Source organism: Bradyrhizobium sp. BEA-2-5, from assembly GCF_032918025.1.
GTDB classification, from domain to species: Bacteria; Pseudomonadota; Alphaproteobacteria; order Rhizobiales; family Xanthobacteraceae; genus Bradyrhizobium; species Bradyrhizobium pachyrhizi.
In genome coordinates this window covers 632684-863369 of the sequence record NZ_CP136629.1, presented here as the reverse complement: position 1 = coordinate 863369, position 230686 = coordinate 632684, and the positions used below count along the sequence as shown (strand labels likewise).

At 64.5% G+C, this 230686-nt stretch carries 199 protein-coding genes, 1 tRNA gene, 1 other RNA gene, 10 pseudogenes and 1 riboswitch (2 of these 212 cut by a window edge); of the genes and pseudogenes, 131 read left to right on the top strand and 80 right to left on the bottom strand.

Translation table 11 applies throughout. From position 1 onward, the window contains the following. Positions 1-1510 carry the 3' portion of a hypothetical protein gene (locus RX327_RS03950; protein ID WP_050384654.1) on the top strand. It extends 74 nt beyond the left edge of the window, so 1510 of the gene's 1584 nt are visible here — the last part of the coding sequence; the start codon falls outside the window, past its left edge; its stop codon occupies positions 1508-1510. Next, the gene (locus tag RX327_RS03945) at positions 1510-1914 is read left to right on the top strand and encodes a hypothetical protein (RefSeq protein WP_050384653.1); all 405 of its coding nucleotides are present in this window, start codon (positions 1510-1512) and stop codon (positions 1912-1914) included. Before RX327_RS03950 ends, RX327_RS03945 begins: the two co-directional genes overlap by 1 nt. A gap of 9 nt (positions 1915-1923) precedes the next feature. On the opposite strand, the gene RX327_RS03940 is transcribed toward RX327_RS03945, so the two are convergent. Beyond that, positions 1924-2679 carry an SDR family oxidoreductase gene (locus RX327_RS03940; protein WP_050384652.1) on the bottom strand — a complete coding sequence of 252 codons (756 nt, stop codon included), beginning with the start codon at positions 2677-2679 and terminating at the stop codon, positions 1924-1926. 442 nt (positions 2680-3121) lie between these two features. Between RX327_RS03940 and RX327_RS03935 the strand changes: the two genes are divergently transcribed. Next, positions 3122-3598 carry a hypothetical protein gene (locus RX327_RS03935; RefSeq protein WP_028335900.1) on the top strand — a complete coding sequence of 159 codons (477 nt, stop codon included), beginning with the start codon at positions 3122-3124 and terminating at the stop codon, positions 3596-3598. A gap of 207 nt (positions 3599-3805) precedes the next feature. Here the strand turns inward: RX327_RS03935 and RX327_RS03930 are convergent, their stop codons facing one another. The 3 genes from RX327_RS03930 to RX327_RS03920 all read right to left on the bottom strand — a co-directional run bounded on the left by RX327_RS03930 (position 3806) and on the right by RX327_RS03920 (position 8310). Continuing rightward, entirely contained in the window at positions 3806-4360 is a 555-nt protein-coding gene (locus tag RX327_RS03930) for a flavin reductase family protein (RefSeq protein ID WP_317249522.1), read from the bottom strand. Positions 4361-4516: 156 nt separating this feature from the next. After that, positions 4517-5617 carry an LLM class flavin-dependent oxidoreductase gene (locus RX327_RS03925; RefSeq protein ID WP_317249521.1) on the bottom strand — a complete coding sequence of 367 codons (1101 nt, stop codon included), beginning with the start codon at positions 5615-5617 and terminating at the stop codon, positions 4517-4519. Positions 5618-5964: 347 nt separating this feature from the next. After that, positions 5965-8310, bottom strand: coding sequence for a mechanosensitive ion channel domain-containing protein (locus RX327_RS03920; protein ID WP_317249520.1), 2346 nt, complete (start codon positions 8308-8310; stop codon positions 5965-5967). Positions 8311-8625: 315 nt separating this feature from the next. Here RX327_RS03920 and RX327_RS03915 point away from each other — a divergent pair, with 315 nt between their 5' ends. Next, complete coding sequence (locus RX327_RS03915) at positions 8626-10356, top strand: ATP-dependent Clp protease adaptor ClpS (RefSeq protein ID WP_050384650.1); 1731 nt, start codon at positions 8626-8628, stop codon at positions 10354-10356. Between the two features lie 7 nt (positions 10357-10363). On the opposite strand, the gene RX327_RS03910 is transcribed toward RX327_RS03915, so the two are convergent. Next, entirely contained in the window at positions 10364-12454 is a 2091-nt protein-coding gene (locus RX327_RS03910) for a tetratricopeptide repeat protein (RefSeq protein WP_050384649.1), read from the bottom strand. Between the two features lie 336 nt (positions 12455-12790). Here RX327_RS03910 and RX327_RS03905 point away from each other — a divergent pair, with 336 nt between their 5' ends. Further along, positions 12791-13255 carry an Rrf2 family transcriptional regulator gene (locus RX327_RS03905; protein WP_028335903.1) on the top strand — a complete coding sequence of 155 codons (465 nt, stop codon included), beginning with the start codon at positions 12791-12793 and terminating at the stop codon, positions 13253-13255. Then, positions 13242-14060 (top strand): class I SAM-dependent methyltransferase, encoded by an 819-nt coding sequence (locus tag RX327_RS03900; RefSeq protein ID WP_038377722.1) that lies wholly within the window; start codon positions 13242-13244, stop codon positions 14058-14060. Before RX327_RS03905 ends, RX327_RS03900 begins: the two co-directional genes overlap by 14 nt. Before the next feature lie 40 nt (positions 14061-14100). Here the strand turns inward: RX327_RS03900 and RX327_RS03895 are convergent, their stop codons facing one another. The 9 genes from RX327_RS03895 to RX327_RS03855 form a co-directional block, all read right to left on the bottom strand. Beyond that, positions 14101-14271, bottom strand: a complete 171-nt coding sequence (locus RX327_RS03895) for a hypothetical protein (RefSeq protein WP_167350395.1) — start codon at positions 14269-14271, stop codon at positions 14101-14103. A gap of 50 nt (positions 14272-14321) precedes the next feature. Then, on the bottom strand, positions 14322-14741 hold the full coding sequence (gene mscL / locus RX327_RS03890) for a large conductance mechanosensitive channel protein MscL (protein ID WP_028335905.1): 420 nt from the start codon (positions 14739-14741) through the stop codon (positions 14322-14324). 78 nt (positions 14742-14819) lie between these two features. After that, on the bottom strand, positions 14820-15104 hold the full coding sequence (locus tag RX327_RS03885) for a hypothetical protein (RefSeq protein ID WP_050384648.1): 285 nt from the start codon (positions 15102-15104) through the stop codon (positions 14820-14822). A 75-nt stretch (positions 15105-15179) separates the two neighbouring features. Beyond that, entirely contained in the window at positions 15180-15584 is a 405-nt protein-coding gene (locus RX327_RS03880) for a DUF3597 domain-containing protein (RefSeq protein ID WP_050384647.1), read from the bottom strand. Between the two features lie 471 nt (positions 15585-16055). Further along, on the bottom strand, positions 16056-16556 hold the full coding sequence (locus RX327_RS03875; RefSeq protein ID WP_050384646.1) for a Rab family GTPase: 501 nt from the start codon (positions 16554-16556) through the stop codon (positions 16056-16058). Beyond that, positions 16556-18307, bottom strand: coding sequence for an OmpA family protein (locus RX327_RS03870; RefSeq protein ID WP_050384645.1), 1752 nt, complete (start codon positions 18305-18307; stop codon positions 16556-16558). The genes RX327_RS03875 and RX327_RS03870 overlap by 1 nt, the downstream gene beginning before the upstream one ends. Before the next feature lies 1 nt (position 18308). After that, complete coding sequence (locus tag RX327_RS03865; protein ID WP_244482029.1) at positions 18309-18662, bottom strand: hypothetical protein; 354 nt, start codon at positions 18660-18662, stop codon at positions 18309-18311. A gap of 160 nt (positions 18663-18822) precedes the next feature. Then, a complete protein-coding gene (locus RX327_RS03860) occupies positions 18823-19479 on the bottom strand; it encodes a response regulator transcription factor (RefSeq protein ID WP_028335911.1) in 657 nt (218 codons plus the stop codon). Positions 19480-19528: 49 nt separating this feature from the next. After that, positions 19529-20599: a sensor histidine kinase gene (locus tag RX327_RS03855; RefSeq protein WP_050384643.1), complete on the bottom strand. Its 1071-nt coding sequence runs from the start codon at positions 20597-20599 to the stop codon at positions 19529-19531. 137 nt (positions 20600-20736) lie between these two features. Here RX327_RS03855 and RX327_RS03850 point away from each other — a divergent pair, with 137 nt between their 5' ends. From RX327_RS03850 to RX327_RS03815, 7 genes and pseudogenes are all read left to right on the top strand, one after another. Then, positions 20737-21162 carry a hypothetical protein gene (locus RX327_RS03850; RefSeq protein WP_028335913.1) on the top strand — a complete coding sequence of 142 codons (426 nt, stop codon included), beginning with the start codon at positions 20737-20739 and terminating at the stop codon, positions 21160-21162. 219 nt (positions 21163-21381) lie between these two features. Further along, a complete protein-coding gene (locus tag RX327_RS03845) occupies positions 21382-21834 on the top strand; it encodes a MarR family winged helix-turn-helix transcriptional regulator (protein ID WP_028335914.1) in 453 nt (150 codons plus the stop codon). A 41-nt stretch (positions 21835-21875) separates the two neighbouring features. Next, positions 21876-22466 carry an isochorismatase family protein gene (locus tag RX327_RS03840; RefSeq protein ID WP_028335915.1) on the top strand — a complete coding sequence of 197 codons (591 nt, stop codon included), beginning with the start codon at positions 21876-21878 and terminating at the stop codon, positions 22464-22466. After that, positions 22453-22782: a hypothetical protein gene (locus tag RX327_RS03835; protein WP_016848133.1), complete on the top strand. Its 330-nt coding sequence runs from the start codon at positions 22453-22455 to the stop codon at positions 22780-22782. The genes RX327_RS03840 and RX327_RS03835 overlap by 14 nt, the downstream gene beginning before the upstream one ends. Then, on the top strand, positions 22779-24041 hold the full coding sequence (locus tag RX327_RS03830) for an MFS transporter (RefSeq protein ID WP_028335916.1): 1263 nt from the start codon (positions 22779-22781) through the stop codon (positions 24039-24041). The genes RX327_RS03835 and RX327_RS03830 overlap by 4 nt, the downstream gene beginning before the upstream one ends. A 221-nt stretch (positions 24042-24262) precedes the next feature. Beyond that, positions 24263-25026, top strand: a pseudogene (locus RX327_RS39200) (IS5 family transposase). Positions 25027-25100: 74 nt separating this feature from the next. Beyond that, positions 25101-26066: pseudogene (locus tag RX327_RS03815) on the top strand (IS481 family transposase). Here RX327_RS03815 and RX327_RS03810 read toward each other — a convergent pair. Then, positions 26063-26239, bottom strand: coding sequence for a hypothetical protein (locus tag RX327_RS03810; protein ID WP_311538750.1), 177 nt, complete (start codon positions 26237-26239; stop codon positions 26063-26065). The pseudogene RX327_RS03815 and the gene RX327_RS03810 overlap by 4 nt on opposite strands. A gap of 393 nt (positions 26240-26632) precedes the next feature. Here RX327_RS03810 and RX327_RS03805 point away from each other — a divergent pair, with 393 nt between their 5' ends. The 6 genes from RX327_RS03805 to RX327_RS03780 all read left to right on the top strand — a co-directional run bounded on the left by RX327_RS03805 (position 26633) and on the right by RX327_RS03780 (position 34179). Further along, positions 26633-27340 (top strand): TetR/AcrR family transcriptional regulator, encoded by a 708-nt coding sequence (locus tag RX327_RS03805; protein WP_028335917.1) that lies wholly within the window; start codon positions 26633-26635, stop codon positions 27338-27340. Positions 27341-27360: 20 nt separating this feature from the next. Then, entirely contained in the window at positions 27361-28332 is a 972-nt protein-coding gene (locus RX327_RS03800; RefSeq protein ID WP_050385026.1) for an ABC transporter permease, read from the top strand. A 43-nt stretch (positions 28333-28375) separates the two neighbouring features. Further along, a complete protein-coding gene (locus RX327_RS03795) occupies positions 28376-29392 on the top strand; it encodes a sugar ABC transporter substrate-binding protein (RefSeq protein ID WP_050385027.1) in 1017 nt (338 codons plus the stop codon). Positions 29393-29468: 76 nt separating this feature from the next. Beyond that, positions 29469-31592: an ABC transporter permease gene (locus tag RX327_RS03790; RefSeq protein ID WP_050385028.1), complete on the top strand. Its 2124-nt coding sequence runs from the start codon at positions 29469-29471 to the stop codon at positions 31590-31592. Beyond that, positions 31589-32686 carry an SMP-30/gluconolactonase/LRE family protein gene (locus RX327_RS03785; protein ID WP_050385029.1) on the top strand — a complete coding sequence of 366 codons (1098 nt, stop codon included), beginning with the start codon at positions 31589-31591 and terminating at the stop codon, positions 32684-32686. The genes RX327_RS03790 and RX327_RS03785 overlap by 4 nt, the downstream gene beginning before the upstream one ends. Further along, positions 32683-34179, top strand: coding sequence for a sugar ABC transporter ATP-binding protein (locus RX327_RS03780; RefSeq protein ID WP_317249519.1), 1497 nt, complete (start codon positions 32683-32685; stop codon positions 34177-34179). The genes RX327_RS03785 and RX327_RS03780 overlap by 4 nt, the downstream gene beginning before the upstream one ends. Before the next feature lie 126 nt (positions 34180-34305). On the opposite strand, the gene RX327_RS03775 is transcribed toward RX327_RS03780, so the two are convergent. The 3 genes from RX327_RS03775 to RX327_RS03765 form a co-directional block, all read right to left on the bottom strand. Continuing rightward, positions 34306-34680: a hypothetical protein gene (locus RX327_RS03775; RefSeq protein ID WP_317249518.1), complete on the bottom strand. Its 375-nt coding sequence runs from the start codon at positions 34678-34680 to the stop codon at positions 34306-34308. Between the two features lie 226 nt (positions 34681-34906). Continuing rightward, complete coding sequence (locus tag RX327_RS03770; protein WP_244482125.1) at positions 34907-35194, bottom strand: DUF5658 family protein; 288 nt, start codon at positions 35192-35194, stop codon at positions 34907-34909. Continuing rightward, positions 35181-35990: a sterol desaturase family protein gene (locus RX327_RS03765; RefSeq protein WP_028335924.1), complete on the bottom strand. Its 810-nt coding sequence runs from the start codon at positions 35988-35990 to the stop codon at positions 35181-35183. Before RX327_RS03765 ends, RX327_RS03770 begins: the two co-directional genes overlap by 14 nt. Before the next feature lie 238 nt (positions 35991-36228). Between RX327_RS03765 and RX327_RS03760 the strand changes: the two genes are divergently transcribed. Continuing rightward, entirely contained in the window at positions 36229-36531 is a 303-nt protein-coding gene (locus tag RX327_RS03760) for a recombinase family protein (RefSeq protein ID WP_410712136.1), read from the top strand. Between the two features lie 154 nt (positions 36532-36685). Here RX327_RS03760 and RX327_RS03755 read toward each other — a convergent pair. Both RX327_RS03755 and RX327_RS03750 read right to left on the bottom strand, forming a co-directional pair. Next, a tRNA-Arg gene (locus RX327_RS03755) sits at positions 36686-36762 on the bottom strand. A 152-nt stretch (positions 36763-36914) separates the two neighbouring features. Beyond that, the gene (locus RX327_RS03750; protein WP_317249517.1) at positions 36915-38393 is read right to left on the bottom strand and encodes a HAMP domain-containing sensor histidine kinase; all 1479 of its coding nucleotides are present in this window, start codon (positions 38391-38393) and stop codon (positions 36915-36917) included. A gap of 365 nt (positions 38394-38758) precedes the next feature. Between RX327_RS03750 and rpmH the strand changes: the two genes are divergently transcribed. From rpmH to dapE, 11 genes are all read left to right on the top strand, one after another. Further along, complete coding sequence (rpmH, locus tag RX327_RS03745; RefSeq protein ID WP_008542748.1) at positions 38759-38893, top strand: 50S ribosomal protein L34; 135 nt, start codon at positions 38759-38761, stop codon at positions 38891-38893. 26 nt (positions 38894-38919) lie between these two features. Then, on the top strand, positions 38920-39330 hold the full coding sequence (rnpA, locus tag RX327_RS03740; protein WP_317249516.1) for a ribonuclease P protein component: 411 nt from the start codon (positions 38920-38922) through the stop codon (positions 39328-39330). A 3-nt stretch (positions 39331-39333) separates the two neighbouring features. Next, positions 39334-41229 (top strand): membrane protein insertase YidC, encoded by a 1896-nt coding sequence (gene yidC, locus RX327_RS03735; RefSeq protein WP_317249515.1) that lies wholly within the window; start codon positions 39334-39336, stop codon positions 41227-41229. Between the two features lie 174 nt (positions 41230-41403). After that, on the top strand, positions 41404-42057 hold the full coding sequence (yihA, locus tag RX327_RS03730) for a ribosome biogenesis GTP-binding protein YihA/YsxC (protein ID WP_317249514.1): 654 nt from the start codon (positions 41404-41406) through the stop codon (positions 42055-42057). Further along, on the top strand, positions 42054-42422 hold the full coding sequence (locus RX327_RS03725; RefSeq protein ID WP_050385034.1) for a DUF423 domain-containing protein: 369 nt from the start codon (positions 42054-42056) through the stop codon (positions 42420-42422). Before yihA ends, RX327_RS03725 begins: the two co-directional genes overlap by 4 nt. A 211-nt stretch (positions 42423-42633) precedes the next feature. Beyond that, entirely contained in the window at positions 42634-43527 is an 894-nt protein-coding gene (gene argB / locus RX327_RS03720) for an acetylglutamate kinase (protein ID WP_317249513.1), read from the top strand. 150 nt (positions 43528-43677) lie between these two features. Continuing rightward, a complete protein-coding gene (locus tag RX327_RS03715; protein WP_317251197.1) occupies positions 43678-44664 on the top strand; it encodes a DUF1036 domain-containing protein in 987 nt (328 codons plus the stop codon). Positions 44665-44854: 190 nt separating this feature from the next. Further along, entirely contained in the window at positions 44855-45544 is a 690-nt protein-coding gene (locus RX327_RS03710; protein ID WP_317249512.1) for a pyrimidine 5'-nucleotidase, read from the top strand. Positions 45545-45673: 129 nt separating this feature from the next. Continuing rightward, complete coding sequence (gene dapD, locus RX327_RS03705) at positions 45674-46519, top strand: 2,3,4,5-tetrahydropyridine-2,6-dicarboxylate N-succinyltransferase (RefSeq protein ID WP_317249511.1); 846 nt, start codon at positions 45674-45676, stop codon at positions 46517-46519. A gap of 73 nt (positions 46520-46592) precedes the next feature. Next, on the top strand, positions 46593-47204 hold the full coding sequence (locus tag RX327_RS03700; RefSeq protein WP_050385038.1) for a DUF805 domain-containing protein: 612 nt from the start codon (positions 46593-46595) through the stop codon (positions 47202-47204). A 17-nt stretch (positions 47205-47221) separates the two neighbouring features. After that, positions 47222-48388: a succinyl-diaminopimelate desuccinylase gene (gene dapE / locus RX327_RS03695; RefSeq protein ID WP_317249510.1), complete on the top strand. Its 1167-nt coding sequence runs from the start codon at positions 47222-47224 to the stop codon at positions 48386-48388. Positions 48389-48523: 135 nt separating this feature from the next. On the opposite strand, the gene truA is transcribed toward dapE, so the two are convergent. The 3 genes from truA to def form a co-directional block, all read right to left on the bottom strand. Next, on the bottom strand, positions 48524-49261 hold the full coding sequence (gene truA, locus RX327_RS03690; RefSeq protein WP_317249509.1) for a tRNA pseudouridine(38-40) synthase TruA: 738 nt from the start codon (positions 49259-49261) through the stop codon (positions 48524-48526). Continuing rightward, positions 49261-50196, bottom strand: coding sequence for a methionyl-tRNA formyltransferase (gene fmt, locus RX327_RS03685; protein WP_317249508.1), 936 nt, complete (start codon positions 50194-50196; stop codon positions 49261-49263). The genes truA and fmt overlap by 1 nt, the downstream gene beginning before the upstream one ends. A 168-nt stretch (positions 50197-50364) precedes the next feature. Then, entirely contained in the window at positions 50365-50892 is a 528-nt protein-coding gene (gene def, locus RX327_RS03680; protein WP_317249507.1) for a peptide deformylase, read from the bottom strand. A 170-nt stretch (positions 50893-51062) separates the two neighbouring features. Between def and RX327_RS03675 the strand changes: the two genes are divergently transcribed. From RX327_RS03675 to RX327_RS03665, 3 genes are all read left to right on the top strand, one after another. Beyond that, a complete protein-coding gene (locus RX327_RS03675) occupies positions 51063-52268 on the top strand; it encodes a DNA recombination protein RmuC (protein ID WP_317249506.1) in 1206 nt (401 codons plus the stop codon). A 265-nt stretch (positions 52269-52533) separates the two neighbouring features. Further along, positions 52534-52839, top strand: coding sequence for a GIY-YIG nuclease family protein (locus RX327_RS03670; protein ID WP_317249505.1), 306 nt, complete (start codon positions 52534-52536; stop codon positions 52837-52839). Positions 52840-52917: 78 nt separating this feature from the next. After that, positions 52918-54294 carry an AmpG family muropeptide MFS transporter gene (locus RX327_RS03665; protein WP_317249504.1) on the top strand — a complete coding sequence of 459 codons (1377 nt, stop codon included), beginning with the start codon at positions 52918-52920 and terminating at the stop codon, positions 54292-54294. Positions 54295-54585: 291 nt separating this feature from the next. Here the strand turns inward: RX327_RS03665 and RX327_RS03660 are convergent, their stop codons facing one another. The 5 genes from RX327_RS03660 to ffs form a co-directional block, all read right to left on the bottom strand. Continuing rightward, positions 54586-55011 carry a hypothetical protein gene (locus RX327_RS03660; protein WP_317249503.1) on the bottom strand — a complete coding sequence of 142 codons (426 nt, stop codon included), beginning with the start codon at positions 55009-55011 and terminating at the stop codon, positions 54586-54588. 148 nt (positions 55012-55159) lie between these two features. After that, positions 55160-55762, bottom strand: a complete 603-nt coding sequence (recR, locus tag RX327_RS03655; protein WP_317249502.1) for a recombination mediator RecR — start codon at positions 55760-55762, stop codon at positions 55160-55162. A gap of 97 nt (positions 55763-55859) precedes the next feature. After that, positions 55860-56180, bottom strand: coding sequence for a YbaB/EbfC family nucleoid-associated protein (locus RX327_RS03650; protein WP_317249501.1), 321 nt, complete (start codon positions 56178-56180; stop codon positions 55860-55862). Between the two features lie 23 nt (positions 56181-56203). Further along, positions 56204-58057, bottom strand: coding sequence for a DNA polymerase III subunit gamma/tau (locus RX327_RS03645; protein WP_317249500.1), 1854 nt, complete (start codon positions 58055-58057; stop codon positions 56204-56206). Positions 58058-58166: 109 nt separating this feature from the next. Then, positions 58167-58263, bottom strand: an RNA gene (gene ffs / locus RX327_RS03640) — signal recognition particle sRNA small type. A gap of 111 nt (positions 58264-58374) precedes the next feature. Between ffs and RX327_RS03635 the strand changes: the two genes are divergently transcribed. From RX327_RS03635 to RX327_RS03610, 6 genes are all read left to right on the top strand, one after another. Beyond that, the gene (locus RX327_RS03635) at positions 58375-58794 is read left to right on the top strand and encodes an HIT family protein (RefSeq protein ID WP_317249499.1); all 420 of its coding nucleotides are present in this window, start codon (positions 58375-58377) and stop codon (positions 58792-58794) included. 11 nt (positions 58795-58805) lie between these two features. Further along, positions 58806-59756 carry an NAD(+) diphosphatase gene (gene nudC / locus RX327_RS03630; RefSeq protein ID WP_317249498.1) on the top strand — a complete coding sequence of 317 codons (951 nt, stop codon included), beginning with the start codon at positions 58806-58808 and terminating at the stop codon, positions 59754-59756. A gap of 77 nt (positions 59757-59833) precedes the next feature. Further along, a complete protein-coding gene (locus RX327_RS03625) occupies positions 59834-60781 on the top strand; it encodes a sugar kinase (protein ID WP_050385043.1) in 948 nt (315 codons plus the stop codon). A 76-nt stretch (positions 60782-60857) separates the two neighbouring features. After that, positions 60858-61358: an Lrp/AsnC family transcriptional regulator gene (locus RX327_RS03620; protein ID WP_317249497.1), complete on the top strand. Its 501-nt coding sequence runs from the start codon at positions 60858-60860 to the stop codon at positions 61356-61358. A 101-nt stretch (positions 61359-61459) separates the two neighbouring features. Continuing rightward, positions 61460-61831 (top strand): hypothetical protein, encoded by a 372-nt coding sequence (locus tag RX327_RS03615; protein ID WP_050385044.1) that lies wholly within the window; start codon positions 61460-61462, stop codon positions 61829-61831. After that, positions 61812-63278, top strand: a complete 1467-nt coding sequence (locus RX327_RS03610; RefSeq protein ID WP_317249496.1) for a methyl-accepting chemotaxis protein — start codon at positions 61812-61814, stop codon at positions 63276-63278. Before RX327_RS03615 ends, RX327_RS03610 begins: the two co-directional genes overlap by 20 nt. A 342-nt stretch (positions 63279-63620) precedes the next feature. Here RX327_RS03610 and RX327_RS03605 read toward each other — a convergent pair whose 3' ends face one another. Continuing rightward, positions 63621-65120, bottom strand: coding sequence for a phosphomannomutase/phosphoglucomutase (locus RX327_RS03605; protein WP_317249495.1), 1500 nt, complete (start codon positions 65118-65120; stop codon positions 63621-63623). Positions 65121-65795: 675 nt separating this feature from the next. Here RX327_RS03605 and RX327_RS03600 point away from each other — a divergent pair. Together RX327_RS03600 and RX327_RS03595 are read left to right on the top strand one after the other, a co-directional pair. Continuing rightward, entirely contained in the window at positions 65796-66521 is a 726-nt protein-coding gene (locus RX327_RS03600) for a hypothetical protein (RefSeq protein WP_152977642.1), read from the top strand. A 9-nt stretch (positions 66522-66530) separates the two neighbouring features. Continuing rightward, on the top strand, positions 66531-67016 hold the full coding sequence (locus RX327_RS03595) for a hypothetical protein (protein WP_152977643.1): 486 nt from the start codon (positions 66531-66533) through the stop codon (positions 67014-67016). Positions 67017-67211: 195 nt separating this feature from the next. Here RX327_RS03595 and RX327_RS03590 read toward each other — a convergent pair whose 3' ends face one another. The 3 genes from RX327_RS03590 to hrpB form a co-directional block, all read right to left on the bottom strand. Further along, entirely contained in the window at positions 67212-67724 is a 513-nt protein-coding gene (locus RX327_RS03590; RefSeq protein ID WP_317249494.1) for a TIGR02281 family clan AA aspartic protease, read from the bottom strand. Positions 67725-67936: 212 nt separating this feature from the next. Continuing rightward, the gene (locus RX327_RS03585) at positions 67937-69388 is read right to left on the bottom strand and encodes an NCS1 family nucleobase:cation symporter-1 (RefSeq protein ID WP_050385090.1); all 1452 of its coding nucleotides are present in this window, start codon (positions 69386-69388) and stop codon (positions 67937-67939) included. Between the two features lie 192 nt (positions 69389-69580). Continuing rightward, a complete protein-coding gene (gene hrpB, locus RX327_RS03580; protein WP_317249493.1) occupies positions 69581-72049 on the bottom strand; it encodes an ATP-dependent helicase HrpB in 2469 nt (822 codons plus the stop codon). Positions 72050-72262: 213 nt separating this feature from the next. Between hrpB and RX327_RS03575 the strand changes: the two genes are divergently transcribed. The 9 genes and pseudogenes from RX327_RS03575 (at position 72263) to RX327_RS03535 (ending at position 80729) form a co-directional block, all read left to right on the top strand. Beyond that, positions 72263-73330 (top strand): acyltransferase family protein, encoded by a 1068-nt coding sequence (locus RX327_RS03575; protein ID WP_317249492.1) that lies wholly within the window; start codon positions 72263-72265, stop codon positions 73328-73330. 246 nt (positions 73331-73576) lie between these two features. After that, positions 73577-74188: a sigma-70 family RNA polymerase sigma factor gene (locus tag RX327_RS03570; protein WP_317249491.1), complete on the top strand. Its 612-nt coding sequence runs from the start codon at positions 73577-73579 to the stop codon at positions 74186-74188. Between the two features lie 411 nt (positions 74189-74599). Continuing rightward, entirely contained in the window at positions 74600-75349 is a 750-nt protein-coding gene (locus RX327_RS03565; RefSeq protein ID WP_317251196.1) for a cytochrome c biogenesis CcdA family protein, read from the top strand. Between the two features lie 17 nt (positions 75350-75366). Continuing rightward, a complete protein-coding gene (locus RX327_RS03560; protein ID WP_317249490.1) occupies positions 75367-75945 on the top strand; it encodes a thioredoxin family protein in 579 nt (192 codons plus the stop codon). 186 nt (positions 75946-76131) lie between these two features. Beyond that, positions 76132-77539 (top strand): annotated as a pseudogene (locus RX327_RS03555) (cytochrome ubiquinol oxidase subunit I). Next, a complete protein-coding gene (cydB, locus tag RX327_RS03550) occupies positions 77536-78537 on the top strand; it encodes a cytochrome d ubiquinol oxidase subunit II (protein ID WP_028335960.1) in 1002 nt (333 codons plus the stop codon). Before RX327_RS03555 ends, cydB begins: the two are co-directional and overlap by 4 nt. A 100-nt stretch (positions 78538-78637) precedes the next feature. Beyond that, on the top strand, positions 78638-78766 hold the full coding sequence (locus RX327_RS03545) for a DUF2474 domain-containing protein (RefSeq protein ID WP_152977644.1): 129 nt from the start codon (positions 78638-78640) through the stop codon (positions 78764-78766). Positions 78767-79039: 273 nt separating this feature from the next. Further along, positions 79040-79633 carry a L,D-transpeptidase gene (locus tag RX327_RS03540; protein WP_317249489.1) on the top strand — a complete coding sequence of 198 codons (594 nt, stop codon included), beginning with the start codon at positions 79040-79042 and terminating at the stop codon, positions 79631-79633. A gap of 58 nt (positions 79634-79691) precedes the next feature. After that, on the top strand, positions 79692-80729 hold the full coding sequence (locus RX327_RS03535; protein WP_317249488.1) for an amino acid ABC transporter substrate-binding protein: 1038 nt from the start codon (positions 79692-79694) through the stop codon (positions 80727-80729). Between the two features lie 97 nt (positions 80730-80826). Here the strand turns inward: RX327_RS03535 and RX327_RS03530 are convergent, their stop codons facing one another. Both RX327_RS03530 and RX327_RS03525 read right to left on the bottom strand, forming a co-directional pair. Next, a complete protein-coding gene (locus RX327_RS03530) occupies positions 80827-81966 on the bottom strand; it encodes an acyl-CoA dehydrogenase family protein (protein WP_317249487.1) in 1140 nt (379 codons plus the stop codon). 150 nt (positions 81967-82116) lie between these two features. Then, positions 82117-83301: an acyl-CoA dehydrogenase family protein gene (locus RX327_RS03525; protein WP_317249486.1), complete on the bottom strand. Its 1185-nt coding sequence runs from the start codon at positions 83299-83301 to the stop codon at positions 82117-82119. A 170-nt stretch (positions 83302-83471) separates the two neighbouring features. Here RX327_RS03525 and RX327_RS03520 point away from each other — a divergent pair, with 170 nt between their 5' ends. Next, positions 83472-84017, top strand: a complete 546-nt coding sequence (locus tag RX327_RS03520; protein ID WP_317249485.1) for a carboxymuconolactone decarboxylase family protein — start codon at positions 83472-83474, stop codon at positions 84015-84017. Positions 84018-84153: 136 nt separating this feature from the next. Further along, positions 84154-84648 carry a VOC family protein gene (locus RX327_RS03515; protein WP_317249484.1) on the top strand — a complete coding sequence of 165 codons (495 nt, stop codon included), beginning with the start codon at positions 84154-84156 and terminating at the stop codon, positions 84646-84648. A gap of 351 nt (positions 84649-84999) precedes the next feature. Here the strand turns inward: RX327_RS03515 and RX327_RS03510 are convergent, their stop codons facing one another. Further along, positions 85000-85434 (bottom strand): DUF2938 domain-containing protein, encoded by a 435-nt coding sequence (locus RX327_RS03510; RefSeq protein ID WP_244482134.1) that lies wholly within the window; start codon positions 85432-85434, stop codon positions 85000-85002. Further along, positions 85427-86293: a class I SAM-dependent methyltransferase gene (locus tag RX327_RS03505; protein WP_317249483.1), complete on the bottom strand. Its 867-nt coding sequence runs from the start codon at positions 86291-86293 to the stop codon at positions 85427-85429. Before RX327_RS03505 ends, RX327_RS03510 begins: the two co-directional genes overlap by 8 nt. 82 nt (positions 86294-86375) lie before the next feature. On the opposite strand from RX327_RS03505, the gene RX327_RS03500 reads away from it, so the two are divergent. Beyond that, the gene (locus RX327_RS03500) at positions 86376-86816 is read left to right on the top strand and encodes a helix-turn-helix domain-containing protein (protein WP_050385055.1); all 441 of its coding nucleotides are present in this window, start codon (positions 86376-86378) and stop codon (positions 86814-86816) included. Positions 86817-87102: 286 nt separating this feature from the next. Here RX327_RS03500 and RX327_RS03495 read toward each other — a convergent pair whose 3' ends face one another. The 3 genes from RX327_RS03495 to RX327_RS03485 form a co-directional block, all read right to left on the bottom strand. Further along, the gene (locus tag RX327_RS03495) at positions 87103-88320 is read right to left on the bottom strand and encodes an MFS transporter (RefSeq protein WP_317249482.1); all 1218 of its coding nucleotides are present in this window, start codon (positions 88318-88320) and stop codon (positions 87103-87105) included. A 171-nt stretch (positions 88321-88491) separates the two neighbouring features. Further along, a complete protein-coding gene (locus RX327_RS03490) occupies positions 88492-89736 on the bottom strand; it encodes an MFS transporter (RefSeq protein ID WP_317249481.1) in 1245 nt (414 codons plus the stop codon). A gap of 357 nt (positions 89737-90093) precedes the next feature. Continuing rightward, the gene (locus RX327_RS03485; RefSeq protein ID WP_317249480.1) at positions 90094-90591 is read right to left on the bottom strand and encodes a type II toxin-antitoxin system HicB family antitoxin; all 498 of its coding nucleotides are present in this window, start codon (positions 90589-90591) and stop codon (positions 90094-90096) included. Between the two features lie 86 nt (positions 90592-90677). On the opposite strand from RX327_RS03485, the gene RX327_RS03480 reads away from it, so the two are divergent. Further along, a complete protein-coding gene (locus RX327_RS03480) occupies positions 90678-90926 on the top strand; it encodes a hypothetical protein (RefSeq protein WP_050385058.1) in 249 nt (82 codons plus the stop codon). Positions 90927-90966: 40 nt separating this feature from the next. Here RX327_RS03480 and RX327_RS03475 read toward each other — a convergent pair whose 3' ends face one another. After that, positions 90967-91422, bottom strand: a complete 456-nt coding sequence (locus RX327_RS03475) for a DUF4304 domain-containing protein (RefSeq protein WP_160321757.1) — start codon at positions 91420-91422, stop codon at positions 90967-90969. 69 nt (positions 91423-91491) lie between these two features. After that, complete coding sequence (locus RX327_RS03470; protein ID WP_317249479.1) at positions 91492-92175, bottom strand: DUF938 domain-containing protein; 684 nt, start codon at positions 92173-92175, stop codon at positions 91492-91494. 266 nt (positions 92176-92441) lie between these two features. Between RX327_RS03470 and soxX the strand changes: the two genes are divergently transcribed. The 8 genes from soxX (at position 92442) to RX327_RS03430 (ending at position 98373) form a co-directional block, all read left to right on the top strand. Continuing rightward, on the top strand, positions 92442-92732 hold the full coding sequence (soxX, locus tag RX327_RS03465) for a sulfur oxidation c-type cytochrome SoxX (RefSeq protein WP_317251195.1): 291 nt from the start codon (positions 92442-92444) through the stop codon (positions 92730-92732). A gap of 33 nt (positions 92733-92765) precedes the next feature. Continuing rightward, positions 92766-93260, top strand: coding sequence for a thiosulfate oxidation carrier protein SoxY (gene soxY, locus RX327_RS03460; RefSeq protein WP_317249478.1), 495 nt, complete (start codon positions 92766-92768; stop codon positions 93258-93260). A gap of 21 nt (positions 93261-93281) precedes the next feature. Next, entirely contained in the window at positions 93282-93593 is a 312-nt protein-coding gene (gene soxZ / locus RX327_RS03455) for a thiosulfate oxidation carrier complex protein SoxZ (RefSeq protein WP_028335327.1), read from the top strand. After that, entirely contained in the window at positions 93590-94447 is an 858-nt protein-coding gene (gene soxA, locus RX327_RS03450) for a sulfur oxidation c-type cytochrome SoxA (RefSeq protein WP_317249477.1), read from the top strand. The genes soxZ and soxA overlap by 4 nt, the downstream gene beginning before the upstream one ends. After that, positions 94444-94758 carry a hypothetical protein gene (locus tag RX327_RS03445; protein ID WP_152977645.1) on the top strand — a complete coding sequence of 105 codons (315 nt, stop codon included), beginning with the start codon at positions 94444-94446 and terminating at the stop codon, positions 94756-94758. Before soxA ends, RX327_RS03445 begins: the two co-directional genes overlap by 4 nt. A 34-nt stretch (positions 94759-94792) precedes the next feature. After that, a complete protein-coding gene (gene soxB, locus RX327_RS03440) occupies positions 94793-96541 on the top strand; it encodes a thiosulfohydrolase SoxB (RefSeq protein ID WP_317249476.1) in 1749 nt (582 codons plus the stop codon). Then, positions 96538-96993, top strand: coding sequence for a hypothetical protein (locus tag RX327_RS03435; protein WP_317249475.1), 456 nt, complete (start codon positions 96538-96540; stop codon positions 96991-96993). Before soxB ends, RX327_RS03435 begins: the two co-directional genes overlap by 4 nt. Before the next feature lie 339 nt (positions 96994-97332). Continuing rightward, on the top strand, positions 97333-98373 hold the full coding sequence (locus tag RX327_RS03430) for an MBL fold metallo-hydrolase (protein WP_317249474.1): 1041 nt from the start codon (positions 97333-97335) through the stop codon (positions 98371-98373). A 90-nt stretch (positions 98374-98463) separates the two neighbouring features. On the opposite strand, the gene RX327_RS03425 is transcribed toward RX327_RS03430, so the two are convergent. The 3 genes from RX327_RS03425 to RX327_RS03415 form a co-directional block, all read right to left on the bottom strand. Further along, the gene (locus tag RX327_RS03425) at positions 98464-99279 is read right to left on the bottom strand and encodes an ABC transporter substrate-binding protein (protein ID WP_050385065.1); all 816 of its coding nucleotides are present in this window, start codon (positions 99277-99279) and stop codon (positions 98464-98466) included. A 104-nt stretch (positions 99280-99383) separates the two neighbouring features. Continuing rightward, positions 99384-100157 (bottom strand): ABC transporter ATP-binding protein, encoded by a 774-nt coding sequence (locus RX327_RS03420; RefSeq protein ID WP_028335320.1) that lies wholly within the window; start codon positions 100155-100157, stop codon positions 99384-99386. Continuing rightward, the gene (locus tag RX327_RS03415) at positions 100154-101197 is read right to left on the bottom strand and encodes a FecCD family ABC transporter permease (RefSeq protein WP_028335319.1); all 1044 of its coding nucleotides are present in this window, start codon (positions 101195-101197) and stop codon (positions 100154-100156) included. Before RX327_RS03415 ends, RX327_RS03420 begins: the two co-directional genes overlap by 4 nt. Before the next feature lie 112 nt (positions 101198-101309). Beyond that, positions 101310-101511: riboswitch (cobalamin riboswitch) on the top strand. Between the two features lie 162 nt (positions 101512-101673). Here RX327_RS03415 and RX327_RS03410 point away from each other — a divergent pair. The 3 genes from RX327_RS03410 (at position 101674) to RX327_RS03400 (ending at position 105356) form a co-directional block, all read left to right on the top strand. Continuing rightward, complete coding sequence (locus RX327_RS03410) at positions 101674-103881, top strand: TonB-dependent receptor (RefSeq protein ID WP_317249473.1); 2208 nt, start codon at positions 101674-101676, stop codon at positions 103879-103881. A 113-nt stretch (positions 103882-103994) separates the two neighbouring features. Next, a complete protein-coding gene (locus RX327_RS03405; RefSeq protein WP_167350403.1) occupies positions 103995-104168 on the top strand; it encodes a hypothetical protein in 174 nt (57 codons plus the stop codon). 195 nt (positions 104169-104363) lie between these two features. Then, positions 104364-105356 (top strand): ABC transporter substrate-binding protein, encoded by a 993-nt coding sequence (locus RX327_RS03400; RefSeq protein WP_050385067.1) that lies wholly within the window; start codon positions 104364-104366, stop codon positions 105354-105356. A 17-nt stretch (positions 105357-105373) separates the two neighbouring features. Here the strand turns inward: RX327_RS03400 and RX327_RS03395 are convergent, their stop codons facing one another. Continuing rightward, on the bottom strand, positions 105374-106621 hold the full coding sequence (locus RX327_RS03395) for a hypothetical protein (RefSeq protein ID WP_050385068.1): 1248 nt from the start codon (positions 106619-106621) through the stop codon (positions 105374-105376). A gap of 162 nt (positions 106622-106783) precedes the next feature. Between RX327_RS03395 and RX327_RS03390 the strand changes: the two genes are divergently transcribed. Beyond that, positions 106784-108022, top strand: coding sequence for an MFS transporter (locus tag RX327_RS03390; protein WP_317249472.1), 1239 nt, complete (start codon positions 106784-106786; stop codon positions 108020-108022). A gap of 28 nt (positions 108023-108050) precedes the next feature. Here RX327_RS03390 and RX327_RS03385 read toward each other — a convergent pair whose 3' ends face one another. After that, complete coding sequence (locus RX327_RS03385) at positions 108051-108503, bottom strand: MarR family winged helix-turn-helix transcriptional regulator (RefSeq protein WP_050385070.1); 453 nt, start codon at positions 108501-108503, stop codon at positions 108051-108053. A 78-nt stretch (positions 108504-108581) separates the two neighbouring features. Here RX327_RS03385 and RX327_RS03380 point away from each other — a divergent pair, with 78 nt between their 5' ends. Further along, the gene (locus tag RX327_RS03380) at positions 108582-110402 is read left to right on the top strand and encodes a chloride channel protein (protein ID WP_244978511.1); all 1821 of its coding nucleotides are present in this window, start codon (positions 108582-108584) and stop codon (positions 110400-110402) included. A 167-nt stretch (positions 110403-110569) separates the two neighbouring features. Beyond that, positions 110570-112290: pseudogene (locus RX327_RS03375) on the top strand (N-acyl-D-amino-acid deacylase family protein). Positions 112291-112364: 74 nt separating this feature from the next. On the opposite strand, the gene RX327_RS03370 reads toward RX327_RS03375, so the two are convergent. After that, complete coding sequence (locus RX327_RS03370) at positions 112365-113705, bottom strand: MFS transporter (protein ID WP_317249471.1); 1341 nt, start codon at positions 113703-113705, stop codon at positions 112365-112367. Positions 113706-113928: 223 nt separating this feature from the next. Here RX327_RS03370 and RX327_RS03365 point away from each other — a divergent pair, with 223 nt between their 5' ends. The 5 genes and pseudogenes from RX327_RS03365 to RX327_RS03345 all read left to right on the top strand — a co-directional run bounded on the left by RX327_RS03365 (position 113929) and on the right by RX327_RS03345 (position 119567). Continuing rightward, on the top strand, positions 113929-114690 hold the full coding sequence (locus tag RX327_RS03365) for a class I SAM-dependent methyltransferase (RefSeq protein WP_050385073.1): 762 nt from the start codon (positions 113929-113931) through the stop codon (positions 114688-114690). Between the two features lie 36 nt (positions 114691-114726). After that, positions 114727-115377: an ABC transporter ATP-binding protein gene (locus RX327_RS03360; protein ID WP_317249470.1), complete on the top strand. Its 651-nt coding sequence runs from the start codon at positions 114727-114729 to the stop codon at positions 115375-115377. Next, positions 115374-117831, top strand: a pseudogene (locus tag RX327_RS03355) (FtsX-like permease family protein). Before RX327_RS03360 ends, RX327_RS03355 begins: the two are co-directional and overlap by 4 nt. Beyond that, entirely contained in the window at positions 117821-118906 is a 1086-nt protein-coding gene (locus tag RX327_RS03350) for a lipocalin-like domain-containing protein (RefSeq protein WP_050385075.1), read from the top strand. Before RX327_RS03355 ends, RX327_RS03350 begins: the two are co-directional and overlap by 11 nt. A gap of 268 nt (positions 118907-119174) precedes the next feature. Further along, entirely contained in the window at positions 119175-119567 is a 393-nt protein-coding gene (locus tag RX327_RS03345) for an MAPEG family protein (protein WP_317251447.1), read from the top strand. 170 nt (positions 119568-119737) lie between these two features. On the opposite strand, the gene RX327_RS03340 is transcribed toward RX327_RS03345, so the two are convergent. From RX327_RS03340 to RX327_RS03330, 3 genes and pseudogenes are all read right to left on the bottom strand, one after another. Further along, the gene (locus RX327_RS03340) at positions 119738-120931 is read right to left on the bottom strand and encodes an ABC transporter substrate-binding protein (protein WP_317249469.1); all 1194 of its coding nucleotides are present in this window, start codon (positions 120929-120931) and stop codon (positions 119738-119740) included. 267 nt (positions 120932-121198) lie between these two features. After that, complete coding sequence (locus tag RX327_RS03335; protein ID WP_317249468.1) at positions 121199-124372, bottom strand: multidrug efflux RND transporter permease subunit; 3174 nt, start codon at positions 124370-124372, stop codon at positions 121199-121201. Continuing rightward, a pseudogene (locus RX327_RS03330) lies at positions 124369-125588 on the bottom strand (efflux RND transporter periplasmic adaptor subunit). Before RX327_RS03330 ends, RX327_RS03335 begins: the two are co-directional and overlap by 4 nt. Positions 125589-126421: 833 nt before the next feature. Between RX327_RS03330 and RX327_RS03325 the strand changes: the two are divergent. From RX327_RS03325 to RX327_RS03305, 5 genes are all read left to right on the top strand, one after another. Further along, positions 126422-134416: a cadherin domain-containing protein gene (locus RX327_RS03325; RefSeq protein WP_317249467.1), complete on the top strand. Its 7995-nt coding sequence runs from the start codon at positions 126422-126424 to the stop codon at positions 134414-134416. 338 nt (positions 134417-134754) lie between these two features. Further along, positions 134755-135255 carry a phage tail protein gene (locus tag RX327_RS03320; RefSeq protein WP_050385077.1) on the top strand — a complete coding sequence of 167 codons (501 nt, stop codon included), beginning with the start codon at positions 134755-134757 and terminating at the stop codon, positions 135253-135255. A 42-nt stretch (positions 135256-135297) separates the two neighbouring features. Continuing rightward, positions 135298-135792: a phage tail protein gene (locus RX327_RS03315; RefSeq protein WP_244482145.1), complete on the top strand. Its 495-nt coding sequence runs from the start codon at positions 135298-135300 to the stop codon at positions 135790-135792. A gap of 12 nt (positions 135793-135804) precedes the next feature. Further along, complete coding sequence (locus tag RX327_RS03310; RefSeq protein ID WP_028335300.1) at positions 135805-136338, top strand: phage tail protein; 534 nt, start codon at positions 135805-135807, stop codon at positions 136336-136338. 7 nt (positions 136339-136345) lie between these two features. Further along, a complete protein-coding gene (locus RX327_RS03305; RefSeq protein WP_244482146.1) occupies positions 136346-136894 on the top strand; it encodes a GNAT family N-acetyltransferase in 549 nt (182 codons plus the stop codon). Here the strand turns inward: RX327_RS03305 and RX327_RS03300 are convergent. Continuing rightward, positions 136876-137181, bottom strand: coding sequence for a DUF6916 family protein (locus RX327_RS03300; RefSeq protein ID WP_050385079.1), 306 nt, complete (start codon positions 137179-137181; stop codon positions 136876-136878). The genes RX327_RS03305 and RX327_RS03300 overlap by 19 nt on opposite strands. Positions 137182-137637: 456 nt before the next feature. On the opposite strand from RX327_RS03300, the gene RX327_RS03295 reads away from it, so the two are divergent. From RX327_RS03295 to RX327_RS03255, 9 genes are all read left to right on the top strand, one after another. Beyond that, on the top strand, positions 137638-138792 hold the full coding sequence (locus RX327_RS03295; protein WP_317249466.1) for an iron-containing alcohol dehydrogenase: 1155 nt from the start codon (positions 137638-137640) through the stop codon (positions 138790-138792). Between the two features lie 86 nt (positions 138793-138878). Then, on the top strand, positions 138879-140429 hold the full coding sequence (locus RX327_RS03290) for an AMP-binding protein (protein ID WP_317249465.1): 1551 nt from the start codon (positions 138879-138881) through the stop codon (positions 140427-140429). Between the two features lie 95 nt (positions 140430-140524). Then, the gene (locus tag RX327_RS03285) at positions 140525-141412 is read left to right on the top strand and encodes a TauD/TfdA family dioxygenase (RefSeq protein WP_317249464.1); all 888 of its coding nucleotides are present in this window, start codon (positions 140525-140527) and stop codon (positions 141410-141412) included. 5 nt (positions 141413-141417) lie between these two features. Beyond that, positions 141418-141633 carry a hypothetical protein gene (locus RX327_RS03280; protein WP_152977646.1) on the top strand — a complete coding sequence of 72 codons (216 nt, stop codon included), beginning with the start codon at positions 141418-141420 and terminating at the stop codon, positions 141631-141633. Positions 141634-141750: 117 nt separating this feature from the next. Continuing rightward, positions 141751-143346 carry an ABC transporter substrate-binding protein gene (locus RX327_RS03275; RefSeq protein WP_317249463.1) on the top strand — a complete coding sequence of 532 codons (1596 nt, stop codon included), beginning with the start codon at positions 141751-141753 and terminating at the stop codon, positions 143344-143346. Between the two features lie 36 nt (positions 143347-143382). Further along, entirely contained in the window at positions 143383-144330 is a 948-nt protein-coding gene (locus RX327_RS03270; RefSeq protein WP_317249462.1) for an ABC transporter permease, read from the top strand. Between the two features lie 4 nt (positions 144331-144334). Continuing rightward, entirely contained in the window at positions 144335-145228 is an 894-nt protein-coding gene (locus tag RX327_RS03265; protein ID WP_317249461.1) for an ABC transporter permease, read from the top strand. Beyond that, positions 145228-146241, top strand: a complete 1014-nt coding sequence (locus tag RX327_RS03260; protein WP_317249460.1) for an ABC transporter ATP-binding protein — start codon at positions 145228-145230, stop codon at positions 146239-146241. Before RX327_RS03265 ends, RX327_RS03260 begins: the two co-directional genes overlap by 1 nt. Then, positions 146238-147230, top strand: coding sequence for a dipeptide ABC transporter ATP-binding protein (locus RX327_RS03255; protein WP_317249459.1), 993 nt, complete (start codon positions 146238-146240; stop codon positions 147228-147230). The genes RX327_RS03260 and RX327_RS03255 overlap by 4 nt, the downstream gene beginning before the upstream one ends. Before the next feature lie 136 nt (positions 147231-147366). On the opposite strand, the gene RX327_RS03250 is transcribed toward RX327_RS03255, so the two are convergent. The 4 genes from RX327_RS03250 to RX327_RS03235 all read right to left on the bottom strand — a co-directional run bounded on the left by RX327_RS03250 (position 147367) and on the right by RX327_RS03235 (position 153694). After that, complete coding sequence (locus RX327_RS03250; protein ID WP_317249458.1) at positions 147367-149346, bottom strand: acetyl-CoA carboxylase biotin carboxylase subunit; 1980 nt, start codon at positions 149344-149346, stop codon at positions 147367-147369. Further along, entirely contained in the window at positions 149343-150959 is a 1617-nt protein-coding gene (locus tag RX327_RS03245; RefSeq protein ID WP_317249457.1) for an acyl-CoA carboxylase subunit beta, read from the bottom strand. The genes RX327_RS03250 and RX327_RS03245 overlap by 4 nt, the downstream gene beginning before the upstream one ends. Positions 150960-151080: 121 nt before the next feature. Then, positions 151081-152682, bottom strand: coding sequence for an AMP-binding protein (locus RX327_RS03240; protein WP_050385086.1), 1602 nt, complete (start codon positions 152680-152682; stop codon positions 151081-151083). A gap of 145 nt (positions 152683-152827) precedes the next feature. After that, positions 152828-153694: a 3-keto-5-aminohexanoate cleavage protein gene (locus RX327_RS03235; RefSeq protein ID WP_317249456.1), complete on the bottom strand. Its 867-nt coding sequence runs from the start codon at positions 153692-153694 to the stop codon at positions 152828-152830. Positions 153695-153908: 214 nt separating this feature from the next. Between RX327_RS03235 and RX327_RS03230 the strand changes: the two genes are divergently transcribed. Next, positions 153909-155132: an ABC transporter substrate-binding protein gene (locus RX327_RS03230; protein WP_050385087.1), complete on the top strand. Its 1224-nt coding sequence runs from the start codon at positions 153909-153911 to the stop codon at positions 155130-155132. Between the two features lie 284 nt (positions 155133-155416). After that, a complete protein-coding gene (locus RX327_RS03225; RefSeq protein WP_317249455.1) occupies positions 155417-156358 on the top strand; it encodes an IS110 family transposase in 942 nt (313 codons plus the stop codon). Between the two features lie 53 nt (positions 156359-156411). On the opposite strand, the gene RX327_RS03220 is transcribed toward RX327_RS03225, so the two are convergent. The 4 genes from RX327_RS03220 to RX327_RS03205 form a co-directional block, all read right to left on the bottom strand. After that, complete coding sequence (locus RX327_RS03220) at positions 156412-157242, bottom strand: AraC family transcriptional regulator (protein ID WP_317249454.1); 831 nt, start codon at positions 157240-157242, stop codon at positions 156412-156414. Positions 157243-157417: 175 nt separating this feature from the next. After that, entirely contained in the window at positions 157418-158074 is a 657-nt protein-coding gene (locus RX327_RS03215) for a glutathione S-transferase family protein (protein WP_317249453.1), read from the bottom strand. Beyond that, positions 158074-159237: an acyl-CoA dehydrogenase family protein gene (locus tag RX327_RS03210; protein WP_317249452.1), complete on the bottom strand. Its 1164-nt coding sequence runs from the start codon at positions 159235-159237 to the stop codon at positions 158074-158076. Before RX327_RS03210 ends, RX327_RS03215 begins: the two co-directional genes overlap by 1 nt. A 190-nt stretch (positions 159238-159427) precedes the next feature. Continuing rightward, positions 159428-160564, bottom strand: coding sequence for an acyl-CoA dehydrogenase family protein (locus RX327_RS03205; protein WP_317249451.1), 1137 nt, complete (start codon positions 160562-160564; stop codon positions 159428-159430). Between the two features lie 215 nt (positions 160565-160779). On the opposite strand from RX327_RS03205, the gene RX327_RS03200 reads away from it, so the two are divergent. Continuing rightward, positions 160780-162321, top strand: coding sequence for a long-chain fatty acid--CoA ligase (locus RX327_RS03200; protein ID WP_317249450.1), 1542 nt, complete (start codon positions 160780-160782; stop codon positions 162319-162321). Positions 162322-162446: 125 nt separating this feature from the next. Further along, positions 162447-163670, top strand: a complete 1224-nt coding sequence (locus RX327_RS03195) for an ABC transporter substrate-binding protein (RefSeq protein WP_317249449.1) — start codon at positions 162447-162449, stop codon at positions 163668-163670. A 108-nt stretch (positions 163671-163778) separates the two neighbouring features. On the opposite strand, the pseudogene RX327_RS03190 reads toward RX327_RS03195, so the two are convergent. Continuing rightward, positions 163779-164542, bottom strand: a pseudogene (locus tag RX327_RS03190) (helix-turn-helix domain-containing protein). A gap of 199 nt (positions 164543-164741) precedes the next feature. Between RX327_RS03190 and RX327_RS03185 the strand changes: the two are divergent. The 3 genes and pseudogenes from RX327_RS03185 to RX327_RS03175 all read left to right on the top strand — a co-directional run bounded on the left by RX327_RS03185 (position 164742) and on the right by RX327_RS03175 (position 170202). Next, entirely contained in the window at positions 164742-167015 is a 2274-nt protein-coding gene (locus RX327_RS03185; protein ID WP_317249448.1) for a marine proteobacterial sortase target protein, read from the top strand. A gap of 205 nt (positions 167016-167220) precedes the next feature. After that, complete coding sequence (locus RX327_RS03180; protein WP_317249447.1) at positions 167221-167811, top strand: class GN sortase; 591 nt, start codon at positions 167221-167223, stop codon at positions 167809-167811. Between the two features lie 170 nt (positions 167812-167981). Next, positions 167982-170202, top strand: a pseudogene (locus RX327_RS03175) (acetate--CoA ligase family protein). Between the two features lie 98 nt (positions 170203-170300). Here the strand turns inward: RX327_RS03175 and RX327_RS03170 are convergent. Together RX327_RS03170 and RX327_RS03165 are read right to left on the bottom strand one after the other, a co-directional pair. Further along, a complete protein-coding gene (locus tag RX327_RS03170) occupies positions 170301-171062 on the bottom strand; it encodes a S1 family peptidase (RefSeq protein WP_317249446.1) in 762 nt (253 codons plus the stop codon). Between the two features lie 130 nt (positions 171063-171192). Next, the gene (locus RX327_RS03165; RefSeq protein WP_082190529.1) at positions 171193-171468 is read right to left on the bottom strand and encodes a hypothetical protein; all 276 of its coding nucleotides are present in this window, start codon (positions 171466-171468) and stop codon (positions 171193-171195) included. Between the two features lie 28 nt (positions 171469-171496). Here RX327_RS03165 and RX327_RS03160 point away from each other — a divergent pair, with 28 nt between their 5' ends. The 10 genes from RX327_RS03160 (at position 171497) to RX327_RS03115 (ending at position 180759) form a co-directional block, all read left to right on the top strand. After that, positions 171497-172171 (top strand): LuxR C-terminal-related transcriptional regulator, encoded by a 675-nt coding sequence (locus RX327_RS03160; RefSeq protein ID WP_050383981.1) that lies wholly within the window; start codon positions 171497-171499, stop codon positions 172169-172171. 354 nt (positions 172172-172525) lie between these two features. Continuing rightward, the gene (locus RX327_RS03155) at positions 172526-174973 is read left to right on the top strand and encodes a S8 family serine peptidase (protein ID WP_050383982.1); all 2448 of its coding nucleotides are present in this window, start codon (positions 172526-172528) and stop codon (positions 174971-174973) included. 172 nt (positions 174974-175145) lie between these two features. Further along, the gene (locus RX327_RS03150; protein WP_016842276.1) at positions 175146-175337 is read left to right on the top strand and encodes a hypothetical protein; all 192 of its coding nucleotides are present in this window, start codon (positions 175146-175148) and stop codon (positions 175335-175337) included. A 56-nt stretch (positions 175338-175393) separates the two neighbouring features. Beyond that, the gene (locus tag RX327_RS03145) at positions 175394-175573 is read left to right on the top strand and encodes a hypothetical protein (protein WP_016842277.1); all 180 of its coding nucleotides are present in this window, start codon (positions 175394-175396) and stop codon (positions 175571-175573) included. Positions 175574-175609: 36 nt separating this feature from the next. Beyond that, on the top strand, positions 175610-175951 hold the full coding sequence (locus RX327_RS03140; RefSeq protein ID WP_152977495.1) for a hypothetical protein: 342 nt from the start codon (positions 175610-175612) through the stop codon (positions 175949-175951). 97 nt (positions 175952-176048) lie between these two features. Further along, complete coding sequence (locus tag RX327_RS03135; protein WP_050383983.1) at positions 176049-176735, top strand: methyltransferase family protein; 687 nt, start codon at positions 176049-176051, stop codon at positions 176733-176735. A 166-nt stretch (positions 176736-176901) separates the two neighbouring features. Next, positions 176902-177537 carry an HAD-IA family hydrolase gene (locus RX327_RS03130; protein ID WP_317251446.1) on the top strand — a complete coding sequence of 212 codons (636 nt, stop codon included), beginning with the start codon at positions 176902-176904 and terminating at the stop codon, positions 177535-177537. A gap of 165 nt (positions 177538-177702) precedes the next feature. After that, complete coding sequence (locus tag RX327_RS03125) at positions 177703-178020, top strand: hypothetical protein (protein ID WP_028335270.1); 318 nt, start codon at positions 177703-177705, stop codon at positions 178018-178020. A 310-nt stretch (positions 178021-178330) separates the two neighbouring features. Next, complete coding sequence (locus RX327_RS03120) at positions 178331-179278, top strand: MoxR family ATPase (RefSeq protein ID WP_317249445.1); 948 nt, start codon at positions 178331-178333, stop codon at positions 179276-179278. A 104-nt stretch (positions 179279-179382) separates the two neighbouring features. Next, positions 179383-180759, top strand: coding sequence for a vWA domain-containing protein (locus RX327_RS03115; protein ID WP_317249444.1), 1377 nt, complete (start codon positions 179383-179385; stop codon positions 180757-180759). Positions 180760-180774: 15 nt separating this feature from the next. Here the strand turns inward: RX327_RS03115 and RX327_RS03110 are convergent, their stop codons facing one another. Continuing rightward, complete coding sequence (locus RX327_RS03110) at positions 180775-181302, bottom strand: hypothetical protein (RefSeq protein ID WP_317249443.1); 528 nt, start codon at positions 181300-181302, stop codon at positions 180775-180777. A gap of 88 nt (positions 181303-181390) precedes the next feature. Between RX327_RS03110 and RX327_RS03105 the strand changes: the two genes are divergently transcribed. Continuing rightward, entirely contained in the window at positions 181391-181768 is a 378-nt protein-coding gene (locus RX327_RS03105; RefSeq protein ID WP_160321726.1) for a hypothetical protein, read from the top strand. Beyond that, a complete protein-coding gene (locus tag RX327_RS03100; RefSeq protein WP_050383986.1) occupies positions 181750-182970 on the top strand; it encodes a DUF2235 domain-containing protein in 1221 nt (406 codons plus the stop codon). The genes RX327_RS03105 and RX327_RS03100 overlap by 19 nt, the downstream gene beginning before the upstream one ends. A 233-nt stretch (positions 182971-183203) precedes the next feature. On the opposite strand, the gene RX327_RS03095 is transcribed toward RX327_RS03100, so the two are convergent. The 3 genes from RX327_RS03095 to RX327_RS03085 are packed head-to-tail and all read right to left on the bottom strand — an operon-like array spanning position 183204 to position 187254. Continuing rightward, on the bottom strand, positions 183204-185426 hold the full coding sequence (locus RX327_RS03095) for a xanthine dehydrogenase family protein molybdopterin-binding subunit (protein ID WP_050383987.1): 2223 nt from the start codon (positions 185424-185426) through the stop codon (positions 183204-183206). Beyond that, on the bottom strand, positions 185423-185914 hold the full coding sequence (locus RX327_RS03090; protein WP_050383988.1) for a (2Fe-2S)-binding protein: 492 nt from the start codon (positions 185912-185914) through the stop codon (positions 185423-185425). Before RX327_RS03090 ends, RX327_RS03095 begins: the two co-directional genes overlap by 4 nt. Further along, positions 185911-187254, bottom strand: a complete 1344-nt coding sequence (locus tag RX327_RS03085) for a cytochrome c (RefSeq protein ID WP_050383989.1) — start codon at positions 187252-187254, stop codon at positions 185911-185913. The genes RX327_RS03090 and RX327_RS03085 overlap by 4 nt, the downstream gene beginning before the upstream one ends. Positions 187255-187385: 131 nt before the next feature. On the opposite strand from RX327_RS03085, the gene recQ reads away from it, so the two are divergent. The 5 genes and pseudogenes from recQ (at position 187386) to RX327_RS03060 (ending at position 193419) form a co-directional block, all read left to right on the top strand. Then, on the top strand, positions 187386-189254 hold the full coding sequence (gene recQ / locus RX327_RS03080; protein WP_317249442.1) for a DNA helicase RecQ: 1869 nt from the start codon (positions 187386-187388) through the stop codon (positions 189252-189254). A gap of 144 nt (positions 189255-189398) precedes the next feature. After that, entirely contained in the window at positions 189399-190097 is a 699-nt protein-coding gene (locus RX327_RS03075; RefSeq protein ID WP_028335262.1) for an alpha/beta hydrolase, read from the top strand. Positions 190098-190187: 90 nt separating this feature from the next. After that, a pseudogene (locus tag RX327_RS03070) lies at positions 190188-190482 on the top strand (MFS transporter); the annotation flags it as partial. 161 nt (positions 190483-190643) lie between these two features. Continuing rightward, on the top strand, positions 190644-192392 hold the full coding sequence (locus RX327_RS03065) for an NAD(P)/FAD-dependent oxidoreductase (protein ID WP_317249441.1): 1749 nt from the start codon (positions 190644-190646) through the stop codon (positions 192390-192392). 82 nt (positions 192393-192474) lie between these two features. After that, positions 192475-193419 (top strand): metallophosphoesterase, encoded by a 945-nt coding sequence (locus RX327_RS03060; protein WP_317249440.1) that lies wholly within the window; start codon positions 192475-192477, stop codon positions 193417-193419. Between the two features lie 308 nt (positions 193420-193727). Here RX327_RS03060 and RX327_RS03055 read toward each other — a convergent pair whose 3' ends face one another. Continuing rightward, positions 193728-194987 (bottom strand): S1C family serine protease, encoded by a 1260-nt coding sequence (locus RX327_RS03055; protein ID WP_028335258.1) that lies wholly within the window; start codon positions 194985-194987, stop codon positions 193728-193730. A 475-nt stretch (positions 194988-195462) separates the two neighbouring features. Between RX327_RS03055 and RX327_RS03050 the strand changes: the two genes are divergently transcribed. Beyond that, positions 195463-195774, top strand: coding sequence for a hypothetical protein (locus RX327_RS03050; RefSeq protein ID WP_244481874.1), 312 nt, complete (start codon positions 195463-195465; stop codon positions 195772-195774). Positions 195775-196989: 1215 nt separating this feature from the next. Here RX327_RS03050 and RX327_RS03045 read toward each other — a convergent pair. Both RX327_RS03045 and RX327_RS03040 read right to left on the bottom strand, forming a co-directional pair. Further along, a complete protein-coding gene (locus tag RX327_RS03045; RefSeq protein ID WP_317251445.1) occupies positions 196990-197232 on the bottom strand; it encodes a hypothetical protein in 243 nt (80 codons plus the stop codon). A gap of 405 nt (positions 197233-197637) precedes the next feature. Continuing rightward, a complete protein-coding gene (locus RX327_RS03040) occupies positions 197638-198651 on the bottom strand; it encodes a 1-aminocyclopropane-1-carboxylate deaminase (protein WP_317249439.1) in 1014 nt (337 codons plus the stop codon). 161 nt (positions 198652-198812) lie between these two features. Here RX327_RS03040 and RX327_RS03035 point away from each other — a divergent pair, with 161 nt between their 5' ends. Together RX327_RS03035 and RX327_RS03030 are read left to right on the top strand one after the other, a co-directional pair. Next, entirely contained in the window at positions 198813-199277 is a 465-nt protein-coding gene (locus RX327_RS03035; protein WP_317251444.1) for an Lrp/AsnC family transcriptional regulator, read from the top strand. A gap of 186 nt (positions 199278-199463) precedes the next feature. Continuing rightward, positions 199464-200621 (top strand): Ig-like domain-containing protein, encoded by a 1158-nt coding sequence (locus tag RX327_RS03030; RefSeq protein WP_317249438.1) that lies wholly within the window; start codon positions 199464-199466, stop codon positions 200619-200621. A 20-nt stretch (positions 200622-200641) separates the two neighbouring features. On the opposite strand, the gene RX327_RS03025 is transcribed toward RX327_RS03030, so the two are convergent. Beyond that, a complete protein-coding gene (locus tag RX327_RS03025) occupies positions 200642-201022 on the bottom strand; it encodes a c-type cytochrome (RefSeq protein WP_317249437.1) in 381 nt (126 codons plus the stop codon). A 153-nt stretch (positions 201023-201175) separates the two neighbouring features. Between RX327_RS03025 and RX327_RS03020 the strand changes: the two genes are divergently transcribed. Beyond that, positions 201176-201979: an NAD-dependent protein deacetylase gene (locus tag RX327_RS03020; RefSeq protein ID WP_317249436.1), complete on the top strand. Its 804-nt coding sequence runs from the start codon at positions 201176-201178 to the stop codon at positions 201977-201979. 156 nt (positions 201980-202135) lie between these two features. Here RX327_RS03020 and RX327_RS03015 read toward each other — a convergent pair whose 3' ends face one another. The 4 genes from RX327_RS03015 to minC are packed head-to-tail and all read right to left on the bottom strand — an operon-like array spanning position 202136 to position 204260. Then, positions 202136-202432, bottom strand: coding sequence for a hypothetical protein (locus RX327_RS03015; protein WP_016842303.1), 297 nt, complete (start codon positions 202430-202432; stop codon positions 202136-202138). Next, positions 202429-202707 (bottom strand): cell division topological specificity factor MinE, encoded by a 279-nt coding sequence (gene minE / locus RX327_RS03010; protein WP_026192121.1) that lies wholly within the window; start codon positions 202705-202707, stop codon positions 202429-202431. The genes RX327_RS03015 and minE overlap by 4 nt, the downstream gene beginning before the upstream one ends. Beyond that, positions 202707-203522, bottom strand: coding sequence for a septum site-determining protein MinD (minD, locus tag RX327_RS03005; protein WP_317249435.1), 816 nt, complete (start codon positions 203520-203522; stop codon positions 202707-202709). Before minD ends, minE begins: the two co-directional genes overlap by 1 nt. A gap of 21 nt (positions 203523-203543) precedes the next feature. Beyond that, positions 203544-204260: a septum site-determining protein MinC gene (gene minC / locus RX327_RS03000; protein ID WP_317249434.1), complete on the bottom strand. Its 717-nt coding sequence runs from the start codon at positions 204258-204260 to the stop codon at positions 203544-203546. A 236-nt stretch (positions 204261-204496) separates the two neighbouring features. Between minC and RX327_RS02995 the strand changes: the two genes are divergently transcribed. Beyond that, complete coding sequence (locus tag RX327_RS02995) at positions 204497-204685, top strand: hypothetical protein (RefSeq protein ID WP_157347893.1); 189 nt, start codon at positions 204497-204499, stop codon at positions 204683-204685. Between the two features lie 314 nt (positions 204686-204999). Here the strand turns inward: RX327_RS02995 and RX327_RS02990 are convergent, their stop codons facing one another. Continuing rightward, the gene (locus tag RX327_RS02990) at positions 205000-205260 is read right to left on the bottom strand and encodes a hypothetical protein (protein WP_028335247.1); all 261 of its coding nucleotides are present in this window, start codon (positions 205258-205260) and stop codon (positions 205000-205002) included. A gap of 499 nt (positions 205261-205759) precedes the next feature. Between RX327_RS02990 and RX327_RS02985 the strand changes: the two genes are divergently transcribed. Continuing rightward, positions 205760-205996, top strand: a complete 237-nt coding sequence (locus RX327_RS02985) for a DUF6894 family protein (protein WP_028335246.1) — start codon at positions 205760-205762, stop codon at positions 205994-205996. A 620-nt stretch (positions 205997-206616) separates the two neighbouring features. Next, positions 206617-207033 carry a VanZ family protein gene (locus RX327_RS02980; RefSeq protein ID WP_082190530.1) on the top strand — a complete coding sequence of 139 codons (417 nt, stop codon included), beginning with the start codon at positions 206617-206619 and terminating at the stop codon, positions 207031-207033. Between the two features lie 53 nt (positions 207034-207086). On the opposite strand, the gene RX327_RS02975 is transcribed toward RX327_RS02980, so the two are convergent. Further along, positions 207087-207743 (bottom strand): LuxR C-terminal-related transcriptional regulator, encoded by a 657-nt coding sequence (locus RX327_RS02975; RefSeq protein ID WP_225162391.1) that lies wholly within the window; start codon positions 207741-207743, stop codon positions 207087-207089. 460 nt (positions 207744-208203) lie between these two features. On the opposite strand from RX327_RS02975, the gene RX327_RS02970 reads away from it, so the two are divergent. From RX327_RS02970 to RX327_RS02935, 8 genes are all read left to right on the top strand, one after another. Further along, on the top strand, positions 208204-209121 hold the full coding sequence (locus RX327_RS02970; RefSeq protein WP_028335244.1) for a LuxR C-terminal-related transcriptional regulator: 918 nt from the start codon (positions 208204-208206) through the stop codon (positions 209119-209121). 97 nt (positions 209122-209218) lie between these two features. After that, the gene (galE, locus tag RX327_RS02965) at positions 209219-210229 is read left to right on the top strand and encodes a UDP-glucose 4-epimerase GalE (protein WP_028335243.1); all 1011 of its coding nucleotides are present in this window, start codon (positions 209219-209221) and stop codon (positions 210227-210229) included. A gap of 275 nt (positions 210230-210504) precedes the next feature. Further along, positions 210505-213120 (top strand): AMP-binding protein, encoded by a 2616-nt coding sequence (locus tag RX327_RS02960; RefSeq protein ID WP_317249433.1) that lies wholly within the window; start codon positions 210505-210507, stop codon positions 213118-213120. Positions 213121-213512: 392 nt separating this feature from the next. Next, complete coding sequence (locus tag RX327_RS02955; protein WP_050384001.1) at positions 213513-214676, top strand: GNAT family N-acetyltransferase; 1164 nt, start codon at positions 213513-213515, stop codon at positions 214674-214676. 382 nt (positions 214677-215058) lie between these two features. Further along, on the top strand, positions 215059-215829 hold the full coding sequence (locus RX327_RS02950) for a 4'-phosphopantetheinyl transferase family protein (protein WP_080667130.1): 771 nt from the start codon (positions 215059-215061) through the stop codon (positions 215827-215829). A 47-nt stretch (positions 215830-215876) separates the two neighbouring features. Beyond that, positions 215877-216917, top strand: coding sequence for a thioesterase domain-containing protein (locus RX327_RS02945; protein WP_244481876.1), 1041 nt, complete (start codon positions 215877-215879; stop codon positions 216915-216917). A 41-nt stretch (positions 216918-216958) separates the two neighbouring features. Further along, positions 216959-218971, top strand: a complete 2013-nt coding sequence (locus RX327_RS02940) for a non-ribosomal peptide synthetase (protein WP_317249432.1) — start codon at positions 216959-216961, stop codon at positions 218969-218971. Positions 218972-219033: 62 nt separating this feature from the next. Next, positions 219034-220212: an acyl-CoA dehydrogenase family protein gene (locus RX327_RS02935; protein ID WP_152977496.1), complete on the top strand. Its 1179-nt coding sequence runs from the start codon at positions 219034-219036 to the stop codon at positions 220210-220212. A 165-nt stretch (positions 220213-220377) separates the two neighbouring features. Here RX327_RS02935 and asnB (RX327_RS02930) read toward each other — a convergent pair whose 3' ends face one another. The 3 genes and pseudogenes from asnB (RX327_RS02930) to RX327_RS02920 all read right to left on the bottom strand — a co-directional run bounded on the left by asnB (RX327_RS02930) (position 220378) and on the right by RX327_RS02920 (position 223783). Next, positions 220378-221427, bottom strand: coding sequence for an asparagine synthase B (gene asnB / locus RX327_RS02930; protein WP_317249431.1), 1050 nt, complete (start codon positions 221425-221427; stop codon positions 220378-220380). Between the two features lie 16 nt (positions 221428-221443). Then, positions 221444-222031: pseudogene (gene asnB / locus RX327_RS02925) on the bottom strand (asparagine synthase B); the annotation flags it as partial. Between the two features lie 372 nt (positions 222032-222403). Continuing rightward, positions 222404-223783: a polysaccharide biosynthesis/export family protein gene (locus RX327_RS02920; RefSeq protein ID WP_038377630.1), complete on the bottom strand. Its 1380-nt coding sequence runs from the start codon at positions 223781-223783 to the stop codon at positions 222404-222406. A gap of 179 nt (positions 223784-223962) precedes the next feature. Between RX327_RS02920 and RX327_RS02915 the strand changes: the two genes are divergently transcribed. The 4 genes from RX327_RS02915 (at position 223963) to RX327_RS02900 (ending at position 229594) form a co-directional block, all read left to right on the top strand. Beyond that, positions 223963-225462, top strand: a complete 1500-nt coding sequence (locus RX327_RS02915; protein WP_050384005.1) for an undecaprenyl-phosphate glucose phosphotransferase — start codon at positions 223963-223965, stop codon at positions 225460-225462. Between the two features lie 167 nt (positions 225463-225629). Then, a complete protein-coding gene (locus RX327_RS02910) occupies positions 225630-226754 on the top strand; it encodes a Wzz/FepE/Etk N-terminal domain-containing protein (protein WP_050384062.1) in 1125 nt (374 codons plus the stop codon). Between the two features lie 390 nt (positions 226755-227144). Next, a complete protein-coding gene (locus RX327_RS02905) occupies positions 227145-228569 on the top strand; it encodes an oligosaccharide flippase family protein (protein WP_028335233.1) in 1425 nt (474 codons plus the stop codon). Between the two features lie 17 nt (positions 228570-228586). Continuing rightward, positions 228587-229594: an FkbM family methyltransferase gene (locus RX327_RS02900; protein WP_244481877.1), complete on the top strand. Its 1008-nt coding sequence runs from the start codon at positions 228587-228589 to the stop codon at positions 229592-229594. 124 nt (positions 229595-229718) lie between these two features. On the opposite strand, the gene RX327_RS02895 is transcribed toward RX327_RS02900, so the two are convergent. Then, positions 229719-230686, bottom strand: partial view of a polysaccharide deacetylase family protein gene (locus RX327_RS02895; RefSeq protein ID WP_244481878.1) — the 3' portion only. It continues 46 nt past the right edge of the window; 968 of the gene's 1014 nt are visible here — the last part of the coding sequence; its start codon lies beyond the right edge, outside the window — the gene reads right to left on this strand; its stop codon occupies positions 229719-229721.

Genomic DNA, 230686 nt, shown 5'->3' with positions numbered 1-230686 from the left:
CACTGAGCAACGATTGGGCAAAGTGCATTTTGTGACATCCTGCAAGCCTGAAGCGCAGGAGCTGTTTGATCGCGCCATGCTGTATCAGCATTCGTTCTGGTACAGCGCGTCGCGGCGCACCTTCGAGGAGGTGCTGGAGGCCGACCCGCAATGCGCCATCGCCTATTGGGGGATCGCGCTCAGCTATCTCTACAATCCGCACGCCCCGCCGCCGCCGGAAAACCTTCCGCTCGGCCTCGAGGCTGCGAAAAAAGGCCAGGCGCTGAATGCCGGCACCCCGCGCGAGCGCGAATACATCGATGCGATCGCGGCGATGTATGTCGACTACGACAAGGTCGATCACCGCACCCGCGTGCAGCGTTTCCTCGCGGCCGAAGAGCAGGTCGCGACGCACTATGCCGACGATGACGAGGCGCAGATCGCCTATGCGATCACGCTCAACGTCGCGGCATCCCCGGCCGACAAGACCTATGCCAACCAGCTGAAGGGCGCGGCGCTGCTCGAACCGATCTTCAAGCGCCAGCCCGAGCACCCCGGCATCGCCCACTATCTGATCCATCTCTACGACTACCCGGCGCTCGCGGAGAAGGGCCTCCCCGCGGCGATGCGCTATGCCAAGATCGCCGAACACGCGCCGCATGCCCAGCACATGCCGTCGCACATCTTCACGCGCGTCGGCTACTGGAAGGAGTCGATCGCCTCGAACAAGGAATCCGCGCGCATCGCCAGGGAAGACGGCGAACAGCAGGACCAGGCGCACGCGATGGACTATCTGGTCTATGCCTATCTCCAGCTCGGCCAGGACAAGGAGGCGCGTGCGGTGATCGACGAGCTCGGCAAGCTTCAGTTCAAGCTCGACCGGTTCGCAGGCCCCTTCGCGGTGGCGGCAAGCCAGGCCCGCTATGTCTTCGAACGCGGCGACTGGAAGGGAGCCGCCGCGCTTGAAGTGCATCCGACCAAATACGCCTATGCGGACGCCATCACCTATTTCGCCCGCGCGGTCGGCGCGGCGCGCTCCGGTGACCCCGCCGCCGCCAAGGCCGATGTCGCCAAGCTGGTCGAGCTGCGCGACAAGCTGAAGGACGCAAAGGACGCTTACTGGTCCAACATCGTCGACATCCAGCAGCAGATCGCCAGCGCCTGGGTGCTGTACGCGGAAGGCAAATACGACGAGGCGCTCGGCGCGATGAACGCCGCCGCGCAGGCGGAAGACAAGACCGAGAAGCATCCCGTCACGCCGGGACCGCTGGCGCCGGCGCGCGAGCTCTACGCGGCGATGCTGCTCGATCGCGGCATGGCCAGGGAGGCGCTCGCCGCCTACGAAGCCGTGCTCAAGAAGGAGCCCAACCGGCTGGCGACTTATCTCGGCATGATCAAGAGCGCCAAGGCAGCCGGCGATCAGGCCAAGATCCGGGAATGCGCTGATCAGATTGCCCGGCTTACCGCGGATGCCGACCTGTCGCGGCCGGAGCTGATCGAATTGCGCCAGACGACCGGAAGCAAGCTGTGATGCCACGGGCGACATGGCGCAACGGTGGAGCGGCGCTGCTCGGCGCCGTTGCGCTATCGCTTTGCTATACCCTGCCGCTTGGCGCGATGGAGATCCTCGGCCAGGCCGGCGTGCTCGGCGAATGGGAGCTGACCGGACATCTCACCGAAAGCGCGCCAGGCGCGCCGAGGCAGTTCTCCGGACCGCTCAAGATGAAGCATGTGGGCATCTGCACGCAGGACGGGCCGGACGAACGCGCCGGAGAAATCAGGCTGCAAATCACGGGCGCGGATTCGCAGGTCACGGCCGAGCTTGTGCTGGACGGCGCGCCCTGCACCTACAGCGCCCGCAAGACGCGCAATTACGAGGGCACGCTGTCCTGCGAAGGACGCGCGCCCGTTCCGCTACTGGTGTGGCTCAAATAGCTGATACCGTCAGGCGGCCGGCCGCGCGCGGCGCAACCATTCGTTCAGATCGATGCCGCCGAGGCGCGCCTCGCCGAGCGGCACCAGCGAGTGCTGCTCGACCCGGCCGCCCCAATAAAGCGCCTCAGGGTCTTTCACCACCTCGCGCGGGTCGCCTTTTGCCTTCAGGTAGCGCGCCACGATCTCGTTGAACGGCGCGCGGTCCGGACCTGCGATCTCGACGATGCCGTTGCGCGGCGGCTCGAGCGCGATATCGGCGACGAGCGCGGACACGTCCTCCGCCGCGATCGGCTGGAACAGGCCGGGCGAGAGCCTGATGGTGTTGCCAACCACGCCCGCATCGGCGATCGCGCCGACGAATTCCATGAACTGCGTCGCGCGGATGATGGTGTAGGCAATCCCGGACGCTTCGATCAGCTTCTCCTGTGCGACCTTGGCGCGGAAGTAGCCGTTCTCGGGCGTGCGGTCGGTGCCGACGATCGACAGCGCGACATGGTGCTTGACGCCGGCCGGCTTCTCCGCCGCCAGCAGGTTGCGGCCGGAGGTCTCGAAGAACTCCATCACCGCCTTGTTCTCGAACGACGGCGAATTGGCGAGGTCGATCACGACCGCCGCGCCGGCCAGCGCCTCTTTCAGCCCCTCGCCGGTGATCGCATTGATGCCGTTCTTCGGCGAGGCCGCGACGACGTCATGGCCGCGCTGGCGCAGGATGGCAACGGTCTTTGAGCCGATCAGTCCGGTACCGCCGATCACAACAATCTTCATGGTGAGACTCCTTGTCGGTGACGAGGTTTCTTGAGACGTGCTTGCCGGATTTTCCCGCAGCAATCGTCATGGGTACGTCGATCCGCAGTAACTTCGATGGTTGCCGCGCGCGCGGCCGACCACGGCAGCGAAGAGAAAGATTGGTGAGTGGCGCTACCTCCTCGGTCGATCGCTCGCACGCAACTACACTATAGCACGCCACGGCTTTTCTGATGTCGCGGAACCTGTCGTCTGATGCGCTGGCGGACTACGCTTGCTGAACCTTCTACCGTCGCGTAGACTAATGCGTGCGTTCCAGCCAGCGTGCTGGGGTACCGAAAGCTTCGGCCGCTGCCGGGATATCACCGCGGGCTCTCTTTCGTGCTGCAACGCAAATGCTGGGCATGACGTATAGCCCGCTGTGCACTCCTTGATTTGATTTCAGCAAACGCAGGAGGAGTCTATGCGGAATTTTATCACCTTTTTCGTTTCCAGCGTGGCAATCGTCGTTGCGGCGTCGACCGCCGTAGCGGGTGAGAAAGTGCTCGAGTTCAAGCTCGTCACCAAGCCTGTCGACGTCAAGGTCATCGAGGCAGCAAACGTCGAAGGGCAGACGGTCGTTTCCGGCAAGTTCTTTGGTGTCGCCGTCTTCAGTGATGGCCATATCGGGGTGAAGGAGTTCGTCCATTCAGGAGACATGCTGAAGGGCTCGGGCTCCTATTACGGTTACAGCACCTACACGTTCGAAGAAGGCGCGATCACGGCGCGCTACACCGGCGCGGTCAAAGACGGAAAGTCAAACGGCGAATATACGATCCTCTCGGGCACGGGCGCCTATGCGAATGCGACGGGCACAGGAACGATCGAAAGCGCGCCGAACCCGTTCAAGGGGGTCAATCTTCTGAACATCAAACTGGTCGTGAGAACGCCGGGGTCATAGCAGCGCAGCGTCCGCAGGATCACAGCAAGGACAGCTACGCCTCGCATGGCGTTGGCCCGGCCCGCATGGCCGGGCCAAAGCCATCAAGCGCGGCGCAAGACGGGTCGTCAGCATTGCGCCTCCAAGGCGACGCAGCCCGACAGCCCTCAAACGATCGAGAGAAGATCGGGCGCCTGGACCCGTTCGCCTTGCAGATGTCCGCACGCTTCAGGAAAATTCGTTCCAGCTGACGCGGCGCGCATCTAGGTCGCCGAGCTCGACCGGATCGTGGATGTTGCGCACGCTCTGGAAGCCAGAGCGCAGATAGATCAGCGGGTCGACCGTGGTCGCGGCGCGGACGTGCTGGACCTCGCCCACGAAGATCGAATGCGTCCTGGTCTCGAATTCCTGCGCCAGCACGCAGTCGAACGCGGCGACCGCGTCCATCAGCACCGGCGCGCCGGTGGCGCCGGTGGTCCAGCGTCCAAACGCAAAACGGTCGTCGCCGTTGACGCCCTTCTGTCCGGAGAAAGTCAGTGCCAGCAGCGCGTGGTCCTCGTTCAGGAAGTTGATGACGAAATGGCGCTCCTCGCGGATGCGCTGATGCGCGCTGGCGTTGCGGTTGACGCAGACGATCAGCGAGGGTGGCGTGTCCGATAGCGAGCAGGCCGAGGTCACCGTCAGGCCCGTGCGCTTGCCGTGCACGGCGCCCACCGTCACCAAAGCGACGGCACCGGCGCATTGGCGCATCGCCTGCTTGAAACTCTGTGCGTCGACCGTCATGCCGCAAACCCTGTTTGAGCATGATCCTGCTCGAAAAGCCGCTTCGCACTTTGCGCCAACGCGGCCCTCCGGGTCCGGATCATGCTTAGGTAAAAAACACTCCGTTCAAGATATGCGAGGCGGGGTGCGAGGCAAGCCCCGCACCCCGCGCAGCTGTCATGCAGCCTTCTCGAACTCGGCGCCGAGATGCTTGAGGCGCGGCATCACCTCGTTCTTGAGCAGCGAGAGCGAGTGGTGCCAGGCTTCCGGCTTGTGCTTGTAGTCGAAGCCGAACACGCAGAGCACGCCGAAGCCGCCGACCTCGTCGTAGATCTTCTCGATCTTCTCGGCGACCGTCGCGGGCGAGCCGACGATCCAGTTCCGCTTGGCGCAATACTCGACCGTGACGTCGCTGTCGGGCACGTCGGGCGCGTGCTTCAGATAGTCCTTGAAGCCGAAATGGCCGAGCAGCGGCAGGAAGTACTCACCCATCATCCGGCCCATCATGTCGCCGGTCGAGAGCTTCCATGCCTCTTCATCGGTGTCGGCAACGAACACCTCGCGCACCAGCCGCCAGTCCTGCCGGTTCGGCTTGCGCCCGGTCTTGGCGGCCCCGATCTCGACCGAGTCCCAGTGGCTGCCGACATAGGCCGGGTTGAGGTTGAGGCTCATCGGGATGAAGCCGCGCTCGCCCGCAAGCTTCAGCGTGTCCGAGTTCTTCGACAGGCCAGCGACGCCGATCGGCGGATGCGGCGCCTGCAGCGGCTTGATGTGCGGCTTGAGGAAATCGAACATCGTGTCCGGCTTGGAGACCGTCCAGAACTTGCCTTTGTAGGTCCAGGGCGCGGGATCGCTCCACATCTTCAGGATGATCTCCAGCGCCTCGCGGGTCATGTCGCGGTTCTGCCCGCTCATGCCGTCGACGTTGAACATCGCCCAGTCGCTCGGCAGGCCGGATGCGGCGACGCCGAAATTGAGCCGGCCCTCGGAGAGATGGTCGAGCATCGCAACGCGGTTCGCGAGCTCGGCGGGATGATGATAGGGCAGCAGGAAGCCGCCCGGTCCGATGCGAAGTTTTTTGGTCTGCATCAGCGCCTGCGCGATCAGCAGGTCCGGCGTGGGATTGGGTTCCCAGGGCGCGGTGTGATGCTCGCCGATCCAGGCTTCCTGATAGCCGAGCTCGTCGAGCCAGCGCAGCGTCTTCAGGTCCCAGTCGTGGCCCTCCTTCAATCCGCACTCCGGCGGGTGAGAGGGCATGGTGAAATAGCCAAGCTCCATGTGCGTTTCCTTCCTTCGCGTTGGGTTCGGTCATGCAATGCGTCTTGCCGCGCATTGCATGACGATCAGCAAGCGCTGTGCCAGCGGAGGAAGTCGCAGGGATGGGTGGGAACGGCCGAATTTCGGCCGGCTGCGGCCGATCGGCGGGTGCGAGAAGGCTGACGACGTCTCATCGTCGCGAGACGTGTCGCAACGGTGAGACGCGCCGGCAAGCATTCCCGCTGTTTACTCGGGCGGCCTCCGCACACACGGAAGCAGATACTCTCGCGGAGAATCCCCTCACCCGAACTCGAGCTTTGCTCGAATTCGACCTCTCCCCGCAAGCGGGGCGAGGTGAAGCGCACAGATTACCCCGCCGCGCGGCGCGGCTGGGCGTTGGTGTCGGGCTCGGAGGGTGGAGGAAGCTGCATCAGGATGGTCTGGCCCATCGAGGCGATCTCGATGCCCTCCTCCTGGAAGCGCAGCTTCATGCGCCGGTTGAATTCGCGCTGGACCGGCCAGCGCCCGGCCTCGGTGCAGCGGATCTGGCCGACGATCGACACCATCGCACCGTCGACCTTGTCGACGCCCCACAGTTCGAGGTCGCTGCGAATCAGTGCGCGATACGCCGTCTCCTGGCGCATCTCGTCGACGATGTCCTTGAGGATCTGGCCGGCACGGTCGGTGTCCTCCCTGTAGGCGATGTTGACGCTGACGGAGGCGTTGCCGGCGCCGCGGCTGGCATTGGTGATGGTCGTGACCGCGCTGAAGGGCACGATATGGACTGCGCCGTCGCCGGCGCGCAGGCGAATGGTGCGGATCGAGACGTTCTCGACCACGCCCGAGAGCCCGGAGACGCTGACATTGTCACCGACCTGGACCGTGTTTTCCAGCAGCAGGAACAGGCCGGTGATGAGATCCTGCACCAGCTTTTGCGAACCGAAGCCGATCGCGATGCCGACGATACCGGCACCCGCGAGCAGCGGCGCCACATTGACGCCGATCTCGCTGAGCGCCGTGAGGCCGACCACCGTGGCGATCAGGCAGAGCAGCGCCGTGCGCAGCATCGGCTGGAAGGTGCGCAAACGCGCGGCGCGGGCATAATGGCCCTCGCGCGACAGGGTGTCGATCTGCCGGTCCATCAGCGCATTGGCGACTTCCCAGATCACGGCCGCGGCCAGCACGGCAAGGCCGATCGTCACCACGGCGGAGATCAGCCTGCTGCCGATCTGGCCGCCATAGAACCAGACGATGGCGTCGACGCCCCAGACTTCGAGCACGGCGACGAAGCCGATGAAGGCGATCACGCCGGACACGATCCTGCGCAGCAGCGGCAGATAGCGGTTGGCACGGGTCTCGAGGCCCGGAAAGCGCTGGATCAGCTCCGGGCTGATGCGGAAGCCGCGATCGATCAGGCTCAGCACCACCATGGTGACGAGGCGGGTGACCAAGAGCACCGCGATGGTGCCGACGAAATATTGCAGCAGCAGCGAATAGCCGTTGCGGATGTTGAGCGCCCAAACCGCCCACAGCGCGAGATCGAGCGCGATGGCCAGCACATGCCAGAGCGCCGCGAGCCGGTTGCGCGCCCGCGCCGCAAACCCGATGCGATCGGCCGGGGCGCGGATGACGTCGGCGACCTGCCGGCGGCACTGCAGGATGATGACGACAACGAACAGATGCACGACCAGCATCACCATGCGCAGCAGCGCGGCGTAACCTGCGCGGTGCAGGCCGAGCAGCAGCGCCACATTGGCAAAGGCGATGCCGGAGACGCCGACGCCGACGATGCGGCGCGCCCAGATCTCGATATAGGCGGCCGTCTCGGCGCGCACCGGGAACAGGCCGAATGGCCCCGCCAGCGCGCGCACCGCGCAGATCAGGACGCGCGAGAACACATAGGCGTTGACGACGGCAAGGATCACGAGCCGCGTGGTCGACTGATCGCCGATCTCGGTGCCGAGCAGCGCGGTGGCGATGCCGCCGAACACGACAACCGGCAGCAATTCGAGCAGCAGGCGGCCGAGCACGAAGGGCAGCCGGACCAGCGACTGCCAGGCCCGCGCCAGGCTGAGCCGGCGCCGCTGCAACTCGGGCGCCGGCGTGACGTCGGCAACCGACGACGGCGGATCGACGCTGGCGAGCGTCTGCACCGGCACGCGCGCGGTCTGCGGCAGCCGCGCTTCCAGGAACGCGACCGGCCGCTTGATCAGGCGGAACACCACCCATTCGGCGGCGAGCGCGCAGCCGAACACCAGCGCCAGCTTCCAGGCGATCTCGATCAGGAGGTTGTAGGCCGCGGGATCGTTCGCGGTCCGCATGATCCAGTAATAGAACGCCGGGAAGTGCGTGAGCGTCCGCGCCACGTCGGTGACCTCGCGCGACATCTCGCCGACCTGTTCCGACACCATCAGCAACAGCTGTGCGCCGAGGCTGTCGGCGGTGAGCGGGATCGGCGAATGCTGCTCGGGCGCAGGCGCCGGCTGCGCCGCCGCCTGCGGCGAGGCATTGGCGATGGCGCGCAGGGTGTTGATGATCTCGCCGCGCTTCTTGTCGTCCTGCAGCGTGTCGAGCGCACGTTTCGCCTGCTCAGGCGTCAGCGCGTCGCCGGTAGCGGGTTGCGGCGGCGCCGGCTTGGCGGCCGGCTGCGCAAGCGCGGGAGAGACGAACAAAGTGAAGACGAGAAGCAGCGCAAGGCGAAGTTTGTGCGACACGAGGGCCTCATAAAATAACTGCGCGACCGCAAACCCTTGGGAGGAATCTGCTCTCGCGCTCGCGCCATGTCGGATACTCCTTTTCGCCCCGATGGTGTGTCGGAAGTTTGCCGCTGTGACGGCCATCTCTTGGCATTTGCCGCAACACAATCGTCACAGGCGTTGAGCCGCGTTTACACTTCCAGTGCGCGTTCCCGGCCGATCGGCCCGCTACACGTCAGGGATGAAGCGGCAGAATCTTTCGCTTGACGCGCGGGAGCCACCGTGATGTTCTTATTTTGTTCTTTTTGTTCCCAATTGCGTTTCGAGGGTTTCATGCACGACGTGTTTAGTGACGACGGTCCGGTGCGGCTCTTCATTCACGACGACGATGAGACCCCGCTGGAATTCGTGCAGAATTTGTTGTGTACGGTGTTCGGGAAATCCGAGCAGGAAGCCATCGCCTCCGCTGCCTTGATCGAGGCCAAGGGCGCCATTCCGTGCGGTCCCTATCCGGGACCGGTGGCACGGGCAATCTTCAACTCGGCGAAGTGGCTGATCCGCTCCAACGGCCAGCCGTTGATGATCACCACCGAGTCCGCCGACGCCAGCCGCCCGTGCGATCTCTGCGAAGCCCCGAGGGCCGTGATGGAGATTCTGATCTCCGGTACGACTGCGTCGCTGTGCAGCGACTGCCTGCTCGCTGCACGCCGCAGCTCGGAAGAATTGCCGGGCGAGACGTTTCGGTCCGCTTACGTTGCGCTCGACTGGCATTTCGCCGGCGTGCCACGCAACCTGATCGTGACACGGGCGCGACAGTTTCCGGGCCACATGCGCGCCGACGTTCAGGTCGCGATCGACAAGCTGTTCACCGATCCGATCCACTTCTTCGGCATCCATGAAGAATATCGCTACGAGACGCTGGACTTCGCGGCGCTGATGAAGGCTGGCCGGAATGCACCGGCGATCGCGCCGCCGCAATATCGCGACGTCGATATCGGCGAGGCCGAGCCGGTGAAATGCCTCGCCAATGGACTATGGCTGTGCCGAACCGGCGAACTGCGCTACGCCGTGCTGCTGACGTTCCATCGCGAATATAATCACGAGCCGTCGCTGCGAATCGAGCTTGCGTTGCCCGCCGGGGCGACCGGCAATGCTTTCGTGCAGCGCACTTTCGCCGAACTAGAAGCCGCCGTACATGCGGCGCGATCCTATCGCGGCAAGATCCTGTCACTGGAGGATGGCGCCAATTATCGCGGACGTTCGCGTGGCTTGACCGTGCATCGCCTGCCGACGGTCGCTCGCGATGACGTGATCCTGCCGGACCGGACGCTGCGGCTGCTCGATCGCAACGTGCTCGGCTTTGTCGAAAGCCGCGATCTGCTGCGCGAGCTCGGCCAGTCGACCCGCAAGGGCATCCTGCTCTACGGCCCGCCCGGCACCGGCAAGACCCACACCATTCGCTATCTCGCCACCAACCTGCCGGATCACACCACGCTGATCATCACCGCCGAGCAGGTCGGGCTGCTCGGCGCCTATATGAACCTCGCGCGGCTGCTGCAGCCCACCATGGTCGTGATCGAGGACGTCGATCTGATCGCACGCGACCGCGAGGACATGGGCGGACCGTGCGAGGAATCACTGCTCAACAAGCTGCTCAACGAGATGGACGGCCTGAAGGAGGATTGCGACATCCTGTTCGTGCTGACCTCCAACCGTCCCGAAGAGTTGGAGAGCGCGCTGGCCGGCCGGCCCGGCCGCATCGACCAGGCGATCGAGGTGCCGCTGCCCGACGAGACCGGGCGCGGCAAGCTGATCCGGCTCTACGGCAAGGGCCTGCCGCTGGAGCAGCCCGTCATCGACGACGCCGTGCGACGCACCGAAGGCGTCAGCGCAGCCTTCATCAAGGAGCTGATGCGCCGTCTCGCCCAGGCCAGCATCGTCAGGGACGGTGGCCGCGAGGTCACCTCCTCCGACGTCGACGGCGCGGTGAACGAAATGCTGTTCGACGGCGGCCGGCTCAACGCCAAGCTGCTCGGCGGCGCGCAGGGGATGAGTGCCGGGTGATCGCCGATCAACCCGCAAGAGCAGCCGGCAGCAGCAACTCCCGCTCGCCAGCAACAACGCGGGCAAGCTCTTCCGACACGCGCGCGAGCACGCGGTCCCAGGCCTGCGGCTTGTCCTGGCGGAACAGTCGCATGGTCGGATACCACGGCGTGTCGGAGCGGTCGCGCAGCCAGCGCCAGTCGAGCGCATAGGGACACAACATCCAGACCGGGCGGCCAAGCGCGCCGGCGAGATGCGCCACCGAGGTGTCGACGGCGATGACGAGATCGAGCGCGCAGCAGGCTGCCGCGGTGTCGGCGAAATCGCCGAGCGTCGGCGCGAGGTCGATGATACCTGCGCCGAGGCCCCGCAGCACCGGATCATCGTCCGGCCGCGGCTCCTTCTGCAGGCTGTAGATCTGCACGCCTGATGTGACCAGCCGCGGCAGCACGGCGTCCGCCGGCAGCGAGCGCTGGCGGTCGCCGTTGTGCCTGGGATTGCCGGCCCAGACCACGCCGACCTTCAGCGCGGTCACGCCGGCGAGCGCCTCGCGCCAGCGCGCGAGCTTGCCGGCATCTGCCCGCAGATAAGATGTCGCTGCGGGAATGGTCTCGACGGTGGTGCGGAAGATCCGCGGCAAGCTCAGCAGCGGCAGTTGCAGATCGAACGGCGGCAGCGGCTCGCCGCGCGCGAACACCGCGACATCGGGCAGCATCGGCCGCAGCAGCGCGACCAGCGCCGGCTGCACCTGCAGAATGATCCGGCCGCCTCTGCCCGCCAGCATCGGCACGTAGCGGACGAAATTGATGGCGTCGCCGAGTCCATATTCGGCAAACAGCAGCAGCGTGCGTCCGGCAAGCGGCTCGCCCTGCCATTCCGGCTCGTCGAACACGGGATCGCCGTCGCTGAGCATCTTGGTCTTGCGGCGCCACCGATACTCCTCAAAGCCCTCCTCGAACTCGCCGTTCATCAGCAGGAAATGCGCGTGATTGTAGTGCGCCAGCGGCTGCTCGGGATCGAGCGCAATCGCCCGGCGCGAGGCCACCAGCGCCGCATCGATCTCGCCGGCATTGCGCAGCGCGACCGCGAGGTTGGCGTGGCCCTTGGCATAGAGCGGCTCGAGCTCGATGGCGCGCCGATGCGCGGCGACCGCGGCCTCGACCAGGTTCTGCGCCTCGAAGATGATCCCGAGATTGGTGTGCGCGGCGGCGTAGTCCGGCTTCATCGCCAGCGCGAGCTCGGCGCAGGCGATGGCGTCGTCGACCTGTCCGAGCTCGAACAGGCAGGCGCCGAGATTGTTGAGGATGACGTGATCGGACGGGTCGCGCGCCGAGACCTGGCGATAGATGCGGACAGCCTCCTCGCGCTCGCCCGCCTCGTGCAGCACCATCGCCAGCAGGCGCTGCGGCGCGATGTTGCCGGGATCGAGCGCGATCGCGCGGCGGTAGTGCAGGATTGCGTCCTCCAGAAAGCCCTGGCGATAGAGCGCCGCGCCAAGGCCGCAATGCAGCCCGACATTGTCGGGATCCGCGGCAAGTCCGCGGCGATAGGCCGTGGCGGCCGCCTCGTGCCTCTTCTGATCGGTCAGCACATTGCCGAGGTTGAGCCAAACGCCGCGGTAGACCGGATCGCGCGCGATCACCTCGCGATAGGCCTGTTCCGCCTCGACCGGCCGCTGCTGCCCGGCCAGCGCGACGGCGAGGTTGAATCGCGCCCGCGTCAGGCCGCCATCGAGCGCGATCGCGCGGCGGAACGCGGCCTCGGCCTCGTCGAAACGCGACAGATCGCACAATGCGACGCCGAGCTTGATGCGCAGGCCGGCGTCCTGCGGCCGCAGCGTCGCGCCGCGCTCGAACGCCGCCGCCGCGCCTTCGTGCTCGCCCTTCACGGCGAGCGCATCGCCGAGCGTGGCGAAGGCCGGCGCATGATCCGGATCGAGATTGAACACCCGGTTGAGCAGCAGCGCGCCTTCCGCAGCACGATCGGTCACGAAGGCGATGACGGCGGACAGATGCAGCGTCGGAACATGGTCGGGATGGGCGGTGAGGATGTCGCCGCACAGCGTGCCGGCCTCCGCCGCGCGGCCCGCGCAGTAATGCGCCACCGCATCCCGCAACATCCGATCCACCGCCACGCTGCCCACGATACCGCCCCTGCCAAAGTCCCCGATGCGGATTAAACGGGCGGCGGCGAGAAATCCGGCACGCGAAGTTCCGATTGAACGATCATGATCCGGGTCCGCGCCCCGACCTCTTCTCCTTCCCCCTGAAAGGGGGAAGGTCGGGATAGGGGTCCGGCCACGTGCACCGGTGCCCGCCGATAGAGCTGATCCCCACCCGCTTTGCTCTGGCGAGCAAAGCGACCTCCCCTTTTCAAGGGGAGGCGACCACGAGCAATGATGCGCCCGCCATCGCCGCTCTTGACGTTTGCCGCATCATGTAACATATGCGGTTACATGATCCGCGATAGCCGCCTGTCCAGCGTCCTGCATGGCCTGCTCCACATGATCGGGGCCGGCGAGCCGGTGACGTCGGAGCAACTTGCACGGGCGATGGCCACCAACCCGGTGGTGGTGCGCCGTGTGATGGCGGGGCTGCGCGAGCAGGGTCTGGTGCATTCGGAGAAGGGCCATGGCGGCGGCTGGACCCTGGCGCGCGATCCCGCCGCCATCACGCTCGCGAACATCTACCGCGCGGTCGGCGCGCCGACGATCGTTGCGATGGGCCATCGCTCGGAAAATCCCGGCTGCCTGGTCGAACAGGCCGTCAACGACGCGCTCGGAGACACGTTTCGCGAGGTCGAGGCGCTGTTCCTGAAGCGGCTCGGCGCGGTGACGCTCGAAGCGCTCGCGAGGGATTTCAAGCGCCGGCTCGCCAAACACAAGCAAAGTCTCGAGGACCAGATTCATGCAGTCAAGTGAGCAGGCGAAACCTCTGCCGTACAACGATCCCGCGCATTGGGACAAAATGGTCGCCGCCTATGAGGCACAGTCGCAGCCGTTCACGACATTGTTCGCCGACGCTGCGGTCGCAACGCTTCCGATCGACCCGTCATCCAGGGTGATCGACGTCGCCACCGGCACGGGCGCCGCGGCGCTGGCCGCCGCCCGCACCGGAGCCGAGGTCACCGCGATCGATTTCTCCGCCGGCATGGTGGCGCGGGTCCGGGCGCATGGTGTGGCGAATATCGAGGCGCGACAGATGGACGGCCAGGCGCTCGATCTGCCGGATGCCGCGTTCGACGCGGCAGTGTCGGTGTTCGGCGTGATGCTGTTTCCGGACTGGCGCGCCGGCCTCTGCGAGATGGCGCGTGTGACGCGACCGGGCGGATCGGCGGCGATTGCGGTCTGGAAAAGCGCCGATGGCGCCGCCGTGCATCTCTTGCTCTCGCAGATCATCCGGCGGCTCTATCCCGACAAGGTCACGCCGATGCCGTGCACGGGCCTCGCCGAGCTCGCCGACCCCGGCCGCCTCGCCGCTGCGCTCATCGCCGCCGGCTTCTCCGATCCGGCGATTGCCGAGATCACCCACGACTTCAAACTCAATGTCGCCAATCCCGCCGACGTCGACAAATTGTTCGAGTTCATGCCGCATTGGAGCGGGCTCGATGCAGACCAGAGCGCCGCAGTCGCGCGCGCCTTCCGTGCCGAGATCGAGCGCAGGCGGGTCGGCGACAGCTTCGCGATTCCGTCGACCGCGCTGATCGCGACGGCCCGGCGGGCTTGACCGAAACAGCCGCGATCCGGCCATGCGAGGTCATGGCCGCCTAGCGCTTGTCGTCCTCCGGCTTTTCTTCATCATCGCTCGGCGGCTGCAGGCCGGGACTGTTGGCCCAGCGATCGAGCTCCTCGATGACCCGCCGGTGGCTCGGCCGTAGCGGCTCTACACCACCGGGCTCTTGTGACAATTTTCGGGGCAGCTTGACCTGATCTGGCATGGTGAGGCTCCAGAGCTGGGGGCTGTACGCAGTGGCATTCGCAGCGATTGCTACGCGCGCGACTTGAGGAGATCGCGGATCTCGGTGAGCAGCTCCTGATCCTTGGTCGGCTTCGGCGGCTCGGCCGGCGCCGCGGGCGCTTCGCGCTTGAGCTGGTTCATGAGGCGGACCACGATGAACAGCACGAAGGCGACGATCAGGAAGTTGAGCGTCAGGGTCAGGAAGTTGCCCCAGGCCAGCACCGCTCCCTGCTTCTTGGCATCGGCCAGGTTGGTCGCTGTCACCGACTTCGACAGCGCGGTGAAATAATTGGAGAAGTCGAGCCCGCCGCTGACCGCACCGATGATCGGCATGATGATATCGGCCACCATCGACGAGACGATGGCGCCGAACGCCGCGCCGATGATGACGCCGACCGCGAGATCGACGACGTTGCCCTTCATGGCGAATTCCCTGAATTCCTTCAGCATGTGATCTCCTGTTTTCCAAATCAATGCGGTGGCACGGCGCGGCGACTGGATCGCCGGCCGCTCCAAAGGGGCGAAGGATTATTTGCGATCGGCCGGCTTCGCGGGTGCCGCGACCGGCTGCGCAGGCGCGGCCTGCTGCCATGGCGCCGGCAGGATGACCCGGGCCGGCGGCGGGTTCTGCGCGGCGCGCTGCACATTCGCATTTTCCGGCCGCGGTTCGTCGCCGGAATTATCCGCGTGGGCGATGGCGACATGGATGCCGAGCGCCAGCGCGACGAATCCGAGTGCCGCGCCGACCAATGCGGCGGACCGCACCGCACCAGCGCGCGGCCTGTTCAGGATGGCAGGATGAGATGAGGTCATCGCAACTGCTCCTCACGCAATACACATCGTTCGGAGCCGCGCGGGCGCGAGCGCCGCGCGGCTCGAGGCGGCTCGTCAGGTCTTGATGTCGTCCGGCAGCTTGCCGCCATTGGCGGCGAGCTTGGCCATCACCTGCTGATGCAGCCAGACATTCATCGTGGCGGTGTTGCTGGTGTCGCCGGCGTAGTGCAGCTCCTTCGCGAGCTCCTTGCGCGCCGCAAGGCTGCTGTCGAGACCGAGCGCCTTCATCAGGTCGACGATCGAGCTGCGCCAGTCGAGCTTCTCGCCGGTCGCCGCAGCGGCCTTGTCGACGATCCCGGCGACGTCGACGGTTTGTGCCGCCGCCGTGCCGGGCGCGGCGGATGCAGAAGTCGACGCCGATGGCGCTGCGCCGGGCGCGGCCGTCGTCGTGCTCTCAGCGGTTTTGGCCTGGGCGCCGTGGCCGAAGATTGCACCCATGATGCTTCCAAAAATGCTCATGATCTCTCGCTCCGTGCGCCCGAGACACCGCTCGTCCCGTGGCTTTTTCCAGTGACGGGGCGGACGATAGGCAGGCCATTGGCCGAGCGGAAGATGACCATCGTCACTATCGGAGTGTGGGACGGCGTGGTGCTGTCGGCGAGGAAAGCGTGCGGCTTTCTGCGGCCGCGCGAGAGCCTTTCATCGTACGCCCCACGTGCGATGAAGTCAGCCGTCCCGGCCCGATTCGCCAGCCCCGAGAAGTCGGGACGGCTGACACAGACATGCGTTCGGTATCGCGGGCTAGCGCTCAGGATCACCTCGCCCCGCGTGCGGGGAGAGGTCGCAACGCATCGTTAGATGCGTTGCGGGTGAGGGGGAGTCTCCGCAAACGCCGCTATCACCGCATTTGTGGAGACGGCCCCTCACCCCAACCCTCTGCCCGTAAGAACGGGGAGAGGGGGTGCAGCGTCATCGCGATCGCTATTCGAGCTAGAGCTGGCGGCGGCGGATGGTCTGGGCGAGTTCGACAAAGCTCTCGGCAATGCCGACGCCGGTCTTGGCGCTGACCGACTTGACGCTCGACTTCGCAAGCCCGGCAATCGCGCCCGCGCTGCCCGCGGCTTCCGGCAGGTCGATCTTGTTCAGCAGCGCCCGGTAGGGCCGGCCGGGGAAGCGCTCCTCGAAGCCGCGCACCAATTCGACCATGCGGGTCACCGTCTGCGGCCGCGTGACATCGGACACGATGATGGCGGCGGATGCGCCGGTGACATAGACCGTGTCGAAGATCTGCGTGCCGAAATCGCCGTCGGTGTCCCACAGCACGAGGCGCATCGGATCGCCGCCATCCGCCGGCGCCACGTCGTGGCTCAGGATCTCGACGCCCAGCGTCGATTTGTACTGGCCCTCGAACCGGTTGTAGATCAGCCGATAGAGGATCGACGTCTTGCCGACCCCCATATCGCCGAGCAGCATGACTTTCGCGGTGAGCATCAGCGGGCCACTTCGCCTCGATAGACCGTCTCGAACGCCACGCGGCGGTTGCCCCCGACGGTGGCGTCGAGCCGGTCGGTGATCGGCATCGTCGCCGCGCGGGAAACCAAAATCAGCCGTGACGGATCGACCCCCAGCGCGGTCAGCCTGCGCTGGACCTGCTCGGCCCGCTTGCGCGCCAGCGTCCGGTTGGTGCCTTCCGTGCCGCTCTGATCGGCATAGCCGACGATGCGCAGCCTGAGATCGTTGTTCGCCATTAGTCCGGCGAGCTCGCGCAGCTGCTGCTCGGCCTGGTCATTGTCGAGGAACTCGTCGGCATTGTTGACGAAGAAGATCGCGGTCGTGGCGATGAAGCGGTCGAGCCGCGCCGCCGGGCCGTCGGCGACGGCTTGCAGCTTCGAATACTGCTCGCCCAATTTGGCGTACTGCTCGCCGAGCTTGTCATATTGCTCGCTCAGGGCGGCATATTTCTCCTCGCCCGACTTCGCCTGCGCACCGATCGCCTCGCGCATCTGGTCGAGGCTCGCCTGCAGGCGCGTCAGGCTCTGCTGCAGGCCCGCGATGCCGGCCTGCGATGCCGCCATTTGCTCCGGTGCGGACACCAGACCGATGTGGTTGACGATCTTGTACGGTGCCGCGGCCGCAGCGAGCGCATCGATCAAGGGCGCGGTCTCCAGCTGGCTCGGCTCGATGCCTGAAACGGCCACACTTCGGCTGCCGTGATCGAAGTCGAGCCGCAGCGGGAACGAGGCCAGCAACGGCTGCTTTGCGGCGAGCTGTACCAGCGCCGCTTGGGTCCGCCGCTCCAACAGGCCGCGCGTCGCCGATGTCGCGGCAAGCCAGAGCAACAGCGCGGCCATTGCCGCGAGCAAGGCGAACAGGATCACCTTGCCGCGCCGGCTCGCGATCCGCCGTGGCGTATCGTCGGTCTCGATCGCGGCCGCCAGCGACGCCAGCATCGGCCCGTCGCAATCCGCGCCGCGGTCGATGCGCTCGATCGCATCGAAGAACAGCGAGTTGATCCTGGCGTTGTCGGCGGGCCGCAGCGGTCCCAGGCACTCCGCCGCCAGGATGAAGCGGGGCGAGGCGCGCAGCGCGAGCTGCCGTCCGCCGAAATCGAGCGTCTGCAGATTGCCTTCGCCGGCGAGCGCCTGCACCGAGAATTCCAGGATCGCCGCGACCATCGCGCTGAGCAGGTCGGCGCGTTCGTCGGCGGTCGCAGCGCGCTTCCAGTCTGCGATCAGGCGGCCATTGCCGCGTTCGATGATCAGGAGCCGGTTGATCTGCGGCGGCTGATCGGCGAGCACGAATTCGCTGATCGGGCGTCCCGTCACCAGCGACTTGACGCGGCCGACCCACAATTGCGCGGAGGTCAATGCATTGATGCGCTGCTCGAGCGAGGCAACCAGCTCCCTGAACGAATTCGCCACCGCGGCGCTGACCAGCCGGCCGACGATCGGATAGAGCGCCTCGATCATCTGCTCGCGCGAGTTCTTGATCTCGCTGCGGATCGCCGAGACCACGACCGGCGCAATCGCGCTGGCGAGCTCGCGCGGCCGGTTGACCTCGGCGCGCTCCAGCGCCTCGACCAGGATGCCCGCGGTTGCCGTCTCCAGGCGGTCGGCGTTGCCGACGTAGCGCTGCAGCGAGTCGAGGTCGGCCTCCAGCGACGTCAGGCGCGTCGCCTCGGGCTGAAACAGCAATGTCTTGAGCTGCTCGATCTCGCGGTTCTGGCCGGCAGCAGCTGCCATGCTATTTGCCCGTGCGGCCGGATCCCAATCCGCTGATGACCGAGCCGAGCTGGGTGATCGCCGCGCCGACATCCTTCAGCGAGTCGAGCCGCTTCTGCTCGGTATCCCGCTCGAGGTCGGAGAGCCGCGCAGAAAGCGCGGTGAGTTCGTTGGTGAAGTCCGCCTGCATCTGCTTGAGCGATGCCTGCATCTCCTCGCGCAGACCCGAGAGGTTGGTCTCGAGCGAACGTTGCGCGCCGCCGAACAGCAGGTCGCGGACCTGATCGATCGCCGCCATGCCATGCGCCGCGGCGTCCGCGCCGTTGCCGGCTGCCGGAACATCCGTATCCTTGGTCTGGCGCTCGATACCCTTCATGGTCATTTCCCGCTTACTCATAGCTGCGCAATCCGGACCTGCCCTGTCAAAAAGCAAATCCGAAACAACCCTATAGCCAATTTTGCCGGCGCGGCCCAGAGAAAGGCGAGCAATCTCAGCCGGATCAACCGCTTGGTTGTGCGATCGCGGCCAATTATTTCTAGTAAGTTATTGCCTTTATTGCGAGTTCTGTACGGTTCTTGACCTGGCATTTCTCCAGAATCGTGCTGACATAGTTCTTCACGGTTCCTTCCGCCAAATGCAGCTGCTCGCCGATCTCGGTGTTGCTCTTGCCCTCGACGATCAGCGTAAGAATTTCATTCTCTCGCGCCGTCAGCCCGTCGCGAACCGGCAGCTTCGCCGAGACGCGCGGGCCGCGCAGCCGCTTGAACTCGTCGAGGATGCGCGCGGCGACGCCGGGCGAAAGCCCGGACTGGCCGTTGATGACCGCGCGGATCGTCGAGGCGATCTCCTCCATCCTGGCGTCCTTCAAGAGATACGCCTTGGCGCCTGCGCTCACCGCCTCGAAGATCAGGTCGTTGGTCTCGAACGTCGTCAGCACCACGATATGGGTCTGCGGCAATTCGCGGAGAATCCGCTGGGTCGCGGCGATGCCGTCGACCCGCGGCATCTGCAGATCCATCAAGATGACGTCCGGCCGATAGCGCCGCGCGAATTCGATGGCCTGCTCGCCATCGGCCGCGCCGGGAAGGATCTCGAAATCATCGTTCTGCTGGGCGAGCAGCGTCGCGATACCTTCCCTGATCAGCGTCTGATCCTCGGCGATCAGCACCCGTATCTTCTCAATTCTGCTCACGGGCTTTCCGTCATCCTCTCGAAAACGCGTTGCATGCGCGGCAACGAATTCAATCGGCCAGCACGCCGGCGGATACCGCCGGCGGCACCGCCACGGGGAGCGAGATCCGGACCAGCGTTCCCTGCCCGGGCGCGCTCTCCACCGCACAGCTGCCGCCGACAAGTTCAGCAAATTCGGCCATGCCAATCAATCCGAAATGTCCTGGCGTCGGGACCGCGGGATCGAAGCCGCGGCCGTCATCGCGGATCTCGACAATCAGCTTGCGGCCGACCGCGGCCGGTTCGTCGAAGGCGTGAAAGGAGACTCGGCGCGCCTGCGCGTGCGTCTGAACATTGCGCAGTGCCTCGCTGAGAATGCGCTGAACCGTCAAGCCGCAATCGCGCAGGCCGGGGCGCGCCGCTTCGTCGATCTGGATCGACACCCTGACGCCGCTGCGTGCGGCAAAGTCGCTCAGCAGCCCCTCGACATCGGGATCGAGCTTCAGGTCGTCGGGCGTGCGCAGGCGATCGATGGCTTCGCGGGCACGCGAAAGGCCGCTCGCGGCCGCATCTTCAGCTGTCGCAAGGCTGTCCGCCACACGAGCGGGATCGGCCGACAAATAATGCCGGATCAGCCGTATCTGGGTCAGCAGCGCCACGATCGAGTGCACCAGCGTATCGTGCAGATCGCGCGCCAGCCGCAGCCGCGTTCGCGCCAGCGAGGCAAAGCGCACCTCCGCGCTCGCCGCCTCGAGCTGCTGCTCCATCAGGCGCCGGGCGCGGCGCTCACTGCCGAGCAGCGTTTCGACCTGGCGGCCGGCAAAATCCGGCATGGCGATGACGAAGTAATGCGACCGCGCGCCGTTCCACAGCACGACCGCCGTCATCGGCTGCGTGATGTCAGGCGACGCGCCGCGCACACCGGCCAGCGCGATCATGTCCCGCTGGCCGCTGGCAAGCGCCGCCAACTCGGCTTCCATGCCGACCAGCAACACGCACTCGCAGCAGTCGACGCCGGTTGCGGGAAGCCACTCGACCAGCCGGCCGATCTTCCGCTGCATGCTTCGATCGGCGCCGATGACGGCGAGACCGATGACGTCGGCTTCTGCGGCCGCAAGCAAATCCGCGCTCAGATCGATCATGCGTTGCCCATCAGCTCAGCGAGCAGCCCACTCTGGCGTAAGCCGGCAGCGGTCGCAAACGAATATGACTTTCGTCACAACCGGTCCTGACCTTCGTCAGATGCCGCGGCTGCTCGAAATGCGGTTCTGTCTCAGGAATGAGCAACAGCGCAAGCCATGATGTGCCAAATGCCGGCGTCCATGGCGATGCCGGCCGGGCGCCGGGCCTCGCGGAAGGTCGCGCCAGTCGGCCGGAATGTGAGCTGACAATGAAGGGCGCACCACGCAAACCGTCGGGCATCGAGCTGCGCATGCTGGCGGAAGCAAACAAGCCTGCGCGGCGCCGGCGCCTGAGCGCAACCCAGAAGATGGCATTGCAGGAAGCGCTCGCCGGCCGCCTGCAGCTCTATCCGCGCGGATATGCCGCGAGCAAAACCGGACCGTTCCACTCCCGACGCGCCATTCTCGGACTGGTGCGCGCCGGCCTGATGAGCCTCAGCGCGACGGCGCGCTATGCGGCCGTGACCAGGCGCGCGCGCGAGATGTACGAGGCCGCGGCAAGCAGCGACGCTGCGCCCGAGTGAACGCGCCATTGCGCTGAGGCGCTCGAAGCCCTCACCATCCATTTCATTTCTCCGCCGAGGCTTGGCCGGAGTCACGCGCGCGCGGACGCTGTCACGGCCGCGCCGATTCCGGCTGCGAAGAGCGTCAGACCAGCCGGCTCGCTGCAGCGGGACACGTATGCAGATTAACTGCGAAGATAATCTTTACAGTTTACCTTCATATATGCTATCCGATCCGGCATGAGCAATGTACCGGTCCGCCCCGGCTCGGCGCGCACATCCGCGCTGGCCGAAGATCTTCGCCTGTTGATTGGAACGCTGAAGCGGCGGCTTCGCGAGCAGGGTCAGCGCGAGGACCTCCCGCCTTCCCAGGTCGCGGTGCTGCTTCGCCTCGAAAAGGACGGCCCCGCGACCGTGTCCAGCCTGGCGCGATCGGAGGGCATGCGTCCGCAGTCGATGAGCTCGGCGATTTCGGCGCTCGAGGCCGCGGGCCTGGTCCGCGGCGCGCCGGATCCGGACGACGGCCGGCAGACCATCATGTCGCTCACCGATAGCTGCCGCGAACGGCTGCGCACCGGCCGCGCCGCGCGGCAGGACTGGCTGTCGCGCACCATCGCCGCGCGGCTGTCGGCGCGGGAACAGGACGAACTCGCCGCCGCCGTCGGCTTGCTGAAGCGGCTGGTCGAGGATTGAGGCGGGCTGCGCCGCGACAGCTTGCGAGAAAGGTAACGACCATGGCCCTGACGACGCTCGATCCGATCACCGCATTGATCGTCATCGATCTACAAGGCGGCCTCATGAACTGGCCCTTCGCCCATCCGATCGGCGACATCGTGGCTCGCGCCACCGCGCTTGGCGCTGCGTTCCGACGGCGCGGTCTGCCGGTCGCGCTGGTCAATGTCGACGGCAGCTCGCCGGGACGAACCGAGCAGGCGCCGCGCCAAGGAAATCCATTCGGCGGCCCGCTTCCCGACGGATGGACCGATCTCATTCCGGAGCTCGACCGACAGCCCAGCGACATCGTCGTGACCAAGCGAACGCGAGGCGCATTTGCCAGCACCGACCTCGAAGGCCTGCTGAGAGCGCGCGGCGTCACGCAAGTCGTGATCGCCGGCGTCGCCACCGCCGGCGGCGTCGAATCGACGGCGAGACAGGCCTATGAAGCGGGCTTCAACGTCACGCTCGCGATCGACGCCATGACCGACGCGCGGCCGCACGCGCATGCCTACAGCATCGAACACGTGTTCCCGCGGCTCGGCGAGACCGGCTCGACGCAGGCGATCATCGATCTCGTTGAAAGGACCAACGCGCATGAACTGGCTTGACCTCGTCGCCTATTTCTTCGGCGGCGCCTTTCTCACCAATGCGATCCCCCACGTCGTCGCCGGCATGATGGGCGAAGCGTTCCAGAGCCCGTTCGCCAAGCCGCCCGGCGAAGGCCTGTCCTCGTCGACCGTCAACATCGTGTGGGGCTTCTTCAACCTCGCGGTTGGATATCTGCTGGTCTGCCGCGTCGGCGACTTCGGCTTGCGAACCACCAGCGACGTCGCAGCGCTCGGTCTCGGCGGTCTTCTGATCGGCCTGTTCCTGGCGCGGCGGTTCGGGCGGTTTCACGGCGGGAATGAACCTCAGAGAACATGAGACGCGTCTTTCGATCGCTTGCGAGCTTCAACTACCGGGTCTGGGCGGCCGGCGCGCTGGTGTCCAACATCGGCACCTGGATGCAGCGCGCGGCGCAGGACTGGCTGGTTCTCACCCAGCTGACAAATCACAGCGCGTCCGCCGTCGGCATCGTGATGGCGCTGCAATTCGGGCCACAACTATTGTTGATGCCGTGGACCGGCTTTGCCGCCGACCATTTCAACCAGCGCAAGCTGCTGATGGCGACCCAGGCGACGATGGGCGCGCTGGCACTCATCCTCGGCATTCTCACCGTCACCGGCCTGGTGCAGCTCTGGCACGTCTACACCTTCGCGTTCCTGTTCGGCTGCGCGGCGGCGCTCGATGCCCCGGTGCGGCAGACCTTCGTCGCCGAGCTGGTCAGCGATACCAATCTGTCGAATGCAATCGCGCTGAACTCGACCTCGTTCAACGCCGCGCGCATGATCGGCCCCGCCGTCGCCGGCCTCATTATCGCCTCCGTCGGTACCGGCTGGGCATTCCTGTTCAACGGCGCATCGTTCCTGGCGGTGCTGACCTCGCTGACCCTGCTGCGCACCTCCGAGCTGCGCCCGAACGCGCGCGCCCATCGCACCAAGGGTAGCGTAATGCAGGGCTTCCACTATGTCTGGTCCCGGCCCGATCTCAGGGCGACGCTGATCATGCTGTTCCTGATCGGGACCTTCGGACTGAACTTTCCGATCTTCATTTCCACCATGGCGGTTGGCGTGTTCCACACCGATGCGCGCGGCTTCGGCCTGCTGTCGTCGATGATGGCGCTCGGAACGATGTCGGGCGCGCTGCTGGCCGCGAGCCGCGAGGAGCCGCGCTTCGGCTCGCTGATGCTGGGCGCCGCGATCTTCGGGCTGGGCTGCACGCTCGCCGCGTTGGCGCCGAGCTATTGGCTGTTCGCCGCGGCGCTGGTCGTGATCGGCGTCGCCGCACTGACCGTCACCAACACCTCGAACGCGCTGATGCAGCTCTCGACCGAGCCCGCGATGCGCGGACGGGTGATGGCGCTGCGGCTCGGCGTTGCGCTCGGCGGCACGCCGATCGGCGCACCGATCGTCGGCTGGGTCGCCGATCACCTCGGCCCGCGCTGGGCACTCGGCGTCGGCGCCGCCGCCGGCTTTGCCGCGGCGATCGTCGCGATCGGCATGCTGTCCCGATCGGGCGGCGAAGCCGAGCGCCGCAGCCAGGAGGCGCGAAGGAGCGAGGTCAACCTGCCGCAGCAACGTTGATCATCGCTGACGCGAACCGTCTGATGTCGTCATTCCGGGGCGCGCAGCGAACCCGGAATCTCGAGATTCCGGGTTCGATGCTTCGCATCGCCCCGGAATGACGATACCGGACGAGCGCCTCCATGAGCCGGCTTTATGGAATCGCTGGTCTAGGCGGTGTGGACTCTAGGGATTCCCTTTTGAGGCCAAATCAGATTCAAGGCTTCTTTTGGGAGGCGGCCTTGGGTGTGATGGATCGTTTGGTGTTGAGCGACGCGGCTTGGGAGCGCATGGCGCCGCTCATCATTGGCCGGCCCGACCAGAAAGGTTCGACCGGACGCGACAACCGGATGTTCGTGGAAGGGGTGCTCTGGATCGTTCGCACGGGCTCTCCCTGGCGTGATCTTCCGGAGGCGTTTGGGGATTGGAACAGCGTGTTCCGGCGCTTCAGTCGATGGAGCACCAAGGGTGTCTGGTTGCGGATCTTCGAGGCGATGTCCGATGATCCGGACTTCGAATATTTGATCGTCGATTCCACCATCGTCCGGGCGCATCAGCACGCCGCCGGGGCAAAAAAAGGGGGTCTGAAGATCAAGCGATCGGGCGCTCGCGCGGCGGCTTGAGCACCAAGATACATATGGCCGTTCGAGGTTTGGGATGTCCCGTGCGGTTCACCCTCACCGCAGGCCAGAAGGGCGATGCCCCGCAAGCCGCCACGTTGATCGAGGGATTGCCCGCCGAGGTCGTCATGGCCGATGCAGCCTATGACGCCGATCATTTGCGCCAGGCCATCGCAGCCAAAGGCGCGATCGCCGTAATCCCCAACAACCCCTCGCGAGCCCTCAAACATCCGCTCGACAAGCATCTCTATGCCCAGCGCCACCTCGTGGAATGCTGCTTCAGCAAGCTCAAGCAGTTCCGTCGCGTCGCAACCCGCTTCGAAAAGACCGCCCGAAATTACCGAGCCATCGTCACGCTCGCTGCAATCGTCCTATGGATGCGATAAGTGTCAACACCACCTAGGTGTTTTGTCCCAAGCTTTGATGGTGCATCCTTATCGCACGATTCGAAGGATGCGCTATGGGACAAGTTTTACACGGCTGCGCCACCACGACGGAGGCGGTCCGTCGAGCAATACAAAATAGTCAAGAGAGCCTGAGAGCGCTCGCCAAGCGCTACGGGATCAACCAGAAGACTGTCGCGAAGTGGAAGCAGCGCGACACCGTCGCTGATCTTCCGACTGGCCCAAAGGAAGCCAAGTCGACTACCCTTTCCATCGAGGAGGAGGCGATCATCGTCGCTTTCCGGCGGCATACGCTACTGCCGCTTGACGATTGCCTCTATGCGCTCCAGCCGACCATCCCGCATCTGACGCGATCATCTCTGCATCGCTGCCTCCAGCGCCACGGCATCAGCCGATTGCCGGAGGTCGAAGGCAGCAAGCCTTCGAAGAAAAAGTTCAAGGCTTATCCGATCGGCTATTTCCACATCGACATCGCTGAGCTCCAGACCGCTGAAGGCAAGCTCTACCTCTACGTCGCGATCGATCGCACCAGTAAATTCGCCTTCGTGCAATTGGTCAGCAAGACGGGAAGGACCTCCGCCGCGGCCTTCCTCAAAGCTCTAATCGCGGCTGTCCCCTACAAGATCCACACGGTTCTCACCGACAATGGGATCCAGTTCACCTTCCCGCCGCGCTACGCAGACGGCCCGACGGCAAGATACGTGACGCATATGTTTGATATGCGCTGCCAAGAGAATGGCATCGAGCATCGGCTGACTAAGATCAAGCATCCCTGAACCAATGGCCAGGTCGAGCGCATGAACCGCACGATCAAGGAAGCGACCGTCCAACGCTGCCATTACGATCGACACGATCAGCTCGAAGCTCACCTTGCCGACTTCATCAACGCCTACAACTACGCTCGGCGGTTGAAGACCCTGAAGGGCCTCACACCTTACGAATACATCTGCAAATGCTGGACTTCCCAGCCAGAGCGATTCAAACTCAACCCGCTCCAGAAAATGCCGGGACTAAACACCTAGTAGGCGTAGGACGTCTTGCCCGGCTGCACGGTCAGCCGAAAGGCGACATCGGTCGAGCCGTCCATCAGCTCGATGATGTTGTCGCACACCAGGCATCGAAACTCACCCGCGACGCCACCCTTCGACGTCAATTCGATCCGGCGATAGCCGGCCTGGCAATGGGGGCACGTCACGTCGGACTTTCGCATCGAATCAGCAAACCGTTGCTCTCTCCGGTTTCCCACACGCCCGTGATCGGAAATGTGACGGCCGTCTAACCTGGCGTGCTGGTCGACCAGAGCACCGGGAATTTGTGCCGTGCTTTCAGCGCGAAAAGTTCCCGACGATGGCCGGAACGCCGCCGCGCCCAGGCTCGGCAACACGGCCACGGACCAAAAAACGAGCGAGCGCTCTCTCAGAAAATTTCATTATCCCCCTTTTCCGGGCGCCGTTTCGTGGGCTAGGAATTACGCAAGGGCGTAAAGCCCAGCCCGGACCAGCAACAAAATGAAATGGTCCGGGAGCATAGCCAGGGAGGCAACGTGGGTCTCGCGCGTCAGCGACCGGGGACGGCGAATGCGTTCGCGATGGACGTGCTTTGCGCACGCATCCTCGAACGTCATCGGGATTCCATCCGGGTCCAGAAAACCCATCTCGCCGTTCCGAATCTCACGCGCATCATCGGCGCCACGCTCACGCTTTCCAACAAGCACGGCTTTCACGCCACCACGCTGCGCCAGCTTGCGGAGGCCTCGGGCCTCAGCATGGGCGGCCTTTATACGTATTTCGATAGCAAGCCGACGCTGCTGTCGATGATCCTCGGCGAGGTCGCCGAGACGGTGGCGGAGGTCCTCAACTCGCCGCCCGCGGACGTGAAGCAGGATGCGCGCAAGCATCTGCACTGGATCATCGCGACCCATGTCCGGATGAGCGAGGCGATGCAGCCCTGGTTCGTGTTCTGCTTCATGGAAGCGAAGTCGTTTCCGCCGGCGGAGCGCCAGCGCGCCATCGAGATGGAGGTGATGACCGAGAAGATCATCGCCGGCGTCCTCAAGCAGGGCGTCGCCAGCGGCGTCTTCGCGATCGACCAGGTCACGCTGACGGCCTCGCTGATCAAGCCGCTGCTGCAGGACTGGTACGTCAAGCGATGGAAATACCGCAGACGCGGCACCTCGATCGAGACCTACATCAACGCCGTCAACACGTTTGCGGACGCCGCGGTCGCAGCCAGGACGCGGCCCGGCCGCGTCGCGACCGGCTCCCGCACGAGATCCCGGCAGACGGCGCACCTATAGACGCAAGGAAGGACGAGGCAATGAAGCGATTGCGGTTCAATCAACAGGAGATCGTCTTCGCCGTCTTTGCCGTGCTGTTCCTGGCGTTCTCGATTTTCCTGCGCGGCTTCCTGACGCCGGAGAACATGCTGACGCTGCTGCAGAACGTCGCGGTGCTCGGCATCCTCGGCCTTGCGATGGCGATCGTCGTGATCGGGCGCGGCATCGACATCTCGCTGATCGCAGCCCTCGCGGTGCCGCCGGGGCTCGTGCTGCAGATGGTGCAGAACGGCCACTCGCTGCCGGCCGCGCTGGTGACGGCGGTGCTGCTCACGATCGCGTTCGGCCTGGTCAATGGCTGGCTGATCGCCTACGCCGAGGTCCCTTCGCTGTTTGCGACGCTGGCGACCGGCCTGCTGCTCGCCGGCCTCGGGCAGGCCGCGCTGTTTCAGCTCGACGTCGTGCAGTGGAGCGACGGCATGAAGGGCTTCGAGCGGCTCGGACAAGGCACCATCCTCGGCATTCCGACCTCGATCGTGATGTTCGCGATCGCCTGCGTCGTGGTCGCGTTCCTGCTGCGCCAGACGCGCTGGGGCGCCTATATCTACGCGATCGGCGATAACCCCTACGCCGCCCGCGTCACCGGCATCCCCTCCCGCCCGATCATCGTGCTGCAATACGTCGTCGCGGCGCTGATCGGCTGCTTCGCGGGCCTGGTGATGGCGGCATCGGTCAACTCGATGCCGACCCGCATCTTCAATTCGACCCTGATCTACGACGTCATCCTCGTCGTCGTGCTCGGCGGCATCGGCCTGTCGGGCGGCCGCGGCGGCGTGCTCAACGTCATCATCGGCACGCTGCTGATCGGCACCATGCTGAACGGCATGACCATCATGGACATTTCCTACGCCGGACAGAATCTCGTCAAGGGTGTCGTCCTGCTTCTCGCCGTCATCACGGATTCATTCCTGAATCCGCGCAACGAAGAAACGGCACAGCAGGGCGACATCTGAACCAAGCCACAAGAACATTTCAATCACGACCAAGGAGGAAGCAATGAAATACGCTGTCAGGACTGCAAAGGTGATCGCCGCAGCGCTCGGGCTTGCAGCCGTCGCCGCCCCGGCTCTGGCCCAGCAGGGCCTGGACGAGCCGTTCCAGAAGCCGTTCAGGGAAGCTCTCGCCGGCAAGACGGTGGCCTACGTTCCGGTCGCTATGAATTTCGACCTCACCGAAGGCTGGTACGCCGGCATGAAGAAGGAGCTCGAGCCCTTCGGCGTGAAGTTCGAGATCCGCGACCCCAACTGGAACACCAATGCCGGCGCGCAGGCGGTGACCTCGCTGATCTCGGAGAAGCCGGCCGTGATGGTGATCCACAATCCGGACGTGCAGACCTACGCCAAGTTGCTGCAGCGCGCCGAGAACGAAGGCATCTACGTGATCCAGATCAACATGGGGTCGGCGTATCGCTCGTCGGCCTTTGTCGGCGCCAACTGGATTGAGATCGGCGAGCGGGATACCGAGGCGGTTGTGAAGGCCTGCCAGGGCAAGTCGAACAAGATCGCCATCGTGCAGGGCGCGCTCTCGGCGGCCGCCAGCGCCTACACGCTCAAGGGCGTCGAGAACGTGCTCGCCAAGCATCCGGAGATCAAGGTGGTCTCGAGCCAGGCGGCCGACTGGGATGCCGCGAAGGCCAAGGCGATCACCCAGACCGTGCTGAAGCAGAATCCTGATCTCTGCGGCATCGTCGGCTTCTGGGACGGCATGGACATCGGCACCGCCGCTGCGGTGAAGGAAGCCGGCCTGACCGGCAAGGTGTTCGTCGCGACCTCCGGCGGCGGCGAGCGCAAGGGCGCCTGCGAGCTGGTGAAGTCCGGCGCGTTCGATCTCAACATGAGCTACGACGTGCCGACCCAGGCCGCGCAGATGGCCGGCACGATCAAATGGCTGCTGTCGTCGGGCGCCAAGGCCGGCTCGGTCAAGGGTTCGGAATACACGACGCTGATTCCGATCACCAAGGAGAACGCGGACAGCCAGACCGCGTGCTGGAATCTGAGTGACCTGAAGAAATAGTCCGGCCATTCCCGCTCGACGTCCCGGGCGGCCTCGCCCGGGACGTCGATCTCCCCAAATCGAACGCCTTGCTGGAATGCCGATGCGCGACACCCTGACGAGCCTGCGTTACCGCTACTGGCCGGATCATCTCCTCGGCGAGATCCTGTCCAAGCGTTGGACCGAGACCGCAATACCGGTGATCCTGCTTTTGATCGTCGGCTTCGCGCTCAGCCGTTCCATCGATCACTTCCTGTCGCCGTCGAGCCTTGCCGACACCGCGCGGCAGGCCGGCGAGATCGGCTTCATCGGCCTCGGCATGGCGCTGGTCGTCATCGTCGGCGGCATCGATCTGTCGGTCGGCTCGATCTTCGCGCTGACGGATTTCTGCGCGCTCTATCTGCTCGACGTGCTGAACTGGCCGGTTCCCGCGGTGGTGGTCGCCACCCTCATCTGCGGCGCACTGCTCGGCGCCGTCAACGGCGTGCTGATCGGCTACTTAAGGCTGCGCGCCTTCATCACCACGCTGATCACCCTGATCATCTACCGCTCGGCGTTCGATCTGTTGATCCAGCGCTACTCCAATTCGATCGCCGCGGCCTTCCCCGACATCCCGTCCTGGAATTTCATCGGCGGCGGCGACGTGTTCGGCATTCCGAGCGTCGCAATCGTCTACATCGCGATCGCGATCTTCGGCCATATCTTCATGACGCGGCTGCGCCCGGGCTGGCACATCACCGCGATCGGCGGCTCGCGCCGTTCGGCCTACAATTCAGGCATTCCGGTCCGCCGCACCATCGCGCTCTGCTATGTCGCAAGCGGCGTTCTGACCAGCATCGCCGCGCTGTTCTTCGCGGCCCGGCTCGGCACCGTCGGGGGCGACATCGGCGTCGGCCTCGAGGTGATCGTGCTGACCGCGACCGTGCTCGGCGGCATCACGCTCGGCGGCGGCAAGGGCTCGGTCGCCAAATCGCTGGTCGGCGTGCTGATCGTGCTTTTGATCACCAATGGCCTCACCACGCTCAATGCAAGGGGCGGCATCAACCGCATGGCACTGGCGGGCATCCTGCTGGTCGCGGCGATGGTCGACATCCGCTGGCAGAAGAACCGCACCCGCATCATCAGCAAGGTCTATGTCGCGCCGACCTATCACGCGCTGCCGCCGCCGCCGGCCACCGAGATCGGCCAGGGCGGCCCGTTCGAGCAGAACGACAAGCTGCGCGACGTCGAATTGATCGGCCTCGGCCGCATCGAGGCGCCCGAGGACGTGATCCTCGATCGCAACAACAATCTCTACGCCGGCTCGCGCCATGGCGACATCATCCGCTTCCATGCGCCCGATTATCAGCGGATGGAGGTGTTCGCCCATATCGGCGGTCAGCCGCTCGGCATGGCGTTCGACCGTCAGGACAATCTCTATGTCTGCATCGGCGGCATGGGTCTCTACCGCATCACGCCCGACGGCACCGTGGAGAAGGCGACCGACGAGACCAACCGCAGCATGCATTCGGTGAACGACGACAGCCGCCTGCGGCTGGCCGACGACCTCGACATCACCGACGACGGCCTGATCTTCTTCTCGGAAGCCACCGTGCGCTACGAGATGGATGAATGGCCGATCGACGGCCTCGAGGCGCGCGGCAACGGTCGCATCATCTGCTACGACACCAAGACCGGAGCGACGCATACGGCGCTGCGCGGCCTCAAATTTCCCAACGGCATCTGTGTCGCCAGCGACGGGGTGTCGATCCTGTTCGCCGAGACCTTCGGCTGCTCGATCAAGCGGCTGTGGTTCGCGGGGCCGAAGAAGGGCCAGGTCGAGGTGGTGATGGACAATCTGCCGGGCTATCCCGACAACATCAATCTCGCCTCCGACGGCAATTACTGGCTGGCGCTGGTCGGCATGCGCAGTCCCTCGCTCGACCTTGCCTGGAAGATGCCGGGCTTCCGCCGCCGCATGGCCAAGCGCGTCCCGGTCGACGAATGGCTGTTCCCGAACATCAACACCGGTTGCGTGGTCAAGTTCAACGAGCAGGGCAAGATCCTCGAATCGTTCTGGGACCTGCGCGGCGAGAACCATCCGATGATCACCTCGATGCGCGAGCATCGCGGCTATCTCTATCTCGGCGGCATCATGAACAACCGGATCGGCCGCTACAAGCTGGAGAACGCCGACCCGAACTTCGTGCAGTATGACAAGCGCTGGGGGAAGCTGTCGTGATCGCGGCCGTCAGGGATTTCGCCAACCGCTTTCTCGGCCGTGGTGAGGCCACCATCACCGTGCCGTCGTTCGACGGCGCACTCAAGCCGAACCAGAAACTGGAATCTGCGACCACCCTGCTGGAATGCGAGGCGCCCGAGGATCTCGCAACCGACGGCCGCAACCTCTATGTCGCCGACGGCCGGCGTCTGCTGCGCCTCGACGGCGGCGCAGCGGCCGAGCTGCGCAGCTTCGAGCAGCCAATCTCGGCGCTCTGCGCGCTCGCCGGCGGCGGCATCGCGGTCGCGCTCGGCGGCCGCGAGGTGCGGCTCTACGCCGATCCCTCGTCGGGCGAGCCGAGCGTGACGTTCAGCGACGCCGTCTTCAACGCGATCAACGCGCTGACGCAGGCCGGCGATGGCACCCTGATCGCAACCGACGGCTCCGCGACCTGCGGCATCGATGATTGGGCGCGCGACCTGATGGAGCTCAACCGGAACGGCCGCGTGTTCCGGCTCGACCCCGGGACCGGGTCGGTGCAGCCGCTGGCGTCAAAGCTCGGCTACGCCTTCGGCGCCTGCGCGCGCGGCGACGGCGTGCTGGTCAGCGAGAGCTGGCGGCATCGCCTCGTCCTCGTCTCCAATGGACGGCCGCCGCAGGTCGTGCTCGGTCACCTCCCCGTCTATCCGTCGCGGCTGTCGAAGGCCGCGGGCGGCGGCTATTGGCTCACCGCATTCACCGCACGCACCCAGCTGATCGAGTTCGTGCTGCGCGAGCCGGCCTACCGGCGCCGCATGATGGCCGAGATCGACCCGGCCTATTGGGTGGCGCCGCGGCTGCGCTCGGGATTCTCGTTCAAGGAGCCAATGCAGGGCGCGCACATCAAGACGATGGGCGTGATCAAGCCGTGGGCCCCGCCGCGCTCCTATGGCCTCGTCGTTCGGCTGAGCGAGGCCGGCAAGCCGCTGTATTCGCTGCACAGCCGGGTCGACGGCGTCAATCACGGTGTCGTCGCGGCGCTCGAGCTCGGCGGTGATCTTGTGCTGATCGCCAAGGGACCGGGCCGCGTGCTGAAACTGCCCCTCGCCGGGCTCGCCGAGGAGACAGGCTCATGAGCGACACCGTGCTTTCCCTGCGCAAGGCCACCAAGCTTTACGCGGGCGTCCCCGCCATCGAGGGCGTCGACTTCGATCTGCGCCGCGGCGAGATCCATGCGCTGCTCGGCGAGAATGGCGCCGGCAAGTCCACGCTGATCAAGGTGATCACCGGCGTCGTGACCTTGACCTCGGGCGGCATGAGCGTCGATGGCGCGGAGGTCGCACCGCGCACGCCGCTCGAGGCGCGCAATCTCGGCATCGCCATGGTGTTCCAGGAGAACAGCCTGGTGCCGACCATGACGGTCGCGCAAAACCTGTTCCTCGGGCAGGAGAAATTCTACAACCGGCTGCGCGGCATCTACATCGCCGCCCAGCAATTCCTGCAATCGCTGAATTTCGACGTGACGCCGACCGCGACCGTGAGCGGGCTCGGCGCGGCCAAGAAGCAGATGGTGGAGATCGCGCGTGCGGTTCTGCACAAGGCCAAGGTCATCATCTTCGACGAGCCGACCGCGTCGCTGACGCCGGAAGAGAAGAAATACTTCTTCGACCTGGTCCGTGACCTCAAGAAGCGCGGCGTCTCGATCGTCTTCATCTCGCACGCGCTGGAAGAGGCGCTGCTGCTCGCCGACCGCATCACCGTGTTGCGCGACGGCAAGCATGTCATCACCGACGACGCGGCGAAATTCGACCGCGCGGCGATCGTACAGGCGATGGTCGGACGCGACCTCTCCAACACGCTGTATGGCGCGCGGAAGACCAGCGTCCGGCCGGCCGGTGCGCGCGTGCTCACGGTGCAGAACCTCAAAATGGCGCCGATGGTGAAGAACAATTCGCTGTCGGTATTTGCAGGGCAGATCACCGGCGTGTTCGGCCTGGTCGGCGCCGGCCGCACCGAGACCTTCAAGATCGTATCCGGCGTGTTGAAGCGCGACTTCTTCCACGGCGGCGAGATCCTGCTGCACGACAAGCCGGTGCGCTACCGGGTTCCGGCCCCGGCGGTCAAGGCCGGCATCGCCTATGTGACCGAGGATCGCAAGGTCGAAGGCTTCTTCGAAACCGCCTCGATCGCCCGCAACATCTATCTCGGCCTGCTTTCGAAGTTTCCCGGGGGGCGCATGATGCTGTCGCGGCGCGAGACCAATTCGGTCGGCAAGACCTGGACCCAGCGTTTGAAGGTTCGCGCCATCGGCGACGAGGCCAAGGTGGTCGAGCTGTCAGGCGGAAACCAGCAGAAGGTGGTGATCGCCAAATCGCTGGTGCAGGAGCCCGAGCTGATCATCTTCGACGAACCGACCCGCGGCGTCGACGTCGGCGCCATCGTCGAGATCCACGAGCTGATCAACCAGCTCGCCGACGAGGGCAAGGCGGTGGTGGTGATCTCGTCCTATCTGCCCGAGATCATGGCGCTGTCCGACCGCATCCTGGTCTCGCGCCAGGGCAAGGTGGTGGAGGAATTCTCCGCGCTCGAGGCCACCGAGGAGAAGATCATGTACGCGGCGATTTATTGATGCCGCAACGGGCTTGCGTCACGGCGGGCTCGCCGCGCCATACCGCAGCAGAGCGCGCCCGGACATGATCATCGGGCATCGCCCAGGCAGGTGCGGGAAGCCGCCTGCCGCGATCCTAGTCGCGTGCTACTTCGGTCCGACGGTTCCGGTCACCTTCAGCCTCGCCGACCTCACCCAACCCGAGACGTTGTTGCCCGTCCCCGGATTGAGGTACATCACCGACGACCAGCCATCCCTGGTTTGCGCATACGCGATCAGTGCATCATTTGGAATGACGAACACGCCGCGGATCGGACAATGCAGATTCGGCGCCGAGTAGAATTGCAGCCGACCCGTGCCCGTCACCACATTGGCCAGCGGCGGCGACAGCATCGGGACGCGGCTGGTGCCGGTGTGCGGCTCCTTGCAGTTCGACGGCGTCTGCGCGTGCACGGTCGCGCCCGGAGCCCCCAGGATCAGGGCACAGCAGACTATGCAGGTGACGACAAACCTGTCCGACATCACTGATCCTCCTGACCGCTGGAGGCGATCATCTATCATTCCGGGGTGTTTGTCGCCGGACGGAGCGGGCAGGTTCCGCGAGACACGACGAAAGTTTGCGTACCGGAAAAGCCGGCGTCGCGATGCATGGTCCGCGCCGCGACATTCATTTCATCGTGCTTGCGGGAAGAATGCGCCGGGCAGCACAAGCACCTCGCCGGTTGCGGCAACCGGCGAGGGGATTGATTCAGTTCATGCCCGCGATGATGACGAGATTGTTCAGGACAGGCGTCGAGCAGAACGCGACGACGAGAGCGATGTTGTAAACGTTGTTGCTCCGCCAAAGCAGCCACGTGACCACGAACGTCAAGCCAAGCTTGGGCACCAGCCACCATACACCGAACCATGTCTGCGCCAGATGCATGAACGGGTTCAACTCACCCAATCCGAGACTCAGGATCACATTCGTCGACTCAAGGTCGGCGTAACCCAGCAGCAGCGCGAGGAGCACCAAAAGACCCTTAACCCAATTCATTCCGAGACTCCCGATGCCAGTAATGCCGAAGATGCCGGATTGGCCAGATCACACTATTGATGATGTCCACGCGCTCGGCAGGCACGAGGCCCGTTGCAGGATATTCGTCCGGCTTCGGTATCCAGGCCGTGCCGAACAGAATGTCGAGAAACGGAAAGCAGGCTGCGAAGTTTTTGTCCCTGTGCTCGGGAAGGACCGAATGATGGATCCGGTGCCATTGCGGATTGTTGATCCATGTCACATACCGACCGAGCGGAATGCGGACGTTGAGATGGGCACACGCATCGGGCATGAAGAAGATAAATCCCACCGCTATCACCATGTCCGGCGGGATGCGGAACAGGATCGCCATGATCGGAAGAAAGGCGTCGGACAACACCCTCTCCAGCCAGAAATGCCGGCCGCCGGTAATGAACGTCACGCCGTTCGCGCTGTGATGGAAGGAGTGCATCGCCCATAGAAAGGGGATCGCATGTTGAAGGCGATGGTATGTGTACTTGTAGAGATCGAATGCAACCACGATGATTGCGAGTGAGACGTACCACCAGTAACCGTCGGTCGGCAGCTTGATCCAACCGAGACCGGTATAGCTCGCAATCTTGCCCGCGCTGATCGCCGCGATCGGAGCGAGCATGGACGACAGCCCGAGGCTCACGATCACCGCGAGCCAATCATCACGAAACTCGGCGTAGGGAACGTCCGCAATCGGCCATCTTTTTTCCAGGATGCGACTGGTGTAGACGATGCCCAGAAACACGGCCGCATAAAATACGGCGTTTGCGATGTCACTCTGCATGAGGGATGACTCGCCGGTTCAAAAGGACGAACAATAAGAATAAAAACATTTCCGTGCCTATAAGCTAAAAAAGCTTATTTTTTCTCAACGCTCCGGCGGGGGCAAGCAGGGTTTTTACGGGGCGCCCCTCGCCTTCGGCCCGATTCTGACCCGCGCGGGCGCATTTTTCCCGGCCGGTCTCCGATCCGGTGCGGCGACAGCCAGCTGAAGCGACCCCCGCGCCGGCCTGCAGGACATCGTGCGCACCGTGAAGGCGCGTGGTGCATCCCTGAGGGGCTATACAGAGCAGCCCATCGACACCAGCACAGCAGCAGGCAAGTGCTTCCTGGACATGCTCGGTGTGTTCACCGAGTTCGAGACCAACCTCCGCAGCGAGCGGCAGCTTGAGAGTGTAGCGGAGGCCAAGGCACGCGAGGTCTACCAGGGACGCACAGCGTCCATCGACACCACCAAAGTGAAGGCGCTCAAAGCTGAAGGCATGGGAGCGTCCGCTATCGCGAAGGCGCTCAGGATTGGCCGCGTCGGTTTGCCGGGCTCTTGAGGACTGAGGAGGGACGCCAATGACACGGCGCCCTCCAACTGCGACCACGGACTGTGTGAGTGCAGTGGAAGGCAATCGATCCAGAAGTGCCTGGGAATATTCTACTGAAGACGAGCACGCATCAGCTGCCCGAACCAATGGGAACTTGCGCGAATGGCGCGCCCGGAACGATTCGAACGTCCGACCCTCAGATTCGTAGTCTGATGCTCTATCCAGCTGAGCTACGGGCGCATCTTCGCGGGTGGGCTTGAGCCCGCATGGTCCCGGGAGCCCCGGAACGTCGCGAAAGAGCGCTCTAGCTACAGGCTCCGGGTCCGGTTGGCAAGGTCTGGAAACGCCAATTTCGGCCGCGGCTTTAGCCGCCCCGGAATACCGGAACGGCCTCAGGCCCTCGCCCGCTCGCTGCGAATCGAGAGCAGTTCCACGGGGCGATCGGGGATGACGATCCGGAAGGTGGCGCCGATGGTACCCTCGACCAGGTGGATGTCGCCGCCATGGGCGCGGACCAGCTCGGCTGCGATGGCGAGGCCAAGGCCGCTGCCGCCGGGGCGGCCGGAGGTCTGGAAGGCCTCGAACAGGTGCTCCCGGGTCTTCTGGGGGACGCCGGGGCCGGTGTCGGAGACCTCGATGATCGCGACGGTCCCCTCGCGGCGGCCGGTGATGCGGATCTGCTGCGCGCCGCCGTCGCCTGCGGGCCGGCTCTCCAGCGCCTGCGCCGCGTTGCGCACCAGATTGAGCAGCACGCGGAACAGCTGGTCCGGGTCGGCGTCGATGGTCAGGCCGCGCTCGATCGCGCTGATCCAGGTGATCGAGACATCGGTCGCAAGCCCCGCCGACTCCCGCACCTCGGCAACCGCGGGCTCCACCATGATCATGCGGCGGTCGGGCGCGGCCTCCTGGGCGCGGCCGTAAGACAATGTCGACTGGCAGAAGGCGATCGCGCGCTCGAGCGAGCGCACGAGCTTGGGCGCAAAGCGCTGCACCCGCGGATCCGGCACGCTGGCGAGCTGGTCCGACAGGAGCTGCGCCGAGGCGAGCAGATTACGCAGGTCGTGATTGATCTTGGAGACGGCGAGGCCGAGGGCGGCGAGCCGGCTCTTCTGATGCAGCATCGACATCAGATCGCGCTGCATGTCCGACAATTCCCGCTCCGCCACCCCGATCTCATCGCTGCGCTGGCTCGGCACGATGATCCCGGCCGAACTCTCGGGGTTCTCGTGGAAGCCGACCAGGCTCGCCGTCAGCCGCCGCATCGGCCGCACGAAGAGATAATGGAGCGCGAGATAGACGAGGCCCGCAGTCAGGCCGGCGATCAGCAATGCAACGACCAAAACGTTGCGCGAGAAGCGGTACATCGCCTGCCGCAGCGGCTTCTCGTCGATCACGACCTCGATGAATTGCGCCTGGCCCGGCGCGGGTCCGACCACGCGGATGGTCTGGTCGCCGTGCTCCAGCATGATCTCGAAGGCATCGACGATCGCCGACCACACCGTCATGGTCCGCATGTCGACGTCATGGTCGATCGCCGCCGGAAGGTCGGCGCTGGCGAGCAGCCGGCGCTGCTGTCCCAATTTGATGGCGACAGCACGGGCGCCGATGCTGGTCAGGATCTGCCGCGACAGCGAATCGGGAACCATGCCGAGCGGCGCGGCATCCAGCACCAGCGCCGCCGTATTGGCCGCCGCAACGCGGTCGTTCAGCCGGTTGACCCAGAAGTTGGCGATGGCCGGCACGTAGAGCAGCACCGCGGCGATCATCACCAGGGGAATGGTCAGCAGCAGCAGCTTGCCAGACAGCCCCAGCCGGGGGGACGGCTTGGGCCGCTGCTTCTGCGCGGTCGCCTGATCGTCAGTTAGAGCCACAAGATAAGGCCTTGTTTGGCTTAGGGGTCGGAAGATGGGGCCCGGCCCCCAAGCCGGTCAAATTACGGATCGCTAATGTAGGCGGTTCCCCGAACGCCCCAAAGCGTCTCCATACCGTCAAATACCCCGCGAAATCTGATATATTCGCCCCAATTACGACGTTTCGAAGAAGCCTTTTTGCGACGGCCTGTGACATTGACGAAAACAGGGCGCTCCCTTATAAGCCGCGCCAACTGTCCGCGATGGCCCGGTTCTTGACCCGGGGGCGGCTCTTTGGGGCCGTCAACGGCTCGTTTGGGCCCGCCAGCATCATCGGACTCCATCTCAATACAACGGCAAATTGCCCGGTCAGCGGAGAAAAACCCGTGAAGCGGACTTATCAACCCAGCAAACTGGTGCGCAAGCGCCGTCACGGCTTCCGCGCCCGCCTCGCCACTGCCGGCGGTCGCAAGGTCCTCGCCGCCCGCCGTGCCCGCGGCCGCAAGCGTCTGAGCGCCTGAGCCGGACCCCCTTTTGGGATTTCATCATGGATCGGCTGAGGCAGCGGGCGGATTTCCTCGCCGTTGCCAATGGCGCGCGGGTGAATACCACAGCTTTTGTGCTGCAGGGCCGCCGCCGCGACGATCAGGGCCCGATCCGCGTCGGCTATACCGTCACCAAGAAGAACGGCACCGCGACCGAGCGCAACCGCATCCGCCGCCGGCTTCGCGAAGTGATGAGACAGGTCGACGCCGTATTCATGCGGCCGCACCATGATTATGTGCTAGTGGGCCGTCGTGACGCGCTGACCCGCGACTTTGCGACCATGCTTGACGACCTGCGGTCGGCGCTGCGCCGCCTCGACCGGCCTGCGCCCAAGACGGGCACTAACAAGACGGGTACTAACAAGGCGGGTAACAAGAGCGCGCCCAATCCGAATGGAATGACGAGACCCTAAGAGATGACCGATAATCGCAATACCATCCTCGCCGTCATTCTGTCCGGCCTCGTGCTGATCGCCTGGCAGTATTTCTACAACGTGCCGCAGATGGAGAAGCAGCGCGAGGCGCAGCGCCAGGCGGAGTTGCAGAAGCCGGCGCCGCAGGCGACTCCGGGTGCTGCTCCCGGCACCGCTCCGGGAACCTCGGCGACCCCCTCTCCGGCCCCCGGCGCGCCTGCTGCTGACGCTCCGGTCGCGAGCCGCGAGACGGTGCTTGCCTCCGGCCCGCGCATCAAGATCGAGACCCCGCGCGTCACCGGCAGCATCGCGCTGAAGGGCGCCCGGATCGACGACCTCTCGCTGGTCCAGTTCCGCGAGACGGTCGATCCCAAATCGCCGGCCGTCGTGCTGCTTTCGCCGTCGGGCACGGCCGAGCCTTATTATGCCGAGTTCCTGTGGCTGACCGCCAACGGCTCATCGGTAAAGACGCCGAACGCCGAAACCGTCTGGCAGCAGGAGGGATCGAACAGCCTGTCGCCGAGCACCCCGGTGATTCTGAAATACGAGAACGGCCAGGGCCTGACCTTCCGCCGCACCATCTCGATCGACGATCGCTACCTGTTCTCCGTCAAGGACGAGGTCAACAATCTCGGCAGCGCGCCGGTGACGCTGTATCCGTTCGGTCTGATCTCGCGCGGCGGCAAGCCGCCGGTCTCCGGCTACGCGATTCTGCACGAAGGCCCGATCGGCTATCTCGGCGAACACGGCCTGCAGGAATTCAGCTACAAGAACATCGACGAGGCCAAGACCTCGACCGGCGGAAATTCGCGCGGCATCGTGTTCACGAAGGTCACCGACGGCTGGCTCGGCATCACGGACAAATACTGGGCTGCGGCGTTGCTGCCCGAAACCACCGCAACGCTTGAAAGCGCCCGCTTCACGACCGGCGACAAGCGCTACCAGACCGACTACATGCTCGGCGCGCAGACCATTCCGATCGGCGGCACCGGCGTCGCCAACGCGCGGCTGTTTGCCGGCGCGAAGGAAGCCGCCACGGTCGGCCTCAACTTCCCGCTGGTCGGCCTCGGCGGCTACAACAAGGAGCTCGGCCTCAACCATTTCGATCTGCTGATCGACTGGGGCTGGTTCTACTTCCTCACCAAGCCGATGTTCCTCGGCCTCGACTTCTTCTTCCGCTTCTTCGGCAATTTCGGCATCTCGATCCTGCTCGTCACCGTGATCGTGAAGCTGCTGTTCTTCCCGCTGGCGAACAAATCCTACGCCTCGATGGCGAAGATGAAGTCGATCCAGCCGCAGCTTCTGGCGCTGAAGGAGCGCTATCCCGACGACAAGGTGAAGCAGCAGCAGGAGATGATGGAGATCTACCGCAAGGAGAAGATCAATCCGGTCGCCGGCTGTCTTCCCGTGCTGATCCAGATCCCGGTGTTCTTCTCGCTCTACAAGGTGCTGTTCGTCACCATCGAGATGCGGCACGCGCCGTTCTACGGCTGGATCAAGGACCTCTCGGCGCCGGATCCGACCAATTTGTTCAACCTGTTCGGGCTGCTCCCGTTCGATCCGATCGCGCTGCTCGGACCGCATTTCGGCTCCTATCTGGTGATCGGCATCTGGCCGATCATCATGGGCATCACGATGTGGTTCCAGATGAAGCTGAACCCGACGCCGCCGGATCCGACGCAGCAGCTCATCTTCAACTGGATGCCGCTGATCTTCACCTTCATGCTGGCGGGCTTCCCGGCGGGCCTCGTGATCTACTGGGCCTGGAACAATCTGCTCTCGGTGATCCAGCAGAGCTACATCATGCGCCGCAACGGCGTGAAGGTGGAGCTGTTCGACAATCTCAAGGCGACGTTTCAAAAAAAAAACGTGACGACTGAGACCAAGAAGGCGACGTAGCCTCCAGCAACGGCGCTTCGTCAACCACGTCATGCCCGGCCCTGTGCCGGGCATCGACATATTGGAGGGCGCCCAGAACCGAGGCTCTGGACGTTGACCTGGATGGCCGGGTCGTCCTACGCCAAGGACCCGCCTTGGGCCTTTGCCTGGCCGCGACGAGATGGAATCCTTCGCATGAGCACCGAACCCGATGCGGCGCTGATTGAGCAAGGGCGAAAGCTGTTTGCCCGCGACTGGCAGTTCATCTGGGCCTCGCCCTCGATCGCCACGCTGCCGCCGATGGCGGGGCTGGAGATCGCCTTTGCCGGCCGCTCCAATGTCGGCAAGTCCAGCCTGATCAACGCGCTGACGGGGCGCAACGGCCTGGCGCGCACCTCGCATACGCCGGGCCGCACCCAGGAGCTGATCTTCTTCGAGGTGCCCGGGAAAAGCGACCTGCGCCTCGTCGACATGCCCGGCTACGGCTATGCCAAGGCGCCGAAGAGCCAGGTCGCGTCCTGGACCGAGCTGATCCACAAATTCCTGCTGGGACGCGCCTCGCTGGCGCGCGTCTACGTGCTGGTCGACGCGCGGCACGGCCTCAAGGACGTCGATCTTGACGTGCTTGGGACGCTCGACCGTTCCGCCGTCAGCTACCAGATCGTGCTGACCAAGACCGACCAGGTGAAGGCCGGCGAACTCAAGACCGTCATCGCCGACACGTCGGCAATGCTCGCAAAGCATCCCGCCGCCTTCCCCGAGGTGCTGGTGACCTCGTCGCGCACCGGCGGCGGCATGCCGGAGCTGCGTGCCGCCATGGTGCGCTTGATCGAGGAACGGCGCCGATGAGCGGCGCATCCCGCCTCCTGATCGGCCTTGCCGCCGTCATGGGCGCCTGCGGCGTAATGCTGGCGGCGGCCGCGGCCCATCTGCCTGACGCCACGCGGCTGGCGGCGGCATCCTCGATGCTGCTGTTCCATGCACCCGCCGTAGTCGCGACCATCGCGGTCGCGGATCGCGCGATCATTCATGCGAAGCTCGCAGTCGTGGCGGCGGCCGGCTTCGTCATCGCGGCGTCATTGTTCGCGGGCGACCTCGTGCTGCGCCAGTATGCCGGCCATGGATTGTTTCCGATGGCCGCACCGACCGGCGGAACGCTCTTGATCCTGAGCTGGCTGGTACTGGCGGTCGCTGCGGTGTGGCCACGGCGGTGACCCGTAGCCCGGATGGAGCGCAAGCGAAATCCGGGTATCGTGCTGCGGCTGCAAACCCGGATTGCGCGGAGCCTGTCATCGGGCGCGCGTTCGCGCGACCCGTTGGCTCCATCCGGGCTACAGATACGAGCGAATACCTCTCCCGCTTTGCGCCCTGCCCGGCAATCAGATAGAACCGCGCCACCCCTTCGCTGACGACGAGACCAGCCCCATGACCGACCAGCACATCAGCCCGCTCGACCAGGCCCGCATCCTGTCCGAAGCGCTGCCGCACATGCAGCAGTATGACGAGGAAACCATCGTCATCAAATATGGCGGCCATGCCATGGGCGACGAGGCAACCGCGAAGAACTTTGCCCGTGACATCGTGCTGCTGGAGCAGACCGCGATCAATCCGGTGGTGGTGCATGGCGGCGGCCCGCAGATCGCGACCATGCTCAAGCGCCTCGGCATCGTCTCGGAATTCGCAGCCGGCCTGCGCATCACCGATGCTGCGACCATCGAGATCGTCGAGATGGTGCTGGCCGGCTCCGTCAACAAGCAGATCGTCGGCTACATCAACGAAGCGGGCGGCAAGGCCGTCGGGCTGTCAGGCAAGGACGGCAACATGGTGAAGGCGTCGAAGACGACGCGCACCATCGTCGATCCGGGCTCGAACATCGAGAAGGCGATCGACCTCGGTTTCGTCGGCGACCCGGAGAAGGTCGACCTCACGCTGCTCAACCAGCTGATCGGCTACGAGCTGATCCCGGTGCTGGCACCGCTCGCGACCTCGCAGGACGGCCAGACGCTGAACATCAACGCCGACACCTTTGCCGGCGCCGTCGCGGGCGCGCTGAAGGCCAAGCGCCTGCTGCTGCTCACCGACGTGCCGGGGGTGCTCGACAAGTCGAAGAAGCTGATCCCGCAGCTCTCGGTCAAGGACGCGCGAAAGCTGATCGCCGACGGCACCATTTCGGGCGGCATGATCCCGAAGGTGGAGACCTGCATCTACGCGCTGGAGCAGGGCGTGCAGGGCGTCGTCATCATCGATGGCAAGATGCCACACGCGGTGCTGCTCGAGCTCTTCACCAACCAGGGCACGGGCACGCTGATCCACAAGTGATCGGGCACAGCCATTCATCGTCATGGCCGGGCTTGTCCCGGCCATCCACGTCTTTTCCCGCAGCACAAAGACGTGGATGCCCGGGACAAGCCCGGGCATGACGACCTGAATGTGATGCGACCTCGCCGGTCGCTGCCGGCGCGGCTCGCGATGTCGCTGCCCGCCGCGCTGATGTCGTTCCTGTTCTCCTCCGCACCGGCCCTTGCCGACCTCAAGATCTGCAACCGCATGTCCTATGTCGTGGAGGCCGCGATCGGCATCGACGACAAGGCGGCGACCGCGACGCGCGGCTGGTTCAGGATCGATCCCGCCACCTGCCGCGTGGTGGTGCAGGGCACGTTGACGGCCGACCGCATCCTGCTCAATGCCCGCGCGCTCGGCGTCTACGGCGCCTCCCCGATCCCGCAGAACGGCACCGACACGCTCTGCGTGGCGCAGGACAATTTCGTGATCGCCGCCGCGCGACAATGCCGCTCCGGCCAGATGCCCGCGCAATTCACCCAGATCACGCCGACGAAGACCGACGACGGCCATCTGGTTGCCTATCTCGCCGAGGATTCCGAATATGACGACGAGCAGGCGCGCCTTGCCGGCATCCAGCGGCTGCTGGTGATCGCCGGCTACGACGCAGCGCCGATCGATGGCGTCGACGGGCCGAAGACGCAGGCCGCGCTGGCCGCCTTCCTGAAGAGCCGCGGGCTCGCCAGCGACATCGTGCTGTCGCCGAATTTCTTCGCCACCATGATCGATGCCGTGCAGAAGCCGTCGCCATCAGGGCTCACCTGGTGCAACGACACGCCGCACAAGGTGATGGCCGCGATCGCGACCGATGACGGCAAGTCCGTGACGAGCCGCGGCTGGTATCGCATCGATCCCGGCAAGTGCCTGCATCCCGACGTATCAGGCACGCCGAAGCAGATCTATTCGTTTGCCGAAGCGGTCGACAACGACAACCGGGCCATCCGCATCAAGGACAAGCCGCTGAACTGGGGCGGCGGGGTCCAGCTCTGCACCCGCGAGAGCAAGTTCGAGATCAACGAACAGGGCGACTGCGCCACCCGCGGCCTCGCCGCGCTCGGCTTCACCACCATCGACATGTCGAGCGGCGGCAAGACGCTGCGCTTTGCGGTGCCGTGATGAGGATGCTCACGCCGCAAACATCGATGTCGTCCCGGCGCAGGCCGGGACCCATTACCACAAGACTGCGTTTGGCGAAGAACGACGAGCACCGTGCCACATTGATAGATTCTGCGGTATGGGTCCTGGCTTTCGCCAAGACGACGGCGGAGGGCGGAACGACGTTCACGCCGACAGGTGGAGAGCCACAATGAAAACTTCCCGCACCTTCGCGCATGTCGACACCTGGGTATTCGACCTCGACAACACGCTCTATCCGCATCACGTCAATCTGTGGCAGCAGGTCGATGCTCGGATCGGGGAGTTCGTCTGCAACTGGCTGAATGTCGGCCCGGAGGAAGCGCGGGCGATCCAGAAGGACTATTACCGGCGCTTCGGCACCACGATGCGCGGCATGATGACCCTGCATGGCGTCTCCGCCGACGACTATCTCGCCTACGTCCACAAGATCGACCACTCGCCGCTGGAGCCGAATCCGGCGCTCGGCGCTGCCATCGCAAAGCTGCCGGGCCGCAAGCTGATCCTCACCAACGGCTCGGTCGACCATGTCGACGCGGTGCTGGCGCGGCTCGGCTTCGCCTCGCATTTCGACGGTGTATTCGACATCATCGCCGCCGAATTCGAGCCCAAGCCTTCGCCGCAGACCTACCAGAAATTTCTCAGGCTCCACGATGTCGATCCGGCGAAGGCTGCGATGTTCGAGGACCTCGCGCGCAATCTGGTGGTGCCGTATGAGCTCGGCATGACCACCGTGCTGGTAGTGCCTGACGGCACCAAGGAGGTGGTGCGGGAGGATTGGGAACTGGAGGGCCGGGATGCCGCCCATGTCGACCACGTCACGGATGATCTGACCGGCTTCCTGCAGCGGTTGAAGCCGTAGCCTCTCAACAGGTGTCGTCCCGGCTTTCGCCGGGGCGACGGAGGAGTTTGCCTTGACTCCGCGGCCCCAAATTCCGAAAAAGCCTCGCAAAATCCCGTCATAATCCCCGATACGCCAAGGATTGTCCCGATGTCGCTGTCCGCCCTCGAAACCACCATCAACAGCGCCTTCGAAGCGCGCGACGGCATCTCGACCACGACCAAGGGCGAGGTGCGCGAGGCCGTGGACCAGTCGCTGGAGATCCTCGACAAGGGCGAGGCGCGCGTTGCCGAGCGCGGCGCCGACGGCAAGTGGAAGGTCAATCAGTGGCTGAAGAAGGCCGTGCTGCTGTCCTTCCGCCTCAACGACATGGGCGTCATTCCCGGCGGCCCCGGCAAGGCGACCTGGTGGGACAAGGTGCCATCGAAGTTCGAGGGCTGGGGCGAGAACCGCTTTCGCGATGCCGGTTTTCGCGCGGTGCCGGGCGCCATCGTCCGCCGCTCGGCCTTCATCGGCAAGAACGTCGTCTTGATGCCGTCCTTCGTCAATCTCGGCGCCTATGTCGATGAGAGCACGATGGTCGACACCTGGGCCACCGTCGGCTCCTGCGCGCAGATCGGCAAGCGCGTGCACATCTCGGGCGGCGCCGGCATCGGCGGCGTGCTCGAGCCGCTGCAGGCCGAGCCCGTCATCATCGAGGACGATTGCTTCATCGGCGCGCGGTCCGAGGTCGCCGAAGGCGTGATCGTGCGCAAGGGCGCGGTGCTGGCGATGGGCGTGTTCCTGGGCGCCTCGACCAAGATCGTCGACCGCGAGACCGGCGAGATCTTCATGGGCGAAGTGCCGGAGTATTCCGTCGTGGTGCCCGGCGCGCTGCCCGGCAAGCCGATGAAGAACGGCCAGATCGGCCCGAGCACCGCATGCGCCGTGATCGTCAAGCGCGTCGACGAACGCACGCGGTCCAAGACCAGCATCAACGAGCTGCTGCGGGATTGATCGAACCAATTTCGATCCGACGCCGACATATCTCCGGGCCGCGAAGAATTGCCGCAGCCCGGAGCTTATTTTCATGGACTGGGCCAACTACCTGTTCGGCTTCAAGGGCCGCGTCAACCGGGCCAAATTCTGGCTCGCAGGGCTGATCATCGTCTGCTGGATGATGTTCCTGGCCTTACTGGCGGTCTCGGCCGGCCTCGGCGGCAAGAACGGGTTCAGCTTCAATGTCGACGACATCTTCCGGGCCTTCGACCCCGACAGCTACAGATCGCTGAGCTGGGCCGGATTGCCGGCATTGCTGGTCAAGGCCTGCGGAACGTTCTTGTTCGTTTGGGTCTATGTCGCTGTCTCGATCAAGCGCCTGCACGACCGCGACAAGAGCGGCTGGTGGATGGTCCCGTTCTTCGCGATCCCGGGTCTCATGAGTCAGTTCTCGGATCGGCTCCCCGATGAATCCTATTGGGTGATGGCCGCGGGCCTGATCGTCTTCGTGCTCTATGTCTGGGGCTTCATCGAGCTCGCCTTTTTGCGCAGCGCCAGCTACCCCAATCGCTATGGCCCCAATCCGCTCGGGAAAACCCATGCGCGGCAAGGCCGCGACAGCGGGTCGCGCTCCACGCGCGGCTGGGATCAGCAGAGCGAGCTCGATATCGTGCCGCACAAAGCTGGTCCACCCGCCGTGTGACGTGTTAAGCGAGGCGCATGAGTGATGCCGTCTCGATTACCCGCGATCTCGTTCGCTGCCCATCCGTCACCCCGGCCGACGCCGGCGCGCTTGGCGTTCTCGAAAACCTGCTGAAAGCCGCAGGCTTCGAGGTCCACCGCGTGACCTTCTCCGAGCCCGGCACCGCCGATGTCGACAACCTCTATGCGCGCATCGGCTCTTCGGCGCCGCACATCACCTTCGCCGGCCACACCGACGTGGTGCCGCCGGGTGACGAGAGTGCCTGGAGCGTCGGCGCATTCTCCGGCGAGGTAAAGGACGGTGTCCTGCACGGCCGCGGCGCCGTCGACATGAAGGGCGGCATCGCCTGCTCGGTCGCCGCGGTGCTGCAATATCTCAGCGACCATGGCGGCAAGCCTCAGGAAAACGGTGGGGGTTCGATCTCGTTCCTGATCACGGGCGACGAGGAAGACGTCTCCGTCAACGGCACCGTCAAGCTGTTGAAATGGGCCGCCGAGCGCGGCGAGAAGTTCGATCATTGCGTGCTCGGCGAGCCCTCCAATGTCGAGACGCTCGGCGACACCATCAAGGTCGGCCGCCGCGGCTCGCAATCCGGCACGCTCCATGTCGACGGCGTGCAGGGCCATGTCGCCTATCCGCACCGCGCCTCGAACCCGGTGCCGGATATCTCGCGGCTGATCGTGGCGCTGAGCGACGAGCCGCTCGACCATGGCAGTGCGCAGTTCCAGGCCTCCAATCTCGAATTCGTCTCGGTCGACGTCGGCAACAAGGCGTTCAACGTCATCCCCGGCGAGGCCCGCGCCCGATTCAACATCCGCTACAACGACAACCACACCCAGGCGAGCCTGCGCGAGCTGGTCGAGGCCCGCCTCGCCAAGGCCTGCGGCAACCGCATCAAGGCCCGCATCGTCTGGGAGCCGTCGAACTCCAACGTGTTCGTGACCAAGCCCGGCCCCTTCACCGATCTCGCCGTCGCCGCGATCGAGGAGGTGACGGGCCGCAAGCCGGAGCTGTCGACCTCCGGCGGCACCTCGGATGCGCGCTTCATCGCGAGCTATTGCCCGGTGATCGAGTTCGGCCTGGTCGGCCAGACCATGCACCAGGTCGACGAGCGCGTGCCGGTGGCGGATCTGGAGAAGCTGACGCGGGTGTATCGAGGCGTGCTGGAGCGGTATTTCGGGTAGGCCAGCCGCCCGGCCGGACAAAAACATCGAAAACAACCCCATGCACAGTAGGGATTGGGGCTACCAGTCATCCACCCGCACCAGATACAGCGTGGTATTTCGGGTAGGCTCTACCTACGCGATCATTCACACCGCCTAGTAATCCACCCGCATCAGGTAGAGCCCGTCCGGCGGCGCCACGGGGCCGCAAGCGGCGCGGTTGCGGGCGGCGAGCGCGGAAGAGAGATCGTCGGCGGTCCAGCGCCCCTCGCCGACCCAGACCAGCGATCCCACCATCGAGCGCACCTGGCTGTGCAGGAAGGAGCGCGCCGAGGTCACGATTATGATCTCGCGGCCGTCGCGCAGCACGTCGAGCTGATCGAGCGTCTTCTCCGGAGATTTGGCCTGGCACTCCGTGTCACGGAAGGTGGTGAAATCGTGCTTGCCGAGCAGGCGCTGCGCCGCCGCGTGCATCGCGTCGGCATCGAGCCGGCGCGGCACGCGCCAGGCGTGGCCGGCGTCGAGCGCGAGATTGGCGCGGGTGTTGACGATGCGATAGCGGTAGTGGCGCCTGACCGCCGAAAAGCGCGCCTCGAAATCGTCAGGCACGATCTCGGCCTCGAGCACCGCGATCGGATGCGGGCGCAGATGCGCGTTGAGCCCGTCGCGAAAACGGCCGGGCGGAAACGGCTTGTCGACGTCGACATGCGCGACCTGTCCGCGCGCATGCACGCCGGCATCGGTGCGGCCGGCGCCGTGCACGCGCACGTCCTCGCCGCAGATCGCCTTGACTGCCGCCTCCAGCGCGCCCTGCACGGTCGGCGCGGTGTCCTGGATCTGCCAGCCGGAGAACGGCGTGCCGTCATACTCGATGGTGAGCTTGTAGCGGGGCATCAGCCGAGCCGCGCAGGCGACTTCAGCGGCGTGCCGCGCAAAAAGTCCGCTGCCTTCATCGGCGCCTTGCCGGCGCGCTGCAGGTCGAGGATCCGGATCGCGCCGTCGCCGCAGGCGATCGCGAAATTGTCGTCGAGCACATCGCCCGGCTGGCCCGAGCCTTTCGCCTGCTCGCAGCGCAGGATTTTCAGCCGTACCGGCTCGTTTTCGCCCGCGAGCTCGCACCAGGCGCCGGGAAACGGCGAGAGCCCGTGAATGTGTCGCAGTACCGCGTGCGCCGGCTGTGTCCAGTCGATCCGCGCCTCGGCCTTGTCGATCTTGGCGGCGTAGGTGACGCCGTCCTCGCCCTGCTTCTTGAGCTGGAGCCCGCCGCGTTCGAGCGCGGCCATCGCGCGTACCATCAGGTCGGCGCCGAGCGGCGCCAGCGCGTCGTGCAGGTCGGATGCCGTCATGCTGTCGGTGATCGGGATGCGCTCGGCCATGGCGACGTCGCCGGTGTCGAGGCCGACATCCATCCTCATCACCATCACGCCGCTCTCGGCATCGCCGGCCATGATCGCGCGGTTGATGGGCGCGGCGCCGCGCCAGCGCGGCAGCAGCGAAGCGTGCAGATTGTAGCAGCCGAGCTTTGGCGCATCGAGGATCGCCTGCGGCAGGATCATGCCATAGGCGACGACGACGGCGGCATCGGCCTCGAACGCGCGAAACTCTTCCAATGCCTCCGGCGTCTTCAGCGTCTTCGGCGTCAGCACGGGAATGCCGAGTTTTCGCGCGGCCTCCTCGACCGGGGTCGGCTGCAATTGCAGGCCGCGCCGCCCGCCGGGCTTCGGGGCTCGGGTGTAGACCGCCACGACCTCGTGGCCATGTGCGACCAGCTCGAGCAGCGTCGGCACGGAGAAATCGGGCGTGCCCATGAAGATGAGGCGAAGGGGCATGCGGTCAGATTCTTCCGGGAGGATCCAATCTTCGTCATGGCCGGGCATAGCCGTCAAGGACGGCGTCGCTTTCGCTCGCCTATGCCCAACCATCCACGTCTTTGGTCTCCCAGAAGGAAGACGTGGACGCCCGGGTCAAGGCCGGGCATGACGGTGGAGGACGTGCGCCTACTCCACGGCGCGCTTGGCGGCTTTCTCGAACTTCTTCAGCACGCGGTCGCGCTTGAGCTTCGATAGGTAGTCGACGAACAGCACGCCGTTGAGATGGTCGATCTCGTGCTGGATGCAGGTGGCGAAGAGGCCTTCGGCGTCCTCCTCGTGCACCTTGCCGTCGAGATCGGTGAAGCGCACGCGCACCTTCGCCGGGCGCTCGACCTCCTCGTAATATTCGGGGATCGACAGGCAGCCTTCCTCGTAGACCGAGAGCTCCTCGGAGGAAGCGAGGATTTCAGGATTGATGAAGACGCGCGGCTCGCGCTTGGTCTCGCCGCTCTCGTCGCGCTTGGCGAGGTCCATGGTGATCAGGCGCAAGGGCTGCGCGACTTGGATCGCCGCGAGGCCAATGCCGGGCGCGTCGTACATGGTCTCGAACATGTCGTCGGCAAGCTTGCGGATCTCCGACGTGACCTTCTCGATCGGCTTGGAGACCAGGCGCAGCTGCTTGTCCGGCAGGATGATGATTTCTCGTAGGGCCATGGCGGCGATTTAAGCTGCTGACTTCATGGGGTCAATGCGCTCAGGAACCCGTTAGGATAACCTTAACCACGTTTCTTCACCCCGCATTAACCCGGAAAATCAGGAATGCATTTACCATAAACGTTCCCTCTTCGTTCGCGCTTAGCCGCGAATCGGCTACAAGGGCCGACATGAACGAGATTCTGCTCACGATTGGCGACCTTCCGGTCCGTGTCTCCGACGCATTGATCGGCCTTGGCGCGCTGGCGCTGATCCTGCTGTTCGCCATCACCGTGGTGATCGCGCGCGCCAGCCGGCGCGGCGCGGAACTCGCGATGGCCCAGGCCATCCGCGCCGACGAGCTGGAAGAGCGGCTCGCCGACATGCTGCGGGCCCAGAGCGAATCCTCCGGGCGGGTCGATGCCATGGCCCAGGCTCTGGCCGGCCGCCAGGCCGAGATGGCGCGGGCGGTGAACGAGCGGCTGGATTCGGTGACCCACCGCGTCGGCCAGTCCATGGAACACTCCACCCGCAACACCATGGAGAGCCTGCGCGCCCTGCACGAGCGGCTCGGCATCATCGACAGCGCGCACAAGAACCTCACCGACCTCACCACGCAGGTCACGACCTTGCGCGACGTGCTCGCCAACAAGCAGTCGCGCGGCGCCTTCGGCCAGGCGCGGATGGAGGCGATCGTCCAGGATGGGCTGCCGAAGGGTGCCTACGAGTTCCAGTTCACGCTCTCCACCGGCAAGCGCCCGGACTGCGTCGTGTTCCTGCCCGATCAGCGCCCGCTTTGCATTGACGCCAAGTTCCCGCTGGAAGCGATGACGGCGCTGCACGACGCCCGCACCGACGAGGAACGGCGAATCGCCACGCAGCGGCTGCGCGGCGACGTGATGAAGCATGTCAGCGACATCGCCGAGAAATATCTCGTCGCCGGCGAGACCCAGGAGATGGCGCTGATGTTCGTGCCGTCGGAATCCGTCTACGCCGAGATCCATGACGGTTTCGACGACGTGATCCAGAAGGCCTATCGCGCCCGCGTCGTGCTGGTGTCGCCGTCGCTGCTGATGCTCGCGATCCAGGTGATGCAGCAGATCATGAAGGACGCGCGCATGCGCGACGCCGCCGACCAGATCCGCACCGAAGTGATCAGGCTCGGCGACGATCTCGGCCGCCTGCGCGATCGGGTGCTGAAGCTGCAGAAGCATTTTGCCGATGTGAACGAGGACGTCCGCCAAGTGCTGATCTCCGCCGACAAGATCGAGAAGCGCGCGGGACGAATCGAGGAGCTGGATTTCAGCAAGTCCGATATCCCGATCGAGGTGCCGCGCTTCGTCAAGCCCGCCCCCGACCTGTTCCCCGCCCCGCGCAAGCTGCAGGCGGGGGAATGATCGTTGTTTCTAGAAGTTGTCCGGCGTGCGCCACCCAATCGATGTCATCGCCCGACTTTATCCCGAAATAGCCGTGGGTGGCGGATAGGCCACTGGGATACTGGATCGCCCGGTCAAGCCGGGCGATGACAGTCTTTTGGGGGCTGATTCTGGTAACAACTTCTCTATGACCGCACCTAGTGATGTTGCTGACCAAAGATCGCACCACATAATCAGCTGTCATCGCCCGGCTTGACCGGGCGATCCAGTATTCCAGAGGCGGCAGATGGGGGCACGCAGCTATTACGTCTACATCCTCGCCAGCCATATCGGCGGCACGCTCTACATCGGTGTGACAAACGACCTCATTCGTCGCGTCGGCCAGCACAAGTTGAAGTTGGTCGAAGGCTTCACGGAAAAGTACGATATCGTAAGGCTGGTCTATTTCGAGCAGTTCGATGATCCTGAGAACGCGATCCGACGCGAGAAGCGGCTGAAGAAATGGCGACGCGCTTGGAAGATTTCCCTAATCGAAAAAGACAATCCGGACTGGATCGATCTTTACCCGGAAATTGCCGCAGGTGGCGGATAGGCTTCCGGGATACTGGATCGCCCGGTCAAGCCGGGCGATGACAGTCTTTTTGGGGCCGAATCTGCTACCAACTCCTCTATGACAGCACCTGAATCGACGTCAGACGCGTCTGCAAAGCCGGAGCCAAAGCCCGCCGCCGCCTCCTGGCGCGACAGCCTTGCCGTTTACCTGCAGCCGCGGGTGCTGATCGTGCTCTTCCTCGGCTTTTCCTCGGGACTTCCGTTGGCGCTGTCGGGCTCGACGCTGCTGGTGTGGATGGCCGAGGCGGGGGTCGATCTCGGAACGATCGGGCTGCTGGCGCTGATCGGCACGCCCTACACGCTGAAGTTCCTCTGGGCGCCGCTGGTCGACGCGCTGCACGTGCCGCTGTTCACGCAGATGTTCGGCCGCCGCCGCGGCTGGCTGCTGTTCTCGCAGCTGTTGCTGATCGCGGCGATCGTGGTGCTGGCGATGGCCGATCCGGCGCGATCGCCATGGTTCGCGGCCTTCGCCGCGCTGCTGGTCGCAACGGCCTCATCGACGCAGGACATCGTCGTCGATGCGTTCCGCGTCGAGAGCCTGCCCGAAAGCGAGCAGGCGGCCGGCATGGCCGCCTATGTCGCGGCCTATCGCATCGGCATGCTGATATCGACCGCGGGCGCCTTGTTCATCGTCACCGGCTTCGAGGCCGCCGGCCTCGCGCGCCCGTCGGCCTGGATGTGGGGCTATGTGGTGATGGCCGCGCTGGTCGTGATCGGTATCATCACCGCGCTTGCGGCGACCGAGCCGGCGCAATCGAAAGGCGCGGAGGCGGCGACGCATGCGCAGAACGCGGCCGAACGCGTGTTGCACGCGGCGCTCGGCGCGTTCTCCGAGTTCCTCAGCCGCAAGGACGCCTTGGCGGCGCTTGCCTTCGTCGTGCTGTTCAAATTCACCGACGCGTTCTCCGGCAACATGACCGTGCCGTTCGTGATCGACATCGGCTTCACGCGGAACGACTACGCGGTGATCGTGAAGGGCGTCGGCATCGCAGCGACCTTGGCCGGCGGCTTTGCCGGCGGGTTCGTGGCACGGCGCTATTCGCTCGCGACCAGCCTCTGGATCGGCGGCGTGCTGCAGGCGATCGCCAATCTCTCGTTCTCGTGGCTGGCACTCGTCGGCGTCAATGAATGGGCGCTGACCCTCGCAATCACCTCCGACAATTTCTGCAACGCCATCGGCACCGTGATCTTCGTCGCCTATCTCTCGGCGCTGTGCCAGAACCCGCTGCACACCGCGACCCAGTATGCGCTGCTGACGGCGCTCGCCGCCGTGGGACGCACCTACCTGTCATCGGGTGCGGGCTATCTGGCGAAAGCGACGGGCTGGCCGATGTTCTTCGTGATCTGCGTGCTGGTCGCGGTCCCGAGCCTGATCCTGCTCGCCTGGCTGCAGCGGCGCGGGCATTTCGATGAGCTGGGGCCGGTGCGGGTTTAGTCGCCTGTAGCCCGGATGGAGCGCAGCGCAATCCGGGAAATCTCTCGACCGGCACGACCGTCCCGGATTTCGCTTCGCTCCATCTGGGCTACGGATCGGCCGCAGGATTCCTGTCTCTCAAACCTCCCCTTGAAAAGGGGAGGTCGCTTTGCTCGCCAGAGCAAAGCGGGTGGGGATCTTGTCTCTCCACACGCAGCGTCGCGCGCGGCGGACCCCCATCCCGACCTTCCCCCTTGCAGGGGGAAGGAGAAGAAACGTCGCTGCGCTCCATCCGGGCGACAAAGCACGCCCCTATTTCGCCACCACGCTCCACTTGGTGACGATGGCTTCGCTCATCTCGCCGGCGTCCTTGGCGCAGGCGATTTCGTCGACCTTCACCGAGATTTCCTTGCCGGAGAGGCTTTTGAGCTGCGCGGCCTGGGCATCGTTGGTCGGAATGAGCTGGAAGGTCTCGGGGCCGGTCTCGAGATTGCACAGCCCGTTCGGCGGCGGCAGGCGGCGCGGCTCGGAGGTGATCTGGTAGGTCGCGACGCGCTTGCCGTTCTTGACGTCGCGGACCTTCATCGCGTTCAGCTCGCCGGAGAGCACGTCGCCGGTGTTGATCGGCTTGCCGGGCTTCTGCGGCGCGTCGGCCTGCTGCGCGATGGCGCAAGGCGCGGCGAACGTTGCCGCCAGAAGCGCAAAGCTCAAGCGTACGCCGAATCGGTGTGCCGTCATTGTCAGTGGTTCCGTATCTTGATTCGTCAGAGCGTGAATGACCGTCCCCGAATCGGCATCCACCCTACCATTTTGTTTCGCTGCGATCTTTTCGGATTGTGACCGATCGCTTGGCGCCTGACGCCGTGCTCGGCGCCGGCATCGCGCGCTAGAACAGGGTGCGCTGCCGCATCGCAGCCGATAGCGTACCTTCATCGAGATAATCAAGCTCGCCGCCGACAGGAACTCCGTGGGCGAGCCGCGTCACCTTCACATTGGCGTCCTGAAGCAGGTCGGTGATGTAATGCGCCGTGGTCTGGCCGTCGACCGTCGCATTCAGCGCCAGGATGATCTCGTGCACCTGCGCATGCGCGCGCGCCACCAGCGAATCGATGGTGAGATCCTGCGGACCGACGCCGTCGAGCGGCGACAACGTCGCGCCCAGCACATGATAGCGCCCCTGGGTGGCATTGGCCCGCTCCAACGCCCAGAGGTCGGCGACGTCGGCGACGACGACGATGATGGAGGGATCACGCTTCGGATCGGTGCAGACCGTGCAGGGATCTTGCGTGTCGATGTTGCCGCAGGTCTTGCAGACCTGGACCTTGTCCAGCGCGACCTGGAGGGCCGAAGACAGCGGCATCATCAGCGCTTCGCGCTTCTTGATCAGATGCAGCGCAGCGCGCCGCGCAGAGCGCGGACCGAGGCCCGGCAGCCGTGCGAGCAGCTGGACCAGGCGTTCAATCTCGGGGCCGGCAACGCTTGCAGCCATTAGAGCATGACCCGGAAAAGTGCGAAGCGGTTTTCCGAAAAGGCCATGCTCAAACAAAGAGCTAAAGCACGATGATTCATCTCGATCTCGCTGCGCTCTAAGTCGGACCAAATCCCGGCGGCAGGCCGAGCCCGCCCGTGAGGGCCTGCATCTTCTCCTGCATGGCGGTCTCGGCCTTGCGGCGGGCATCACTGAGCGCGGTGACGAGCAGGTCTTCCAGCACCTCGCGCTCTTCAGCCTTCATCAGCGAGGGATCGATCTTGATGCCCTTCACGTCCATCTTCGCGGTCATGCGCACGGCGACGAGCCCGCCGCCGGAGATGCCTTCGACCTCGACGTTGGCGAGTTGCTCCTGCATCTCCTGCATCTTGGATTGCAGCTGTGCCGCCTGCTTCATCATGCCGAGAAAATCAGCCATGCGTGCGTCCTTGTAGCCAAATATCAATCGTCATCGCTGTCGGAAGTTTCAATCGGGTCTTCGCCGGTCGCATCCGCGACCGGAACCTCGGCGGCAAGGCGGCGGACCTCGACCACCTTGGTGCCGGGGAAGCGCGCCAGCACCTCCTGCACGCGCGGATCGGCCTCGGCGGCGCGCTGGTGCTCGCTGCGCGCCAATTCGTTCTGCGAGCGCACCGTAGGCTGGCCGGCCTCGTTGGAGATGATCACGGTCCAGCGCCGCCCGGTCCACAGTTCGAGCTTGCGCGACAGATCGGTGACCAGCGCGCGCTGCGCCTTCGGCTCGAGGGCGATCTCGAGCTGGCCGTCCTCGATGCGCACCAGCCGCACATCGGCCTCCAGCGCACTCTTCATCATGATGTCGCGCTTCTCGCCGGCGAGCGCGATCAATTGCGGAAAGCTTGATATCCGCAGCGCCGGCGCGGCAGCGGCGACCGGCGCGGCCATCTGCGGACGCGCGGCGAGATCGGCGCGCGGCGCGGCCTGCGGCGCGCGCACCGGCGCCGACGGCATGGCCGACATCGCCGAGCTCGGTGCGCCGCGTGACGGTGACGACGTGGCGGAACCCGACGTCGCGGGCGCCGCTCCGCCGCCGTTCTGCTCCAGCATCCTGATCGCTTCGTCCGGTGTCGGCAGATCGGCGACATAGGCAATGCGCACCAGAACCATTTCCGCCGCGGCTGCGGGGCGCGTCGCGGCCTGCACCTCGGTGATGCCCTTGAGCAGCATCTGCCACATCCGCGACAGCACGCGCATGGAAATCTTGGACGCGAAGTCCCTTGCACGGACCCGCTCGGTCTCGCCATAGGCGACATTGTCGGCGGTCGCCGGGATGACCTTCACGCGGGTGACGAAATTGACGAATTCGGCGAGGTCCGAGAGCACGACGATGGGATCGGCGCCGACGTCGTACTGCTCGCGGAACTCCTTGAATGCCGCGGCGATGTCGCCGCGCACCAGCGAATCGAAGAGATCGATGACGCGGGTGCGGTCGGCGAGCCCCAGCATCTGTCGGACGGCATCGGCCTTGACGGTGCCGGCCGCGTGGGCGATCGCCTGGTCGAGCAGCGACAGCGAATCGCGCACGGAGCCTTCGGCGGCGCGCGCGATGATGCCGAGCGCCTCCGGCTCGATCTCGACGTTTTCCCTGGCCGCGATGTTGGCGAGGTGCTTCATCAGCACGTCCGCCTCGACCCGGCGCAGGTCGAAGCGCTGGCAGCGCGACAGCACGGTGACCGGAACCTTGCGGATCTCGGTCGTCGCGAACACGAACTTGGCGTGCTCCGGCGGCTCCTCCAGCGTCTTCAGGAAGGCGTTGAACGCCGCCGTCGACAGCATGTGAACTTCGTCGATGATGTAGACCTTGTAGCGGGCGCTGGCCGGCGCATAGCGCACGCTGTCATTGATCTGGCGGACGTCGTCGACGCCGGTGTGCGAGGCGGCGTCCATCTCCAGCACGTCCATGTGCCGGCTTTCCATGATCGCCTGGCAGTGCACGCCCAGGGTCGGCATGTGGATGGTCGGCCCCTTCACCGAACCATCAGGCATCTCGTAGTTGAGTGCGCGGGCCAGGATGCGCGCCGTGGTGGTCTTGCCGACACCGCGGACGCCGGTGAGGATCCAGGCCTGCGGAATGCGCCCGGTCTCGAACGCATTGGAGACGGTGCGGACCACCGCTTCCTGGCCGATCAGATCCTCGAAGCTGGAGGGGCGGTATTTGCGGGCAAGAACGCGGTAGGGTTTTGCGGCGTCCGGCGCGCCGCCGAGATCGAAACCGCCGTCAGGGCTTCCTTTGCCGGCGCCGTCGGACGGTTGGGAGGGGTCGCCAGCGTCATTCATGCGTCGATCCGCAACTTGGGTGTCTCTTCAGCCGGCGTGCGGATAGGAGCCAAAATCGAGCGCCGGGCGCGGAGACCGCCATTCCGGCGCAATTCGCTCGAAAAAACAGGTAGGAGACTGACGAGCGACCCGATCCGGACCTCGTTAGGGCTGCTTCCTTCCGGACCTGACCCGGTTGGCGAGTGGCTCGTCCACCGCCAATCTCCCGGTCCCTATTTGGGGCCAAAGCCGCCGGAAAGCAAGCGGCCTGACCCGGCTTTGTAAGGCTGGCTTTGTGGGACTTGTCTGGGAACACGGAAAGGCATTATTTGCCCCCCATGCCCGCCTCCAATTGGTCGCTGCACTCGCAGCTCAAGAAGGACACCATCGACATCGGCGATCTGCCGCTGTCGAAGGTGCTGGTCATCAAGGACGCGCATTATCCCTGGCTGCTGCTGGTGCCGCGACGGCCCGACGCGGTCGAGATCATCGATCTCGACGAGGTGCAGCAGGCGCAGCTGATGACTGAGATCTCCCGTGTCTCGCGCGCACTGAAGGAGATCACCAAATGCGACAAGCTCAACATCGCCGCGCTCGGCAACCTGGTGCCGCAGCTTCACGTCCACATCATCGCACGCCGGACCAGTGACGCGGCCTGGCCACGGCCCGTGTGGGGCGTGATGCAGCCTTTGGCCCATGACGCCACCGAGGTGCAGAATTTCATCAGCGCGCTCCGCCGCAAGATCTGGTTGGGTTGAAAGAACGAGAAATGTCAGCATTCGACGCGTTTCCGCTGGGGCAGCCGGCCTTCGTCACCAACATCCTCGACCGCGCCGCGCATCTGCGCACCAACGACGAGAAGCTATTCGCGCTGGAAGGCCATCGCGAGGCTAGAGCCTACGTGATCTATCGCGACTCGCTGGTCGTGAAGCAGGAGGACGGCGGGGCCCGCGCACTGCTCTCGCTGGAGGAAGCCCGCAGTTACGGCGCCAATCCCGGCACGATCTTTCTCGGGCTGCGCGACGCCGCGCCGATCTTCGGCATGGGGATCGCGCCGCAGGCGGCCGAGAAGCTGGTCGGACGCAGCGACGTCGCGATAACCGAGTTGCGCGGCATGGCGATGCAGGGGGCGCTTCCGCCACAGGAGCTGTCGGCGATCGCGATGGCGAAGTCGATGGTGAGCTGGCATCAGCGCCACGGCTATTGCGCCAATTGCGGCACGCGTACAGCAATGAAGGAAGGCGGCTGGAAGCGCGACTGCCCGGCCTGCAAGGCGGAGCACTTTCCGCGCACCGACCCGGTCGTGATCATGCTGGTCGCCTCCGGCGACAAGTGCCTGCTCGGCCGCCAGAAGCAGTTTCCGCCCGGCATGTATTCCTGCCTCGCCGGCTTCGTCGAGGCGGCCGAGACCATCGAGGACGCGGTGCGCCGCGAAATCCTGGAAGAATCCGGCATTCGCTGCACCGACGTGCAATATTACATGACCCAGCCCTGGCCCTATCCGTCATCGCTGATGATCGGCTGCAGCGCACGGGCCGTGAGCGAGGACATCGTCGTCGATCGCATGGAGCTGGAAGACGCGCGCTGGTTCACGCGCGAGGAGGCGGCCCTGATGCTGACGCGGACGCATCCCGACGGGCTCGCCGGCCCGCATCCCTTCGCGATCGCTCATCATCTGCTCGGGCGCTGGGTGCACGACAAGAACCCGTTGGACAAATAGCGGGAACCGGACATCGTTCTGCCGATTAAGCTGGACACAGTTCTGGCAGTAACGGAACCATTGCGACGGATCCCCGCATGAATTTTCAGAACGGCGCCCCGAAAGTCCCGCCCCGCATCCTCTGCATCGGCCTGCCGGTGCGCGACCTGACCTTTCGCGTCAGCGTTCCGGCGCGCGGCTCCAAGGAGAACGCGACGCATTTCGACGAGATCTGCGGCGGCAATGCGCTGAACGCCGCGATCGGCATCGTCCGGCTGGGCGGGCGTGCTTCGATCTGCGGACCGATGGGCGATTCGCAGGAGACCTCGAGCCGCTACATCTTCGACAAGCTCGCCCAGGAAGGCATCGAGACCAATCATCTGATCCACATGCCGAACCTGGTCACCCCGATCTCGGCGATCATGATCGACGACAGCGGCGAGCGCACCATCGTCACCTTCCGCGATCCGGAGCTCTGGAAGGTCAAGCTGCCGCCGACCGAGCTCTTGCTGGAGGATTGCGCGGCGATCCTGACCGAGAGCCGCTGCGCGCCGTTCTGCACCGAGCTTTGCGCCGAGGCGGTCAAGCGCGACATCCCGGTGGTGGTCGACGTCGACCGCGCGATGTCGATGCGGGAGGGACTGCTCACCGCCTCCTCCCATCTGGTGTTCTCCAGCGAGCCGCTGCAGGAGACCGCCGACGTCACCGACGACGGCCAGGCGCTGCACAAGCTCGCCAAGCTCACCCCGTCCTTCCTGGCCGGCACCCGCGGGCCGATGGGCACGATCTGGCTCAACGAGAACGGCGAGCTCGAGGAAACCCCGGCCTTCCCGGTCCATACCGTCGACACGCTCGGGGCCGGCGACGTGTTCCACGGGGCCTTCGCCCTCGCCATCACCGAGAAGCAGCCGCTACGCGACGCGCTCCGCTTCGCCTCGGCGGCTGCAGCGCTGAAATGCACTCGCTTCGGGGGTGCTTATGCCGCACCGCAACGTACTGAAGTTGAAGAGTTTTTGGGTCAGCACGCCGACGCCAAGCCGGCCTGAGCCGCCACGAATCGCTTGATTTGGAAGATTCTTCTCTATATGAGGGATATTGAACCTTCATATGGAACTTTCTTCTATGACCGATGTCGCCATTCAGCTTCATGACAACAGCCGCCGCCTCGATGCCATCGACCGCAAGATCCTGACGGTCCTTCAGGAGGATGCCTCCCTCTCCGTGGCCGAGATCGGCGACCGCGTCGGCCTGTCCTCGACCCCCTGCTGGAAGCGCATCCAGCGCCTGGAGGCCGACGGCGTGATCATCAAGCGCGTGGCGCTGGTCGACCAGAACAAGATCGGACTCGGCATTTCCGTGTTCGTGTCGGTCGAGAGCGCCGATCACTCGGACGCTTGGCTCAAGCGGTTCGCCGAAGCCGTCAGCGCCATGCCGGAGGTGATGGAGTTCTATCGCATGGCCGGCGACGTCGACTACATGCTGCGCGTCGTGGTCGCGGACATGCAGGCCTATGACGTGTTCTACAAGAAGCTGATCAGCGCGGTGCCGCTGAAGAACGTCACCTCGCGCTTCGCGATGGAGAAGATCAAGTCGGTCACTGCGCTGCCGGTGCCCGCGGCGTAAGCGCCGCCGCACAATCCCACACGATAGGTCGATACGCTCCCAGGTAGTTGGCGCGTTCGGCATTTACCTGAAGTTAGCGGCGGCAGCGGTATTCTGCTGCGATGAAGCCGGGGGACATCATCCCAGCGAAACGACGGCCCGCCTGGCTGGGCGCGGCCGCATTGCTGATCGCGAGCTGGATCGCGGTCGCAACGCTGTCGTTGCAGGTGCGTGCGGGCAGCGATGTGGTGGCCGTGGCCTTTCCGCCATGGTGGCGCGCCGAGCGCGTGCTGCTGGCCGCCGCATCCGCCGATGCGTCGATCGTTCGGATGACCGCGATCCCGGCCCTGCTGGTGGTGCGGCCCGATCGCAATGGCGGGCTGAGCCGGCTGTACGAGGCCGGCGCCTTGCTGACCATGGATCCGCAGGCGATCGCCGGCTGCTTCAGGGCGTATGACGATCTGGGGGTTGGGGATGACCTTCGAAGGCGATGAAATGGCCGCCCTGCGCGAGACGGCCAGCAAGATCCTGCTCGTGGTGCTGTGGCTGCACGTTCCGATCGCGATCATCGTCGGCATGACGCTGCACACCGACTGGCTGATGCCGGCCGGCTTCATAGTCGCGATGGCGCTGGCCGCGACGGTGTCGTGGCGCGTCTCGGGGAACGGCGTTTCAACGCGCCTGATCGTTGCCGTGGCCTTGATGGCCGGCGTGTCGATGCTGGTCTACCAGTTTGCCGGGCACCGCTGGCAGGTCGACATGCACATGTATTTCTTCGCCGCGCTGGCGTGCCTCGTCGCCTATTGCGACTATCGGCCGATCGTCGCCGGCACTTTGGCTGTTGCCCTGCATCACCTGACGCTGAATTTCATCCTGCCGGCCGCGATCTATCCCGGCGGCGCCGATTTCGGTCGCGTCGTTCTCCACGCCGTGATCCTGCTGATCGAGGCCGGCGTGTTGATCTGGCTCGCGCACACGCTTGCCGAACTGTTCAGGACGTCGGCGCTGAAGGCGGCGGAGGCCGAGGCCGCCGGAGCCGCCGAGGCGCGCGCCAATGCCGAGCGCATCGAGGCCGAACGCGCCAAGCACGATCGCGATGCCGCGCGGCGCGAGCTCGCCGCCGGCTTCGAGCGCAAGATCGGCGAGGTCGTCGAGGCCGTCGCGGTAGCGGCGAGCGCGATGCAGGACCTGTCGGCGACGATGAACGGCAGCAACGCGGAAACCATCCGCCAGGCCACCGCCGCCGCCTCCGCATCGACGCTGGCCTCCAGCAATGTGGAAACCGTCGCGTCCGCGACCGAGGAGCTGACGGCCTCGATCAACAACATCGCCGAGCAGGTGACGCGCTCGGCGCGGATCGCCGCCAAGGCCGCCGACGAGGCACGCCGCACCAACGGCGTCGTCGAAGGCCTTGCCGCCGGCACGCAGAAGATCGGCGAGGTGGTGACGTTGATCCAGAGCATTGCCAGCCAGACCAACCTCCTCGCGCTGAACGCGACCATCGAAGCGGCGCGCGCCGGCGAGCATGGCCGCGGATTCGCCGTGGTCGCGAGCGAGGTCAAGGCACTGGCCAACCAGACCGCCAAGGCGACCGAGGAGATCTCGGCCCAGATCCAGGATATCCAGAGCGCGACCGGCGCGGCGGTCAGCGCGATCGGGAGCATCGGCACCACGATCGCGGAGATCGACCAGGTCTCCGGCGAGATCGCGGCTGCCGTCGATCAGCAGGGCGCGGCGACCCGCGAGATCTCCAGCAATTTGCAGCAGGCGGCCGATCGCACGCGGGACGTCAACAAGGGCATCCTCAACGTCAACCGCGCCTCCGAACAGGCCGGCAGCGCGACCGCACAACTGCTCGATGCGGCCAACGGCCTGTCGTCGCAGTCGGAGTGGCTGAAGACCGAACTGGACCGCTTCCTGGCTTCGCTGCGGGCGGCGTGAGGACTGTCATCGGCTGGTCCCGTCTACGCCGAGACTTCGACGACGCCACGAGTGCGCAGCGCGCCGAAGCTTAGCGGAGGCGGCAATCCGGGTGATGACAGGTGTGGGGGACTAAGACTCCTTCCGCTTGTCGTCCCTGCGAAAGCAGGGACCCATACGCCGCGGCGGATGCGATGGACGGGACCCGTCGTTCCGGCGTCGCGCAACAATGAACTTCGGTGGTTATGGGTCCCTGCTTTCGCAGGGACGAGATCGAATTTGATTTGGCATCGCCGGCCAATCAACGCGGTGTAGTCGCCCGCGAAAGCGGGCGATGACGAGTTGGTTCGCGGAAAGCCCGCCTCAGATCTTCTGGTTGTACTCGCCGACCTCGGGATGCGTGCGCAGCACGCTGTTCACCATCTCGAACATGTCGTGCATGCGCTGCTCGGAGACCGGGCTCTCGACCACGACGACGAGCTCGGGCTTGTTGGAAGAGGCGCGCACCAGGCCCCAGCTGCCGTCCTCGACCGTGACGCGGACACCGTTGACGGTGACGAGATCGCGGATGTTCAGGCCCGCGACCTTCCCGCCCTGCTGCTGCAGTGCCTCGAAGTGCTTCACGACCTTGTCGATGACGCCGTATTTGACCTCGTCGGCGCAATGCGGCGACATGGTCGGCGACGACCAGGTCTTCGGCAGCGCGTTCTTCAGGTCGGCCATCGACTTGCCGGGTGCGCGATCGAGCATGTCGCAGATCGCGATCGCCGAGACCAGGCCGTCGTCATAGCCGCGTCCATACGGCTTGTTGAAGAAGAAATGGCCGGACTTCTCGAACCCCGCCAGCGCGCCCGTCTCGTTGGTGCGGCGCTTCATGTAGGAATGGCCGGTCTTCCAATAGGCGGTCTTGGCGCCCTGCTTCTGCAGCACCGGATCGGTGATGAACAGGCCGGTCGATTTCACGTCGACGATGAACTGCGCGTCCTTGTGGATCGCCGACATGTCGCGCGCCAGCATCACGCCGACCTTGTCGGCGAAGATCTCCTCGCCGGTGTTGTCGACCACGCCGCAGCGGTCGCCGTCGCCGTCGAAGCCCAGGCCGACATCGGCCTTGTGATGCAGCACCGCGTCGCGGATCGCGTGCAACATCTCCATGTCCTCGGGGTTCGGGTTGTATTTCGGGAAGGTGTGGTCGAGCTCGGTATCGAGCGGGATCACCTCGCAGCCGATCGCCTCCAGCACCTGCGGCGCAAACGCGCCGGCGGTGCCGTTGCCGCAGGCCGCGACGACCTTGAGCTTGCGCTTGAGCTTCGGACGATTGGTGAGATCGGCAATGTAGCGCGCCGGATAATTCTCGTGGAACTGGTAGGAGCCGCCAGCCTTGTTCTTGAACTCCGCGTTGAGCACGATCTCCTTCAGCCGCGTCATCTCGTCGGGACCGAAGGTCAGCGGGCGGTTGGCGCCCATCTTGACGCCGGTCCAGCCATTGTCGTTGTGCGAGGCCGTGACCATGGCGACGCAGGGCACATCCAGGTCGAACTGCGCGAAATAGGCCATCGGCGTCACCGCAAGGCCGATATCGTGCACCTTGCATCCCGCGGCCATCAGACCGGAGATCAGCGCATACTTGATCGAGGCCGAATAGCCGCGGAAATCATGACCGGTGACGATCTCCTGCCTGACGCCGAGCTCGGCGATCAGCGCGCCCAGCCCCATGCCGAGTGCCTGCACACCCATCAGGTTTATTTCCTTCTGGAACAACCAGCGCGCGTCATACTCGCGAAAGCCCGTCGGCTTCACCATCGGCTCGGATTCAAAGGCATAGGTGTTCGGAACCAGCACGGATTTCGGCTTGGGAAACATGGGTCGGCCTTATGGTCGTATACGGAAAGACGTCGCCGCAGCCTTTAGCGAATGCATCGCCGCAGCGGAAGGCAGGATTGACGGCTTGTGGCTAATAATTGCGGCAGATTTGGCCTCGGCGAAATACTGTCGTCATCCACCCATCCTTGCCCGGCAGCGCAATATGCACGCTGTCGCGCCCTACGAGTTGGTTGACCGCCAATCGCTCCGACCCAGCATGGTTTCTGCAGGGGGGCCAGGGAAGGACAGGCATTGCCGTGCGGTTGTTATTTCAGCCGCTCCCGGCGCTCTGCAATCTGCGCATCGAATAATTGACACGTCGGGCAACTCACCGATATATTTTCATCGTCGCAACAATTAAGCCCGCACCGGAAAATCCGCTGCGGGCTTTTTGAATCGGACAGGCCGCTGTCAGCCAGTACACTGCCGAGCGCGCCGAAATTGGCCACCGCAGCGAGCCGAACTGGCTGATAGCCAGGGCCGCCCCCACCGACAGACGGGCGCCCCGGCGAAGACGATGGGCAAGCCGAACCGGAAGCGACACTTCCGCGCCATTGCGCAGCCATCCTTTAAGCACTTGCCTTCAGACATCTAAAGCCAACCCAGCCCTCTCCGCGAGGTGCGGTCACGCACGGGCTCGCCCGAAACTGTCCGCAATATCTGTAGGTAATGATCATGCCTGATTACTCTCTGGTGCCGGTGGATCATCAGCCGGACTTCGATGACTACTCGCTCGTTCCCGTTGACCACGATCCGTTCGCCGCGGATCGCCTTGCTCAACAGGCGCAGATTCAACAGCCGCCGACACCAACTCAACCAGCGCAGCCACAGCCGCAAACCCAGCGGCAACAGCCCGCGACAGGAGCCGGTCAGCCTGGCGTCAATGGGCCAGCGACTGGCAACAGCCCCAGCGGATCGGGTGGCATCGTCGGCATCAAGCGCTTCGGCGGCGACGAAGGTGGTGACTATCCGAGCCGCAATGCGGGGATCGGTTTCGAGAGCGCGGAACGCGCATGGGACGCTGCCCGCAAGGAAATGATAGACCTTGGTACCCAACATTACCCGGAAGAGACCAAGAGCAGGGGTTTCATCCCGGAGTTGGGCGTGGAAATTCATAAGCGCAACGGACTATATTACTACGATCAGATAGCGCGCGGATTCCAAGACGGAGCGCTCGGCGGTGGTGTGGGGTTTGGCGATAGCGGTGCAGTGGCACGTGGGCACATGCACTGGGATAATCAGCACGAGAGTGATGGAGATCTAAACAATGCGAAAGCCTACTCCCAGAAAACTCCGGATTATCGAGCGTGGGTTGGATCTTGGGATGGGAGCTATTTGTATTGGCTTCACGGCAAGCCGACGGGGTCGAGAATGCCTGATTGGAATCGATACAAATATTGAGTCATGCCGATGAAAATGTTCGCGCTCGCGGGAGCCTTATGCCTTCTGCTCACCAGTTCAACGGTATGCAAGGCAAACTCCGGCCCCTGGTGTAAGCCGGATGTCGTGACTTTGACTTTCAAAAATCAACAAGGCGGGGATCTTGCGAGGATCGAACTTCGCACCCTCAAGGCAGTTTGCGACCGAAACCCGGAAAAAAAAGGGTTTGGGGTAGGCCTCGAACGGTCGATGCGCATTGAACACAATGGACAATGGACCGATGTGCCGAAAGAGTGTCTATCCGTTTTTGCTTTTGGCGTAGATGAGGTGTCGCTATCAGGTGACGATCGCGGTCTAGGCATAGCTATTATTGGGAAACCGACGGAGAGAGACGAGAGTTTAAAAGTCTCGATATTCAAACACGGTGACGAAGTCTTTTGCTCTCAGGTCGTGCGCTGCCCGAATCTCGACGATCCGCCCGACTATATTAGAGAGTGCAGTAGGGATTTGCGGTGAGCACGCCGGGAGACCGGCTCGACACTCTGCGAAACCGCCTCAGTGGCCCGAATTTCTGCCGAAATGGGGACCTGGTCCGCATCACAGGGGAAGACGGCGCGGCTTCGAAACGCCGGAATCAATGTCGATCCGCGCTTCGCATCACGGAGGAAGCATCCAGCGGAAGACTTGGGTAGGCTTTGATGCCAATCGGACTTACTGCTCCAGCAACAATTTGCCGTTGGCGTATTCAAAGCGCTTCAGCTTGGACAGGAAGGAGAGGCCGAGCAGGTTCTCCGAGAGGGCCGTGTCCGGCAGCACCATGGCATCGACGTCGCGCACGATGAGGCCGCCGACGTCGAGCATGGCGATACGGGTGCGCGCGGCCTTGATGGTGCCGTTGGCCGTGGAGACGGTGGCGGTGTACTCGCCGCGCGAGGGGCGCAGGCCGAAGCGGGCAGCCGAGGTCTCGTTCAGCGCAACGACGGAGGCGCCGGTATCGACCATGAAGCCGATGCGCTGGCCGTCGATCCGGCCCTCGGTCTGGAAATGACCGCGAGGATCGGGCGCAATGCTGACCGTGCGGGCGCTGGCCTGCGCCACCGTGACGGCTGGGGCCATGGTCTGCTTTGTGGTGGTCGCGGCGGCGGGCGACATCTTGCTGGCCATCTGAGCCATGAAGGTGCCCAGCCCGATCAGGATGGCCGCGAAAATCATCAGGTTACGCATGACACCATACTCGGAAAACCGAACAAGCAATTTCACCACGCCGCTCGCCCCGCCGCGAGCGAGGGCGGCGGCACGAGCCTGCCATTTTGGCGAAAAGGATGAGCGAAGGGTTAATGCGCGCGCCGAGGGGCGGCCGAATGACGTCGGTCGCCCGCGAGGGCCGCAATTTTCCGACCCCAGGGCAGATCTAAGGCCGTCTCTCAGGCCGTCTCTCAGGCCGTCCTGGCGACCGGGCTCGGCATCGCAACGCGCAGCGCGTAATAGACCGCGCCCGCGATTCCGACGCCGAAGAACCAGCCATAGACCGCCCACCACGCCGGCAGGATCGAGGTGAAGTTCGGCAACACCGACGAGAACAGCGCCCCGATGCCAGCCGCGATCAGCGCGCTGACGTTCCAGCCGTTCTGGAAGCGATATTCACCGTTCTCCTGATACAGCGCCGGCACGTTCACGCGGCCTTTGGCGATCAGATAATAGTCGACCATCATGACGCCGAAGATCGGCCCCATCGTCGCGCCGATCAGCCCGACGAACGAGGCGGCACTGCCCTCCCAGGGCGCGAACGGATACAGCGCCAGCGCGATCAGCGCCGCGATGTAGCCGCCCTTCTTGAAGTCGATATGCCGCGGAAACACGTTGGAGAAATCGAACGCCGGCGAGACGAAATTGGCGACGACGTTGATGCCGAGCGTCGCCACCGCGAAGGTGACCGCGGCGAGCAGCGCCAGGAACCAGCTGTCGAACTTGGCCGAGATCTGGTCGGGATGCAGCAGCACCTCGTGGTAGACGTTGAACGCCGCGATCGTGGTGACGCCGGCGACCAGCGAAAACAGGACCAGATTGACCGGCAGGCCCCAGATATTGCCCTTGCGCAGCGCCTGCACGTCAGGCGCATAACGCGAGAAGTCGCAGAAGTTGAGATAGAGCGCGGCGAAATAGGTGATCCAGGTCGCGGCGACGGCGCAGAGCGCCGGGAAAGAGCCGGGCACGCCGGGCACCCCGGCTTCCTTGGTCTTCTCCAGCAGCACGTCCTGCGGGATCGGCGCGGTGAGCGAGATGCCGCCGGCCGCGATGCAGAGATAGATCGCAAGGATCAGCATCATCAGCCACACCGCAGGTCCCGCCCAGTCCTGGAAGCGGCGGACGGTTTCCATGCCGCGCTGGATGATCAGGAGCTGCAAAGCCCAGATCACGACGAAGCAGATCACTTCGAGCGTGGAATGGCCGAGCATATGGCTGGATTGGTGGAATGCCTTGAAGCTGTCCATCCGGGTCAGCAGCGCGACGATCGCGCCCGAGGCCGCGGCGGTCTGCGCGCCGTACCAGAAGCAGGCGACGATGGCGCGGACCAGCGCCGGAATGTTGGCGCCCCAGACCCCGAACGAGGCGCGCGCCAGCACCGGATAGGGCACGCCGGTCCTCACGCCGGCATTGCCGATCAGGCTCATCAGCACGAAGATCACCAGCGAGCCGACGCCGATCGCGAGGATGAAGTTGACGAAGCTGCCGCAGAGCAGGAACAGGCTGGCGGCGAGATAATAGCCCCAGAGGCTGTGCACGTCCGAGGTCCAGACGTTGAAGATGCTGAAGGCGCCCCAGTTGCGTTCTTTGGCCGGCGCCAGGTCTTCGTTGTACAGCGACGGCGATGCGTTCTTGATCTCCACGGTGGCCTCCCCAAACTGCGAGCCCGTGATCCCATCCCAGCGTGCAAATCTAACCACCGTTTGCGGACGCTCGCCAGCGCCGAACTCAATCCTCTCGTCATGCCCGGCCTTGTGCCGGGCATCCACGTTCTTCTGGACACGCAGGCAAGACGTGGATGGCCGGGACAAGCCCGGCCATGACGAAGAACGACCTTACGTCCCGCGCGGCTTCGCCCGCCGGGTCGGCAGCGCATTGGCAGGATCGTCCGGCCAGGGATGGCGCGGATAACGGCCGCGCAGGTCGGAGCGCACGGCGGCGTAGCTGCCGCGCCAGAAACCGGGGAGATCGCGCGTCACCTGCACCGGACGCTGGGCTGGCGACAGCAATTCCAGCACCAGCGGCACCTTGCCCGCGGCGATCGAGGGATGGGTGTTGAGACCGAACAGTTCCTGGAGCCGCACCGCAATGGTCGGCCCCTGCTCGGCCTCGTAGTCAATCGCGAGCGCGCTTCCGGTCGGCGCCTCGAAATGGGTTGGTGCCTCGCGATCCAGCCGCGCGCGCATGTCCCAAGGCAGCAGCGCCATCAACGCGTCGGAGAGATCGCCCGCCGAGATGTCCTTGAGGGCGATCTTGTCGTAGAGCGCCGGCACCAGCCAGTCATCGGCACGCGCGGCGAGCGCGGTGTCGGAGAGATCGGGCCAGGCCTCGCCCTCGGCCTTGCGCAGGAACATCACGCGGTCGCGCCATTGCTTGGAGTGTTTCGACCACGGCAACCGGTCGAACCCGGCCGCGATCAGGCCGTCGGCGAAGATGCGCGCGGTCTCGGCCGAGGGCGACAGCGACATCGGTGCTTCCGACAGCGTGATCGCGTGCAGCGAACGCCTGCGGCGGGCGCGCAGCGCCATCGCGCCGCGGTCGAACGTCACCTCCTCCACATTCTCGATCTGGTCGGCGAAGCGCTGCTCGATCTCCTCCTGGGTGATCGGCGCCGCCAGCAGGATGCGGCCGCTCGCGGCCGTGCCGGTCAGCTCGGCAACCGCGATATAGGGCAGCCGCGCCAGCGCCGCGGTCTGCTCGACGGCGGCGCCGCGGCCATTGGCCAGCACGAAGCTGCCATTGCCGCGGTTCCTGGCGACGCGATCCGGAAATGCGAAGGCCAGCATGACGCCGGTGGAGAGATCCTTCTGCTCGCCGGCCGCCGACCTCGCCTGCGCGGCCCAGCGCGCCGCCATGCTGCGGGCGCTCGATGCGCGCTGCGAGCGATCGCGGCGGAAATGGTCGAGCCTGACGTCGAGATCGACGCTGTCGCCGCCGAGCCCGCGCTCGGTGATGATGGCGGCGATCTCGGCGGCGGCCTCGCCGCCGCCCGCACGATGCGAATCCACGATCATGCGCGCCAGCCGCGGCGGCAGCGCCAGCGAACGCAGGCTCTTTCCTTCCTCTGTCATGCGGCCATCGCCGTCGAGCGCCCCGAGCTCCGACAGCAGCGATTTGGCTTCCTTCAGCGCCGGTCCCGGCGGTGGATCGAGGAAGGCAAGGCCCGAGGGATCAGTGACGCCCCATTGCGCGAGATCGAGCACCAGAGAGGACAGATCGGCGCTGAGGATTTCCGGCTGGGTGTAGGCTGCGAGCGCGGCCGTCTGCGGCTCGTCCCAGAGCCGGTAGCAGACACCGGGCTCGGTGCGGCCGGCGCGGCCGCGGCGCTGGTCCACCGCCGCGCGCGAGGCGCGCACGGTCTCGAGCCGGGTCAAGCCGATGTCGGGCTCGTAACGCGGCACGCGGGCGAGACCGGAATCGACCACGATGCGCACGCCTTCGATGGTGAGCGAGGTCTCGGCGATCGAGGTCGCCAGCACCACCTTGCGCGAGCCCTTGGGCGCCGGCGCGATGGCGCGGTCCTGCACGGCGGCATCGAGCGCGCCGAACAGCGGCACGATCTCGATGGAGGCGTCGTGCACGCGCTCCCCGAGAAAGTTCTGGGTGCGGCGAATCTCGGCGGCGCCCGGCAGGAACGCCAGCACCGAGCCGCTGTCGGCGCGCAGCGCCGACGCAATCGCATCCGCCATCTGCCGCTCGATCGGCGCGTCCGCCTTGCGGCCGAGATAGCGCGTCTGGACCGGAAAGGCGCGGCCCTCGCTTTCGACCACCGGCGCGTCGCCGAGCAGTTTTCCGACGCGTGCACCGTCGAGCGTTGCCGACATCACGAGGATCCGCAGGTCCTCGCGCAGGCCGGTCTGCGCGTCGCGCGCCAGCGCCAGCCCGAGATCGGCATCCAGCGAGCGCTCGTGGAATTCGTCGAACAGGATCGCGGCAACGCCCGACAGTTCGGGGTCGTCGAGGATCTGGCGGGTGAAGATGCCTTCGGTCACCACCTCGATGCGCGTGGCGCGCGAGATCTTCGAGCCGAAGCGGACGCGATAGCCGACGGTCTCGCCGGCCCGCTCGCCGAGCGATTTGGCCATGCGATCGGCACTGGCCCGCGCCGCGATGCGCCGCGGCTCCAGCACGATGATCTTCTTGTCCTTCGCCCAGGGCGCATCCAGCAGCGCCAGCGGCACCCGCGTGGTCTTGCCGGCGCCGGGCGGCGCCACCAGCACGGCGGCGTTGTTACCATCGAGCGTGCGATCGAGCTCATCGAGCACGGCGTCGATCGGCAGCGGGCTATCGAATTGGCGCGGCAAGGACTTTTCATCACCGCAGCGGCGCTCGCGCCGGTGCGTCCTATGGTTAACAAACGGTCTCTTCTCTTGGATTCCTCGGCCTCTTAGACCATTCGCCGGCTACGGGAAACCCGCTGAAAGGTCCGGGTTCGCCGGCACACCATTTGTATGAATAAAGGAGAAAGCAACCGATCGGGCCGATGATAGGCCCGATCACGCCGGAACAGGACAAAGATGACCACAAACGGCACAGCCGCTGCGACAGATCGTTCCGCCCCAGGCGCGAGCGGACGTGTCGACTGGGTCGATTACGCCAAGGGCATCTGCATCGTCATGGTCGTGATGATGCATTCGGTGCTGGGGGTCGAGCTCGCCGCCGGGCAGACCGGTTTCATGCATGTTGCCGTGGCCTTTGCAAAGCCGTTCCGGATGCCGGACTTCTTCCTGATTTCGGGCTTGTTCCTGTCTGTCGTGATCGATCGGGACTGGCGAACCTATCTCGACCGCAAGGTGGTGCATTTCGCTTATTTTTATGTCGTCTGGGTGACAATCCAGTTCGGCTTCAAGGCGCCGTCGCTGGCCGCCGAGACCGGCTGGGCCCAGGTTGGGCTGCAATACCTCGAATCCTTCATCGAGCCGTTCGGTACGCTGTGGTTCATCTATCTGCTGCCGATCTTCTTCGTCGTCACAAAACTGACACGCAAACTCCCGCCGCTCGCGATCTGGCTTCTCGCCGCCGCGCTGGAGACCGCACGGATCACGACCGGCTGGACCGTCATCGACGAGTTCTGCTCGCGCTTCGTCTATTTCTACACCGGCTATGTCCTCGCCGATTACGTGTTTGCGCTGTCGGACCGCGCGCGGGCACGGCCTGCGCTTGCCCTGCTCGGGCTTGGGTTCTGGGCGCTGATCAATGGCGGCCTGGTTGCGCTCGAGGTGAGCGAATGGCCGGTCGTCTCGCTCGTGCTCGGCTTTGCCGGCGCCTGCGCCATCATCACGACGGGCACGCTGCTTGCGCGCGCGCAGTGGCTCAATTTCCTCCGCTTCTGCGGCGAGCATTCGATCGTGATCTACCTCGCCTTCTTCCTGCCGATGGCTTCGTCACGCACCCTTCTGCTGCGCTTCGGCGTCATCCACGACATCGGCCTGATCTCGCTGATCGTGACCGCGGTCGGCGTCGCCGGTTCGCTCGTGATCTGGCGGCTGGCGCTGGCGGCGCGGGCCAATTTCCTGTTCGAGCGGCCCGACGCGTTCTGGATTGCTCCGAAAAAGGCGGCGCCCTCGCTGCAAGCGGCCGAATAAGCCCCGACAGTGCCAGAAGTCATAACAGCCGGATTCGTTCCGACGGCGGGAATCCGGCCGTTCGAATTTTCCACACATTGAAATTATTGGCTTTTTGGTCCTGAATGTTTCATCGTCCGGCCGGCGACGAAACAATTCTCCCGGTCACGAAACCATTTTCCACTTTTCGCGCAGACATCCGGAAACGGGCCGTAACTAACAATTCTCCCAACGAACCGCCGCCCAACGGCGAACTGGGAGCCTGTCATGCCGAACGTCATCGCCATCAACGCTGCAGCCGCGAAGCATATCGACGCTGCTCGCGCGACCTCGGATGAAACGCTGCTCGCGCGTATCGCCAAGAATAACCGCACCTCGATGCACACGCTCTATGCCCGTCATAATGTGCGGGTGTACCGCTTCATCCTGCGCATCGTGCGCGATGCCACCACGGCGGAAGACCTGGTCAGCCAGGTGTTCCTGGATGTGTGGCGGACCGCCGGCCAATTCCAGGGCCGCTCGCAGGTCTCGACCTGGCTGCTCTCGATCGCCCGCTTCAAGGCGCTGACCGCGATGCGCCAGCGCCGCTTCGAGGACATCGACCAGGAAGATGTGCTGGAGATCGCCGACGGCGCCGACACGCCGGAAACCTCGCTCGATCGCGCCACCACCAGCGAGATCCTGCGCGCCTGCGTGCAGAAGCTGTCGCCTGCGCATCGGGAGATCATCAACCTCGTCTACTATCACGAGAAATCGGTGGAGGAGGTCGGGCAGATCATCGGCATCCCCCAGAGCACGGTGAAGACGCGGATGTTCTATGCCCGCAAGCAACTGGCCGACCTCCTCCGGGGTGCCGGCGTGGATAGCGTCGCCGCATAAAATATTGTAAATTCAGCCTCTTAAAGGGAGATCACGCGAACCGGGCAATTGTCCACGAAGCCGAAAAATTCAGGCGACGAAACAATTGAAACAATCGACGACATCACCCGGAAAAACGCGACCTCTATACCCATATCCAACGACGCAACCCCAACCCCAATTCACTGAACCGATTTCGATACCTCTTCGTTCTAACCTCCCAAGTAGCCTCCAACGACCCGGCCGGGATGCCCCCCAGCCGGGTCGCTCTGTATTTGGCGCGACGTCGTGAAGCCGAGTGCACCTCGCCTCACACAGACGTGACGCGGCTCGCGACCGGCCCGCCGTAACGGCCCAACCGTCCTCGCGAAGAACATCAGGCGTACCCGGCACGGCCCTCTGGCGCGCCGGGACTCTGATGGACGGATGACGATGCTCAGCCTTGCGCTTGCCCTGCTTGCCGGTGTCGCCACCGTCGCCGCCCCTTGCACCCTGCCGATGCTGCCGATCCTGCTCGGGGTATCGATAGGCCAGACCGGCAAGGCGCGGCCCGCGATGATCGCGCTCGGCTTCGTGATGTCATTTTCTGCAGTGGCATTGCTGCTGAGCGCGATCACCCGCGCCTTCGATTTCGATCCGAACGTGCTGCGGACCGGCGCGGCCGTGCTGCTCGCGGGCTTCGGTCTCCTGATGATCTGGCCGGCGCCGTTCGAATGGCTGTCGATCCGGCTCACCGGCGCTACCAAAGCGTTTTCGAGCGAAACCGGTTCGCGTCAAGAAAGCGCGTCCAAACAAGAGGGCAGCCTCGGTCAGGCCGCGCCGTCGCAAAGCCTGTTCGGCGGCCTCGTGCTCGGCACCACGCTGGGCCTGGTCTGGACGCCCTGCGCCGGGCCGGTGCTCGGCTCGATCCTGACGCTGGTCGCGACCTCGAAGGACACCGCGTGGGCGAGCCTGCAGCTCGTCGCCTACGCCATCGGCGCGGCGATCCCGATGCTGGCGATCGCCTATGGCGGACAGGCCGCGACCACGCGCGTGCGCAGCCTCGCGCGCATCTCACCGCGGCTGCAACAGGGCTTTGGCGTCGTGATCGTCGCATTCGCCGCGCTGTCCTACCTGCAATACGACACGCTGATCGTGGCGTGGCTCACCCGCTTCTATCCCACCGGCCAGATCGGCCTCTAAGCCCAAAGGAGATATCGATGTCCCTGCGCTTGATCGCCGTATCCACTCTGGTTGCGGGCCTTGGCCTCGGCGGCGCCGTCATTCCCGGCCTCTGCACCGAGTCAGACGCGCCGGCGCAGCCGGTGCCGCGGGCGATCGCCATGACCGCCGAACAGAGCCAGACCGCGCCCGACTTCACCGGCATCAACAACTGGTTCAACTCGAAACCGCTCAGCATCGCCGACCTCCGCGGCAAGGTCGTGCTGGTCGACTTCTGGACCTATGGCTGCGTCAACTGCGTCAACACGCTGCCGCACGTCACCGGCCTCTATGCCAAGTACAAGGACAAGGGCCTCGTCGTGGTCGGCGTACACACGCCGGAATTCCCGTTCGAGCGGTCGGCCGCTAACGTGCAGGCCGCGCTGAAGCGCCACGGCATCACCTATCCGGTGGCGCAGGACAATGATTCCAAGACCTGGAACGCCTATCGCAACCAATATTGGCCGGCGCAGTACATCATCGACCGGAGCGGCAAGATCGTGTTCCAGCACGCCGGCGAAGGCAGCTATGACCAGATCGACCGCACCGTCGCGCGGCTGCTCAACGCCAACAGCTAAAGCCTGATGAAATCAAAGCTGGAACGGCGTCGAAAGCTCACCTCTCCCCGACGGGGAGAGGTGAACCGGGACCGCGCCAAGCCGATCCAGCCAAAACTCAACCCGCTCTAGTCGGACAATCCGCCCTCTTTGTCGTCACAGCTGACGTGGTAAGGTCCACGCCAGGTCGACGACGGATGGTGCGTAATGTTCGAAGGCTGGGATGCGGTCGTACTCGCCCGCGCGCAATTCGCTTTCACGATGTCGTTCCACATCGTGTTTCCCGCATTCTCGATCGGGCTTGCGAGCTATCTCGCGGTGCTGGAAGCGCTGTGGCTTGCCACCAGGCGCGAGGTCTACATCAACCTGTTCAATTACTGGCTCAAGATTTTCGCTGTCGCCTTCGCCATGGGCGTGGTGTCGGGGATCGTCATGTCCTACCAGTTCGGCACGAACTGGTCGGTGTTTGCCGACAAGACGTCGCCGGTGCTCGGACCGCTCCTTGGCTATGAAGTGCTGACCGCATTCTTTCTCGAGGCCGGCTTCCTCGGCGTGATGCTGTTCGGGCTCGAACGCGTCGGCCCCAGGCTGCACTTCGTGGCGACGTTGATGGTCGCGATCGGCACGCTGATCTCGGCGTTCTGGATTCTGTCGGCCAATTCCTGGATGCAGACACCGACCGGCCACGCCGTCAACGCCGACGGCCAGTTCGTCGCCGCCGACTGGCTCAAGGTGATCTTCAATCCGTCGTTCCCCTATCGCCTCGTGCACATGGTGCTGGCGGCGTACCTCACCACCTCGCTCGTGGTCGGCGCGGTCGGCGCCTGGCATCTGCTCCGCGACCAGCATCTGGCCGGAGCGCGCGTGATGTTCTCGATGGCGATGTGGATGGCGACGCTGGTGGCGCCGATCCAGATCCTCGCCGGCGACCAGCACGGCCTCAACACGCTGGAGCACCAGCCCGCCAAGGTGATGGCGATGGAAGGCCATTACCAGAGCCACAAGGACGGCGCGCCGCTGATCCTGTTCGGCTGGCCCGACCAGCGTGAAGCGAAGGTCAAGTATGCCATCGAGGTGCCGAAACTGTCGTCGCTGATCCTGAAGCATTCGCTCGACGCGCCGCTGGCCGGCCTCGACACCGTGCCGCGCGAGAACTGGCCGCCGGTGCCGATCACCTTCTGGTCGTTCCGCATCATGGTTGGACTCGGCTTCCTGATCATGGGGCTCGGCCTGCTCAGCCTTTTGATGCGCTGGCGGGGGATGATGTACCAGTCGCCGCTGCTGCATCACTTCGCGGTCCTCATGGGCCCCGCCGGCTTCATCGCGGTGCTCGCGGGCTGGATCACCACGGAGACCGGGCGGCAACCGTTCACGGTCTACGGGCTGCTGCGCACCGTCGATTTCGGCGTCGCCGCTGGCGGCGCCAGCGGTGGGCTCGTCGCTGATTGCCTTCATCATCGTCTATTTCGCCGTGTTCACGGCGGGCGTGATTTACATCCTGCGGCTGATGGCGCAGCCGCCGCATCCCGGCGAGCAAGGCCCGACGAAGGATCTTCCCGCCCGCGCCGCCGGCATCACGCCGGCGGCCGGCACTGCCGTGGAGGGCGCGCGATGATCGATCTCGCCACGATCTGGGCCTTCATCATCGCCTTTGCCGTGTTCGTCTATGTCGTGATGGACGGCTTCGATCTCGGCCTCGGCATCCTGTTTCCGCTGTTTCCGCAAAAGACCGACCGCGACGTCATCATGAATACGGTGGCGCCGGTGTGGGACGGCAACGAGACCTGGCTGGTGCTCGGCGGCGGCGGCATGATGGCGGCGTTTCCGCTCGCCTACGCGGTGCTGATGCCGGCGCTCTACACGCCGATGATCGCGATGCTGCTCGGCCTCGTGTTCCGCGGCGTCGCCTTCGAATTCCGCTGGCGGACCCAGAAGGCGCGCAACAAATGGGATATCGCCTTCGCCGGCGGCTCGTTGCTTGCGACACTGGCGCAGGGGATCGCGCTCGGCGCCATCCTGCAGGGCATCCATGTCGAGGGACGCCAATACGCCGGCGGCTGGTGGGATTGGCTGACGCCGTTCAGCGTCCTGACCGGCGTCGCGCTGGTGATCGGCTACGCGCTGCTCGGCGCGACCTGGCTGGTGATGAAGACCGAGGGCGAGCTGCGCGACCGCGCCTATCATCTGAGCTGGATGTTGTTGATCGCGATGCTCTGCGCGATCGGCGCCGTCAGCATCGCGACGCCGTTCCTCAGCGTGCAATACACCCAGCGCTGGTTCGCCTGGCCCAACATCATCCTCACCGCGCCGGTGCCGATCGCGGTCGCCGCCGTCACCGCGCTGCTGCTGCGCGCGCTGAGCAACAAGAACGACCACCAGCCGTTCTTCCTGACGCTCGGGCTGTTCGCGCTGTCCTATGCCGGACTCGGCATCAGCATGTATCCGTACATCGTGCCGCAGAGCATCACCATCTGGCAGGCGGCGGCACCGACGAACAGCCAGGTCTTCATGCTGGTCGGCGTCTCGATCCTGGTGCCGCTGATCCTCGGCTACACCGCCTGGGCCTATTGGGTGTTCCGCGGCAAGGTGCGCCCCGGCCACGGATACCACTGATGCCGCTAAAGCGTTTTCCAGCGAAGTGGACCCGGTTCGTTTCAAGAAAACGCGTCAAAACAAGAATCCAGAGCCCCGTTCCGATTCCATCGGAACGGAAATGGCTCTGGTGCCGAATCAGCGGCCACTCGGCCAGCGCCTGCTGTGGTTCGCGGTGCTCTGGCTCGGCGGCGTCGGCACCGTGACGCTGATCTCGTTCGCCTTGCGACTCTGGATCGCGCCGAAATGAGGCGGCCGGCCCGTCCGTCGATCATTCATCGCGATAAAAAACAGAAGCATTACAGTGATCTAGATCAAGGCTCGCCCTAAACTTGCCATCAAGCTGTCACTGAGATTTGATGTTCGCGAGCGAGATCAGCAAAAGCGTGGACCGGTTTTGCGTCCGATCTCGCTCAAGTTAAGGTGGCGCACGATCTGATCGCCAAACGCTCACACTTTGGCGGATCATGCGCATTTTGGGTGGAGCAACCATTTGGCCGCGTGCCAACAAGGAGAGCTTTCAATGACGAAGTTTCGTCACCTGGTCTGGATGTTGATCGCGACGGGTGCGCTCGTGCTGTCGACGTCGCAGGGCTTCGCCCAGAACCGCCCGGACGCCGACGAGCCCGGCCTTGTTGCCGACGACGGCTACGAGCTCGACCCGGAATGGCAAAAGCAGGTCGTATATTACCGGACCAATGAGGCACCGGGCACCATCATCGTCGCGACCGCCGAGCGCCACCTTTATTTGGTGCAGGGCAATGGCCGCGCGCTCCGCTACGGTATCGGCGTCGGCCGCGAAGGCTTTCAATGGCAGGGCCTCGTGAGCATCACCCGCAAGGCCGAGTGGCCGGACTGGACGCCGCCGCCGGAGATGATCCAGCGTCAGCCCTATCTGCCGCGCTTCATGGCCGGCGGCCCCGGCAATCCGTTGGGGGCCCGCGCCATGTATCTCGGCACCACGGTCTACCGCATCCACGGCACCAACCGCCCCGACACGATCGGCACCAAGGTGTCTTCCGGCTGCTTCCGCCTCGTCAACAATGACGTTGCCGATCTCTATGATCGCGTTCCTGTTGGCACCAAGGTCGTCATCCGGCAGAAGCCCGAGCTCTAATCTCTACCCGCCTTCGATTCCGCCCTGATTTTCCCCGACCCTTCCCGAGAGAGAACCCATGCGTACATTTCGAGGCGGCCTGACGATCGGGCTCGCGATCGCCGCACTGGTTGCGGCCGCCGCCATCACCTATGAGCGTTACGACACCCGCACATTGAAGCGCACCGTTCGCCGGGGCGAAGTGCTGTGCGGCGTCAACAAGGGCCTGCCGGGCTTCTCGATCCCCGATGACAAGGGCAACTGGACCGGCTTCGACGTCGATTTCTGCCGCGCCGTCGCCGCCGCGATCTTCAACGATCCGGGCAAGGCGAAGTTCGTTCCGCTCGACGCCAATGAGCGGTTCAAGGAGCTGCAGAACCGCAAGGTCGATATCCTCTCGCGCAACTCCACCTGGAGCATGTCGCGCGAGACCAATTACGACCTCTATTTCCCTGCGGTCGCCTATTATGACGGCCAGGGCTTCATGCTGCCGCGGTCGCGCAACATCGATTCCGCGCTCGACCTGAACGGCAGCAAGGTCTGCGTGCAGGCCAACACCACGACGCAGCTCAATCTCGCCGACTATTTCCGCGTCAACAACATGAAGTATGAAGAGGTGAAGTTCGACAAGCTCGACGACGTCGTGAAGGCCTACGACACCGGCAAGTGCGACACGCTCTCGGCCGACGTCTCCCAGCTTTATGCGCTGCGGCTGAACCTCTCGAAACCCGGCGACCACATGATCCTGCCGGACATGATCTCCAAGGAGCCGCTCGCCCCCGTCGTGCGTCAGCGCGACGACGACTGGATGATGATCGTGAAGTGGACGCTGTACGCCATGATCAACGCCGAGGAGCTCGGCGTCACCTCTGAGAACATCGACGAGGCCTTGAAATCGAAGAAGCCAGAAGTGATGCGCCTCGTCGGCACCGAAGGCCGTTACGGCGAGCAGCTCGGCCTCACCAAGGACTGGGCCGCCCGCATCATCCGCCACGTCGGCAATTACGGCGAGATGTACGACCGAAACATCGGCGCCGACTCCAAGCTGAAGATCCCGCGCGGCATGAACCAGCTCTGGAACGCCGGTGGCGTCCAGTACGCGCCGCCGATCCGGTAACGGCAATCAGACCGTCATTCCGGGGCGCGAAGCGAACCCGGAATCTCGAGATTCCGGGTCTGGTCCTTTCGGACCATCCCGGAATGACGCACTGAGATCAATACCCCTTGCCGCTCGCCAGCTGTTCGGTGTGGTAGTTGGCATCGCCGAACAATTCCTCGCACACCCGCGCGCGCTTCATGAAGAAGCCGATGTCGAACTGGTCGGTCATGCCCATGCCGCCATGCATCTGGACGCCTTCCTGCACCGCGCGCGTGGCGGTGGTGCCGGCGCGGGCTTTCGCGACCGCGACCGCGGTTGCGGCCTTGTCGATGTCCGTATCGATCGCCTGCAGCGCCTTCATCACCGCGGCGCGGGTGATCTCGATGTCGACATAGAGCTCGGCGGCGCGGTGCTGGAGGGCCTGGAATTCGCCGATCAGCTTGCCGAACTGCTTGCGGCTCTTCAGGTACTCGACGGTGCGGCCGAACACCTCCTCGCTGAGACCGACCATTTCGGCGGCGACCGCGCCGCGGCCGATATCGAGCACGCCTTCGAGCAGCCCGAAGCCCTGATCGACCTCGCCGAGCACGCTGTCGGCATTGACCTCGACATTGACGAATTCGATCCGCGCCGCATTGTGCGCATCGACCATCGCGGTCCGCTCGACCGCGAGCCCCTTCGCCTTCGGATCGACCAGGAACAGCGTCAGCCCGTTCTTGTCGCCGGCGCTGCCGGCCGTGCGCGCGGCGACGATCAGGAGGTCAGCGGTGTGGCCGTCGACCACGAAGGCCTTGTCGCCCGACAGCTTGAAGCCGTTGCCGGAGCGCGTGGCCTGCAACTTCGTCTGCAGCGGGCGATGCTTGGCGCCCTCATCGATCGCGAGCGCCGCCAGCAGCGAGCCGTCGGCGATTTTCGGCAGATGCTGCGCCTTCTGCGCCTCGCTGCCGCCGCGCGACAGCGCCGAGGCGGCGAGCACCGAGGTCGCGAGGAACGGCGACGGCATCAAGGTGCGGCCGATTTCCTCCATGACGATGCCGGCCTCGACGCAGCCGAGCCCGCTGCCGCCGAACTGGTCCGGCACCAGCAGGCCGGAGAAACCCATCTCCGCAAAGGTCTTCCAGAGATCGCGCGAGAAGCCGGTGGCATCCTTGGCATCGCGCAGGCCGCGCAGGTGCGACACCGGAGCCTTGTCGCTGATCAGCCCGCGCGCGCTGTCGCGGAGCATCGATTGTTCTTCGGTGAGGACGAGGGCCATGGGATGGATTCCGTTACATTATCTCATCGAGTTAACTGTTGACCCTCATGGTGAGGAGGCGCGCCAGCGCCGTCTCGAACCATGGGGCCGATGTCGTGGCCTCATCCTTCGAGACGCGCGTTCCGCGCTCCTCAGGATGAGGGATTACAATCAGGCCCCCGGCAGATCCAGGATGCGCTTGGCGACGATGCCGAGCATGACCTCGGACGTGCCGCCCTCGATCGAGTTGGCCTTGGTGCGCAGCCAGGCGCGCGGGCGGGCGCCCTGCTTGGAGCGCTCGCTCTCCCATTCCAGCGCATCGACGCCGCCGGCCGACATCAGGATCTCGTGGCGGCGCTTGTTGAGCTCGGTGCCGTAATATTTCATCGCCGACGAGAACGCCGGATGCGCCTGCCCGGCCTTGGCGAGATCGACCGCGCGCTCGGCGCAGGCCGCGAGCGCGGCTTCATCGACGTCGAAACGCGCGATCTGGCCGCGCAGCATGGCATCGTCCAGCCTGCCCTGCCCATCGGTGCCGACCGAGTCCGCCGCGATCTGGCCGAGCGGCCGGCCGACGCCGCGCTCGCCCATCCCCGAGATCATCGCGCGCTCGTGCTGGAGCAGATATTTCGCGACGTCCCAGCCGCGGTTGATGGTGCCGACCACGTGCGACTTCGGCACGCGGACATTGTCGAAGAAGGTCTCGCAGAACGGCGAATAGCCGGAGATCAAAAGGATCGGCTTGGTCGAGACGCCCTTCGAGGTCATGTCGAACAGGATGAAGCTGATGCCGTCATGCTTCTTCGCAGTGGGATCGGTGCGCACCAGGCAGAAGATCCAGTCGGCGTAATTGGCATAGGACGTCCAGATCTTCTGGCCGGTGATGATGAAGTCGTCGCCGTCGCTCTCGGCGCGGGTCTGGAGCGAAGCGAGATCGGAGCCGGCGTTCGGCTCGGAATAGCCCTGGCACCAGCGGATCTCGCCCGCCGCGATCTTCGGCAGATGCTCCTTCTTCTGCTCCTCGGTGCCGTATTTCAGCAATGCCGGTCCGAGCATCGAGATGCCGAACGAGGTCAGCGGCTGACGCGCGCCGATCGCGGCCATCTCCTGGCGCACGATCTTGGCCTCCTCGCCATCGAGGCCGCCGCCGCCATACTCCTTCGGCCAGTCAGGGACGGTCCATCCCTTGTCGCGCATCCGCTCGAACCAGATGCGCTGCGGCTCGGACGAGAATTTTGCGTTGCGTCCGCCCCAGAAGGTGTCGCCATCCGAGGTCATCGGTTTGCGCATCTCCGCCGGGCAGTTCTGCTCCAGCCAGGCGCGGGTCTCCGCGCGGAATTTCTCGAGGTCGGCCATGGTGCGTTTCCAGTCAAAAAATCGTCGAATTGGATTCGACCTTAGACCTACGCAGCCGCCGAATTCAATATGCCTCGCGGCCGCGCCATGCTCTGGCGTCGCTACTCACTGCGCGCGATCGGGTGTATCGCCGAGATGGGGTAACGCTTGAAAAACAAGAGGAAACGGACATGCGGCTGAAGCTGCTTTCGCCTAGCGAAATGAACGCCGCCCAGAAAGAAACCTATGACGAAGCGATTGCCGGCAAGCGCGGCAAGCCGCCGGCGCCGATGATGGCCTGGCTCAACAGCCCGGAGATGGCGCGTCACGCGACGCGGCTCGGCGAGGTCATGCGCTTCGACACGATATTCCCGGCAAAGCTCTCGGAGATCGCGATCCTGGTGACGGCGCGGCACTGGACCGCGCATTACGAATGGTACGCGCATAAGCGCCTCGCGCTTAAGGGCGGCCTCGACCCGAAGATCATCGAGGACATTCGCGTGCGCCGGACGCCGACCTTCGACGAGCCCAAGGCCAGGGTGATCTACGACGTCGCCAAGGCGCTGCACGAAGGTCACGGCCTGCCGAAGGCACTGTATGACGAGGCGATCGAGGTGCTGAGCCAACGCGGCCTGGTCGAGGTGATCGGGCTGTGCGGCTATTACACGCTGGTGTCGATGACGCTGAACACGTTCGAGTTCGGCCTGCCCGACGGCGAGGTGTCGGAACTCTGCTAGGCCCGGCCGACCGTGGCGCCTTTCGGAAACGCTGCGTTTCCGGATCGATCGCTCCGACGTCGGCAAATCCGGACTATATCAGCCGGCGAAACCTCGCCCCTGATGGCGGGGGCATTGACGTCAACGGAGTCCGCTCATGCCAGAGAATCCCCCCATCATCGCCGGCACAAGGATCGGCCACGTCCACCTCAAGGTCGCCGATCTCGATCGCGCGCTCGGCTTCTATTGCGGCGTGCTCGGCTTCGAGCTGATGCAGCGCATGGGCTCGGGCGCCGCCTTCATCTCCGCCGGAGGCTATCACCACCACATCGGACTCAACACCTGGGAAAGTAAAGGCGGCTCGCCACCGCCGCCCGGCACGACCGGGCTGTTTCACACCGCGATCCTCTATCCGACGCGGCCGGCCCTGGCCGATGCGCTGCACCGGGTACTGTCGGCCGGCATCCAGCTCGACGGCGCCAGCGACCACGGCGTCAGCCAGGCGCTGTACCTGCGCGATCCCGACGAGAACGGCGTCGAGCTCTATTGGGATCGCCCCGAGGCCGAATGGCCGCGCAGCGCGGACGGCAAGCTCGCGATGTTCACGCGACGGCTGGACGTTGAGGATTTGCTGAAGCAGCGAGCGGGGTAATTCCGTAGCCCGGAAGGAGCTTGTAGCCCGGCTGAAGCCAACGGGTCGCGCGAACGCGCGCCCGATGACAGGCTCCGCGAAATCCGGGGCCGCTTTCGCCGCGGATACGGGCCCCGGATTGCGCTGCGCTCCATCCGGGCTATACGGGTGCGTCTCCTTCCCCCTGAAAGGGGGAAGGTCGGGATGGGGGTCGGCCGCAGGCTCCGCTCCAAGTGGAGAGAGCAGATCCCCACCCGCTTTGCTCTGTGAGCAAAGCGACCTCCCCTTTTCAAGGGGAGGTGAGGCTACGGGTTCAGGAGCAGGTGCGCGAGCCGGCCGGCCACATAGAGCCCACCCCCAACACCGTGTGCGTCACGGGCCCTGCAGCCGCGCCGCCCATGGATGGGGCGTGCGGCTCGCGGCGATGCCGGCGCCCATCGCGGGCTGCATCACCAGGAACGGCGCGGCTATGCTGCCGATCCCGACCGTCAGAGCCGGAGCCATAGTGGGCTGCCGCGCCCAATTGAGGCCGAACATCACAAGCAGCACGCCGGCAAAGCCGATCCCGATCAGATAATGCGCGGCCCATCCGATGACCCGTTCGCCCGCGACCTGCGGTGACGCGGCGATGCGGTCGTGGCACAGGCGCCCGGATACGAGATGGCCGAGCCAGCGGCCGACCAGAGCATAGTCCAGCGACGGAACGCCAAGCAGGCGCTTGCGGACCATCCCCCAGATGTCCATCACGACGGTCGCGCCGGCCCCGATCAGCACCGCGCTCGCCACGAACTCCACGGCGTCAACCATGCGCGGCCGCCGCCGGCGCCCGTGCCGCGACCATCCAGCACGCCGCGGTGAAGCGAATGTTGTTGCCGTGGATGTAACGATCGAAGGCACCGCACACGGTCTCGATCACTTGCGTGCGGTGCGGCTCTTCCATCGCCTGCAGCATCGTCCCGACCGGGCCGAGCCAGCTCACATAGCGGGCCAACTCCGATGCCGGAAAGCCGAGGGCGACATCGACCGGTTCGATCGCGATCGCGTCCCAGCCGCTATCCTCCAGGATATTTCCGACCCGCTTCCGGTCGGCAAAGCCGAACTGCCCCGGCGCATCGGGGCGCCGCGCCGGAAGATCCGGCAGCAACGGCTTCGCTGCCTGTTCCGCCGTCGTCATGAACGGGTTCTCGGCGGCGCCGCGCCACGCGATGAAGCGGAGCGCAGCACCCGGCCGCGCTGCGCGGCGCAGATTGGCGAAAGCCTGCACCGGATCGGCAAAGAACATCACGCCGAGGCGCGAGATGATCATGTCGAAGCTCGCGGGCGCGAACGGATGGGTCTGCGCGTCGGCGCAGATGAAGCTGACCGGCCGCCCTTCCCGCTCCGCGCGGGCGCGCGCCGCCGCGATCATCGGCTCGGAAATGTCGATGCCGGTGCAATGCCCTTGCCGGCCGCCGAGCACGTGGGCCACAGCGAAAGTCGTGGCGCCGGTGCCGCAACCGATATCGAGCACGCGGCTGGCCGCGGCATCGGACACCGCCTCAACGAGCAGCTCTTCAAGCGGCCTGAACATCCCTTCCAGCACCTCGCGCGTCTCGACCCAGGCGCGTCCGGCGGCGCCGTTCCAGAGTTTGACCTGCTCGTCGTCGGCTTGCGGTGCGACACCCATGATTCTCGTCCTTCTTGATGCCTGCCTCGGGCAAGCGATAGGCTGAATACTGCCAGTTCAAGTGAACTTGAGGTCAAGGGCCATGCGGGACATCGATATCGCGGAGGTGGCGGCACTGTCGGGCGTGCGCGCCTCGACCTTGCGCTTCTACGAGGAGAAAGGGCTGATTGCCTCGCATGGCCGGCGCGGGCTGCGCCGCCTGTTCGATTCGGCCGTGCTCGACCGGCTGGCGCTGATCGCGCTCGGGCGCGCCTCCGGCTTCTCACTCGACGAGATCGCAAGGATGTTCGCGCCCGATGGAAGACCGCGCATCGACCGGAAAATGCTTTCTGCCAAGGCCGACGAGCTCGACCGCACCATCCGCAGGCTCAATTCGATGCGCGACGGCCTGCGCCACGCCGCCGTCTGCCCGGCGCCGAGCCATATGGAATGCCCGACCTTCCGCCGCCTGCTGCGGGTCGCAGCGGCCGGCAAGATCAGCGAGCCGAGGAAGGCGAAGAAGGCACAGCGAAAGAGATCGTAGCCCGGACGAGCCAACGGGTCGCGCGAACGCGCGCCCGATGACAGGCTCCGCGAAATCCGGGGCCGCTTTCGCCGCGGATACCGGCCCCGGATTGCGCTGCGCTCCATCCGGGCTAAGGGTGCGTCTCCTTCCCCCTGAAAGGGGGAAGGTCGGGATGGGGGTCGGCCGCAGGCTCCGCTCCAAGTGGAGAGAGCAGATCCCCACCCGCTTTGCTCTGTGAGCAAAGCGACCTCCCCTTTTCAAGGGGAGGTGAAAGGTAGATCGGATATCGTTTCGCTCATCCGGGCTACGTTTTTCGGCCGATCATGATCGTCGCCGCCGCGATCAGCTCCAGGCCAATGCAGCCGTAGAACGGCAGCGAATAGCTGCCGGAGAGGTCGTGCAGCAGCCCGACCACGCCGGGGCCGAAGGCGTAGGTGATCTGGTTGATCGCGGTGATCAGGCTGACCAGCACGCCGAACGCACGCGGATCGAACTCGCGCTGCACGATCAGCGCCGGCAGCGTGATCAGATTGCCGACCGAGAAGCCGAACAGCGCGCAGGCGGCGATCTGCGCCACGTCATTGTGCACATTGATGATGACGGCGAGCGCGACCGTCTGGCTGACAAAGGACAGCGCCGATGCCAGCCGCTGGTTGAGCCGGTCGATCACGAAGGAGAACGAGACGCGGCCGACCACGGCCATGGCGGTCAAGAGCGCCATCGCCACCGTCGCGCGCTCGCGGCCGATCACCTGATCGAGATAGGCGATCAGATGCACGATGAAGCCCACCTGGGCGAACAGCACCAGGGCGAAGGCGATCGTCACCGTGAGGAAGCCGACGTCACGCAGCGCCCGGCTGCGCACCTGCGTCGCCGACGGCGCGTCGGCAGCGGCGGCCGTGACCGCGTGCAGATGCGCCGGCGGCCGCCCGACAAAGATCAGGATCACAGGCACCATCACCACAATCAGCAGCACCGCGGCCGCGATCATCGCGCCGGAGAAGCCGAACGTGCCGATCCCCGCCACCAGCAGCGGCACGCCCACGATGCCGCCGAAGCTGGCGCCGTTCAGCGCGAGGCTGATCGCCATGCCGCGCTTGTGGTCGAACCACAGGCTGATCGTGTTGGTGATCATGGCGAGACTGGTGCCGGCCCAGCCGAAGGCGAGCACGGCATTCGCGAGATAGAGCTGCCAGGGCTCGCGCACCGCGCCGATCGCGACCGCGGCCGCCGCCATCGCCAGCGTGCCGGCAATCAGGCAGCTGCGCGCGCCGAACGCCTTGATCGCCTCGCTGACGAAGGCAACCAGCGCGGCGCCGAACAGATAGAAGAACGTCGTCCCCGCGGAGATCAGCGTCGTCGGCCAGCCCCGCGCGCGCTGGAGCTCGGCGACATAGACGCTCTGGCCGTAGAAGCCGAGACCCCAGCCGAAGGTGGCAAGCAGGAAGCAGACCGCGACGATGCGCCAGCCTTCATAACCAAGCGAGGACTCGTCTGATAGCGTGGGTGAGGATGCGTCCATTTCTTGCTCTTGCTTCCGACATCGTCATGACCGGATTTATCCGTTCTCACGATGTAGGGAGCCGTGCAAGCCGGTCACTTCGAAACGGATCGAAGTGTCAGCAATTGGCAGCAGAAAACCTTCTTGGGCATGTTCTTGCACCAAGTCGCGGCGCACTTTTCCGGAACATGCCTAGATGCTGGGATCCGGGATTTCTTCCACCGCGCGCAATTTCGTCCGCCGCTTGGCGAATGAAGCGAACGAAAGCACGGCGAGGCCGAGCAGCACAGGCGGGAACACCACCCAGTTGACGGCATTCCAGCCGTAATTGGCGAGCAGCTGCCCGGAGGAGAACGAGCCGATCGCCATCATGCCGAACACCAGGAAATCGTTGAAGGCCTGCACCTTGTTGCGCTCCTGCGGCCGGTGCGTCTCCAGCACCAGCGCGGAGGCGCCGATGAAGGAGAAATTCCAGCCGACGCCGAGCACGATCAGCGTCGCCCAGAAATGCATCGCGGTGATCCCGGACAGTCCGATCATCGCGGCCACCGCCTCGAGCGCCAGCCCGAGCGCGACGATGACGGGCGCGCCGAACCGCGCGATCAAGGTGCCTGTGAAGAAGCTCGGTCCGTACATCGCGACGATGTGCCATTGCAGGCCGAAATTGGAATCGGACACGCTGAGGCCGCACAGCTTCATGGCGAGCGGCGCCGAGGTCATCACCAGGTTCATCATGGGATAGGAGATCACGCCGCACAGCGCCGCCGCGATGAAGCGTGGCTGGCTTGCGATCTCGAGCAGCGGGCGGCCGCCATGCAGATCCGCAGCCGCAGGCTTCGGCGCGTCGACGCCCGAGAGCACCGCCATCGCCACCAGCGCGACCAGCGCCTGCATCACGAAGGAGAAGGCGAACAGATAGGGCGGCCAGACGTCCATGGTCCATTGCACGAGCTGCGGACCGAGCACGCCGGCGAACACGCCGCCCGCCATCACCCAGGACACCGCCTTCGGACGGTAGGCCGCGCTGGCGCCGTCGGCGGCGGCGAAGCGATAGGACTGCGCCACGGCGCCGTAGAGGCCGCCAAGGAAGGTCGCGACACAGAACAGCCAGAACGACGAGTGCAGGATCGCCCAGGCGCCGAGCGCGCCGGTGAGCGTGCCGCAGAAGGTACCGATGATGAAGGCGACGCGTCGTCCATAGGCGCGCGAGATCGCGCCGGTCGGCAGCGTGCCCGCAGCGAGCCCCACCACATACATCGAGATCGGCACGGTCGCGAACGACATGTCGGGCGCGAGTGTGGCGCCGACGATCGCGCCGGTGGCGAAGATCACCGCGGAGTTGGCGCCGGTCAGCGCCTGCGCGGCGGCAAGCCGCCATACATTGCTGCGCGCCCGCGCGTCGTCGCTCGCCTCATCCGCAGCTGTCACGTCGATCATCGGCAGTCCCGCCCCGAAGCCCCGGCGGGAGCCTCCAATCGGGCGCACTATGGAGAGCGGGTCGAAGCCGATCAACCGGCGCAAACGGACGTACGCCATGCAGGAGGCGCACGCGGGTTGGCCCGGTCGAATACTCACACTCCGACGTCGTCAGAGAGAGCTGCTTGTAAGTCCGCCCCATGGCAACACCTCCTCAAGGAAGTGTTGCACTTCGTTTGCGAACTCAGGGGACCCATAGCCACCGAGTTCTTGTTGTGAGAGGGATCGCGGCCCCAGCTACACTCAACAACCAGCATTTGGGGTGATGGGTCCTGGCTTTCGCCAGGACGACGTCACATGTATTACGTCGCGTGTCACTTACCGCGCAGGCTTCTTGCCCGGCCGCTTCTCGGCGCGCAGCGCGCCAGTCTTGTGGACCCTGGAGCGCGGCGCGATCGGGGCGCCGCGTGGATAGCCGCCCGGCCATTCGAGCGCGAGCGAGCTGGCAAAGCCGAAAAAGCTCGAACGGCTCATGCCAAGCTCGGCGGCGCGCTTGTCGATCCGTGCGATGAGGCTCTTCGGCAGATAGACGTTGACGCGCTCGGAGGGGTCGGGCGGATCGACGCCAACGATGAAGAAGGCCGCGACGTCCGAGCCTTTCGGCACGACGATGCGCTCGATCGGCGTCGGCTCCGGCAATGGCTTGCCGTGCTCGACCCAGCCGTCGACGGTCTGCGCCAGCGTTTGCTCGGCGCGCTCGATCGCATCTTCCTGCGATCGTCCCGCGGCGACGCAGCCGGGAAAGTCCGGAAACCACGCCCCGAACGCGCCGCGCGGACCGCGCTCCAGCACGGCCGGATAAAGCCGTCTCTTCATTCTGGCCTCCGTCGTCGCAGTATGCTATTTCACACACCCCGGTGTGTCAAATCACACAACACGCGACATCACGGGAGCGCGCGGCAATGGACCCGCAAGCCGAACTCCGCATCGTCCGCGCGGCCTATGCCAAGCAGATCCTGGCTGCCGCCAACACCATCGATCCGCGGCTGACGGAGGCCTTCGCCGCCATTCCCCGCGAGCACTTCGTCGGCCCGGGACCATGGAGTGACGCGGCTCACCCGCGACACCGGAATTCCCGACGAGCGCTGCTGGCTGCGCGGGGACGGATGGTGCCTCGCTTACAACTGAGCTGGCAAGCGCCCGATCTGTAGGATCGGTAGAGCCAAGGCTCCGCGCAACGCGCTCCTCAAGTCAGCTCTTTGCCAAAAGCCACTCTTTCGCAACCTTGGTCACTAAACCGCCCTCCAAACGGCGCGCACGATAGGCTTCAACGAGTCCCTCTTCCGTACCAAGTCGCTTCACATTGGTTGCAATTTCGCTGCCGATTAGCTCTGCGAGTCTTTGGTATGCCTCCGGTTGCCCTGCGTCTCTAAGGTCACCCGCGGCAAGGATGATTTCTCTATGCTGAGGAAATAGTCTTTCGAGCCTAAAATACAGATGCGTTTGCTCCACGCTCCCGGGCTCCTCAATTCCTCCCCCACTGAACCAAAAACCGACATTGATGAACCATTGACTGCCAAAGCCCTTCTGAACTCCCACGAGCGTAACCACTCGGTCGTTTGAAACGCGCATCAGATCTTGATCCCTCACGAAGCCCTGCTCCAGCAATGCTTCGAATAGATCCTTATTGAATGCAGTCCGATTCATTATTTCCGGCCCGATAGACATCAATGACTGAGGTCCAGATCTCGCCGTATACGGGAGATGGACGCAGTTTCATCGCGATTGTGCCCGCACAAACATCAGGATCATATTGTTGGCGGGCATCTCGAAACTACCGGCAAGTTTCAGCCCGACGCGCTCCGCAAGCGTCTCGAGATCAGCGATATCGCGCACCCCCCACTCGGCGTCGCGCTCGCGCAGCGACGTGTCGAACACCGCATTGCTGAGCGCGGTGTGCTTGCCGTCGCGCTTGAAGGGGCCGTAGAGGAACAGCTTGCCGTCGGCGCGCAGAAAGCGACCGGCGCCGGCGAACAGGCCTTCGGCCACGGCCCAAGGCGCGATGTGAATGACATTGGCGCAGAAGATCGCGAGCAGTTCGTCCGGACCTTTGCCGTCCGGCAGCGCCGGCGACCAGGCCGGGTCGGACAGATCGATCGGCTGCGGCGGCCGGATGTTGGTAAGGGCGGCATGCGCGCGCCAGGCCTCGATGCTGCGCAGGTGCGCCGCATGGAGATCGCTCGGCCACCAGGTGATGTCGGGCGTCTGACCGGCGAAATAGACGACATGCTGGCCGGTGCCGCTGCCGGCTTCCAGCACGTCGCCGGATTGGCCGGTGAGGTAGTCTTTCAGGACGGTCCAGATCGGCTGATGGTTGCGATGGAACGCCGGCGCATCGAGCCGCCCGTCCGCCTCGACCGGCCGGCCATCCTTGCCGAACTCCGCCACGAATTCCGCCACCGCGCTTCTCCCTACGCCTCAACCGCATCTCAACCGCACAAACATGACAGGCGGAAGGCGCAGGACATGCGCTCCAGTTCCGGACTGCCCCTGTGGCATTAACCCCGCCGCAACGCGCCTATTCTCCGTGTTGCCAGCCGATGGCCTTTGTGCTTTCCACTCTGTTATATTGCGATGGGATCATCGAGATTGAAGCCCGGGAAACGTCCTTGATCGCCACTTTCTCCAAGCCAGCCTTCGTCCTGGCGCTGCTGGCAGGCACCGCCATGGCCGCGCCCGCGCAGGCCCAATCCGCCGCCGAGGGAGAGAAGCTCGCCTTCGACCGCGGCAAGGGCAATTGCCTGACCTGCCACGTCATCAAAGGCGGCGACCTGCCGGGAACGATCGGGCCCGAGCTGAGCGGCCTGAAGGCCAAATACAGCCGTGACGAGTTGATCGCGATCGTGACCGACGAGACCAAGCGCAATCCGCAGACCATGATGCCGCCGTTCGGCCGGAACCGGATTTTGACCGAGAAGGAAATCGGCGCGGTGGTGGACTTCCTGCAGACGCTGTGACGCCGCGACCGTCGCTTGAGGAGATTTTTTTCGATGAACATCACGACCAGCGAATTTTTCAAAGCGCGCCGCATGGTGCTGAAGGGCGCCGGCGTCGCCGCGCTGATCGGCCTCGGGGTCATTCCGTTCGACGGGCCGCAGGCGCGCGCCGCGGCCAACGACAAATACCCGGAAGAGGCGTTCAAGCAGAAGAACGAGGCCGACGCGATCAAGTCACTCTATGGCAAGACCGCGGAGCCGTCCGACAAGGTCAAGCTCGACGCGCCGGAGATCGCCGAGAATGGCGGCGTGGTGCCGATCTCGGCCACCACGACGCTGGCCGACGTCACCTCGATCTCGTTTCTGGTTAGCGAGAATCCGATCTCGCTGGTCGCCTCATACAGGATTCCGGCTGGCACGCTGCCGACCGTCTCCAACCGCATCAAGATGGCCAAGACCAGCAACGTCACCGTGATCGTCGAGGCCGGCGGCAAGCTCTACAGCGCCAAAAAGGAAATCAAGGTCACCGTCGGCGGCTGCGGCGGCTGAGTTCAATCAAGGGATAATCAGATGGCATCGAGCATTCGCGTGCGCGCCACGTCAAACGGCGACACCACCGAGGTGCAGGCGCTGATCCAGCATCCGATGGATTCCGGCTTCGTCAAGGACGCCAAGGGCGAGATCATTCCGCCGCATTTCATCCAGCAGCTCAGCTTCGAATATGACGGCAAGCCGGTGTTCGTCGCCGACTGGGGCGGCGGCGTCTCCAAGGACCCCTATGTCAAGTTCGCCTTCAAGGGCGGCAAGAAGGGCGACGATCTGAAGGTCAGCTGGGTCGACAACAAGGGCGCGACCGACACCACCACGGCGAAGATTCAATGACGCGGTGCCTCGCAATCCGCGCAACAATAGCCACGCTCGCGCTCGGCTTGCTGGCGTGCGCACCAGCGCAGGCGGCCGACACCGTCGATCCCGCCGCCGACAAGGCGGCGTTCCAGAAATTCTTCACCGGCAAATTCCCCAAGCTGAAGCTCGAGGACTTCGTCAACGGGCCCTATTCGATGAATGAGGACCTGCACAGGCAATGGCAGGAGAAGGAGGAATTCCCGCCCTACGAGTTCGCGCTCGATGCCGGCAAGGAGATGTTCTCGACCCCGTTCAAGAACGGCAAGACCTACGCCGACTGCTTCCCGAACGGCGGCATCGGCATCCGACAGAACTATCCCTATTTCGACGAGAAGGACGGCAAGGTCGTCACGCTGGAGCTCGCGCTCAACCGCTGCCGCGAGGCCAATGGCGAAGCGCCCTATTCCTACGTCAAGGACGAGATGGCCTCGCTCACCGCCTACATGGCCTACACCTCGCGCGGCAAGCCGATGGACATCAGGATTCCCGACGATCCCCGTGCGCTGGCGGCGTATGAGAACGGCAAGCGCTATTTCTACACGCGGCGCGGCCAGATGAATTTCTCCTGCGCCAGCTGCCATGTGCAGAGCCCCGGTGAGCGCATCCGCGCCGAGACCCTGGCACCGGCGCTCGGCATCCTCAACGCGATGCCGATCTACCGCTCCGAATGGAGCGGCATGGGCACCACCAGCCGCCGCTTCGTCACCTGCAACAGCCAGACCCGCGGCGTGCCGCTCAATCCGCAGGACGACGAGTACCGCAACCTCGAATATTATTTGTCCTATGTCAGCAACGGCCTGCCGATTTCGGGTCCGGGAGCACGGCCATGAGCGCGGCCATCAAAGCTGTCCTCGCAGCATCAGCCCTGCTGATCGCGACCGCGACCTGTGCCCTCGCCGCCTCCGAGGCCGACTACAAGGCCGCCTACGCCGCCGCCGAAGCCGCCAACAAGGAGGCAGGCAGCCTGCGCAACCAGTGGACCACCACCGCCTCGACACTGTCTGCCGCAAAAAAGGCCGCTGAGGCTGGTGATTTCGACGCCGCAGTCGCCAAGGCCAAGGAGGCCGAGGCACTGGCAAAGGCTTCGATCTTCCAGGCCACCAGCGAAAAGGAACGCTGGAAGGACATGGAAGTTCGTTAAGAGCGCGCAGGCCAGGGGCCGCGCGGAGAGAATGATGATCATCCGCCGCCGGGAATTCCTGAAAGCTGCGGCCGCCGCAACGCTGACGGCCGGCCTGCCCCGCCTTGCGCGCAGCGCCGAGACCGCGAGCATCTACGACATCGAGCGGTTCGGCAACGCGCGGATCCTGCACATCACCGACACGCACGCGCAGCTCAATCCGGTCTATTTCCGCGAGCCCAGCGTCAATATCGGCATCGGCGAGATGGCGGGACGGCCGCCGCACCTGGTCGGCCGCGCCTTCCTGGAGCGGTTCGGCATCCGGCCCGACAGCGCGGATGCCTATGCCTTCACCTGCTTCGAGTTCGAAAAGTCCGCAGGCCGCTTCGGCAAGCTCGGCGGCTTTGCCCATCTGAAGACGCTGGTCGACCGCTTGCGCGCCGATGTCGGCGAGAGGCGCTCGATCCTGCTCGACGGCGGCGACCTCTGGCAGGGCTCGGCGCTCGCCAACGCCATGAACGGCGCCGACATGGTCGAGGTTGCCAATCTGCTCGGCATCGAGGCGATGACCGGGCATTGGGAATTCACCTATGGCGAGCAGTCGCTGCGCGACAACCTCGAGCGCTTCAAGGGCGAGTTCCTGGCGCAGAACGTGTTCCTGACCGAGGAAGCCGCGTTCAACGACGCCCCCGCCTTCGACAAGGCCACGGGCCGCGTGTTCAAGCCTTCGATAATCAAGGAGATCGGCGGGCATCGCGTCGCGATCGTCGGCCAAGCCTTCCCTTACGTTCCGATCGCGCATCCCAAGCGATTCACACCGGACTGGAGCTTCGGCATCCGCGAGGAGGAGTTGCAGAAGCATGTCGATGCCTTGCGGGGCACCGACAAGGTCGATGCCGTCGTCCTGCTGTCGCACAACGGCATGGATGTCGACCTCAAGCTCGCAAGCCGGGTCACCGGCATCGACGTCATCCTCGGCGGCCACACTCACGACGCGATCCCGATCCCGATCACGGTGACCAATGCCGGCGGCGTCACGCTGGTGACCAATGCCGGCTCCAACGGCAAGTTCATCGGCGTGCTCGATCTCGATCTTGCCAAGGGCAAGGTCGCCAATGTCCGCTACCGGCTGCTGCCGGTGTTCGCCGAACTGCTGAAGCCCGATCCTGCGATGCAGACGCTGATCGACAAGATGCGCGATCCGCATGTCGACGAATGGAACAACAAGCTGGCCTCGGCCGACCGGCTGCTCTACCGCCGCGGCAATTTCTCCGGGCCCGTCGACGAGATGATCTGCACCGCGCTGCGTGCCGAGCTCGACGCCGAGATCGCGCTGTCGCCGGGATTCCGCTGGGGCATCACCGCGCTGTCCGGCCAGGCACTGACCATGGAGGATCTGCTGGCTGAGACCGCGATCACCTATCCGGAGACCTACGTCGCCAAAATGACCGGCAGCCAGATCAAGGACCTGCTGGAGGACGTCTGCGACAATCTCTTCAACGTCGATCCCTATTATCAGCAGGGCGGCGACATGGTGCGCGTCGGCGGGCTCAGCTACACCTGCACGCCGACCGAGACCGTCGGCAAGCGCATTTCCGAGCTGAAGCTTGGCAACGGCAGGCATCTCGAAGTCGGCAAGCACTACAAGGTCGCGGGCTGGGCCTCGGTCAACCAGCAGAGCGGCGCGCCGATCTGGGATGTCGTCGCCAGGCATCTGCGCTCCGGCCGGCCGCCGAACCGTGACGAACCCGGGGTGACGCTGAAAGGCGTCGAGGATAACCCGGGCATCGCGAGGCACGGATGACGCGCCGCGCGCTGATCGCGGCGCTCGGCCTTGCGGCGATCGCGCTGGCGACGCCGCTCGCCCGCGCGCAGCTGGCGCCGTTCCAGGACAAGCCGTTCGCCGAGCACAGAGTCGTGCTGCAACTCTCCGACGGCGATGCGAGGAAGCAGGGCCTCGTCATCAGCGTCGCCAACAATCTGATGAAGCATTACGATCCCGACAAGGTCGCGGTCGAGATCGTCGCCTTCGGCCCGGGCATCGGCCTGCTCAAGCCCGACAACCCGAATCGCAAGCAGGTCGAGAGCCTGATCGCGCAAGGCGTTCGCTTCGACATCTGCCTCAACACCGTCGATACGATCGAGCGGGAAACCGGCAAGCGGCCGGAGTTCATCCCCGCTGCCACGCCGGTGCAGGTCGGCGTCGCACAGATTTTGCTGCTCACCGAGAACGGATACACGCTGGTCCGGCCGTAACGGCCCCGTCATCATCGCGAGCCGACGGGTCGCGCGAACGCGCCGCCCGCAGGAGCAGGGCTGGCGTTACGTGCGGCCGTAACTTCGTCTCTTCCACGACCTCGATGCATATCCCGTCATCCTGAGCGCGAGCGGAGCGAACCTCGAAGGATGCACGGCCCAGATGCCTTGTCCCATTCGTGGAAAGACCCGGGCCCTCCACCCTTCGAGACGCGCACAGAAGCGCGCTCCTCAGGGTGGCGGGATCCGGCTGGGGCGGGGATGGATTTGCTTTGAATAGACCCCATCTATGGAATAATATCCTCCATGTGACTCGGCCCGGAGAATAGGGAAGCCGCCATGATCTTCCGCCAGCTCTTCGACAGCGTTTCGGGCACCTACAGCTATCTCCTGGCCAGCCGCGCCGGCGGCGAGGCGCTCATCCTGGATCCCGTGCTGGAAAAGGTCGACCGCTACTGCCAATTGCTGCGCGAGCTCGACCTCAAGCTGGTGAAGGCAGTGGATACCCATCTGCATGCCGACCACGTCACCGGCCTCGGCGAACTGCGCGACCGCACCCATTGCATGACCGTGATGGGCGACCAGACCAAGGCCGACGTGGTGGCGATGCGGGTGGCCGACGGTGACAAGGTGACGATCGAGGGCCTGTCGCTCGACGTGATGTACACGCCGGGTCACACCGACGATTCCTATTCCTATCTGATGGGGGACCGCGTCTTCACCGGCGACACGCTCCTGATCCGCGGCACTGGCCGCACCGATTTCCAGAACGGATCCTCGCGCGCCCAGTATGATTCGATCTTCAACCGCCTGCTCAAGCTGCCGGACGAGACGATGGTGTTCCCGGCGCATGACTACAAGGGCGACACCGTCTCCACCATCGGCGAGGAGAAGCGCTACAATCCTCGGCTCCAGGTGCGCTCGGTGGACGAATATATCGAGTTGATGGCGAACCTGAAGCTGCCCAATCCGAAGATGATGGACGTGGCGGTGCCCGCCAACATGCATGTCGGCCTGCATCAGGAGGAGCTCGCCAAGGAAGGCCTCTCCCTCAGCGCGGGCGACGCCATCGCGAGCCTCGGCCGGCCCGATATCCTCTTGGTCGATTTGCGCGAGAGCGGCGAGCGGGCCAAGCACGGCACGCTCGCGGGCGCGCTGCACGCACCCTATCCGGGGATTTGCGCCACCCTGAAGCCCGGCGGCATGCTGCGCGAGGTCGCGGCCGCCACCGGCCGCCGTGTGGTGTTCTTCTGCGCCTTCGGCGAGCGCTCGGCGATGGCCGTGGCGGCCGCGAAGAAGGCGGGGCTGGCGAACACCGCGCATATCGAAGGCGGCATCGACGCCTGGAAGAAGGCCGGCGGGCCGGTGGTGATGGGATGATAGTCGTTCCGGGGCGATGCGAAGCATCGAACCCGGAACCTCGAGATTCCGGGTCTGGTCCTTCGGACCATCCCGGAATGACGGCCATAGTCACCGTGTCACCCGCTGCAGCTCCTCCGTCAGCCGATCCAGCGCATCCGCCAGCATCACGCCGCCGCACACGGTGAGCCGCTCCGGCAGCACGATGCGCTTGCTTTGCGGATAGAAGCGCTCCAGCGCGGGATGCAGCAGGAAGGCGCGGCCGTCATCCTCGGCGCGGTCGCCGGCTTCCGACACCAGGATGAAGTCCGGCCGCAGCTTTACGATCGCCTCCAGCGAAGCAAATCCGCCTGCACCGACGCCAAGTTCGCCGGCGGCGTTGGAGAGGCCGGTTGCAGCCAGCAGCGAGCTGACGAGGCTGCCGTCACCAGCCACAAAGCCGCGCCGCTCCAGCGGCAGCACGCGGTAATGATGCGTGCTTGCCGCCGCCCGCGCACGCGCGATCGCCGCATCGAGGCGCGCGATCTCGGCCTCTGCGCGATCGGGATGCTGCACCACATCGCCCATCGCGCGGATCTGGTCCTTCACCTCGTCCAGCGTCCGCGGCACCGTGAATTCGACGAGGTGCAGCCCGTGGGCCTTCAACAGATCGCGGGTCGCGCGCTTGTCGAACAGGCTGACCACGACGAGGTCGGGCCTCAGCAGCAGCACGTCCTCGGCCTCGCCGGACAGGCGCGGAAAATTTCGCGCCTTCTCCGCAGCCCAGGATTGCCAGGCATCGCGCGAGAAGCGGCTGAGGCCGATGATCTGGTCCGGATCGGCCAGCGACAGCACGAGCTGGTCGCTGCAGACATTCATCGAGACGATGCGCGGCCCGGCGGCGAACGAGGGAGCGGCTGACGCGAGCCACACGATGAGCGAAAGCATCAGGGCAAGGCAAGATGACGCAAGATAGCGTCCGCGCGAAAACAGCGCCCCTTCCCCCGCAAGCGGGAGAGGTGAACTGAGCTCGTGGAGACGCCGCATCCTCATCACACGTCCGCCCACGGCACGATGACGGCTTCGCGCTGAAATTCGGCGCGATAGGCGCTGATGCGGAACACGCTGGCGAGGACCGCCTCCGACAACGCTTCAGCGGGCGCGCCCTGCGCGGCCAGCCGTCCCTCCGACAGCACCAGAACATGATCGGCGAAGCGCGCGGCGAGTCCCAGGTCATGCGTCACCACGATCACCAGCACACCGGTATCGGCGACGTTGCGCAGCTTCTGCATCACGTCGATCTGGTGGCGCGGATCGAGCGAGGCGGTCGGCTCGTCGGCGAGGATCACCGGCGCCTCCACCGCGAGCACCCGGGCCAGCGCGACGCGGCTGCGCTCGCCGCCGGAGAGTTCGGTGACGCGGCGATCGCTGAATTCAGTGACGTCGACCGCCTGCATCGCGCGCAGCACTGCCTCCATATCCGTCTGCGACAGCCGCGCCGGATCGGTCGCGCCGTGCGGATAGCGGCCGAGCGCGACGATATCGCGTGCCGGCAGCGGCCAGTGCACCATGTGCCCCTGCGGCAGATAGGCGAAACGTTTCGCGCGCTCGCGCAGCGGCAATGACGCCAGCGGATTATCGCCGATCCGGATCTCGCCGCCGGACGGAATCAGACCGGCCAGCGCGCGCAGCAGCGTGGTCTTGCCGGCGCCGTTCGGCCCGACCAGCGCGACCAGATGGCCCGACGGCAGCGACAGCGAGACATCGTGCAGCACCTTGCGGCTGCCGAGCGAAGCATTGAGCGCGGTAGCGGAGAGCAGCGTCATGCCACGCCTCCGCCGAGCGCGCGGCGTTCGCGCATGATCAGATAGAGGAAGAACGGCACGCCGATGATCGAGGTCAGCACGCCGACCTTGATGTCCGAGGTCGAGGGGATGATGCGCACCGCGATGTCGGCGGCGAGCAGCAACGCCGAGCCGGTGAGTGCGCTCGGCACCAAGAGCCGCGCCGGATCGTGACCGATCACGGGACGCATCAGATGCGGCGCAACGAGGCCGATGAAACCGATCGTGCCTGTCACCGCGACCGCGCCGCCAACCCCGAGCGCCACGCCCGTGATCACGAAGAGCCGCAACCGCCCGACATCGACGCCGAGGCTCTGCGCCGCCTCCTCGCCGAGCGTCAGCGCGCGGAAGGCGCTCGCCTGGCTGAGCAGGATGGCGGCGCCTGCGATGATGAAGGGCAGCGCCAGCGCGACGTGCTGGAAGCTCCGGTCTTCCAGCGAGCCGAGCAGCCAGAACGCGATCTCCAGCACCACGAAGGGATTGCTGGAGAGGTTCATCACCAGCGCCGTCGCCGCCCCCGCAAAGCTCGAGATCGCGAGCCCGGCGAGGATCAGGATCAACAGCCCGGCATTGCGGCCGGCGATCGCAAGCAGCGCGAACACCGAGCCGAACGCGGCGATGATCGCCACCACCGGCAGCGCGTAGGAGCGCACATCGGCGAGGCCCAGCGCGATTACCAGCACCGCGCCGAACGCCGCTGATTGCGGCGCGCCGAACAGCGACGGCGAGGCCAGCGGATTGCGCAGCAGCCCTTGCAGCGCCGCACCGGACAGCCCGAGAATACCGCCGATCGCGAATGCCAGGATGGTGCGCGGCAGGCGGATCTCGCGCACGATCACCTGCGCCACATCGCTGCCGCCGCCGAACAGCGCCTCGATCACCGCGAGCGGCGACAGCCGCACCGGCCCGATGCCGAGCGAGAGCACGCACAGCAGGGCCACGAGCGCGAGCAGCGCCGCGGTGGCGCCCCACCGGCGCCGCGCCGCGACCTCGGCCGCCAAGGCAAAATCCTGCACGCTCATTGGATCCATGCTCTTACAGCGATCGCCGTGGCAGACAAGCGACACTCGACAAAAACCGTGGCCGCCCGGCCATTGCCCGACTTCCGCCGGATTGACTTTGCTACCCGGCCGAACCCTAGATGAACATGACGGTTCTTTCGTGAGATGAAAAGGGAATGCGGTGCGGGGAAACTTGTCCCCAATGCCGCGGCTGCCCCCGCAACTGTAAGCGGTGAATCCTTCGTCAGAAGCCACTGGGAATCTCGGTCCTGGGAAGGCGACGAAGCGGTAACGACCCGCGAGCCAGGAGACCTGCCGTCAGCCGTGGTCACACGCGAAGATGTCGGTCGGGGAGTACAGGCATGAGCTTCACCTGATGCTGTGAGCACGATGGTGAGACTGGTTCGCGGTGACGTGCCACTGACGTTACCGAGACCTCGCTTATGTTCTCCTTCCCTTTCCATCGGCGACACCGCGCGCTTCTGCTCGCGTCGACGATGATCGCGCCGGCAATCCTTTTCTCCGCCGCGCGGGCGCAGCAGGCACCCGCTCCCGATCAGCTGCCGGCGATCGAAGTCACCAAGCCGCGCGACCAGAACGTCACGCGCGCCAGGCCGGCCGCTGACGAAGCGCCGGCGCCGCGACGCCCGGCGCCGGGCACCTCGCAAGGCAACGACACAGGCAGCGGATCGGGCACGACAGCGACCGGCGCGGCCACCGGAACGGATGGCACCGGCGGCGGCCGCCAGTTCGCCGGCATTGTCGGCTCCTCCTCGGCCGTGATCACCGCCGACGACATCGCCCATTCGCCGGTGCAGTCGTTGCCCGAGATCCTCGCGCAGGTGCCAGGCGTGCAGCTGCAAACGCCCTATGGCGGACCGAACGGCGCCAAGACCTCGGTCGACCTGCGCGGCTTCGGCGCCTTCGCGACCGACAACACGCTGTTCCTGCTCAACGGCCGCCGCCTCAACGACGTCGACAAGGCCGGCTTCGACCTCTCCACCATCCCGCTCAATGCCATCGAGCGCATCGAGATCACGCGCGGCAATTCCGGTGCGGTGCTGTATGGCGACAATGCGGTCGGCGGCGTCATCAACATCGTCACCAATAACGGCGTCGGCGGCCCGCCGACGACGATGCGCGCCGAGGCCGGATTTGGCTCGTTCAACACCCGCATGGCCGCGGTCTCCGCGGCGCTCAACTCCGGACCGTGGTCCACCTCGTTCTACGGCAACGGCATCAAGTCCGACGGCTACCGCGTCAACAATGCGCTCGACCAGCGCAACGCCGTCGGCAACATCAACTACACGACGCCTGATCTCACCGCCTTCCTGACCGTCACCGGCAGCGACCAGAAGCTCGGCCTGCCCGGCGGACGGCTGGTCGATCCGTCGATCGGCGTCAATGAGCTGCTCACCGACCGCCGCGGCGCCGCGACGCCCTTCGACTATGCCAACCAGCAGACCGCCAGCGTCACCGCCGGCTTCACCAGGTCGCTGATGAACGGCGTCGACCTCATCGTCGACGGCGGCTGGCGGCAGCGCGAGACGCAGAGCGGCTTCTTCGGCAGGGTGCCGACCATCAGCTTCGCCTCGACCTACAATGACGCCGCGCTGCAGACCTGGTCTCTGACACCGCGGCTCAGCGTCAAGAACGTGATGCTGGGCATGCCGTCGACGATCCTGACCGGCATCGACTATTACGATTCGACCTTCCGCGAGGCGCGCGGCGCCTATCAGGGCGTCGATCCCTTCCATATCTACAATATCGAGCAGCAGTCCGTGGCCGGCTATTGGCAACATACGCTGGGCCTGTTGCCGACGACCGACTTCTCCTACGGCGCGCGGGTCCAGAACACCAGCATCTCGGCGCGCGATCGCTACGATCCGAATGCGCCGTTCGCGTTCGATGCACAGGCAGCGCCGCTCGACAGCAACGAGACGCAATACGCGCTGCATGTCGGCGTCGAGCATCGCCTGACCGACACCTTCTCGGTGTTCGGCCGCGCGGCCCGCGCGTTCCGCACGCCAGATGTCGATGAGCGCGTTGCATCAGGGCCGTCATTCGACCCACTGACCTTCGCCCCGATCCCGCAAACGTTCCAGCTCAAGACCCAGACCTCGCAGGACATCGAGGGCGGCTTCCGCGTCAGGACCAATCGCTTCCAGGTCCAGACCAGCGTCTATCTGATGGATCTCGACAACGAGATCCATTTCAACCCGGTGCTGTTCTACAACACCAACCTCGACCCCACCCGCCGCTACGGCTCCGAGACCAGCGCCTCGCTCGGGGTCAGCGACAGCGTAACCCTGCGCGGCGGCATGGCGATCACCCGGGCCGTCTTCCGCGAAGGCGTCTGGGCGGGCAACGACGTGCCGCTGGTGTCGCGCTACACCGCGAGTGCGGGCCTCACCTGGAACATCTGGCAGAACTATCTGGTGCTGGACGCCACGGTTCGGGCCTGGAGTTCGCGCATCATGGACAACGACCAGGCCAACACCCAGAGCCGGATTCCCGGCAACGCCACCGCCGATATCAAGCTGAGCGGGCAAGTTGACCGCTACTTCTGGTCGCTCAGCGTCAACAATGTGCTGGACGCGCTCTACTACGACTACGCCGTCGCAAGCACCTTCACGGACGGTCGCTTCAGCGCCTATCCGCTGCCCGGTCGCACCTATCTGCTGAAGGCCGGCGCCACGTTTTAGAGCGTGATCCGGTGGGGCGGGTGTGCCCTGCCGCACCGTCTCCCGAACATTACAAACGCACGGAAACTGGGGTAGAGTTCCGGCAGCTGATTTGACCCGCGCAGGGGAAACGCATGGCCAAGGCCGGGAAGCAGACCAAGGGCGGCACGAAGATCAAGGACAAGACCGACGACAAGGCGAAGAAGCCTCCGCCACCCGCAGCGCTACAGGACGATGACTATTACGAGGACGGCGACATCGCCACGCCGAAGCTCGACCGCTACGGCAATGATGACGAGCCGTTGTGAGGCGCGGCGAATATCGATCGACAGATCCTGCGCGCAGTCGCGCGCGGCGGCCTGGTAGCTTGCGAGCTACCGAGCCCGGCTCGTCGTCGCCAAGCAGACAATAGGTCGCAGCGGGGTCATGGGCTGGCCCCCCTTCCGGATTGGTTGCTATGCTAGGCTCCGCATGGACGCTGGGTCCTTGCTGGGGGCGGTGCCATGAGATTTGCGAAGGCGGCGCTCACGGTCTTCTGCATGATCGTGTCGACGTGCGAACCGTCCAATGCGCAACAAGCCCCCAGGAAAGTAGGAATTCTTGTCAACGGCAGCCCGTCGCCGCTGTTCGACTCCATCAAGAAAAACCTTCTGAGCGACTTCGCCGACCGCGGCTATCTCGAAGGACGCGACATCGTCATCGAACCGCGATTTGCCGAATCGAAGCTCGAGCGCCTTCCGGGCCTCGCCTCGGAGCTGGTCAACGCGAATGTGGATGTCATCCTCGCACTCGGTGGCCCGGCGGCCGTAGCGTCGCAGAAGGCCACGTCGACGATCCCGGTGATCTTTGCGATCGTGACCGATCCGGTCGCGTTGAAGCTTGTCGCCTCGATGGAAAAACCGGGAGGCAACGTCACGGGCCTCACCAACCTCGATCCGCAGCAGGCCAGCGACCAGTTCAAAATTCTGAAGGAGGCATTCCCCGGGATCAAGCGCGTTGCGATTCTCAGTGATCAAACGATCCCCGGCGCGGATGAACGCGGACTCGCTCCGATTGACCGCGCCAACGAGGCCGCAGCCAAGGCCCTGGGGCTGGAGCCGCAAATCGTGAAGGTCAAGGGTGCGGACGATCTGGAAGCCGCGATCGCCGGGATGGCGAAGGAACACGCGGAGGCGCTGCTGGTCCTGGAAGTGCCGGTGCCCTGGAGCAATCGAAAACGAGTCGGTGAACTGGCCATGAAGAACCGCTTGCCGGCAATGTTTCCCGGCGGCCAGGCGGACGCGGGCGGGGTGATTACCTATGGCGCCAACGTCGCCGATACATGGCGCGAGTTTGCGACGTTCGCCGACAAGATTTTCAAGGGAGCGAAGCCGGGCGACCTGCCGGTCGGCGTCGTCACCAAGCGAGAGCTGATCTTCAATCTCCAGGCAGCCCGGGCGGTGGGCGTCGAGATTCCACCGGAGCTATTGAAGCGCGCAGACAAGATCGTGCAGTGAATTCGCACTGAAGGATACTAGCGGAAATCGCCGTTTTCGATCGCCTTGATGCTGCCGCGATCGAGCAGATGCGCGCCAAAGCCGCCGCGCGCCAGCGATGAGGCGATCTGCGGCGATGCCAGCAGCAGCACTGTCGTCATCGCCAGCGGCACGGCACTGAGCCAGTCGAGCCGCACCGGCGTCAGCTCTTCGCTGCTGCCCCGATAGTGTCCTTCGCCAGTGGCGATGCGGCCGCATTCCCGGATCAGGTCACGCCGCGTGCCATCGCGCGACGCACTGCCGAGCAGCGCCTGCATCGCCAGATGCGTCCGCACCCCGGCGCGCCCCTCGGCCAGCGGTGCCGGCATCTCGCCGCGCGAGACGCGCAGCAACAGATCGACCAGATCGACGCCCGACTGAAAGGCGTTCATCGGCTCGACCAGCCGCGGGTTGCAGTCGATCAACAGCGGCGTCGCGCTGTCGAGCGGCATGATGACGTCGACCGAGAGCGCACCGTGCCAACCAAGATGCGCGCCGATGGTCTCGAGGCCGGCGCGGATCGCCGGCCGGCTCACGCTCTCCTTGATCGCCTCGCCGCCGCCGACACCGGCCGCAATCTGGCGGTAGGCATGGAAGCCGACAAGCGTACCATGGCAGAACACCGACTGCGCCTTCTCGACCGTGCCGGTGACCAAATCCTGCGCCAGCACCTCGCCGGCAAAATCGCCTGAGGACTCGAGGTCGTAGAGCGCGCGATTGAGATCGCTTGCGTCGCGCACGAACCAGACACCGCGGCTGGCGGTGCCGACCGACGTCTTCACCACGGATGGAAACCGCAACGCCTCGCGCAGCTCCTCGGCCGAGGTCACGATCCGGGTCAGCGGCTGCGGCAGACCGAGCCGATCGAGCAGGCGGCTGAAGCCGGCCTTGCTGTGCACGGCGCGATAGCTGGCGAAATCCGGCAGCGCGAGGCCGGTACGTGATGCCAGCCCCGCCGCGGCGCGGGCGAACAGAAATCCCTGTTCATGGGTCGGCAGCAGCACATCGAAACGCCGCGACGCCAACAGGCGCTCGACGAAGCGCAGGAAGCCGGCCGGATCCGACCGCAGCGGCGGACAATGGTGGTATTTGCGGACGAAGCGGGAGTAGCGCGCCAAGCACCAGCGCGAGGGGTCACAAACCTCGACGTGATGGCCGGCCAGGCCCAGGATCGTGATCGCCTCGCGGCCGGAGGTGCTGGAGCCCTCCGACACCAGCACGCGGAGCTGCTTTTTGGCGTCGATCATGGCCGATCATCGCCGTGCCGCCGTGCTTTGTCGCCGCATTTAATGCCGCATGTGTCGATCCGGCACGCCCACGCCGGGGGCAGCCATGCGCCTGCGTTCATGGACAATTAGCGGCCAATCTCTATTTTCGGCGGGCTTTCCGGAATTAGGGTTTTCAGACACATGGTCGACGTTCTCGCCGCACCACAGCAAGGCAAGGCGGACAGTGCGCTGCGCACGCTGACCGGAATCTCGATCGCGCATTGGGTCAGCCATTTCCATCTGCTGGTGCTGCCGATGCTGTTCCCGTTTCTCAAAAGCCAGCTCGGCGTCGGCTATATCGAGCTCGGCTTCGCGCTGACGTTGTTCGCGGTGGTCTCCGGGCTGACCCAGGCGCCGATCGGCTACCTCGCCGATCATATCGGCGCGCGCAAGATCCTCCTCATCGGGCTGACGGTCGGCGGTTGCGCGCTGATCGGGCTCGGCCTGCATCTCAGCTATACCTCGCTGATCGCATGCGCCGTGCTGCTCGGCCTCGCCAACAGCGTCTACCATCCCGCCGATTACGCGATTCTGGCCGAGCACATGGACGAGGCGCGGATGGGCCGCGCCTTTTCGATTCACACCTTTGCCGGCTTTCTCGGCGGTGCGGTGGCGCCCGCGATCATGGCGGCACTCGTCGCCTCGATCGGCGGCCTCGGCGCGCTGATCGTCGCCGGCGCGGTCGGTCCGCTGGTGGCGCTGTTCCTGATCGTGCTCGGCATTCCCGATGCCGGCGCCAACAAGAACAAGGCAAAGGACGACGCCAAGCCGAAGGCGAGCGTGATCACGCCGGCGCTGATGGTGCTGACGGCCTTGTTCATGCTGCTCAGCCTGTCGGTCGCCGGCATCAACAATTTCGGCGTGGTGGCGCTGATGAGCGGCTACGGCGCCTCCTACTCCGCCGCCAACATCGCGCTGACGGCGTTCCTGGGCGCCAGCGCGGCCGGTGTGCTTGCCGGCGGCTATCTCGCCGACTGGACCCACCGCCACAGCCAGGTCGCCGCGGGCTGCTTCGCGGTCAATGCCGCCCTCGTGCTGCTGATTGCGCTGCTCGACCTGCCGCCGGTGGCGCTCACGCTGGCGATGGGGCTCGCCGGATTCCTCTCCGGCGTGATCGCGCCCTCGCGCGACATGCTGGTGCGCAATGCGGCGCCTGCCGGCGCTGCGGGGCGCGCCTTCGGCATCGTCTCCACCGGTTTCAATCTCGGTGGCATCGTCTCACCGCTGCTGTTCGGCTGGATCATGGACCAGCACATGCCGCACTGGGTGTTCGGCGCCTCGGTGGTGTTCATGGTGCTGACCGTGCTGCTTGCCCTCGTCACCGAGCGCAAGCCGCAGGCTTCGGGATATCAGGCCGAGACCGCCAGCCCGCGCGGCTGAAGCGCGAAACGTTGTGCACGCGGCGCGCTCATTCCGACCGTCGCGACAGCACCTGCTTCAGGAGCGGCTCGATCCGCGACAGCTCATCGAGATGGACCGCCGACAATTCGGCGAGATGATCGGCCGCGAGGCCGGTTAATTTCAGCAGCACCCGCCGCTGGTCGGCGGGATCCAGCACGCGCTCGACCAGCCCGGCCTCGGACAGCCGGTCGACCAGTTCGACCGTGGTGTGGTGACGAAGCCGCAGCCGCTCGGCCAGATCGCCGACCGCAACCGGCCCGCCGCCCGGATACCCCCTGATCGCCAGCAAGGCCTGATGCTGCCGCGGCGTCAGGCCCGCGGCCTTCGCGGCATCCTGGCTGAACTCCAGAAACCGGCGGATCAGATAGCGAAATTGCGACAGCGTCTCGTAATCGGCCTGGCTGGGAACCCGCTTCTGGTCCTGCCGCGGCGATTTCAACGGTCCTTTCAACGCTGCCATTCGATGTCTCCCGCTTGTAATTATATCGTAATGCGATATGACGCCTCGCGTCCACTTCACCCGAGCCTTACGCCACCAATGAGCGTCATTTCCACCAAATCGAGCGCCTCCGCCACGAACACCGCCCCAAACACCGCCAAAATCGGCGAGAAGGCCAGCCACCTCCTGAGCGACTTCACGACCGATCCGCGCGTCGTGGTGATCTCGGCGATCGCCGTGTTTGTCTCCGCCGCAGGCGTGCTGGCCGGGGCGGGACTGCTGCAACTGATCAAGCTCGCCACCAACATCGCCTATTTCGGCCAATTCAGCTTCGCCGACCTGAAATTGCAGGATTCGCCGCTCGGCCTCTGGACCGTGCTGGTGCCGGTCGCGGGCTCGCTGATCATCGGGCTGATGGCGCGTTTCGGCAGCGAGAAGATCCGCGGGCACGGCATTCCGGAAGCGATCGAAGCGATCTTGCTCGGCCGTTCCCGGCTCGACCCCAAGGTGGCGATCCTGAAGCCGTTGTCGTCGGCGGTGTCGATCGGCACGGGTGGCCCGTTCGGCGCCGAGGGCCCGATCATCATGACGGGCGGGGCGATCGGCTCGCTAATCGCGCAGATGCTCCCGGTCAGCGACAACGAGCGCAAGACCCTGCTGGTGGCGGGCGCCGCCGCCGGCATGACCACCGTGTTCGGAACGCCGATCGCCGCCATAATGCTCGCGGTCGAACTGTTGCTGTTCGAATGGACGCCGCGCAGCTTCATTCCCGTCACCGTTGCGGCCGTGGTGGCAGCGGTCGGACGCACCTTCCTGCACATGCCCGCGCCGCTGTTTCCGTTCACCGGCGGCGTCGACATCTCCGTGCTGCAGCTCGGCGCCTGGATGCTGATCGGAATTCTCTCCGGCCTGCTGTCGGGCGTGCTCACCCAGCTGGTCTATGGCTGCGAGGACATCTTCCTCAAGCTGCCGATCCACTGGATGTGGTGGCCGCTGATCGGCGGCCTGGTCGTCGGCCTCGGCGGCTTGATTGAGCCGCAGGCGCTCGGCGTCGGCTACGACAACCTCGCATCGATGCTGAGCGGCGACGTGGTGCTGAAGGCCGCGCTGCTGCTGCTCGTGGTGAAGGCCGTCATTTGGTCGGTCGCGCTCGGCTCGGGCACGTCGGGCGGCGTGCTGGCGCCGCTGCTCATCATGGGCGGCGCGATGGGAACGGCGCTGAGCGGCTATCTGCCGCCGGCGAGCCCCGGCTTCTGGGCATTGCTGGCGATGGCGGCGACGATGGGCGGCACGATGCGCTCGCCGCTCACCGCGACCTTCTTCGCCGTCGAGCTGACCGGCAACACCCACGTGCTGCTGCCGCTGATCGCAGCCTGCTGCAGCGCGCACGGCGTCACCGTGCTGCTGATGCGGCGCTCGATCCTGACCGAGAAGGTGGCGCGGCGCGGCCATCATCTGGTGCGCGAGTACCGGGTCGATCCGTTCGCGCTGACGCGCGTGCGCGACGTCATGACCAAGGCGGTCGAAACCGTCTCCGACACCATGACGCTGCACGGCGCGGCCGCCTTCCTGACCAACCCGAAGACAGCTCACCCGAGCTTTCCCGTCGTCGACGCCAACCATCACGTGCTCGGCGTGATCGACCCGCCCTCCGTGCTGCGCTGGCGCCGCGCCGGCAAGCATCGCACTGCGGCGCTCAAGCAGCTGCTGGCCGGCGGCAAGATCACCGTCGCCTATCCCGACGAATATCTCGACCGGCTCGCCGACCGCCTGATGCAGGTCAACGTCTCGCATCTGCCGGTGATCTCGCGCGAGGATCAGCGCCTGGTCGGCTATATCGGCTGGAAGGACCTGATGCGGGTGCGCGCGAGGCTGCAGGCCGAGGAGACCCAGAAGACGGCGTTCTTCGGCGCGCGATAAGTTCGCGGCGGGTTGCCCGGCGGAACAAATTTCCGCCGGGCGGCAACGCTCGATCCCAGCTGGCAAATCGCCGCCGGCGCATCCCAGAGCTTCATCGGCGCTGGTTGACAGCATCAGGGGCTGACCCATGATGCCGTCAACCAAAATCAGACTCGGGATGAAATGCCATGACCTCGACCCCAGACCTCGTGATCCGCGGCGGCACCATCGCTGACGGCAAGGGCGGCGACCTCTATGAAGCCGATGTCGCGATCACAGGCGGCAAGATCACCGAAGTCGGCAAGGTCTCCGCGAAGGGCAACGAAGAGATCGACGCGCGCGGCAAGCTGGTGACACCCGGCTTCGTCGACGTGCACACCCATTACGACGGGCAGGTCACCTGGAGCCAGGACATCACGCCGTCCTCACAGAACGGCGTCACCACGGCGATCATGGGCAATTGCGGCGTCGGCTTTGCGCCGTGCAAGCCTGATGACCACACCCGCCTGATCCAGCTCATGGAAGGCGTCGAGGACATTCCGGAGCCGGTGCTGAGCGCCGGCATTCCCTGGGCCTGGGAGAGCTTTCCGGATTACATGGACTGGCTCTCCAGGCGCGATTTCGACATCGATGTCGGTGCGCAATTGCCGCATGCGGCGCTGCGCGTCTATGTCATGGGCGAGCGCGGCGCGCGCCGCGACCCCTCGACCGCGGAGGACAATGCGGCGATGGCGAGGCTCGCGGGCGAGGCGGTACGCTCGGGCGCGCTCGGCTTTTCGACTTCGCGCACGCTCAATCATCGCACCTCGACCGGCGATTTCACACCGACGCTGAAAGCAGGCGAGGACGAGCTCACCGCGATTGCCGGCGCGATGCACCGGCAGGGCCGCAGCGTGCTGCAATTCGTGCTCGACCTCTCCACCATCCACGAAGACCTGCCGATGATGCTGCGGGTTGCCGAGAACACAAGGTGCCCGATCTCGTTCTCCGTCGCCCAGGCCGACAAGGCGCCGCGGCGCTGGCGGCAGACCATGGACACCATCAACGAAGCCGCCGCCCGTGGCCTGTCGATCACGACGCAGATCGCGGCGCGCCCTGTCGGGCTCCTGCTCGGGCTCGAGCTATCGCGCAACCCTTTCCAGACCCATCCGAGCTATCGCGAGATCGCCAAATTGCCGCTGGCCGAGCGGCTCGCGCATCTGCGCCGGCCCGAGGTGCGCGCGGCAATCCTGAGCGAGACGGCGACCGCGACGGACGATCCGCTGTTCTTCCGTCCCGACTACGACAAGATGTTCCTCCTGGGTAATCCGCCGGACTACGAGCAGCCGCCGGAGAACGCACTGGGACCGCAGGCACGCAGGCAGGGGCGCCGGCCGGAAGAGCTCGCCTACGACGCGATGCTGTCGGACGAGGGCCGCGGCATGCTCTACGTGCCATTCCTCAACTATTCCGACGGCAATCTCGATGCGACGCGCGAGATGCTGCTCGATCCGCAATCGCGGTGCCGGGCCTGTCCGACGGCGGCGCGCATTGCGGCATCATCTGCGATGCGAGCTTCCCGACCTATCTGCTGACGCACTGGACGCGCGACCGCAGGCGCGGCGAGAAGCTCACGATTCCGTTCGTGGTCGCGGCACAGTCGCGCAAGACCGCGCTCTCGGTCGGTCTCGCCGACCGCGGCCTGATCGCGCCCGGCTACAAGGCCGACGTCAACGTGATCGACTACGACCGCCTGCATCTGCATCCGCCGAAGGTGCATTACGATCTGCCAGTCGGCGGGCGGAGGTTGCTGCAGGATGTCGACGGCTACGACGCGACCATCGTGTCGGGCATCGTGACCCAGCGCGAGGCCAAGCCCACCGGCGCGCGCCCGGGCAGACTGGTGCGCGGCGCGCAGGGAATGAATTAGGGTAAGACCGTCACGGCAAACTCCCGCCTCTCCCCTTGCGGGAGAGGCAAGGTAGAGCAAGTCTGCGCGCCCCCTTACGTCGGCGACATCGCGCCCTTGATCGTGCCTGCCGGCTGCGACGTGCCGGTCAGGCGCGCCCTCTCCGTGTTCGGCCAGAGCAGCAGCAGGCCGAGCAGGCCGGAGCCGACCATGATCACGGCGTTGATGGTGAAGCCGGTCATGTAGCCGTCGATCGGCGTTGCCGCGTGCTGGATCACATTGCCCATCACCATCGGCGCCAGGATACCCGAGATCGTGTAGAGCGCGCCGTAGATCGCGATGATCGCGCCGCGCTGCGACACCGGCGTGAACTCGCCGAGCATCGGCGGGCATACCACATAGATTGAGCCGCACAGGCCGGAGCCGATCACCAGCAGCGCGATCATGATCCCGCCGGGCGGCGCATAGGGCAGCATCGCAAGGATGGCGCCGCCGACGATCAGCGGCACCGAGCCGAGCACGCCGCGCGCGCCGCGGGTGGTGAAGCCGCGCGTCAGCATCAGCTGCGATATCCAGCCGGTCAGCATGACGATGGTGGCGCCGAACACCCAGGGCAGGATCGAAATCCAGCCGGCCTGGCTCTGTGAGAAGCCGAGCCCCTTGACGATGAACGGCGTGAACCAGGTCAGGCCGAGCGACAGCGCCCAATAGGCGCCGAAGGTTGCGGCGACGCAGCCGATGAAGGTGCGCGAGGTGAGAAGCTTCCTATACGGAATCCGCGGCTCGTCTGCCGTCACTGCAGACGTCGACTCCAGCGGCCCTTCCTTGCCGAGCGCGAGCCAGGCCGCAACCCAGATCAGGCCGACGACGCCCAGCGCGCCGAAGGCATAGTGCCAGGAATGGTTGACGATGATCCAGTTCAACGCCGGCACCGCGAGGATGACGCCGAAGGCCGAACCCTGCGACAGGATCGCGGTCGGCAGTGTGCGCTTCTCGTCGGGGAACCATTTGTAGATGGCGTGCGCGGCGACCGAGAAGGCCGGGCCTTCGCCGGCGCCCAGCACGATGCGGCAGATCAGGAGCGTGGTGAAGGAGACGGTGCCGACCATCGGAAATTGCGCCAGCGCCCAGATCACGGCCAGAGCAAGCAGCACCCAGCGCGTCGGCACCTTGTTGACGATGAAGCCGACCACGATGGCGGAGATCGAGAACAGGAAGAAGAACGAGGAGCCGAGCAGGCCGAACTGCTCGGCGCTGAGCTTCATGTCGGTCATGATCGGCACGCCGGCGAGACCGACGACGATCTTGTCCGCGAAGTTCACCACCATGAAGAGAAATAGAAGGAAGGTGATTTGCCAGGCGCCCTTCGGCGTCCCCTTTGACAGCCCCTTTGACAGCCCCTCTGACGTCCTCTTGGACGTCGCTTGCGTCGTCATGTCCGGCTCCCCGTCGTTTCGTTCTTGGCTTCGTAAATCGGCCCCGTCCGGCGATGCTAGCCACGCCTCGCCGTGCAACGCAACACCGCATTTCCTCGGGGTTGTGCGCCCCGGAGCGCTTCTAACGTCCCGATCACGATCGCGTCGGTCGCGCCAGTGGAGCGGTGAACTGTCATGTCCCGACTGCTATGTTCAGGGCCAACGAAAAGCCCGGGGTTATTTCATGAACAGATTGATCCTACGTGCCACCGCCTGCGCTGCACTTGTATTTGCCGCGCTGCTTGCCGCGCCTCAAGTTCGCGCGGAAGACGCCCCCAATCCCGACTACGCCGCGATCGTCGCCGCACCCGATCGCAGCGATGCGGATCGTCAGGTCGACCAGCGCCGGCAGCCGGCCAAGATGCTCGCCTTTGCCGGCGTCAAGCCGGGTATGACGATCCTCGACATGGCGGCGAGCGCCGGCTACAGCACCGAACTATTGGCGCGCACCGTAGCTCCGTCGGGCAAGGTCTACGCACAGGATTCCGCGACCGTGCTCGAGCGCTTCGTCAAGGACAAGTTCGACAACCGCGCCAAGGCGCCGGCGATGAAGAACGTCGTCCATGTGGTGCGGGACTATGACGATCCGATCCCGCCCGAGGTCAAGAACCTCGACATGATCACCTTCTTCTTTTTCTATCACGACATCACCTATTTGCCGGTCGACCGCGCCGCGATGAACAAGAAGATGTTCGCCGCGCTCAAGCCGGGCGGCTTCCTCGTGATCGCGGATCACTCGGCCAAGACGGGCGAAGGCACCAGCGTCGCCAAGACGCTGCACCGGATCGAGGAGAGCACCTTGAAGCAGGAGATCGAGGCGGCCGGCTTCAAGCTGGTGGCCGAGGGCGATTTCCTGCATCATGCGGAGGACCCCAAGGACATTCCCGTCTTCAAGGCACCGGTGCCGATCGACGAGTTCGTCCTGAAATACCAGAAGCCGCAATGAGGCACGGCCATCGCTTCATCTGACCAGACCGCCGCGGTGCTTCGCGTCACCGGCCTGACCAAGAGTTACCGCTCTGCCGGCGAAGACATCGCGGTGCTGCGCGGTGTCGACCTTGCCGTTGCGACCGGCGAGAGCGTGGCGCTATCAGGCGAGTCCGGCAGCGGCAAGAGCACATTGCTGCATCTGATCGCAGGGCTCGATGCCGCCGACGGCGAGATCGCCCTCGCCGACACCGTCGTCTCCCACCTCAACGACGCCGGCCGCGCCGAATTGCGCCGCGACCGGCTCGGCCTCGTGTTCCAGCAATTCAATTTGATCCCGAGCCTGACGGTCGCGGACAATCTCGTGTTTCAGTCGCGCATCGCCGGCCGGCATGACGCCGCCTGGCACGACGAACTGGTCGAGCGCCTCGGCCTGAAAAGCCTGCTCAGGCGCTATCCCGAGCAATTGTCCGGAGGCCAGCAGCAGCGCGTCGCGATCGGCCGCGCGCTGGCGCCAAAGCCGCTGTTGCTGCTCGCGGACGAGCCGACCGGCAATCTGGACGAAGCCACCGCCGAAGACGTGCTGGCGCTGACGCGCGACCTCGTCGCGCGCACCGGCTGCGGCTTCCTGATGGTGACGCACAGCCTGCATCTGGCTGCGACCCTCGACCGTCACCTCACCCTGCATGCGGGGCGCATCGCATGAGGCGCGCGCTGTGGATCCTCGCCGTGCTGCTCAGCCATTGGCGGCGCCACAAGATGCAGTTCGCCACGCTGCTGATCGGGCTGATCGCAGCGACCGCGCTGTGGAGCGGCGTGCAGGCGATCAACCAGCAGGCCCGCAATGCCTATGACCGTGCCGCAGCGACGTTCGGCGGCGTGCGCACGGCGATGCTGGTTGCGCCCGGGACGGCGCGACCTTCCCGCAAACATTGTTCGTCGATCTGCGGCGCGCGGGCTGGCCGGTCTCGCCGGTGCTGGAGGGGCGGGTCCAGATCAACGGGCGCTCGGTGCGGCTGCTCGGCATCGAGCCGGTGACGCTGCCGGCCGATGTCGGCAACGCGCCGCGGTCGGACGCGGTAGCCTGCAATCCTTCATCACGCCGCCGGGCGAAATGCTGGTGGCCCCGGAAACGCTGCGCGATCTCGGCAAGGAAGGCGAGCGGCCAGAGGCCAACGGCACGAGCTTGCCGCCGCTGCGCGTACAGGCCGAGCTCGCGCCCGGCGCACTGATCGTCGATATCGGCATCGCGCAGGACATCCTCAAAATGCCCGGCCAGGTCTCGCGCCTGCTGGTCGGCAAGGCCAAGGCGCCGCACGCAGCGCTGGAAAGCGTGGCGGGTGACAAGCTCCGCCTGGTCGAGCCGAGCGCGGAGAGCGATCTCGAACGGCTCACCGACAGTTTCCATCTCAATCTCACCGCGTTCGGCCTGTTGTCGTTCTTCGTCGGCCTGTTCATCGTCAACTCGGCCGTCGGCCTCGCCTTCGAGCAGCGGCTGCCGATGCTGCGGACATTGCGCGCCTGCGGCGCGTCGGCGCGGCTGGTCAACACGGTGCTGGTGATCGAGCTGGTGGCACTGGCGCTGATCGCCGGCCTGATCGGGCTCGCTTGCGGCTATTTCATCGCGGCTGCCCTGCTGCCCGACGTCGCCGCATCGCTGCGCGGGCTCTATGGCGCGCAGATTCCGGGGCAGCTTTCGCTCAAACCCGTCTGGTGGTTCGCCGGTGTTGCCATCAGCATCCTGGGCGCGCTCGCCGCGGCGGCGGCGAGCCTTGCCAAGGCGATCCGGATGCCGGTGCTGGCGACGGCGCAGCCGCAGGCCTGGCAGCAGGCGCAGCGGCGCTGGCTGCTGCTCCAGAGCGCGGCGGCACTCGCGGTGTTCGCGGTCGCCGCGGGCCTGATCTGGTTCGGCGATTCGCTGATCGCAGGCTTTGGCGTGCTCGCGGCCCTGATGCTCGGCGCGGCGCTGATCCTGCCGATGGTCCTGCAAGTCGCGCTTGCCTTCGGCCAGCGCAGCGCGCGGGCGCCGGTCGGCATCTGGTTCTGGGCCGACAGCCGCCAGCAATTGTCGGGACTGTCGCTGGCGCTGATGGCGCTGCTGCTTGCGCTCGCGGTCAATGTCGGCGTCGGCACCATGGTGGAAAGTTTCAACCGCACCTTCCTGGTCTGGCTCGACGGAAGGCTCGCCGCCGACGTTTATGTCAGCGCCGCCAGCGATCAGCAGGCAAAGGAGATCAAGGCCTGGCTGCGCGATCAGCCCGAGGTTCAGGCCATCCTGCCCGGCGGCCGCGCCGACACCCAGCTCGGCGGCGCGCCGATCGAGGTGCTCGGCCTGCCCGACCACGCCACCTATCGCGACAACTGGCCGTTGCTCGAAAACGTCGCGAATGCGTGGGTTCGGCTGCGGCCCGGCGACACCTGCCTCGTCAGCGAGCAGCTGTCGCGGCGGATGAAGCTGGCGATCGGCGATCATATCGAGGTGCCCGCCCCGGGCGGCACCTGGGAGCTCGACATCGTCGGCATCTATGCCGATTACGGCAATCCCAGGGGCCAGATCGCGGTCAACTTCGCCGCGCTGACCCGGCGCTTCCCGCAGACACCAATGACGCGGATGGGCCTCCGCGTGGCACCGGACAAGATCGCACCGCTGATCACCGCGCTACAGGAGAAATTCGGTCTCGATGATCGCAACATCGCCGACCAGGCGAGGATGAAAACGGAATCGAAGCGGGTCTTCAACCGCACCTTCGCCGTGACCTCGGCGCTGAACGCCTTCACGCTCGGCGTCGCCGGCATCGCGCTGCTGACCAGCCTGCTGACGCTGGCGAACTCCCGCCTGCCCCAGCTCGCCCCGCTCTGGGCGATCGGCCTGACCCGGCGGCGGCTCGCCGCGCTCGAACTGCTGAAGACCATGGCGGTCGCGCTGATCACCGCGTTGTTCGCGCTGCCGCTCGGCCTCCTGGTGGCGTGGTGCCTGATTGCGATCGTCAATGTGAAGGCATTCGGCTGGCGGCTGCCGTTCCACGTGTTTCCGCTGCAATTGGTCGAGCTGGTCGTGGTGGCGCTGGCCGCCGCATTCTGTGCCGCCGCGCTTCCGGTCGCGAGGCTGGCGCGCATGCAGCCGGCCAGCCTGATCAGGATCTTTGTCAATGAGCGCTAGCGGCACCATCACGCGTCGCGCCTTTGCCGGCGGTGCGCTGGGGCTCGCGCTCGGCGGCAAGACGTTCGCGCAGGGCTTCGCCGGACTTGGCGAGACCGCGGAAGGATTTGCCGCCGTCACGCCGGGCAAGCCGTTCACGTTCCCCGCGGACCACGGCCCGCATCCGGAATTCCGGATCGAATGGTGGTACGTGACCGCCAACCTGTCCGACACGAGTGGCGCGGCCTATGGCGCGCAATGGACGCTGTTCCGCCAGGCGATGAAAGCAGGCGGACCGGCCGAGGGCTGGGCCAATCAGCAGCTCTGGATGGGCCACGCCGCCGTGACCAGCGCCGGCACGCACCGCTTCAGCGAGACCTTTGCGCGCGGCGGCGTCGGGCAGGCCGCCGTCGAAGCCACGCCGCTCCGCGCCTGGATCGACGCCTGGGAGCTGCGCGGGCGCGATGCGTTCGATGCACAGCACGTCGCGCCGCTCGAGCTCAAGGCCTCCGCCGCCGACTTCAGCACCGCGCTGCGGCTCGAGGCCGACCGCGCGCTGGTGCTGCAGGGCGACCACGGCTACAGCCGCAAGTCGGATCGCGGACAGGCCTCCTATTACTACAGCCAGCCGTTCTACAAGGCGTCCGGCCGCATCGTGATCGACGACAGGCCGGTCGACGTCACGGGCGTGGCGTGGATGGATCGCGAATGGAGCAGCCAGCCATTGGCGGCCGACCAGACCGGCTGGGACTGGTTCTCGCTGCATCTTCCCGGCGAGGAGAAGCTGATGCTGTACCGGTTGCGCCAGAAGGACGGCCGCGAGAACCTGTTCGGCAACTGGATCACGCCGGACGGCCGCTCGGCCGAGATCGCCGCCAGCGGCAACAGCATCGCGCCCGTGACGACCACCGAGATCGACGGCCGCAAGCTGCCGACGTCATGGCGCGTCAGCCTGCCCGCACGTGGCCTTGCCATCGAGACCACGCCGCTCAATCCGAAGGCCTGGATGGGAACCAGCTTCCCCTATTGGGAAGGCCCGATCCGCTTTGCAGGCAGCCACGCCGGAATCGGCTATCTTGAGATGACGGGGTATTAGGACGTGACGGAATTGGTCCGAATGGGGCCGCGGCATAACGGTGCTCCCCGGCCCCATTCTTACGCGGAGAGGGTTGGGGTGAGGGGCCGTCTCCGCGTACCTGGTGACAGCTGGTCTCGCCGAGGTCCCCCCCTCACCCGGAGCGCATCTGACGATGCGTTCCGACCTCTCCCCGCGCGCCGGGAGAGGTAGAGCGAGGCCGCATGTCACACCGGGCTTCGCTGTCCCGTCATGACATCGGGGCCAATGGAAAGAGGAAATGCCTGACATGTACCACTACACCGCCATCGTCACCTGCCTTGCGGTCGCGCTGCACTTCTTCTTCGCGCTGCAGGTCGCCCGCGCCCGCGCGGTCTACGGTGTCAAGGTGCCGGCGATGTCGGGCCATCCGGATTTTGAGCGCGCGTTCCGCATCCAGATGAACACGCTGGAATGGATGCCGATCTTCCTGCCGGCGCTTTGGCTGTTCGCGATCTATGTCGGCGATGCCGCGGCGGCGGCGGTCGGCGCAATCTGGGTGATCGGCCGCATCGTCTATTTCATCGGCTATCGCGAAGCGGTGGCGAAACGCAGCCCCGGTTTCGCCATCCAGGCGCTGGCCTGCGTCATCCTCTGGGTCGGCGCGATCGGCGGCGCGGTGTGGCGGCTGGTCCACGCGTAACGCCTCCACATATTCCGCCGTCGTCCCGGCGAAGGCCGGGACCCATTACCACAGGCAGGTGTTTTGCGAAGGCTGGAGCTCCAGCTGCGCGCAACAACCGACATCGGGGTTATGGGTCCCGGCCTTCGCCGGGACGACACCGATGTTTGTTCTGTTTCGCCAGCCACGCGTCACTTCGTCAGCGGACAACCGCTTTCCTTGGCGGTGAAGAAGGCCTTGTCGCCGGGGACGGTGGCGAGCAGCTTGTAATAGTCCCACGGCTTCTTCGATTCCGAGGGCTTCTTGACCTCGAACAGATACATGTCGTGGACCATGCGGCCGTTCTCGAGCACCTTGCCGCCTTGCGCGAAGTCGTCGTCGACCGGCAGCTCCTTCAGCTTCTTGGCGACGGCATCCGGATCCTTGGTGCCGGCGGCCTTGACCGCCTTGAGATAGCTCAGCGTCGCCGAATAGGTGCCGGCATGGATCATGCTCGGCATCCGGCCGGTGCGCTTGAGGAAGCGTTCGCCGAAGGCGCGCGAGGCGTCGTCGTGGTCCCAGTAGAAGCCCTCGGTGAGCACGAGACCCTGCGCCGCCTCGAGCCCGAGACCGTGCACCTCCGACAGCGTCATCAAGAGGCCCGCGAGCTTCTGGCCGCCGGAGACGATGCCGAACTCGGACGCCTGCTTGATCGAGTTGGTGGTGTCGAGGCCGGCATTGGCGAGGCCCACGATCTTCGCCTTCGAGCTCTGCGCCTGGAGCAGGAAGGAGGAGAAGTCCGAGGAATTGAGCGGCACGCGCACTGAGCCGAGCACCTTGCCCTTCTTCGACACGACGATCTCGCTGGTGTCCTTCTCCAGCGCATAGCCGAAGGCGTAATCCGCGGTGAGGAAGAACCAGGTGTCGCCGCCGGCCTTCGTCAACGCACCGCCGGTGCCGACGCCGAGCGCGCGGGTGTCGTAGGCCCAATGGAAGCCGTAGGGCTGGCAGGCATCGCCGGTGAGACGCGAGGTCGCGGCGCCGACGACGATGTCGATCTTCTTCTTTTCCTTGGAGAGCTCGTGGATCGCGAGCGCGACCGAGGAGGTCGTCAGCTCCGTGATCATGTCGACGTTCTCGACGTCGTACCAGCGCCGCGCGATCGAGGCGGCAAGGTCCGGCTTGTTCTGATGGTCCGCGGTGACGAGCTCGATCTTCTGGCCGAGCACCTCGCCGCCGAAATCCTCGATCGCCATCCTGGCCGCTTCGACCGACCATTTGCCGCCGTAATCGGCATAGACGCCGGACTGGTCGTTGAGGATGCCGATCTTGACGCCTTGGGCCATCGCCGGCGCCGCAAGCATCAGGCTGCAGGCCGCGACCGCGGCCAAAAATCCGGACTTCATTTTATGCTCTCCCAGCAGTTTCTATCAGGAAAATCGGCGCGACATTATTTTATAACCCCACGTCTGCCCATCTCTTTCCGCTCAGCCAAAAGTATTGCCTCTGTCGACGCGCGCTTGCAGCCCTTCCGTCCTCCTGAGGCGCGAGCCTTGCGGCGCAACTGCGCCGCAAGGCGAGCCTCTAAGGATGCACGCCGGCTCGTGGCCGTGCACCCTTCGAGACGCCTGCTTCGCAGGCTCCTCAGGGTGACGGGCACAAGTTCGGGCCGCTCAACCCGCCACGGTTGCCTTGGGCTCCGCCGGCTTGCCCTCGTTCTTTCCTTCCGCGAGGTTCCGCACCACCACGTAGAAGATCGGCGTGAACAGAAGCCCGAACAGAGTGACGCCGATCATGCCGAAGAACACGGCAACGCCCACGGCCTGCCGCATCTCCGAACCCGAACCGGTCGACACCACCAGCGGCAGCACCCCGAGGATGAAGGCGAACGACGTCATCAGGATCGGCCGCAGGCGCAGGCGGCAGGCCTCGATCACGGCCTCCAGCCGCGACCTCCCCTCGAGCTCGATGTCGCGCGCGAACTCGACGATCAGGATCGCGTTCTTCGCCGCCAGTCCCACCAGCACGACGAAACCGATCTGCGTGAGGATGTTGACGTCCTGGCCCATGATGCGCACGCCGATGGTGGCGGCGAGCAGGCACATCGGCACGATCAGGATCACCGCGAAGGGCAAGGTCCAGCTGCCATATTGCGCTGCGAGCACGAGATAGACGAACAGCACGCAGATCGGGAACACGTAGAGGCCGGCGTTGCCGCCAGTGATCTGCTGGTAGGACAGGTCCGTCCATTCGAAGGTGAAGCCGCTCGGCAAGGTATCGTTCGCGAGCTGCTTGATGGTGTTCAGCGCGGTGGTCGAGCTTACGCCCGGCGCCGGCTCACCCTGGAGCTCGGACGCCGAGTAGAGATTGTAGCGCGCGACGCGGTCGGGCCCCGAGACGTCCTTGAAATCCACGACGCTGCCGAGCATCACCATGTCGCCGGCCGCGTTGCGGGTACGCAGCCGCGCGAGATCGGGGCTGTCTTTCCGGAACGGGAAATCGGCCTGCGCGGTGACGTGGTAGGTGCGGCCGAACAGGTTGAAGTCGTTGACATAGGTCGATCCGAAATAGGTCTGGATCGTATCGTTGATGTTGGAGATGGGCACGCCCAGCTTCTGCGCCTTGGTGCGGTCGATGTCGACGAAGAGCTGCGGCGTGTTGGCACTGAACGGCGAGAACACCGTCGTGAGAGACGGCGATTTGCGCGCGGCTGTCACCAGTTCATCGGTCGCGGAAGCCAGCAGTTCGGGTCCACGACCCTGGCGGTCCTGGATGCGGATGGTGAAGCCGCCGCCGGTGCCGATGCCGGGCACGGCCGGCGGCGGAATGACGATGATGAAGGCGCCCTGGATCGCGGCCAGGCGCTTGCGCAGCTCGACCGTGATGGCGTTCGCAGACAATCCCTTCTTCATCCGCGCCTCAGGCTCGTCGAACACCGGAAACAGCGCGGCCGCGTTGCCGGCCTGGGTGCGCGTAGCGCCGGAGAAGCCGGCGAAAGCGGCAACGCGGATGATGCCCGGCGTATCCAGCGAGATCCGCTCGATCTCGCGCACGACCTCGGTGGTACGCGCCAGCGAGGCCGCGCCGGGCAATTGCACTGAAATGATGACGTAGCCGCGGTCCTGCGCGGGAATGAAGCCCTGCGGCGTGGTCACGATCAGCCAGCCGGCACTGCCGATCAGTACGAGGTAGAGCGCAAGCATCACCACCGTATGCCGGATCACGAAGTCGGCCACCGATGCATAGCCGTGCGCCAGCCGGTCGAACACCCGGTTGAACAGCGCAGTGAAGCTGTCCCAGCCGCGCGCGATGATGTTCCAGCGCGCCGGCGGGCGTTTCTCCTCATGCGGTACCAGGATCTGCGAGGCCAGCGCCGGCGACAAGGTCAGCGAGCAGAAGCAGGAGATCGCGGTTGCGACCGCGATCGTCACCGCAAACTGCTGAAAGAACTGCCCGGAAATGCCGCCGAGGAACGCGGTCGGGACAAACACCGCACACAGCACCAGGGCAATCGAAACCAGCGCTCCGCCAACCTCCTCCATGGTCTTGAGCGCCGCCTCGCGCCGGCTCATGCCGTGCTGGAGATGTCGCTCGACGTTCTCGACCACCACGATGGCGTCGTCGACCACGATGCCGACCGCGAGCACGAGGCCGAACAGCGTCAGATTGTTGATTGAGAATCCGAGCGCCGCCATCACCGCGAAGGTACCTACCAGCGACACGGGGATCGCGATGATCGGGATCATCGCAGGCCGCCAGCCTTGCAGGAATACCAGCACCACAATGACGACGAGCGCCATCGCCTCGTAGACCGTCTTGATCAGCTCGTGGACCGACTGGGCGATGAATTCGGTGGGGTTGTAACCGATATTGTAATCGAGCCCCTTCGGAAAACTCGCCTTCATCCGCTCCATCGTGTCGGAGATGCTCTTGGCGGTGGCGAGCGCGTTCGATCCGGGCCGTTGCGTCACCAGCAGCGCGACGGCGGATTTGCGCAGCAGGAAGCTGCTGGTGGCGTAGGACAGCGCACCGAGTTCGACGCGGGCGACGTCGCGCAGACGTACGGTACGGCCGTCGGAACCGGCTTTCACCACAATGTCCTCGAACTGCCTGATATCTTTGAGGCGTCCTGTGAAGGTGAGGTTTGGCTGGAATGCGCGATCGGCGATCGGCGGCTCCGCGATCTGTCCGCCGGTGATCTGCAGGTTCTGCGCGCGGATCGCCGCCAGTACTTCGGTCGAGGTCAGGCCGAGATTGGCGATCCGGTCGGGATCGAGCCACAGCCGCATCGAATAGTCGCGCGCACCGAAAATCTGGATGTCGCCGACGCCGTCGAGGCGCAGCAGCTGGTCGCGGACCTGGAGCAGCGCGTAATTGGAGATGTAGAGCTGGTCGAACGTGTCGTCCGGCGACAGCATGAACACGACCATCAGGATGTCGGGCGAGTTCTTGCGCGTGGTGACGCCGTTGCGCTGCACCTCCTCCGGCAGGCGCGGCTGCGCGATGGCGACGCGGTTCTGCACCAGCACCTGGGCCTTGTCGAGATCGGTGCCGAGCTTGAAGGTGACGGTGATGGTGAGCTGGCCGTTCGAGGTCGCCTGGCTGTAGAGATACAGCATGTCCTCGACGCCGTTGATCTCCTGCTCGATCGGAGCTGCCACCGTGTCGGATACGGTCTGCGCGGAGGCGCCGGGATATTGCGTGGTGACGACCACGGTCGGCGGCACCACTTGCGGATATTCGGAGACCGGCAGCGTGGTGTAAGCGAGCGCGCCGACGATCAAGAGCACGATCGACAGCACCATCGCCAAGATGGGCTGGTTGATGGAGAGGCGGCCGAGATTCATGGTTTGGCACCTGCGGCGGGCTTGTCAGCGGCCGCCGGCCTGTCGCCTGCGGCCGGCTTGGAATCCGCCGGCGCCTGCGCCATTTTCGGTGCCACCTTGGCGCCGACGCGGGCGCGCTGCAGGCCGTCGACGATGACGTGATCCTCCGGCTTGAGGCCTTCGCGGATCACGCGCAGGCCCTCGTCGAGCGGTCCGAGCGTGACTGCTCTTGCTTCCACCGTGTTGTCGTCCTTGACCACGAACACGATCTTGCGCGATTGGTCGGTGGTTATAGCGTCGTCCGGGATCAGCAGCGCCTCATAGGGCGAGGAGCCGATGAGGCGGACGCGGCCGAACTGGCCGGGCAGGATCGACAGATCCTTGTTCTTGACGACCGCGCGGCTGCGCAGCGTTCCGGTGGAGACGTCGAGGCGATTGTCGAGGAAGTCCATCTTCCCCTCATGCGAGGGCTTTGTCTCGCCGGTCAGCGTCACCTGCACCGGGTTTGACGTATCGCGCGAGCTCGGCCGCTTGCCTTCGAACCACAGCTTGCTGTTACGCTGATAGGTCGCCTCGTCCACGTCGAAATAGATGTAGATCGGATCGATCGACACGATCGAGGTCAGCAGCGTCGCGCCGCTCTCGCTGCCCTGCACCAGATTGCCTGGGGTCACCAGATGGCGGCTGACGCGGCCGGTGATCGGGGCCAGTACGTGGGTAAATTCGACGTTGAGCTGCGCGGCCTTCAGCGTACCTTCGGCCTGCATCTCGGCGGCGTGCGCGGCCTGCAAGGCCTGGCGGCGCTGATCGACGACCTGCTCGGAGACGGCGCTGGTCTGCACGAGGTTCAGCCCACGCTCGAGTTCGCGCTTGGCAAGCTCCGCCTTGGCGCGCGCATCTGCAAGCTGCCCCTCCGCCTGCAGCGCCACCGCCTCGAACGGGCGCGGGTCGATCATGTAGAGCAGATCGCCCTGGCGTGGACGATCGCACCATCCTTGAACTCGACCGAGTTGACGAAGCCGCCGACGCGCGGCCGCACCTGCACCTCCTCCACCGCCTCGAAGCGGCCGGTGAACTCGTCCCAATCGGTGACGGTGCGCTTGACCGGTTGGGCGACCGTCACCGGCGCCGGCGGAGGCGCGGCCTGCGATTGCGCGCTCTTGTTGTCGCAGCCGCCGAGCGCCAGCGCCGCCAGCAGCCCGATCGGCGCAAGGCCGAGCCAAGGCCTGAGCGACAGGCCGCGTGAGGCATGGCGGCGAAGCGAATGACGCTCGACGCGGGTCACCGGAGCCACACGCCCCGTTCTGTCAATCGAACTCAATTCCCTCTCCCCCAGGATCAGTGCAGGGCTACGAAAGTCGCAATTGAACTTGCGGTGATTCAACGCGGATGGACCACCGCAATGTCGCGGCAGCGGACGTCACAGATGTAGCCGCTCCCCAGTCTGTTCAAGATGGCCGCCGGATCAAGCGAATAGTTGCGTAATCTGAAAGCCTTACGACGTGATCGCGAAGCCGTGACGACAGGAAGGGACAGATTCGCTGGCCTTTCGGGGTGAGGAGAGATCACAGAAGGTTCGCCGGGAATCAATCACAAGGCGAATCACCGACACATATTCGTCACACAACGCCAATTCCGTCTGCGGCGCATAAACCACCGGGGGTCGCACAAGATTAAAAATGGTCGAGTTTCCACACTCTACCTCCCGCTGCATGGCCGAATCGTGGTTAACGACGCGATGTCACGTGGACGCTCATTGACACTCGGAAGCATCGACAATACGGTCGTGGTTGCCAACCGGTAAATTTTCTTGGCCGCCGCGCTTTTCTCGAACATTCATAGGGCTTTTCTCGCGGCGTGAGTGAGTGGAAGCGATTACGTAATGGCAAGCGCATTTGAACTTGCTGATGTCGGGACTCCGCAACCGTCGCGGTGTCCGCATATTGCGAGCGGACCGGTGCGATCTCGGGTCGCGTATGATCAACCTCAACGTGTGAACTGCTTCACACCTCATCGTCCCCAACAAATGTAGTTAGTTGATCGGCTTTCACGCCGATCGCAGGAGTGCTCATGACGACCATACCTGCCTATACAATCGGTGGTTTAACCCGCCCCGAGCTTCATCTCGATCCGAGCGGCAATATCATTCTGGATCCGGCCGCGCAGGCGTTCGTCAACACGTATGGTCTGCAATATCTTTACCTGGGCTGTCCTCCCGGCACGCCGTGGCCGCCGGTGCCCGGCTTCCTGTCGCCTCCGACCGACGCCAATTCCGGCGCCAACACTGTCGTTGAGGGCGCCGCAGCCAATACATCGGTCGGCATCACCGCGCAATCCACCAGCCTGATCGGTCTTCCGGTCACCTATTCGCTGGTGTCCGATTCCTCGCATGGCGGCTTCAAGGTCGATCCGAATACCGGCGTCGTGTCGATTGCCGATCCCTCCAAAGTCGATTTCGAGAGCTCCGGCGGCAGCTACGTCGTCAATGTGCAGGCCACCGACGGTATCTTCGTCTCGTCGCAGAGCTTCACGATCGCGGTTAGCAATGCGCCGCCCTCGACACCGATCGACGGCAACGCCGCCGCCAACGCCGTCAACGAAGGCGCCTCGGTCAACACCTCGGTCGGCATCACCGCGTCGTCAGCCGACGTCAACGGCCCCGGTGTCACCTTCTCGCTGACATCGGATTCCTCCCATGGCGGCTTCAAGATCGATCCCAACACCGGCATCGTCACCGTCGCCGATTCCAGCAAGATCGACTTCGAGACCGCGCCGGGTCACGCCTACACCATCACGGTCCAGGCCAGTGACGGCCATGGCGGCGTTAGCTCGCAGAGCTTCACGATCAACGTCAACGACGTGGCGGTCAGCACCCCGGTCGACGTCAATGCCGCCGCCAACAGCGTCGTCGAAGGCGCTGCCGTCAACACGCTGGTCGGCATCACCGCCTCCGCGGTCGATCCGAACGGCCCCGCAACCACCTATTCGCTGACCGGCGACACCTCCGGCGGCGGTTTCACCATCAATGCCACGACGGGTGTCGTCACCGTCGCCGATCCGAACAAGCTCGATTACGAAAGCGCGCCGGGCCACGCTTATACCATCACGGTGCAGGCGACGAGCGGCGCGACCACGACGACGCAAACTTTCACGATCGGCGTGACCGACGCCCCGCCGTCGGCTCCCACCGACTCTGACGCCGCGACCAACACGGTGGTCGAAGGCGCCGCCATCGGCACCGCCGTCGGCATCACCGCGCACGCCACCGACATCAATGGCGGCACAGTAACCTATTCGCTGGTCGGCGATGCCCACGGCCTCACCATCAATGCCGCGACCGGTGTCATCACCGTCGCCGATCCCACCAAGATCGATTTCGAAACCGCGCCCGGCCACGCCTACACAATCACCGCGCAGGCCAGCGACGGCACGCAGACCAGCACGCAGACCTTTACCGTCAACGTCACCGACGTTGCGCCGTCGGCCCCGGTCGACAGCAATGCTGCCGCCAATACCGTCGTCGAAGGCGCGGCCGTCGGCACCACGGTCGGCGTCACCGCATCCTCGACCGACATCAACGGCCCGGCGGTGACCTATTCGCTGACCGGCGACACTTCCGGCGGCGGCTTCACCATCAACGCGACAACAGGCGTCATCACCGTCGCCGACCCGAGCAAGCTCGATTACGAAAGCGCGCCCGGCCACGCCTATACCGTCACCGCGCAGGCCAGCGACGGCACCCTTGCGACCTCGCAGACCTTCACCATCGCCGTCACCGAAGCCCCGCCGTCGACCCCGGTCGACAGCGACGCCAGCGCCAATGCGATCGCGGAAGGCGCGGCCAACGGCTCGACCGTCGGTGTCACGGCGTCGTCGATCGACGTCAACGGCCCGCCGGTGACCTATGCGCTGATCGGCGACACCTCCGGCGGCGGCTTCACCATCGACGCGACGACGGGCGTCATCACCGTCGCGGATAGCACCAAGCTCGATTACGAGAGCAGCGGTCCGACCCATTCCTACACGGTGACCGCGCAAGCCAGCGACGGCACAACGGCGAGCTCGCAAACCTTTACGATCGCCGTCACTGACGTCGCGCCGTCGACCCCGGTCGACTCCGACGCCGGCGCCAACACCGTCATTGAAGGCGCCGCTGCAGGTACCACCGTGGGCATCGTCGCGGCAGCGACCGATATCAACGGCCCGGCCGTGACCTATTCGCTGGTCGGCGATGCGCACGGCTTCACCATCAACGCCGCAACCGGCGTCGTCACGGTCGCCGATCCCAGCCAGATCGACTACGAGAGCAGCGGCCCGAGCCACAGCTACACTATCACCGTCGCGGCCAGCGACGGCACCCAGACCAGCACGCAGGACTTCGCGATCGCCGTCACCGACCTTGCGCCAGCGACCCCGGTCGACAGCGATGCCACCGCCAACAGCGTTGTCGAAGCCGCGGCCGCCGGCACTGCGGTCGGCATCACCGCGCACGCGACCGACGTCAACGGCCCGGCCGTGACCTGGTCGCTGATCGGCGACACCTCCGGCGGCGGCTTCACCATCGACCCGACGACCGGCGTCATCACCGTCGCCGACCTTACCAAGATCGATTATGAGAGCAGCGGCCCGACCCATTCCTATACGGTGACCGCGCAGGCCAGCGACGGCGCGCTGGCGAGCTCGCAGAGCTTCACCATCGCCGTCAACGACGCCGCACCGTCGACCCCAGCCGATGCCGACGCCGGCACCAACTCGATCGCCGAAGGCGCGGCCAACGGCTCGACCGTCGGCATCACGGCGGCGGCAACCGACGTCAACGGCCCGGCCGTGACCTGGTCGCTGATCGGCGACACCTCCGGCGGCGGCTTCACCATCAACGCGACGACGGGTGTGATCACCGTCGCGGACAGCTCCAAGATCGATTACGAAAGCCCGGCCGGGCACGCCTACACCGTCACCGCGCAGGCCAGCGACGGTTTGCTCACGAGCTCGCAGACCTTCACCATCGCCGTCACCGACGTCGCGCCATCGACGCCGGTCGATGCCGACGCCGGCGTCAACCGCGTTGCGGTCAACGCACCGGTCGGCGCGGGAACCAGCGTCACGGCATCCTCGACCGACGTTAACGGCCCCGCCGTGACCTATTCGCTGGTCGGCGACACCTCCGGCGGCGGCTTCACCATCGATGCGACCACCGGCAAGATCACGGTCGCCGATCCCAGCAAGATCAACATTGCCGACCCGTCCTATGACGTCACGGTCGATGCGAGCGACGGCACGCTGCACAGCCAGCAGACCTTCACCATCGCCGTCGTGGTTGACCAGGCGCCGGTCGTCACCGCCGGCCACACGCTGAACTACATCGAGAACCAGGCCGCGACCGTGATCGATTCGGCGATCACCGTCACCGACGGCGACGACGCCAATCTGGTGTCCGCGACGGTGCAGATCACCGGCAACTATGCCAGCGGCCAGGATGTCCTCGGCTTTACCAACCAGAACGGCATCACCGGCTCGTTCAATGCCGCAACCGGAACGCTGACGCTGACCGGCTCCTCCAGCGTCGCGAACTACCAGGCCGCGCTGGCGTCGGTGACTTACATCAACACCAGCGACAATCCGTCCGCCCTGGCGCGCACCGTCACCATCACGACCAATGACGGCACGCTCGACAGCTCGCCGGTCACCGACACCATCAACGTCACCCCGGTCAACGACCCGCCCGTCGTCACCGCCGGTCATACCCTCAATTACACCGAGAACCAGGCCGCGACCGCGTTCGACCCGGCGATCACCGTGTCCGACGTCGACAACACTACGCTGACCGGCGCGACCGTGCAGATCACCGGTAACTACGCGAACGGTCAGGACGTGCTCGCCTTCACGTCCCAGAACGGCATCACCGGCTCGTTCAATGCGGGAACCGGCATGCTGACGCTGACAGGCACCGCCAGTGTCGCCGATTATCAGGCGGCGCTCGCCTCGGTGACTTATCAGAACACCAGCGACAATCCGTCGGGCCTGGCACGCACCGTCACGATCATTGCCAACAACGGCACGGCGAACTCAACGCCGGTCACCGGCACCATCAACGTCACGCCGGTCAACGATCCGCCGGTCACGACCGCCGGCGGCACGCTGAACTACACCGAAAACCAGGCCGCGACCGTGATCGATGCGTCGGTCAACGTGACCGACGTCGACAGCGCCAACCTGACCGGCGCGACGGTGCAGATCACCGGCTTCGCCGCCGGCCAGGACGTGCTCGGCTTCGTCAACCAGAACGGCATCACCGGCTCGTACAATTCCGCGACCGGCGTGCTGACGCTGACCGGCAACTCCAGCGTCGCCAACTACAAAACCGCGCTCGATTCCATCACCTATTTCAACTCGAGCGACAATCCGTCCGGCGCGGATCGCACCGTCAGCTTCACGGTCAATGACGGCTCGGCGAATAGCAACACCTCGACCTCGACCATCCATGTCACCCCGGTCAACGATGCGCCGGTCGTGAGCTTCGGTGCCATCACCGGCTTCTCCGAGCCGCCGAACGGCACGCCGGCAGCGAACTCGACGCCGGTCACGATCACGCCGAACCTGACGATCACGGACGCCGAAGGCAACAACCTGACCGATGCGACCTTCGTGCTGAACAATCTGAAGCCGTCGGATGCGCTGTCGATCGCGGGCCACGCCGGCAACAGCGGCGATATCGGCGGCATCCACTTCGAGATCACCAGCACCGCGGGCACCGAAACGATCAGCTTCACCGGCACCGACACGGTTGCGCACTACAATGCGGCGCTGGACCTGATCCAGTTCAACAACACCAGCGAAAACCCCGACACTACCGCGCGGTCCTACAGCCTGACCGTGCACGACGACGGCGGCACCGCCAATGGCGGCAATAACACCGGGACAGGATCGACGACGGGAAGCGTCACCGCGGTGGACGATGGACCCACCGCGTCGGTGCCGGCGGACAATTCGATCGGCACGGCGTTTTCGCACACCAATCTCGCGATTTCAGGGCTTTCGGTCGCCGACATCGATGCCGCGAGCGGCAACGTCACGGCGACGATTGCCTCAAGCCATGCCAACCTGACCTTCAATACCGCCGGGCTCGCCAGCTTCACCAACAACAGCAGCCACACGGTGACGCTGACCGGTACCGTCGCGCAGGTCAACACCGCGCTCGCGACGCTGACCTACAACAGCGACGACGGCTTCACCGGCTCGGACACCGTCACGCTGAACATCAACGACAACGGCAATACCGGCACCGGCGGGCCGCTCACGTCGGGCGCCCAGACCTTCCACGTCGGCGTCGTCCCACAGGTGTTCTACATCGACAACTCGCCCACGGCGCTGGCCAACAGCGCCAATCTCGGCACCGCGGCCGATCCATACACCTCGATCGCCGCCTACAACGCGGCGAATCCGGCGGGCTCGGGCGACTATGTCGTGCTGAGGTCCGGCACCTATACCGAGGCCAACGGCATCAACCTCGCCAATGGCGTCAACCTGGTCGGCGGCAGTCACTCCCTGACGTTCACCAATCCGGTGACGGGCGCCGTGGTGACCGCGAACACCGCGACCGGGACCGATCCGGTCATCAAGGTGACCGGTGCCGACAACGGCATCGACCTGCTCGGCACGTCCGGCCACAGCATCAGCGGCGTCAGCATCGACACCTCGGCCTCGACCGGCATGGGCATCAGCGACGACGGCTTCAATGTCGGCACCGTCACGATGTCCGACATCACGGTCAAGACTGCCAGTGGCACCGGCATGAGCTTCACGCATGGCGGCACCATCACGCTGACCGGCACCAACAACTCCATCACGTCAGGCACCGGCACCGCGCTCGATGTCGAGAATACCCAGATCGGCTCGTCCAACCTCATCCTCAAGAGCATCACCTCGAGCGGCGGGTCAAACAACGGCATCATCCTGTCAAATACCGGCACGGCCGCCGGCAATGGCGGCCTGCACATCACCGGCGACGGCTCGACGGCCGGCAGCGGCGGCACCATCGCCAACAAGACCGGCGCCGACGGCAGCACCACGCAGGGCACCGGCGTCTATCTGAATAACACCAAGGACGTTCAGCTCTCCTACCTGGCGATGCACGACTTCCAGAACTACGGCATCGTCGGCACCAACGTCACCGGCTTTGCGCTCGGCAACACCACGGTGACCGGCACCAACGGCGATAATGTCGGCGGCATCGGCGAAGGCGACGTCTACTTCACCGGCCTGTCCGGCTCGGCGACGGTGACGAACTCCACCTTCACGGGCGCGGCGCTCGATGCGTTCCACGTCTTCAATAACAGTGGTCAGACACTCAACCGCATCACCATCACCGGTTCGACCTTTGCGACCAATTCGGCAGCCGGAAACAGCTCGGGCGATGCGCTGGTGTTCCAGGCCACCGACGGAACATTCAACGCGACCGTTCAGAATTCAACATTCACGTCGGCACGCGGCGACCTGTTCCAGCTCGACCTGCACGGCGGCGTCAGCTCGGACCTCGTGCTGAATGGCAACAGCTTCTCGAACAACAACCAGAACATCGTCTCGGGCGGTGGCGGCATCACCATCAGTTCCGGCGGAACCGGCGACCACGCCAACCTGACCTTCAACATCGCCAACAACACGATGCGCGATGCCCTCGGCACCGCGCTCGGCATCAGCACTGGATCGGGAGCAAGCTCGTTTAACGGAACGATCGATTCCAACACGATCGGCGTCGCGGGCGTCGCCAACAGCGGCTCCGCCCAGGGCAGCGACATCGGCTTCGTCACCATGGGCGGCGCCAATTCCAGCGTGACAATCACCAACAACCATCTGTACCAGTACAACGACGACGGTATCTATCTGCAGACCGGCGACGCCGTGGACGGTGGCAACGCACTGCTGACCGCGATCGTCATGGGCAACACGGCGTCCAATCCGGGCGCGTTCGGCAATCATGGCTTCGAGCTGAACGCTGGCACGGTCGGCACGCCCACACGTGACGCGCAGAGCGTCTCGCTGACGCTGGGCGGCACCGGAGCCCAGGAAAATCAGTTCCTTGGTTCGGGCGCGAATGGCGGCACCGATATTCGGCTGCGCGATCGCTTCGATACCACCGTCGGCCTGCACGCGGGCGACGGCACGTCCTACGGCGGCGGCTCGACCGATACCGCCGCGATTTCAGCCTACGTCCTGGCGCACAACACGGTCACCACGGCGCCGACGATCAGCGTCACGGCGGGCAGCACAAACGGGTTCGGCTCATCGCCGCTGCTCGCCGCGGATGGCGGCGTGCAGGCCGCCGTCGCGACCCCGGGTGAAACCCACCTGACGCAAAGCCAGCTCGACTCGGTCGTCTCGGCGGCCATTACCCAATGGGCGAAGGCTGGCGTGGACGCGGATCAACTGGCGGCGCTGCATGCCGTCACCTTCAGCGTCGCTGATCTCGCCGGCCAGGTCGTCGGCCTGGAAAGCGCCGGCCACATCACGATCGATGCCGACGCCGCGGGCCATGGCTGGTTTGTCGATTCGACACCGTTTGACAATTTTGAGTTCACCCACGCGCTCAATGCTTCCGGCTCCGACCTGCAGACCGATTCGTCGACGGCCGCAGCCGGTCATCTCGATCTATTGACCGCCGTGGTCCATGAACTGGGACACGTGCTCGGCCTCCCCGACCTGACGTCGTCATCCGACGTCAATGACCTGATGTATATCAGTCTGGCCGACGGCGAGCGGCGGCTCCCAACCGCCGCGGATGTCACGCAGGCCAACGTGGGATCGGCGAAGGCGATGCCGATGCAGAGCAACACATCCTCGACTCTGAACCGCGACGGCTTCGACTTCTCGTCGTTCACCCAGACGCCGTCGCAGGCCAGCACGAGCCACGCGGACCTGGCCGCGAACACCCAGACCTGGTCCGATCTGTTCAGCGGGCATGCCAATGCCGGCACCCCATGGTGGGTCGGCCATGAGGCGACGTTCGCCGCCATGGGCGGCACGCCGACCGACAACCACGCCCAGTTGCACCATGACCTGATCGTCTGACCGGGCATCGTATCGACTACACAACGCCTGCCGAACCGTTGCGGCTGGCGTTGCCCCAGATAGATGAGATCCACGCTTCCGTCGACCCGGCAAACTTCAATCGCCTCATGATGTCCGCTTGGACATGTCCGATTCGTGACAACGGTCCCGTCAGCGGCGATACCGTCTCGTCGCGAACTGCGAATGGCTCGCGCGGCCGCGGAATTGAAAAAATCGCGGAAACCCGACAATCGTTGAGGTTGCACTAGCCGTAAAACACGCTATCGTGCAGACGTTGCACACGCAGCATCATTGCTTCGAATTTTTCACAAATCGTACGACGTATTCGCGGAGGACCGATGGCCGATCCGTTTCTTTCCGAAGTCCGCATGATGTCGTTCGGCTTTGCGCCCAAGGGTTGGGCAATTTGCAACGGCCAGCTGCTTCCCATCGCTCAGAATCAGGCACTGTTCTCGTTGCTGGGTACGACCTATGGCGGGGACGGGCGCGTCACTTTTGGCCTGCCCGACCTTCGAGGCCGGGTGCCGATCAGTATGGGCCCCGGCTATACGCTCGGCCAACGCGGCGGCGAGGAGAGCCACACGCTCACGATCAATGAGATGGCGCAGCACAATCATTTGGCCAACGCCACCAACAGCAACGGTAGCCAGCCGCTCGATTCGGGGGCCTATCTCGGTGCCTTCAACAACGGCTACAGCACGTCGACGACCGACATCACCCCGCTCAATCCATTAACCGTGGGCAATGCCGGCGGCAGCCAGGCCCATCAGAACATGCAACCGTTCCTGACGATCAATTTCAGCATTGCCCTCCAGGGCATTTTCCCCTCGCAGAATTGACGAGAAGCGCCGATGTCAGAATCTTTTGTGGGCGAGATCCGTATGTTCGGCGGCAGCTTTGCCCCGGTTGGATGGAATTTCTGTGACGGCAGCCTGTTGGCGATCTCCCAGTACGACGCGCTGTTCACCCTGATCGGCACCACCTATGGCGGCGACGGCCAATCCACCTTCGCGGTCCCCGATCTGCGCGGCCGCTTGCCAATCCACACGGGCACCGCCAGCAGCGGCACGACCTATGTCATGGGGCAGACTGGCGGCGTCGAAAACGTAACACTCACGACGCAGACGATCCCGCAGCATTCGCACGCCTTCATCGCCGCGAAGCAGACCGGCACCGCGTCGAACCCGCAGGGAAATATTCTCGATCAGACGACCGGCACCATCGCGATGTACATCGACGGCCAGCCGCCCGACGGGCCCATGGCAAGCGGAATGCTGACGAATACCGGCGGAAGCCTGCCGCACAGCAATTTGCAGCCGCTCCTTTGCGTCACCTTCATCATTTCGCTGTACGGCATTTTTCCGAGCCAGGGCTAGGAGCGCGACACCATGGCCGACCCCTTCGTCGCCGAAATCCGCATCTTTCCGTTCAACTTCGCTCCCAAGGGCTGGGCCTTCTGCAGCGGCCAGATCCTGCCGATCTCGCAGAACACGGCGCTGTTCTCGCTGCTCGGCGTCACCTATGGCGGCAACGGCACGACGAATTTCGCGCTTCCCAACATGCAGGGCAACGCGCCGCTCGCGCCCGGACAGGGCCCGGGGCTGTCGCTGTATGACCTCGGGGAGACCACCGGCTCTCCCAATGTGACGCTGCTGCAAAACCAAATACCGCAGCACAACCACCCCGTGAACGTCGGCACGCAGGACACGGCCGACGTTCAAGTCCCGAGCCCGACCCGCATCCTCGGCAAATCGGCCAACGCGTTCGCCTACGTGCCCGGGAGCCCGGCGCCGACACTGACGCAGATGAACGCCACCATGATCGGCATGACGGGCGGAAACCTTCCGCACAACAACATGCAGCCTTACCTCACGCTGAACTTCTGCATCGCACTGCAGGGCGTCTTCCCGGCGCGAGGCTGAGCTCGTTTTGGCTCTCGACGCGCCAGGCACCATCACGCCCGCCTTCGGCTGGGCGCGCGCGGCCGAAGCCGGTTGCGGCTTTCGCCGCCTGTCGGAGGCGGACCTGCCGTTCCTCAGCCGCCTCTATGCCTCGACGCGCGCCGAAGAACTTGCGCCGGTGCCGTGGAGCGAGGCCGACAAGGCCGCCTTTCTCGAGCAGCAATTCCGCGCCCAGCACGCGCACTACCAGCAGCACTATCCGAACGCCGATTGGCTGGTGATCGCGCGCCAGGGCGAAGACGTCGGCCGGTTCTATCTCGAACGCTGGCCGAGCCAGCACCGCATCATCGACATCGCCTTCCTGCCGGAGCATCGTGGCAGAGGCTACGGCGAAGCGTTGCTGCGCGACGCGATCGACGAGGCGGAGGCCGCCGGCAAGGACGTCTCGATCCACGTCGAGAAGCTCAACCCGGCGATGCGGCTCTACCGGAGGCTCGGCTTCATCACCGAGGAAGACAAGGGCGTCTACGACCTGATGCGCTGGCGGGCGGCAGAGCGTCAGGTGAAGATCGCCTGATAACCATTGCCGTGCGCGACCGGACCGATCGGCACCAGGAACATCTCGATCACGCCCAATGCCGGATGCCGCACCGGATAGATCGCCTGCGGCAGCCATGCGCCCTTCGGCGCCGTGAACAGCAGCGAGAACGCGCCGCCCGGCCGGCCGCTGTTGCCCGCGGGCTCGATCTTGGTGAGATTCAGCGGCACGACGCGATCCCTCTCCGCCTGCATCTCGAACTCCGCATCCCGATGCGGCCTGAAGTCATCAATATGCAGTTTCGCCAGATCGACGGTGGATGTCATGCGCTGCCCCTGTTGGTCCCGAAGCTGTAGCACGCCGCGTGCCGCCTCGCGCGACAAAAAGGACCTGACGGGCAGCGCAGCGCGAGATCGCCAACCGGCTTTGCCTGCGCCCTCTGCTTCGATAGGAGGCAAGTAAACGCAAGACTCGGACGCATCGCGCCGCGAGGATGCTGACGCATGGCTCACAAGCCGCGCCACAAATTCGCTGTCGACCCTGCGAAAGCAGGGACCCATAACCACGAGTGGTCATTAGTGAGCGAGGCTGAAATGACGAGTTCCCTCAACAACGAACGCCGCGGAATATGGGTCCCTGCTTTCGCAGGGACGACAGCGGAATAGGCAGCACGACCATACCCGCAACCGGCCCAGAGCCCTGATGACGGCCCCGATTTCCTCCGCTAACCTCGCCGCAAAGGACCGCCGGCAAGGCGGATCGTGTTGAGGGAGGACAGGCGCTTGCATCAAGGCCGTGTCGTATTCGGCGCCATGGACGAGGTCGTGTTCGGGCGGCCCGCGCGTGAGGCCATCGTCGAGCAGCTGGACCGGATTGGCGCCGAGCGCGCCTTTCTGATGGTGTCGGGCACGCTGAACCGCGAGACCGACGAGATCGAAAAGGTTCGCGCGGCGCTTGGGCGGCGCTGCGTCGGCACCTTCGACAAGATGCCGGCGCACACGCCGCGCGCCGCGGTGATCGCGGCGGCAGAGCAGGCGCGCGGCGCGAAAGCGGATTTGATCGTCACGATCGGCGGCGGCTCGATCACCGACGGCGCCAAGGCGGTCCAGCTCTGCCTCGCCAACAACGTCACGACGGCTGACGGCATCGAAACGATCCGCACCCATGGCGGCGTCTCGCCCGCGATGAATCCACCGACCGTGCGCCAGATCAGCGTGCCGACCACCATCGCCGGCGGCGAGTTCTCCTCCATCGCCGGCGTCACCAACGAGGCCAAGCGGCAAAAGGAGATGCTGCGCCATCCGCTGGTGATGCCGCGCGCCACCATCCTCGATCCGGAACTGTCGGTGCACACGCCGGAATGGCTGTTCCTGTCCACCGGCATCCGCGCCGTCGATCATTGCGTCGAGGCGATCTGCTCGCGCGAGACGCATCCCTATGCCGACGCGCAATCGGTGAAGGGGCTGGAGATGCTGGCAGCCGGCCTGCCGCGGGTGAAAGCCGACCCGAAGGATATTTCGGCGCGAATGGATTGCCAGATCGGCACCTGGCTGTCGATGGGCGCGCTCGCAGCCGGCGTGCCGATGGGCGCGAGCCACGGCATCGGTTACGTCCTGGGCGCGGCCTTCGACGTACCGCATGGCTACACCTCGTGCATCATGCTGCCGGCGGTGATGCGATGGAATGCGCGCGACAATGCCGACGGGCAGGCGCTGGTCGCGGCCGCAATGGGACATGCGGGCGCGGACGCCGGCGACGTGCTCGACCGCTTCATCCGCGACCTCGGCATGCCGCGCAGCCTGCAGGAGGTCCACGTCGGCCCCGAGCATTTCGACCGCATCGCAAAGCAAGCGATGCGAACGCCCTGGGTGCCGCGCAATCCGCGCAAGATCGACAATCCATCCCAGGTTCGCGAGATTCTGGAGATGGCTGCATAGAGCGTTTTTCGAGCGAAGCGGTACCGTTTCGCGTGAAAAAACGCGTCAAACGAGAACAAGCACGATCAAGGGGGATCTGGAGTTCGATGTATACTGGTACGCATGCCCGCCTGCGCCCGCTCCAGCCCGCCTTCATCATGGCGGCGACGGGCGAGACCGTCACCTATCGCGAGCTCGAGGCACGCAGCAATCGGCTGGCGCATCTGCTCCGCAGGCACGGCTTGAGGCGGCTCGATCACTACTCGATCTTCATGGAGAACAATTCGCGCTACCTGGAAGCCTGCGGCGCGGGTGAACGCGCCGGGCTCTACTACACCTGCATCAACTCCTTCCTGACGCCGGGCGAGCTTGCCTACATCCTGACCAACAGCCAGTCGCGAGTCCTGATCACCTCGAAGCTGAAGCTCGACATCGCGCGCGAGGCGCTGAAGGAGTGTCCGCAGGTCGAGCTCTGCATCGTGGTCGACGGCGAAAGCGAGAGCGATCGCATTGTCGGGCTGCGAGAGGCGACTGCAGGCCTGCCGGCAACGCCGATCGCGGACGAATTTGCCGGTACCGCCATGCTCTATTCGTCCGGCACGACGGGACGGCCGAAGGGCATCTTGCGGCCCCTGCCGGAAGAGCCGCCGAGGCACAATCTGCCGCTGTTCGATTTCCTGACGAAGCTTTGGCACTACCGCGAAGGCATGGTCTATCTGTCGCCCGCACCGCTCTATCACTCCGCCCCGCAGGCTGCCGTGAACCTCACGATCCGCATGGGCGGCACCGTGATCATCATGGAGAGTTTCGATCCCGAGCGTTACCTCCAGCTCGTCGAACAATGGGGCATCACCCACACGCAGCTGGTGCCGACGATGTTCTCGCGCATGCTGAAGTTGCCGGAGGAGGTGCGTGGCCGCTACGACCTTTCCTCGCTGGAGATCGCGATCCACGCCGCCGCGCCCTGCCCGGCCCTGGTCAAGGACGACATGATCAAATGGTGGGGACCGATCATCCACGAATATTACGGCGCGACCGAGGGCCTCGGCTTCACCGCCTGCAACAGCAAGGAGTGGCTCGCCCATCGCGGCACGGTCGGCAAGGTGCTGCTCGGCGATCTCCACATCCTGGATGAGAACATGCGGGAATGCCCGACCGGCACACCGGGCCAGGTCTGGTTCAAGACGGCAACGCCGTTCGAATATTTCAACGATCCGGAGAAGACCAAAGAGGCGCGCTCGGCCGACGGCAGCATGAGCACGGTCGGCGACGTCGGCTATGTCGACGCCGACCGATTCCTGTACCTGACCGACCGCGCGACCTTCATGATCATCTCCGGCGGGGTGAACATCTATCCGCAGGAATGCGAGAACCTGCTGATCACCCATCCGAAGGTTGCCGATGCGGCCGTTTTCGGCGTGCCCAATGCCGATCTCGGCGAAGAGGTGAAGGCCGTGGTGCAACCGGTCGACGGCATCGTGCCGGGGCCGGCTCTCGCCGAAGAGCTGATCGCGTTCTGCGCAAAATCGCTGTCGCGGCAGAAGGTGCCGCGCTCGGTCGATTTCGAGAAGGAGTTGCCGCGGCTGCCGACAGGGAAGTTGTACAAGCGGCTGCTGCGGGACCGGTATTGGGGGAACAAGGCGTCCCGGATCGTGTGAGGGATATGCGGATCAGCTCCGCGCATGACGAATTTGCCGCTGTCGCGCCACTGTCCTAGGCTTGCGGCAACAACAAAGAAACGGGAGGACTTGCGATGGAAGTGATCCCGCTGGAACCTGGCTTCGGTGCCGAGCTGCGCGGCGTCACGCTGTCGGACGTTGCCGCCAGCGATGCCGCCTATGCGGCGGTGCGCGCGGCGTTCGAGGAACATTCGGTGCTGGTGTTCCGCGGCCAGGACGTCAGCGACGACATCCAGCTCGCCTTCTCGCGCCGGTTCGGCCCGCCCGAGGTGACCAAGGTGGGCTCGATGGGCACCGGCTCGCATTTCGTGATCCTCTCGACCTTCGGGCCTGACGGCAAGGTGGTTCCATCCGATCACCGGCAGCAGCTGCGCGCCAGGGCCAACCAGCTCTGGCACACCGATTCCTCCTTCAAGCGCGTGCCGGCGCTGACCTCGATCCTGTCGGCGCGCATCATTCCCGAACATGGCGGCGAGACCGAATTCGTCTCGATGCGGCTTGCCTTCGAGCGGCTCGACAAGGACACGGCAAAACGGCTGGAGAACTCGTTCGCCTGGCACTCCTACGCGCATTCGCGCAGCAAGGTGGCGACCGGCCTCGCAGCGACTGAAGAGGTCGACGCGCTGCCGCCGGTGTGCTGGCGCATGGTCTGGCGCAATCCCGTCAACGGCCGTGGCGCGCTGTATCTTGCCTCCCATGCCTATGGCGTCGAGGGCATGGATGCCGAGGCCGGCAAGGCGCTGATCGAGCAATTGACCGAAGCCGCGACCGCCCCCGGCGTCAGCTATCTGCATCAATGGAAGCAGGGCGACGTCGTGATGTGGGACAACCGCGCCACCATGCATCGCGGCCGCCCCTGGCCGGCGCATGAGGGCCGCCTGATGATCCGCACCACGATCTCGGCGACCGCGGCCGATGGCGTCGCCAACATGCACCTGCCCTCGCCGCAGGCGGCGGAGTGAGGTGAATGGTGATGCCGCTTCACCGTCATTCTGCGTTTCGAAGGATGACGGAAGAAGAAATTGTGCGACACGTCGGCGACATACTGTCGCTGATTGCAGCCCGCTTCACCCGCCCGCATCGGCGTTGGCAACCGAATCAAACGGAGTTTCACCGCTGCATAGCAAAACAACCCAGGTTCCCTGCCATCACAGCCATTATTCCCGATCCGTGGAAATTTTAATGTCCTGGCGTCATCCGAATTGCCAATCCCCACGCGATCCTCGCTGGTTGCCCGACAGCCTCACCGTGGTATCGTCGATGCCAATCGGCCATTGAGACCGAAATGTGGGAGGGGACCATGCGGAGCGTGCAAGCGCTGGCCGTCGCGGTGTTGTCTGTGCTGATCATCAGCGACGTTTCACGCGCAGCCGAGCCGAAACCGGGCGGCATCTTCAGGATCTATCACCGCGACAGCCCCGGCAGCGCCTCGATCCACGAGGGCGCAACCTATTCGCTGAACGTTCCGTTCATGCCGATCTTCAACAATCTCGTCATCTTCGACCAGCACATCGCCCAGAACAGCGCCAGCACGATCAGGCCCGAGCTTGCGGAAAGCTGGGCCTGGAGCGGCGACAACAAGACGCTGACTTTCAAGCTGCGCCAAGGCGTGAAATGGCACGACGGCAAGCCGTTCACCTCGGCCGACGTCAAATGCACCTTCGACATGCTGATGGGCAAGGCGCAGCAGAAGTTCCGGCAGAACCCGCGCAAGTCCTGGTACGATCAGGTGGTCGACATCTCGACCAACGGCGACTCCGAGGTCTCCTTCAATCTGAAACGGCCGCAGCCCTCGCTGCTGGCACTGCTCGCCTCGGGCTACACGCCGGTCTATCCCTGCCACGTCTCGCCGGCGGAGATGCGCACCCATCCGATCGGCACCGGCCCGTTCAAGTTCGTCGAGTTCAAGGCCAATGAGTCCATCAAGCTGACCCGCAATCCCGACTATTTCAAGAAGGGCCGGCCCCATCTCGACGGCATCGAGTTCACCATCATCCCGAACCGCTCGACCGCGATCCTCGCCTTCGTGGCCGGCAAGTTCGACATGGCCTTTCCGACCGAGGTGACGATCCCGCTGGTGAAGGACGTCAAGTCGCAGGCGCCGAACGCGATCTGCGAGATCGCGCCGACCAACGTCTCGACCAACATCATCGTCAACTCGTCTTCGCCTCCGTTCGACAATGTCGACATCCGCCGCGCCATGGCGATGGCGCTCGACCGCAAGGCTTTCATCTCGATCATGTTCGAGGGCCAGGGCGACATCGGCGGCACCATGCTGCCGCCGCCGAACGGTCTGTGGGGCATGCCGAAGGAGATGCTGGAGCAGATCCCCGGCTACGGTCCCGACATCGAGAAGAACCGCGAGGAAGCCCGCAAGCTGATGCAGAAGGCGGGCTATGGCCCGGACAAGCACCTGCAGATCAAGGTCTCGACCCGCAACATCGCGGTCTATCGCGATCCCGCGATCATCCTGATCGACCAGATCAAGAGCATCTACATCGACGCCGAGCTCGACGTCGTCGACACCGCGCAATGGTTCCCGAAGATCGCCCGCAAGGACTATTCGCTCGGCCTCAACCTCACCGGCAATGCCGTCGACGAGCCCGACCAGTCCTTTTACGAGAACTATGCCTGCGGCTCGGAGCGGAACTACACCAACTATTGCAACAAGGAGATCGAGAAGCTGTTCGACCAGCAGTCGGAAGAGACCAACGTCGAGAAGCGCAGGAAGCTGGTCTGGGACATCGACAAGAAGTTGCAGGAGGACGTCGCACGGCCCATCATCTTCCACAGCCGCATGGGCAGCTGCTGGCAGCCCTACGTGAAGGGCATCACCATCATGACGAACAGCTCCTATAACGGCTATCGCTACGAGGACGTGTGGCTGGACAAGTAGGTCTGGATACGGACGGGATCAGGGAGAAAAGCCAGGATGTTTGCCTATCTGGTGCGGCGCCTGTTCCTGATGCTCGTGACCCTGTTCGGGATATCGATCGTCATCTTCTTCCTGCTGCGCATCGTTCCCGGCAACATCGTCGACATCTTGTTCGCCGCCGCCGGCTATGTCGATCCCGCGGACAAGGCCAATCTGGAGCGCGAGCTTGGCCTCAGCCAGCCGATCGTAATCCAGTATCTGCACTGGATCAGCGGATTCCTGCGCGGCGATCTCGGCTACTCCTACGTCTCGGAAAAGCCGGCGCTGCAGGAGATCCTGCCGCGGATCCCGATCACGGCGCGGCTCGCCGGCCTCGCGCTCTTGTTCTCGGCATCGATCGGCATTCCGCTCGGCGTCATCAGCGCGGTGAAGCAGGGGACAAAGCTCGACTACGCGCTCCGCGTCGTCAGCCTCAGCGGATTGTCGCTGCCATCGTTCTGGCTCGGCCTCCTGATCTTGATGGCCTCGGTCTCGCTGTTCGGCACCATGCCGATCTTCAATCCAAACCCGAAAACCTGGCTCGAAGCGTTCGCCACCTATGCCGTGCCGGCGGCCGCCGTCGGTTTCCGCAGCGCGGCGCTGACCATGCGCATCACCCGATCCTCGATGCTGGAGGTGCTGCGGCAGGACTATATCCGCACCGCCCGCGCCAAGGGGGCGTCCGAGGCGGCGGTGAACTATCAGCACGCGCTGAAGAACGCGATCCTGCCTGTCATCACCGTGATCGGCATCGAGGCCGCGTTCCTGATCGGCGGCCTGATCGTCACAGAGACCGTGTTCAATATCCCGGGCGTCGCGCGCTATTTGGTCGAGGCGATCCGTTGGCGCGACTATCCGATCGTGCAGAATCTCGTGATGTTCATCGCGGTCGTGGTGGTGGTGGTGAATTTCATCGTCGACATGCTCTATGCGGCGATCGACCCGCGTATCCGGTTTGGAGACTGAGCGCTTGGCAACGATCAACTTCGACAGCGAATTGCGACGTGCCGGGGCCAACGCCACCGGTGGCTGGGGACGGTTTGCGTTCCTCGCGCAGCGCCACGTGCTCGGCACGGTCGGCCTCGTCATCATGCTGCTGTTCGTGCTGACCGCGATCTTCGCCAACGTCATCAGCCGCTACGATCCGCTCAGCGTCGATTCAGCGCACCGGCTGGCTGCGCCGTCCGCGCTGCACTGGATGGGCACCGATTCCTTCGGCCGCGACGTGTTCAGCCGCATCATCCACGGCGCGCGGATCTCGCTCGCGGTCGGGCTCGGTTCGACCGCGCTCGGCGGCACGATCGGCGTCATCGTCGGCCTCACCTGCGGCTATCTCTCGGGCTGGGTCGATCTCGTCTTCCAGCGGGTGACCGACATCCTCCAGTCGCTGCCGCTTCTGGTGCTGGCCCTGGTGATGACGGCGGCGCTCGGCCCTTCGCTGCCCAATGTGATCATCGCCATCGCCATCCCGCTGATCCCGACGGTCGCGCGCGTCATCCGCGCCAATACGCTGGCGCTGCGCGAGCAGCCCTTCGTCGAAGCTGCCAAGTCGATCGGCATGAGCGAGATGCGGATCGCGCTGCGCCACGTGCTGCCGAACACGCTGGCGCCGCTGATCGTGCTGGCGACCGCGCAGCTCGGCTCGACCATCCTCACCGAAGCCTCGTTGTCCTTCCTCGGCCTCGGCATTCCCGAGCCTTATCCGTCATGGGGGCGCATGCTGTCGGAATCTGCCGCCGAATATGTCCGCACCGCGCCGTGGCTGGTGATCTTCCCGGGCATCGCCATCAGCCTCGCCGTGTTCGGCGCCAACCTGTTCGGCGACGCCCTGCGCGACATCCTGGATCCGAGGCAGCGCGGCTGATGCGCGAGACCAAGACGCTCGATACGGTTCTCGAGGTGAAAAACCTGAAGACGGTGTTCTTCACCAATTCCGGCCTGTTCAAGGCCGTCGACGATCTCTCGTTCAATGTCAGGCGCGGCGAGACGCTGGCCATCGTCGGCGAATCCGGCTGCGGCAAGAGCGTCACCGCGCTGTCCTTGATGCGGCTCGTGCCCGATCCGCCCGGTCGCATCGTCGGCGGCTCCGTCACGCTCGAAGGCACCGAGCTGCTGTCGCTGGATGAAGCGCAGATGCGCGCGGTCAGGGGCAACCGCATCTCGATGATCTTCCAGGAGCCGATGACCTCGCTCAATCCGGTGATGCGGATCGGCGACCAGATCGTCGAGGCGGTGCGGCTGCACCAGAAGGTGAGCAGCAAGGAGGCCTGGAAGCAGGCCGTCGAGATGCTGCGCCTGGTGCGCATTCCCGAGCCGGCGCGACGCGCGCGGGAATATCCGCATCAGCTGTCCGGCGGCATGCGCCAGCGCGCGATGATCGCGATGGCGCTGGCCTGTCGGCCGGCGCTGCTGATCGCGGACGAGCCGACCACCGCGCTCGACGTCACCATCCAGGCGCAGATCCTGGCGCTGATCCTCGACCTTCAGAAGGAGCTCGGCACCGGCCTCGTGCTGATCACGCACGATCTCGGTGTCGTCGCGCAGACGGCGCAGCGCGTGATCGTGATGTATGCGGGCAAGAAGGTCGAGGAGGCGACGGTTGAATCCTTGTTCGAGACGCCGCTGCATCCCTACACCCGCGGGCTGATGGCCTCGATCCCGGCGGTGCCCTCGCCCGACGCGAGAGAGGACGTCCGGCTGGTCGAAATCCCCGGCATGGTGCCGTCGCTGACCAAGCTGCCGCCCGGCTGCGCCTTCGCACCGCGCTGCAAGCTCGCAGTCGACCGCTGCCGTCAGGAATATCCGCCGCTCGACGAGACCAAGAGCAATCACTGGGCGGCGTGCTGGCGCGCCGGCGAGATAGCGGAGGCGTCATGACCGAGCAGCGCCCGCTCCTCGAGGTGACCGACCTCAAGAAGCACTACCCGGTGCGCGCCGGCGTGTTGCGCCGGCAAGTCGGCACCGTGCATGCGGTCGACGGCGTCTCGTTCGCGCTCGGGACCGGCGAGACACTGGGCCTCGTCGGCGAATCCGGCTGCGGCAAGTCCACGGTGGCGCGGAGCGTGCTGCGGCTGGTCGAGCCGACCAGCGGCGCCATCAAGCTGGATGGCGAGGACATCGCGTCGCTCAGCAAGACCGCACTGCGCCCGCACCGGCGTTCGATGCAGATCGTGTTCCAGGACCCGTTTGCCTCACTCAATCCGCGCATGACTGCGGGCGACATCGTCGGCGAACCCATCGCCGTGCATGGCCTCGCGACCGGCGCGAAGAAGCAGGAGCGCGTCGCACAGCTGTTCGAACAGGTGGGCCTGCGGCCCGACCAGATGCGCAACTTCCCGCACCAGTTCTCCGGCGGCCAGCGCCAGCGCATCTGCATCGCGCGTGCGCTCGCGCTCGGGCCGCGGCTGATCGTCTGCGACGAGCCGGTCTCCGCGCTCGACGTCTCGATCCAGGCGCAGGTGATCAATCTGCTGATCGACCTGCAACGCCGGCACGGCTTCTCCTACCTCTTCATCGCTCACGACCTCGCCGTGGTCGCCCATATCAGCCACCGCGTCGCGGTGATGTATCTCGGCCGCATCGTCGAGATCGCCGGGAAGGACGAGCTGTTCCGCAACCCGCGACATCCCTACACGCAGGCCCTGCTCGCTTCGGTGCCCGTCGCCAACCCGAAGGCGAAACGCACCGCCCCCCTGATCGACGGCGATGTCCCGAGCCCGATCAATCCACCTTCAGGCTGCGCCTTCCACACCCGCTGCCGTTACGCAATGGATCGCTGCAAGATCGAACGCCCGGCGCTGCAGGCGGCCGGCCCGGCGCATCAGGTCGCGTGCTGGCTGAATGACGGGACGGGGCGCGAGGAATAACCTTCCCGTCGTCCCTGCGAAAGCAGAGACCCATAACCACAAATGTTCGCTGTTGCGCCGCGCTGTTGTGGCCCAGCGCGCTCCAACGATCAGCTTCGGTGGTTATGGGTCCCGGCCTGCGCCGGGACGACAGCGGTTATGCGGCGGCCCCGATCTCCGCCACGATCCTGCCCGTGGTCACCTGCTCGCCTTCGGCGACGTCGATTGCCGCGACGACGCCGTCGAGGCCGGCCTTGTGGACGTGCTCCATCTTCATCGCTTCCAGCGTCAGCACCGGCTGGCCCGCGGTGACGCGGTCGCCCGGCTTGACCAGGACAGCGACGACGCGGCCATTCATGGCGGCGCGGACCTTGCCGTCACCGCCGGCAGCTGACGCACTCTCCGGCGGCGCCAGCGTGAGATCGCGGACCGACAACGTGACGCCGCGATGCAGGATATGGAGCCGGTCGCCATCGCGCAGGAATTGGGCATGCTCCATCACCCCAGCGTGGTGGAAGCGGATGCTATCTTGACTAAGCTCGTCGATCGCGAAGCAGAACCGGTCGCCATTACGAGCCGCGATGTAACTGCCGTCGCGCTCGCGGACGATCTCGATCTCCTGCACGCCGTGACCGAGATCAATCCGCAAGCCGAGCGGGAACGTCGCGGCCAGCGATCGGCCACGCTGCCATGGCGGGGCGTGCGGATTGGTGACGTAGAGCAGCAGCGCCGCAAGCGCGAGGTCGCTGCCGCGATCCGGCCGCGGCGCCAGCAGCGCATCGCGGTTGTCGCCGATGAAGGCGGTGGTCGCCTCGCCCCTGGCAAAGACCGGATGACGCAGGCAGTCGATCAGGAAGCCCTGGTTGGTGGTGACGCCGAAGGCCGTGACGTCCTCCAGGGCGCAGATCAGCTTGCCGCGCGCCTCATCGCGGGTCGTGCCATGGCTGATGATCTTGGCGATCATCGAATCGTAGAACGGCGGGATTTCGGAGCCCGACTGCAGCGCGTGCTCGACGCGGATGCCGTCGGGCACCTGCCAGCGCGCCATGCGGCCGGATTGCGGCATGAAATCCTGCGCGGCATCCTCCGAGCAGAGCCGCACCTCGATGGCATGGCCTGAGAGCGTGACGTCCTCCTGGGTCAAGCCGAGCGGCGCGCCGCTGGCGACGCGCAGCTGCAACTCGACGAGATCGAGCCCGGTGATCGCCTCGGTCACGGGATGCTCCACCTGGAGACGCGTGTTCATCTCCATGAAGTAGAACTTGCCGGCGCGATCGAGCAGGAACTCCAGCGTCCCCGCCCCTTCGTAGCGCAGCGCCTTGACCGCGGCGACCGCGACCTCTCCCATCCTCGCGCGCAGCTCCGGCGTCACTGCAGGCGACGGCGCCTCCTCGATCAGCTTCTGGTGCCGCCGCTGCACCGAGCAGTCGCGCTCACCGAGATGGATGGCGTTGCCGTGGCTGTCGCCGAACACCTGGATCTCGATATGGCGCGGATTCTGGATCGCTCGTTCCAGGATGACTGTGGGGTCGCCGAACGCGGCCTTCGCCTCGGAACGCGCACTGCGCAGCGCATCGGGAAACGCCGCCGCGTCCTCGACCAGCCGCATGCCGCGGCCGCCGCCGCCGGCGACAGCCTTGATCATGACCGGAAAACCAATGGCCCCGGCTTCCGCCAGCATCACGGCATCGCTCTGGTCGGCGCCCTGATAGCCGGGCACGCAAGGCACACCGGCCTCGCGCATGATCTCCTTGGCGCCGGCCTTGTTGCCCATCGCCGCGATCGCCTGCGGCGACGGCCCGATGAAGACGAGACCCGCCTCGCGGCAAGCCTGCGCAAAATCCTCGCTCTCGGCGAGGAAGCCATAGCCGGGATGCACCGCGCCGGCACCGCTCGCCTTGGCGGCGGCGATGATCGCGTCGATCTTCAGATAGGATTGTGCCGGCAGCGCCTCGCCGATCCGCACCGCCTGATCGGCCTCACGCACATGGAGCGCATCGCGGTCGGCATCCGAGTAGACGGCGACGACGCCGAGGCCGAGCCGGCGCGCGCTACGCATCACGCGCAACGCGATCTCGCCGCGATTGGCGACCAGAACCTTGAAGAACGGCGTCCGCTTCACGATTGCCCCGCTCATGGCCGCGCCACCGAGAACTGCATGCGCTGCGGGCTGCGGGCCTTGGCCTCGCGACAGATCGAAAGCACCTCTGACAGCACCGCGCGGGTGTCGCGCGGGTCGATCACGCCGTCGTCGAGCACGCGTGCGCTGGTGGAGAACACATCCATCTGGCCGTCGAACACACCGACGATCTGCGCCTTCATGGCATCCAGCTTGTCCTTCTCGATCGGCTTGCCGCGGCGCGCCGCGGCGGCTTCCGTCACGATCGCCATGGTTTCGGCCGCCTGCTCGCCGCCCATCACGGCGGTCTTGGCATTCGGCCAGGAGAAGCAGAAGCGCGGATGGAAACCGCGCCCGCACATGCCGTAATTGCCGGCCCCGAACGAGGCGCCGCAATAGATGGTGATCTGCGGCACCGTCGCCGAGGTGACCGCCTGGATCATCTTGGAGCCGTGCTTGATCATGCCGGCTTCTTCATAGGCCTTTCCGACCATGTAGCCGGTGGTGTTGTTCAGATAGAGCAGCGGCGTCTGGGTCTGGCAGCAGGCCTGGATGAAATGCGTCGCCTTGTTGGCGCCGGCGGGATCGAGCGGGCCATTGTTGGTGATGATGCCGATGGCCTGCCCTTCGATGCGGGCGTGGCCGCAGACCGTGGCAGGCCCGTAATTCGGCGCCATCTCGGTGAAATCGGAATCGTCGATGATGCGCGCGATCACCTGCTTCATGTCCACGGGGCGCTTGTGGTCCATCGGCATGATGCCGAGCAGCTCGTCCTGGTCGTAGCGCGGCGGCTTGAACGCGGCCGGCGCCGGTGTCGGCCGGTCCCAAGGCAACTTGGTCATGATCTCGCGCGCGATGCGCAGGGCATCGCGGTCATCCTCGGCGAGATAGTCGCCGAGGCCGGAAACCTGTGTGTGCATCTCGGCGCCGCCGAGCTCTTCCTCGGTCGCAACCTCGCCGGTCGCGGCCTTCAGCAGCGGCGGACCCGCAAGGAAGGCGCGGGTGCGGCCACGGACCATGACGATGTAGTCGGAAAGACCGGTCTGATAGGCGCCGCCCGCGGTGGACGAGCCATGCGTGACGGTGACGACCGGCAGGCCGGCCGCGGAAAGGCGCGCCAGATTGCGAAAGATGTTGCCGCCGCGGACAAAATCCTCGACGCGGTAGCGTAGCAGGTTTGCGCCGGCGCTTTCGACGAGCTGCACGTAAGGCAGCTTGTTCTCCAGCGCGAGCTCCTGCACCCGCAGCGTCTTGTCGAGACCGTAAGGCTGCAGCGCGCCGGCATCGATGCCGGCGTCGTTGGCGCTCACCATGCAGCGGATGCCCGAGACGAAGCCGATGCCGGCGATGACACCGCCGCCGGGCACGCTCTTGTTCGGATCGGGCACGTCGAACATGTAGCCTGCGAGCGTCGACAGCTCGACGAAGGGCGCACCGGGATCGAGCACCAGGGCGACGCGTTCGCGCGGCAGCAATTGTCCGCGCTTGTGGAAGCGATCCTTTGCCGCGGCGGAGGCGGCGCGCGTCCGCTCCTCCAGGGCCCGCATCCGGGCGATCAGCGCCAGCATGCCGTCGCGATTGCCCTGGAAGGCGGCGCTGCCGGTGGAAATCGTGTTCTCGATGATGGCCATGACTAACCCTATCCGTCATTCCGGGGCGGTCCGCAGGACCGAACCCGGAATCCAGAAGTTGTGGCGCGAGATTCCGGGTTCGCGCTACGCGCGCCCCGGAATGACAGGGAAAAAGCAGACATCACGCGCGCTTCTCCGTGAAATACTCGCCATACTGCTGCCGCAGCTCGACCTTGCGCAGCTTGCCGGTCGCGGTCATCGGCATCTCATCGAGGATACGCACCAGCTTCGGCACCTGGAAGCCGCCGAGGTGCTTTCTGCAATGCGCCTCGATGCCGGCCTCGTCGGCCACCGCGCCGGGTTTCAGCTTGACGAAGGCGGAGACCGCTTCGCCCCATTGCGGATGCGGCAGGCCGACCACGGCGGCGTTCTGCACGGCGGGGTGCGCCAGCAACGTCTCCTCGATCTTGACGGAGGCAACGTTCTCGCCGCCCGACTTGATCATATCCTTCTTGCGGTCGAGGAACAGCACCTCGCCATTGCCGTCGATCAGGGCAAGATCGCCGGTGTGGTGCCAGCCGAACTTGCGCGCCTCCTCGGTCGATTTGGGGTCCTTGTAGTAGCCCATCATCACATTGGGCCCGCGATGCACCAGCTCGCCGATCTCGCCACGCGGCAGCAGGTTGCCATTGTCGTCCATGATCGCGGTCTCGTTGACGATCAGCGATTCGCCCCAATAGTTGCCGAAGCGGTCGAGCTGCACCTCCGGGCGGGACATCGTCGTCGCCGGATACATCTCGGTCTGGCCGCTGGACAGCACGAAGTTCGGACAGAGATCGGCGATGGCGCGATCGAGCAGCGGCTTGCCCATCGGCGCCATGGTGTAGATGCAGCAGCGCAGACCCGACAGGTCGTAGTCGCGGCGGCGCGGATGATCGAGGATCGCCTGATACATCAAGGACAGGCCGACAAACACGGTGAGCTTATCGCGGACGATCGCCTCCATGCAGGCAACCGGATCGAAGCCGCGCATCAGCGCCATGCGACCGCCGACCGAGAGATAGCTGAGCAGCAGCACGTGGCCGGCGCAGTGGAACAGCGGAAACTGCCCGGTGATCCCGTCATCGCGCGAGAGCTGCATCTCGATGCAGTTGCTCATCACGGCCATGACCACGGCGAGGTGGCAATGCATCGCGCCCTTCGGCCGCGAGGTGGTGCCTGACGTATAGATGATCATCGCGAGGTCGCGGTCGTTGATCTCGATGTCAGGCTCAATATCGGACTGTCCCTCCAGCAGACCGTTGAACTCCTGCAATCCGGTCTTGCCGGCATTGCCGGTCAGGTCGATCGCGATCATCTCCATGCCGCGCGCTTCCAGCGCGGCGCGGCGGTCGGCCTGGGCATGAAGGGCGTCGTCGATGACGGCGAAACGCACCCCGGCATGGCCGAGGATGTAGTCCATATCAGCCGGTCCGAGCATGGTGTTGATGGGCACCCAGACCAGCCCGGCGCGGTGAATGCCGAACAGCGCTTTGACGAATTCGACGGAGTTGTTGCAAATGGTCGAGATCTTCTCGCCCGGCTTCAGCCCGCGCTGCGCGAGATGATTGGCGAAGCGATTGGCGTCGCGCTCGAGCTCCGTGAAGGTGACCTGCCTGCTGCCGTCGGTCAGTGCGATACGATCCGGAAACCGCCGCGCGGCGCGCTTCAAGAGATCGCCGATCGCGACCCGCCCGATGCGGCCCGGCCCGGTGACGCCGCCGGTTGCTGCGAGATTGTCCATGCTTGGTTCTCCTCTCAACCGTCATTGCGAGGAGCTCGCGACAAAATTGCAAAGCAATTTTGCGCTGATGCGACGAAGCAATCCAGACTTTCCAAACGGCAAGCTGGATTGCTTCGCTGCGCTCGCAATGACGGCTGGCGTGGCCCTAGTGCCTCACCCCGAAAATCTTCCGCGCCTCGGCGGGGCTCGCGATCTCGCGGCCGGCACGTCGCGCGCAGGCGGCGACCGCTTCGATCAGCTGGCCGTTCGAGGTCACCTTCGTGCCGTCGGCGAGATAGAAGGTGTCCTCCAGCCCTGTGCGGAGATGGCCGCCGAGCTCGGCGCAGCGCTGGTGCAGCGGCCAGATCTCGGCACGGCCGATCGCGGTGACTTGCCAATGCGCGTCCGGTGCCTTCAGCTTCAACAGGATCGGCAACAGCTCCGGATCGGCCGGCATGCCCGAGGCAACGCCCATGACGAAATTGTATTCAAGCGGCCCGGAATACATCCCTGTCTGGCGATACATGCCGACGCAGCGGACGATGCCGACATCGAAGCACTCGAACTCGGGGATGGTGCCGACCGCGTTCATGACGTCGAGATAATCCTTCACCTTCTCGACCGCATTGTCGAACATCATCGGCGGCCAGGCCCAGGTGTTGTCGGCCTTCACTTTCAGGTAGTTCAGCGAACCGGCATTGCAGGCGGCGATCTCCGGCCTGGTCTCGCGGATGCAGTCGAGCGCGCCTGAGTAGTTCGGCCCTGACACGCCCGAGGTGTGGTTGATGATCACGCCAGGGCACGCCTCGCGGATCGCCTGCTGGATCTCCTTGCTGACAGCGACCTCCCAGGACGGCAGATGCCCCTTGTTCGGCGCCTGCTGGCGCAGATGGATGTGCATGATGGACGCGCCGGCATCGAACGCAGCCTTTGCCTCGCGCGCCATCTGCTCGGGCGTCACGGGCACGTTGTGCTGCTTCGGGTCGGTGAGCACGCCGTTCAGCGCGCAGGTGATGACGGCCTTGTCGCTCATGAGTCTCTTGTCCGCTTTGCAGCGCACATGCGCTGCTGATTTCGCCATGATGAGAACTTTGCCCTCGCGCCATCTTGCGTTGACTGGCTAAGTGGATGCGCTCACGGCACAATCCGTCGTCAGCCGGTTAACACAAGACGCGACGCCCGCGTCACGCCTAACCTTACTGCCAAGCAGAAGCGGCGCAACAAGCCGGCATCACGGGGAGAACGTCATGGTCTCGATCAACCGGCGCAGATGGCTCACCGGCGCGGCAGGCGCGGGACTTGCCGCGGTCACGGGTCTTAAGCCTTCGCTGGCCGACGACACGCCAGGCGTCACCGCGACCGAGATCAGGATCGGCAGCACCACCTCCCTGAGCGGCCCGGTATCCGCGCTCGGCGTGCAGGCGCGCTGCCAGGAAGCCTATTTCAAGATGTTGAACGAGCAGGGCGGCATCGCCGGCCGGCAGATCAAATACATCTACTACGACGACGCGTTCAATCCGGCGAAGACGGTCGAGCAGGTGCGCCGCCTGATCGAAAGCGACAATGTCGCCTTCCTGTTCAACATGCTCGGCACCGCGCCGAATTCGTCGGTCGTCAAATACATCAACGCCGCCAAGGTGCCGCATCTGTTCCTGTCGGTGAATGGCGACAAATGGGGCGACTACAAGACCTATCCCTGGACCATGGGCTTTGCGCCGAGCGCGCGGACCGAGGCCCAGGTGTTCGTCAAATATGCACTGAGCCAGAACAAGAACGCGAAATTCGCGGTGCTCTACCAGAACGACGACCTCGGCAAGGATTTCGTCGCCGGGGCCAAGGACGTGCTCGGCGAGCGGTTCGCGACCGCAGCCGTGGTGGCCTCGCACGAGGTTACCGATCCCACGATCGATTCCCAGATCGTTGCGCTGCGCGGCGCAAGCCCAGATGTGCTGATCTCCGGCACCACGGCAAAGTTCTGTGCACAGTCGATCCGCAAGATCTATGAGCTCGGCTGGAAGCCGATGCACTTCATCGCCAGCGGCGCCGCCTCGATCTCATCGACCATCGCGCCTGTCGGCCTCGACAAGTCGCAGGGCACGATCTCGTCGGCCTATGTCAAGGACGTCGCCGACCCGGCCTGGGCCAACGATCCCGGCGTGAAGAATTTCCTCGCCTTCATGGAGAAGTACTTCCCCGACGGCAATCCGAAGGAGGGCTACAACCTCTACGCCTACACGGTGGCGCAGGTGCTGAAGATCGTGCTCGAGCAATGCAAGGGCAATTTCACGCGCGACAACATCATGGCGCAGGCCAACAACCTGAAGGACATCGAGGTTCCGACGCTGTTGCCCGGCATCCGCGTCAACACCAGCCCGACCAATCATCACCCGCTGCAGCAACTTCAGCTGCAACGGATCGAAGGTCCCGGCTGGCTGCGGTTCGGCGAGGTGATCCAGGGCGCGAATTTGTAACCGAAGAAGAATCCCAAATTCCACGTGTCGTCCCGGCGAAAGCCGGGACCCATAACCACGGCCGTCAATTGCTTCACGAGATCTCTGCCATCCCGCATCACGGATAGATCACGCGGTATGGGTCCCTGTGTCTTGGAAGTCTGTCATGATGGGTTGGGCGGGAAGCCGTTGGGTCCTTGGCGCTTGACGCCGTGAGCCGGCTCGGCCTCCCGCCCGTTCCATTACCAACCTGAACAGTTGCACGAGGCTGCGCCAACAGACCTCGCATCACAGGGACAGGCACCGTGATCATACCCCCTCGTTATGTCGGAATCGACGTCTCCAAGAAGCATCTCGATATCTTTGATGAAGCTGACGGCGTGTCCAGGCGCATCGCCAACGCGGCACAGGCCATCACACAGCAGGTGGCGCGTTGGCGATGCGATGCGCTGGTCGTCTTCGAGGCCACGGGCGCCTATGACCTCGCGCTTCGCGAGGCCCTAAGCCAGGTCGGTGTCCGCTTCGCTCGGATCAATCCAGCTCGAGCTCGCGATTTTGCGCGGGCCAGCGGCCAACTTGCCAAAACCGATCCGATCGATGCACGGATGCTGGCGGCCTTTGGCCGGGTCATGCAGCCGGCAGCCGAGCGGGCCGCCAATCCCGCCCGCAACGCTTTGGCAGGGCTTGCAAAACGGCGGGACCAACTGGTTCTCATGCGCGCGCAGGAGAAGAACCGGCGCAGCGAGGCCGACGACTGCGCCATGGCCGAACGGATCAGTCGGCTCATTGAGGTTCTCGACGGCGAGATCGCCGAGATCGAGGCCGATATCAACGCATTGACCAAGGCCGAGCCGGAGATCGCGGACGATGCGCGGTTGATGCGCTCACTGCCGGGCGTGGGTCCCGTGGCTTGCATGCAGCTGATCGCGAAGATGCCGGAACTTGGACATGTTGGAGCGAAGCAGATCGCCGCGCTCGCGGGCCTTGCCCCCTTCAACGTCGACAGCGGCGCCTTCCGTGGAAAACGCAAGATCGCCGGCGGCCGAAAGCGCGTTCGTGACGCCCTCTATATGGCGGCTCTGAACGCGGTTCGTCGGGCCGATCCATTCAAGGCCTTCTACGCGCGGCTGCGACAGGTCGGCAAACCAGCCAAGCTCGCTCTCATTGCCGTCGCCAGGAAGCTCCTAACGGTCCTCAACGCCATGATGCGCGACAGAAAGCCCTACCTGCAGACCAAGCCGACATAACAGTTGCCGGCTCCCGTGCGCAATTGCGCACTAGGCGGGGATGACAGCGGAGTTTAGGTCAGCGCGCGCTCGCTCCCGGCTTGCCCGGTGCGGTAGATCGCAAGGTCGCGCGAGCCGACGAAGATCGCACGCGGTTTCAATCCGTAGAAGCGGCGGATCGAGTGACTGAAATGCGTCGAGTCGGGATAGCCGATGTCCTGCGCGAGATGAGCGAGGTTGAGGTCTTGGTTGGCGAAGTGCAGCAGATGCCGCGCGCGCTTCCAGGCACGGAAGGAGCGGAAGGAGATGCCGGTCTCCTCCTTGAACAGATGCAGGAAGCGCGATGGCGATAGCCCGGCTTCCGCGGCGCAGCCCGCCGCCGTCACCGGCTCGCCGGAGAAACGCCCGATGCGGGCGACCGCACGCATCACGCGCGGGTCGAGCACGCGACGTGGCAGCGCCTCGCCAAAGCACATCTCGTCGAACTCGGCGTTCGCGATCGCGTCGCGATGTTGCATCTCGGCGAGCGTCGCATAGGCGTTGCGGATGCGATTGGCGAACAGATGAGAGTCCGGTCCTTGCAGGCGGCGGGCGACGGCTTCGAGCGTGCCGTCGGGCACGCTTTCCGGCTCGATCGCAACGCAGATCGCCGAACGATATTCGCTGGTGATGGTGTGGCGCAGGTTCGGCATCGTCACCGCGAGTTCGCCATGCGACTCGCGGCCTTCGCTGGTCGACAGATGCAGCCCGTCGCGGATCGCGACATAGACGTGGAATGCGCCGGGACAGCGCTTGCGGGGGCGGCCGAGCAGCCCGGCATAGAATACCCGCTCCGGCGTGATCAGCATCAGGTGACCGGATTGCTGGCTGGAGCTCTGGCACTTCGCGTCCACGATCGCGTCCATGGCGGTTCCTCCTCGCGCGGCTCTTTGGGCCGCTGCGGCGGAGCTACCATAACGCAAATTCGAGGCCTGTCACCGATGTGAAGAGTCGTCATTCCGGGGCGATGCGACGCATCGAACCCGGAATCTCGAGGTTCCGGGTCTGGTCCTTCGGACCATCCCGGAACGACAGCGTAGGTTACGGCCGCGCCCGCGGCGCAACGTTCTGTTCCTGACCGGCTTTTTGCTCCGCAGCAACTGCGCGCTTGAAACCGTCGCGCTGCTGCAGGCGGGCCCAATAGGCTGCGACATTTGGCCCAAAATCCTTGGCGAGCCCGATGTTGCTCGCCAGGCGGAGCGCGTATCCGATGACGATGTCAGCGGCGGTGAAGCGTTCCGCGCAGAGGAATTCCGACTTCGAGGCGGCGGCCTCGACCGCACGCAGCCGGCCCAGGAACCATTTTGCGTAGTCGGTGGCGACTTGCGGGTTGCGGCGCTCCTCCGGCTCGAGCTGGGTGTATCGGAGCACCAGCGTCTGTGGGAAGGTTAACGTGGCGTCGCTGAAATACATCCAGTTCAGGAAGGCGCCATAGGCGGGATCCTCCGGTCCGACCATCAACGGCGTCGGGCCGTATTTGACGCCGAGATAGTGGCAGATGCCGGAGGACTCGGTCATCTTCGTTTCGCCGTCCACCATGAAGGGAATCGTGCCCAGCGGATTGAGCGCAAGATATTCCTTGGCGAAGACCCGCGGCGGGAACGGCAGCATCTTCAGCTCATAGGGCAGCCCCATCTCCTCCAGCATCCAGAGCGGGCGAAACGAGCGCGCGGCGTCGCAGTGATAGAGCGTGATCATCAAGCACTCCCTTTGCTGCCGGGCAGCGTACCCATCATCTTGCACAGGACCATCAGCATGACCTCGTCGGCGCCGCCGCCGATCGAGGTCAGGCGGCTGTCGCGATAGGCGCGGCTGACCGGCGTCTCGTTGGTAAAGCCCATTCCGCCCCAATATTGCAAGCAGGCGTCGGTGAGCTCGCGGCCGAGGCGGCCGGCCTTCAGCTTGGCCATGGTCGCAAGCCTCGTCACGTCTTCGCCCGCCACCAGCTGCTCGGCGGCACGATAGATCAGCGCGCGCAGCAGCTCGACCTCGGTCTGCATCTCCGCGAGCTTGAAGTGCACGACCTGGTTGTCGAGGATGCTCTGGCCAAAGGCTTTGCGATTGCGAGTATATTCGATGGTCTCGTTGATGATGTATTCGTGCGACTTGAGGCAGGCGGCCGCGCCCCACAGCCGCTCCTCCTGGAACTGGATCATCTGGTAGGTGAAGCCCTTGCCCTCCTCGCCGATCCGGTTGCGCTTGGGCACGCGGACATTGTCGAAGAAGATCTGCGCGGTGTCGGAGGAACGCATGCCCATCTTGTCGAGCTTGCGGGCGACGGTGACGCCCTTGCTCTTCATGGGCACGCAAATCAGCGATTTGTTGCGATGAACGGGCCCGTCGCCGGTGTTGGCGAGCAGGCAGATCCAGTCGGCCTGCGTGCCGTTGGTGATCCACATCTTGCCGCCGTTGATGACGTAGTCGTCGCCGTCGGCGCGCGCCTGGGTCTTGATCGAGGCGACATCGGAGCCCGCGCCGGGCTCGGAGACGCCGATGCAGGCGACGTAATCTCCGGCAATCGAGGGTGCCAGAAATTGGCGACGAACCTCGTCCGAGCCGAATCGTGCCAGCGCGGGCGTCGCCATGTCGGTCTGAACCCCGATCGCCATCGGCACGCCACCGCAGGTGATGGCCCCTAATTCCTCCGCCATCATCAGCGCGTAGGAGTAATCGAGACCCGAGCCGCCGAACTCGACCGGCTTGTTCAGGCCGAGGAAGCCGAGATTGCCCATCTTCTTGAACAGCTCATGCGCCGGGAAGATGTCGGCCTTCTCCCATTCATCGACATGGGGATTGATCTCGTTCGCGATGAACTTCTGTAGTGCGCGGCGCGGCTCGTCGTGGTCGGCGGTGAAGAGCATGTTTATCTCGTGTTTTCTCGTCGTCTTTCTTCACCTCCCCCTGAAAGGGGGAGGTCGGAACGCTCGGCAACGCCGAGCGGGCCGGGTGGGGGTCACACCGGCAGTTGGACTCGCGGCGTGACCCCCACCCTGCCCTCCCCCTTTCAGGGGGAGGGTGTTTCCTCTCTCGCAGCTCAACTTGCCGCTGTTCTCACAATCCCATCTGCCGGCTCGCCAGATCCTTCATGATCTCCTCGGTGCCGCCGCCGATGGCATTGACCTTGACCTCGCGGTAGATGCGCTCGGCCTTGATGCCGCGCATGAAGCCGGCACCGCCGAAGATCTGCACGGCTTCCGAGGCGCAGAAGGCCATGGTCTGCGTCGCCTGGTTCTTCATCATGCAGATTTCCGCGACCGGGCTCTCGCCCTGCTCGAGCCGCCAGGCCAGCATCTCCAACATTGCCTGGGAGGCCGCAACCTTCTGCGCCATGTCGACGATCTTGTGGCGGATCACCTGGTGCTGGGCCAGCGGCTTGCCGAAGGTCTTGCGCTCTTTCGCGTAGGCAACCGCCTCGTCGAGACAGACCCGGGCGAAGGCGGTGCAGCTTGCCGCCATGCCCATGCGCTCGCTGTTGAAGTTCTGCATGATGATCTTGAACCCCTGGCCCTCCGCGCCGATCAGGTTTTCGGCCGGGACGCGGCATTGGTCGAAATGCAGCGTCGCGGTGTCGGAGGCCCACCAACCCATCTTCTTCAGCTTCGTCCGCGACAGGCCGGGCGTGTCGCCTTCGATCAGGAGCAGGCTGACGCCGCCGGCGCCCTCGCCACCGGTGCGCACCGCAACAGTCAGATAGTCCGCACGCATGCCTGAGGTGATGAAGGTCTTCTCGCCGCTCACGACGTAGTGATCGCCGTCGCGCCGGGCCCGGGTGCTCAGGTTCGCGACATCGGAGCCGCCGCCAGGCTCCGTGATCGCGAGCGCAGAGATCTTCTCGCCCGAGAGCACCTGCGGCAGCACGCGCGCCTTCACCTCCGGCCGAGCCGCGCGCGCAATCGGCGGCGAGCCGATGGTGTGGCTCATCAGGCTGGCACTGACACCGCCGGCGCCGGCGCGCGCCAGCTCCTGGCTGGCGACGATCTTCATGAACTGGTCGGCGGTGATCCCGCCATATTCCTCCGGGAAGCCAAGGCCGAGCAGCCCGATCGCAGATGCCTTGGCATAGAGCTCGCGCGGAAACTCTCCGTCCTCGTCCCATTGATGGGCATAAGGCTCGATTTCCCTGGCAACAAAGCGCCGCATCACCTCGCGAAAGGCCTCATGCTCGCCGGTGTAGAACGGGTTTGCCATCCGCGTGCTCCGTTGATTCTTCCCTCCGACGATGTCCGGATTTCGCCCGGTTCACTTGCGTCGAGTGGCTGCCATCAGTGCCGAGGCCCGGTCCGGCGATTTGCCAGCCACTAAACGCAAGACAGCATCCTTATACGCCCCCTCCACTGCCAATTCATGGCATCAATTGAGCCAGGAACAGGCGGCGCAAGACTGCCGTTCCGGAGGAGGGAAATTTGCCGGTTCGTTATTACGACTGGATCGCGCATCATCGCCGGCGCACGCCGGACAAGATGGCGCTTGTCGATCTCGCCAGCGATCGCCGCTTCAGCTACGCGGAGCTCGACGCCCGCGTGTCGCGGCTCGCCGCCTGGCTGCGCGATGGGCTCAAGGTTGCCCGCGGCGACCGCGTCGCCGTGCTGGCGCTGAACACGACCGATACGCTGGAGGTGCAGTTCGCCTGCGGCCGGTTAGGGGCCATCTTCGTCCCGCTGAACACGCGCCTCACCGTTCCCGAGCTGCGCTACATCACCGGCGACGCCGCGCCGAAGGTGATGATCCACGACGACGATCTCGCCGAGACCGCGCTTGCGGTGGCAAAGCTCTGCAATGTCGCTGCGACCGTGAGGCTCGGCCCAGGCGGCGCCTATGAGGCCGGCATCGCGGCAGCCACGCCACTCGAGCGATTCGAGGAAGTCACGCTCGATGATGTCTCGACCGTCATGTACACCTCGGGCACGACGGGCCATCCGAAGGGCGCGACCATCACGCATGGCATGACCTTCTGGAACTGCGTCAATCTCGGCGGCCCCGCCTGCATCGGGCCGGCCTCGGTGCTGCTCACCGTGCTGCCGCTGTTCCACACCGGCGGGCTCAATTGCTACACCAATCCGGTGCTGCACGCCGGCGGCACCGTGATGATCATGCGCGCCTTCGATCCCGGCACGGCGCTCGGCCTGATCAACGATCCCGCGCAGGGCATCAACGTGTTCTTCGGCGTGCCGGCGATCTACCAGTTCATGGCGCAGCACCCAGCCTTCGCGACCACCGACCTCGGCCGGCTGATCGTCGGCGGTGTCGGCGGCGCTCCGATGCCGGTGCCGCTGCTCAAGGTCTGGGAGGCGCGCGGTGTCGCGCTTCAGCAGGGCTACGGCATGACCGAGACCTCGCCGGCCGTGCTGGTGCTCGACCGCGAAGATGCCGCGCGCAAGGCCGGCTCCGCCGGCAAGCCGGTGCTGCACACCGAGGTACGCATCGTGCGTCCCGATGGCAGCGATGCCGATGTCGGCGAGCTCGGCGAGCTCTGGGTCAGGGGCCCCAACATCACGCCGGGTTACTGGAACAGGCCGGAAGCGAACAAGACGTCCTTCACCGACGGCTGGCTGCACACCGGCGATGCGACCCGCGTCGACGAGGAAGGCTTCTACTACATCGTCGACCGCTGGAAGGACATGTACATTTCCGGCGGCGAGAACGTCTACCCGGCCGAGGTCGAGAACGTCCTGCACCAGCTCACGGCCATCGCGGAGGCTGCCGTGATCGGCATTCCCGATCCGCAATGGGGCGAAGTGGGCATGGCGATCATTGCCGTGAAATCAGGCCATTCGCTGACCCCGGCCGAGGTCCACGCGCACTGCCAGGCCAATCTGGCGCGGTTCAAATGTCCGCGCCTGATCGAATTCATCGAGGTCCTGCCGCGGAACGCGACAGGCAAAATTCATAAGCCGACGCTCCGGCAGCAATTCAGCCGGCCGAAGCCAACCGATACCGCGGCGTGAGCCAGACGCGCGCCGCGCGTTCCGGATTTCGCCGCGACAAGGATTGCCCCGCCGCCGTCTGCCGGGACCGGCTGCGGGTTCGTTGCGTAAGTCCCCAACCAGGATCAATCGAGGAAATTGTCTTTATGAAAACAACAACACTGTCGCTGCTGGCAGCCGCCACGGCGCTCTGCCTGCTTTCCACCCAGGCCGCCTTTGCACAAAAGAAATACGACACCGGCGCCAGCGACACCGAGATCAAGATCGGCAATGTCGAGGCCTATTCGGGTCCCGCTTCCGCCTACGGGATCATCGGCAAGACCGAGGAAGCCTATTTCAAGATGATCAACGACCAGGGCGGCATCAACGGCCGGAAGATCAACTGGATCTCCTATGACGACGGCTATTCGCCGCCCAAGACCGTGGAGCAGGTCCGCAAGCTAATCGAAAGCGACGAGGTGTTCCTCGTCTTCAACGCGCTGGGCACGCCGACCCAGACCGCCGTGCAGAAGTACCAAAACGCCAAGAAGGTCCCGCAGCTCTTCCTCGCAACCGGCGCCAGCAAATGGAACGACCCCAAGGGCTTTCCCTGGACCATGGGCTTCCAGCCGAGCTACCGGGTCGAGGCGCGGATCTTCGCGAAATATATCCTGCAGGCCAAGCCCGACGCGAAGGTCGCGATCTTCTATGCCAATGACGATTTCGGCAAGGACTACGTGGCCGGCATCAAGGAGATCTTCGGCGACAAGGCCTCCTCGCTGATCGTCGCGGAAGAGAGCTACGAGACCACCGAGCCTTCGATCGATTCCCACATCGTCAAGCTGAAGGGCACCGGCGCCAACGTTTTCGTCAACATCTCGACACCGAAATTCGCGGCACAGGCGATCAAGAAGATCGCCGAGCTCGAATGGAGGCCGATGCATGTGATGACCGACGTGTCGATCTCGATCGGCGCGGTGATGAAGCCCGCCGGGCTCGACGCGTCGGAAGGCGTGCTGTCGGCGAGCTATCTGAAGGACGCATCGGACCCGCAATGGAAGGACGACGAAGGCATGAAGAAGTTTCTCGCCTTCATCGACAAGTACATGCCGGGCGCCAACGTCTCCGACACCAACATCGTCTACGGCTATGCCGCCGCGCAGACCCTGGTCCAGACCTTGAAGCAGTGCGGCGACAACCTGACGCGCGAGAACGTGATGAAGCAGGCCGCGAGCCTGAAGGATTTTGCGCCCGACACGCTGATCCCCGGCATCAAGATCAATACCGGCGCCAACGACTTCGCACCGATCGAGCAGCTCAAGATGATCCGCTTCAAGGCTGGTCAGTGGGAGCTGTTCGGCGACATCATCAGCGCCGAGACGGGAGGCTAGTCGAGCCTGTTATTCCGGGGCGCTCGCGATCGCGAGCGAACCCGGAATCTGAAGCTCGTGGATCGAGATTCCGGGTTCGCGCTAACGCTCGCCCCGGAATGACCAGCTTCAACTACCCGGCAAGAAAATCGCGAACGGCTCATCGATCGTCCGGCGCAGATGCTCGCGATAGGCGGCGTAGTTCGCGTCATCCGCCGACACCCGGCCGAGGCTTGGCTGGGGCACATTCTTCACCGGCAGGAAGGCGATGGGCGCGGCGATCGGCGTGAGCTGCGAGCCGGGGCCGGCGCGGAGCGTCGAGATGATGCCGTACATCTCGCCGGCATCGGCCGCGACACCGTGATCACGCGATGCTGACCGTGCTTGATGATGACGAGGTAGATGAAGCCGGACTCATTGGGCACCGCCACCTCGCCATACTGGGTGTAATCGGCATCCTGCCGTTCGCCCTCGCGAAAGCCGAGCGATGACGCCGCTTCGTCCCAGGCGATCTCGGTGCGATAGGCGTAGAGCGCGCCCTGCTCGCCGAACGACGGACGCACCGTGATGTAGGTCCCTTCGATCCGTGCCACCGCGCGGCGCGAATAGGATCCGAGGCTGTCGGGTGCGATCCCGCCATTGGCAGGTGCGGCCACCGTGATCGCCTCCGGCAGCTTGCGCAAGGAGACGCCTAGCGCCTGCTCGAGCCGAACCGTCGTCGCCAGCGTGAACGGCCGGCGGCCGCCGAGCACCTTCTCCAGCGTCGACAGGCTGAGCTTGGCCTGCTCGGCCAGGGCCTGCCGGGAGATCCGGCGGCGCGCGATTTCCTCGCGGATGGTCTCCGCGACCTGCTGGCTCTGCTCGGCGGATAGCTGCTTGTCAGGCGTCGGCATCCAGATTCCTGCCCGGTTCCCCTTGATTCCGCGCAGTCTAGCAGACCGGACAATCCATCACCAAACCGCACAAACCCGCCTCAGCCGGCGGCGGGCCGCGCCGGACGGCGGCCAATCATTGCCGATCATTCTGCTCGCGCCAAAACCGCCGTTCTCCATGATCGCGAGGCAGCGAAAGCCTCGCTCGGGAGTGACGAAAATGACGATTTACGATGCATGTGACAGCAGCCCGCAGATCCGCCTGTCGCGCAGGATGCGCATTGTGCTGTTCTTTCTGGTGGAAGGTGTGGCCGCGCTGGTGATCGGCTTTGCGGCCTTGTTCGTGAGTTTCGATCCGGTGTGGTCGGCCGAACTGCCGCGACAGGTGGTGCTGCGGCCGAGCGATGCGCGTTCCGGCTCGCTGCTGTTCAAGACCGACGACGGCTATGCCGACGCGACCAGGCTCGGCATCGACGTCGACATCACCGTATCGGGCCCGACGCTGCGCGCCCGCGTCACGCAACTGTTCCGCAATCCGACCAGGGACTGGGTCGCGGCCACCTATGTCTATCCGCTCGCAGCCAATGGTGCCGTCGACACGCTGAAGATGGTGGTCGGCGACCACGTCATCGTCGGCGACATCAAGGAGCGGCAGCAAGCCCGCGCGATCTACGAGCAGGCACGAAGCGCCGGCCAGAAGGCGGCGCTCACCGAGCAAGAGCGGCCCAACATCTTTACCAACTCGGTCGCCAATATCGGTCCCGGCGAGACCGTGCTGGTGCAGATCGAGTATCAGGAGCCGGTGCATCAGGCCGGCGACGAATATTCGCTCCGCGTGCCGCTGGTGGTCGCCCCGCGCTACAATCCGGCGCCGATCGTGCAGAGCGTCGATCTCCGCGCCGATGGCAACGGCTGGGGCGCCACCACCACCGATCCCGTGCCGGACCGCGACCGCATTGCGCGCGAAGTGCTCGATCCGGCGGAAAATGCGCCGGTCAATCCGACCAACGTCACGGTGCACCTCAACGCCGGCTTTCCGCTCGGCGAGGTGAAGAGCCATTTCCACCAGGTCAAGATCGAGAGCCCCGACAGCACCACGCGCGTCGTCAAGCTCGCCGAAGGCCCGGTGCCGGCCGACCGTGATTTCGAGCTGACCTGGAAGCCGGCCGCCGGGATGGCGCCGTCGGTCGGCCTGTTCCGCGAGCATGTCGGCGATGCCGATTACCTGCTCGCCTTCGTCACTCCGCCGTCGGTCGAGCAGGCGCAACAGAAAACGTTGCCGCGCGAGGTCGTGTTCGTGATCGACAATTCCGGCTCGATGGGCGGCACCTCCATCGTTCAGGCCAAGGCGAGCCTGCTCTATGCCCTCGGCCGCCTCCAGCCGAATGACCGCTTCAACGTGATCCGTTTCGATGACACCATGGACGTGCTGTTCCCGTCGCCGGTCGCGGCCAACAGCGCCAATATCGGCAGCGCGACGGCGTTCGTCAGCGCCTTGCAGGCGCGCGGCGGCACCGAGATGGTACAGGCGATGCGCGCTGCGCTCTCCGACACCAGCCATGGCGACGCCAATTACGTCCGCCAGGTCGTGTTCCTGACCGACGGCGCGATCGGCAACGAGCAGCAATTGTTCGAGACGATCACGGCCATGCGCGGCCGTTCGCGCGTGTTCATGGTCGGCATTGGCTCGGCGCCCAACACCTACCTGATGACGCGCGCCGCCGAGCTCGGCCGCGGCGCCTTCACCCACATCGGTTCGGTTGAGCAGGTCGAGGAACGCATGCGCGGCCTGTTCGCCAAGCTGGAGAATCCGGTGGTGACGAATCTCTCCGCGAAATTCTCCGAGGCGACGGCCGACCTGACGCCGTCGGCACTGCCCGACGTCTACCGCGACGAGCCGCTGGTGCTGGCGGCCAGGCTCGACCAGCTCGCGGGCTCCCTCGAGATCAAGGGACGCATCGGCGACCGCCCTTGGTCGGTGACGCTGCCGCTGCAAAGCGCCGCTGAAGGCAAGGGCCTGTCGAAGCTCTGGGCGCGCCGCAAGATCGCCGATGCCGAGGTGGCGCGCACCACGCGGCAGCAGAGCGCCGAGGACGCCGACAAGACCATCCTCGCGCTGGCGCTGGAGCATCAGTTCGTCACGCGGCTGACCAGCCTTGTCGCGGTCGACAAGACGCCGAGCCGTCCCGAGGGCGAGCCGCTGAAACTCTCCGAGCTGCCGCTCAACCTGCCCGCCGGCTGGGATTTTGCGAAGGTGTTCGGCGAGCGTCCGAGTCTGCCGGCCGTACCGGGCGAGCGTCGCGCCGACGCCGGCGACGGCAAGCTGCAGCTCGCTGCGCTGAAGCGGTCACCGGTCCCCACACAAGGTCCCGGCACGATCCAGCTGCCGAAGACCGCGACTGATGCGGAGCTGAAGATGATCGCGGGCGTGATCCTGCTCACGGTGAGCCTTCTCCTCCTGATGATCAACCGGCGTCAGACGTCGCCCCAATGACGTCGGATGAAAGGAGGAGGTGCCCCCCGACCTCCTCCTTCAAGCGCGCGCGCGGCCTTCCCACCCGTCCCCCAAGGGCCGCGCGCGCAACTCTTCCTCAACTCGCAATGTCATTCCGGGGCGATGCGCAGCATCGAACCCGGAATCTCGAGGTTCCGGGTCTGGTCCTTCGGACCATTCCGGAATGACAGCAACAGGCGCAACAATGCCCCGCTTCGTCCCATCCCTCGCCTTCGCTCTCATCGGTGTGATCCTGTTCGGCGACGGCGCCTACATCCACGCCAAGGCATGGCTCGCGCAGGTGCTGCTGGAGCGGGCGTTCGACCGGAGCGTTGCGACGGGACAGGCGGTGAAGCCGTGGTCCTGGGCCGACACCTGGCCGGTCGCGCGGATCGAGGTCAAGCGCCTGCACGCCTCCGCGACCGTGCTTGCCGGCAGCAGCGGCCAGGCACTGGCGTTCGGCCCCGGCCATGTCGAGCAGACCGTCGATGCCGGCGAGCGGGGCGTCGCGGTCTATTCCGCGCACCGCGACACGCATTTTCGCTTTCTCAGGGATGTCACAATCGGTGACGAGATCGACGTCACGCGAAGCGACGGCAAGATGCTTCGCTATCGGGCCGATCGCAGCTCGGTGGTCCGATTCGATCAATCCGGCATCGATCCGACTACTGACCGGTATGAACTGGTGCTGTCGACCTGCTGGCCGTTCGACGCGCTGACGGCAGGCCCTGAGCGCTACTTGCTGCACGCGACCTTGATCGAAACGGATTCGCACGCGCGCGAATCGGGTTCCTGATAGGCAATCAATTTTGCGCCTGCCGGGATATTGCGCGCGGTGCCCTGACCTGCGCCAGCATGAGTTGCTACCCCCTTTCCCTCGCCATAAAAACAATGAAAAATCGCGCGCCTCACGGTGATCCGCCGTGGCCAGAGGAAACAAAGACAACAAGGATAAGGGCAGGCTCTATGGAAGCTTTCGCAAGCACCGCGTCTCATGTGTCCCACGAATGGGCGCCGCCCGCTGACGCCAGCGACATCGTTAAGGGCATCCACGCCATGCTGCACCCGCGCAACATCGTGCTGGTGGGTGCAACCGACAAGCCCGGCAATTATGCCGAGCGCATCTGGAACAATCTGGTCAAATACGGTTTCGAGGGCGGCCTCTATCCGGTCAACACCAAGCGCGACGCCATCTGGGGCGTCCCCTGCTACAAGGATTTTGCGAGCCTTCCCGAGAAGCCCGATCACGTCCTGGTGCTGGTGCCGGCGCGCTTCGCCGTGCAGGTGATCCGCGACGCCGCCGTGGCCGGGGCGCGATCGGCCACCATCGTCACCTCAGGCTTCAGCGAATTGCAGGATGACGAAAGCCAGAGCCTCGCGGTCGAGCTGAAGCAGGCGATCAAGGAGACCGGCCTTGCCGTCACCGGCCCGAACTGCCTCGGCAATCTGAGCGCCGGCGAAAGGCTCTTCACCAACATCGACGATCGAATCGTCACCATGGAACAAGGCGCGGTGGCGATCGCCGGGCAATCTGGCGCGATCGTCATGGCGATCCGCCAGACGCTGGAGGATCGCGGCGTCGGGGTCGGCTACATGGTGACGACAGGCAACGAGGCCGGGCTCGAGACGCCCGACCTGATGCGCTATTTCGCCGAGGATCCGAGCATCAAGGTGATCGTCGTCTACCTCGAAGGCGTGCGCAACACCAAGGCGTTCCGCGACGCCTGCAAGGCGGCGCGCGCCGCGAGCAAGCCCGTGATCGCGCTCAAGCTCGGCGCATCCGAGGGCGGCCGCGCCGCGGCGATGGCGCATACCGGCGCGCTCGCGGGCTCGATCGAGACGTTCGATGCCATCGCAACGCGTGAAGGCGTCATCCGGGTCGGCGGGCTCGACGAGCTGATCGAGACCACCGAATGCTTCGTGCATGCCGATTCGCCGAAGGGCAATCGCCTCGCGGCGGTGTCGCTATCGGGCGGCAAGCGCGGCCTTCTGATCGACGCGTTCTATTCTGCCGGGCTGAACTTCGCGCCGCTGAGTCCGAACGCCTCGGAGGAGCTGGCCAAGATGCTCGGTCCCGGCTCGATCGTCGGCAATCCGCTCGACGCCGGCTTTGCCGCGGTCGTCGATCCCTCCGTCTATATGAAGTCGATCAAGCTGATGATCGACGACCCCGATATCGACATCGTCATCGTCGATGCCGAGCTGCCGAAAGCGCCGCACGAGCTGCGCGAGCGCAATCTGCGCATCGTCAACGAGATGGCGGGGCAGGCCGGCAAGCCGGTGATCTATATCAGCGCGATGTCGATCGGATTCACCGAGTTCACCAAGGGCTTGCGCAAGTCGCTGCCGCATCTTGCGGTCATGCAGGGCATGGATCGTGCGGTGACCGCGATCAAGTCGCTGCTCGACTACGCAAAACTGCGCAAGGAGGTGCCCGACATCGTATCGAGCTCGAAGCCCGCCGCGCGCGCCGTGCTGGAGAAGACGTTGAAATCGGCGACCGGCGCCGCGCTCGACGAAGTCGCCTCGAAGAGGCTCCTCAAGGCTTACGGCATCCCGATCTCGAAAGGAAGAGGTCGCGCAGACCGCGGCCGAGGCTGTGAAGATCGCCAGGCAGATCGGATTCCCGGTCGTGGCAAAGGTCGTCAGCACCGAGATCCTGCACAAGTCCGACATCGGCGGCGTGGTGCTGAACCTCAACAGCGCGGCCGAGGTGAAGAAGGCGTTCGCCGACATCACGGCGCGGGTCAAGAAGCTGAAGAGCAAGCCGAAGCTCGACGGCATCCTGATCGCACAGCAGGTCAAGGCCGAGCTCGAGCTCGTGGTGGGAGCCTCCCTCGATGCCGAGATGGGGCCTGTCGTGCTGTTCGGCACCGGCGGCGTCGACATCGAGCTGATGAAGGACGTCGCGCTCGCCGGCGCGCCGCTCGACGCCGCCGAGGCCAAGGAGCTGATCGCCAGGACCAAGGCCGGGGTCAAGATGAGGGGCTATCGCGGCAGGCCGGCCTTGCACGAGGCCTCGGCGGTGAAGGCGCTGGTCGGCCTCTCCAACCTGATCGCGGATGCCGGTGACCGGATCGCCTCGATCGACGTCAACCCGTTCCTGATCAACACCAGGACGGGCGTGGCCGTCGATGCCCTGATCGTGCTGAACAACGCCGCCGCGAACAAGGCGGCGGGGCATTAGGCTCAATCGTCATGCGCGGGCTTGACCCGCGCATTCATCATCAGAAGTAAGTCGTTTCCGGATGGATTGCCGGTCAAACCCGGCAATGACAACCGTCGTCAGAAGCTCGCACCCCACTGCCGCGCGGTCTGCATCACCCAGTCGCGATAGAGTGTCAGCGGCGTCACGCCGGTGATGCCGCCGCAGCCGGCGGCGCCGTTCGGTCCCGTTGACCAGCTCACCACGCCGACGATTGCGGGGCCGCCTTGCTTGTCCTCGAACACCGGCGCGCCGGAATCGCCGGTGCAGGCCCCGAGCCCGTCGCGCACGCCCTGCCCGACCGGATCGACGAGACGGATCTGCAACGTGCCGGGCTTGCCGCTCGCGATCAGGCCGGCGACGCGGGTGGCGCCGCCGCTTTTGCCGTCACCGCGCACGGTGACGCCGACGCCTGCGATGGTGAAGCGGCCGCCGACCTGGATCGGAATGTTTGGCATGCCGAGCGCGGCGGGCACCTTGCCTGCGGCCGGCGCCGCGAGCTGCAGCAGTGCGACATCGGCGGTCGCGACATGATTGGCCATCGCCTGCATCCGGAAGCCGGGATGGATCGCAACCGTCCTGACGTCCTGCAGCTTCGGCTGCCTGTCCGCGCCATAATCGACGATCTTGTAGTCGGCGCCGGGCTGCACGCAATGAGCGACTGTCAACACCAGCCTCGGGGCGATCAGGCTGCCGGTGCAGAAATTGCCCCGCGATCCGACGATGGTGACGACGGAGCGTGCAACGCCATCCGTCGACGGCGCGCCGCCGCCGACGATGGCCAGCGCCGGCGTCGCCGCCAACAGGCTGAGAAAAGCTGTCGCTCGAATCACGCTCGTCATGGAACCCTGTCGGTCGGCATCGGAATTGAGCCCATTCGAGGCGCGGCATTGCGTCGCTCGCACCAGGCTCTGGAGAACACGCAATATTGTACAGAGCATCCAGGCCTGCACGCGTCAATTGTCTAAATATCTAGGCGTCGATCACTACGCCGTTGAAGTCGCCGCCGGAATTCAGCACCGCCATCGCTTGCCGGCGCCACACATCGACGTCTTGTCGCGATACGCAACACCTCGGATCGCGCGCCGCGCGGCCCGACGATGTTCGAATGTGAACTGCGTCTCTTGATCGCCTGCATCGGAGCCGTAATTTCGGCGCGATACGAATACAACCTCCGGCAGCATATCGCATACTTACCTTCATGACTTTCTGGATGCCGGTGCCGTTGATCTCAACACGGCGTTCCATCCGCCATTTCGTTGAGTTAGAGGATAATATGAGGATAGCGATCGTCACGCCGATCAGGCTGTTCAGCGAGGGGCTTACCTCGAGTTTCCAGAACCACGCCGAGTTTGCGATTGCGGCGGCGGTGTCCGATCTCGCCGGCCTGCGCGAGACCCTCGAGGCCGGCAGCGTGAATGTCATTCTGATCGACGTCACACAGGGCATCGATCTCGATGAAGTGCGCGTGATCGCGAGCGAGCATGCGGATGTCGCGCTGGTGGCGCTCGGCCTCAACGAGGACCGGCGCGACGTGGTCCGCTGTGGCCGGGCCGGGTTCAGCGGCTACATCTCCCGGAACGCCAGCTTCGATGAGCTCTGCCGCGCGCTGTCGGACGTGGCATCGGGTCGGCTCGCCTGCAGCGCCGAGATTTCCGGCGGCCTGCTACGCGCGCTGTTCTGCATGGAACGTCAGACGGATACGATCGACGCGGACCAGGGACTGACGCGCCGCGAAGGCGAGGTTCTCAAGCTGATCGGACAAGGCATGTCGAACAAGGAGATCGCGCGCGATCTCAATCTCAGCCTTGCGACGGTCAAGCACCACGTCCATCACGTGCTGCAGAAACTCGGCCTGCCGCGCAGGGCACAGGCGATGCGACGGGTGCGCGAAGCGCCGTGGATCGCATCATCGGCAGCGATCCCCGATCGGTCCCGCGAGCTCGACTGACATCAACATCCTGAATTCCGTGTTCGGCCGACGCGCAGTCCCGTTCGCGCACCTGCGCGCAAATGCACGCGCATGTCTGCCCAGGCGCGCACAATCGTGCGGTGGGATTGGTCCCGACTAAACCCTTCGATCGATTGTTCGAGATGCAGGATCGATCTCATGGACCGATCGATCCGTATCGTCGGCTCGATCCTTTCTGATCCGCCGCGGCGAATAGGCCTTTCGCGTCACAGCTGCCACAACTGCTCCAACGCAACGACATGCCGTTCTGCTGGTTCGCTGCGTGAAAGCAAATTGCCGCGGAAGACGGATCGGCTGCACGGATTTGCGGGCAGATCAGTCGGGATTGATTTCATGAATCCAGTTGCCGACATCGCTGGCCTGGCTGCCTTGTGGCAGAGAACGTTGGGCGGCGACCCCGCGGTGAAGATCGCGATCATCGACGGCCCCGTCGATTTCAATCATCCTTCGCTCAGGCAGGCCCGCGTCGCCAGGGGCGGCGAGTTCGTCGCTCCGGCCTCGCCGATGATCCAGTCCGAGCACGGCACGCATGTCACGAGCGTCCTGATGGGTACGCCCGGCAGCCCGGTGCTCGGCGTCGCGCCGAATTGCAACGCGACCGTCTTCTCGATCTATCGCGAGGACACCTCCGGGCAGATCGAGCCGTCCTCGCAAAGCACCTTGGCACTTGCGATCAACCAGGCGCTCGCCGCCGGCGCCGACGTCATCAATATCAGTAGCGGCCAGCAATCCGCGACCGGCCAGGCCGACCGCATTCTGGTCGACGCGGTCCGCGCCTGCGAGCGCGCCGGCAAGCTGATCGTCGCCGCCGCAGGCAATGACGGATGCCGCTGCGTCCAGGTGCCGGGCAGCCTCGCTTCGGTGCTTGCGGTCGGCGCGTGCGATCCGGCCGGCAATCCGCTGCCCTTCAGCAATTTCGGCGACGCCTATCTCGAGAACGGCATCCTCGCGCCGGGCGAAAACATCGCCGGCGCCTCGCCGGTCCGCAATATCAGCCTGCGTTCCGGAACGAGCTTCGCAGCGCCGATCGTCACCGGCGTCGTCGCTCTGCTGCTCTCGTGCCTGCGCCAGACCGGACGCAAGGCCGATCCGCAAGCCGTCCGTGCTGCGCTGCTCGAAAGCGCAGTGCCCTGCCGCAGCGACGGCAGCGCCTCGCGCTGCCTCGCCGGACGGCTCGATATTCCCGCGGCTGTCGCCGCCCTGCTTGGCGAGCAGGCGGACGCCGTCATGCCGTCGGGTGCTACGGCCGCGTCTCCCCTCTTCCGGGGAGTGTCCGCGCGCCCTTTCGTCCAACCGTCATCCGCCGCTCAGCCAACTGCAACCAGAGAGGGTTCCATGGGAGATCTATCAGCAATGTCTGCACCATCGGCTCCGCGCATATTCGGGCCGGACGGCTCGGTCCTGCGCAGCAGCGCCGGGATCATGCCGAGCGAAGCGCAGCCTGCTGCGCCCGCAGCGCCTGCGGCCGCGCCCGTTGATCACGGCGTCGCCGCCGCGCCGATCGCGGCGCCGGCGCCCTATCCGTTTCACGCCCCCCATGCGGGCGGCGACCTGGTCTGGATGCCGACGCCGGCACCGCAGATCGTCATGCCGCCGATGATGATGCCCCAGATGGCGATGCCGGCGGCCGGCATGATGCCGCAGGCCTGGCTGCAGCCGCAGCAGCTGCCTGCGCTGATGCCGAGCAACGCGCTTCCCGTCGCGATGCCGCAGGCGCTGCCGATGTACGAAGCCCCCGCGGTTCGTACCAGCGAGAAGAGCTGCGGCTGTGGCGGCGGCATGCGTCCGCAGGGCGCCGCGGCGGAATCCACCGGACAGCTCGCGTTCCCGATCGGCCGGCTGTTCTACGATTTCGGCAAGGAGGCGCGCCTCGACTACTTCGTGCAGGCCATCGCCAATTGGCGCGACAGCCTGATCGGACGCGGCGATCCGGCGTTCGGGCCGGAGCGCGACCGCTCCGGCGATACCTCGGCGCCGTACAATCCGGCGATCATGGCGCGCTATCTGCTGAACCAGGCCGAAGGCGAGAGCGCGACACCGAGCGGATCCGGCAACAACTTCCCGGATGCCGATGCCATCATCTGGACGATGACGATCGACTCGATCCCGATCTATGCGGTCAAGCCGCTCGATGTGTTCGGTCTCGGATTCTTCGCCGCGCTGATCCTGGCGCTCTGGCATCAGGAGGTCTCGCATGACGATCCATCGAACACCCGAACCGTGGTACCGGCAGCGCGCGGCGGCGACGATACACCGCCGACCACGCCGCCGGCTTTCCCGCCGCGCGGCGGCGTTGCGCGGATCTCGATGGCCGGCTGGGTCGACAGCGCCAACACGACCAAGCTCCTGAACGGGACCGTGGTGCCGACGCTGGTGACCGACTGGCGCGGCTTCTACCAGTGGGATCTCTACACGCTGTTCGGACCCGATCCCGACACCTGGCCGGCCGGCGCGGAAGGCTTCCTCGAGCGGATCTACAACGAGTTCCGCAATGTCGGCCTCTCGCCGCAGGATCGCGCGCTGAACTATTCCGCGATGAATGCCTACAACACGCGGAAGATCTTTACCGACGTCGCCAAGAAGGGCTTGCGGCTCGATACCGTCGAGGTCGACCAGAGCGTCATCTGCCGCCCGGACTCGGTTTGTCACGACGTGACTTACCGCTTCTTCAATCCGACCCAGGTCCTGACCCAGGCGCGCGAAGTCTATCAGTACACGATCGACGTGAGCGACGTGGTGCCGGTGGCGGTCGGACCGCTGCGGCAGTGGCAGGTCTATTGACGCGATTGCTCCTCTGCGTCCGGAGGAGATCAGAACGTGGCGCGAATGCGTCACGTGGTCCAGGGGATCGACGCGATGAGCGATCCCCTGGGCGACGTCCAGCGACGGCTGCCCCGGTCGGTGTCCACCTCCCGTAGTTGCCGTCAATTCAAACCGAAAGAAGGAGCTGAACATGTACGCAAGGAACGACTTTGAGACCTTCGGCAGCGTGCGTAGCCCGATCCAGTGTGAGGGCATCGAGCGCGGACCGAAGCGGATTGCCGACGTGGCGACCAACGGGTCGGTCAACCCGCAGGGCTGGGGCGAAATCCTCGGCGGCGTCGCGCAGGCGCTGCCGGGCGTCCTCGGTGCTTTCGGCATCTGATCGCCAAACTCGGGGCCCGGCGATGTCGGGCCCCACCCATCCTCGAGGAGGCCGACATGATGCAGAAATCCACCGCCAGGAGCCCACAGCAACAGCAGCAGAACGGTCGCCGGATCGAGCCATCCGGCAAGATCGTCGTGTCGTCAGTGGTGAGCCACGCCTCGCTGATCGCCGCGATCAGCGACCGCAACCCGATCATCGCCAAACGCACCACATCCGACGAAGACAAATCCTGACGTCGTCGTCATCACCGAACCTATGGAGCCGATGCCATGGCAAAACCGCCCCGCAAATCCGGATCCGACAGCGCCGCCTCGCCGCCACCAGCGGAAGCACCTTCCGCAGCGTCACGCATGGCCCAGGCGCGGCGCCCGATGGAGGCCGCTCTGGTCGCCCGCCCGAAGATCGCCACCACCCCCACTCCGCCGACGACGCCGACCTATCTGGCGCCGCCGCAGGGCCCGGGGGCTCCGCAGCAGATGCGCCATGATGGCTCGCCGCATTCGGAGGAGCGGCTCAACACCGCGATGAAGATCCTGCTCGATCCCGCGGCGCGCGCGCTGCCGAGCAAGGTCTATTCCGGACAGGCGCGAAACTGGACGCGCAGGCCGTAATCGGCTTTGCGCGCCGAGCAGGCCGCGATCCGCAACCACGCACGCAACGGCCCGCCCGATCCGGCGGCGCGGCCGTTGCCGTTCGCCGGAGAGAAACATGAACGAGAACGGCAGTCCCCCTCGCATCAATCTGCGCCGCGCCGCCTTCACATGTGTGGGCCTCGGCACATTCCTGTTTCTCGCGGCCGGTACGCTGCGATGGGCCGGCGCCTGGACGTTCCTGGTCGAGATCACGATCGGCGGGCTGATCACCGAAGCCTGGCTCGCCCGGCACGATCCGGGGTTGCTGGCAGAGCGGCGCACCGCGCGCGACCAGGCGGGCTGGGACCGCGTCATCACGACGATCATGCCGCTGTTGTGGCTGACATGGCTGCCGCTGATGGCGCTCGACGCAGTCCGCTACCAGACATCGCTCGTCCCCTTCTGGTTGCAATGCGCCGGCGCCGTGATGATCGCGGCATCGTTCTACATCGTCTACCGGACCTACCGGGAAAACAGCTACGCCGCGCCGGTCGTGAAGATCCAGCGCGAGCGCGGGCATGCTGCGGTGACCACCGGACCCTACGCCTATGTGCGGCATCCGATCTATGCCAGCGGCCTCCTGACCTATGTCGGTACGCCGCTGCTGCTGGGATCGTGGTATGGCCTTGCCATCGTGCCTATCATGGCGGCGCTGCTCGGCTTGCGGTCGCTGATGGAGGAGCGGATGCTCACTGCCGAGCTCGACGGCTATGCCGAGTATCTCGCGCGGGTGCGCTATCGTCTGGTGCCGATGGTCTGGTGAGCTGGTTCCGCGTGGCGGATTTTGCCGCGAACTGGCGGCTTGCCTGATCGGCGGCAATTCCAATAAAGAAGGCTGGACGCGCGTTTCCCTGTTGTCCTGCAGTCGGCCGGACGATCCGAGGCGAAGCCGCCGCTTTGCAACGGGCAGGACTTTGATGGTCGACACTTTGACGATCGAGGCTGTGATCTTTGATTTTGGCGGCGTGCTGACGAGCTCACCATTCGAGGCGTTCACGCGGTTCGAGACCGAGCGCGGCCTGCCCATCGACATCATCCGGCGTACCAACGCCGCCAACCATCTGGAGAACGCCTGGGCCAAGTTCGAGCGGGCCGAGGTCGATATCGAGGCGTTCGACGCGCTGTTCGCTACGGAATCGAAGGCGCTCGGCGCCGAGGTGCGCGGCAAGGACGTGCTGCCGCTGCTCTCCGGCGACCTGCGCCCCGAGATGGTCGAGGCGCTGAAGCGCATCAAGGCGAACTTCAAGACCGGCTGCATCACCAACAATTTGCCGGCGAACGCCATCGGCAGCATGACGGGACGCTCCCTCTACATCGCCGAAGTGATGGTGCTGTTCGATCACGTCATCGAATCCGCCAAGATCGGACTGCGCAAGCCCGACCCGCGCATCTACCGAATGATGGTCGAGACGCTGGAGGTCGATCCGAAGGACTGCGTCTATCTCGACGATCTCGGCGTCAACCTCAAGCCCGCGCGCGAGATGGGCATGACGACGATCAAGGTCACGAGTGCCGCGCAGGCGATCGGCGAGCTTGAAGCCGCGACCGGCCTCACGCTGAGGTGAAGCGGGCTACGCGCCTATTCATGCCGCATTCACGCGGCGGCTTCTAATTGTCGGCCTCCCCCGGGTCACGGCGCGATCGCATCGTGACCCCTTTCCTGGTCTGAGCATGACGTTCCGGAAAACCGACGTCCGCTTCTCCGGATCATGCCTGCGGAGGCACTTCCCATGAAACGTCTTGTCGTCGCCCTTGTCTCGGCTGGTTCGCTGCTGATCTCGGCTGCAGCGCTCGCGCAGACAACGCCGGCCCCCGCAACAGCGCCGGCGGCAGCTCCCGCGCAACAGAGCGCGTCGACGGCGGCGCCCGTGCCCGGCGCGAAGCGCGCGGCCTGCCAGAGCGCGGCGAAGGCGCTGAAGGGTCAGGAGCGGCACGACCAGATGCAGCTCTGCATGGCGCAGGCGCATCTCGACTGCCTGAAGCAGGCGATCGACCAGAAGATCACGGGCCCGCAGCGCAAGGATTTCGTGAAGAGCTGTTCGGGTTGACGGTAGCCGGGCTACGAGATTCTTCTCCTTCCCCCTGAAAGGGGGAAGGTCGGGATGGGGGTCGGCCGACGCCGGTGTTGATTGAGAGAGCAGATCCCCACCCGCTTTGCTCTGGCGAGCAAAAAGACCTCCCCTTTTCAAGGGGAGGTTCGAACTACACGCTAACAAGCGTAGCCCGTATTGCGCTTGGCGGAAATACCCCGGAACCATGCGCTAACCCCATGCCTTTGCGGGCCAAACGAGCCTTGTGCTTTGCCGGCAACGAGCGCAGAACAGGTCCGAGTTCAAGGCAAATCCGGAGCTGATCCTCGTGGCTGATACCAGGCCCACCGCCTCGATCGAGGCAGTGGAGAGCGGCCTCGCCGCGCAAGGCTATATCGCGAGCCGGCAGATCGCGACCGCCGTCTATTTGTCGCAGCAGATCGAGAAGCCGATCCTGGTCGAGGGCCCCGCGGGCGTCGGCAAGACCGAACTCGCCAAGGCGATCGCGGCCTGGCGCGGCATGAAGATGATCCGCCTGCAATGCTACGAGGGCCTCGACGAGGCCAAGGCTCTCTACGAGTGGAAATACGCCAAGCAGCTTCTCTACACGCAGATCCTGAAGGACAAGCTCGGCGAGGTTCTCGGCGGCGCGCAGACGCTGCATGCGGCGCTGGATCAGCTCCACGATTTCGGCGACGTGTTCTTCTCCAAGGAGTTCGTCGAGCCGCGTCCCCTGCTCCAGGCACTGGAGCAGCCGGGCGGCTGCGTGCTCCTGATCGACGAGATCGACAAGTCGGATGCGGAGTTCGAATCGCTGCTGCTGGAAATCCTCTCGGACTTCCAGGTCACGATCCCCGAGCTCGGAACCGTGTCGGCCGTCACGCCGCCGACCGTGATCCTCACCTCCAACAGCGAGCGCGATCTCGGCGACGCCCTGAAGCGGCGCTGCCTGCATCTGCATATCGGCTTTCCCGAGCAGCGCCTCGAGGAACGCATCGTCGAAAGCCGCGTGCCCGGCATCTCCCAGACGCTGCGCCGGCAGATGGTCGGCTTCATCCACGAGATCCGCTCGCTGGATCTGAAGAAGCTGCCGTCGGTCAGCGAGACCATCGACTGGGCGCGCGTGCTGGTGCTGCTCCAGGCTTCCGAGCTCGACACCGAGATCGTCAAGGACACACTCAACGTCCTCCTGAAATACGAGACCGATATCGAGGCCGCGACGCCCCAGATTTCGTCCTTCATCGCCAAGGCGTCGCGCCAGGGCGTGTTCAGCTAGAGCATGATCCGGAAAAGTGTGAAGCGGTTTTCCGATCAGACCATGCTCAAGGAAGGAGCTAAAGCGCGATGACAATTCAATCCAATTTCATCGCGCTTTAGAACATGCGCGAGAACCTGCATCGCTTCTTTCGTGCGGCGCGGGGAGCCGGGGTCCGGGTCTCGCCCGCCGAAAGCATCGATGCGATGCGGGCGGTCGCCCAGGTCGGCTTTGCCGATCGTGATATCCTGCGCGACACCTTCCTGCTGACGTTGGCCAAGACCCAGGACGAGAAGCGCGCACTCGGCGAATGCTTCGATCTGTTCTTCAGCCAGCCCGAGCCGCAGCAGGAGAACGCGGAGCAGAGCAAGACCGACGACGGCAGCGAATCCGACGCCAACCCGTCGGCCGACGAGCATGGCGATGTGTCGGACGACGGCGCCAGCGAGAATGTCGGGCCGCTGGCGCAGATGCTGCTGTCGCAGGATCGCTCCGCGATATCGAGCGCGATCGCCAACGCCTCCGGCGCCGCCTCGCTGCCAGACATCCGCTACTCCACTCAGCGCGGCATCTTCTCCAGCCGCATCCTCGACGCCATGGGCCTCCAGCGCCTGCGCGACGACATCGACGACCTGACCACGCGCAATCCCGCGCTCGCCGAACGGCTGCAGGAGGCGCTCAACGGGCTGCGCGGCACCGTTCGCGATGCGGTCTCGCAGGCTCTGCTGCTGTACGGGCGCGAGGAAACGGAGAATCTCCGCAACGAGATCCTGCGCAATGCGCCGCTTGCCCGCATCGAGCGGCGCCAGGTCGCCGAGATGCGCGCCCTCATCCGTCAGATCGCGCGCCGGCTGCGCGAGCGCTACTCGAAGCCGCGCAAACGCCAGCGCCGCGGCCATCTCGACGTCCGTCGCACGCTCCGCCGGAATGCGGCCTGGGGCGGCGTGCCCTTCCTCACGGCATGGAAGCGCAAGCATCGCGACCGACCGAAGATCGTAGCACTGTGCGACGTCTCGGGCTCCGTTGCGCAAGTATCCGACTTCTTTCTGCTGCTCATCCACTCGCTGCACGAGGTGGTCGACGATGTCCGCTCCTTCGCCTTCTCCTCGCACCTGATCGAAGTCAGCAAGATCCTGGAATCGAAGTCGCCGGAGGAAGCGATGTCCGAGATCATGTCCAAGGTCGGCTTCGGCTCGTCGGACTACGGCTCTTCGCTGGTCGATTTCGAGAATGAGTTCATGAGTACGCTGACGCCGCAGACCACGGTGATCGTGCTCGGCGATGCCCGCAGCAACAATCTCGACCCGCGCGCCGACATTTTGCGCCGGATCTCCGATCGCTCGAAGCGACTGGTCTGGCTCAATCCCGAGGGGCGGCTCGCCTGGGGCTTTGGCGATTCCGAGATGCCGCGCTACGCGACCTTTTGCACCGTCGTGCGCCAATGCGCCACTGCGCACCAGCTCGAGCGCGCCGTGTCCGATATCGTGGCGACTTATCAGTAGGCCGCCGGCCGCGCTTTAGATGGCAAGCGACTCGCCGTGGAACAGCCACCCGACGAACGCAGCCAGTGTCAGCGCGATCGAGGCGAAGATGCCGACCAGCTTGATCGTCGTGATCGCCTTCAGGATCGAGACAGACCGCGCCGCCGCATGCGGGTCGCCGTGCAGCAGCAGCCATGCCAGGAGACAATCCTCGATCAGATCGCTGAGTAGGTACACCGCCGGCACGACCAGGCCGAGCCACGCCGCGGACGGATAGATCCGGCTGAGCCAGTGCGATGACGCCGCGCCCATCGCGCCCGCCAGCGCCAACATGACGATCAGATCGAACGGAAACAGGATCGGAAAGACATACTTCATCCGCAAATCCGACTGCACCAGATCGCCAAGCTGGTCGCCGGTGTAGCTCAGCGTCTTCTCCGGAAAGCGGGTGCGGAACCTGCTTGCGAACACGCGATCGGAATAGCTGCCAACCCACCAGAACAGTCCGAACGCCGCCACCACAAGTCCCGAGAGAATGGCCGTCACGAGAGCTTGAGGGCTCATGCCGACCTGTTCCTGTTGTTGTTGAGGAAGCGGCGGCAGGCCGCAGGAAAGATGATCGCGTGCACCGCGGAGTCCCTGAAAGGGAGAAATGTCGACGCATAAAGCAATGATCGACGAGCAGATTTCCATCTTTTCCGAAGTGTTGCAATTGAATTCTGGGAGCGCCATTGGCGGCCGGCCCAAAGCATCGCAAACGGAATTGGATCTCTCATGGCCGGGCATCCGCGAGCTGAAGCGACGCCGTCCTTGGCGCAGCTTGGCTGGCCGTGGCGAGGTTCAATTCGATCCAACGGCAGGCAACGCCGACGCGCATCGCGCTTCGGCGTCCCGGCACCACCGGCGGTCACGCCGCCGCCATAGAACCGTCTTCAATTGGAGATTGAATTTTCACCGCGTTCTGCCGTACATAGAGACCGCGAATTTTCACGGCGGCCGCGGGGGCAACGGATGCCGAAGGATATTGTGATTTGCTGCGACGGCACCGGCAACGAGATCGGTGACAATATCTCCAACGTGCTGAAGTTGTTCCGCGTCGCCGACAAGAATGACCGACAGCGGATCTATTATCATCCCGGCCTCGGCACCGTCGGCCTGCAAAACGCCTGGGGCCGCTTCAAGCAGCAGATGCGCGGCCTGTTCGGGCTGGCCTTCGGCGCCGGTCTCGACCAGGACACGCTCGGCGCCTACCTGTTCCTGTGCCGAACGTGGGAGCCCGGTGACCGGGTCTGGATGTTCGGCTTCAGCCGCGGTGCCTACACGGTGCGCGTGCTCGCGGCCTTCGTCCATGTGATGGGCCTTCTGCCCGTCGACCAGCTCGACCTCGCGAGCTACGCCTTCGGCACCTACAAGAAAGCCAGCTCCGACGCCCAGAAGTCCGACGGCACATTCGACTATGCTCCGTTGAAGGAAGCCTGGCACTTCAGCCAGATTGCCGGCGGCCGCAACATCGACGTCGAGTTCGTCGGGGTCTGGGACACCGTGGCCTCGATCATCGTGCCGCGACAGGACAATTTCCTGTTCGACTTGCAGACGCTGCTGTTCACCCGCACCAATTCCAGCGTCAAACGGTTCCGCCAGGCGATCTCAATCGACGAGCGCAGGCGCATGTTCCGGCTCAATCGCTGGATAGAGCCGCAGAAATTTCGCTCGGATCCATTCGATCCGGCGACGGAGGTGGAGCAAGACATCAGCCAGGTCTGGTTTGCCGGCGTGCACTCCGACGTCGGCGGCGGCTATCCGGAGGACCAGAGCGGACCGTCAAAGTTTCCGCTGATCTGGCTGCTCGAGCAGGCCAAGGCGGCCGGGCTGCACATGAATCAGGCGCTGATCGATCATCTCGCCTGGGGCATGCCGTTGCCGCCGCACAAGCACGACTATGTGCCGCCGAGCGCGACCGCTCCGCTGCACAATTCGCTGACCGCCGCCTGGGAAATCCTGGAATGGATTCCGAAGAGCGACAAATGGAAGGAATGGCCGGAGCGGAAATCCTTCCTCGGCTTCTATCTGCCGATGGGCGAGCCGCGGCCGATTGCGGATGGCGCGACCATCCATGCCTCGGTGCTGGAACGCATGGAGAAGGATCCGGCCTACAAGCCGATCAATATACCGAAGACCTACAAGGTCGAGCCGATGACGCCGCCCCCGGCGCCACCCGCGCCGTCGGCCTGAAGACCAGAATGAATTTGCTTTGGATCGGACAGTCCTCTGCTTCACCTCGCCCCGTGGGCGGGGAGAGGTCGGAACGCATCGGCAGATGCGTTCCGGGTGAGGGGGAGTCTCCGCAAAGGCAGCTATCACCCTACACGCGGAGAAGACCCCACACCCCAACCCTCTCCCCGTAAGCACAGGGAGAGGGAGCGCAGCGCCGTCGCTTTGGGTATTCGACCTGTTCTCATCACGCATTACGCGTCGATCGCGTCCTTGATCCGCTTGCGGCTGAGCGGCAGGTCGCGCAGCCGCTTGCCGGTCGCGTGCGCGATGGCATTGGCGAGCGAAGCGGCGGCCGGGCCCTGCCCGGTCTCGCCGCTGCCGAGAAACGGCTGGCCGGGACGGTTGATGATGTGGACGGCGATGCTGTCGGGCACCGCATTGAAGCGCAGGATCGGGTAGGTCTGCCAGTCGATGCTGGTGATCCTTGTCTCGTCGAAGGTGACGCTTTCATAGAGCGTCCAGCTCGTCGACTGCACGATCGCGCCCTCGATCTGGTTGGTGATGCCGTCCGGATTGACGACCTGGCCGGCATCGACGGCGGCGACCGCGCGCACCAGCCGGGCCCGCCCGGTTTCGCGATCGACCTCGACCTCGGACGCGATGGCGCAATAGGCGGCGAGATTCTTGTAGCGTGCAAACGCGAAGCCGTAGCCGCGATTTCGCGGCGGCTGCTGTCCGCGCGTCCAGCCGAATTCCTCCGCGGCCTTCACGACCACCGCGCGGCCACGCTGATCGTCGAGATGCCTGAGACGAAACTCGACCGGATCGGCGCCGGCGAGAGCGGCCAGTTCATCCATGAAGCTCTCGGTCGAGAACACGTTGTGATAGGCGCCGAGCGCGCGCATCGCGGAGATCCGCAGCGGCATCGCGGGGATGAAATGATGCATCACGTGCGCGTTCGGAAAATTGTAGATCGGGATCGCGTTGCGGTCGCCGCCCCCCTCCGGCAGCGGCAACGGCTTTGGTGCCGGCACCGCGAATGATCGCGCCATGTGCTGGGCCGCAAGCAGCGCGCCGGCGCCGCCCGGCCGCATCGAATGGGTGTTGCTCCACACCGCAAAATTCCAGTCGGCAATCTTGCCGTCGGCCGTGAGCGACGCGCTCAATTTCGTCACCATCGCCGGGCCATAGGGCTCCCAGCCGTGCTCCTGCTCGCGCATCCACTGCACCCGAACTGGGCGCCCTGGCAGCGCCCGGGCGATCAGCGCGGCGTCGGCCGCGGCATCGTCGGCGCCGTTGTGGCCGTAGCAGCCGGAGCCTTCGACATGGATCAGGCGGACGCTGGCGGGCGCCATGCCGAGCATCTCGGCGATCGCCTGCCGGTCGGGATAGACGCCCTGCGTGTGCGTCCATACCGTCATCGCGCCATCGATGAATTGCGCGACCGCGCAGGACGGCCCGATCGAACCGTGCGACTGGTAAGGCCGCGTGTAGGTCGCTTCGAGCGACCGCGCGCCGCTCACCGTGGGATCGCTACGCTGCAAGATCGCGAAATCCTGCGACGGCAGCGCGGTCAGCACGTTGGCCAGATCGTGCTGGTTCGGCAGCTTCGCGCTCTCCCGCCACTTCGCCGCCGCGGCCAGCGCGTGCATGGCCTTGACCGCCGAAAACTCCTTCTCCGCCACCACGGCCAGGAAGTTGCCGTCGCGCACGATTTGAATCACGCCGGGCATTTTCTCGATCGCGGCCGTGTCGCATTCCACGAACTGCGCGCCGTAGCTCGGCGGGCGTACCACGCGCGCATGCACCATGCCGGGAAGCCGCATGTCCTGCACATAGGCCGCGCCGCCCGTGACCTTGGCAGGAATGTCGACGCGCGGCACCGGCTGGCCCATCACCTTGAAGCCCGCCGGATCCTTCAGGCTCGATGTCGGTTGCGCCTGGACGTGCAACATGTCCGAGGCGACAAGCTCGCCATAGCCCAGACGCCGTCCATCGGGAGCGATGACGGCCGCATTCTCGGTTCGCAGACCGTCGGGCGGCAAGTCGAAACGCCTTGCTGCCTCCGCCACCAGCAGCGCACGCGCTTGCGCCGCCGCATGCAGGATCGCCGTGCCGCTGTCCTGCATCGAATGGCTGCCTGACGTATAGCCCTCGTTCGCCGTGAGTTTGGTGTCGGCGGTGATCACCTTCAGCGCATCGAAGGGAATATCGAGCTGCTCGGCCGCGATCTGCTGAAACGCGGTGCGGAATCCCTGGCCGAGTTCGGCCTTGCCGGTAAAGGCCGTGACCTGGCCATTGGCATCGATGCGGATCCAGGAATCCAGATTGGGCGATTTCGCCAGGCTGCCCGGCAACGCGGGGCTCTGCGGCTTCTGCTCCTGTGCGATCGCGCCGCGCAGCGAGAAACTGACGATCAGCGCGCCACCGCCGGCCAGCACGCTGCGGCGATCGAGAACCACCGGCGCGGTCATCGGATGCTCCTGTCGCTTGCGGCGTCGGCCGTATCCATCAACCTGGCGGCGCGATGCACCGCGCGCAGGATTCGCATATGGGTGCCGCAACGGCAGAGATTGGGCTCCAGCTCGGCACGGATCTGCGCATCCGACGGCTTCGGGTTGCGCATCAGCAGCGCCTGTGCGCGCATCATCATCCCGGCGATGCAGTAGCCGCACTGCGCCGCCTGCTCCTCCATGAAGGCGCGCTGGATCGGCGCCGGCGTGGCCACGGTGCCGAGCCCCTCGAGCGTCGTCACCTGCTTGCCCTCGACCAGGACCAGCGGCGTGACGCAGGACAGCACGGCCTTGCCGTCGACGATCACCGTGCAGGAGCCGCATTGCCCGAGCCCGCAGCCGAACTTGGCGGCATTGAGCGCCAGATCATTGCGCAACACATAGAGCAGCGGCGTATCCGCCTCCGCATCGACCTGATGATCCCTGCCATTGACCTTCAATGTCATCATGGCTTGCCTCGCTGTCTGGATTCCGCTGGCGTGTCGCGCGCCGCAAGCGACGTCGCCTGCACCGCGCGCGCATCGCGCTCCGCCTTGTCGAGATTGGCCCACGCCGGCCGCTTGCCGAACCGCTCGCGCAGATAGGCCGTGAGCGCGACCATCTGCGTATCATCGATGCTGGCGGCAAAGCCCGGCATGATCGGGCTGCGCTCGCCTTCGATAGCGCCGACGCCCGACAACACGATATTGAGGAGGTTGCGCGGGTCGGGGCTCGCGATCGCCGTGCTGAGCGCGAGATTGACGCCACCATAAGGCAACGCCCGGCGGCCCTCATGGCAGGAGGCACACGCGGCGGCATAGATCGCCGCACCGGCCGCATGGGTCTGTGCCGCATCATCCGAAGACGATTGTGCGACGACGTCGGCTGGCCGTTTGCGATCCGGCGCCAGCGCGCCCGAGATATCGGCCATGTACACGGCGATGGCCCGCACGTCGCCGTCGGGCACCGTCGCCAGATTACCGACCACTTCAGCCATCGGCCCGCGCGCGGTGCCATGATCGGCCTGCCATCCGTGGCGCAAATAGGCGTAGAGCGCATCGGCGGTCCACCGCACCGGGGCGTGCGAGGTGTCGTTCAGCGCGTAGGCGTGCCAATTGTCGACCTCGCCACCGGAGAACTGCGCATTCACCCGCTCGGCGCCGAGCGCGTTACGCGGCGTGTGGCAGGCGCCGCAATGCGCGAGCCCCTCCACCAGATAAGCGCCGCGGTTCCATTCCGCGCCCTTCGCCGAGTCCTGAAGGGCATCGCCGCTGCGCAGATACAGCAGCTTCCACCCCGCGATCAGCAGTCGATAGTTCAACGGAAACGAAAGCTGATTCGCCGGCGGCGACGCGTGGACCGGCTGCCGCGTCATCAGGAACGCATACAGCGCCCGGTCGTCCGCATCCGAGACGTTGGTGAAATGGTCATAGGGAAAGGTCGGGTAGAGATGCTGGCCATCGCGAGCCACGCCCGAGCGCATCGCGCGGACGAACGCCTCCTCCGGCCAGCCCCCGATGCCGGTGTCGGCATCCGGCGTGATGTTGGATGAGAAGACGATGCCGAACGGCGTTGGAACCGGGAGCCCGCCGGCATAAGTCGCGCCGGCCTGCACGGTATGGCAGGTGTTGCAATTGCCGATCGCGGCGAGTTCGCGGCCGCGCTTGACCAGATCAGGGTCGAAGGTATCGGCCCGCGGCGGCGCAATGGCGGCAATCTGCGGCCGCCAGGCGACGGCAAGGGCTGCCGCCGCGCCCGCGACCAGCACGATCGCGGCAATGCCTGTGATGATCCGCAGCTGACCAGTCATGCTGAATTGAGTTTGTTGTTGGGACGTGTATTAACACCTTTCGTTCCGGTATCGTTCGGCCAGAAGACCTCGATCACCGCCTGTTGACCTCAAGGAATCCTGAAAATCCCAAAGGGATCGCGCAAGGGATCATGACCGCCCAGCCCGCCCTCGATCGCGCATCCGGCCCGTCTCGCGACGCGCTGTCGGTGCTGCATTCGGTGTTCGGCCTGCCGGGCTTTCGCGGAGCGCAGGGCGAGATCATCCGGCATGTCACCGAGGGCGGCAATTGCCTGGTGCTGATGCCGACCGGCGGCGGCAAGTCGCTGTGCTATCAGCTTCCATCCTTGCTGCGCGAAGGCTGCGGCATCGTGGTGTCGCCGTTGATCGCGCTGATGCGCGACCAGGTCGCCGGGCTGATCGAGGCCGGCGTCAATGCCGCCGCGCTGAACTCGTCGCTGACCTATGAGGAGGCATCCGATATCGAGCGCCGCCTGCTCGCGGGCGATCTCGATCTGCTCTATGTCGCGCCGGAACGCCTGGTCACGCCGCGCTGCCTGTCGCTGCTGGCGCGGGCGAAGGTGGCGCTGTTCGCGATCGACGAGGCGCATTGCGTCTCGCAATGGGGCCATGACTTCCGTCCCGAATATGTCGGCCTCTCCATCATCGCCGAGCGTTTTCCCGACGTGCCGCGCATCGCGCTGACCGCGACGGCCGACGAGATGACGCGCAAGGAAATCGTCGCGCGGCTTCAGCTCACGGGCGCGCCGCAATTCGTCTCGAGCTTCGACCGGCCCAACATCCGCTACGAGATCGTCGACAAGCAGAATGCGACCACGCAGCTGAAGAACTTCATCAAGGAGCGGCATGCCGGCGACGCCGGCGTGGTCTATTGCCTGTCCCGCGCCAAGGTCGAGGATGTCGCGGCGGCGCTCAGCGAGGCCGGCATTCCGGCGCTGCCCTATCATGCCGGGCTTGATGCCGGCGTGCGCGCCCGGCATCAGGACCGCTTTCTCAACGAGGACGGCATCGTCATCGTCGCGACCGTGGCGTTCGGCATGGGCATCGACAAGCCCGACGTGCGCTTCGTCGCCCATCTCGATCTGCCCAAGAGCATCGAGGCCTACTATCAGGAGACGGGGCGCGCGGGCCGTGACGGCAAGCCGTCGACGGCCTGGATGGCCTATGGCCTCTCGGACATCGTGCAACAGCGCCGCATGATCGATGAATCGACCGGCTCCGACGCCTTCAAGCGCGTCTCGGTCGGCAAGCTCGACGCGCTGGTTGCGCTAGCTGAAACGGTGCATTGCCGCCGGCAGCGCCTGCTCGGCTATTTCGGCGAGACCCGCGCGGAGGAAAGCTGCGGCAATTGCGACAATTGCCTGACGCCACCCAAGATGCGCGACGGCAAGGTGCTGGCGCAGAAGCTGTTGTCCTGCGTCTATCGCACCGGGCAGCGCTTTGGCGCGATGCACCTGATCGACGTGCTGGTCGGGCGCCTGACCGAGAAGGTGACGCAGTTCGGCCACGACAAATTGTCCGTGTTCGGCATCGGGCGCGAGCTCAACGAAAAGCAGTGGCGCACCGTGCTGCGGCAGTTGGTGGCGATGGGGCATTTGCGCGCCGACAGCGACGCCTTCGGCGCGCTTGTTCTGACCGACAGCGCCCGCGGCGTGCTGAAGGGCGAGACCGCGGTGATGCTGCGCGAGCAGCCGGAAGGCGCGCGCAACCGCGCAGTCCGCGGCAAGTCGCGCCGCGGCGAGCTCGCGCCCGCGGCCGACAGTCCGGGTGGCGTCGCAAATCCCGCGTTGCATGCGGCGTTGCGCGCCTGGCGCTCGGACGTCGCGCGCCAGCGCGGCGTGCCGGCCTATGTGGTGCTGCACGATTCCACCATCGACGGCATCGCCGCGATGCGGCCGGACACGCTGGGCGAGCTGCGCAACATCGCAGGGATCGGCGACAAGAAGCTCGAGCATTACGGCGACGAGCTGCTCCGCATTGTGAAATCCACCGACGGCTGAACAGCCCGTGTCGACGACTGCCGCCTGTTGGTGACGACATCGTGACACCGGCGCGACGCGGCCGTGCTTTGTCTCGTTGACGGCCGCTGGACGCCCACTCATGCTGACCACGTTTCCTTAACTCATTGACCAGAGGAGCCGAACATGAGCAGCAAGCCGACGATCGTTCTGGTTCACGGATTCTGGGGAGGCGCGGCGCACTGGAGCAAGGTGATCGTCGCACTCTCGCGCAAGGGGCACACCGGTCTGCAAGCGGTCGAGATGCCGCTGACCTCGCTCGCCGACGACGCCGAACGCCTGCGCAAGATGGTCAAGCAGCAGGCCGGCCCGACGCTGCTGGTCGGCCATTCCTATGGTGGCGCAGTCATCACCGAAGCCGGCGATCTGGCAAACGTGGTCGGCCTCGTTTACATCGCGGCCTTCGCGCCGGACGCCGGCGAGAGCCCCGGCGCCATCACCGCGGGCCTCCCGCCGGCGGCGATTGCCAATGTCGCACCGGATAGCGACGGCTATCTCTGGATCAAGCCTGACAAGTTTCACGAGAGCTTCTGCCAGGATCTGCCCGCCGATGAAGCGCTGGTGATGGCAGTCACGCAGAAGGCACCGCTCGCCAGCACGTTCGGAGACAACGTCACCGCGCCGGCCTGGAAAAAGAAGCCGGTCTGGTACCAGATTTCCAGCGAAGACCGGATGATCAACCCCGACAACCAGAAGCGGATGTCGGAACGGATGAAGCCCCGCAAGATCATCACGCTCGCCGCCGGCCACGCCTCGCTGGCCTCGAAGCCGGACGAGGTGACCGCCTTCATCGACGAGGCCGCAGCCAGTCTGGCAAATGCGTAAGCACGCGAGTTGTCCTGACATGGCCGGACGTGTTCCGGCCATGTCAGTTTGTGTCGCTGCGACGGGGAAGCCGATGGAGCCTCAAACACCTGGCTCTCGACGCTGGCACTCGCCGCGATGGGCGCGGCCGACACGATCAGCGTCGTGATCCGCGTCTCGCTGGTGCAGCTTGCGACGCCGGACGAGATGCGCGGCCGCGTCGGCGCGGTGAACTATCTGTTCGTCAACGCCTCCAACCAGCTCAGCGAGTTCGAGAGCGGCATCACCGCCGCCTTGTTCGGCACGGTGCCGGCTGCATTGATCGGCGGCAATCGGCACTGTTGCGGTGGCGCTGCTTTGGATGTGGTTGTTCCCGGCGCTGCGCAAGGTCCAGCGGCTGGAGTGAAGCGGCGCCCGGATACCGCAGCCCTTCGCCTCGCGGCATAGGAGCCATACCCGACGGGGCAACGCCTGCGCTTGCAGGCCGCGCCGCCCTGGCCCTAATCTTTGCCCACCGCGTCCAACGAGACACGGACAAGACACAACGATATAGGGAAGAGACGGCCCATGGCTCAGGAGAGCACCGCGCGCAAGGCTGCGCGCCCTGCCGAAAGTGGAACGTTCGATGCCGTGGTGATCGGCGCCGGCTTTGCCGGCCTATACATGCTGCATCGCCTGCGCGGGCTCGGCTTCTCCGCACGCGTCTACGAGCAGGGCGGCGGCGTCGGCGGCACCTGGTACTGGAATCGCTATCCCGGCGCGCGCTGCGACGTCGAGAGCATGCAATATTCCTACTCGTTCTCCGAAGAACTCGATCAGGACTGGAGCTGGTCGGAGAAATATTCTCCGCAGCCCGAAATTCTCGCTTACGCCAATCACGTCGCCGATCGCTTCGACCTGCGCAGCCAGATCGTGTTCGACACCCGCGTCACCGCGGCGACCTTCGACGAGCAGGCAGGCGCATGGCTGATCGAGACCGACCGCGGCGACAAGGTCACCGCAAAGTTCTGCATCATGGCGGTCGGCTGTCTGTCTGCGCCGAACCGGCCGGCTTTCCCGGGCATGGCGGATTTCCGCGGGCCGATCTATCACACCGGCGAATGGCCGCATGAGGGTGTCGACTTCACCGGCCTGCGCGTCGCCGTGATCGGCACGGGCTCGTCGGCGATCCAGTCGATCCCGCTGATCGCGCAGCAGGCCTCCGAGCTCACCGTGTTTCAGCGCACCGCGACCTGGTCGGTGCCGGCGTGGAACGAGCGGCTGTCGGCGGAATATCTCAAGGAGGCCAAAGCGCATTATCCGGAGCTGCGCGCCAAGGCCCGCGCGCGCCCGACTGGCTTCTATTTCCAATTCAACGCCCAGCCCGCCTTGCAGGCGAGCGAGCAGGAACGCGAGCGGCTCTATGAGGAGGCCTGGCAGCGCGGTGGCCTGCCCTTCCTCGGCGCGTTCGGCGATCTCCTGTTCGAGAAGGCCGCCAACGACACCATCGCTGATTTCGCGCGCGAGAAGATCCGCGGCATCGTCAAGGATCCCGCCACCGCCGAGCTGCTGTGCCCGCGAAACGTGTTCGGCTGCAAGCGGCTCTGCGTCGACACCAATTATTTCGAGACCTACAATCTGCCGCATGTGAAGCTCGTCGACGTGTCGACGACGCCGATCGATCGCTTCACGACGGAAGGCATTATCGTCGACGGCACCGAATACAAGTTCGATGCGATCGTCTCCGCCACCGGCTTTGCCGCCATGACCGGCTCGTTCGACAAGATCGCGATCACCGGCCGCGGCGGGCAGACGCTGGCCGAGAAATGGTGCGCAGGCCCGCGCGCCTATCTCGGCCTTGCCTCCGAGGGCTTTCCGAACCTCTTCATCATCACCGGGCCCGGCAGCCCGTCAGTACTCGCCAGCATGATCCAGGCGATCGAGCAGCATGTCGACTGGCTGGCGGATTGCATCAGTCATATGCGCGACATCGGCGCCGGCACGATCGAAGCGGTCCGCGACGACGAGGACGCCTGGGTCGCCCATGTCAACGACGTCTCCACGGTCTCGCTACGCTCGACCTGCAGCTCGTGGTATGTCGGCGCCAACATCCCGGGCCGTCCCCGCGTGTTCATGCCCTATATCGGCGGCTTCCCGATCTATGTGCAGAAGTGCAATGAGGTGATGAACTCGGGTTACGACGGCTTCGTGCTGCAGGGCGGGCGCAACGGCAATGCACCGCCGCAGGTGCGTTTCACCGAGCGCTGGCAGGTGCCGCTCGACATCGAGGTGATCTCGCCGGCCGCGGTCGCCGCGAAGCGGGTTCCCGTGGTCTGAGGGCCGGCGGTATCCCCACCGGGATTGCGCATGATAGTGTCGCGCCGGTCCGCGCTTCGCATCGCGGACCGCACGGGGGACGATGGCCGACACGGCATTGCAGGGACTGGTCGAGCGGATCGGCGCGGATCACGTCGTGCGCCGGCTTGGGATCGAGGCCGCGCATGAGAAGCAGGTGTTCGGCCAGGGCACGCTGCTGTTCAATGTCGAGAACTGGAAGCTGGCGCCGCGGATCGTCGAGACTGCGCTGAAAGTCGCCGGCCTCCATGGCCGCGCGCGGCGCAATGCCGACCAGGTTGAGGTGCGACGCAATCTGGTGACGTCGGCGCGCCTGCCGGCGGCCTTCGACGGCTTCACCATGCTTCAGCTCAGCGATCTCCACGCCGACATCAGCCAGGACGCGATGCGGCATCTGATGGACATCGTGAGCGACATCGCCTGCGATATCTGCGTTCTCACGGGCGACTACCGCGGCAAGACGTATGGGCCGTTTGAAACGAGCCTCACGTTGATGCGGGATCTGTGCGCACGGATCAAGCTGCCGCTCTACGGCATCCTCGGCAATCATGACAGCATCCGCATGACGCCGGCGCTGGAGGCGATGGGCATCAGGATGCTGTTCAATGAGCAGGAGCCGGTCACGCGCGATGGCGTGACGATCCACCTCGCCGGGATCGACGATGCGCACTTCTACCGCACCGACGACATTGCAAAGGCTGCCGCGGCGATCCCGCGCGATGCGTTCTCGATCCTGCTGGCGCATACGCCCGAATCCTACCGCGCGGCGGCGGCGGCCGGCTTCGATTTGATGCTGAGCGGCCATACCCATGGCGGCCAGCTCTGCCTGCCCGGCGGCATCGCGATCAAGCTGGAGGCGCGGCTGCCGCGTCGGATGGGCAGAGGCGCCTGGCGGTTCGGTGAACTTGCCGGCTACACATCGGCCGGTGCCGGCACCAGCCTTGCGCCGGTGCGGCTGAACTGCCCGGCCGAGATCACGGTGCATACGCTGCGGCGGCTCGGCGACTGAGCTCTGATGCCCCGCCTGCACGCGGCAGGCATGGCAAGCGTAGGATGGTAGAGCCAACGGGTCCGCGCAACGCGCGGCTCGATGATAAACTCAGCGAAACCCATCGATCTCTCACCTGAACGATGATGGGTTTCGCTTCGCTCTACCATCCTACGAACCGACGTCGCAGGCGCGCATTGCCAAAATATCGAAAACAACCCCATGCAAAGGAGCCGGCGGCTGCCCGGACTTCGCAGGGAAGGACGTGTGGCCGATAGCCCTATCCGGTCGCCCTGCCGCAAGGACGGGGAGAGGGAACAGCGGAGGCCTCAGTTCCCCCGCTTCGCGTTCGCGCTCTGCTCGTTCACTGTGCAGGTGATCAGCAGCGTGTAGCCGCGCGCATTCCTGGCAATCTCGGCGGTTTCCTTTTTCATCTCCTCGCGCCACTCGGCGGTCCGGTACGCCACCGCGCTGTTGTCGAGAAAGTCGCGCAGCGCGCCGGTCTTGATCGCGAAATTGATGTTCTCCGGGATGGTCCCCGTTGCCCGCGCCATCCTGACCGCGTCGAGCTTGGCGGCCACCACGCCGACCACCGCGCCGGTAAGGTCGAACAGCGGACCGCCGCTGTTGCCCGGCTGCACGGCGGCGCTGATCTGCAGATGACGCGTGTCGTTGAGGATGCCGCTCAGCGAAGAGACAATGCCCGTGGTGACCGTGAAATCCGATGTCAGCAATCCGTGATAGGGATAACCGATCGCCACTACGCCGTTGCCGACCAGGATGGGGTTTTGCCTGAGGCTGACGACATCCTTGAACGGGGTCGGCGCCTGCAGCAACGCGAGATCATTGGTCTCGTCGTCGGACACCAGGCGCAGCTTGACCGGCGCCTCGCCGCTCAGGTTGCCCGTGATCTCGCTGCAGCCGCCGACGACATGGTGATTGGTGACGACGTGGCCGCTGCTGCTGACCACAAAGCCGGTCCCCGTCCCCGATCTCGCCTGTTTCTGCGTCGGCCCCGGAGCAGCCTGCTGCGGCGGCGCAGCCGCAGGCTTTGCCGCGACCGCGAACTCGCCGGCATTGGAGACGCCGTTCTTCTTCACCGAGACGACGCAGTTGAGCAGTGCCGGCAGCAGCTGCGCGGTCTGGTTGAGGTTGAACTGAAACAATTGTCCCTGCGCGAAGGCCGTCATCTGGCGCGCCTTGCGGAACTGGTTGATCAGGCTGGAATTCACCGGCATCTCGACATTCACGAGCTGGGTGCCGAGCGGCATGCCGTAGACGTTGAACGCCGGCTGGCCGTCGAAGGTCAGCGCCAGCGGAAACGCTTCGCCCGGCGTCAGACGCCAGCTGTCATGGGCAAAGCCCAGCCGCCAGCTGCCATTCTCGGCGATCGACACCATGAAGAAGATGCCGCTTTGATACGTGGTGCCTGCCGAGCAATGGGTGAAGGCGCCATTCTTGTCGTTGGTGAAAGCACCGCCCTTCCAGTTGCCGACCGTGATCGAGCCGTAGGGACCGCGGGCGCTCGACGGAGTTGCAGACGCAAACAGCCACGCGGCCGCAACGGCCGCCCAGATCGCAACTCTCATGACGCGCATTCCCCCAGCCACAACCTATCATAGGGGGCGGCGAAATTCATCCGCAAGTGGTGCGCGGCTTGGTCCTTGGTCCTGCAGCCGCGCAATATCGCCGCAAATGAGGCGATCGCCACATCCTCAGGTTACAGAACCTATGTTCCTATTTTGTTCCTTCGTCAACCGAGATGCTGTCCGTATTTAAGCCCCGTGTCCCAAGTTGAATTTTGGGGTGTCCTGATTCCGATAAAGCTAACGAAAACCGTAGCTTGGCCGATGTTCTCGGTAAGAATACTGAGTCGCACGTCAGACGTTCTGGCTTTAGCAATCGTTATGGTCCGCCAAGTGCTCTCCCTCCACGGGGAAGAAGTATTACCGGGGTTCTCCGTGGGTGAACGGAGTTCCAGCCGCCGCTACCGTCCCCCTTAGCATTCCAATGGAATAAGCCCGCCCTCGCGGGGGTTGGAAGCTGAGGGAGGTCGAGCAAGCCATGGGAAGCGAAAGTGCGCCTTCAAGGCCGGCTGAAGCCGCGTGGGAAGCGTTGACATTCGATGAGCCCGTCATCGTCGCGCTAGCCATTTGGGCCGCGCTATTGGTGGCCCACGTCATCGCGGCGTCGGTGTATTATTGGCGGGAGCGGCGCAGCCCGGAATGGCTGGCCGTTCTTGCGATCTTGGCCTACTGGCCAATCCTGGTGTCGATCATAGGTCTCGGCCTTGCTCTAAAATATCTGATCCGACCGCTGATCGGACAAATAAGACTGTTCCGGCGAAGGTCCGATATCAAAGGCGTCGTTGAGTAAGGCCGCCTCAGTTGGCGGCCTCTCCGTTTATGATGCCGATCCATCGGCGCAAGCTCGATTCAAATCGCTCGCGCACTTCTGCTTCCGAGTTAGCCGTCACGCCAAAAGAGAGCGGCGCGTCCCTTCCTGTAGTTGCGATCCATCCTCCGCAAGCCCGCGGCTGAATCTCTGGCACAATCCCCAGCTTGGGGCTGAAACATAGGCAAATGCAGCCCCGGTCGAAGCGCCCTCTAATACGACACCATGACGTCGGAAGAGATGCGAGCGATGGCAGCGCAGTGTGATGATGTGGCCTTGAAGCTACTCGCTCCCGAGCGCGCCATTGTCCGGAATGTCGCAGCCCAATCGGGTATGCTGGGACACCAATCCGAGATGCTATGTAGAGAGTGGCGATCAATCAGGCCTTCCAGCGAGACTGTTCCCCGTGACGCCCTCAAAGAAACGGCCCCAGCGCGTTGGAACGAACGCTGAGGCCGCCTTACCGCGCCGCTGAGAATAAAGTGGCCCCGGCACGTAGCTAACGCCGGGCCAGAGGGATTGTCATTCCATGAGAACTCGACCCTGCGTCCAATAGGTCTGCTCCCGCATTCACATGGGAAAGTCAGCATGCGTGTCGTAGCAGATGCGATGCGGCACTCAAACAAACGGCCCCAGCACTCGGGCAACGAGGCTGAGGCCGGGGAGCGCCCGTGGGGTAGGGAAAGATTATGGACACCCCCGCGTGAGCTAGAACCTCGATGGCACGGAAGGGCATTTGCATATGTGAATGAGTGTCCTGATTTCCCCAAGCGAGTGTCCTAACCAGGACAGCACCTCAACCGGGCTGCTGTCCGTATTGATGCCCCGTGTCCTAGGTTGATTTTGGAAGTGTCCTAATTAGAAAACGGCCCCAGCGCCGGGAGAGCGCTAAGGCCAAGTTGACGTCTCCAATGAGCTACGGCAGTTCAGCCGATCAGAAGCCAGCCTAAGCTGATGATGAACGCGACGAGCGATATCCCCGCCAAACCTATGAGGCTGAACTCGACGCCATCTAAATCGGTCCTGAACATAATGTTCAAAGTATTACACGTCTGATCAGGCGGGCGCTTTAGCGTATGTCAGTCAGCGGCAGTGTCCCATTCCAGATTCCACCGGGCATCAGGTGTCCTGATTCCCCTCTCCGAGTGTCCTAACCGGGACAGCACCTCAACCGGAGCATTGCCGCCAAGGCGGACGCTACTGCGGCTCCCCGACGGAGGAGCGCGCCGGCGGATTTGGATCGCTGAACCAGTACCAGGATGCGAGGGCATGGACGCCGACGCCGATCAGGAAGATGCCGGCGTAGAGCTCGACTGCGTGATTCATCGCCAGCAGGCGGGCGTGCGGCGCGGCACCCTGGCCCTGGTAGGTCCAGACCCAATGCCCCACGGCGACGATGCCAATGCCGAGCGCGGCGATGGCTCGGCCGAATGCATTCATCCTCACGCGATGGTCTCCCAACTCGCCTGGCCCAGTAAAATTACCGGGCGAAGCTGACGCGGACCTGACATGGGACATCGAAAGAAGCCCGGATGAAGCCACGAAATCAGAAGCCCGCCAGCTCCTTCCCCCTGCAAGGGGGAAGGTCGGGATGGGGGTCAGCCGCAGGCGATGCTGCAAGCGGAGAAAGCAGATCCCCACCCGCCTTGCTCTGCGAGCAAAGCGACCTCCCCTTTTCAAGAGGAGGTAGGAATGCGTAGCCCGGATGGAGCCAACGGGTCGCGCGAACGCGCGCCCGGTGACAGGCTCCGCGAAAATCCGGGGATCGTGCAGCCGAGAGACCTACCCGGATTGCGCTGCGCTTCATCCGGGCTACGAAGCCACGAAATCAGAAGCCGGCTCGCCTCAGCCGTTCCTGAACGCGTAGGCGTAGCCGTTGAGCGCCGGTGCGCCGCCGAGATGCGCGTAGAGCACCTTCGATCCGGCCGGGAAGAAGCCCTTCTGGACCAGATCGATCAGGCCCTGCATCGACTTGCCCTCGTAGACGGGGTCGGTGATCATGCCTTCGAGACGCGCGCTGAGGCGGATCGCCTCCTTGGTCTCTTCCGACGGCACGCCATAGGCGGGATAGGCGTAGTCCTCGATCAGCACGACGTCATCCTCGACAATGTCGCGGCCGAGCTCGACGAGCTCAGCGGTGTTCTGCGCAATCTCGAGCACCTGCGCCTTGGTTTGGGCCGGCGTAAAGGACGCGTCGATGCCGATCACCTTGCGGGCGCGGCCGTCGGCGGCGAAGCCGACCAGCATGCCGGCATGGGTGGAGCCGGTGACGGTGCAGACGATGATGTAGTCGAACTTGAAGCCGAGCTCGGCTTCCTGCTTGCGCACCTCCTCCGCGAAGCCGACATAGCCGAGCCCGCCAAACTTGTGCACGGAGGCGCCGGCGGGAATCGCGTAAGGCTTGCCGCCCGCCGCCTTCACCTCCTCGATCGCCTGTTCCCAGCTCTTGCGAATGCCGATGTCGAAGCCGTCGTCGACCAGGCGCACGTCGGCGCCCATGATGCGCGAGAGCATGATGTTGCCGACGCGGTCATAGACCGCGTCCTCGTGCGGCACCCAGGCTTCCTGCACGAGGCGGCACTTCATGCCGATCTTGGCCGCGACCGCGGCGATCATGCGGGTGTGGTTGGACTGCACGCCGCCGATCGAGACCAGCGTGTCGGCGTTGGAGGCGATCGCATCGGGGATGATGTATTCGAGCTTGCGCAGCTTGTTACCGCCATAGGCGAGGCCGGAATTGCAGTCCTCGCGCTTGGCATAGATCTCGACATTGCCGCCGAGGTGTTTTGACAGTCGCTCCAGCTTCTCGATCGGCGTCGGGCCGAAGGTCAGCGGGTAGCGCGCGAATTTTTCCAGCATGCTGGCATCCTCTTTGGTGGTCTGGAACGGCGGCCACAGCTATCACCCCTGGCGCGAAAGGTGCTCTCTAACTCGGCTCGCGTAGTTCCTAAAGATTGCTGGATCTGGCCCAAATGATATGTTTTCTCTCACAAAATTCGCCAATGGTGAAAGCTTCTTCCGTGGCCGCTCGACTTGACCGCATCGACCTTAAGATACTGAGATTGCTGCAAAATAACGGTCGGCTCAGCAATGCCGAGCTGGCCGAGACGGTCGCGATCAGCCCCGCCACCTGCCATCGCCGGACGCAAGCGCTGTTCGACGAGGGGTATCTCAGCGGCGTCCGCGCCATGGTGGCGCCGCGCAAGCTCGGCAAGGGCACGCTGGTGATGGTCGGCGTCGTGCTCGACCGCTCGACGCCTGAGAGTTTTGCCACCTTCGAAAAGGCCATCGCGAAGTTGAAATTCGTGCTCGACTGCCACCTGGTCGCCGGCGACTTCGACTACTTCCTCAAGATCCGCGTCGGCGACATGGAGGATTTCAACCGCATCCATGGCGAGCAGCTCATCGCGCTGCCCGGCGTGCGCCAGACCAGAACTTTCTTCGTGATGAAGGAAGTCGTCGACAACGCGCCGCTGGAGTTTTGAACCTGACGTGATCCCGGCACGGGCCGGGCGCCGTGAGCCGGCAGATCGGCCGGGCCTGCCCGAGAGAAGTAATCCCTACATCCGACTTGATGGCCGGCGCAAACCGGCGCAGTCTCTCACTAAATCCCCGCGGGGGGCGGGGGTCGCGCGCGGATGCGCGGGGGACATCATCCGCGGATGACAATCATGAATGCCACGGCGATCCGACTGGTCATTCCGTTGCTGGCACTTGCCGCCGGCGGCACGGCGGCGCTCGTCTTCGGCATCCGCCAAACCCAGCAAATCCTGGGCGGGAGCACGCCTTTGACGGCGACGGCACCATCCGCGCCGGCGGCTCCGACGCGAGACCAAAACAAGACCGCGCTGGCAAAGGCACAAACCGAGACCGCGGCACTGGCCGACGTGCTGGCGGGACCGGCGCCGGCACCGGGCGGCGACGCGGTGCCGGAGTTCGACGTCGTCAACATCGAACCGACCGGCGAGACCGTTGTCGCCGGCCGGGCGCCACCGGGCACGACGGTGGAACTGCTGCGCAATGGCGAGGTGCACGATCGCGCCGTGGCAGACAAGTCCGGCCAGTTCGTCATGGTCCCGCGCCCGCTTCCGCCGGGAAACTATGACCTCACCCTGCGCATCACACGCGACGGCAAGCAGGTGACCTCCAAACAAAGCGTGGCGGTGGCGCTCGAGGCTGCGACGAGGGAGCGGCCGATGGTGGCGCTGATGGCGCCGGACAAACCGGTCCGCGTGCTGTCGCAACCTGCGGCCACGGCGCCGGCGGCTGGGAAAGTGGCCATCGAGGCCGTCGAGACTGAACCGGACGGCAAGCTCCATGTGAGCGGTCAGGCAGCTCCCGGCGCGACCGTCAGGCTCTATCTCAACGGCAGCTTGATCACGTCCGCGACAGCCGACGAGGCGGGGCACCTCTCGGTCACGATCAACAAGGGCGTGACCGCCGGCAACTATCAGGTGCGGCTCGACGACGTCGACCCCGCCTCCGGCAAGGTCCGCGCGCGGGCCGAGGTGCCGTTCAACGTTCCGGACACGATGACGACCGCATCGATCCCGGCATCGCCAACCTCGTCCGGCCGTGCGGATATCGCCAAACCACAGCTCGCCGCCGCGGCAACCACCACCGCATCTGATGTGAAGTCCCCCTCCGCCGTGATCGTGCCGAAGATCACCACGACCACTGTCGCCCGCGGCGACAGCCTGTGGCGGATCAGCCAGCGCGCATTCGGCGCCGGACAGCGCTACGCCGTGATCTATCGGGCCAACTCGCAGCAGATCCGCAATCCCAATTTGATCTATCCCGGCCAGGTCTTCGTCGTGCCGGCAAAGTGAGACCGGCCTTTCGCCAACGGTCACTTGCCGGGGGATTTCAGGAACGCCACGATCCTGGCGCGATCCTCCGCCGAGCGCACGCCGGTATACGGCTTCATGCCGTTGCCCGACACCACGGTCTCGGGATCTTCGATGAAGCGCAGCAGCGTGCTCTCATCCCAGACGATGTCGGATGATTTCATCGCCTCCGAATAAGGAAAGTTCGCAACCGATCCGGCCTTGCGGCCGACGACATTGTGCAGGTTCGGGCCGACGCGATTGTCGCCGTCCTTGACGGTGTGGCAGGTGCGGCAGGAATTGTTGAACGCCTGCTCGCCGGACACGCCCGCATCCTGACCATGGGACGGCGACGGCGCCAGCGAAATCAGCCCGCAAACGACGACGATGAATCCCGACCGCATCGATCACTCCGTCGGCAATTGCGCCAGGCAAACAGGCGCGCGCAGCACCACGTCTCGGGTGCCATGCCGTCAACGCAGAGGCGCCGTGAAAGGTCCGCTCGCGGCAGGCCCCACATCTGGCGCAGATGCGCGCGCCGCACTAGATGTGCTGCCATGCAACACCCCGCCCTCGAGGATTTCGTCGCCGGCCACCAGCGCCTGTTTGTCCTGACCGGAGCCGGCTGCAGCACGAATTCCGGCATTCCTGATTATCGCGACAGCGACGGCAACTGGAAGCGGACGCGCCCGGTGACGATCCAGACGTTCTTGGGCGAGGCGGCGACTCGGCAGCGCTATTGGGCGCGCAGCATGGTGGGCTGGCGGCGGTTCGGCCGCGCCGCGCCAAATGGCGCGCATCGCGCACTGGCCAAGCTCGAACAGCAAGGGCGCTGCGAGCTGCTGCTGACGCAGAATGTCGACCGCCTGCACCAGGCCGCCGGCAGCCAGCGGGTGATCGACCTGCACGGCCGATTAGACGTGGTGCGCTGCCTCGGCTGCGGCGCGACGATGCCGCGCGAACAATTCCAGGACGAGCTCGCGCGACGAAACCCCGCCTGGCTCGCGCTCGATGCCGCCGACGCACCCGACGGCGACGCCGATCTCGAGCAGGATTTTTCGTCGTTCGTGGTGCCGGTCTGCGAGGCCTGCGGCGCCGTGCTGAAACCCGATGTGGTGTTCTTCGGCGAGAATGTGCCGCGCGATACGGTCGCGTCAGCGCAGGCCCATCTGGCGCAAGCCGATGCCATGCTGGTCGTCGGCTCCTCGCTGATGGTTTATTCCGGCTTCCGCTTCGTCCAAATGGCAGAGCAGCGCGGCCTGCCGATTGCGGCGGTCAACCTCGGCCGCACCCGCGCCGACGATCTCCTGACGCTCAAGGTCGAGGATAGTTGTGAGAGCGCGCTGGCGTTCTTGCTGTAGGCCGCTGGCCTCTCCAGGTCATTGCGAGCGAAGCGAAGCAATCTATCGTCACCCCACGCGCGGAGGGATGGATTGCGTCGCGGAGCCTGTCATCCGGCGGCGCCTTGCGCCGACCGGGTGGCTCGCAATGACGGAGCAAGCGGTCACAACCAGCTCTTACGCGCGATGGCGCGGCGCCTTGGCCATCGGCATGTTGGCGTTCCAGTGCGTCCAGCTGACGCTGGCGAGGCTGCCGAGATCCGTCGCCAGCGGGCGACGGGTACGGCGCTCGTACTCGGCGATGCAGCGGCCCGACTCGCCGATCTTGCGCTGCAATTCGTCGATCGTCATCTGCGTCGCGCGGCCGCAATTGGCCTTACCGAGCTGATCGGCCTCGATCGCCTTCAACGCCGCCCGCAGCTTCTTGAGCTGCGCGCGCTGCCAGGCAATGTGACTATCGCTGTCTGCCGTCATGTGGCCGCCACCATCTTCGATCGTTGCACGCCATTGGGAACCTCGATGTCGACCTCGAGCATCGAGACGAACTTGCCACGGTCCATCCGGACCACGACCTTGTCGGGGTCGACGTCGATATGTTTGGAAACCACGCTCAGGATTTCCGAACGAAGTGTCTCCAGGAGATCCGGCGCGCCGGTCCGGCCACGCTCATGCGAAAGCAGGATCTGCAACCGCTCCCGCGCGACGGGCGCCGATGCGGCGCGGCCGCCGAACAGCCGCATTACGTTCATCATGCCGCCCTCCGTCGCAGTAGCCGGTCCATCAGCCCCTTGCGTTGAACCGGTACGGTCATCTCCACCGCCTCGCCCATCAGGCGGCGTACCGCGTCGGTATAGGCCCGCGCCGGCGCGCTGCTTGCTGCGTTCAGCGTGACCGGACAGCCGACGTTGGAGGCGCGCAGCACGTCCTGGCTCTCCGGGATGATGCCGAGCAACGGCGTCGCCAGGATCTCGAGGATGTCGTCGATGGTCAGCATCTCGCCGCGCGCGGCACGCGAGGGATCGTAGCGGGTGATGAGGATGTGCTTCTCGACGCGCTCGCCCTTCTCGGCCCGCACCGTCTTGGAATCGAGCATGCCGATGATGCGGTCGGAATCGCGCACCGAGGAGACTTCCGGATTGGTGACGATGACGGCCTCGTCGGCAAAGCGCATCGCCATGGACGCGCCGCGCTCGATGCCGGCCGGGCTGTCGCACAGGATCCAGTCGAATTTGGTCTTGAGGTCGGCGATCACGCTCTTGATGCCCTCTTCCGTCAACGCGTCCTTGTCGCGGGTTTGCGAGGCCGGCAGCAGCCAGAGATTCTCCAGCCGCTTGTCGCGGATCAGCGCCTGCGGCAGCTTCGCGACGCCCTGCACCACGTTAATGAGATCGAACACCACGCGGCGTTCGGCGCCCATCACGAGGTCGAGATTGCGCAGGCCGACGTCGAAATCGACGACCACGACCTTCTGACCCATTTGTGCGAGCGCCGCGCCGAGCGCGGCGGTTGAGGTCGTCTTACCGACCCCGCCCTTCCCAGACGTCACGACCAAAACCTTGGCCATTCTCTCTCTCCTTGTGGTCGGTCAGTTCAATGGTGTGATGCGCAGCATTTCGCCCTCGAGCCACGCCTGGGCGGGCCGGTTGCGCAAGCTGTCGGCGATTTCTTCCGCAGTCTGGTAGTAGCCGTCGATCGCGAGCAGCTCGGCCTCGATCCTCTGACAGAAGATGCGGGCTGCCGAATTGCCGTTGATGCCAGCCATGGCGCGGCCGCGCAGCGCGCCGTAGACGTGGATGGAGCCGCCGGCAACGACCTCGGCGCCGGAGCCGACCGAGCCGAGAATGGTGACGTCGCCCTCGGCAAACACGATCGACTGACCGGAACGGACCGGGCTCTCCAGCAGCAGCGACGGCAACTTGGTCTTGTCCTTGTCCTTGTTTTTTTCCTGCACCTGCGGCTTCTGCGGCTCGACATGGGTGATCGCGCAGGCCCGGCCGCCGGTCAGAAGCGGCGGCATGTTGGCGCCGAGCTTCGATTCGTCGACGCCCTCGATGCCGAGGATGCGGATGTTGCGCTCACCGAGGCTGCCGATCAGATGCGCGATCGCGGTCTGGCTGAGATCGACCGCCGAGAGGTCGAGCACGATGGGCTTGCCGGTGAAGAAACCCGGCGACTTCGCCAGCGTCGCGTCGATCTCGGCCAGCCAGGACACCACAGGCACGACCGGCGAGAAAACGAACGCAACGTAGGAACGGCCGCGCATGCGGACCTGCTGACGTGCGACCTGTTGAGTTGCGTCCATCGCCCCTGACTCGGTTGTCTTGTCGAATGGTTAACAATCGGACCGCATGGTTAATCAAAGGTTAACGCGGTCAGGGTTTTCACCGATTTGGACAGCGCTCGCCCGGGAGCCTCGAAACGCGCTTTGGCGTTTGAACAGGTGCGGAATTGGGGGAGATACGACCGCGTTTTTGAGCTGGATCAATTTTCTTCGCGCCAGACGGGGTTATCATTCCGCGAGCGTTTGCAGACCACGTCATGACCCACTCCAGCTGGATCGAGATCCTGCGGTGCCCGAAATGCCGACGCACGGGCCACGCTGAGCTTTCCGAGGTCGCCCCGTTTCGCAACCGAATTGTTCGGGTCTCGGAGGAATTCGAAATTCGCGCCGACGAGCGCGGCGACGATTTCCAGTGCCGAGCCTGCAAGCTGCCAGCCCTGCCATGACAGCGCATGTCTTGGCGCGCATCCGCCAATCACGCCAAAAAATTGTCATTGGATCAATTAATTGCAGCTATTCCGGCTTGATATTCGCCGACTTGACGATCAGCCACCATTTCTCGACCTCGACGGCTGCCTCAGGTCGATCACCCTGACGAGGTCGACGCCGCAATCAAACTCCACTTGCGGGAGTTCGCGCCAAGCGTATCACCCGCCGGCAAGCGCGACCTGGCGGCGACGCGATCTATTTTGGTCTAAGAGGATTGGCCCGCCGAAGACCCGCGACTTCGTCGCGGGCCTCCCGGGAACGGCTACGCCGATCAGTGGACCGAACGGTCGGTGCGGGCAGCGGCCCGCGCGGTCGTCATCTTGTTGCGGGGCGTCAGAACGCTGAGCTGATGCGGCGTTGCCGACGTGGTGGCAACGGGCGCCTGCTCGCGGGCATTGGCGGCGCCGATCACGCCGGCCTGCACCGCCGAGATCGGCAGGCCCGCGGCCTCGTAGGTCGGAAGTTCCGCAGCGGACGCAGCGGTTGCGATCGCGAGAGCGGCGGCAATGGCGGAGAGGGAAATCTTGATCACGGAAGGCTCCTCAATGGCACGTGAGAAGCAGAGTTAGTCAGCTATTATTGCAATGCAATATAAATGTTGCCGCACCGCACAAATAATTGATCGCCCGCGTCTCTGGCGAGCACCATGGGCCGTCGTGAAAATGCTGCTCGTTAGCTTCGGGTGCTGGCCTGCCTCTGCTTCTGTAGCGGCGTGATTGTATTCGCGGTGACGAGCGGCGTTCTCGGCGTCCTGCCGGCCGCTTGCCATTGTCTCGAAATCACGACGACCGAATCGCTGGCTCATTGCCGACAAGCCCGCACGAATTCGGCTGGTCTCCTCTGTCGACCCGATGCGTCGCTCGACCTTCCGAACCGATGATGGTGCAGGTCCACGTCGGGGTACCCAACAATGATGATCCGCCCTCCTAGAATAGCGGCTTGCCGTCCGCCTCACCGTGGTGCGATGACACCACTTTGATGCGTCGAGCTCGTCGCAGTCGTCGGAATGTTCGCCTCATCCGGAGACATCAATGCCGCGGTATTTTTTTCATATCCACGGCGGCCATTCAGTGCTCGATGATGTCGGCCTGGATCTTCCCGACATTTTCGCCGCACGGACGACGGCGATTGAACTGAGCGGCGAGATACTCAAGCACGACGTGACGGAGCCATTCTTGCGTCATCTTCGCTGGCATGTCGAAATCAGCGACAGCCCCGAGCCGGGCGGCCAGTCACTGTTCGTCCTTCAGTTTTCCATTGCGGCATGAATAGCAGCGAACGCAGCGCTCGCTTGCGGCGCCTCGTGGCCATCTTAAAACTTCGCGATGGAGCGAAGCGTGCAAGCTTGATGTCCAGGAGGAGTACTCTGAAAGCCCCGGAGACACGCTGAGCTAAAGCTGCAATTCCCGTCCATTGTGGACGGACCAATCGCCGGCTTGCTTTGGCTCGCAGAAACCAATCACGACTACACAACGGAGAAGACGCTTCGCCGAAGCGCTTTCAGATATCACCGCCTGGTGTCTCGAATTTGTATTCGCGCCTAGACCTGACCTCGGAGGTCCCGCATGACAGCAAGGCACATCTGGTACGTCTCCTTCATTGATCAACGCGATGCTCCGCCCGACAGGCACGCACGAAGGACTGCGACATTCGTATCCGAACAGGATGCGAAGCAGTTCACAAGGAAACTGGCGGAGGACCAGCGCATCGAGAGACTTTCGGCTGGAACGATCAACCCGTACCGGCCCAAACGGGTCATCGGATCGAGAGACATTGGCCAGTGGCTTGGCAAAACCTAGCCCGCCATGGTGATCCGCAGTTGAGCTTGATCCCATCGTGCAACGACGATCCATCTTTTGAAACGGCCGCGCCTGAAGAGTAGTTGCGAATGCGAATGATGAAACCAGGTTACTGCGCTCTTGCTGAACCACAAGGGATGACGCAAACCGTATTCCGATGCTTGGCTTGGGGTTTGATCCTAGGCCTCTTCATCGTCACCGATACTCCGCTGGCATTCCGTCCGCACACGTTGATATCGGCGAACATCGATCGTTTTGCAGCTCTGTTCATTATCGGGGTCGCCTTTTCGCTCGCCTATCCGAAGCACGTGCTGCCAATCCTGCTCGTCCTTCTCGCTATAGTCGTCGGCTTCGAACTCATCCAAAGAACGCTCCCCGACAGACATGGATACGTAAAGGACATGCTCGTCAAAGGCACTGGCTGCTGCGCAGGCGTCATCATCGCAACTGCCTTGCGACGCACGTTTTCCGCAATCTCCAAGCGGACAGGCAGCCCGTTGATCTAGCGCGGATGATCATCGCGCGCGAAGCTCGATGAAAAAACGCCGGCCCGTCGCCGCTATTCGACGGATGGAGACCCGGTCGGCCCGGAATATGAGACGGCAAGCGTAGCAAGGACGGTCCTGTTGCTGATCTCGAGCTTGCGGAAGATGTGGTGCAGATGAACCTTGATGGTACCGTCGGCCACCTTCAGACGGCGGCCAATCTCCTTGTTCGACAAGCCCTCCGATACCAAACGCATGATCTGACGCTCGCGGTCCGTCAGCACCGCAAGATATTTCTCCGGGATCGTCGTTTGCGCGTAAGGGATGGCTTCTTCGTACGAGGGCGGAGGCAACGTCTTCTGGCCGTCGGCGACTTGCCGCAACGTCTGCAAGAGCGTTTCGGGCTCCTCCTCGCTCAGAAGAACACCGCAAGCTCCCGCTGCTGCGAGCATCGCGAGATCGCGATCCTCAACCGAGGCGGCAAGAAACACGAGCCGCACACCAAGCGCCCCGGAATTTGCGACCTCGAGCATGGCCTGCCCAGAAATGTCAGGCATCGACATGTCCAAAATGGCGATGTCGGGCGCAAGGCTCTGTATTGCCTTGAAGCAGCTCGCAATATCATTGCAGCGAGCAACAACTTTGAAATCACGCTCTGCTTCGAGCAGGCAGTTCAGACCCAATAAAACGACTGGATATCTACTGGCAATGACTACACGACTGAAATGCATTTCCGATCAACCCTCAGTCCCCCTCAGTTCAGATCGGCGCCCATGTCATTAATAAGCTACTCCAATATGAGACATTTCAGTAAGGTTTTGTTGTCGCTGGGTCCCGTGAATCTACCGCCCGGAGCACGCCGACAAAGTGATTACACAACGCGTAATCGCAGCGACGATCCGACGCACCCTCAGCGAGTGCCCGTCGACCAGGACCAAGAGATCACCCTCGTCAGTTTGGCGGCCCCAAATGCCTATAACCAACGGTATATAGGGATATTGGGGATTAGCATCTAACATTCTTAAATATTTTCGGAGTGGGTTAAGCGCTTTTCGTCCCAGGTTTGTTCCATCGACCAAATCTGAGGAAGCTTGTTTTTACGTCGTTCTTTTCAGCTGGGCGGGCCACCAAAAATGAGCCGGGTTCAACCGTTCAACCGCTTGTATCATTGTAGCGTCCGGGAGAGTTTCCATGAGACGACGATATCCTTTTGCCATTGCGCTGGTTGGTGAAAATAGTCTTCGCAAAGAAGGCCTTGCAAGAATTCTAAATTCGGAGAATTTCGTCCTAACCTCAATATACGACGCCGATGATTGGCCCGGCGACGAGGCGCTTCAGAAAGCCCCCGCCAGTCCGGCGCTGTTCCTCATCGTTCATAGTGGCGATGATTTTCGCCCGACAGTCGAGCAAATCGACTCGTTCAAGCGCCGTCACGCGGATGCACGTGTCGCAGTTGTCGCGGATCACTTTCAACTGAATGATCTGGTTGCCGCATTCCGAGCCGGCGCCACCGGATATTTCATCGACGTGATGAACTGCGACGCGTTCATCAAGTCCATCGAACTCGTCATGATGGGTGGGACGGTATTCCCGCCGGCATTTTTGGAGTCCGCTCTCGATACCGAGAAACGCGAGCTGGACGATGCCCCTGTAGCCAACGATGACGATCATGCCGTCGCAACGGCAGATGACACGCTGGCTCAGCAACTTTCGCCGCGGGAAGTTTCAATCGTGCAGTGCCTGATTGAAGGCGATTCCAACAAGTGCATTGCGCGCAAGATCAAGATTGCCGAAGCCACGGTGAAGGTTCACATCAAGGCGATCCTTCGCAAGATTCGGGTTCAAAACAGAACGCAGGCAGCAATCTGGGGATTGAACCATCGATCTGCGGCTTGGTCGAGAAACAGCAGTTCGGCGCATCAGATCGTTGACGTGACCGAGCGGCTCCTCCCACCCGGCCGGGAAATTCCCAAGATCGCGAGAGCGGGCCGGCCGGCACCACTTGGCGCGATCGACCATGCGGAGAACTACTTCGAAGTCTCCCTCACCAACGGCCATACCCGCAAGGACATGAGCAAAGCCGACGGGGCGATCCGACTGCGGAAATAGCCGAGACTCGTCCGGTCTGGCGCATCGACATCACCGCGCGGGATGATTTCCCGCGCGCGGCGAGCATTGACCACGCAGACGCGAAACGGAAGCGGAAATGATCTTGTTGACCGGCGGTGCCGGCTATATCGGATCCCACATCGCTGTCGCGCTACTCGACGCCGGGCTCGATGTCGTCGCGGTCGACAATCTTTCCAACAGCAACAGCGCCTCCCTCGAACGGATACGAGCCATCTGCGGGCGATCGGTCATTTTCCGGCATGCCGATATCCGCAATGAAGAGGCGATCTACCAAATCCTGCGCGCCCACGACGTGACCGCGGTCATTCATCTCGCCGGCCTCAAGGCGGTGGGCGAGTCCAGCGCTCAACCCATCACCTATTACGACAACAACGTCGTGGGAACGATGCGGCTCGTGTCCGCCATGACGCGAGCATCCGTCAAGACGCTGGTCTTCAGTTCATCCGCAACCGTTTACGGGACACCCGCGTACCTGCCGCTGGACGAGAAGCATCCTGTCGCACCGATCAATCCGTACGGCCGCACAAAATACTTCATCGAAGAAATACTGAAGGATCTTCATGAGTCCGACAAGGATTGGCGGATTGCCATCTTGCGCTACTTCAATCCGGTTGGCGCCCACGAAAGCGGACTGATCGGAGAAGATCCCCTGGACGTGCCGAACAATCTGTTGCCGATTGTAGCACAAGTGGCGATCGGACGGCGTCCGAAGGTGCATGTTTGGGGAAACGACTATGATACTCCGGACGGCACCGGGATCCGTGACTTCATTCACGTTGTCGATCTTGCATCCGGACATCTGAGCGCCCTGAGCCAACTGAGACAGCCCGGCCTTCTGACGGTCAATCTCGGAACAGGAAGCGGCAGTAGCGTCATGGACGTGATCCAGACATTCAAGGAAGTGAGTGGCCGGCCAGTCCCGTATGTGATCGACCAACGCAGGGTCGGTGACGTCGCAACCTGCTATGCCGATCCAACTCTCGCGAAGAACCTGTTGGGCTGGACATCAACGCGATCGCTGACACAGATGTGTGCCGACCATTGGCATTTCCAGATGAAGAACCCGAACGGCTATCGCGGCGCGTAGTCGGCGAGAGCCGTCTGCGTCTTCGAGAATTTCTGTCTTGTTCGAGGCCTGCTCAATCCCGCGCAAGGCAGACGACTGCTCTCATCGGCCAGCTCAAGTAGCGCCGCCTGGTTAAGCCACCACTCACCAATGCTCGCAATTCGCAGAATGGCAGGATGACGCACCGAGTATTGGTTAATCCTTAATTGCTGCCTTCACTTGCTGTACGACAAGGCATCTTCGGGAACTGCAGGCTATCGTCCTGTGAACCGACTTTCGGTTCAAGGTAGGACGGAATGCTTCTGGACAACGAGACGACTGGCGCCACCATGTGTTCCGAGAGCTTCCGCGCTCGCGACCGTGGGGAGCCGGAAGCCCGGCTCACAATAGGCCAGGTCATCGGTCGAACTGCCAGTCAGTTTCCGAACCAGCCGGCGATCGTTTCGAGCGCTTTCGAGCCTCTGACATACAACGGTCTTGAACGCCAGTTGAACGCAATCCGCCGGCGGCTGCGCTTGGCCGGCTTCGATTGCAATACCCGGATCGGGGTCCTGATGCCGAACGGCCCGGAGGCGGTTCTCGCCATCGTGGCAGTCGCCTGCTGTACCATCGCGGTTCCTCTCGACCCACGCCTCTCCCTGCCTGAAATCGAGCAGCGTCTCGACATGCTGAACCTGAGCGCGCTCGTTGTGCTGCAGGGCAGTGCCCCTGAAGCTCGCCAAGCCGCGGCCCGGAGAACGCTTGCCATCATAGAAGCCGCTCCGGTCGGACAGGGCCAGCTTGGACTCGAGATCGCCGTGCAAGTTGCCGGCTCCCCTGCCATCGACGCCGAGCCGGATCCGCGCTCCCCCGCCTTCATTCTGCAGACGTCGGGCACGACCGCGCAGCCGAAGCTCATTCCGTTCAGTCATGACAATATGCTGGCGGCAGCCGAACGCCTTCAGGCCTGGTTCGGCCTCACGTCCCGGGACCGATGCCTGAGCGTGTCGCCCCCCTACTATTCCCATGGGCTCAAAGTGACGATCTTCACGCCGTTGCTGACCGGAGGCAGCATTGCCATCCCGGCGAACAGTGCCGTCGTCGCACTCGATGAGTGGTTCGATGTCCTGCGGCCGACCTGGTACTCGGCAGGCCCTGCGCTTCACACCGCGGTGCTGGACAAGGCGCAGGGCCTCGAGAATGCACAGGCTGCGCACACTCTGCGGTTCGCGATGTCGGGCGGCGCGCCGCTCCCGAGAGCCGTGCAGGACGGCCTGCAACACGCTCTCGGCGTGCCGGTGCTGGAGCATTACGGCTCCAGCGAGGCGGCCCAAATCGCCGCCAACCAGCTGCCGCCCGGTCCGAACAGGCCCGGCACCTGCGGAAGACCCTGGCCCGATACTGTGGCGATCGTTGGCGAGGATGGACATCCCTTGGCAGCCGGCGAGCGCGGAGAGATCTGGATTCGTGGACCGACCGTGACGTCGGGCTATCTCGATGCGCCGGAACTCAATCAAGCCGCTTTCACGAAGGGTTGGTTTCAGACCGGCGATATCGGCAGCCTCGACGAAGACGGCTTCCTTTCGCTGCACGGCCGCCTGAGCGAGCTGATCAATCGCGGCGGTGAGAAGATTTCTCCCGCCGAGATCGAAGCCGCGCTGTTGCGACATTCGGCGATCGCCGAGGCTGCGGCCTTCGCGATCTCGCATCCGCGCCTGGGCGAGGACGTCGCAGTCGCCATCGTCCTTCATCGCGGCGCGCAGGCGAGCGCTGCGGAGCTTCGGCTGTTCCTGCAACGCGAGCTGGCCTCGTTCAAGATTCCGAGACGTATTCTGACGCTCGACCATCTGCCGAAGGGGGTGACGGGAAAGGTTCAGCGGCGACGTCTGCGCGAGCTGGTCGACCGGCCACGGGGGCACCAGGCGACGATGCCGGAGCCCGTCGCGAACGGGCCGTTGAATTTGGAAGCCGAGTTGCTGACCCTCTGGCGCAGGCTGCTCAAGAACGAGGCCGTGACCGTTGACGATGATTTCTTTGCCAGCGGCGGAGACTCCCTTCTCGCCATGGAGATGCTGATCGAGGTCGAGCGGCTTGTCGGCTATCCCGTGCCGGAAACCATCATGTTCGGGGCAGAAACCGTCCGGCAATTTGCCGCAAGGGTTTCCGTACCAACGGACACGTGGACGACGCCGTTCTTCCAGCCCCATGCGCCTGGCACGCGGTCTCCGCTGTACTTTTTCAACGGCGACCTTGTCAGCGGCCACGCGAGCGTGCGGCGGGTGGTAGAGCTTCTGGGGCCGGATTATCCGATCATCTCGATCAATCCCCACGGTCTTCATGGCGAGCCGATTCCGGGCTCGATCGAGGCGATGGCCGCCGACCGCCTGCCGTTCATCCTGGCAAGGCAAGCGAGCGGTCCCTTTCTTCTGGGCGGCAAGTGCAATGGCGCCATGGTGGCGTTCGAAGTGGCCCGCCAGCTGATGGCTGCCGGCCACACGGTTGATTTGGTTACGATGGTGGACCCGCCGACTGTCAGTGCCCGTCCAATGCCGCGGGCGATCCTGGGGCTGCTGAAGCCGCTGGTTTCCCCCTATCTCTTGCGTTGGACCTTCGAGCAAATGGTGAGACTGGAGCGATATTTGAAGCTCCCGGCGAACGGGCGGACTGCGATCGCCAAGGTCGAGATTCCAACGGCGTTGTGGGACGCTCATTCAATCGCAATGGCGCGGTATTGTCCGGCGCCGCTCGAGATCCCGGTGGCCTTTTACGCGGCCGACCACGATGGCCGAGCGTGGCGGCATCTCAGCTCTCAACTGGAATTGATACAGGTGCCTGGCGGACATCCCGGCTGCCTGTTGATCGGTGCGGAACTGCTCGTGGATCACCTGCGGCGGAGATTTGAAAAACTCGCCTCGGGATCGAGCGCCACGTGAGAAATCGGACGTCAGCCATGACACGCCCCGATGAGCGGGCGGAGGATCGAGGCCGTCGGACGCCGAAGGCAGGAGCGCGCTGCACCCGCCTCGAACCCGGTCGATCGCAGCTTCACCTCGGCACAGTTGCAGCGCTGGCACAAGCAGCTACCGTGGGTAATCAGAAAGGGTCCGCACCTCGATCGAATTCCGGATATAATATCCGTTATCGACCTCCGCCGAGACAACGGTCAGAGATGCCCAACCACGACGTGTCCGCCAGAGGGATGCCTGTGTGTGACCAGCCCCCCATCATCGGACCTTGCATCGGATTTTGCGCGAGCATTGCGGCTGGTCCTTCGGTCTTCCCGTCGCAGCGCGCGTTCGGTCCTCTGGCGTTGGAACGGGAAAGCATGCCTGAGACGGTTACCGATGTCAGCCTGGATGCCCTGGAGAGCATTGCGTGGCTTGAAACCTCATGGAAAGAGCTCGAAGCGCGAGTAACTCACTCGTTCTTCTTGTCCTGGCTCTGGATCGGCACTTGGCTACGGCACATCCCGAAGGGCGCGCAACCACACGTCCTCGTGGCCCGGTCATCAGGCAAGATCGTTGGCCTGGCGGTTGTTTGCCGACGGAAAGCGTGGAGTCTCGGGCCGTATGCACGGACACGTTGGCTGCTCAATGAAACGGGAGATACTCGTTTCGACCGATTGTTCATCGAGTACAACGGTATCCTTGCAGAGCAATCCGATGCCATCATATCGGCAGGTCTCAATGCGTTGACGTCCCGCTTGCGCCGCTCGGATCAGTTGGTGCTCTCCGGAATTGATCCGGACCTTGAGGCGACCGCCAGTCGCGCCGCAGGCCGGGCCGGGCTCGTGACCGAGGTGAAACAGGCTGACGCGGCATTGTGGGTTGATTTTGCCCCAGTCCACCAGCGAGGGGGGGACTATCGCGCCACATTGGGCCGCAGTACGCGCCAGGCCGTGAACCGCGCCATGCGGTTGTATGCGGAACGCGGCCCCGTTGAATTTCGGATCATGGAAACAACGACGGAGGCCCTCGCCGCGTTCGATTTGCTGAGCGACTTTCATCGGTCGCGATGGGGACGCAGGGGAGCCTTCGTCAATCCCGGCTTCCGTCCGTTTCACGAGGAGCTCATTGCGCGGGGAGTCCCCACGGGGGCCGTTCGCATCTCACGGACGCTGGTCGGGAACGAGACAATTGGGGTCGTGTACAATTTCGTGCACGACGGGCGTGTCCTGAACTACCAGAGCGGCTTTCTCTATGAGAGCGATAGCCGGCTCAAGCCCGGGCTCGTCAGCCATGTGCTGGCTATTGAGGACAGCATTGCACGCGGGGAAAGCGGCTACGATTTCCTGGCCGGTGGCGGCGGGCACAAGTCCCATCTGGCCAACAGGGAGCAAGCCATGACGTGGATCGCTGTAGGCAGAGACAGTCCAGAGCGCCACATCGAGGCCAAGCTCCGCAGTGCCAAGCGGATGCTACGAACCATTGCCACGAATCTTCCAAAGAAGACCGCGGCTCTGTATTCCGTATTCGGGACTGGTTCCTAACCGATCGGTTTGGGCTCCTTGGCGAGAACCAACGTCCGGGTCGGCGATGTGGCCATGTCGGTGCAGCCTCCCTTTTTGACTGCCGGCCGGTCCAGGCGCTTACGCCTGGACTGCATCCATTGACCGTCTAGCGGTCCAATTCCCCTAGGAATATTCCCCCGCTTGCGCTTTTGGCGGAAGGACGCGGCGGTTTGCCACCGCGTCACTCATCCGGGTCACCGGATGGGAACTGGCAAAAAATGGGTAATTACGATGGTCCATTGAGCCATGGCGGTGCGCGATTAAAATTTCAATCAGCAGTCCGCTCGAATGCCCATCGCAATACCGTTCGCAACCTACCGGCGGCACACTCCGGATCGAGGCTAATAGAAAGCAAGTTGTGATGGCTTTTCGCACAGGTGCCTGTGAACAAAGCGAGTGGGAAAATAGTCGTTCCTTTGACGGGCCAGGCTATCGCAGACTTGAACGCGGGGCTCGCGGAGCCGGCACCGCCGCGTCGAGCTTTTTGGACAAAGCAGTCGTGCTGAGACCCGGGATCGTCGCGCCGGTTCTCGAGCATGATGGTCTGGAGGTCCTGGCATTCATGCTCCATGTGGAGCGGGACGTCATCCGGGAGCTAAGCGCCTACCTCAACGAGGAAGAACATCGGCGCGCCGCGGGATTGAGATTGGAGCGCGACCGCCGCCGCTTTATTGTTAGCCGCGGGCAACTGCGCCAAGTCCTCGCTTCCAGGCTGGGAATTTTGCCCTCGGAGATCGAGCTGGAATATGGCCGGCTGGGCAAACCCCACCTCTCCCGCCGCATGCCCGCCCGCGACGTGCGCTTCAGCGTCTCGCGATCCGGAGAAGTAGCGGTCATCGCCCTCTCGATCAGGCAAGAGGTCGGGGTGGACATCGAGGCGGTTCTCCCTGTGCCCGAGGCGGACGAGATCGCAGCGCTCTGCCTGTCCACCTCCGAATACGAGTCCTACGCCGCCCTCGATCCGGAAGACCGGCTGGAAGGCTTCCTCCAGCGCTGGACCCGGCTGGAGGCTGTCTCCAAGGCGCTGGGGTGCGGTTTGGGACAGCCGATTTCCTGGGATGAAAGGGATTGGGCTGTCCGAAGCTTCGTACCGCAACCTGGATATGTTGGGAGCGTGGTCGTCCGGAAGTGAACTGTCATCCGAAGTCGAAATTGCCGCGATGGTGCACGGAACAGGAAATGTCAGCTTCATCGATGAAAAGCCCGATGTCAGCGCACGTGATGCAGTTTTCGGAGCTGCTTGCAGACCTCGCGGTCAAGGACATCAAGGTCTGGGTGGATGGCGACCGGCTGCGCTGCAACGCCCCGGCCGGCGCGCTGACGGCGGAGCTTCGCGATCAGTTGCAGGGTCGGAAGGGCGAGATCATCGCGTTTCTGAACATGGCCACGGCCGCGGCCACGCAACCGCCTGCAATCATTCCGTTGCAGTCTCGCGGCACACGCACGCCCATTTACGCCGTACCCGGTCATGTCGGGGCACCGTCCTCATTCCTGGACCTCTCGAAGCACCTGGGCGGCGATCAACCGTTCTACGCCCTCCAGCCGCCTGGCTTCGATGGGCAGAGCGAGCCGATGGACCGCGTCGAAGATATCGCCGAGTACTTCGCCCGCCAGATCGTCGAATATCAGCCGACCGGTCCGTACATCATCGCCGGCTATTGCTCGGGCGCTCCAACAGCTTTTGAACTGGCGAAAATCCTGGGACAGCGCGAATCCGAGGTCTCGTGCGTTGCGCTGTTTGGCCCGCTTCACCCCACCACCTATGGGGAATGGCCGCGCCGGCTGTATTTTATCGCCAGGGGCAAGGCGGAATCGTTCCTGCATGAGACAGCGAAGCTGCCGACATTCGGCGCCCGTCTCCGATATTTCGGCAGTCGCCTGCGCGAGCACGTCCGCGCCCTCGTACCCCTCGTTGGCAAGAGCAATGAGCCTGTTGCGACAGACCCGGTGTTGGCGAGCAGGGCTCTGCTCAAATCGACGGCGATCGCGGCCTTTCAGCGGTACATTCCCACTCCGTATTCGGGTCGGGTTTGCATAATCCTTCCCAACAAAGCCTGGCTGCGATCGGGCGCCGCGCCACACCGATGGCTACGGGTAGTGCCGCATGCCGAATTTTACTTCGGGCCCGATGACTGCAACGAAGCCTCGATGCTGATGGAACCTGACGCACCTGCCATCGCGAACCTCTATCGCCAGGCAACCCAGAAGCTGAACGATTGACGTGATTTTCTTTTTTGGTTTTCCCGACGGGAGCGTATTTCATGAACGAAGTCCTACCTATCGCGCCGGAGGGCGTAGCGCTTCCCCTGCTGAAGGATTCCGATCATCAGGCGCTGGTTGTCGATTACAACGCGACGGCAGCACGCTATCCGTCGGACAGGACGATCATCGATCTCTTCCGCGACCAGACGACACGTAGTCCTGACGCTGAAGCGATCCGCTTTGGCGATGCAACGCTGACCTACCGGCAGCTCGACGAACGCTCCAACCAGATGGCCGCGTATTTGAGCTCGACCGGCGTGGGCCCAGGCCGGATTGCCGTTGTCTTCATGGAGCACTCCATTGAAGTCGTCGTGGCGATCCTGGGCGTGCTGAAGTCCGGCGCAGCCTATGTGCCGGTGGATGCGGCAACGCCGAAGGGGCGGATCACAACAATCCTGCAGGACATTTCCAACGGGACCGACGGGAGGGCTCCCGTGGCGATCACCCAGTCGCGCCTGCGTTCGGGCATTGCCTCGAACCTTGCCGACATTTTCGTGCTCGACGCCGATTTCGATTCGATATCGAATCAACCGGCCTCGGCCCGACCGTCCGCTGCGACGCCGGACGGCGCCGCCTATATCATCTTCACCTCCGGCTCGACCGGCACTCCCAAGGGCGTCGAGATCGAGCACCGGAGCCTGGTGAACTACATCTGGTGGGCCGCCCGGGTGTACAGCTCCGGCGAAAGTCTCGCATGGCCCCTTTTCTCATCCCTCGCATTTGACCTGACGGTCACAACGCTCTTTACGCCACTCATCACCGGCGGCCGCATCGTGGTCTATCTTGGCGATCCCGGAGTGCAGAGCATGGTCGCGCTCAAGGTGATCGACGACAATGCAGTGGATATCATCAAGCTGACGCCGGCACATCTCGCGATGATCCGCGACCGCAATCTTGAGACCACAAGACTGCGCAAATTCATCGTGGGCGGTGAGGACTTCAAGGCCGCGCTGGCTCGCGATATCACCAACGCTATTCCCCATCCTATCGAGATCTACAACGAGTATGGACCAACCGAAGCCACGGTGGGCTGCATGATTCACCGCTTCGACACCGACCGGGATCAATCCGCATCGGTGCCAATCGGTGTTCCGGCCGCGAATGCGGGAATCTACGTCCTCAGCAAAGAATATCAGCCCACCGGCCCCGGGATCATCGGTGAGATGTTCATTGCCGGCGACGGTCTCGCGAGAGGCTATTTCAATCGCCCCGATCTGACCGACGAGCGCTTCCGCACGGTCGCCGATCCCCGAGATGGGCGCTCGAAGCTGCGGCTCTATAAAACGGGCGATCTCGCCCGCTGGAACTCGGAAGGACGCCTGGAATTTCTCGGCCGCGCCGATCATCAGGTGAAGGTCGGTGGCACCCGTATCGAGCTCGGCGAGATCGAAGCACGGCTTCTCAAACACCCGGACGTTCACGAATGCGCCGTCGCCACCTCGATGACGAAAGCAGCGACACAAAAAACGGCCCAGATCGGCCATGGCGAACCGTCGACGCTCGAGGACGGCATCGCACGACTTGTGGCCTACTATGTCGCGTCGAAACCTCTGACCGTGGCGGACCTGCGCGCGCACCTCGCCGAAGAACTGCTGGAGTCCATGATTCCCACGCACTACGTTCGCCTGGAGCGGATGCCGCTCACGTCCAACGGCAAGATCGACCGCTCATCGCTTCCCGAGCCGACGGCGGAAAACATCCAGCCGGCGCAGGTCTTCGTCGCCCCCTCGACAGAGACCGAGAAGACGCTGGCTGCGCTATGGTGTCAACTCCTGAAGCTCGAGTCGATCGGACGCCACGACAACTTCTTCGAACTGGGCGGGGAGTCGCTGCTGGTGGTGCGGGCGGTGTCGCGCATGCGAAAGATCTTCGGCGTCGACGTGCAGCTTCGCAACCTCTTTGAGCGGCCGACACTGGCCGAACTGGCGGAAGTTATCGACGGAATGCGCTGGGTGGCCGATTCCAATGCCCCTTCCCTCTCGGAGGGACCGAGAGAGGAGGTCGAACTCTAGCCGGAAGGTCTCCTGGTCTTGGGCGGGACAGGAGCCTTTGAGTCAGGCTCATAGCAGATCGGATGAAGATGATGGACAAAGCTTGGAAGGCGGCGCGAGAGCCGGAGCTGCCTTGGATGGCGGCGGAGTATGAGCTCTTACGGGACCAGGTCCGCCGGTTCGTCAAGGAGGAAATCAAGCCCTGCGCGGATCACTGGGAAGAGAACGGGTTCATTCCCCGTTCGATCCTGCGCCGCATGGGCGAACTCGGTTTCTTCGGCATCCGCTACCCGGCTGAGTATGGTGGCGCCGAAATGGACTCTGTCGCGTCAACGGTGTTCGCCGAGGAACTCGGGCGCTCGACCTATGGCGGCGCCGCCGACGCGATGCTCGTCCATGCCGACATGGCTTCCTCGTACGTCTTTCACGACGGGACCAAAGCCCAGCGGGCCCGCTGGATGCCGGGCATTATCGACGGCGAGGTGATCACCGCGATCGCCATTACGGAGCCGGATGCGGGCTCGGACGTGAAAGCCATCCGCACACGCGCGGTGCGAGATGGCGACTCTTACGTGCTCGACGGCACCAAGCTCTACATCACAAACGGTGTCCACGCGGATCTCTACTGCGTCGCAGCCAAGACTGATCCCTCGGCAGGAAGCAACGGGATCACGATGTTCCTCGTCGAGAAGGGAACGCCAGGCTTCAGCGTCGCGCGCGAACTGGACAAGCTCGGCTGGCGCTCCTCCGACACGGCGGAACTTGTCTTCGACGGTTGCCGCATCCCCGCCGAGAACGTGCTCGGCGCGGAGGGACAAGGCTTCTACTCAATCATGCGCAACTTGCAGAACGAGCGCCTCGTCCTCGCCGCCATGGCGATAGGGATGGCCGAGGCAGCGATCGACATGACCCTCACCTACGTGAAAACCCGCCGAGCATTCGGGGGCGTCCTTTGGGACATGCAGGCGATCCGTCAGCGGCTCGCGATGCTTTCTGCGAAAGTGGAGGCAAGCCGCGGGTTTCTCTATGCCACCGCTTGGCGCATGGCGGCCGATGACGATTGCCTGCGCGAGATCTCGATGTTGAAGGCCATCTGCGGCGAACTCGTCAACGAGGTCGCGTATGATTGCGTGCAGTTCCACGGCGCCATGGGCGTTATGCGCGAGAGCGCGATCGAGCGCGTAGCGCGTGACGCCCGCGTCCTCTCCATCGCCGGCGGCGCGACGGAGGTGATGCTTGAGGTGGTCGCGTCGATGTCATGATCCTGACGCGGCGTTGAGGCGTCGCTCTGACGTCAGCTATAGGAAGGCAGGGTGCCGGCCCTTCGTGCGGCGGGCCGGGCGTGGATGACCTCGGCATCCGGGCCGCTCGCGGCGATCGACGCGGCCTACGGCGCGCCCGGATTCACCCCTAAAGCCCGGTAGGCGTCATTGCCGCCGAACACCAGCCAACGGAATCGGACTGCCGAGGTTTCCAGCCGATCGAACATGATCAATGGCCTGAACGTGGATCCCTTTCACGGCCCTTCCAGATGGGTCATTCATGCTCGCAAATTGCTGAGACCAGAGAAATGCCGTCGGCGTGGAGCATGCGATCGAAGGACCGACGGGCACAGTCAGGCAGGCTGTCGGGTTGTTGAAAATGTTGTCAAAGATGGTCCGGTAGAAATAGCCTTCCTTGGACGTCGGCGTTTGCCGCGGAAAGCGCTTGCTCGCCTCTGTGAGCATCTGATCCGAGACCTTGTTCTCGGCATGATGCTTCAAGCTTTCAATCCAGCTATATCCTACCCCGTCGGAAAACTGCTCTTTTTGACGCCACAAGATCGCTTGCGGCAACAGATCGGTAAATGCTTCCCGCAATATGCCCTTCTCCATCTTCTCGCCAGGGCACATTTTCTCGGCCGGGTTGATCGACATTGCGTAGTCCAGGAATTCCTTGTCCAGGAAGGGCACCCGGGCTTCGACCCCCCAAGCCGCCATTGCCTTGTTCGCGCGACAGCAATCATACTTGCTGAGTGCAAAGATCTTTCGGACCGTCTCCTCGTGGAATTCTTCTGCCGACGGCGCCATGTGGAAGTAGAGATAGCCGCCGAATACCTCGTCAGCGCCTTCTCCGGACAACACCATTTTGATGCCCATTGATTTGATTTTGCGCGCCATGAGATACATCGGCGTGCCGGCACGGATGGTGGTGACGTCAAAGGTCTCCAGGTGCCGGATCACGTCCGGCAATGCGTCCAATCCTTCCTGCACGGTAAAAACAATCTCATGATGGACCGTGCCGATGTGAGCCGCCACGTCTCGCGCATGCTTCATGTCGGGTGAGTTTTCGAGGCCGACGGAGAACGAGTGCAGCCTCGGCCACCATGCTTCTTCGGTTTCCCCCAACTCGATCCGCTTGAAGCGGTGGCGCGCTGCGAGCGCCGCGATAAGCGACGAGTTCGAGCCCGCCGGAAATAAGCACCCCGTAAGGCACATCGCACATCATTTGCTGCTTGACCGCAGCTTCGAGCGACGTTCGGAGCTCCTGCAGGGACACCTTCCTGTTTGGAAGAGTATGTGCCCACTGTGGATCATACCACTTGACGAACTTTCCGGCTTTGGCGCTGTAATGATGCCCCGGAGGAAACTCCCGGATCGTCTCGCATACGCCATCGAGAGCTTTCATTTCGCTCGCGACGTAAGTCGTGCCGTCGCTGCCCCAACCGATGTAAAGCGGAACAATGCCGATGTGGTCTCGGGCGACGAAGAAATCGCCACTGCGCTCATCGAAGAGGGCAAATGCAAAAATGCCACTCAGCATATTGCACACGGCAGGGCCGTACTCGTCGTAGAGATACAGGATGATTTCGCAATCGGACTTCGTTTTCCATGCGTGCGGCAGCTTCAGCGCCTCGCGCAAGCCGACATGATTGTAGATCTCTCCGTTCACGGCCAAAGCGCGACCCGCGGTCACGTCGAGAAGGGGTTGAGCGCCGTGCTCCACGTCGACGATGGAAAGGCGCTCGTGCGCGAGCACTGCGCCGTCGCTGGAATAAATGCCGCTCCAGTCTGGCCCGCGGTGCCTGACCGTCTTGGCCATCTCGAGCGCCCGGCTGCGCGCCGACTCAAGCGATTCTTTAAATCCAAAGATGCCAACGAAGCCGCACAAGGAGGTTGCCCCTTCTGTGAATTCAGATCGCAGCGAAGCGGAACAGCGGATCGAGAACGGTAAAGGTCACAAAATATTCAAGGCTCATATCAAGCGGAATTGCCTATGCCTAAGCGGCGGCACCGTCGCATAGGCGATAAAATATGCGGATGAGCGGCATCAAACTCCATGGCTGCTCGTGTCTTCCAATTCCAAATGGCCCCTGATGCGGGCTGACCGGGCGCTTCATGCGATCGACGGGGGCGCAAATTCCTCATTTCGCTCGACGTGCCAATCCCGACCACTATGCCGCTTCCGGCTTTGTCACCTGCTGTCGCGCCGCGAGTCTGCCGCGGTCACGTCGGTCCGGCCTATCACGACCGGAACGTTTGAACTGCTTAGCTTTCGAGGTGCCGCGTCGGGACCATCCTGGTATCGCAGAGAGACCTCGATGGTGTCACCCGGCTGCAACTCGGCATCCTCGTTCACGACAACCCGTTCAGGTCCTTTCTCGCTCTTTCTAATAATAGCAATATCTGGCTTGCTGCCGGATCCCCGTGCGAGCTGCGATCGAACCATCGAAGTGTACTGAAGCTTCTCACCGACGCTCTGCAGTTTCTCGCGAATCTGATTGAGCTTTAAGCTGGTCTCTTGCAGCTCACGGAACAGATCAAGCTTCCGCTGATCGTCGAGCTTGACCAACCGTCTGGCGTACTCGTCCTGCAGTTTCTTGACCTGGAGCAATTGCGCAGAGGTCTGCAGCCTCCGGGTTGCCGACAGCAGAACCGCGCGACGCGCATCCGTCACGCGAGGGCTGATCAACGATCCCTTGCCGAACAGGTCGGTCGCTTTCTGAAGATCCTCGACGTCGGACTGAAGTCCTTCTTCATCTTTCTTTTGCTGCTCCGACAGCACGCGGACCTCGTCGTCTCCCTGCCGAACGCTGCGCTGCAAGTACGCCTTTTCCTGCTGATAGTCATTCTGCTTCGTCTTCAGATATTCGGCTTCCGCATTGACGATTTCCGAAACCGCCGACCGAGCTATCGGCAGGTCGGCAAGAGAAGCGCTTGGATTGATCTGCGTCCCTTCCCCGAGTTCGCTCTTGATGCGCCACATCCGCGCCTGTTCCTTGGCGAGTTCTGTCCAGAGCGATCCATACTCGCTTCTCAGGTCGGCTGACTCGAGATACGGGTTGTTCATCCTGATATGCATGATGTCGTAGCCACCCGCCATGGCGATGAGCTGGCGCGCGGTGCTCGCCGGACGATAAGGGTACTCCCCCGGCTTCGACACGTCCCCGTTGACGTAAACAGGCCTGTACTCCGCCACGATCGCCGTGACCTGATCTGCATCTATGACGACCACGACCTCGCGGCCGTCCACAGTCCTCTGTCGAAAGACCTTGCTCGTCATTGCGGCCCCGACCTTGGCCCGAATCTCTTGCAACGGCAGGCCGGCGACCGGGACCATCCCGACCAGCGGCAACGAGATATTGCCATCGACCTGGACAGGCGCGCGCTGCCGCAACTCCGGTACGCCTGCCACAGCGACCTCCAGAACATCTCCGACGCTCACTCGATATTCGGCTTTCGCCTGCGCGGAAATCGTCAGGCCAACAGCCACCAGGCCCCACCTGACGCAACGACCTGGTTGACCGCGACGGTTGTCAAGATGGAAGAAATTACGCAGCTTGGCGTTCGGCATGGCGTGCTCGATGGCTCGGTCTCACGGATTGATCGACAATCTAATCCCGCAGCGCCTCGGCTCAACTGACCATCGTAGTTACTCCCGGCTACCCATTTATTGCCAATCCGCCTCCTGACCCGAATGCTATTGTTTTTGTAGGGGGACGGACTGCTTGACGGACTGCCTGGGAGTAACCGGTGAGTTATGCGTTTTTCACCAATTCGCCGGCCCCTACCGAGCGTTCGGCGCATTCGGTCACTGGCCGCAAGGCAATTGCGGCTGACCTTGGCAAGAACAGATTGGCCGCCTTGCTGGTACTGGCGGCAGGCGCCGAGTTCCTCCTCGTAGCCGTTGGGGCTTTTGCCGCTGCCGTCCTCTATTATCGGCTGGTCCTTGCCCTCGACTATCCGGACACTCCCAAATACATCCTGGAATCTCTTCTGATTGCCACGTTGCAGCTGCTCGTTTCCGTTGGGCTCCAGCAGTATTCGCGGATCCAGACGCAGCCCCGGCACATCTTCCTGTGGAGCGGCGTCAGCGCCGTCTTCTTCGTATTCTCCTTCTTCATTTCAACGATATTTCTTCTCAAGATCTCGGACGGCTACTCGCGCGCCACCGTGATGGCCCAGGCGGCAAGCGTTATCGTCATGGTGCTCTTCGCGCGGGCAATATGCTTCTCGTTGCTGCAACCTGCCATCGCATCCGGACTGATCGACGCCAGGCGCGTCATCCTCATAGGTGAACCGAGCCACTGCCTGGATTTTTCCGCACGAGTAAGCGCCACCGGAATCCGGACCATTCGCTCGTTCGAGTTGCCGACCTTTCGCAAGGGCTCTTCTGCATCGGAGCATTTCGGGGCGGTCGAAGTGCTATCCCATGTCCGCGAACTGATCGCAGTGTGCCGTCCCCTGCGAGCGGATGACATTGTCATTCTGACTTCGGAGTCGGATGTTCGGGCGGCCCTCGCGCTCGCCGGCGCCCTGTCAGAGCTCCCGGTTGACGTTCACGTCGTCCCGGTCGGTGCAATCGACCTCATGGCCGTGTCGCGCATCACGCAATTCGGCAACATGGTGACGATGCGCATCTTCCAGTCTCCCCTGACGCCGTTCCACCGGGCGATAAAACGAGCCTTCGACATCGCGGCCGCAATTGCCGGACTTGTCATAATCAGTCCCCTCTTCGTCATCCTTCCGATCGCAATCAAGCTCGATTCCCCCGGGCCGGTGCTATTTCGTCAGACGCGGCACGGCTACAACAACGAGACTATTCGCGTGTTGAAATTCAGATCGATGACCGTGACGGAGGACGGCGACAATTTCAAGCAGGTGACCAGACACGATCCACGCGTGACCCGGTTGGGACGCTTCATGCGCCACACCAATATCGATGAGCTTCCACAGCTCTTCAACGTGCTGGTTGGCGACATGTCACTCGTCGGGCCTCGTCCGCACGCGACTTCGCAGAACGAGAGCTTCGCCCGGCTGATTTCGTCATTCTCCCGCCGCCACAACGTCAAGCCCGGCATTACCGGCTGGGCACAGGTCAACGGCTATCGCGGCGAAACCGACACCCTGGAGAAGATGCAACGTCGTGTCGAGCATGACCTGTATTACATCGACAATTGGTCATTCCTCCTCGATCTCAAGATCATCGTCATGACCCTCTTCTCCAGAAAGGTCTATTGGAATGCCTTCTAATGCGATGACGACCGCTGCATGTAGTCTGTACAGCAAGATCGCAAGGGCATTGCAGTCGATCCCGTTCCCGTTTGATCGGCGGAGGCTTCGGTAGGCCACCATTAAGTGCAGGTTCGAGACAAATGCTGCAAACTCACAGAACTGACAATTCGGCACCTCAGGACACGATGCCGCCTGAATTTGGTTCGCCGGCCGAATTCGTGGCGGAGGTTCTCGCCTTTTTGCGCCGCCGCCTCTCGATCATACTGCTGACGTGTTTCTTAATGTTTGGCGCCGGCTTGCTCTATCTCGTTGTCGCAGTTCCGACGTTTACGGCAACCGCGCAACTCATCGTCGACGCCAAGACGACTTCTTCCAACGACACGGCGTCGGCAACGACGGCCGTCGAAAGTCAGGTCGCAATCCTGAGGTCCGAGAGCGTCGCTCGCGCGGCGATCGCGAAGCTCGGTTTGGCGGGGGATCCGGAATTCTCCGGCGGCGCCCTGCACCGCCTCAGTCGGTCGACATCACGGCTGCTCGGTTGGAGCAGACAGGACACGGATGTCGTCACGCGTGATGCAATGGAAGCATTCGCGCGCAAGCTCTCGGTGAAGCGCGCCGGCCTCACCTACATAGTCGATCTCGCCTTCAGCTCCGCCGACCCCGAACGGGCCGCGCAGGTCCTGGACACCGTCGTAGAGACCTACATCACGACGCAAATGGACGCAAAATACAAATGGGGTCTGCAAAACGAGAAATGGGTCAAGGAACGTGTCAACGAACTGAGCAGCCAGGCGTCGACTGCCAAAAAGGCCGTAGCGGAATACAACAGGGCCAGGAATGGCGTCGCGGCTCCCGCGAACGCCGCCGACGCAGGTCCGCTCTCATCGCAATCGACCGGAACGCAAGACGAACTCCGTGCACTGGAAGCCACGGCGGATGCCGCCGCCAAAACGTATGACAATTTCCTCCGGATGTTGCGTTACATGGACGCCATGCAGCAGCAATCCGCGCCGGTGTTTGAGGCTCGTCTGCTCACCGGAGTGTCTCATCCCTACACGGCCAGCTCGCCGAACGCCCGCTTGATACTTGGATCAGCGATCCTCGGCGGCATGCTTCTGGGGATTGGAATAGGATTGCTGCGCGACAGGTCGGACCGGGAACGCGCGCCCGCGCGCAGGTCTGCAGCCACCGCATCCGGAGGAACTGGAGTCGTCCAGGGGCTCAAGGCGAACGGCGTGAAGCCCCATTTCGATGGTTCGTTCAAGGTCGAGAAACAACACACCTACAAGGAGGCCAATCCTGACTTATAGTCGCATGAATTGGCTCCCGATCGCGATACCGCAAGCTCGATTGAAACGCCCCGTACATCACGCGTCGAACAATGCTCGTCGGCGAACCGCCTTCATCGCGATGAAGGCAGCATGTTTCTCGTTGCGGTCACCGGAGTGGGTAATCCAGAAGGGCCGAACGCTCTCCGCAGCCGCGGGGTTATATTCGACCCTGCGACAATGTGCCGATTTGACAATGTGTAACATTTGAACGCTCAGCCTCCGCGCAGTCCGCTCCTCCGCCCACGAGGTGCGCCGAACCGGGAATTCCGGGCAAGAGCTCGATCACAATTACTGGGCGCCGCGTGGCGTCCACCAACGTTGGCTTGAGCAATGACGAGCTTTACTCGACCGTCCGGCGGACCCGCGACCATGTTCAGCAATGTCTTCCGGCAGTCATGGCTGGCTTTGACATACCGATGCTCGGGCGCCGTCGTCTCCCTCCTCTTCGGCGTAAGCTTTGCGCGGATGATGAACATAGAGGAATACGGTGCGCTCATGTCGTTGATGACGTTCGCGCTCGTCGCCTCCACGGTCGGCCTTATAGGTCAGCAATTTCGCGTGTTGCGGGAAATACCAAGCATCGCCGCCCGGAAAAACTACCCGGAGATCGGCTCGATTGTCTCGAAGCGGGTTCGCGTGGCATGTCTGGGCAGCGTTGCCGTGACCGTACTCGCCCTGCTTCCGTTCGTCGCCGCTCACGGCCGCGACGGAATATTCGGAGGCTGGCAATATGCCACGAGCGTGCTTCTGATATTGCCGTTGTCCTTGATCGAAATGCAGAGCTCGCTGGGGCGCGCGCTCGGCTCCGTCAATCTCGCACTCGTGTCGAAGGATGTGTTGTGGCGATTTCTCATCATATTGTTGGGCGCCGTTCTCTTCGCGACGTATGGCCATCCGCTACCGGCTGAAGACGTTCTGCTGATTGCGACTGGAATCCTGATCGTGTTGATCGCTACCCAGAACATCTACCTGCGGCATCTCGCGGAGGGGTGTAAGGTATTCACCATGGCGGTGGGGCGATCGAATGACCGGCTTCGCGACACCCTTTCCACTTCGGGACCGTTCTGGGTAACCAGCGTCACGAGCATCATGGGCGGCACGGTCGACCTCATCGTCATCACGGTCATGGTCGGCCCGGAAGCCGGAGGATATTACTACGCCGCCAGCCGGATCGCGCTCCTTCTTGATTTCTTCCTGGCGACCTTCTGTATTCCCGCGGCGCCCCTCATCGCACGTCTGTTCGATGAGAATCGTCATGCGGAAATCACGCGCGTCACGTCGGGAGCGTCATTGGCTGCGTTTGTCGCGGTCCTCGGCTGCGTTGCGACGTTGGCGCTTGGCGGCGACCTCGCGCTGATGGCGTTCGGAGCGACTTTCACCCGCGCCTACAGCGTCCTGATGGTCCTGGCAACCGGCATGCTGGTGTCGACATATTTCGGGATCGGCCCCATCGCCCTGAATATGACAGGCCATCAGCGGGCCGCGATGCACATCGTGGTGATCACTTGGGTGACGGGAATCCTGGCCATGATTGGCGCGACTTGGGCCTTCGGGACGATAGGAGCAGCGATTGCGGGCTCCTGCGCGGGCATCGCAACCAGGGTGTGGACTGCGGCCTACATTTATTCGGCGGAAGGGATCGATATCACCGCCACCACGGCGCTCCGCGCGTTGGTTAGGCGCGCAACGAGGCGAGGAGCATCCGAACCCCGTAGCGAGGCAATACGGCCAGAAGCCGGCGGCACCATTCTTGACCTGCAGCCTGTTCGCGGCAGTCGGGACACACGTACATGAATTGGGGAGATAGTTGAATGCGTTCGCTGTCATCCGAGGACGCGACTGCTGCAATTGGATTTACGCGCGGGAGGCGGTACCTGATGGACCGGTCTACATTCGAATACGAGGTGTCAGGAAGCCGGCTTTCCATGGGGCTGGTGAAGCTTCTGCACACCGTTGTTGCGCGGAGTACCGGGCGCGGTATGGGACTTGCCATGCGGGCGGTCAAGCCGCTTCTGCATTCCCAGCTGTCTTGCGTCCATTTCGCCGACGGTAGCCGCTTGTACTTCGAGCTGAACGACGTTTACTGGAATGCGTTCTTCATCGGCCAGCCCGGTATGACCTACGAGCCGGACATAGCGACGCTTCTGCTGCGGCTGAAGGATACCGACTATACGTTCTTCGATTGCGGTGCAAACATCGGATACTGGTCCGTTCTCGTCACGTCGGAAATGCTGGGTCGCAAGCGCGCGATTGCCGTCGAGGCTTCACGGGAGACGCTTGCAATTCTCGAGCAGAACCGTGACGCGAATGATCGGCGCTTCGAGATCTGCCGAAGGGCATTGTTCGAGTACGACGGGCGCAGCCTGTTCTTCTCCGACGACGGACCTCATTCGGCCCGGCACATCGTAACGTCGCAGAGCAGCCGTCCGTCACACACCGAACCCGTCATATCGATAACGATCGATGCGTTGGCAAGGGACCAGCAGCTGACCGACAGCGATCGGCTCGTTATCAAGCTCGACGTCGAGGGCCAGGAGGTTGCGGCCCTGAAGGGCGCTCGGCAGGTTCTGAAGCGCGACACGCTGATCATCTACGAAGATCATGGCCAGGATCGCAGCCACGCGACCACGAGGTACGTGTTCGAGGCACTCGGACTTCCGGTGTTTGCTCTTGCTGCAGACGGGTCGGTCACGAAGGTCGGTGACCTCGGCACACTGGATCGCCTGAAAGTGAACCCCAAAATCGGCTACAATTTCGCGACCTGCCCACCCGGATCCGGCTTCCACCGCTGGATATCAGGAATCGCCAGCCAGGCATGATCGTGTCGGGTGCCGTCGGAGGCCGATCCTGGCGCACGGGATCGCAGGCGGCTCAACCTACTTCGCGTGCCCGAGCCAGAATTCGCGTGCACTCGGCTCTTCGATGCGATCAGAATGCACAATATCAATTGCTGCCGCCGAACAGCATCTGGACCGCCGACTGCACGCCATTCATTCGCCCCTCGAACGGAATTCTCCCGTCGGATGGCCCTCCGACCGCGATGCGGGGGAGCCCAAAAGGATTCAGCTTGCGATCAGATATCTGTCCATGCCGAGTTGTGACTGCGGTCGAAAAACCGACCTCCACCGCGAGATGTTGTTCTCGATCACCGCATGCCCTGGAGTTGCCGTAGGGAAAAGCGACGTGCCGAACCGGGCGCTGAAGCAGTCTCTCAAGATAGGTGCGGTTACCCGCCATTTCGGCACGCGCTGAAGCTGCATTCAGGTACGCGAGCGCTGGATGCGATTCCGTGTGTCCGCCAATCGTGGCCAGGGGGTGTCGTGCCAGGACCTGAAGCTCGCGCTCATTGATGAAATAGGCGTCGTTCAAGGCCTCCAGCGACAGATCGGCCTTGCTGAACGTAGGGGCGAGCATCTCGACTCGTTGGTAATCTTCATGGACCCAGTTGCTCACCTTCTCCAGGGCCGATACCTTCTCGTCAAAATCGCGACAGCTGAATCGCATGTTCATTGCGTCGATCGCAAGACTGTCTCTCGAGCGGAATAGGTCCCGCAAGCCCAGCCACCACGGTTGCAGCGTCCGCGTCACCGCACCCGTTGGAACATATACGGTGAAGGGCGCATTATTTCGCTCAAGGATCGGCAATGCCGTCGTGACGTTGTCCTTGTAGCCGTCGTCGAAGGTAAGCACCGCATAGCGGCGGGGTTCAGGATCCACCGCCAGCCGCTCGAGACATGCATCGAGACTGACAATCTCCCATCCCTGCTGGCGCAGCCACTTCAGGGTGTATTCAAAGAAATCAGGCGATGCACCGGTCTTCAGCTCCGAGCGCCAGTCCGACTGAATCTCATGGAACATCAGGATGGCGGCCCTGCCGGCAAATACCTTGCGTAAAGCAGGCGCGAGTCCCG

Bases quoted from the DNA above. Each gene is read 5' to 3' on its own strand.
- nudC (WP_317249498.1), top strand. From the start codon at position 58,806: ATGTCAGCATTCGACGCGTTTCCGCTGGGGCAGCCGGCCTTCGTCACC.
- asnB (WP_317249431.1), bottom strand. From the start codon at position 221,427: ATGTGCCTTACGGGGTGCTTATTTCCGGCGGGCTCGAACTCGTCGCTT.
- dapE (WP_317249510.1), top strand. From the start codon at position 47,222: ATGAGTGATGCCGTCTCGATTACCCGCGATCTCGTTCGCTGCCCATCC.
- RX327_RS03930 (WP_317249522.1), bottom strand. From the start codon at position 4,360: ATGACGGTCGACGCACAGAGTTTCAAGCAGGCGATGCGCCAATGCGCC.
- RX327_RS03140 (WP_152977495.1), top strand. From the start codon at position 175,610: ATGGCAAAACCGCCCCGCAAATCCGGATCCGACAGCGCCGCCTCGCCG.
- RX327_RS03795 (WP_050385027.1), top strand. From the start codon at position 28,376: ATGAAATACGCTGTCAGGACTGCAAAGGTGATCGCCGCAGCGCTCGGG.
- RX327_RS03060 (WP_317249440.1), top strand. From the start codon at position 192,475: ATGGCCGACACGGCATTGCAGGGACTGGTCGAGCGGATCGGCGCGGAT.
- RX327_RS03770 (WP_244482125.1), bottom strand. From the start codon at position 35,194: ATGAATTGGGTTAAGGGTCTTTTGGTGCTCCTCGCGCTGCTGCTGGGT.
- RX327_RS03790 (WP_050385028.1), top strand. From the start codon at position 29,469: ATGCCGATGCGCGACACCCTGACGAGCCTGCGTTACCGCTACTGGCCG.
- RX327_RS03620 (WP_317249497.1), top strand. From the start codon at position 60,858: ATGACCGATGTCGCCATTCAGCTTCATGACAACAGCCGCCGCCTCGAT.
- RX327_RS02980 (WP_082190530.1), top strand. From the start codon at position 206,617: ATGCGAATGATGAAACCAGGTTACTGCGCTCTTGCTGAACCACAAGGG.
- RX327_RS03320 (WP_050385077.1), top strand. From the start codon at position 134,755: ATGGCCGATCCGTTTCTTTCCGAAGTCCGCATGATGTCGTTCGGCTTT.
- RX327_RS03765 (WP_028335924.1), bottom strand. From the start codon at position 35,990: ATGCAGAGTGACATCGCAAACGCCGTATTTTATGCGGCCGTGTTTCTG.
- RX327_RS03150 (WP_016842276.1), top strand. From the start codon at position 175,146: ATGTACGCAAGGAACGACTTTGAGACCTTCGGCAGCGTGCGTAGCCCG.
- RX327_RS03090 (WP_050383988.1), bottom strand. From the start codon at position 185,914: ATGATGACATTGAAGGTCAATGGCAGGGATCATCAGGTCGATGCGGAG.
- yihA (WP_317249514.1), top strand. From the start codon at position 41,404: ATGAGCACCGAACCCGATGCGGCGCTGATTGAGCAAGGGCGAAAGCTG.
- RX327_RS03675 (WP_317249506.1), top strand. From the start codon at position 51,063: ATGAACGAGATTCTGCTCACGATTGGCGACCTTCCGGTCCGTGTCTCC.
- RX327_RS03075 (WP_028335262.1), top strand. From the start codon at position 189,399: ATGAGCAGCAAGCCGACGATCGTTCTGGTTCACGGATTCTGGGGAGGC.
- RX327_RS03565 (WP_317251196.1), top strand. From the start codon at position 74,600: ATGCTCAGCCTTGCGCTTGCCCTGCTTGCCGGTGTCGCCACCGTCGCC.
- RX327_RS03400 (WP_050385067.1), top strand. From the start codon at position 104,364: ATGAGATTTGCGAAGGCGGCGCTCACGGTCTTCTGCATGATCGTGTCG.
- RX327_RS03850 (WP_028335913.1), top strand. From the start codon at position 20,737: ATGAGCAACAGCGCAAGCCATGATGTGCCAAATGCCGGCGTCCATGGC.
- RX327_RS03290 (WP_317249465.1), top strand. From the start codon at position 138,879: ATGTATACTGGTACGCATGCCCGCCTGCGCCCGCTCCAGCCCGCCTTC.
- RX327_RS03845 (WP_028335914.1), top strand. From the start codon at position 21,382: ATGAGCAATGTACCGGTCCGCCCCGGCTCGGCGCGCACATCCGCGCTG.
- RX327_RS03385 (WP_050385070.1), bottom strand. From the start codon at position 108,503: ATGGCAGCGTTGAAAGGACCGTTGAAATCGCCGCGGCAGGACCAGAAG.
- RX327_RS03410 (WP_317249473.1), top strand. From the start codon at position 101,674: ATGATCGCGCCGGCAATCCTTTTCTCCGCCGCGCGGGCGCAGCAGGCA.
- RX327_RS03485 (WP_317249480.1), bottom strand. From the start codon at position 90,591: ATGAAGAGACGGCTTTATCCGGCCGTGCTGGAGCGCGGTCCGCGCGGC.
- RX327_RS03900 (WP_038377722.1), top strand. From the start codon at position 13,242: ATGCAGTCAAGTGAGCAGGCGAAACCTCTGCCGTACAACGATCCCGCG.
- RX327_RS03285 (WP_317249464.1), top strand. From the start codon at position 140,525: ATGGAAGTGATCCCGCTGGAACCTGGCTTCGGTGCCGAGCTGCGCGGC.
- RX327_RS03260 (WP_317249460.1), top strand. From the start codon at position 145,228: ATGCGCGAGACCAAGACGCTCGATACGGTTCTCGAGGTGAAAAACCTG.
- RX327_RS03660 (WP_317249503.1), bottom strand. From the start codon at position 55,011: ATGACGGCACACCGATTCGGCGTACGCTTGAGCTTTGCGCTTCTGGCG.
- RX327_RS03025 (WP_317249437.1), bottom strand. From the start codon at position 201,022: ATGCGGTCGGGATTCATCGTCGTCGTTTGCGGGCTGATTTCGCTGGCG.
- RX327_RS03635 (WP_317249499.1), top strand. From the start codon at position 58,375: ATGCCCGCCTCCAATTGGTCGCTGCACTCGCAGCTCAAGAAGGACACC.
- RX327_RS03715 (WP_317251197.1), top strand. From the start codon at position 43,678: ATGTCGCTGCCCGCCGCGCTGATGTCGTTCCTGTTCTCCTCCGCACCG.
- RX327_RS03830 (WP_028335916.1), top strand. From the start codon at position 22,779: ATGAGACGCGTCTTTCGATCGCTTGCGAGCTTCAACTACCGGGTCTGG.
- RX327_RS03925 (WP_317249521.1), bottom strand. From the start codon at position 5,617: ATGGAGCTTGGCTATTTCACCATGCCCTCTCACCCGCCGGAGTGCGGA.
- RX327_RS02900 (WP_244481877.1), top strand. From the start codon at position 228,587: ATGCGTTCGCTGTCATCCGAGGACGCGACTGCTGCAATTGGATTTACG.
- RX327_RS03020 (WP_317249436.1), top strand. From the start codon at position 201,176: ATGCAACACCCCGCCCTCGAGGATTTCGTCGCCGGCCACCAGCGCCTG.
- RX327_RS03275 (WP_317249463.1), top strand. From the start codon at position 141,751: ATGCGGAGCGTGCAAGCGCTGGCCGTCGCGGTGTTGTCTGTGCTGATC.
- RX327_RS03435 (WP_317249475.1), top strand. From the start codon at position 96,538: ATGACGCGCCGCGCGCTGATCGCGGCGCTCGGCCTTGCGGCGATCGCG.
- RX327_RS03875 (WP_050384646.1), bottom strand. From the start codon at position 16,556: ATGCTCACCGCGAAAGTCATGCTGCTCGGCGATATGGGGGTCGGCAAG.
- RX327_RS03380 (WP_244978511.1), top strand. From the start codon at position 108,582: ATGAGCGTCATTTCCACCAAATCGAGCGCCTCCGCCACGAACACCGCC.
- RX327_RS02970 (WP_028335244.1), top strand. From the start codon at position 208,204: ATGAGACGACGATATCCTTTTGCCATTGCGCTGGTTGGTGAAAATAGT.
- RX327_RS03645 (WP_317249500.1), bottom strand. From the start codon at position 58,057: ATGAATGACGCTGGCGACCCCTCCCAACCGTCCGACGGCGCCGGCAAA.
- RX327_RS03210 (WP_317249452.1), bottom strand. From the start codon at position 159,237: ATGCTCTTCACCGCCGACCACGACGAGCCGCGCCGCGCACTACAGAAG.
- cydB (WP_028335960.1), top strand. From the start codon at position 77,536: ATGATCGATCTCGCCACGATCTGGGCCTTCATCATCGCCTTTGCCGTG.
- RX327_RS02910 (WP_050384062.1), top strand. From the start codon at position 225,630: ATGCCGCCTGAATTTGGTTCGCCGGCCGAATTCGTGGCGGAGGTTCTC.
- def (WP_317249507.1), bottom strand. From the start codon at position 50,892: ATGGCCCTACGAGAAATCATCATCCTGCCGGACAAGCAGCTGCGCCTG.
- argB (WP_317249513.1), top strand. From the start codon at position 42,634: ATGACCGACCAGCACATCAGCCCGCTCGACCAGGCCCGCATCCTGTCC.
- minC (WP_317249434.1), bottom strand. From the start codon at position 204,260: ATGGACGCAACTCAACAGGTCGCACGTCAGCAGGTCCGCATGCGCGGC.
- RX327_RS03910 (WP_050384649.1), bottom strand. From the start codon at position 12,454: ATGTTGCGGGATGCGGTGGCGCATTACTGCGCGGGCCGCGCGGCGGAG.
- RX327_RS03670 (WP_317249505.1), top strand. From the start codon at position 52,534: ATGGGGGCACGCAGCTATTACGTCTACATCCTCGCCAGCCATATCGGC.
- RX327_RS03885 (WP_050384648.1), bottom strand. From the start codon at position 15,104: ATGACCTCATCTCATCCTGCCATCCTGAACAGGCCGCGCGCTGGTGCG.
- RX327_RS03425 (WP_050385065.1), bottom strand. From the start codon at position 99,279: ATGCTTTCGCTCATCGTGTGGCTCGCGTCAGCCGCTCCCTCGTTCGCC.
- RX327_RS03145 (WP_016842277.1), top strand. From the start codon at position 175,394: ATGATGCAGAAATCCACCGCCAGGAGCCCACAGCAACAGCAGCAGAAC.
- RX327_RS03390 (WP_317249472.1), top strand. From the start codon at position 106,784: ATGGTCGACGTTCTCGCCGCACCACAGCAAGGCAAGGCGGACAGTGCG.
- RX327_RS03420 (WP_028335320.1), bottom strand. From the start codon at position 100,157: ATGACGCTGCTCTCCGCTACCGCGCTCAATGCTTCGCTCGGCAGCCGC.
- RX327_RS03500 (WP_050385055.1), top strand. From the start codon at position 86,376: ATGCGGGACATCGATATCGCGGAGGTGGCGGCACTGTCGGGCGTGCGC.
- RX327_RS03065 (WP_317249441.1), top strand. From the start codon at position 190,644: ATGGCTCAGGAGAGCACCGCGCGCAAGGCTGCGCGCCCTGCCGAAAGT.
- RX327_RS03370 (WP_317249471.1), bottom strand. From the start codon at position 113,705: ATGACGACGCAAGCGACGTCCAAGAGGACGTCAGAGGGGCTGTCAAAG.
- RX327_RS03495 (WP_317249482.1), bottom strand. From the start codon at position 88,320: ATGGACGCATCCTCACCCACGCTATCAGACGAGTCCTCGCTTGGTTAT.
- RX327_RS03340 (WP_317249469.1), bottom strand. From the start codon at position 120,931: ATGAAGTCCGGATTTTTGGCCGCGGTCGCGGCCTGCAGCCTGATGCTT.
- dapD (WP_317249511.1), top strand. From the start codon at position 45,674: ATGTCGCTGTCCGCCCTCGAAACCACCATCAACAGCGCCTTCGAAGCG.
- RX327_RS02945 (WP_244481876.1), top strand. From the start codon at position 215,877: ATGTCAGCTTCATCGATGAAAAGCCCGATGTCAGCGCACGTGATGCAG.
- RX327_RS03430 (WP_317249474.1), top strand. From the start codon at position 97,333: ATGATCTTCCGCCAGCTCTTCGACAGCGTTTCGGGCACCTACAGCTAT.
- recR (WP_317249502.1), bottom strand. From the start codon at position 55,762: ATGGCTGCAAGCGTTGCCGGCCCCGAGATTGAACGCCTGGTCCAGCTG.
- RX327_RS03085 (WP_050383989.1), bottom strand. From the start codon at position 187,254: ATGACTGGTCAGCTGCGGATCATCACAGGCATTGCCGCGATCGTGCTG.
- RX327_RS02975 (WP_225162391.1), bottom strand. From the start codon at position 207,743: ATGCATTTCAGTCGTGTAGTCATTGCCAGTAGATATCCAGTCGTTTTA.
- RX327_RS03165 (WP_082190529.1), bottom strand. From the start codon at position 171,468: ATGGAACGCCGTGTTGAGATCAACGGCACCGGCATCCAGAAAGTCATG.
- RX327_RS02905 (WP_028335233.1), top strand. From the start codon at position 227,145: ATGTTCAGCAATGTCTTCCGGCAGTCATGGCTGGCTTTGACATACCGA.
- RX327_RS03050 (WP_244481874.1), top strand. From the start codon at position 195,463: ATGGGAAGCGAAAGTGCGCCTTCAAGGCCGGCTGAAGCCGCGTGGGAA.
- soxB (WP_317249476.1), top strand. From the start codon at position 94,793: ATGATCATCCGCCGCCGGGAATTCCTGAAAGCTGCGGCCGCCGCAACG.
- RX327_RS02940 (WP_317249432.1), top strand. From the start codon at position 216,959: ATGAACGAAGTCCTACCTATCGCGCCGGAGGGCGTAGCGCTTCCCCTG.
- RX327_RS03800 (WP_050385026.1), top strand. From the start codon at position 27,361: ATGAAGCGATTGCGGTTCAATCAACAGGAGATCGTCTTCGCCGTCTTT.
- RX327_RS03325 (WP_317249467.1), top strand. From the start codon at position 126,422: ATGACGACCATACCTGCCTATACAATCGGTGGTTTAACCCGCCCCGAG.
- RX327_RS03605 (WP_317249495.1), bottom strand. From the start codon at position 65,120: ATGTTTCCCAAGCCGAAATCCGTGCTGGTTCCGAACACCTATGCCTTT.
- minE (WP_026192121.1), bottom strand. From the start codon at position 202,707: ATGAACGTAATGCGGCTGTTCGGCGGCCGCGCCGCATCGGCGCCCGTC.
- RX327_RS03195 (WP_317249449.1), top strand. From the start codon at position 162,447: ATGAAAACAACAACACTGTCGCTGCTGGCAGCCGCCACGGCGCTCTGC.
- RX327_RS03625 (WP_050385043.1), top strand. From the start codon at position 59,834: ATGAATTTTCAGAACGGCGCCCCGAAAGTCCCGCCCCGCATCCTCTGC.
- RX327_RS03570 (WP_317249491.1), top strand. From the start codon at position 73,577: ATGCCGAACGTCATCGCCATCAACGCTGCAGCCGCGAAGCATATCGAC.
- RX327_RS03270 (WP_317249462.1), top strand. From the start codon at position 143,383: ATGTTTGCCTATCTGGTGCGGCGCCTGTTCCTGATGCTCGTGACCCTG.
- RX327_RS03590 (WP_317249494.1), bottom strand. From the start codon at position 67,724: ATGCGTAACCTGATGATTTTCGCGGCCATCCTGATCGGGCTGGGCACC.
- RX327_RS02995 (WP_157347893.1), top strand. From the start codon at position 204,497: ATGACCCACTCCAGCTGGATCGAGATCCTGCGGTGCCCGAAATGCCGA.
- RX327_RS03095 (WP_050383987.1), bottom strand. From the start codon at position 185,426: ATGACCGCGCCGGTGGTTCTCGATCGCCGCAGCGTGCTGGCCGGCGGT.
- RX327_RS03185 (WP_317249448.1), top strand. From the start codon at position 164,742: ATGACGATTTACGATGCATGTGACAGCAGCCCGCAGATCCGCCTGTCG.
- RX327_RS03310 (WP_028335300.1), top strand. From the start codon at position 135,805: ATGGCCGACCCCTTCGTCGCCGAAATCCGCATCTTTCCGTTCAACTTC.
- truA (WP_317249509.1), bottom strand. From the start codon at position 49,261: ATGCCCCGCTACAAGCTCACCATCGAGTATGACGGCACGCCGTTCTCC.
- RX327_RS03110 (WP_317249443.1), bottom strand. From the start codon at position 181,302: ATGAGCCCTCAAGCTCTCGTGACGGCCATTCTCTCGGGACTTGTGGTG.
- soxY (WP_317249478.1), top strand. From the start codon at position 92,766: ATGAACATCACGACCAGCGAATTTTTCAAAGCGCGCCGCATGGTGCTG.
- RX327_RS03445 (WP_152977645.1), top strand. From the start codon at position 94,444: ATGAGCGCGGCCATCAAAGCTGTCCTCGCAGCATCAGCCCTGCTGATC.
- soxA (WP_317249477.1), top strand. From the start codon at position 93,590: ATGACGCGGTGCCTCGCAATCCGCGCAACAATAGCCACGCTCGCGCTC.
- RX327_RS03055 (WP_028335258.1), bottom strand. From the start codon at position 194,987: ATGAGAGTTGCGATCTGGGCGGCCGTTGCGGCCGCGTGGCTGTTTGCG.
- RX327_RS03530 (WP_317249487.1), bottom strand. From the start codon at position 81,966: ATGGCCCTCGTCCTCACCGAAGAACAATCGATGCTCCGCGACAGCGCG.
- RX327_RS03700 (WP_050385038.1), top strand. From the start codon at position 46,593: ATGGACTGGGCCAACTACCTGTTCGGCTTCAAGGGCCGCGTCAACCGG.
- galE (WP_028335243.1), top strand. From the start codon at position 209,219: ATGATCTTGTTGACCGGCGGTGCCGGCTATATCGGATCCCACATCGCT.
- RX327_RS03505 (WP_317249483.1), bottom strand. From the start codon at position 86,293: ATGGGTGTCGCACCGCAAGCCGACGACGAGCAGGTCAAACTCTGGAAC.
- RX327_RS03560 (WP_317249490.1), top strand. From the start codon at position 75,367: ATGTCCCTGCGCTTGATCGCCGTATCCACTCTGGTTGCGGGCCTTGGC.
- RX327_RS03040 (WP_317249439.1), bottom strand. From the start codon at position 198,651: ATGCTGGAAAAATTCGCGCGCTACCCGCTGACCTTCGGCCCGACGCCG.
- RX327_RS03865 (WP_244482029.1), bottom strand. From the start codon at position 18,662: ATGAAGGGTATCGAGCGCCAGACCAAGGATACGGATGTTCCGGCAGCC.
- RX327_RS03835 (WP_016848133.1), top strand. From the start codon at position 22,453: ATGAACTGGCTTGACCTCGTCGCCTATTTCTTCGGCGGCGCCTTTCTC.
- soxZ (WP_028335327.1), top strand. From the start codon at position 93,282: ATGGCATCGAGCATTCGCGTGCGCGCCACGTCAAACGGCGACACCACC.
- RX327_RS03665 (WP_317249504.1), top strand. From the start codon at position 52,918: ATGACAGCACCTGAATCGACGTCAGACGCGTCTGCAAAGCCGGAGCCA.
- RX327_RS02920 (WP_038377630.1), bottom strand. From the start codon at position 223,783: ATGCCGAACGCCAAGCTGCGTAATTTCTTCCATCTTGACAACCGTCGC.
- RX327_RS03575 (WP_317249492.1), top strand. From the start codon at position 72,263: ATGACCACAAACGGCACAGCCGCTGCGACAGATCGTTCCGCCCCAGGC.
- fmt (WP_317249508.1), bottom strand. From the start codon at position 50,196: ATGCCCCTTCGCCTCATCTTCATGGGCACGCCCGATTTCTCCGTGCCG.
- RX327_RS03345 (WP_317251447.1), top strand. From the start codon at position 119,175: ATGTACCACTACACCGCCATCGTCACCTGCCTTGCGGTCGCGCTGCAC.
- RX327_RS03180 (WP_317249447.1), top strand. From the start codon at position 167,221: ATGCCCCGCTTCGTCCCATCCCTCGCCTTCGCTCTCATCGGTGTGATC.
- RX327_RS03115 (WP_317249444.1), top strand. From the start codon at position 179,383: ATGCGCGAGAACCTGCATCGCTTCTTTCGTGCGGCGCGGGGAGCCGGG.
- RX327_RS03525 (WP_317249486.1), bottom strand. From the start codon at position 83,301: ATGGCCGACCTCGAGAAATTCCGCGCGGAGACCCGCGCCTGGCTGGAG.
- mscL (WP_028335905.1), bottom strand. From the start codon at position 14,741: ATGCTGAAGGAATTCAGGGAATTCGCCATGAAGGGCAACGTCGTCGAT.
- RX327_RS03600 (WP_152977642.1), top strand. From the start codon at position 65,796: ATGCCTGATTACTCTCTGGTGCCGGTGGATCATCAGCCGGACTTCGAT.
- RX327_RS03880 (WP_050384647.1), bottom strand. From the start codon at position 15,584: ATGAGCATTTTTGGAAGCATCATGGGTGCAATCTTCGGCCACGGCGCC.
- RX327_RS03255 (WP_317249459.1), top strand. From the start codon at position 146,238: ATGACCGAGCAGCGCCCGCTCCTCGAGGTGACCGACCTCAAGAAGCAC.
- RX327_RS03240 (WP_050385086.1), bottom strand. From the start codon at position 152,682: ATGGACAATCTCGCAGCAACCGGCGGCGTCACCGGGCCGGGCCGCATC.
- RX327_RS03490 (WP_317249481.1), bottom strand. From the start codon at position 89,736: ATGATCGACGTGACAGCTGCGGATGAGGCGAGCGACGACGCGCGGGCG.
- RX327_RS03805 (WP_028335917.1), top strand. From the start codon at position 26,633: ATGGACGTGCTTTGCGCACGCATCCTCGAACGTCATCGGGATTCCATC.
- RX327_RS03250 (WP_317249458.1), bottom strand. From the start codon at position 149,346: ATGAGCGGGGCAATCGTGAAGCGGACGCCGTTCTTCAAGGTTCTGGTC.
- RX327_RS02960 (WP_317249433.1), top strand. From the start codon at position 210,505: ATGCTTCTGGACAACGAGACGACTGGCGCCACCATGTGTTCCGAGAGC.
- RX327_RS03235 (WP_317249456.1), bottom strand. From the start codon at position 153,694: ATGAGCGACAAGGCCGTCATCACCTGCGCGCTGAACGGCGTGCTCACC.
- RX327_RS03205 (WP_317249451.1), bottom strand. From the start codon at position 160,564: ATGGCAAACCCGTTCTACACCGGCGAGCATGAGGCCTTTCGCGAGGTG.
- RX327_RS03015 (WP_016842303.1), bottom strand. From the start codon at position 202,432: ATGACGGCAGACAGCGATAGTCACATTGCCTGGCAGCGCGCGCAGCTC.
- RX327_RS03405 (WP_167350403.1), top strand. From the start codon at position 103,995: ATGGCCAAGGCCGGGAAGCAGACCAAGGGCGGCACGAAGATCAAGGAC.
- RX327_RS03475 (WP_160321757.1), bottom strand. From the start codon at position 91,422: ATGAATCGGACTGCATTCAATAAGGATCTATTCGAAGCATTGCTGGAG.
- RX327_RS03220 (WP_317249454.1), bottom strand. From the start codon at position 157,242: ATGGACGCGATCGTGGACGCGAAGTGCCAGAGCTCCAGCCAGCAATCC.
- RX327_RS03615 (WP_050385044.1), top strand. From the start codon at position 61,460: ATGAAGCCGGGGGACATCATCCCAGCGAAACGACGGCCCGCCTGGCTG.
- RX327_RS03595 (WP_152977643.1), top strand. From the start codon at position 66,531: ATGAAAATGTTCGCGCTCGCGGGAGCCTTATGCCTTCTGCTCACCAGT.
- RX327_RS02955 (WP_050384001.1), top strand. From the start codon at position 213,513: ATGCCTGAGACGGTTACCGATGTCAGCCTGGATGCCCTGGAGAGCATT.
- RX327_RS03515 (WP_317249484.1), top strand. From the start codon at position 84,154: ATGCCAGAGAATCCCCCCATCATCGCCGGCACAAGGATCGGCCACGTC.
- RX327_RS03315 (WP_244482145.1), top strand. From the start codon at position 135,298: ATGTTCGGCGGCAGCTTTGCCCCGGTTGGATGGAATTTCTGTGACGGC.
- RX327_RS03160 (WP_050383981.1), top strand. From the start codon at position 171,497: ATGAGGATAGCGATCGTCACGCCGATCAGGCTGTTCAGCGAGGGGCTT.
- RX327_RS03520 (WP_317249485.1), top strand. From the start codon at position 83,472: ATGCGGCTGAAGCTGCTTTCGCCTAGCGAAATGAACGCCGCCCAGAAA.
- RX327_RS03775 (WP_317249518.1), bottom strand. From the start codon at position 34,680: ATGTCGGACAGGTTTGTCGTCACCTGCATAGTCTGCTGTGCCCTGATC.
- rnpA (WP_317249516.1), top strand. From the start codon at position 38,920: ATGGATCGGCTGAGGCAGCGGGCGGATTTCCTCGCCGTTGCCAATGGC.
- RX327_RS03540 (WP_317249489.1), top strand. From the start codon at position 79,040: ATGACGAAGTTTCGTCACCTGGTCTGGATGTTGATCGCGACGGGTGCG.
- RX327_RS03170 (WP_317249446.1), bottom strand. From the start codon at position 171,062: ATGACGAGCGTGATTCGAGCGACAGCTTTTCTCAGCCTGTTGGCGGCG.
- RX327_RS02985 (WP_028335246.1), top strand. From the start codon at position 205,760: ATGCCGCGGTATTTTTTTCATATCCACGGCGGCCATTCAGTGCTCGAT.
- RX327_RS02935 (WP_152977496.1), top strand. From the start codon at position 219,034: ATGAAGATGATGGACAAAGCTTGGAAGGCGGCGCGAGAGCCGGAGCTG.
- RX327_RS03710 (WP_317249512.1), top strand. From the start codon at position 44,855: ATGAAAACTTCCCGCACCTTCGCGCATGTCGACACCTGGGTATTCGAC.
- RX327_RS03855 (WP_050384643.1), bottom strand. From the start codon at position 20,599: ATGATCGATCTGAGCGCGGATTTGCTTGCGGCCGCAGAAGCCGACGTC.
- RX327_RS03215 (WP_317249453.1), bottom strand. From the start codon at position 158,074: ATGATCACGCTCTATCACTGCGACGCCGCGCGCTCGTTTCGCCCGCTC.
- RX327_RS03415 (WP_028335319.1), bottom strand. From the start codon at position 101,197: ATGAGCGTGCAGGATTTTGCCTTGGCGGCCGAGGTCGCGGCGCGGCGC.
- recQ (WP_317249442.1), top strand. From the start codon at position 187,386: ATGACCGCCCAGCCCGCCCTCGATCGCGCATCCGGCCCGTCTCGCGAC.
- RX327_RS03725 (WP_050385034.1), top strand. From the start codon at position 42,054: ATGAGCGGCGCATCCCGCCTCCTGATCGGCCTTGCCGCCGTCATGGGC.
- RX327_RS03915 (WP_050384650.1), top strand. From the start codon at position 8,626: ATGCACGACGTGTTTAGTGACGACGGTCCGGTGCGGCTCTTCATTCAC.
- RX327_RS03905 (WP_028335903.1), top strand. From the start codon at position 12,791: ATGATCCGCGATAGCCGCCTGTCCAGCGTCCTGCATGGCCTGCTCCAC.
- RX327_RS03280 (WP_152977646.1), top strand. From the start codon at position 141,418: ATGGTGATGCCGCTTCACCGTCATTCTGCGTTTCGAAGGATGACGGAA.
- RX327_RS03300 (WP_050385079.1), bottom strand. From the start codon at position 137,181: ATGACATCCACCGTCGATCTGGCGAAACTGCATATTGATGACTTCAGG.
- RX327_RS03610 (WP_317249496.1), top strand. From the start codon at position 61,812: ATGACCTTCGAAGGCGATGAAATGGCCGCCCTGCGCGAGACGGCCAGC.
- RX327_RS03945 (WP_050384653.1), top strand. From the start codon at position 1,510: ATGCCACGGGCGACATGGCGCAACGGTGGAGCGGCGCTGCTCGGCGCC.
- RX327_RS03480 (WP_050385058.1), top strand. From the start codon at position 90,678: ATGGACCCGCAAGCCGAACTCCGCATCGTCCGCGCGGCCTATGCCAAG.
- RX327_RS03030 (WP_317249438.1), top strand. From the start codon at position 199,464: ATGAATGCCACGGCGATCCGACTGGTCATTCCGTTGCTGGCACTTGCC.
- RX327_RS03125 (WP_028335270.1), top strand. From the start codon at position 177,703: ATGAAACGTCTTGTCGTCGCCCTTGTCTCGGCTGGTTCGCTGCTGATC.
- RX327_RS03535 (WP_317249488.1), top strand. From the start codon at position 79,692: ATGCGTACATTTCGAGGCGGCCTGACGATCGGGCTCGCGATCGCCGCA.
- RX327_RS03100 (WP_050383986.1), top strand. From the start codon at position 181,750: ATGCCGAAGGATATTGTGATTTGCTGCGACGGCACCGGCAACGAGATC.
- RX327_RS03230 (WP_050385087.1), top strand. From the start codon at position 153,909: ATGGTCTCGATCAACCGGCGCAGATGGCTCACCGGCGCGGCAGGCGCG.
- RX327_RS03395 (WP_050385068.1), bottom strand. From the start codon at position 106,621: ATGATCGACGCCAAAAAGCAGCTCCGCGTGCTGGTGTCGGAGGGCTCC.
- RX327_RS03650 (WP_317249501.1), bottom strand. From the start codon at position 56,180: ATGGCTGATTTTCTCGGCATGATGAAGCAGGCGGCACAGCTGCAATCC.
- RX327_RS03335 (WP_317249468.1), bottom strand. From the start codon at position 124,372: ATGAATCTCGGCCGCCTCTCCATCAACCAGCCCATCTTGGCGATGGTG.
- yidC (WP_317249515.1), top strand. From the start codon at position 39,334: ATGACCGATAATCGCAATACCATCCTCGCCGTCATTCTGTCCGGCCTC.
- RX327_RS03135 (WP_050383983.1), top strand. From the start codon at position 176,049: ATGAACGAGAACGGCAGTCCCCCTCGCATCAATCTGCGCCGCGCCGCC.
- RX327_RS03780 (WP_317249519.1), top strand. From the start codon at position 32,683: ATGAGCGACACCGTGCTTTCCCTGCGCAAGGCCACCAAGCTTTACGCG.
- RX327_RS03870 (WP_050384645.1), bottom strand. From the start codon at position 18,307: ATGGCAGCTGCTGCCGGCCAGAACCGCGAGATCGAGCAGCTCAAGACA.
- RX327_RS03045 (WP_317251445.1), bottom strand. From the start codon at position 197,232: ATGAATGCATTCGGCCGAGCCATCGCCGCGCTCGGCATTGGCATCGTC.
- RX327_RS03245 (WP_317249457.1), bottom strand. From the start codon at position 150,959: ATGGCCATCATCGAGAACACGATTTCCACCGGCAGCGCCGCCTTCCAG.
- RX327_RS03510 (WP_244482134.1), bottom strand. From the start codon at position 85,434: ATGGTTGACGCCGTGGAGTTCGTGGCGAGCGCGGTGCTGATCGGGGCC.
- RX327_RS03545 (WP_152977644.1), top strand. From the start codon at position 78,638: ATGGCTCTGGTGCCGAATCAGCGGCCACTCGGCCAGCGCCTGCTGTGG.
- minD (WP_317249435.1), bottom strand. From the start codon at position 203,522: ATGGCCAAGGTTTTGGTCGTGACGTCTGGGAAGGGCGGGGTCGGTAAG.
- RX327_RS03935 (WP_028335900.1), top strand. From the start codon at position 3,122: ATGCGGAATTTTATCACCTTTTTCGTTTCCAGCGTGGCAATCGTCGTT.
- soxX (WP_317251195.1), top strand. From the start codon at position 92,442: ATGGCCGCGCCCGCGCAGGCCCAATCCGCCGCCGAGGGAGAGAAGCTC.
- RX327_RS03940 (WP_050384652.1), bottom strand. From the start codon at position 2,679: ATGAAGATTGTTGTGATCGGCGGTACCGGACTGATCGGCTCAAAGACC.
- RX327_RS03350 (WP_050385075.1), top strand. From the start codon at position 117,821: ATGAGCGCTAGCGGCACCATCACGCGTCGCGCCTTTGCCGGCGGTGCG.
- RX327_RS02950 (WP_080667130.1), top strand. From the start codon at position 215,059: ATGGCTTTTCGCACAGGTGCCTGTGAACAAAGCGAGTGGGAAAATAGT.
- RX327_RS03155 (WP_050383982.1), top strand. From the start codon at position 172,526: ATGAATCCAGTTGCCGACATCGCTGGCCTGGCTGCCTTGTGGCAGAGA.
- RX327_RS03105 (WP_160321726.1), top strand. From the start codon at position 181,391: ATGTCGACGCATAAAGCAATGATCGACGAGCAGATTTCCATCTTTTCC.
- RX327_RS03840 (WP_028335915.1), top strand. From the start codon at position 21,876: ATGGCCCTGACGACGCTCGATCCGATCACCGCATTGATCGTCATCGAT.
- RX327_RS03365 (WP_050385073.1), top strand. From the start codon at position 113,929: ATGAACAGATTGATCCTACGTGCCACCGCCTGCGCTGCACTTGTATTT.
- RX327_RS03895 (WP_167350395.1), bottom strand. From the start codon at position 14,271: ATGCCAGATCAGGTCAAGCTGCCCCGAAAATTGTCACAAGAGCCCGGT.